184 protein-coding genes, 2 rRNA genes and 2 pseudogenes (1 of these 188 running past the window's edge) are annotated in these 230,686 nt (G+C 69.3%); 120 read left to right on the plus strand and 68 right to left on the minus strand.

Translation table 11 applies throughout. From position 1 onward, the window contains the following. From PG878_RS02470 to PG878_RS02480, 3 genes are all read left to right on the plus strand, one after another. Positions 1–899, plus strand: a 23S ribosomal RNA gene (locus PG878_RS02470); it begins 1,981 nt to the left of the window's first position. 152 nt (positions 900–1,051) lie between these two features. Then, positions 1,052–1,166 (plus strand): 5S ribosomal RNA (gene rrf, locus PG878_RS02475). 634 nt (positions 1,167–1,800) lie between these two features. Then, a complete protein-coding gene (locus tag PG878_RS02480) occupies positions 1,801–2,868 on the plus strand; it encodes an NAD(P)-dependent alcohol dehydrogenase (RefSeq protein ID WP_209032320.1) in 1,068 nt (355 codons plus the stop codon). Between the two features lie 326 nt (positions 2,869–3,194). Here the strand turns inward: PG878_RS02480 and PG878_RS02485 are convergent, their stop codons facing one another. Together PG878_RS02485 and PG878_RS02490 are read right to left on the minus strand one after the other, a co-directional pair. Further along, positions 3,195–4,937: a M28 family metallopeptidase gene (locus tag PG878_RS02485; protein WP_209032319.1), complete on the minus strand. Its 1,743-nt coding sequence runs from the start codon at positions 4,935–4,937 to the stop codon at positions 3,195–3,197. A gap of 81 nt (positions 4,938–5,018) precedes the next feature. After that, positions 5,019–5,681 (minus strand): hypothetical protein, encoded by a 663-nt coding sequence (locus tag PG878_RS02490; protein ID WP_209032318.1) that lies wholly within the window; start codon positions 5,679–5,681, stop codon positions 5,019–5,021. A 169-nt stretch (positions 5,682–5,850) separates the two neighbouring features. Here PG878_RS02490 and PG878_RS02495 point away from each other — a divergent pair, with 169 nt between their 5' ends. Next, positions 5,851–7,095 (plus strand): murein hydrolase activator EnvC family protein, encoded by a 1,245-nt coding sequence (locus PG878_RS02495; RefSeq protein WP_209032317.1) that lies wholly within the window; start codon positions 5,851–5,853, stop codon positions 7,093–7,095. A gap of 104 nt (positions 7,096–7,199) precedes the next feature. Beyond that, the gene (locus PG878_RS02500; protein WP_209032316.1) at positions 7,200–8,699 is read left to right on the plus strand and encodes a S41 family peptidase; all 1,500 of its coding nucleotides are present in this window, start codon (positions 7,200–7,202) and stop codon (positions 8,697–8,699) included. 60 nt (positions 8,700–8,759) lie between these two features. Here the strand turns inward: PG878_RS02500 and PG878_RS02505 are convergent, their stop codons facing one another. The 3 genes from PG878_RS02505 to PG878_RS02515 are packed head-to-tail and all read right to left on the minus strand — an operon-like array spanning position 8,760 to position 10,799. Continuing rightward, on the minus strand, positions 8,760–9,746 hold the full coding sequence (locus PG878_RS02505) for a D-2-hydroxyacid dehydrogenase family protein (RefSeq protein WP_209032315.1): 987 nt from the start codon (positions 9,744–9,746) through the stop codon (positions 8,760–8,762). 4 nt (positions 9,747–9,750) lie between these two features. Beyond that, a complete protein-coding gene (locus PG878_RS02510; protein ID WP_209032314.1) occupies positions 9,751–10,071 on the minus strand; it encodes a DUF1820 family protein in 321 nt (106 codons plus the stop codon). 35 nt (positions 10,072–10,106) lie between these two features. Further along, positions 10,107–10,799, minus strand: coding sequence for a rhomboid family intramembrane serine protease (locus PG878_RS02515; RefSeq protein ID WP_010340917.1), 693 nt, complete (start codon positions 10,797–10,799; stop codon positions 10,107–10,109). 245 nt (positions 10,800–11,044) lie between these two features. On the opposite strand from PG878_RS02515, the gene PG878_RS02520 reads away from it, so the two are divergent. After that, positions 11,045–12,385, plus strand: coding sequence for an outer membrane protein transport protein (locus PG878_RS02520; RefSeq protein ID WP_209032313.1), 1,341 nt, complete (start codon positions 11,045–11,047; stop codon positions 12,383–12,385). Positions 12,386–12,519: 134 nt separating this feature from the next. On the opposite strand, the gene putA is transcribed toward PG878_RS02520, so the two are convergent. Further along, on the minus strand, positions 12,520–15,714 hold the full coding sequence (gene putA / locus PG878_RS02525; RefSeq protein ID WP_209032345.1) for a bifunctional proline dehydrogenase/L-glutamate gamma-semialdehyde dehydrogenase PutA: 3,195 nt from the start codon (positions 15,712–15,714) through the stop codon (positions 12,520–12,522). 262 nt (positions 15,715–15,976) lie between these two features. Here putA and PG878_RS02530 point away from each other — a divergent pair, with 262 nt between their 5' ends. Genes PG878_RS02530 through PG878_RS02555 form a run of 6 tightly spaced genes read left to right on the plus strand, consistent with a single transcriptional unit; the run spans position 15,977 to position 20,715 of the window. Next, positions 15,977–16,453, plus strand: coding sequence for a DUF2244 domain-containing protein (locus tag PG878_RS02530; RefSeq protein WP_029561818.1), 477 nt, complete (start codon positions 15,977–15,979; stop codon positions 16,451–16,453). Positions 16,454–16,473: 20 nt separating this feature from the next. Then, complete coding sequence (gene coxB / locus PG878_RS02535) at positions 16,474–17,454, plus strand: cytochrome c oxidase subunit II (RefSeq protein ID WP_209032312.1); 981 nt, start codon at positions 16,474–16,476, stop codon at positions 17,452–17,454. A 31-nt stretch (positions 17,455–17,485) separates the two neighbouring features. Then, entirely contained in the window at positions 17,486–19,096 is a 1,611-nt protein-coding gene (gene ctaD / locus PG878_RS02540) for a cytochrome c oxidase subunit I (RefSeq protein WP_019801217.1), read from the plus strand. Further along, positions 19,096–19,227 carry a hypothetical protein gene (locus PG878_RS02545; RefSeq protein WP_010341609.1) on the plus strand — a complete coding sequence of 44 codons (132 nt, stop codon included), beginning with the start codon at positions 19,096–19,098 and terminating at the stop codon, positions 19,225–19,227. Before ctaD ends, PG878_RS02545 begins: the two co-directional genes overlap by 1 nt. After that, positions 19,224–19,814 (plus strand): cytochrome c oxidase assembly protein, encoded by a 591-nt coding sequence (locus tag PG878_RS02550; protein WP_209032311.1) that lies wholly within the window; start codon positions 19,224–19,226, stop codon positions 19,812–19,814. The genes PG878_RS02545 and PG878_RS02550 overlap by 4 nt, the downstream gene beginning before the upstream one ends. A gap of 19 nt (positions 19,815–19,833) precedes the next feature. After that, positions 19,834–20,715, plus strand: a complete 882-nt coding sequence (locus PG878_RS02555) for a cytochrome c oxidase subunit 3 (RefSeq protein ID WP_010341611.1) — start codon at positions 19,834–19,836, stop codon at positions 20,713–20,715. Between the two features lie 272 nt (positions 20,716–20,987). Here PG878_RS02555 and PG878_RS02560 read toward each other — a convergent pair whose 3' ends face one another. After that, positions 20,988–21,206 carry a twin transmembrane helix small protein gene (locus PG878_RS02560; RefSeq protein ID WP_010341612.1) on the minus strand — a complete coding sequence of 73 codons (219 nt, stop codon included), beginning with the start codon at positions 21,204–21,206 and terminating at the stop codon, positions 20,988–20,990. Positions 21,207–21,236: 30 nt separating this feature from the next. Here PG878_RS02560 and PG878_RS02565 point away from each other — a divergent pair, with 30 nt between their 5' ends. The 5 genes from PG878_RS02565 to PG878_RS02585 all read left to right on the plus strand — a co-directional run bounded on the left by PG878_RS02565 (position 21,237) and on the right by PG878_RS02585 (position 26,487). Beyond that, complete coding sequence (locus PG878_RS02565) at positions 21,237–21,995, plus strand: SURF1 family protein (RefSeq protein ID WP_209032310.1); 759 nt, start codon at positions 21,237–21,239, stop codon at positions 21,993–21,995. A 27-nt stretch (positions 21,996–22,022) separates the two neighbouring features. Then, on the plus strand, positions 22,023–22,598 hold the full coding sequence (locus PG878_RS02570; protein WP_209032309.1) for a hypothetical protein: 576 nt from the start codon (positions 22,023–22,025) through the stop codon (positions 22,596–22,598). 10 nt (positions 22,599–22,608) lie between these two features. Further along, a complete protein-coding gene (locus PG878_RS02575) occupies positions 22,609–23,772 on the plus strand; it encodes a COX15/CtaA family protein (RefSeq protein WP_209032308.1) in 1,164 nt (387 codons plus the stop codon). Then, a complete protein-coding gene (gene cyoE, locus PG878_RS02580) occupies positions 23,769–24,662 on the plus strand; it encodes a heme o synthase (protein ID WP_209032307.1) in 894 nt (297 codons plus the stop codon). The genes PG878_RS02575 and cyoE overlap by 4 nt, the downstream gene beginning before the upstream one ends. An 88-nt stretch (positions 24,663–24,750) precedes the next feature. Then, complete coding sequence (locus PG878_RS02585; RefSeq protein WP_209032306.1) at positions 24,751–26,487, plus strand: methyl-accepting chemotaxis protein; 1,737 nt, start codon at positions 24,751–24,753, stop codon at positions 26,485–26,487. 156 nt (positions 26,488–26,643) lie between these two features. On the opposite strand, the gene PG878_RS02590 is transcribed toward PG878_RS02585, so the two are convergent. Then, on the minus strand, positions 26,644–28,230 hold the full coding sequence (locus PG878_RS02590; RefSeq protein ID WP_209032305.1) for a thioredoxin family protein: 1,587 nt from the start codon (positions 28,228–28,230) through the stop codon (positions 26,644–26,646). 197 nt (positions 28,231–28,427) lie between these two features. Beyond that, positions 28,428–29,465: a bile acid:sodium symporter family protein gene (locus PG878_RS02595; RefSeq protein ID WP_311186013.1), complete on the minus strand. Its 1,038-nt coding sequence runs from the start codon at positions 29,463–29,465 to the stop codon at positions 28,428–28,430. A 23-nt stretch (positions 29,466–29,488) separates the two neighbouring features. Here PG878_RS02595 and PG878_RS02600 point away from each other — a divergent pair, with 23 nt between their 5' ends. Further along, positions 29,489–30,466 carry a DUF6602 domain-containing protein gene (locus PG878_RS02600; RefSeq protein ID WP_209032303.1) on the plus strand — a complete coding sequence of 326 codons (978 nt, stop codon included), beginning with the start codon at positions 29,489–29,491 and terminating at the stop codon, positions 30,464–30,466. Positions 30,467–30,487: 21 nt separating this feature from the next. Here PG878_RS02600 and dnaG read toward each other — a convergent pair whose 3' ends face one another. The 4 genes from dnaG to rpsU form a co-directional block, all read right to left on the minus strand. Then, entirely contained in the window at positions 30,488–32,230 is a 1,743-nt protein-coding gene (gene dnaG / locus PG878_RS02605) for a DNA primase (RefSeq protein ID WP_209032302.1), read from the minus strand. Between the two features lie 70 nt (positions 32,231–32,300). Continuing rightward, positions 32,301–33,215, minus strand: coding sequence for a YihY/virulence factor BrkB family protein (locus tag PG878_RS02610; RefSeq protein WP_209032301.1), 915 nt, complete (start codon positions 33,213–33,215; stop codon positions 32,301–32,303). Between the two features lie 132 nt (positions 33,216–33,347). Continuing rightward, the gene (locus tag PG878_RS02615; protein WP_010341627.1) at positions 33,348–33,794 is read right to left on the minus strand and encodes a GatB/YqeY domain-containing protein; all 447 of its coding nucleotides are present in this window, start codon (positions 33,792–33,794) and stop codon (positions 33,348–33,350) included. A 245-nt stretch (positions 33,795–34,039) separates the two neighbouring features. Continuing rightward, complete coding sequence (rpsU, locus tag PG878_RS02620) at positions 34,040–34,255, minus strand: 30S ribosomal protein S21 (protein ID WP_003465342.1); 216 nt, start codon at positions 34,253–34,255, stop codon at positions 34,040–34,042. 122 nt (positions 34,256–34,377) lie between these two features. Between rpsU and tsaD the strand changes: the two genes are divergently transcribed. The 7 genes from tsaD (at position 34,378) to PG878_RS02655 (ending at position 43,425) form a co-directional block, all read left to right on the plus strand. Then, a complete protein-coding gene (tsaD, locus tag PG878_RS02625; protein ID WP_209032300.1) occupies positions 34,378–35,463 on the plus strand; it encodes a tRNA (adenosine(37)-N6)-threonylcarbamoyltransferase complex transferase subunit TsaD in 1,086 nt (361 codons plus the stop codon). Positions 35,464–35,539: 76 nt separating this feature from the next. Continuing rightward, on the plus strand, positions 35,540–35,893 hold the full coding sequence (folB, locus tag PG878_RS02630) for a dihydroneopterin aldolase (protein WP_010341629.1): 354 nt from the start codon (positions 35,540–35,542) through the stop codon (positions 35,891–35,893). 113 nt (positions 35,894–36,006) lie between these two features. Continuing rightward, the gene (locus PG878_RS02635) at positions 36,007–37,209 is read left to right on the plus strand and encodes a mechanosensitive ion channel family protein (protein WP_244672726.1); all 1,203 of its coding nucleotides are present in this window, start codon (positions 36,007–36,009) and stop codon (positions 37,207–37,209) included. 79 nt (positions 37,210–37,288) lie between these two features. Beyond that, positions 37,289–38,737, plus strand: coding sequence for a circularly permuted type 2 ATP-grasp protein (locus tag PG878_RS02640; protein ID WP_209032299.1), 1,449 nt, complete (start codon positions 37,289–37,291; stop codon positions 38,735–38,737). Next, the gene (locus PG878_RS02645) at positions 38,737–39,678 is read left to right on the plus strand and encodes an alpha-E domain-containing protein (protein WP_209032298.1); all 942 of its coding nucleotides are present in this window, start codon (positions 38,737–38,739) and stop codon (positions 39,676–39,678) included. Before PG878_RS02640 ends, PG878_RS02645 begins: the two co-directional genes overlap by 1 nt. 255 nt (positions 39,679–39,933) lie before the next feature. After that, positions 39,934–42,111, plus strand: a complete 2,178-nt coding sequence (locus tag PG878_RS02650; RefSeq protein WP_209032297.1) for a glycoside hydrolase family 3 N-terminal domain-containing protein — start codon at positions 39,934–39,936, stop codon at positions 42,109–42,111. A gap of 168 nt (positions 42,112–42,279) precedes the next feature. Beyond that, the gene (locus tag PG878_RS02655; RefSeq protein ID WP_209032296.1) at positions 42,280–43,425 is read left to right on the plus strand and encodes a PQQ-dependent sugar dehydrogenase; all 1,146 of its coding nucleotides are present in this window, start codon (positions 42,280–42,282) and stop codon (positions 43,423–43,425) included. Positions 43,426–43,635: 210 nt separating this feature from the next. On the opposite strand, the gene PG878_RS02660 is transcribed toward PG878_RS02655, so the two are convergent. Continuing rightward, positions 43,636–43,944 (minus strand): hypothetical protein, encoded by a 309-nt coding sequence (locus PG878_RS02660; RefSeq protein ID WP_209032295.1) that lies wholly within the window; start codon positions 43,942–43,944, stop codon positions 43,636–43,638. Between the two features lie 168 nt (positions 43,945–44,112). Between PG878_RS02660 and PG878_RS02665 the strand changes: the two genes are divergently transcribed. Continuing rightward, positions 44,113–44,616 carry a CcdC protein domain-containing protein gene (locus PG878_RS02665; protein WP_209032294.1) on the plus strand — a complete coding sequence of 168 codons (504 nt, stop codon included), beginning with the start codon at positions 44,113–44,115 and terminating at the stop codon, positions 44,614–44,616. A 130-nt stretch (positions 44,617–44,746) separates the two neighbouring features. Here PG878_RS02665 and PG878_RS02670 read toward each other — a convergent pair whose 3' ends face one another. The 4 genes from PG878_RS02670 to PG878_RS02685 all read right to left on the minus strand — a co-directional run bounded on the left by PG878_RS02670 (position 44,747) and on the right by PG878_RS02685 (position 49,615). Further along, positions 44,747–45,244 carry a hypothetical protein gene (locus tag PG878_RS02670; RefSeq protein ID WP_048489591.1) on the minus strand — a complete coding sequence of 166 codons (498 nt, stop codon included), beginning with the start codon at positions 45,242–45,244 and terminating at the stop codon, positions 44,747–44,749. 87 nt (positions 45,245–45,331) lie between these two features. Continuing rightward, positions 45,332–46,627, minus strand: a complete 1,296-nt coding sequence (locus PG878_RS02675; protein WP_010341638.1) for an APC family permease — start codon at positions 46,625–46,627, stop codon at positions 45,332–45,334. Further along, the gene (locus PG878_RS02680) at positions 46,624–47,439 is read right to left on the minus strand and encodes a L,D-transpeptidase family protein (protein ID WP_209032293.1); all 816 of its coding nucleotides are present in this window, start codon (positions 47,437–47,439) and stop codon (positions 46,624–46,626) included. Before PG878_RS02680 ends, PG878_RS02675 begins: the two co-directional genes overlap by 4 nt. Positions 47,440–48,553: 1,114 nt before the next feature. Continuing rightward, complete coding sequence (locus PG878_RS02685) at positions 48,554–49,615, minus strand: LacI family DNA-binding transcriptional regulator (RefSeq protein ID WP_425611755.1); 1,062 nt, start codon at positions 49,613–49,615, stop codon at positions 48,554–48,556. Between the two features lie 316 nt (positions 49,616–49,931). Between PG878_RS02685 and PG878_RS02690 the strand changes: the two genes are divergently transcribed. From PG878_RS02690 to PG878_RS02720, 7 genes are all read left to right on the plus strand, one after another. After that, a complete protein-coding gene (locus PG878_RS02690) occupies positions 49,932–53,069 on the plus strand; it encodes a TonB-dependent receptor (protein WP_209032291.1) in 3,138 nt (1,045 codons plus the stop codon). A 93-nt stretch (positions 53,070–53,162) separates the two neighbouring features. Beyond that, complete coding sequence (locus PG878_RS02695; RefSeq protein WP_209032290.1) at positions 53,163–53,921, plus strand: SapC family protein; 759 nt, start codon at positions 53,163–53,165, stop codon at positions 53,919–53,921. Positions 53,922–53,941: 20 nt separating this feature from the next. Further along, positions 53,942–54,943, plus strand: a complete 1,002-nt coding sequence (locus PG878_RS02700) for a cupin-like domain-containing protein (protein WP_425611756.1) — start codon at positions 53,942–53,944, stop codon at positions 54,941–54,943. A 13-nt stretch (positions 54,944–54,956) separates the two neighbouring features. Continuing rightward, positions 54,957–56,486: a tryptophan halogenase family protein gene (locus PG878_RS02705; RefSeq protein ID WP_209032288.1), complete on the plus strand. Its 1,530-nt coding sequence runs from the start codon at positions 54,957–54,959 to the stop codon at positions 56,484–56,486. A 55-nt stretch (positions 56,487–56,541) separates the two neighbouring features. Continuing rightward, positions 56,542–58,044 carry a xylulokinase gene (gene xylB, locus PG878_RS02710; RefSeq protein WP_209032287.1) on the plus strand — a complete coding sequence of 501 codons (1,503 nt, stop codon included), beginning with the start codon at positions 56,542–56,544 and terminating at the stop codon, positions 58,042–58,044. A 43-nt stretch (positions 58,045–58,087) separates the two neighbouring features. Continuing rightward, positions 58,088–59,422, plus strand: coding sequence for a xylose isomerase (xylA, locus tag PG878_RS02715; RefSeq protein ID WP_209032286.1), 1,335 nt, complete (start codon positions 58,088–58,090; stop codon positions 59,420–59,422). A gap of 22 nt (positions 59,423–59,444) precedes the next feature. Next, positions 59,445–61,997 carry a glycoside hydrolase family 3 protein gene (locus PG878_RS02720; RefSeq protein WP_209032285.1) on the plus strand — a complete coding sequence of 851 codons (2,553 nt, stop codon included), beginning with the start codon at positions 59,445–59,447 and terminating at the stop codon, positions 61,995–61,997. 14 nt (positions 61,998–62,011) lie between these two features. Here the strand turns inward: PG878_RS02720 and PG878_RS02725 are convergent, their stop codons facing one another. Further along, on the minus strand, positions 62,012–63,070 hold the full coding sequence (locus tag PG878_RS02725) for a LacI family DNA-binding transcriptional regulator (protein WP_209032284.1): 1,059 nt from the start codon (positions 63,068–63,070) through the stop codon (positions 62,012–62,014). 135 nt (positions 63,071–63,205) lie between these two features. Between PG878_RS02725 and PG878_RS02730 the strand changes: the two genes are divergently transcribed. From PG878_RS02730 to PG878_RS02755, 6 genes and pseudogenes are all read left to right on the plus strand, one after another. Then, positions 63,206–65,326 (plus strand): alpha-glucuronidase family glycosyl hydrolase, encoded by a 2,121-nt coding sequence (locus PG878_RS02730; RefSeq protein ID WP_209032343.1) that lies wholly within the window; start codon positions 63,206–63,208, stop codon positions 65,324–65,326. Next, positions 65,323–67,302 carry a sialate O-acetylesterase gene (locus PG878_RS02735; RefSeq protein WP_209032283.1) on the plus strand — a complete coding sequence of 660 codons (1,980 nt, stop codon included), beginning with the start codon at positions 65,323–65,325 and terminating at the stop codon, positions 67,300–67,302. Before PG878_RS02730 ends, PG878_RS02735 begins: the two co-directional genes overlap by 4 nt. Further along, positions 67,302–68,996, plus strand: a complete 1,695-nt coding sequence (locus tag PG878_RS02740; RefSeq protein WP_209032282.1) for a glycoside hydrolase family 43 protein — start codon at positions 67,302–67,304, stop codon at positions 68,994–68,996. The genes PG878_RS02735 and PG878_RS02740 overlap by 1 nt, the downstream gene beginning before the upstream one ends. Next, on the plus strand, positions 68,996–71,692 hold the full coding sequence (locus PG878_RS02745) for a glycoside hydrolase family 3 protein (RefSeq protein ID WP_425611772.1): 2,697 nt from the start codon (positions 68,996–68,998) through the stop codon (positions 71,690–71,692). Before PG878_RS02740 ends, PG878_RS02745 begins: the two co-directional genes overlap by 1 nt. Beyond that, positions 71,658–73,175, plus strand: a pseudogene (locus tag PG878_RS02750) (MFS transporter); the annotation flags it as partial. The gene PG878_RS02745 and the pseudogene PG878_RS02750, both read left to right, overlap by 35 nt. After that, a complete protein-coding gene (locus PG878_RS02755; RefSeq protein WP_244672721.1) occupies positions 73,176–74,183 on the plus strand; it encodes a glycoside hydrolase family 43 protein in 1,008 nt (335 codons plus the stop codon). Between the two features lie 333 nt (positions 74,184–74,516). Here PG878_RS02755 and PG878_RS02760 read toward each other — a convergent pair whose 3' ends face one another. Both PG878_RS02760 and PG878_RS02765 read right to left on the minus strand, forming a co-directional pair. Continuing rightward, positions 74,517–75,620 (minus strand): dipeptide epimerase, encoded by a 1,104-nt coding sequence (locus PG878_RS02760; RefSeq protein ID WP_209032280.1) that lies wholly within the window; start codon positions 75,618–75,620, stop codon positions 74,517–74,519. Beyond that, on the minus strand, positions 75,617–77,011 hold the full coding sequence (locus PG878_RS02765; RefSeq protein WP_209032279.1) for a C40 family peptidase: 1,395 nt from the start codon (positions 77,009–77,011) through the stop codon (positions 75,617–75,619). The genes PG878_RS02760 and PG878_RS02765 overlap by 4 nt, the downstream gene beginning before the upstream one ends. A 337-nt stretch (positions 77,012–77,348) precedes the next feature. Between PG878_RS02765 and PG878_RS02770 the strand changes: the two genes are divergently transcribed. The 13 genes from PG878_RS02770 (at position 77,349) to hglS (ending at position 91,651) form a co-directional block, all read left to right on the plus strand. Further along, positions 77,349–80,141, plus strand: coding sequence for a TonB-dependent receptor plug domain-containing protein (locus PG878_RS02770; protein ID WP_311186014.1), 2,793 nt, complete (start codon positions 77,349–77,351; stop codon positions 80,139–80,141). 82 nt (positions 80,142–80,223) lie between these two features. Next, on the plus strand, positions 80,224–81,024 hold the full coding sequence (locus tag PG878_RS02775; RefSeq protein ID WP_209032278.1) for an N-acetylmuramoyl-L-alanine amidase: 801 nt from the start codon (positions 80,224–80,226) through the stop codon (positions 81,022–81,024). A gap of 112 nt (positions 81,025–81,136) precedes the next feature. Further along, complete coding sequence (locus tag PG878_RS02780) at positions 81,137–82,060, plus strand: hypothetical protein (RefSeq protein ID WP_209032277.1); 924 nt, start codon at positions 81,137–81,139, stop codon at positions 82,058–82,060. Between the two features lie 383 nt (positions 82,061–82,443). Next, positions 82,444–83,229: a hypothetical protein gene (locus tag PG878_RS02785; RefSeq protein ID WP_209032276.1), complete on the plus strand. Its 786-nt coding sequence runs from the start codon at positions 82,444–82,446 to the stop codon at positions 83,227–83,229. Between the two features lie 156 nt (positions 83,230–83,385). Then, complete coding sequence (locus tag PG878_RS02790; RefSeq protein WP_209032275.1) at positions 83,386–85,296, plus strand: XVIPCD domain-containing protein; 1,911 nt, start codon at positions 83,386–83,388, stop codon at positions 85,294–85,296. 216 nt (positions 85,297–85,512) lie between these two features. Then, positions 85,513–85,986 (plus strand): lysozyme inhibitor LprI family protein, encoded by a 474-nt coding sequence (locus tag PG878_RS02795; protein WP_244663744.1) that lies wholly within the window; start codon positions 85,513–85,515, stop codon positions 85,984–85,986. 144 nt (positions 85,987–86,130) lie between these two features. After that, positions 86,131–86,820: a M15 family metallopeptidase gene (locus PG878_RS02800; RefSeq protein ID WP_209032274.1), complete on the plus strand. Its 690-nt coding sequence runs from the start codon at positions 86,131–86,133 to the stop codon at positions 86,818–86,820. A 29-nt stretch (positions 86,821–86,849) separates the two neighbouring features. Beyond that, a complete protein-coding gene (locus PG878_RS02805) occupies positions 86,850–87,047 on the plus strand; it encodes a CPXCG motif-containing cysteine-rich protein (RefSeq protein WP_010340161.1) in 198 nt (65 codons plus the stop codon). A gap of 79 nt (positions 87,048–87,126) precedes the next feature. Continuing rightward, complete coding sequence (locus PG878_RS02810) at positions 87,127–87,516, plus strand: hypothetical protein (protein WP_209032273.1); 390 nt, start codon at positions 87,127–87,129, stop codon at positions 87,514–87,516. A 236-nt stretch (positions 87,517–87,752) separates the two neighbouring features. Then, positions 87,753–88,130 carry an EF-hand domain-containing protein gene (locus PG878_RS02815; RefSeq protein WP_048489615.1) on the plus strand — a complete coding sequence of 126 codons (378 nt, stop codon included), beginning with the start codon at positions 87,753–87,755 and terminating at the stop codon, positions 88,128–88,130. A gap of 202 nt (positions 88,131–88,332) precedes the next feature. Continuing rightward, positions 88,333–89,091, plus strand: coding sequence for an HAD family hydrolase (locus PG878_RS02820; protein WP_209032272.1), 759 nt, complete (start codon positions 88,333–88,335; stop codon positions 89,089–89,091). 229 nt (positions 89,092–89,320) lie between these two features. Beyond that, positions 89,321–89,902, plus strand: coding sequence for a hypothetical protein (locus tag PG878_RS02825; protein WP_209032271.1), 582 nt, complete (start codon positions 89,321–89,323; stop codon positions 89,900–89,902). A gap of 387 nt (positions 89,903–90,289) precedes the next feature. After that, a complete protein-coding gene (gene hglS, locus PG878_RS02830; protein WP_209032270.1) occupies positions 90,290–91,651 on the plus strand; it encodes a 2-oxoadipate dioxygenase/decarboxylase HglS in 1,362 nt (453 codons plus the stop codon). Between the two features lie 386 nt (positions 91,652–92,037). Here hglS and PG878_RS02835 read toward each other — a convergent pair whose 3' ends face one another. The 6 genes from PG878_RS02835 to PG878_RS02860 all read right to left on the minus strand — a co-directional run bounded on the left by PG878_RS02835 (position 92,038) and on the right by PG878_RS02860 (position 96,980). Next, positions 92,038–93,408 (minus strand): leucyl aminopeptidase family protein, encoded by a 1,371-nt coding sequence (locus tag PG878_RS02835; RefSeq protein WP_209032269.1) that lies wholly within the window; start codon positions 93,406–93,408, stop codon positions 92,038–92,040. Positions 93,409–93,457: 49 nt separating this feature from the next. After that, on the minus strand, positions 93,458–94,174 hold the full coding sequence (locus PG878_RS02840; RefSeq protein WP_209032268.1) for an HAD family hydrolase: 717 nt from the start codon (positions 94,172–94,174) through the stop codon (positions 93,458–93,460). Between the two features lie 110 nt (positions 94,175–94,284). Further along, entirely contained in the window at positions 94,285–95,397 is a 1,113-nt protein-coding gene (locus tag PG878_RS02845; protein ID WP_209032267.1) for an AI-2E family transporter, read from the minus strand. Positions 95,398–95,645: 248 nt separating this feature from the next. Then, the gene (locus tag PG878_RS02850) at positions 95,646–96,128 is read right to left on the minus strand and encodes a hypothetical protein (RefSeq protein ID WP_209032266.1); all 483 of its coding nucleotides are present in this window, start codon (positions 96,126–96,128) and stop codon (positions 95,646–95,648) included. Further along, positions 96,125–96,601 carry a phage holin family protein gene (locus tag PG878_RS02855; RefSeq protein ID WP_209032265.1) on the minus strand — a complete coding sequence of 159 codons (477 nt, stop codon included), beginning with the start codon at positions 96,599–96,601 and terminating at the stop codon, positions 96,125–96,127. The genes PG878_RS02850 and PG878_RS02855 overlap by 4 nt, the downstream gene beginning before the upstream one ends. Before the next feature lie 7 nt (positions 96,602–96,608). Continuing rightward, positions 96,609–96,980 (minus strand): hypothetical protein, encoded by a 372-nt coding sequence (locus PG878_RS02860; RefSeq protein ID WP_010340149.1) that lies wholly within the window; start codon positions 96,978–96,980, stop codon positions 96,609–96,611. 173 nt (positions 96,981–97,153) lie between these two features. Here PG878_RS02860 and PG878_RS02865 point away from each other — a divergent pair, with 173 nt between their 5' ends. Further along, entirely contained in the window at positions 97,154–97,381 is a 228-nt protein-coding gene (locus PG878_RS02865) for a hypothetical protein (RefSeq protein ID WP_017916407.1), read from the plus strand. 10 nt (positions 97,382–97,391) lie between these two features. On the opposite strand, the gene PG878_RS02870 is transcribed toward PG878_RS02865, so the two are convergent. Continuing rightward, positions 97,392–98,825, minus strand: a complete 1,434-nt coding sequence (locus tag PG878_RS02870) for a Do family serine endopeptidase (protein WP_209032264.1) — start codon at positions 98,823–98,825, stop codon at positions 97,392–97,394. A gap of 494 nt (positions 98,826–99,319) precedes the next feature. On the opposite strand from PG878_RS02870, the gene PG878_RS02875 reads away from it, so the two are divergent. The 3 genes from PG878_RS02875 (at position 99,320) to PG878_RS02885 (ending at position 104,412) form a co-directional block, all read left to right on the plus strand. Next, on the plus strand, positions 99,320–102,592 hold the full coding sequence (locus tag PG878_RS02875) for an LAGLIDADG family homing endonuclease (protein ID WP_209032263.1): 3,273 nt from the start codon (positions 99,320–99,322) through the stop codon (positions 102,590–102,592). 191 nt (positions 102,593–102,783) lie between these two features. Further along, a complete protein-coding gene (locus PG878_RS02880) occupies positions 102,784–103,488 on the plus strand; it encodes a hypothetical protein (RefSeq protein WP_209032262.1) in 705 nt (234 codons plus the stop codon). Between the two features lie 87 nt (positions 103,489–103,575). Next, entirely contained in the window at positions 103,576–104,412 is an 837-nt protein-coding gene (locus tag PG878_RS02885; protein WP_209032261.1) for a TSCPD domain-containing protein, read from the plus strand. A 67-nt stretch (positions 104,413–104,479) separates the two neighbouring features. Here the strand turns inward: PG878_RS02885 and PG878_RS02890 are convergent, their stop codons facing one another. Next, positions 104,480–105,112: an SMI1/KNR4 family protein gene (locus PG878_RS02890; protein WP_209032260.1), complete on the minus strand. Its 633-nt coding sequence runs from the start codon at positions 105,110–105,112 to the stop codon at positions 104,480–104,482. Positions 105,113–105,255: 143 nt separating this feature from the next. On the opposite strand from PG878_RS02890, the gene PG878_RS02895 reads away from it, so the two are divergent. The 3 genes from PG878_RS02895 to PG878_RS02905 all read left to right on the plus strand — a co-directional run bounded on the left by PG878_RS02895 (position 105,256) and on the right by PG878_RS02905 (position 109,002). Next, positions 105,256–106,581 carry a pyridoxamine 5'-phosphate oxidase family protein gene (locus PG878_RS02895; RefSeq protein WP_244672713.1) on the plus strand — a complete coding sequence of 442 codons (1,326 nt, stop codon included), beginning with the start codon at positions 105,256–105,258 and terminating at the stop codon, positions 106,579–106,581. Between the two features lie 199 nt (positions 106,582–106,780). Then, the gene (locus tag PG878_RS02900) at positions 106,781–107,392 is read left to right on the plus strand and encodes a CPBP family intramembrane glutamic endopeptidase (RefSeq protein ID WP_311186015.1); all 612 of its coding nucleotides are present in this window, start codon (positions 106,781–106,783) and stop codon (positions 107,390–107,392) included. 371 nt (positions 107,393–107,763) lie between these two features. Continuing rightward, positions 107,764–109,002, plus strand: a complete 1,239-nt coding sequence (locus tag PG878_RS02905; RefSeq protein ID WP_209032258.1) for a sensor domain-containing phosphodiesterase — start codon at positions 107,764–107,766, stop codon at positions 109,000–109,002. 94 nt (positions 109,003–109,096) lie between these two features. Here PG878_RS02905 and PG878_RS02910 read toward each other — a convergent pair whose 3' ends face one another. Beyond that, entirely contained in the window at positions 109,097–109,804 is a 708-nt protein-coding gene (locus tag PG878_RS02910) for an SDR family NAD(P)-dependent oxidoreductase (RefSeq protein WP_209032257.1), read from the minus strand. A 156-nt stretch (positions 109,805–109,960) separates the two neighbouring features. Between PG878_RS02910 and PG878_RS02915 the strand changes: the two genes are divergently transcribed. The 3 genes from PG878_RS02915 to PG878_RS02925 all read left to right on the plus strand — a co-directional run bounded on the left by PG878_RS02915 (position 109,961) and on the right by PG878_RS02925 (position 112,867). Further along, the gene (locus tag PG878_RS02915; protein WP_209032256.1) at positions 109,961–110,881 is read left to right on the plus strand and encodes a LysR family transcriptional regulator; all 921 of its coding nucleotides are present in this window, start codon (positions 109,961–109,963) and stop codon (positions 110,879–110,881) included. Between the two features lie 228 nt (positions 110,882–111,109). Continuing rightward, positions 111,110–111,844 (plus strand): hypothetical protein, encoded by a 735-nt coding sequence (locus tag PG878_RS02920; RefSeq protein WP_209032255.1) that lies wholly within the window; start codon positions 111,110–111,112, stop codon positions 111,842–111,844. Between the two features lie 192 nt (positions 111,845–112,036). Beyond that, positions 112,037–112,867, plus strand: coding sequence for a DUF6348 family protein (locus PG878_RS02925; RefSeq protein WP_209032254.1), 831 nt, complete (start codon positions 112,037–112,039; stop codon positions 112,865–112,867). A gap of 51 nt (positions 112,868–112,918) precedes the next feature. Here PG878_RS02925 and PG878_RS02930 read toward each other — a convergent pair whose 3' ends face one another. The 3 genes from PG878_RS02930 to PG878_RS02940 form a co-directional block, all read right to left on the minus strand. Continuing rightward, positions 112,919–113,701, minus strand: coding sequence for a lysophospholipid acyltransferase family protein (locus tag PG878_RS02930; protein ID WP_209032253.1), 783 nt, complete (start codon positions 113,699–113,701; stop codon positions 112,919–112,921). A 563-nt stretch (positions 113,702–114,264) separates the two neighbouring features. Next, complete coding sequence (locus tag PG878_RS02935; protein WP_209032252.1) at positions 114,265–114,693, minus strand: hypothetical protein; 429 nt, start codon at positions 114,691–114,693, stop codon at positions 114,265–114,267. Between the two features lie 153 nt (positions 114,694–114,846). After that, entirely contained in the window at positions 114,847–115,053 is a 207-nt protein-coding gene (locus PG878_RS02940) for a hypothetical protein (protein WP_209032251.1), read from the minus strand. Between the two features lie 74 nt (positions 115,054–115,127). Between PG878_RS02940 and PG878_RS02945 the strand changes: the two genes are divergently transcribed. Continuing rightward, a complete protein-coding gene (locus PG878_RS02945; RefSeq protein ID WP_209032250.1) occupies positions 115,128–116,270 on the plus strand; it encodes an exodeoxyribonuclease III in 1,143 nt (380 codons plus the stop codon). Positions 116,271–116,341: 71 nt separating this feature from the next. Here the strand turns inward: PG878_RS02945 and PG878_RS02950 are convergent, their stop codons facing one another. Both PG878_RS02950 and PG878_RS02955 read right to left on the minus strand, forming a co-directional pair. Then, positions 116,342–117,160 carry an HDOD domain-containing protein gene (locus PG878_RS02950; RefSeq protein WP_209032249.1) on the minus strand — a complete coding sequence of 273 codons (819 nt, stop codon included), beginning with the start codon at positions 117,158–117,160 and terminating at the stop codon, positions 116,342–116,344. A gap of 157 nt (positions 117,161–117,317) precedes the next feature. Further along, the gene (locus tag PG878_RS02955; protein WP_010342421.1) at positions 117,318–117,791 is read right to left on the minus strand and encodes a YehS family protein; all 474 of its coding nucleotides are present in this window, start codon (positions 117,789–117,791) and stop codon (positions 117,318–117,320) included. A gap of 141 nt (positions 117,792–117,932) precedes the next feature. On the opposite strand from PG878_RS02955, the gene PG878_RS02960 reads away from it, so the two are divergent. The 4 genes from PG878_RS02960 (at position 117,933) to glpK (ending at position 123,156) form a co-directional block, all read left to right on the plus strand. Next, on the plus strand, positions 117,933–118,793 hold the full coding sequence (locus tag PG878_RS02960; protein ID WP_311186016.1) for a DeoR/GlpR family DNA-binding transcription regulator: 861 nt from the start codon (positions 117,933–117,935) through the stop codon (positions 118,791–118,793). Between the two features lie 268 nt (positions 118,794–119,061). Further along, a complete protein-coding gene (gene glpD, locus PG878_RS02965; protein WP_209032247.1) occupies positions 119,062–120,576 on the plus strand; it encodes a glycerol-3-phosphate dehydrogenase in 1,515 nt (504 codons plus the stop codon). A 160-nt stretch (positions 120,577–120,736) separates the two neighbouring features. Next, positions 120,737–121,558 carry an MIP/aquaporin family protein gene (locus PG878_RS02970; protein ID WP_209032246.1) on the plus strand — a complete coding sequence of 274 codons (822 nt, stop codon included), beginning with the start codon at positions 120,737–120,739 and terminating at the stop codon, positions 121,556–121,558. 98 nt (positions 121,559–121,656) lie between these two features. Further along, entirely contained in the window at positions 121,657–123,156 is a 1,500-nt protein-coding gene (gene glpK / locus PG878_RS02975) for a glycerol kinase GlpK (RefSeq protein ID WP_209032245.1), read from the plus strand. A 294-nt stretch (positions 123,157–123,450) separates the two neighbouring features. Here glpK and PG878_RS02980 read toward each other — a convergent pair whose 3' ends face one another. After that, the gene (locus PG878_RS02980) at positions 123,451–123,669 is read right to left on the minus strand and encodes a hypothetical protein (protein WP_184646252.1); all 219 of its coding nucleotides are present in this window, start codon (positions 123,667–123,669) and stop codon (positions 123,451–123,453) included. 166 nt (positions 123,670–123,835) lie between these two features. Between PG878_RS02980 and PG878_RS02985 the strand changes: the two genes are divergently transcribed. The 7 genes from PG878_RS02985 to PG878_RS03015 all read left to right on the plus strand — a co-directional run bounded on the left by PG878_RS02985 (position 123,836) and on the right by PG878_RS03015 (position 130,533). Further along, positions 123,836–124,543 (plus strand): HAD hydrolase-like protein, encoded by a 708-nt coding sequence (locus PG878_RS02985; RefSeq protein ID WP_209032338.1) that lies wholly within the window; start codon positions 123,836–123,838, stop codon positions 124,541–124,543. 82 nt (positions 124,544–124,625) lie between these two features. Continuing rightward, positions 124,626–124,997: a hypothetical protein gene (locus PG878_RS02990; RefSeq protein WP_244672711.1), complete on the plus strand. Its 372-nt coding sequence runs from the start codon at positions 124,626–124,628 to the stop codon at positions 124,995–124,997. 387 nt (positions 124,998–125,384) lie between these two features. Further along, the gene (locus PG878_RS02995; RefSeq protein ID WP_209032244.1) at positions 125,385–126,419 is read left to right on the plus strand and encodes an aldo/keto reductase; all 1,035 of its coding nucleotides are present in this window, start codon (positions 125,385–125,387) and stop codon (positions 126,417–126,419) included. After that, on the plus strand, positions 126,416–127,297 hold the full coding sequence (locus PG878_RS03000; RefSeq protein ID WP_209032243.1) for an amidohydrolase family protein: 882 nt from the start codon (positions 126,416–126,418) through the stop codon (positions 127,295–127,297). Before PG878_RS02995 ends, PG878_RS03000 begins: the two co-directional genes overlap by 4 nt. Before the next feature lie 31 nt (positions 127,298–127,328). Continuing rightward, the gene (locus PG878_RS03005) at positions 127,329–128,075 is read left to right on the plus strand and encodes an SDR family oxidoreductase (protein ID WP_209032242.1); all 747 of its coding nucleotides are present in this window, start codon (positions 127,329–127,331) and stop codon (positions 128,073–128,075) included. 33 nt (positions 128,076–128,108) lie between these two features. Next, positions 128,109–128,966, plus strand: coding sequence for a fumarylacetoacetate hydrolase family protein (locus PG878_RS03010; protein WP_209032241.1), 858 nt, complete (start codon positions 128,109–128,111; stop codon positions 128,964–128,966). 247 nt (positions 128,967–129,213) lie between these two features. Next, entirely contained in the window at positions 129,214–130,533 is a 1,320-nt protein-coding gene (locus PG878_RS03015) for an L-fuconate dehydratase (protein ID WP_209032240.1), read from the plus strand. 258 nt (positions 130,534–130,791) lie between these two features. On the opposite strand, the gene PG878_RS03020 is transcribed toward PG878_RS03015, so the two are convergent. Beyond that, complete coding sequence (locus tag PG878_RS03020) at positions 130,792–131,166, minus strand: L-rhamnose mutarotase (RefSeq protein ID WP_209032239.1); 375 nt, start codon at positions 131,164–131,166, stop codon at positions 130,792–130,794. A 3-nt stretch (positions 131,167–131,169) separates the two neighbouring features. After that, entirely contained in the window at positions 131,170–132,477 is a 1,308-nt protein-coding gene (gene fucP / locus PG878_RS03025) for an L-fucose:H+ symporter permease (RefSeq protein ID WP_209032238.1), read from the minus strand. Positions 132,478–132,688: 211 nt separating this feature from the next. Between fucP and PG878_RS03030 the strand changes: the two genes are divergently transcribed. The 7 genes from PG878_RS03030 (at position 132,689) to PG878_RS03060 (ending at position 136,914) form a co-directional block, all read left to right on the plus strand. Beyond that, complete coding sequence (locus PG878_RS03030) at positions 132,689–133,441, plus strand: IclR family transcriptional regulator (RefSeq protein ID WP_017910861.1); 753 nt, start codon at positions 132,689–132,691, stop codon at positions 133,439–133,441. Positions 133,442–133,598: 157 nt separating this feature from the next. Then, entirely contained in the window at positions 133,599–134,030 is a 432-nt protein-coding gene (locus PG878_RS03035) for a hypothetical protein (protein ID WP_209032237.1), read from the plus strand. 560 nt (positions 134,031–134,590) lie between these two features. Continuing rightward, positions 134,591–134,890 carry a hypothetical protein gene (locus PG878_RS03040; protein ID WP_209032236.1) on the plus strand — a complete coding sequence of 100 codons (300 nt, stop codon included), beginning with the start codon at positions 134,591–134,593 and terminating at the stop codon, positions 134,888–134,890. A gap of 371 nt (positions 134,891–135,261) precedes the next feature. Next, entirely contained in the window at positions 135,262–135,822 is a 561-nt protein-coding gene (locus PG878_RS03045; protein WP_209032337.1) for a peroxiredoxin family protein, read from the plus strand. A 3-nt stretch (positions 135,823–135,825) separates the two neighbouring features. Then, positions 135,826–136,041 carry a hypothetical protein gene (locus PG878_RS03050; RefSeq protein WP_026143700.1) on the plus strand — a complete coding sequence of 72 codons (216 nt, stop codon included), beginning with the start codon at positions 135,826–135,828 and terminating at the stop codon, positions 136,039–136,041. 49 nt (positions 136,042–136,090) lie between these two features. Then, the gene (locus tag PG878_RS03055; RefSeq protein ID WP_280515140.1) at positions 136,091–136,222 is read left to right on the plus strand and encodes a hypothetical protein; all 132 of its coding nucleotides are present in this window, start codon (positions 136,091–136,093) and stop codon (positions 136,220–136,222) included. Between the two features lie 89 nt (positions 136,223–136,311). Beyond that, a complete protein-coding gene (locus tag PG878_RS03060) occupies positions 136,312–136,914 on the plus strand; it encodes a DUF305 domain-containing protein (RefSeq protein ID WP_209032235.1) in 603 nt (200 codons plus the stop codon). A gap of 522 nt (positions 136,915–137,436) precedes the next feature. Here the strand turns inward: PG878_RS03060 and PG878_RS03065 are convergent. Continuing rightward, positions 137,437–138,507: a pirin family protein gene (locus tag PG878_RS03065; RefSeq protein ID WP_209032234.1), complete on the minus strand. Its 1,071-nt coding sequence runs from the start codon at positions 138,505–138,507 to the stop codon at positions 137,437–137,439. Positions 138,508–138,859: 352 nt separating this feature from the next. Between PG878_RS03065 and PG878_RS03070 the strand changes: the two genes are divergently transcribed. The 6 genes from PG878_RS03070 to PG878_RS03095 all read left to right on the plus strand — a co-directional run bounded on the left by PG878_RS03070 (position 138,860) and on the right by PG878_RS03095 (position 148,289). Next, complete coding sequence (locus PG878_RS03070) at positions 138,860–139,375, plus strand: RNA polymerase sigma factor (RefSeq protein ID WP_010342400.1); 516 nt, start codon at positions 138,860–138,862, stop codon at positions 139,373–139,375. Next, positions 139,368–140,450 carry a FecR family protein gene (locus PG878_RS03075; RefSeq protein ID WP_209032233.1) on the plus strand — a complete coding sequence of 361 codons (1,083 nt, stop codon included), beginning with the start codon at positions 139,368–139,370 and terminating at the stop codon, positions 140,448–140,450. Before PG878_RS03070 ends, PG878_RS03075 begins: the two co-directional genes overlap by 8 nt. Before the next feature lie 114 nt (positions 140,451–140,564). Then, entirely contained in the window at positions 140,565–143,063 is a 2,499-nt protein-coding gene (locus PG878_RS03080) for a TonB-dependent receptor (RefSeq protein ID WP_209032232.1), read from the plus strand. An 8-nt stretch (positions 143,064–143,071) separates the two neighbouring features. Further along, the gene (locus tag PG878_RS03085) at positions 143,072–144,382 is read left to right on the plus strand and encodes a histidine-type phosphatase (protein ID WP_209032231.1); all 1,311 of its coding nucleotides are present in this window, start codon (positions 143,072–143,074) and stop codon (positions 144,380–144,382) included. A 215-nt stretch (positions 144,383–144,597) separates the two neighbouring features. Beyond that, the gene (locus PG878_RS03090) at positions 144,598–145,620 is read left to right on the plus strand and encodes an NAD(P)H-quinone oxidoreductase (RefSeq protein ID WP_209032230.1); all 1,023 of its coding nucleotides are present in this window, start codon (positions 144,598–144,600) and stop codon (positions 145,618–145,620) included. A 251-nt stretch (positions 145,621–145,871) separates the two neighbouring features. Next, positions 145,872–148,289: a DUF3772 domain-containing protein gene (locus PG878_RS03095; RefSeq protein WP_425611757.1), complete on the plus strand. Its 2,418-nt coding sequence runs from the start codon at positions 145,872–145,874 to the stop codon at positions 148,287–148,289. Positions 148,290–148,418: 129 nt separating this feature from the next. Here the strand turns inward: PG878_RS03095 and PG878_RS03100 are convergent, their stop codons facing one another. Beyond that, positions 148,419–150,110 carry an ABC1 kinase family protein gene (locus PG878_RS03100; protein WP_209032229.1) on the minus strand — a complete coding sequence of 564 codons (1,692 nt, stop codon included), beginning with the start codon at positions 150,108–150,110 and terminating at the stop codon, positions 148,419–148,421. Between the two features lie 396 nt (positions 150,111–150,506). Between PG878_RS03100 and PG878_RS03105 the strand changes: the two genes are divergently transcribed. After that, a complete protein-coding gene (locus PG878_RS03105; RefSeq protein WP_209032228.1) occupies positions 150,507–150,647 on the plus strand; it encodes a hypothetical protein in 141 nt (46 codons plus the stop codon). An 83-nt stretch (positions 150,648–150,730) separates the two neighbouring features. Continuing rightward, a complete protein-coding gene (locus PG878_RS03110) occupies positions 150,731–151,894 on the plus strand; it encodes an XAC2610-related protein (protein ID WP_209032227.1) in 1,164 nt (387 codons plus the stop codon). 376 nt (positions 151,895–152,270) lie between these two features. Here the strand turns inward: PG878_RS03110 and PG878_RS03115 are convergent, their stop codons facing one another. Further along, the gene (locus tag PG878_RS03115) at positions 152,271–153,896 is read right to left on the minus strand and encodes a dihydroxyacetone kinase subunit DhaK (protein ID WP_209032226.1); all 1,626 of its coding nucleotides are present in this window, start codon (positions 153,894–153,896) and stop codon (positions 152,271–152,273) included. Positions 153,897–154,018: 122 nt separating this feature from the next. On the opposite strand from PG878_RS03115, the gene PG878_RS03120 reads away from it, so the two are divergent. The 4 genes from PG878_RS03120 to PG878_RS03130 all read left to right on the plus strand — a co-directional run bounded on the left by PG878_RS03120 (position 154,019) and on the right by PG878_RS03130 (position 158,243). Then, a complete protein-coding gene (locus PG878_RS03120; RefSeq protein WP_209032225.1) occupies positions 154,019–154,765 on the plus strand; it encodes a DUF808 family protein in 747 nt (248 codons plus the stop codon). A gap of 98 nt (positions 154,766–154,863) precedes the next feature. Further along, the gene (locus tag PG878_RS03125; RefSeq protein ID WP_209032224.1) at positions 154,864–155,772 is read left to right on the plus strand and encodes a DUF808 domain-containing protein; all 909 of its coding nucleotides are present in this window, start codon (positions 154,864–154,866) and stop codon (positions 155,770–155,772) included. A gap of 501 nt (positions 155,773–156,273) precedes the next feature. Continuing rightward, positions 156,274–156,882, plus strand: a complete 609-nt coding sequence (locus tag PG878_RS20810; RefSeq protein ID WP_425611758.1) for an SLATT domain-containing protein — start codon at positions 156,274–156,276, stop codon at positions 156,880–156,882. After that, positions 156,879–158,243: a reverse transcriptase domain-containing protein gene (locus PG878_RS03130; protein WP_209032222.1), complete on the plus strand. Its 1,365-nt coding sequence runs from the start codon at positions 156,879–156,881 to the stop codon at positions 158,241–158,243. The genes PG878_RS20810 and PG878_RS03130 overlap by 4 nt, the downstream gene beginning before the upstream one ends. A gap of 202 nt (positions 158,244–158,445) precedes the next feature. Here the strand turns inward: PG878_RS03130 and PG878_RS03135 are convergent, their stop codons facing one another. Then, positions 158,446–160,050, minus strand: a complete 1,605-nt coding sequence (locus PG878_RS03135) for a GGDEF domain-containing protein (RefSeq protein ID WP_209032221.1) — start codon at positions 160,048–160,050, stop codon at positions 158,446–158,448. Positions 160,051–160,481: 431 nt separating this feature from the next. On the opposite strand from PG878_RS03135, the gene PG878_RS03140 reads away from it, so the two are divergent. Beyond that, the gene (locus tag PG878_RS03140; protein ID WP_209032220.1) at positions 160,482–161,108 is read left to right on the plus strand and encodes a ParB-like protein; all 627 of its coding nucleotides are present in this window, start codon (positions 160,482–160,484) and stop codon (positions 161,106–161,108) included. Here the strand turns inward: PG878_RS03140 and PG878_RS03145 are convergent. Both PG878_RS03145 and PG878_RS03150 read right to left on the minus strand, forming a co-directional pair. Further along, positions 161,069–161,569 (minus strand): MgtC/SapB family protein, encoded by a 501-nt coding sequence (locus PG878_RS03145; protein ID WP_209032219.1) that lies wholly within the window; start codon positions 161,567–161,569, stop codon positions 161,069–161,071. The genes PG878_RS03140 and PG878_RS03145 overlap by 40 nt on opposite strands. A gap of 91 nt (positions 161,570–161,660) precedes the next feature. Beyond that, entirely contained in the window at positions 161,661–162,587 is a 927-nt protein-coding gene (locus PG878_RS03150; RefSeq protein ID WP_209032218.1) for a carbohydrate kinase family protein, read from the minus strand. A gap of 410 nt (positions 162,588–162,997) precedes the next feature. Between PG878_RS03150 and PG878_RS03155 the strand changes: the two genes are divergently transcribed. Next, a complete protein-coding gene (locus tag PG878_RS03155; protein ID WP_209032217.1) occupies positions 162,998–163,630 on the plus strand; it encodes a Rossmann-fold NAD(P)-binding domain-containing protein in 633 nt (210 codons plus the stop codon). Positions 163,631–163,703: 73 nt separating this feature from the next. On the opposite strand, the gene PG878_RS03160 is transcribed toward PG878_RS03155, so the two are convergent. Continuing rightward, the gene (locus PG878_RS03160; protein WP_209032216.1) at positions 163,704–164,465 is read right to left on the minus strand and encodes an SDR family NAD(P)-dependent oxidoreductase; all 762 of its coding nucleotides are present in this window, start codon (positions 164,463–164,465) and stop codon (positions 163,704–163,706) included. Positions 164,466–164,682: 217 nt separating this feature from the next. Here PG878_RS03160 and PG878_RS03165 point away from each other — a divergent pair, with 217 nt between their 5' ends. Next, the gene (locus PG878_RS03165; RefSeq protein ID WP_209032215.1) at positions 164,683–165,012 is read left to right on the plus strand and encodes a DUF6172 family protein; all 330 of its coding nucleotides are present in this window, start codon (positions 164,683–164,685) and stop codon (positions 165,010–165,012) included. Positions 165,013–165,056: 44 nt separating this feature from the next. On the opposite strand, the gene PG878_RS03170 is transcribed toward PG878_RS03165, so the two are convergent. The 7 genes from PG878_RS03170 to PG878_RS03200 form a co-directional block, all read right to left on the minus strand. Beyond that, positions 165,057–166,334 carry a DEAD/DEAH box helicase gene (locus PG878_RS03170; protein ID WP_209032214.1) on the minus strand — a complete coding sequence of 426 codons (1,278 nt, stop codon included), beginning with the start codon at positions 166,332–166,334 and terminating at the stop codon, positions 165,057–165,059. Positions 166,335–166,663: 329 nt separating this feature from the next. Next, positions 166,664–168,235, minus strand: coding sequence for a M4 family metallopeptidase (locus tag PG878_RS03175; RefSeq protein WP_209032213.1), 1,572 nt, complete (start codon positions 168,233–168,235; stop codon positions 166,664–166,666). 951 nt (positions 168,236–169,186) lie between these two features. Further along, positions 169,187–170,626, minus strand: coding sequence for a dihydrolipoamide acetyltransferase family protein (locus PG878_RS03180; RefSeq protein WP_209032212.1), 1,440 nt, complete (start codon positions 170,624–170,626; stop codon positions 169,187–169,189). Then, complete coding sequence (locus PG878_RS03185; RefSeq protein WP_209032211.1) at positions 170,623–170,973, minus strand: SH3 domain-containing protein; 351 nt, start codon at positions 170,971–170,973, stop codon at positions 170,623–170,625. Before PG878_RS03185 ends, PG878_RS03180 begins: the two co-directional genes overlap by 4 nt. 1 nt (position 170,974) lies before the next feature. Beyond that, positions 170,975–172,054 carry an alpha-ketoacid dehydrogenase subunit beta gene (locus PG878_RS03190; RefSeq protein ID WP_152240084.1) on the minus strand — a complete coding sequence of 360 codons (1,080 nt, stop codon included), beginning with the start codon at positions 172,052–172,054 and terminating at the stop codon, positions 170,975–170,977. Then, a complete protein-coding gene (gene pdhA / locus PG878_RS03195; protein ID WP_209032210.1) occupies positions 172,047–173,135 on the minus strand; it encodes a pyruvate dehydrogenase (acetyl-transferring) E1 component subunit alpha in 1,089 nt (362 codons plus the stop codon). Before pdhA ends, PG878_RS03190 begins: the two co-directional genes overlap by 8 nt. Positions 173,136–173,671: 536 nt before the next feature. Beyond that, a complete protein-coding gene (locus PG878_RS03200; protein ID WP_209032209.1) occupies positions 173,672–177,253 on the minus strand; it encodes a lamin tail domain-containing protein in 3,582 nt (1,193 codons plus the stop codon). A 163-nt stretch (positions 177,254–177,416) separates the two neighbouring features. Between PG878_RS03200 and PG878_RS03205 the strand changes: the two genes are divergently transcribed. The 3 genes from PG878_RS03205 to PG878_RS03215 all read left to right on the plus strand — a co-directional run bounded on the left by PG878_RS03205 (position 177,417) and on the right by PG878_RS03215 (position 180,736). Further along, the gene (locus PG878_RS03205; protein WP_209032208.1) at positions 177,417–178,331 is read left to right on the plus strand and encodes a tryptophan 2,3-dioxygenase; all 915 of its coding nucleotides are present in this window, start codon (positions 177,417–177,419) and stop codon (positions 178,329–178,331) included. A 266-nt stretch (positions 178,332–178,597) separates the two neighbouring features. Continuing rightward, positions 178,598–180,121 (plus strand): peptide MFS transporter, encoded by a 1,524-nt coding sequence (locus PG878_RS03210; protein ID WP_209032207.1) that lies wholly within the window; start codon positions 178,598–178,600, stop codon positions 180,119–180,121. 15 nt (positions 180,122–180,136) lie between these two features. Next, positions 180,137–180,736 (plus strand): thioredoxin family protein, encoded by a 600-nt coding sequence (locus tag PG878_RS03215; RefSeq protein ID WP_209032206.1) that lies wholly within the window; start codon positions 180,137–180,139, stop codon positions 180,734–180,736. A 145-nt stretch (positions 180,737–180,881) separates the two neighbouring features. On the opposite strand, the gene PG878_RS03220 is transcribed toward PG878_RS03215, so the two are convergent. Further along, on the minus strand, positions 180,882–181,364 hold the full coding sequence (locus PG878_RS03220) for a MarR family winged helix-turn-helix transcriptional regulator (RefSeq protein ID WP_010341302.1): 483 nt from the start codon (positions 181,362–181,364) through the stop codon (positions 180,882–180,884). 183 nt (positions 181,365–181,547) lie between these two features. Between PG878_RS03220 and hppD the strand changes: the two genes are divergently transcribed. The 3 genes from hppD to hmgA all read left to right on the plus strand — a co-directional run bounded on the left by hppD (position 181,548) and on the right by hmgA (position 184,479). Then, positions 181,548–182,615: a 4-hydroxyphenylpyruvate dioxygenase gene (gene hppD, locus PG878_RS03225; RefSeq protein WP_209032335.1), complete on the plus strand. Its 1,068-nt coding sequence runs from the start codon at positions 181,548–181,550 to the stop codon at positions 182,613–182,615. 154 nt (positions 182,616–182,769) lie between these two features. Further along, the gene (locus PG878_RS03230) at positions 182,770–183,162 is read left to right on the plus strand and encodes an endonuclease domain-containing protein (protein ID WP_209032205.1); all 393 of its coding nucleotides are present in this window, start codon (positions 182,770–182,772) and stop codon (positions 183,160–183,162) included. Positions 183,163–183,180: 18 nt separating this feature from the next. After that, the gene (hmgA, locus tag PG878_RS03235) at positions 183,181–184,479 is read left to right on the plus strand and encodes a homogentisate 1,2-dioxygenase (RefSeq protein WP_209032204.1); all 1,299 of its coding nucleotides are present in this window, start codon (positions 183,181–183,183) and stop codon (positions 184,477–184,479) included. A gap of 72 nt (positions 184,480–184,551) precedes the next feature. Here hmgA and PG878_RS03240 read toward each other — a convergent pair whose 3' ends face one another. Beyond that, the gene (locus PG878_RS03240; protein ID WP_209032203.1) at positions 184,552–185,058 is read right to left on the minus strand and encodes a hypothetical protein; all 507 of its coding nucleotides are present in this window, start codon (positions 185,056–185,058) and stop codon (positions 184,552–184,554) included. 225 nt (positions 185,059–185,283) lie between these two features. On the opposite strand from PG878_RS03240, the gene PG878_RS03245 reads away from it, so the two are divergent. Continuing rightward, the gene (locus tag PG878_RS03245) at positions 185,284–185,976 is read left to right on the plus strand and encodes a lectin (protein ID WP_209032202.1); all 693 of its coding nucleotides are present in this window, start codon (positions 185,284–185,286) and stop codon (positions 185,974–185,976) included. A gap of 157 nt (positions 185,977–186,133) precedes the next feature. On the opposite strand, the gene PG878_RS03250 is transcribed toward PG878_RS03245, so the two are convergent. The 3 genes from PG878_RS03250 to PG878_RS03260 all read right to left on the minus strand — a co-directional run bounded on the left by PG878_RS03250 (position 186,134) and on the right by PG878_RS03260 (position 194,052). Further along, positions 186,134–189,244, minus strand: coding sequence for an efflux RND transporter permease subunit (locus tag PG878_RS03250; RefSeq protein WP_209032201.1), 3,111 nt, complete (start codon positions 189,242–189,244; stop codon positions 186,134–186,136). A gap of 148 nt (positions 189,245–189,392) precedes the next feature. Further along, positions 189,393–192,626, minus strand: coding sequence for an efflux RND transporter permease subunit (locus tag PG878_RS03255; protein WP_209032200.1), 3,234 nt, complete (start codon positions 192,624–192,626; stop codon positions 189,393–189,395). A gap of 184 nt (positions 192,627–192,810) precedes the next feature. Next, positions 192,811–194,052: an efflux RND transporter periplasmic adaptor subunit gene (locus tag PG878_RS03260; protein WP_209032199.1), complete on the minus strand. Its 1,242-nt coding sequence runs from the start codon at positions 194,050–194,052 to the stop codon at positions 192,811–192,813. 289 nt (positions 194,053–194,341) lie between these two features. Here PG878_RS03260 and PG878_RS03265 point away from each other — a divergent pair, with 289 nt between their 5' ends. The 7 genes from PG878_RS03265 (at position 194,342) to PG878_RS03295 (ending at position 203,777) form a co-directional block, all read left to right on the plus strand. Continuing rightward, positions 194,342–195,658, plus strand: coding sequence for a M20 family metallopeptidase (locus tag PG878_RS03265; protein WP_209032198.1), 1,317 nt, complete (start codon positions 194,342–194,344; stop codon positions 195,656–195,658). A gap of 346 nt (positions 195,659–196,004) precedes the next feature. Further along, positions 196,005–196,823, plus strand: coding sequence for an NADPH-dependent 7-cyano-7-deazaguanine reductase QueF (gene queF, locus PG878_RS03270; RefSeq protein ID WP_209032197.1), 819 nt, complete (start codon positions 196,005–196,007; stop codon positions 196,821–196,823). A gap of 393 nt (positions 196,824–197,216) precedes the next feature. Next, positions 197,217–197,510, plus strand: coding sequence for a LysM peptidoglycan-binding domain-containing protein (locus PG878_RS03275; protein WP_209032196.1), 294 nt, complete (start codon positions 197,217–197,219; stop codon positions 197,508–197,510). A gap of 48 nt (positions 197,511–197,558) precedes the next feature. Beyond that, the gene (locus tag PG878_RS03280; RefSeq protein ID WP_209032195.1) at positions 197,559–198,083 is read left to right on the plus strand and encodes a hypothetical protein; all 525 of its coding nucleotides are present in this window, start codon (positions 197,559–197,561) and stop codon (positions 198,081–198,083) included. Between the two features lie 511 nt (positions 198,084–198,594). Beyond that, positions 198,595–200,826, plus strand: a complete 2,232-nt coding sequence (locus tag PG878_RS03285) for an NADP-dependent isocitrate dehydrogenase (protein WP_209032194.1) — start codon at positions 198,595–198,597, stop codon at positions 200,824–200,826. Between the two features lie 256 nt (positions 200,827–201,082). Further along, positions 201,083–202,822 carry a bifunctional isocitrate dehydrogenase kinase/phosphatase gene (gene aceK / locus PG878_RS03290; RefSeq protein WP_209032193.1) on the plus strand — a complete coding sequence of 580 codons (1,740 nt, stop codon included), beginning with the start codon at positions 201,083–201,085 and terminating at the stop codon, positions 202,820–202,822. 61 nt (positions 202,823–202,883) lie between these two features. Continuing rightward, entirely contained in the window at positions 202,884–203,777 is an 894-nt protein-coding gene (locus PG878_RS03295; protein WP_209032192.1) for an energy transducer TonB, read from the plus strand. 61 nt (positions 203,778–203,838) lie between these two features. On the opposite strand, the gene PG878_RS03300 is transcribed toward PG878_RS03295, so the two are convergent. The 3 genes from PG878_RS03300 to trxA form a co-directional block, all read right to left on the minus strand. Continuing rightward, positions 203,839–204,639 carry a COG4705 family protein gene (locus PG878_RS03300; RefSeq protein ID WP_209032191.1) on the minus strand — a complete coding sequence of 267 codons (801 nt, stop codon included), beginning with the start codon at positions 204,637–204,639 and terminating at the stop codon, positions 203,839–203,841. A gap of 127 nt (positions 204,640–204,766) precedes the next feature. After that, positions 204,767–206,554 (minus strand): transcription termination factor Rho, encoded by a 1,788-nt coding sequence (gene rho / locus PG878_RS03305; protein WP_209032190.1) that lies wholly within the window; start codon positions 206,552–206,554, stop codon positions 204,767–204,769. Between the two features lie 241 nt (positions 206,555–206,795). Then, entirely contained in the window at positions 206,796–207,137 is a 342-nt protein-coding gene (trxA, locus tag PG878_RS03310; RefSeq protein ID WP_010341563.1) for a thioredoxin TrxA, read from the minus strand. A gap of 202 nt (positions 207,138–207,339) precedes the next feature. On the opposite strand from trxA, the gene rhlB reads away from it, so the two are divergent. From rhlB to rpoH, 6 genes are all read left to right on the plus strand, one after another. Further along, entirely contained in the window at positions 207,340–209,088 is a 1,749-nt protein-coding gene (rhlB, locus tag PG878_RS03315; protein ID WP_209032189.1) for an ATP-dependent RNA helicase RhlB, read from the plus strand. A 73-nt stretch (positions 209,089–209,161) separates the two neighbouring features. Next, positions 209,162–209,848: a cell division ATP-binding protein FtsE gene (ftsE, locus tag PG878_RS03320; RefSeq protein WP_017909423.1), complete on the plus strand. Its 687-nt coding sequence runs from the start codon at positions 209,162–209,164 to the stop codon at positions 209,846–209,848. Beyond that, positions 209,845–210,789: a permease-like cell division protein FtsX gene (ftsX, locus tag PG878_RS03325; protein ID WP_209032188.1), complete on the plus strand. Its 945-nt coding sequence runs from the start codon at positions 209,845–209,847 to the stop codon at positions 210,787–210,789. Before ftsE ends, ftsX begins: the two co-directional genes overlap by 4 nt. 7 nt (positions 210,790–210,796) lie before the next feature. Beyond that, positions 210,797–211,639 (plus strand): response regulator, encoded by an 843-nt coding sequence (locus tag PG878_RS03330; RefSeq protein WP_017909425.1) that lies wholly within the window; start codon positions 210,797–210,799, stop codon positions 211,637–211,639. 24 nt (positions 211,640–211,663) lie between these two features. Further along, positions 211,664–212,395, plus strand: a complete 732-nt coding sequence (gene ung / locus PG878_RS03335) for a uracil-DNA glycosylase (protein WP_209032187.1) — start codon at positions 211,664–211,666, stop codon at positions 212,393–212,395. A gap of 219 nt (positions 212,396–212,614) precedes the next feature. Further along, entirely contained in the window at positions 212,615–213,493 is an 879-nt protein-coding gene (gene rpoH, locus PG878_RS03340; RefSeq protein ID WP_209032186.1) for an RNA polymerase sigma factor RpoH, read from the plus strand. 108 nt (positions 213,494–213,601) lie between these two features. Here rpoH and PG878_RS03345 read toward each other — a convergent pair whose 3' ends face one another. The 3 genes from PG878_RS03345 to PG878_RS03355 form a co-directional block, all read right to left on the minus strand. Beyond that, positions 213,602–214,219 (minus strand): trimeric intracellular cation channel family protein, encoded by a 618-nt coding sequence (locus tag PG878_RS03345; protein WP_019801572.1) that lies wholly within the window; start codon positions 214,217–214,219, stop codon positions 213,602–213,604. A gap of 58 nt (positions 214,220–214,277) precedes the next feature. Beyond that, positions 214,278–215,582, minus strand: a complete 1,305-nt coding sequence (locus tag PG878_RS03350; RefSeq protein WP_209032185.1) for an NAD(P)/FAD-dependent oxidoreductase — start codon at positions 215,580–215,582, stop codon at positions 214,278–214,280. 324 nt (positions 215,583–215,906) lie between these two features. Continuing rightward, positions 215,907–218,096, minus strand: coding sequence for a primosomal protein N' (locus tag PG878_RS03355; RefSeq protein WP_209032184.1), 2,190 nt, complete (start codon positions 218,094–218,096; stop codon positions 215,907–215,909). Positions 218,097–218,793: 697 nt separating this feature from the next. On the opposite strand from PG878_RS03355, the pseudogene PG878_RS03360 reads away from it, so the two are divergent. The 3 genes and pseudogenes from PG878_RS03360 to sppA all read left to right on the plus strand — a co-directional run. After that, a pseudogene (locus PG878_RS03360) lies at positions 218,794–219,753 on the plus strand (hypothetical protein); the annotation flags it as partial. A gap of 644 nt (positions 219,754–220,397) precedes the next feature. Further along, positions 220,398–221,768 carry an MATE family efflux transporter gene (locus tag PG878_RS03365; protein ID WP_209032183.1) on the plus strand — a complete coding sequence of 457 codons (1,371 nt, stop codon included), beginning with the start codon at positions 220,398–220,400 and terminating at the stop codon, positions 221,766–221,768. 76 nt (positions 221,769–221,844) lie between these two features. Continuing rightward, positions 221,845–223,743, plus strand: a complete 1,899-nt coding sequence (gene sppA, locus PG878_RS03370; RefSeq protein ID WP_209032182.1) for a signal peptide peptidase SppA — start codon at positions 221,845–221,847, stop codon at positions 223,741–223,743. 82 nt (positions 223,744–223,825) lie between these two features. Here the strand turns inward: sppA and PG878_RS03375 are convergent, their stop codons facing one another. Next, entirely contained in the window at positions 223,826–224,053 is a 228-nt protein-coding gene (locus PG878_RS03375; protein WP_244672708.1) for a hypothetical protein, read from the minus strand. Positions 224,054–224,119: 66 nt separating this feature from the next. Between PG878_RS03375 and PG878_RS03380 the strand changes: the two genes are divergently transcribed. Further along, a complete protein-coding gene (locus PG878_RS03380) occupies positions 224,120–224,893 on the plus strand; it encodes an SDR family oxidoreductase (protein WP_209032181.1) in 774 nt (257 codons plus the stop codon). A gap of 517 nt (positions 224,894–225,410) precedes the next feature. On the opposite strand, the gene PG878_RS03385 is transcribed toward PG878_RS03380, so the two are convergent. The 4 genes from PG878_RS03385 to PG878_RS03400 form a co-directional block, all read right to left on the minus strand. Next, entirely contained in the window at positions 225,411–226,055 is a 645-nt protein-coding gene (locus tag PG878_RS03385) for a DUF4124 domain-containing protein (protein ID WP_209032180.1), read from the minus strand. Beyond that, positions 226,055–226,810, minus strand: coding sequence for a DUF4124 domain-containing protein (locus PG878_RS03390; protein WP_209032179.1), 756 nt, complete (start codon positions 226,808–226,810; stop codon positions 226,055–226,057). The genes PG878_RS03385 and PG878_RS03390 overlap by 1 nt, the downstream gene beginning before the upstream one ends. A gap of 520 nt (positions 226,811–227,330) precedes the next feature. Beyond that, on the minus strand, positions 227,331–227,891 hold the full coding sequence (gene tsaC / locus PG878_RS03395) for an L-threonylcarbamoyladenylate synthase type 1 TsaC (protein ID WP_209032178.1): 561 nt from the start codon (positions 227,889–227,891) through the stop codon (positions 227,331–227,333). 286 nt (positions 227,892–228,177) lie between these two features. Then, positions 228,178–230,664, minus strand: a complete 2,487-nt coding sequence (locus PG878_RS03400; protein ID WP_209032177.1) for a DNA topoisomerase I — start codon at positions 230,662–230,664, stop codon at positions 228,178–228,180. Positions 230,665–230,686 lie beyond the last annotated feature (22 nt).

Raw genomic sequence — 230,686 nt, forward strand, 5'->3', positions numbered from 1 at the left:
GACTCAGTGAAATTGAAATCGCTGTGAAGATGCAGCGTTCCCGTGGCAAGACGGAAAGACCCCGTGAACCTTTACTATAGCTTTACACTGAACGTTGAGTTCGTCTGTGTAGGATAGGTGGGAGGCTATGAAACTGTGGCGCTAGCTGCAGTGGAGCCATCCTTGAAATACCACCCTGTCGTGCTTGACGTTCTAACCTAGGTCCGTAATCCGGATCGGGGACCGTGTATGGTGGGTAGTTTGACTGGGGCGGTCTCCTCCTAAAGAGTAACGGAGGAGCACGAAGGTACGCTCAGCGCGGTCGGACATCGCGCACTGTGTGCAAAGGCATAAGCGTGCTTGACTGCAAGATCGACGGATCAAGCAGGTACGAAAGTAGGTCTTAGTGATCCGGTGGTTCTGTATGGAAGGGCCATCGCTCAACGGATAAAAGGTACTCCGGGGATAACAGGCTGATACCGCCCAAGAGTTCATATCGACGGCGGTGTTTGGCACCTCGATGTCGGCTCATCACATCCTGGGGCTGTAGTCGGTCCCAAGGGTATGGCTGTTCGCCATTTAAAGTGGTACGCGAGCTGGGTTCAGAACGTCGTGAGACAGTTCGGTCCCTATCTGCCATGGGCGTTGGAGATTTGAGAGGGGCTGCTCCTAGTACGAGAGGACCGGAGTGGACGAACCTCTGGTGTTCCGGTTGTCACGCCAGTGGCATTGCCGGGTAGCTATGTTCGGAAGCGATAACCGCTGAAAGCATCTAAGCGGGAAGCGCGCCTCAAGATGAGATCTCCCGGGACACAAGTCCCCTAAAGGAACCATGTAGACTACGTGGTTGATAGGTCAGGTGTGTAAGTGCAGCAATGCATTGAGCTAACTGATACTAATGATCCGTGCGGCTTGACCATATAACCTCAAGATGCTTCCTCATAAGCATCCCTTAGCGCGACACACGTCGATCGCTCTCACTCGCTCGCTACATCACACCCTATGAGAGGCTGGCGCCTGCCGTCCTCGGTCACATGACCGATCGACCGCACGGCGACACTCCAACCGTCTCCCTGGTGAAATTAGCGCTGTGGAACCACCCGATCCCATCCCGAACTCGGAAGTGAAACGCAGCTGCGCCGATGGTAGTGTGGCTCAAGCCATGCGAGAGTAGGTCATCGCCAGGGGCTTTACCCCAAATCCCCGTCCCAAAAGGACGGGGATTTTTTATTGCCTCCGAAAAAAACAACAAAACGCCAGCAGGCGATCGCCGCGACATGTCACACGGGGCTGCCCGCGCCGTACCCTCTCCCCAACCCCTCTCCCGACGGGAGAGGGGGCCGTTCCTTCCTTCCATCATGTGGCGTGTGGCAGGAATGCCTCCGTCGGCCGGCATGGCCAAACCGGAAGCGGACCCAGGCATCACGATAGGACCGCAACGCCGGCCCTGCATTGAGAGCACAACGGCACAAGTACGTCGTCCCGCGAATGCGATTGGGCTGAGGGCCGGGCGCTGACTTCGTAAGGTCCAAGCCACGATGCTCATCACTGCCAGGTCGTCCGCAGGTGCGCTCCTGCAGATGAACTTGCATCGCCACGTCCGTCGTTGTCAGCGAAGTGCGTCTGCGTTCAGCTGAACTTGTGCGCCAGTGCGCACTCGATGGCGCGTTTTGAGGACGCGCATCGCACCGTTCCATAGGGCGATGCGTGTCTTTCATGCCACGCCGCTTAGACTTTTCCGATTCCGGCGACCGCATGGGCATCGATTGCTCTACATGCGCATCGCCGTTCGGCCCTTTCACCCACCACGAGGCCCTCCCCATGAGCCAAGCCAATGGATACGCCGCTCAGGCATCCGATCAGCCGCTGACCCCCTTCACCTTCGAGCGCCGCGCGCTCGGTGCGCACGACGTCAGCATCGAGATCCTCTACTGTGGCGTCTGCCACTCGGATCTGCACACCGCCCGCAACGAGTGGCACAACACCCAGTACCCGTCCGTCCCGGGCCATGAAATCGTCGGTCGCATTACCGCGGTGGGCGATCAGGTCACTGCCTTCAAGGTCGGCGACCTGGCCGGTGTCGGCTGCATGGTCGACAGCTGCCGGCATTGCGCGTCCTGCGCCGATGGCGAAGAGCAGTACTGCGAGAACGGCTTCGTCGGTACCTACAACGGTCCGATGTTCGGGGGTGAGAACACCTACGGCGGCTACTCCGACCACATCGTGGTCGACGAGAAGTACACGCTGCACATCCGCCACAATGCCGAACAACTGGCGGCGGTGGCGCCGCTGCTGTGCGCCGGCATCACCACCTATTCGCCGCTGAATCACTGGAAGGTCGGCCCGGGCAAGAAGGTCGGCATCGTCGGTCTGGGCGGCCTTGGTCACATGGGCGTGAAGATCGCCCACGCCATGGGCGCGCATGTGGTGCTGTTCACCACGTCGGCTGGCAAGCGCGAGGATGCGCTGCGCCTGGGCGCGAACGAGGTGGTCGTGTCGAAGAACGCCGACGAGATGGCGGCGCATACCAACAGCTTCGATTTCATCCTCAACACCGTGGCGGCACCGCACGACCTCGATGCGTTCCTGACCCTGCTCAAGCGCGACGGCACCATGACCCTGGTCGGCGCACCGGCCGAGCCGCACCCGTCGCCGACGGTGTTCAATCTGATCCTGAAGCGGCGCCAGCTGGCCGGTTCGCTGATCGGCGGCATCCGTGAGACCCAGGAGATGCTGGATTTCTGCGCCAAGCACAACATCGTGTCGGACATCGAGACGATTGAGATGGCGCAGATCAACGAGGCCTACGAGCGCATGCTCAAGGGCGACGTGAAGTATCGCTTCGTCATCGACATGGCCAGCCTGGCGCAGACCAAGCAGGCAGCCTGAGCCGACGGCGACCGTGGCGGTCGGCCCGCCGCGGTCACGTCATGCGTCATCGTCATCCCATGAAAGCCCGGGCAGCGCATGCCCGGGCTTTTTTGTCGCGGTAGCTCTCGTCGCGGCTGAAGTCTTCTGCGGGGGCCATCGATCGGCAGTCGAGGTGCTCGGAAGACGTTCGCGCACTATTGCATGCGGTAAGCGATCTGCACGAGGTGGTGGCGGCGACGATGGGAGTGCGGCGCCGTGTGCCGGGTGCATCGCGCGACCGATGGCTGCACAGACGACAACGGCGCCGAAGCGCCGTTGCCATGAATCCTGGGACAGACCGCCGCTTACTTGCCGGCGGCAGGCTCCGCCGTCGGCAGCGACGTCGGCCTGCCCATCATCTTGTCGCGCGCGGCCTTGAACGGATTGTCCGAATACCAGTTCGGCCAGCTGTCGCCGGCCGCCAGTTCCTTGCCGACACCGTACACCGCCTGCAGGTCGTCCATCACGCCGTCGAGCTTCCAGGTCGCCGGATCGTATTCGTCGGCCGGCGTGTGGTAGCGCTTGGCGTACTCTGCCGCGGCACGGCGCCCGGCTTCGATGCCGCCGTCGACCAGGTCTTCGCCGCCGTCGATGTACAGCGCCGGCACGCCGGCCTTGGCGAAGTTGAAGTGATCGGAACGGAAGTAGAACCCGCTCTGCGGTGCGTCCTCGGAGTGCAAGACGCGGCCTTGCGCGGCGGCGATCGGCTTGAGCAGGTCTTCCAGTTGCGAGCTGCCGAACCCGTTGACCACCAGGTCCTTGGCGCGCCCGGCCACCGGCATCGCATCCAGGTTGATGACGCCGGCGATCTTGTTCAGCGGGAAGGTCGGATGCGCCACGTAGTACTTGGAACCGAGCAGCCCCGACTCCTCCAGCGTCACCGCCAGGAACACCACCGAACGCTCGGGCTTGGGCTGCTGGTGTGCGAACGCCTCGGCGATTTCGAGGATGCCGGCCACGCCGGTGGCGTTGTCGACCGCACCGTTGTAGATGTTGTCGCCGGGTTCGTCCTCGTGCTTGCCCAGGTGATCCCAGTGCGCCATGTACAGCACCGCTTCGTCGGCGCGGCTGCTGCCGGGCAGCACGCCGACCACGTTGCGCGAGGTCTTCTCGGCGATGGTGCTCTTCAGGTCCACCGAGAGCTTGGCCTTCAGCGAGATGGGCTTGAAGCCGCGCTTGCTGGCGTCCTTGTACGCTTGCGCCAGATCCAGGCCCGCATCGGCGAACAGCTGTTTGGCCGCCTCGGCGGTGATCCAGCCCTGCACCGGGATGCGCGGCTCCGGATCGTCCTTCGCCGGCAGATCGTACTGCGCGCCAGACCAGGAGTTCTTGACCACGTCCCAGCCGTAGCTGGCGCCGGGCGTGTCGTGCACGATCAACGCGGCGGCGGCGCCCTTGCGCGCGGCTTCCTCGAACTTGTAGGTCCAGCGCCCGTAATAGGTCATGCGCTTGCCTTCGAACAGGCTGCCGTCGCCGGTGTGGAAGCCGGGGTCGTTGACGAACATCACCACGGTCTTGCCCTTCCAGTCCTGGCCGGCATAGTCGTTCCACTTCTGCTCCGGCGCGTCCACGCCGTAGCCGACGAAGACCATGTCGCTGCCATCGAGCTTGACCTCGGGTTGGCCGGTGCGCGTGCCCACCACCATGTCGCTGCCGAAGGCCAGCTGCCGCGCTGCGCCGTCGTGGGCGATGGTGAGCGTGGTGCCGGGCGCCGCGGTGGTCTCGGTCATCGCCACGTCCTGGAACCAGCTGTCGCCGTTGCCCGGCTGCAGGCCGATGCGCTGCATCTGGTCACGGATGTAGGCGACGGTCTTGTCCTCGCCCGGCGTGCCGGGACCGCGGCCTTCGAAGGCGTCGGAGGACAGCGTCTTGACCAGTTCGGCGAAGTCCGCCGGTGCGATCCCGGTGGAGAACGCATGCGTGGGCGCCGCAGCGGGCGCGGGCGTCGCGGCCGGTGGCGCGGTGTCGGCGGCCGGGGCGGGCGCTTCGCGTTTGCACGCGGTCAGCGCCGCGGCTGCGGCCAGGCACAGCACGAGCTTGCGGGACATGGGGGCTCCTGGTGGCGAGGGAACCCTGGATTCTATAGGCAAGCCGCGCGCGTCCGGGCGCGCGCGGCGACGCGGCACGGCTCAGTTGTTCGGCGCGGTGTCGCCGTCGAAGGGCAGCGCGGTGGCGCCGGTGATCGGCCCGGTCTTGGCGCTGCGGTGCACGTACAGGGTCACTTCGCGCTCGAAGCGCAACGGACCGTCGATGACCGCGCGCGGGCCGACGATGACCCGCGGCTTGCGCGTCGGCTTGAACGACATGCTGAAGCTGGGCTTGTTGATCGAGATGCCGCCACCGACATGCGAATCGTGGCCGACGGTGATGTCGCCGTTGACCGTCTCGATGCCCTTGTCCAATTGCGTGGCGACCAGGCCGATGCTGCCGTTGACGCTCTCGATGCCGCCGCCGACGCGGCCGCCGCGGTCGACGAAGATGCCGCCGTTGACGGTTTCGATGGAACCGGCGACCTGTGCGCGCTCGCCGAGGGTGATGCCGCCGTTGACCGTGGACAAGCCCTTGGTCTGTGCGCCGTCGGCGACCCTGACGCTGCCGTTGACCGTTTCGACGCTGCCCACCTGGGCGCCGGCCTGGACGTTGATGCTGCCGTTGACCGTTTCCAGATCCCCGTACTGCTTGCCGGCGTCGGCCGTGATGCTGCCGTTGACCTTGCTGATGCCGTCGCCCGCGAACGCCGGACCGGCCGTCAGGGCCAGCGCCAGCACAACCGCCAGATGCATGCGTTTCATCCTTCACCTCCCGGGCGCCGGCGATGCGGCAGCAATCAATCGTGAGGCGATCACAACACGCTTCGCTACAATCCACACCTGCCTGAAGTCACTGGACCCTCGCTTGCCCGCAGCCGCGCCTGTCCCACCGCATTCCGCCGCGCCCCGCGCGGCCGAGCGGCGCGCGCCCGTGCAATGGCGCGGGCCGTTGCGCGGCCTGCTGGCGGCGGCGTGGTTGCTGACCGCCGGGTTGGCCGCGGCGCAGAATCCGCGCGAGGCCGAGAAGCGCCTGGAGAAGGTGCGCAACGAACTGAAGAGCGTGGCCGAGGAGCGGCGACAGCTGGAAGGCAAGCGTGGCGACGCCGCGCGCCAGTTGCGCGACGCCGACGAAAAGGTCGCCGCCACCGGCCGCAGCCTGGCGCAGACCCAACAGGCGCTGCAGCGGCACCAGCAGACCCTGGCCGAGCTCGAACGCAAGCGCGATGGCCTGCGCAGCGGCTTGACGCGGCAGCGCGCCGAGCTGGCGCAACTGCTGCGGGCGGCCTATGCCATTGGCGGCAATGCACCGCTGAAGCTGCTGCTGGCGCAGGACCGCGTGGCCGACGCCAACCGTCTGCTGGCCTATCACCGCTATCTGCAGCGCGAGCGCGCGCAGCGCATCGCCACGCTGACCCACGAGCTGCAGGCGCTGGAACAGGTGCAGCGCGAGGTCGTCGAACAGAAGCAGCAACTGAGCGACGCCCAGCGCCGCCAGCAGGAACAGGCCCAGGCCCTGCAGCGCGACCGCAAGCAGCGCGCCAGCGTGGTCTCGGAACTGGACCAGCGCTACCAGGACCGCAGCGAACGCGAGAAGGCGCTGGGCCAGGACGCCAAGGCGCTGGAAACCCTGCTCGCCAACCTGCGCGCTGCCGCCGCGCGCGCCGAGGCCGAGCGCCGTGCCGCGGCCAGACGCGAAGCGGCCGAACAGGCGGCGCAGGCCAAGGCCGCGGCGAAGGCCGGGCGTGGTGGCGGCAAGGTGCCGCCCAAGGTGGTCGCCTCGGCGCCGCCGCTGAAGGTCGGTGGCCTGGGCTGGCCGCTGTCGGGCGACCTGATCGCGCGCTACGGCGGCCGGCTGCCCGACGGGCGCACCAGCAGCGGCGTGCTGATCGCCGCACCCGCCGGCAGCACCGTCACCGCGGTCGCCGACGGCACCGTGGTGTTCTCCGACTGGATGACCGGCTACGGCATGATCCTGATCGTGGACCACGGCAACGGCTACATGAGCCTGTACGCGCACAACGACACGCTGCTGCGCGACGCCGGCGCCAAGGTCAAACGCGGCGATGCGGTGGCCAAGGTCGGCAATTCCGGCGGCCAGGGCCGCCCGGCGCTGTACTTCGAACTGCGTCGCAATGGTCAGCCGGTGGATCCGGCGTCGTGGCTGCAGCGCCGCTGAGCCACGCCGACGCGGCGCGTTCAACGCGAATTTAGCTCGGCTTCGCGCATAATCCGGACAACCGCGCCGTGCACGGTGCGGGTCTTCCCCAATCGGAGTGCTTCATGCGCGTAGTCCTGTCCGCAGCCCTGTTGCTCGCTCTGGCGCCGCTGCCGTCGATGGCGCAACGCGCCGAGGCGCAGACGCCCACGGCCCCGGCGGCCAGCGCCGACGATCCCGACGCCACCGAGTCGGCCAGCGCCAAGGTGCCGCTGGACGAGATCCGTCGCTACGTCGCGGTCTACAACGCGGTGAAGGAAGCCTACGTCGACCCGGTCGACGACAAGAAGCTGATGCAGTCCGCGATCCGTGGCCTGCTGCTGGACCTGGATCCGCACAGCACCTATTTCAGCAAGGAAGACGCCGAAGCCTTCGACGAGCAGACCAGCGGTGCCTACGACGGCATCGGCGTGGAGCTGCTGCAGTTGCCGGACAACACGCTCAAGGTGGTGTCGCCGATCGACGACACGCCCGCCGCGCGCGCCGGCCTGCGCTCGGGCGACATCATCATCGCCATCGACGGCAAGCCGATCAGCGCGGTCAAGGCGATGGAGCCGCTGCGTGGCGAGCCGGGCAGCAAGGTCGTGCTGACCATCGCCCGCGACAAGGTGGCCAAGCCGTTCGACGTGACCCTGACCCGGCAGACCATCCGCGTGGCCAGCGTGCGCAGCCGCATGCTCGAGCCGGGCTACGGCTACATCCGCATCAGCACCTTCCAGGCCGACACCGGCGCCGATTTCCACAAGCAGCTGCAGCAGTTGCAGGCGCAGGCCGGCGGCAAGCTGCGCGGGCTGGTGCTGGACCTGCGCAGCAACCCGGGCGGCCTGCTGACCGCGGCGGTGCAGGTGGCCGACGACGTGCTCGACAAGGGCACCATCGTCAGCACCCGCGGGCGCATCTCGGTCAGCGATTCCAAGTTCGACGCCACTCCCGGCGACCTGCTCAACGGTGCGCCGATGGTGGTGCTGGTGGATGCCGGTTCCGCCAGCGCCTCGGAAGTGCTGGCCGGTGCGCTGCGCGACAACAAGCGCGCGCGCATCGTCGGCAGCCGCACCTTCGGCAAGGGTTCGGTGCAGACCGTGCTGCCGCTGGACAACGGCGACTCGGTCAAGCTGACCACGGCGCGGTACTACACGCCCAGCGGCAAGTCGATCCAGGCCAGCGGCATCGTGCCCGACGTGGTGCTGCACCCGGAGGCCAGCGCCGACGATGCCGACAAGCCGGCGGCGATCGCCGACTACAGCGAAGCGACCCTGCCCGGCCACCTGCATGGCGACGACGAGGGCGCCGAGGGCTACACCGCCGGCGACGTGCTGCCGGGCGATGGCCCGATCGCGCAGGCGCTGGCCGAACTGAAGCAGCCCGGTGCGGTGGCGCGGGCGGCTGCGGCGGCACCGGCCGGCAAGGGCAAGGCCAAGCCGGCACACAAGCCGGCGGGCGTCGCGCCGAAGACGGCCCCGGCGAAGCAGCCGGCGGCGGAGCCGGCCAAGCCCGAGCCTGCCAAGTCGGAGCCTGCAACGACCGAGTCCGACAAGACCGAGCCGGCGCCGGCGTCCGGCTCCTGATCCGGCGGGCGCCACCATCGCCACCGTGCGCGGCGTGGCCGTTGCACGGCGGCGTCCGGCTCAGTCGGCGACGCTGAGCACCTCGGGATTGGCCAGCCGCTGCGGCGTGCCGGCGGCGAAGGCCAGCACGTTGTCGAAGGCGGCGCCGAAATACAGGTCGTAGCTGCCCTGTTCGACGTAGCCCAGGTGCGGCGTCGCCAGCACCCGCGGATGCCGCAGCAGCGGATGCTGCGGGTCGAGTATCGGCTCCTGCTCGAACACGTCCAGCGCCGCCTGCCCGGGACGGCCGGCGTCCAGCGCGGCCAGCAGCGCGCCGGGCGCGATGAGTTCGGCACGGCTGGTGTTGACCAGCAGCGCATCCGGTTTCATCCGCAGCAGATCGTCCAATCCGATCTGGTGACGGGTGGCCGCGACCAGGCGGCGGTGCAGGCTGAGGACGTCGCTCTCGGCGAACAGCGCCTCGCGGCTGCTGGCGACCGCGAAACCGTCGGCGCGCGCCTGCGCACAACTGTCCTCGCTGCCCCATACCTGCACGCGCATGCCGAAGGCACGGCCGTAGGCGGCGACGCGGCGGCCGATCTTGCCGTAGCTCCAGATGCCGAGGGTCAGGCCCTCCAGGCTGCGGCCCAGCTGCGCATCGCCGGTGGCCTGCCAGTGCGCGGCGAGCAGCGCGTCGCGGTAGGCGGGCAGGCGCCGGCTGGCCGCCATCAGCAGCGTCCAGGTCAGTTCCGCCGGCGCCACCGGCGAGCCGACGCCTTCGGCCACGGCCACGCCGCGCGCGGTGCAGGCGGCCAGGTCGATGTGTTCGCCGATCCGGCCGGTCTGGCTGATCAGGCGCAGCTTCGGCAGTTGCGCCAGCAGGGCGGCGTCGATGCGGGTGCGCTCGCGGATCAGCACCAGTGCCTCGGCCTCGGCGGCGTGGCGAACGAAGGTCTCGCGGTCGGGCGCCAGCGCGGTCAGCACCTGCACGCTGTGCGCCTGCAGCCGGGCGAAGCAGGGCAGGCGACGCACCGCATCCTGATAGTCGTCGGCGATCAGGATGCGCATCGGCTCAGCGCGGCTTGCCGGGCATCGGGAACGGCGTGACCACCTTCTCGCCGGTGGCCGCGTCGCGGATCGCCGACGGCCCCTTCTTCTCCACCTCTTCGATGCGCACGATGCTCTGCATCGGCAGGTGCAGCGTCTTGGTGGCGCCGAACTCCTCGCGCAGGCGTTCCTCGGTGGGATCGATCACCAGCCCGTCGTGCACGTCGAACACCAGCGTGCCGATCTCGGTGAAGCCCCACAGATGGCTGCTGCCGACGTGCTGGCAGTACAGCTCGTAGACCTTGCCGTGGTTGAGGAAGGTCACTTTGTACAGGTGCTTGAACATGCGCGCAGTATACGGGCGCCGTTGCCGCGGGCGGCTCAGAACCCCTTGCGCTTGCGCAGCCGCCGCGCGATCGCCGCGCGCACGTACAGCCCGTAGACCATGCCGAAGGCGAAGCCGGCCAGGTGCGCCGACCACGCCACCATGCCGAAGGCCGGGCCGATGTAGGCGAACACCACCTGCAGCGCCGCCCAGGTGCCGATCAGCAGCGAGGCCGGGGCGCGCACGAATTCCAGGAACAGCCCCAGCGGCAGCACCACGCCGAGCTTGGCCCGCGGGAACAGCGCCAGGTAGGTGCCGATCAGCGCCGAGACTGCGCCGCTGGCGCCGATGATGACCCGGTCCGGGGTGCCGATCGCGAACACCGCGGCCAGGTTGGAGATCGCCCCGCCGCCCAGGAACAGCAGCAGGAACCGCCACGGTCCCAGCACGCGCTCGGCGGGCAGTCCGAAGATCAGCAGGAACACCAGGTTGCCGAGCAGGTGCGACCAGTCGGCGTGCAGGAACAGCGCGGTGAACAGGCGCAGCACGCTGCCGTCCTGCACCGTCGCCAGCCAGTCGCGCGGGCTGCCGACTCCGGCCGAGAGCGCGCCCCAGTCCAGCCACAGGGTCGCGCGCGCCTCGTCGGGACGGCTGATCGACCACAGGAAGGCCAGCCACATCGCCGCGAACAGCAGCGGGGTGGCCCAGCGCAGCGTGGTGCGTTCGCGGGAAGGGATGGAAACGAACATGCGAGGGAGGGAGAACCGGAGACCGCCAGGGACGCCAAGATAAGGGCTTCATCCGGCTGAACGCACGCCGACTCCACACGAACCTGAACGCATCATGTCGTTATTGTTTAGTTAACGGTGCGGGGTATACTCGCATACGGCGTCGTATGTCGGGAGGGGACTCCGGCGCGCATTCCTGGGCCTTTGTGGTTCGGGCATGCGCAGGCGCGAACACAGACACTTCGTCTTCCGGAGAAAAACTAGCCATGCAAAACGCAACCCAGTTCGTCCGTTTCACCGCTCTGGCCGTCGGCATCGTCGGCGCGCTGGCCATGGGCCAGGCGCACGGCGCCGCGTTCCAGCTCAAGGAGAACAGCGCCAAGGGCCTGGGCCGCGCCTTTGCCGGCTCCGGCAGCGCCCCGGGCGATGCCTCGATCATCGCCGTGAACCCGGCCGGCATGCGCCAGCTCGACGGCAAGGTGTTCCAGGCCGACGTCAGCGCCATCCAGTTCTCGGCCAAGTACCAGGGCGACGGCGGCACCTACGCCAACGGCCAGCCGATCTCCGGTGGCCGTGGCGGCGACGCCGGCATGATCGCGCCGGTCCCGGCCGTGTACTTCCACATGCCGTTCGGCGAAAACAACAACATGCACTTCGGCACCTCGCTGACCGTGCCGTTCGGCTTCAAGACCGAATACGACCGCGACTGGGTCGGCCGCTACAACGGCGTCAAGACCGAGCTGCAGGCGATCGACCTGAACTTCGCCTTCTCCTACGACGTCAACCCGTACGTGTCGTTCGGCGCGTCGGTGTTCGCCGAGCGTCTGGACATCGACCTGAGCAACGCCATCGACTTCGGCACCGTCCTGGCCGCGCGCCGCGTGCCGGGCTTCGCGCCGGGCAGCGCCGATGGGTTCTCGCGCATCAAGGGCGACAACACCGCGGTCGGCTTCACCCTGGGCGGCCTGTTCAGCGTCGACGAGCACACCCACATCGGCTTCAGCTACCGCTCGCAGGTCGAGCACAAGATCACCGACGGCGACGCCGACTTCACCGTGCCGGGCAATGCCGCCACCGTGCTGGCCTTCGCCGCGCCGGGGACCTTCGTCGACACCAAGGGCCGCGCCACGGTCAAGCTGCCGGCCAGCGCCACCGCCAGCTTCACCCACGACATCAACGAGCAGTGGACGGTGATGGCCGACGTCACCCGCACCGCCTGGAGCAAGTTCGACAAGGTCACCGTCGACTTCGCCTCCAACCAGCCCGACAGCGTGCTGGACTTCTCGTACCGCGACACCACCTTCGTGTCGCTGGGTGCCGACTACCGCATGAGCGACACGCTGACCCTGCGTGGCGGCGTGGCCTACGACCAGACCCCGACCACCGACCAGCACCGCGACGTGCGCGTGCCGGACGCGAGCCGCAAGTGGGTCTCGCTGGGTCTGACCTGGAAGCCGTCCGAGCAGGCCGAGTACAGCTTCGGCTACACCCACCTGTTCACCAGCGACCCGAGCATCGCCACCACCAGCGCCACCGGCAACACCCTGGTCGGCGACTACGACGTGAGCGGCAACGTGCTGGCGGCCTCGGTCAACTACAAGTTCTGATCGCAGGCGCTTCGCGGTTCACGAAAAAGCCCCGCTTCGGCGGGGCTTTTTTTATGCCTGTCCGCGGCGCGCGCTGCAGCAGGCCGAGTGCGCGGCGCAGGTTCCGGGCGGAACACTGCGCCGAGGCGGGGCGGTCAGTCGCCCAGGGTCAGCAGCGAGGCGTTGCCGCCGGCGGCGGTGGTGTTGACCGTCACCACCTTCTCGGTGGCGAAGCGCAGCAGGTAGTGCGGGCCGCCGGCCTTGGGGCCGGTGCCGGACAGGCCCTGGCCGCCGAACGGCTGCACGCCGACTACCGCGCCGATCTGGTTGCGGTTGACGTAGACGTTGCCCACCGCCACGCGCGAGGCGATGCGCTCGATGGTCTCGTCGATGCGCGAGTGCACGCCCAGGGTCAGGCCGTAGCCGGTGGCGTTGATCTGGTCGATCACCGCATCGAGCTGGTCGGCCTTCCAGCGGATCACGTGCAGCACCGGGCCGAAGATCTCGCGCTGCAGCTGCGCCAGCGACTGCAGCTCGTAGGCGCGCGGGGCGAAGAAGCTGCCGTGCGCGGTAGCATCGTCGGTGGCGGCGACGGCGATCGCACGCGCCTCGCGGTCCATGCGCGCGGCGTGATCGGTGAGGATCTGCAGCGCGTCGGCATCGATCACCGGGCCGACGTCGGTGGACAGCAGGCCCGGGTCGCCGACCTTCAGTTCGGCCATGGCGCCGGCGAGCATGGTCATGACCTTGTCGGCGATGTCGTCCTGCACGAACAGCACGCGCGCGGCCGAACAGCGCTGGCCGGCGGAGATGAAGGCGCTGGAGATCGCGTCCTTGACCACCGCTTCCGGCAGCGACGAGGAGTCGGCGATGAAGGCGTTCTGGCCGCCGGTCTCGGCGATCAGCACGCCGATGGCGGCGTCGCGCGCGGCCAGCGCGCGGTTGATCGCACGCGCGGTCTCGGTGGAGCCGGTGAAGGCGACGCCGGCCACGCGCGGATCGCGGGTCAGCGCGGCGCCGACGGTGGCGCCGTCGCCGGGCAGGAACTGCACCACCGCCTCGGGCACGCCGGCTTCGTGCAGCAGCTTCACCGCGGCGTGGCCGACTAGGTTGGTCTGCTCGGCCGGCTTGGCGATGACGCTGTTGCCGGCGGCCAGCGCCGCGGCGACCTGGCCGAGGAAGATCGCCAGCGGGAAGTTCCACGGGCTGATGCACACGAACACGCCGCGGCCATGCAACTGCAGTTCGTTGGATTCGCCGGTCGGGCCGGGCAGGCGCTCGGGCGCGCCGAACTGCGCACGCGCCTGGCCGGCGTAGTAGCGCAGGAAATCCACCGCTTCGCGCACTTCGGCGACGCCGTCGGGCAGGGTCTTGCCGGCTTCCTTGACGCACAGCGCCATGAACTCGGGCATGCGCGCTTCCAGCAGGTCGGCGGCGTGTTCGAGGATGGTGGCGCGGCTGGCGGCCGGCGTGCGGTTCCAGGCCGGGTAGGCGGCTGCGGCATTGCTCAGCGCCTTTTCCACGGTGGCGGCATCGGCCGGCTTCCAGTGGCCGACGACCTGGCGATGATCGGCCGGGTTGGCGACCGGCAGGGCGTCGGCGGCGATCACCGCGCCGGGCACCAGCGGCGCGGCCTGCCAGGGCTTGAGCGCAGTGTTGAGCTGGTCGGCCAGCGCGCGCAGATCGTTGTCGTTGGCGAGGTTGGCGCCCATGGAGTTCTTCCTGTTGTGGTTCTGGCTGCGCAGCAGGTCGACCGGCAGCGGAATCTTCGGATGCGGGATGGAGGCGAACGCGGACACGGCCTCGACCGGGTCGCGGATCAGGTCTTCGATGGCCACGTCTTCGTCGGTGATGCGGTTGACGAAGCTGGAGTTGGCGCCGTTCTCCAGCAGGCGCCGCACCAGGTAGGGCAGAAGGTCTTCGTGCGAGCCCACCGGCGCGTACACGCGGCAGGGCACGCCGAGGCGGTCGGCGGGGATCACCTCGGCGTAGAGGTCGTCGCCCATGCCGTGCAGCTTCTGGTGCTCGTAGTCGCGGCCGCCGGCGATGGCGCGCACCGCGGCGATGGTCTGCGCGTTGTGGGTGGCGAACATCGGATACAGCGCGTCGCTGTGCGCGAACAGGCGCTTGGCGCAGGCCAGGTAGGACACGTCGGTGTTCTGCTTGCGGGTGAACACCGGATAGCCGGGGTGGCCCTCGACCTGCGCGCGCTTGATCTCCGCGTCCCAGTAGGCGCCCTTGACCAGGCGCACCGGGATGCGGCGGCCGACGCGGCGCGCCAGGTCGGCGAGGAAGTCGATCGTGTACGGGGTGCGCTTCTGGTACGCCTGCACCGCCAGGCCGTAGCCCTCCCAGCCGTCCAGCGACGGATCGGAGAATGTGGCCTCGATGATGTCCAGCGACAGTTCCAGGCGGTCGGCCTCTTCGGCGTCGACCGTGTAGCCGATGCCGTAGGACTTGGCCAGTTGCGCCAGCTCCAGCACGCCCGGCACCAGCTCGGCCATCACCCGCGCGCGCTTGGCGTGCTCGTAGCGCGGGTACAGCGCCGAGAGCTTGATCGAGATGCTGGGCGCGGCGAACACCGCGTCCTTGCCGCCGCCCTGCGGGCGCTGCGCGGCGAAATGCTTGCCGATGGCGTGGATCGCCTGGCGATAGGCATCGAGATAGCGCTGCGCGTCCTTCATGGTCAGCGCGCCTTCGCCGAGCATGTCGAACGAATAGCGGTAGTGGGCGTTGTCGCCCTTCTTCGAGCGGGTCAGCGCTTCGCCGATGGTCCGGCCCATCACGAATTGGTGGCCCATGATCTTCATCGCCTGGCGCACCGCCAGGCGGATCACCGGCTCGCCGACGCGGCCGATCAGGCGCTTGAACGCGCCGGACACGTCGGCGCGGGTGAGGTCGTTGATCTGCACCAGCTTGCCGGTGAGCATCAGGCCCCAGGTCGAGGCATTGACGAGAATCGAGTCGCTCTCGCCCATGTGCTTCTTCCAGTCCGCATCGCCGAGCTTGTCGCGGATCAGCTTGTCGGCGGTGTCCTGGTCGGGAATGCGCAGCAGCGCTTCGGCCACGCACATCAGCAGCACGCCTTCCTCGCTGCCCAGGTCGTACTGGCGCATGAATGCCTCGATCGCGCCCTGGTCCTGGGCGCGGGCGCGCACCCGGGTGACCAGATCGGCGGCCAGCGCCTGCACCTTGGCCTGATCGGCCGCGGGCAGGCGCGCCTGCTCGAGCAGTTCGCGCACGTGTTCGGCTTCGTCCTTGAGCCAGGCGGCGGTGATCGCCGCGCGCAGGGCCTGCGGTGCGGGCGGGAGTTCGGGGGACAGCAAGGGCGAAGGAGACGCGGACGGCATCGCCGGAACAGAGCCGGCGCCAGGCAGAGCGTTCATGCGGGAAAGGCCAGGGACAGAGCCGTCCATTTTATGTCAGCGCCTGCACGCGCAGGGCGTCGCCGGTCTCGTCGCGTCGCCGTCGGCGGCGTCCAGGCTGAACGCGAATCTGGTTGCGCTGCAGCAATTTTTATGGTGAACGCGCGCTTGCCGCCGCGCAGGCCGGGGGCTACCATCCAGACGTGCTCGCGGCTCGGGCGCGAGCGGTTCGGAAGCGCGGTTCGACATGATCGAAATGTTTCCGTTTTCTCCGGAGGGGTCGGGTACGCAGCTGCGGCTGCGACCGCCGCGGGCGTTGAATGCCCGGCAATTCGTGTTGTTGTTCCTCGCACTGGCCGGGGCGATGTGGGCCGTGGCTGGGCTGGGGTGGCTCGCCGGCAATGTGTTCGCGCCTGCGTTCGCCCTGTTGCACAGCATCGTGGTGGCGCTCGCGCTGCATTGGTCGTGGCGCGGCGGCGAGCGCGAAGAGGATATCCGGGTGGGTCCGGCCTGCGTGGAAGTGACCCGTCCGAATGCAGGAACGCCGGCGTTCCGCGCCCACCCGCATTGGGTGCGGTTGCGGATCGAAGGCGACGACAGGGTGGTGCTGGCATCCAGCGGCAAGCAGGTCCGGGTCGGCGAATTCCTCGGCCCCGACGAACGCCGGCAACTGGCGCAGACCCTGGAAGGCTTGCTCGCGGCCGTGACCGGCCGCAACCGATGACGCTCCAAGGGGTCTAGGCAATGAAGCAACGCGGCGGGTGGGTGCAACAGGCGGTCAGGGGCGGGATGGCGTTGGCGGCGGCGATGGCCGCACCGCTGGCGTGGGCGCAATCGGCCGATCCCAAGCCGTGGCAGCTCAACATGGGCAGGGGCGTCACCCAGAGCGCGCGCAACGCGTACGACGCGCACATGGTCGCGTTGTGGGTGTGCGTGGTCATCGGCGTGCTGGTGTTCGGCGCGATGGCCTATGCGATCTTCAAGTTCCGCAAGTCCAAGGGCGCGGTGCCGGCGCAGTTCAGCCACAACACCAAGGCCGAGATCGTGTGGACGGTGATCCCGGTGCTGATCCTGATCGTGATGGCTTGGCCGGCCACCGCCAAGCTGATCGCGATGTACGACACCCGCGATGCCGAGATGACGGTGAAGGTCACCGGCTACCAGTGGATGTGGCGCTACGAGTACCTGGGCGAGAATGTCTCGTTCACCAGCCGCCTGGCGCGCAGTTCCGACCGCCTGCGGCAGAGCGGCGCAGTGCCGACGGCCGAGCACGACCCGCACTACCTGCTGGACGTGGACAATCGGCTGGTGCTGCCGGTGAACACCAAGGTGCGCTTCGTCATTACCGCCGACGATGTCATCCACGCCTGGTGGGTACCGGCGCTGGGCTGGAAGCAGGATGCGATCCCCGGGATCATCAACGAGGCCTGGACCAGCATCGACACTCCCGGGGTGTACCGCGGCCAGTGCGCCGAACTGTGCGGCAAGGACCACGGCTTCATGCCGATCGTGGTCGAGGCGGTGAGCAAGCAGGACTTCCAGAAGTGGCTGGCATCGCGCAAGCCTGCGCCTGCCGCTGCGCCCGCGCCGGCCACGCCGGCGGCGGCCCCGGCTGCTGCGCCGGCTTCCCCCGAACCCGCCGACGCCCAGGCGCCGGCGGCGCCGCCGCAGGCGCGGCTGTCGCGTCCTCGTTCCGACTCGCACCTGACCGTGCAAGCCGCCTGATCTCCAGCATTCCTTTTCTGAGGTAGCCGCCATGGCCCATTCGGCAGTCGATCACCACGACGAGCACGGGCATCAGCAGAGCTTCGTCGAGCGTTGGTTCTTCTCGACCAACCACAAGGACATCGGCACGCTGTACCTGCTCTTCAGCTTCACCATGTTCGTCATCGGTGCGGCGATGAGCGTGGTGATCCGCGCCGAACTGGCGCAGCCGGGCCTGCAGTTCGTCAAGCCCGAGTTCTTCAACCAGATGACCACCGTGCACGCGCTGGTGATGATCTTCGGCGGAGTGATGCCGGCCTTCGTGGGCCTGGCCAACTGGATGATCCCGCTGCAGATCGGCGCGCCGGACATGGCGCTGCCGCGCATGAACAACTGGTCGTTCTGGCTGCTGCCGGTGGCCTTCACCCTGCTGCTGCTGACCCTGTTCCTGCCCGGTGGCGCGCCGGCCGGCGGCTGGACCATGTATCCGCCGCTGATGCTGCAGGGCGGCTACAACGTGGCCTTCTCGGTGTTCGCCATCCACGTCGCGGGCATCAGCTCGATCATGGGCGCGATCAACATCATCGCCACCGTGCTCAACATGCGCGCGCCGGGCATCGACCTGCTGAAGATGCCGATCTTCTGCTGGGCCTGGCTGATCACCGCGTTCCTGCTGATCGCGGTGATGCCGGTGCTGGCCGGCGCGGTGACCATGCTGCTCACCGACAAGTTCTTCGGCACCTCGTTCTTCAACGCCGCCGGCGGCGGCGACCCGGTGATGTACCAGCACATCTTCTGGTTCTTCGGGCATCCCGAGGTCTACATCATGATCCTGCCGGCGTTCGGCGTGATCAGCGAGATCATCCCGACCTTCAGCCGCAAGCCGCTGTTCGGCTACCAGGCGATGGTCTACGCGATCGCGGCGATCGCGTTCCTGAGCTTCATCGTCTGGGCGCACCACATGTTCACCGTGGGCATGCCGTTGGGCGGCGAGATCTACTTCATGTTCGCCACCATGCTGATCTCCATCCCGACCGGGGTGAAGGTGTTCAACTGGGTCAGCACCATGTGGCAAGGCTCGATGACCTTCGAGTCGCCGATGCTGTGGTCCATCGCCTTCGTCATCCTGTTCACCATCGGTGGTTTCTCCGGGCTGATGCTGGCGATCGTGCCGGCCGACTTCCAGTACCACGACACCTACTTCGTGGTCGCGCACTTCCACTACGTGCTGGTCACCGGCGCGGTGTTCGCGTTGATCGCGGCGGTGTACTACTGGTGGCCGAAGTGGACCGGGCGCATGTACAACGAGACCTGGGCCAAGTTCCACTTCTGGTGGACGATGCTGTTCGTCAACCTGCTGTTCTTCCCGCAGCACTTCCTCGGCCTGGCCGGCATGCCGCGGCGCATCCCCGACTACAACGTGGTGTTCGCCGACTGGAACCTGGTCAGCTCGATCGGTGCGTTCGGCATGTTCGTCACCCCGTTCCTGATGGCCGGCATCCTGCTGGCGTCGCTGCGCAACGGCGCACGCGCCGAAGCGCGTTCGTGGGAAGGCGCGCGCGGCCTGGAGTGGACGGTGCCGTCGCCGGCGCCGGCGCACACCTTCACCCTGCCGCCGGTCATCAAGCCCGGCGACCTGGCCCACGACGACATCAGCCACTGATGACCGCGCAACCGCCGCTCGACGACCTGGTCCTGCGCCGCAAGCGTGCGGCGCGCACCGCGCTGGTGGTCGGCGCGGTGGCGCTGGCGATCTATGTCGGCTTCATTCTGTCGGGGGTGCTTGGCCGATGAACGCGCCGGCGCCGCAGGTGCACAGCAGTGCCGGGCTGTTCAAGCTGGTCGGCGTGGCGCTGGCGGTATTCCTGCTGACGTTTTCGCTGGTGCCGCTGTACCGCATCGCCTGCGAGAAGGTGTTCGGCGTGCGCCTGGAACGCGGCCCCGGCGAAGGCCCGCAGGCCGGCAAGCCGCTGGCGGGCAAGCGCACGGTCACGGTGCAGTTCGATGGTGGGGTGAATTCCAAGCTGCCGTGGTCGTTCCATCCGGAGCAACTGACCATGCAGGTGGTGCCGGGCGAACTCAACGAGGCCCTGTACTACGCGCACAACGACGGCGCGCATGCCATCGTCGGCAGCGCGGTGCCGTCGGTGGCGCCGGCGCGCGCTTCGGGCTACTTCACCAAGACCGAGTGCTTCTGCTTCACCGCGCAGACCCTGCAGGCCGGCGAGAGACGCGACATGCCGGTGCGCTTCATCGTCGACCCCAACCTGCCCAGCGACATCAGCACCATCACCCTGTCCTACACCTTCTACAAGAACGATGCGCTGAGCGCGGAACTGGGATCGCCGAAACTGGCCGGTTCCGCGCGCGCGGCTCCCTGACCCGACCGGAATGCCTGCCATGGCCCAGCCCAGCACCGACGCCACCGCCAACGCCTACTACGTGCCCAGCCAGAGCCGCTGGCCGTTCATCGGCTCGATCGCGATGTTCGTGACCATGATCGGCGTGGCCAGTTGGCTCAACGACGCGTCCTGGGGCAAGTGGACCTTCTTCACCGGCATCGCGATGCTGGTGGCGACGCTGTTCATGTGGTTCGGCGACGTGATCCGCGAATCGATCGCCGGGCACTACAACCGCCAGGTCGACGTGTCGTTCCGCATGGGGATGGTGTGGTTCATCTTCTCCGAGGTGATGTTCTTCGGCGCCTTCTTCGGTGCGCTGTTCTACACCCGCACCTTCATCCTGCCGTGGCTGGGCGGCGAGGGCGACGGGGTGATGACCAATGCGCTGCTGTGGGACGGCTACTCCGCCGCCTGGCCGACCAACGGCCCGGGCGGCATCGGCGGCCAGTTCCAGACCATCCCGGCCTGGGGCCTGCCGCTGATCAACACGCTGATCCTGCTCAGTTCCGGCGTGACCCTGACCATCGCCCACCACGCGCTCAAGGCCGGCCAGCGCACCCGGCTGATGGTGTTCCAGGCGCTGACCGTGGCGCTGGGCTGCACCTTCCTGTACTTCCAGGCCGAGGAGTACATGCACGCCTACAAGGAGCTCAACCTGACCCTGGGTTCGGGCATCTACGGCTCCACGTTCTTCATGCTCACCGGCTTCCACGGCGCGCACGTGCTGCTGGGCACGATCATGCTGCTGGTGATGCTGCTGCGGATCAGCCGCGGCCACTTCAGCCGCGACAACCACTTCGCCTTCGAAGCGGCGGCGTGGTACTGGCACTTCGTCGACGTGGTGTGGCTGGCGTTGTTCCTGTTCGTCTATGTGCTTTGACGGCGGGGATTGGGGAGTCGGGATTGGGGATTGGTTGGTTTCCGCGCGTGCCGGCGCCCCTGGCTGCGGCGTGTTGTAGGAGCGGCTTCAGCCGCGACGCTTTACCGTCAAGGCGTCGCGGCTGAAGCCGCTCCTACGACGAATTCATCTTGTAGGCGCTTTGACTGGATCGCTCGCGTGCAAAGTGCCTGTGCGGACGGCATGCTGCTATCGAATCCCGAATCCCGAATCCCGAATCCCGAATCCCGAATCCCGAATCCCGAAAGCAACGTCTACCGCCCGAGCCCATGCGGCTTGATCACTCCCGTATAGATGCCCAGGATCACCAGCAGGATCAGGCACACCGATAGGCCGATGCGCCAGGTCAATGCGTTCACCGTGCGCTTGCTCTGGCCGCGGTCCACCAACAGGTAGTACAGGCCGGCGCCCAGGTTCCACAGGATGAGCAGCAGGAACGCGACGATCAGCAAGGTCTTCAGCGAGTCGTTCATGGGCGTCTCGGCACATGGTGTGTCCGCATTATGACCCTCGCCGCAGCTTCGCGCGTGGGCGCGCGCCGGCGCATGCCGTTGTGGCTGGGCTGGAGCGTCGCGCTGGCGGTGGCGGTGTGCTTTTGCATGCTCGGCCGCTGGCAGTTGCAGCGCATGCACGAGAAACAGGCGCTGCTGGCGCAGGCGGCGCATGTGCGCGATCGTCCGCAGACGCTGGCCGATGCGCTGCGTGCGACGCCACCGGGACAGCTGCGCTGGGTGCATGGCGCCGGCCGCTTCCTGCCCGGGCAGATCCTGCTCGACAACCAGCTGCGGCAGGGCCGCAGTGGGGTGAAGGTGTACCAGCCGTTCCTGGCCGACGGTGCGGCGGCGCCGCTGCTGGTGGAACTGGGCTGGTTGCCGCTGCCGGCCGACCGTGCGCTGCCGGAGCCGGCGCCGCTGCAGGGCCGCTACACGCTGGTCGGCCTGCTTGGTCCACCACCGTCGCATGGATTGACCCTGGGCCCGGCGCTGGTCGCGGCGCCGTCGCCGCAGCGCTGGCTGGCGATGCGCATCGAGCCGGGAGCGATCGGCGCGGCACTCGGCCGCCGCGACATTTTGTCGCAGGTGCTGCGCCTGGATCCGGCCTTGCCGCTGGGCTATCCGCGCGACCTGGACCTGCTGCCGAACACGCTGCCGCCCGAGCGCCACTTGGGTTACGCAGTGCAATGGTTCGGTCTGGCACTGGCGGTGCTGGTCACCGCGGCGCTGCTCAGCTGGCGCGCGCGCAGGGGGCGGGGCGGGCGCTGAGCGCGCGCGCATGAGAAAATCCCCGGCATGAATGCTCCCACCCCGGCCCCGCGCCCGGCGGCCGCACGCGGCCGTTGGCCGCTGATCGTGTTGTTCGTCCTGTTCTTCGGCTCGATGCTGGTCGCCGGCGCGTTGCGCTTTTCCGGCTGGCAACCGGCCGCCAGCCGCAACCACGGCGAACTGCTGCAGCCGCCGGCCGACCTGCGCGCGCTGCAGCCCCGGCTGGCCGATGGCCGCGTCTACGCCTGGGAGCCGCAGCGGCGGCTGTGGCGCATCGCGCTGGCGCCGCCGGCCGACTGCGGCAGCGCCTGCGATGCGCTGGCGCGCGACCTGGACAAGGTCTGGCAACTGTTCGGCCACGACGCCGACCACGTGCAGATCCTGTGGATCGGCACGCCGCCGGCCGCCGCGCGGGCCTTGCCCGAGGTGCAGGCGCTGCGCCCGGACCCGGCGCTGCTGGCGGCGTTGCCGCGGGTGCGCGATCCGGCCGGCGTGCCGGTCTACGTCATCGATCCGAACGGTTTCGTGGTGCTGCGCTATGCCCCCGGGTTCGACCCGGCCGGGCTGCGCGCGGACCTGGCGAAGCTGCTGAAACTCCTGTGAGCCGCTCCCTATGACCCTGTTCGCGCGCCCGGCGCTGTTCCGGCATTTCCACCGCATGGCCTGGCTGGCGGCGCTGTTCACCGCCAGTACCATCATGTTCGGTTCGTTCGTACGCCTGTCCGATGCGGGCATGAGCTGCCCGGACTGGCCGACCTGCTACGGGCGCATCACCTGGCCGCAGACCAGCGCCGAAGCCGACACCCACGCCGCCAGCAAGATCCGGCCGCTGGAGACGCACAAGGCCTGGCGCGAGCAGATCCACCGCTTCCTGGCCGGCGCGCTGGGGGTGGAGGTGCTGGTGCTGTCGTTGCTGGCGGCGCGGCGGCGGCGGCTCGGCATCGCCCAGATCGTCACGGCGGCGGCGCTGGTGGCGCTGTCGATTCCGCTGTACATGTCCGGCTGGCCGGGGCTGGCGATGCTGCTGGCGGTCGGCGGCGAGGCGATCCTGCTGCTGGCGGCGCTGCGCTGGTCCAACGACGACCTGGCCCGCGCGGCGGTGCTGACCCTGTCGGTGGTGATCTTCCAGGCCCTGCTGGGCATGTGGACGGTGACCCTGCTGCTCAAGCCGATCGTGGTGATGGGGCACCTGCTGGGCGGCTTGCTAATGTTCTCGCTGCTGGTGTGGATGGCCTGGCGCGCCACCCACCTGCCGATCACCCTGGCCGATGCGCCGCGCCTGAAGTGGTTGCTGCGCCTGGGCGTGGCGGTGCTGGTGCTGCAGATCGCGCTGGGCGGCTGGGTCAGCGCCAACTACGCGGCGCTGGCCTGCGGCGGCGGCAGCTGGTCGGCCGACAACTTCCCGCGTTGCGTCAGCCAGTGGTGGCCGCCGCACGATTTCCGCGAGGGCTTCACCCTGTGGCGCGGCATCGGCGTGGACTACGAAGGCGGCGTGCTCGACGGCGCGGCGCGCATCGCGATCCAGATGGCGCACCGGATGATGGCGATGGTGGTGGCGGCCTATCTGCTGTGGCTGAGCTGGCGCCTGAGCCGCACGCCGGGCATGCGTGGCTGGGCCGCGGCGCTGGCGCTGCTGCTGGTGGCGCAGGTGTGCCTGGGCATCCTCAACGTCAAGCTGGCGCTGCCCCTGCCGGTGGCGGTGCTGCACAACGCCGGCGCGGTGGCGCTGCTGTTCGTGCTGGTGTCGTTGCTGGCGCGCTTGCGGGCGCCGCAATGAGCGCGCGCCGCGTCCATTGGCGCGACTACTGGGACCTGACCAAGCCCAAGGTCGTGGCGCTGATCGTGTTCACCGCGCTGGTCGGCATGTGCCTGGCGATCCCGGGGCTGCCGACCTGGACGCAGGTGCGCACCGGCCTGCTCGGCTTCTTCGGCATCTGGCTGGCGGCCTCGGCGGCGGCGGCGATCAACCAGTTGCTGGACGCGCGCATCGATGCGCAGATGGCGCGCACCTCCTGGCGCCCGCTGGTGGTCGGCAAGGTGCTGCCGTGGCAGGTGCTGCTGTTCGCCACCCTGCTGACCGCGCTGTCGATGACCGTGCTGGTGGTGTGGGTCAACTGGATCACCGCGGTGCTGACCTTCGCCTCGCTGATCGGCTATGCGGTGATCTACACGGTGTTCCTCAAGCGCACCACGCCGCAGAACATCGTCATCGGCGGCCTGGCCGGCGCCGCGCCGCCGCTGCTGGGCTGGGCCGCGATCACCGGCATGCAGGGCCAGTGGGACTGGGCCTACGCCTCGCTGCTGGTGTTGATCATCTTCGTGTGGACGCCGCCGCATTTCTGGGCGCTGGCGATCTTCCGTCGCGCCGACTACGCCAAGGCCTCGATCCCGATGCTGCCGGTGACCCACGGCGTGGCGCATACCCGCCGGCAGATCCTGGTGTACACGGTGCTGTTGGTGGTGGTGACCCTGCTGCCGGTGGCGGTGGGCATGAGCGGGGTGTTCTACCTCGGCGGCACCCTGGTGCTGGACGCGGTGTTCCTCTGGTACGCCTGGCGCATGCTCGACCCGCCGGACGAGATGTTCTCGATGCGCATGTTCGGCTACTCCATCGTCTACTTGATGGCGCTGTTTGCGTTCCTGCTGGTCGATCACTGGATCGCCTGAACCGCGCGTTCAGCCCTCCGCTCAAGTGTTGCCGGCCGCGGTCGTTACCGAGCGAACGACAAAAATCGGCAAAGCCGCGGAGACATCCATGTGGGGCAAGAGCAAGCAAGAAGCGGCGAAGCTGCAGGCACTGACCGAGCGCCTGCGCGAGGCCGAGGCCGAGCGTGATCGCGTGCGCGCGCAGGCCGACAGCGTCCGCGGCGATCTGGACTATCTGCGCGGCCGCTTCGATCTTGTCACCGCTGGCACCACCGACGGCCTGTGGGACATGAGCGTGATCGCCGGCGATCCGATCAACCCGGCCAACGAATTCTGGTGGTCGTCGCAGTTCCGCGCGATGCTGGGCTTCTCTTCCGAGCTCGACTTCCCCAATGTGCTCGACAGCTGGGCCTCGCGCCTGCATCCGGAAGACAAGCAGGCCACGCTGGACGCGTTCGCCGCGCATCTGGCCGACCGCAGCGGCCAGACCCCGTACGACGTGGAGTACCGGCTGCAGCTGAAGAACGGCCAATACCGCTGGTTCCGCGCGCTTGGCACCACCCAGCGCGATACCCAGGGCACGCCGTTGCGCGTGGCCGGCGCGCTCACCGACATCACCGAGCGGCGCGAACGCGAGGCGTTCCTGGACGTGGTCCTGACCCGCTTCGAACTGGGCGCGGACATGCTCAACGACGGCCTGTGGGACATGAGCGTGATCGCCGGCGATCCGATCAATCCGTCCAACGAGTTCTGGTGGTCGCCGCAGTTCCGCTCGCTGCTGGGCTTCGCCTCCGAGGCCGAGTTCCCCAACGTGCTCGACAGCTGGTCCTCGCGCCTGCATCCGGAAGACGCGCAATTCGCGCTCAACGCGTTCGCCGCGCACCTCAACGACCGCACCGGCCGTACCGGCTTCGATATCGAATACCGCCTGCAGCTGAAGAACGGCGAGTACCGCTGGTTCCGCGCGCGTGGCCTGACCAAGCGCGCCGCCGATGGCACCCCGCTGCGCGCGGTCGGCGCGTTGCTGGACATCCATGCAGCGCGCCAGCTCGGCGAAGCCGCGCATACCCTGCAGACGGCCGCCGCGGAAATGGTCGACGACAACAGCGACCTGGCCCGTCGCACCGAGCAGCAGGCCGCGGCGCTGGAAGAGGCGGCTAGCTCGATGGAAGAGATCACCGGCACCGTGCAGCGCAATGTCGAGCACGTCGGCCACGCCAACCGCCTGGTGGACGGCGCCAGCGATGTCGCCCAGCGCGGCGGCGATGTGGTGCGCGACGTGGTCCAGACCATGGCCGGCATCGAGAGCGCGTCGCGCAAGATCGCCGACATCATCAGCGTGATCGACGGCATCGCCTTCCAGACCAACATTCTCGCCTTGAACGCGGCGGTGGAAGCGGCGCGCGCCGGCGAGCAGGGTCGCGGCTTTGCCGTGGTCGCCACCGAAGTGCGCAGCCTGGCTCAGCGTTGTGCGGACGCGGCCAAGGAGGTGCGTGGGCTGATCGCCAGTTCCAGCGACCAGGTCGGCCGCGGTTCGACGCTGGTCGCGCGCGCCGGCGCCACCATGGAAGAACTGCTGGGTTCGGTGCGCGAAGTGCAGCGCATCATGACTGACATCGCCGGCGCCAGCCGCGAACAGAGCGCCGGCATCGGCCAGGTCAACCAGATCGTGGTGCAGATGGATACCGCCACCCAGCAGAACGCGGCGCTGGTCGAAAAGATGGCCGAGGCCGCGCGCGCGCTGGAAGGGCAGGCGCAAGGCCTGAATGCGCATACCGGCAGCGGCCGCCGCCCCGGCAGCCAGGGCGCCGGTCAGCCGGTGGCGCCGGCCCGCGTGGCGGCCTGATCGGGAGCGGTTGAGCGCACGGCGCGTGGTTGCGCGCCGCTGCGCGAGGCATGCCAGCCGGTCCATCCGGATCTCGGAAGCGTGGCGGCAGTGCAGTGCGCCGGCGGTTGCCGATGGCGCGTTGCAGTGCCGTCGCGGGTGCCGCGTCTTACGCCCTCACCCCAGCCAATGCTGGCAGCTGTCGCGCTCCTGGCTGCCGCAACTTTCCTGCATCTTGTGCTGCAGCCGCGCGAGTACCGCGCTGCCGTCGTGGCCCTTGCTCCAGGCCTGCAGGGTCTTGGCCAGGGTGTCGAAGCGCTGCCGGGTGCGCTGGTGATAGCCGTCGGGCTGGCCGGCGAGTTCCCCAATGACCTGTCCGGCGGCCGCCTCGATCGCGGCCGCATTGTCTGGCTGCAGCCGGATCAGCCCATCGACGTAGAGCACGCCCCATTGCACGCGGGTGGCGGGGCCTTGCGCGCTCTCGTAGGCCTTCTTCAGCCAGAACAGCGCCGTTTGCTTGTCGCCGCGTGCCTCGGCCAGGCTGGCCAGTTCCGGCATGTAGTAATACGGGGTCTTGCTGCGCTGAAGCTCGGCCAGCAGCAGTTGTTCGGCGCCCGCGCTGTCGCCGGCCTCGTCCAGCAGGCCGGCAGCGGTGCTGATGGTGGACTGCCGTTCGTAGTCGGTCTTGGCGGCCTGCTCGGCCCATTGCACGCGCTGCTGCACCTTGGCGACCACCGCGGGCGGCAGCGGCGGATGCGGACCGTCGCCGGCCTCGGCCGGCTGGCCTTGCGCCAACCGCGCCAGGGCGATGTCCGCGGCGGCGGTGTCCAGGCGATCGCTGATCGGCAGGCTGCTGTCGGCGTAGACCTGGTCCAGCGCATGGGTCAGCGCGCTCGACAGCGCGGTGCGCTCGGCGGCGTCGCTGGCCGCGGCCTGCACCAGCTCGCGCGCCGCATAGGTCAGCGTGCTGCGATTGGCGCGCATCTCGGCCGGATCGGCCAGCACTGCCTGCAGCAGGGCGCGATCGGCGGCGCGGTGCCTGGCGTTCACGGCGGCAGCCTTGGCCGGATCCTGCGCCGCCAGCGCCTGCAGCGCGAAACGGCGCTGCAATGCCGGCTGCGGCGCGGCGGCGGCCAGCCGCGTGAGCACCTCGGCCGCCTCACCCGGCTTGACCAATTGCGCCGCATCCACCGCCCAGCCGTATTCGCCGAGCAGGGTCCAGTCGTCGGCGCCGAGCGTGGCCGGCGCCGTTAGCGCCTGCTGCAGCAACTGCGCCGAGGTGGTGGTGCGGGTCGCGGCCACGCGCAGGGCCTCGGCCAGGCGCACGGTATCGCTGTCGCCGGCCAGGCGGGTGATCTCGGTGCGGTCCGGGCGCAGCACGATGATGGTCGGATAGCCCTTGATGCCGAAGCGTTCGCCCCACGCCTGGGCGCCTTCCGAATCGCCGTCCAGGTGCACCGCGACGAAGGCGCGGGTGCGGGCGATGAACGCCGGGTCCTTGAACAGCGTGGCCTTGAGCCGGTTGCACGGCGGGCACCACGCGGCGCCCCAGTACAGCAGCACCGGCTTGTCGTGTTCGCGCGCTTCGGCGAAGGCGTCGTCGACGTCGCCCTCGCGCCAGGCGATGCCGGCGCTATCGGCGGCGGGCGCCGGCGTGGCGGCCTTGGGCGCGGCCGGTGCGGGCGGTTGCTGGCAGGCGCCCAGCGCCAGCAGCGCGGCCAGGCTGGCGGAGATCGTCGCGGAACGGCGGAACATGCGGCTCATGGGGGCACCGGGTGGGGAGGGAGGCACGGCGCCGGCCGTGCCGGCCGTCTACTGTACGCAGCCCCTGCCGCGCTTGCACATGCCGCCTGCGCATCTGCATATGCCGCCCGTCGCGGTGCCCCGACGGCGGAGCGGCTCGTCCGCGTTCGTGCCGGCGCGCTGGGCGGCATGGCCGCCGCATGCCTGGCCGCCGCCCGCTACGGCTTCGCTTCCGCCTTCGCGGTGCGCGCGTAACGCTGCGCGATCACCGCGCAGACGATCAACTGGATCTGGTGGTAGATCATCACCGGCAACACGATCGCGCCGAGGCTGCCGCTGGCGAACAGCACCTTGGCCATCGGCACGCCGGTGGCCAGGCTCTTCTTGGAGCCGCAGAACATGATCGGGATCTCGTCCTCGCGGGAAAAGCCTAGGCGCCGCGCACCGAAGGTGATCAACGTCATCGCCAGCGCCAGCAGCACCGCGCCGACCACGGCCACGCCGAGCAGCGCCGGCAGCGGCGTCTTGCGCCACAGGCCTTCGACCACGGCCGCACTGAAGGCGGTGTACACCACCAGCAGGATGGTGCTCTGGTCGGTGTAGCGCAGCACCGCACGGCGGCGCTCGACCCAACCGCCGATCCAGCGCTGCAACAGGTGGCCGGCGACGAACGGCACCAGCAGTTGCAGCATGATCTTGCCCATGGCCTCCAGCGGATTGGACATGGCGCTCTGCGCGCCGCCCAGCAGGCCCATCAGCATCGGCGTCAGGAACACCCCGAGCAGGCTCGACAGCGAGGCGCTGCACACCGCCGCCGGCACGTTGCCGCCGGCCATCGAGGTGAAGGCGATCGACGACTGCACCGTGGACGGCAGCGTGCACAGGAACAGCACGCCGATGTACAGGTCCGGGGTCAGCAGCCAGTGCGACAACGGCTTGAACAGCAGGCCGAGCAGCGGGAACAGGATGAAGGTGGCGGCGAAGATGGTCAGGTGCAGGCGCCAGTGCAGCGCGCCGGCGACGATGGCCTCGCGCGACAGCCGCGCGCCATGCAGGAAGAACAGCGCGGCGATCGCCAGGTCGGTGACCACGTCCATCACCGACGCCGCGCGCCCCTGCACCGGCAGCAGCGAGGCGAGCAGCACCGTGCACAGCAGCGCCAGGGTGAACGGTTCGATGCGCAGGCGCGCGAGAAAGGTCTTCATGCTGTGATGGTGGGGGATAAAAAGCGGCGGTACGAACTGGCATTCTCCCATGTCGGCGATGAAGGAAGGCTTCCATGGACACCACTACGTCTCATGCCATGCAGGCGCTAGCCTTGAACACAGCGAAAAAATTTCGTGACGACTACCTCACGATCAGCCGGCATCTGTTTCGTGACGAGGAGCAGCACAACGGCTTGCTCCATGCTGGGGAGTTCGGTATCTACCGCGAACAGTTGCTGCGCACGTTGCTGGCCTCGCACTTGCCGTCGCGCCTGTCCATCGGCAGCGGGTTCTTGAGTACGCCACAGCAGCCCAGCAGCACGCAATGCGATCTCGTCATCTATGATCGCGACGCCACGCCCAGCCTCGATCTGGCGGGCGGGCGGGTGTTCTTCCCGACGGAAACCTGTGCGGCGGTCGGCGAGGTCAAGTCGGCCTTGAAATTCTCCGCGCTCTGCGAGGCCTTGCAGAAACTCGCCGAAACCAAGCGCCTGCGGGCGGCGCACTGTCCGCCCGGCCTGCCGGTGGCACCGGTCGATGCGGTGTTCAGGCTGTGGGAAGCGGCGAGGTCGCAGAGCATCGCCCCGCCGGCGCTCGAAGCGCTCCGGCGGGGCCTGTTCCAGCCGGATCTGGTCGAGCAGCAGAATCTGGTGACGTTTCTCGTCTGCGAGCGCATCGAGTGGCCCAGCGGGGAAGCCCCCGACAGCGATGGATTCCACAGAGCGCTCGCCAAGCTCTATCCGCGTTCGGTCGGTAACTACCACCTGCGCCACAATCTGTTGTTGAGCCTGCAGGACGGGCTGCTTTCGTACTACAGCGCGGTCACCGGCGATGATGGCCAGTGGCGCAACGTGCCCTATTTCTACCCGCGACGGGGGCAGGTCGATTGCGGATGGCGCTGGCTTCCGGCCAGCGACGACGCCTTACATATCCTCATGTTCGCCGCCGAATGCGCGGCGTCGGCGGCGCGGACCTGGATCTACGAATTTTCTTCCGTTGCGCACCTGGATGACGGCCATCCGCTGGAGTTCGTCTACACGCAGTTGAGTTAGCGGCCAGGGCCGCGGTTGCCCTCAATGCAGCCCTGCGCGCGCCTTCAACAGTTCCCGCAGCTCGTACTTGTCGGTCTCGTCCAGGCCTTGCGCGCGTTGCTTGGCCTGCAGTTCGTCCAGGCGTTGCTGCAGCGTCTGCTTTTCCAGCTGCACGACCACGTCGTGCAGCTCCTGGCGCCAGCTGGCGGTCTCGCCAGCGATTTCCTGCACCGCCAGCTTCTGCAGCGCGGCCAGTTCCTCGCGTTCGTGGAAGTGTTCGAGCAGGGCGCCGGTGGTGATTTCCGGGCGCGCATGCACGATCTGCAGCAGCTCGATCATCAGTTCGATGCCGGGCAGGCGCAGGCCGGCGAACGGGTAGGGCGGCGGCAGGTCCAGCGCCAGCGACGGTGCCTGCAGCAGGCGCACGATCGCCTCGCGGACCAGGCTGCGCTTGTGCGCCGGGCGCGGTGCGCGCGGCGGCGGCCGGCTCTCCGCGGCCGTGGCGGCCGCCGGTGCGGCGGCGCCGATGCCGGTGAGTTCGGCCAGGCGCTGGCGCATCAGATCGCCGAAGGCGCCGTCGGGAATCTGCGCCAGCATCGGCCGCGCGCGTTCGGCCAGGCGCGCCTTGCCGTCGAGCGTGCCGAGGTTGATCTCGCGCGAAAGTTCGTCGAAGAAGAACTGCGACAGCGGCGTGGCCTGGGTCAGCCGCGCGTCGAAGGCCGCGGCGCCTTCCTTGCGCACGATGGTGTCCGGGTCCTCGCCGTCGGGCAGGAACAGGAAGAACGCCTGGCGTCCGTCCTTCATGCGCGGCAGCACCGATTCCAGCGCCTTCCAGCCGGCGCGGCGGCCGGCGGCGTCGCCATCGAAGCAGAAGAACACGTCCGGCGCGTTGCGAAACAGCAGTTCGGCATGGTCCGGCGTGGTCGCGGTGCCCAGCGTCGCCACCGCCTGGGTGACGCCGAACTGGAACAGCGAGACCACGTCCATGTAGCCCTCGACCACGATCAGCCGCTCGATCTTCTGGTTGGCCTGGCGCACCTGCCACAGGCCGTACAGTTCGCGGCCCTTGTGGAACAGCGCGGTCTCCGGCGAGTTCAGGTACTTGGGGCCGTCGTTCTTGTCGAGCACGCGGCCGCCGAAGGCGATGACCCGGCCGCGGCGGTCGAAGATCGGGAACATCACCCGGTCGCGGAACTTGTCGTAGACGTGGCCGCGGTCGTTCTTGGAGAACAGCCCGGCGCGGTCCAGCAGCTTGAGCCGGCGCTCGTCGGTGCCCAGCGCGTCCTTCAGCGCGCTGTAGCCGTCCGGGGCGTAGCCGATCTGGAAGCGCGCGCGGTTCTCCGCGTCCACGCCGCGGCCGTCCAGGTAGGCGCGCGCTTTGTCGCTGCCGTCGAACTGGCGCTGGAAGAACTTCGCCGCCGCTTCCAGCGCAGAGTACAGGTCGCGATGGTCGTCGCCGGCGGCCTGCGCTGCGCCACGCTGCTGGGCGTCGCGCGGAATTTCCATGCCGGCGCGCTTGGCCAGCTCGTCGACCGCGTCGAGGAATTCGAGGCGGTCGTAGTTCATCAGGAAGCTGATCGCGGTGCCGTGCGCGCCGCAGCCGAAGCAGTGGTAGAACTGCTTGGTCGGCGACACCGTGAACGAGGCCGAACGCTCGTCGTGGAACGGGCAGCGCGCCGCGTACTCCTTGCCCTGGCGCTTCAGCGGCACGCGCGTACCGACCACCTCGACGATGTCGGTGCGGGCGAGCAGGTCGTCGATGAATGCGTCGGGGATGCGGGCCATCCGCATAGGATGCCACGCGCGCGCGCCGTCCCGCTGCGCGCCGCGGCCTGCGCGGTTCAGCGCCGTGCGATCAGGGCGTCGGCGGTGCCTGCGCCGCGCTGCGCGGGTCGATTCCGGCGGCGACCAGCTTGCCGTGCGAGCGCAGGCGCTCGTCGATCACCGCGGTGATCAGCGCGCCGACGAAGAACACCACGGTGGCGTAGTAGATCCACACCAGCAGGATCACCAGCGCGCCCATCGAGCCGTAGGCGCTGCCCGGCGCGGCGGTGGCGATGTACAGGCCGATCGCGTAGCGCCCGGCCACGAACAGGCAGGCGGTGATCGCGCCGCCGATGACCGCCTGGCGCCATTGCACCCGGCGGTCGGGCAGGTAGTGGTAGAGCACCGCGAAGGCCAGCACGTAGATCGCCAGGGTCGAGACGTAGCCGACCGCCGGCAGCAGCGAGGGCATCCGCGCGAACACCACCTGCAGCACGGTGGTCAGGATCATCGAGATCAGCAGCAAAAAGCCCAGCCCCAGCACCACGCCGAAGGAGAACACGCGCTTCTTCAGCCACGCCATGATGCCGTCCAGGCGCTGCTTGTCGGTGCGGAAGATCAGGTTCAGCGCGTTCTGCAGCTGTGCGAACACCGCGGTGGCGCCGACGAACAGCAGCAGGGTGCTCCACAGCCCGGCCAGCGAGCCGATGTTGGGCTGGTTCTTGGCGTTGTCGATCACCGTCTGCGCGACCTCGCGCGCGCCGTGCCCGGCCAGTTGCCCGATCTGCGCGATCAGCGCTTCCTGCGCCTGCGGGTACAGCGAGGCGGTGAGCCACAGCAGCAGTACCAGCAGCGGCGCCAGCGACAGCAGCGCGTAGAACGACAGCGACGCCGCCTGGGTCATCACGTCGATCTCGACGAAGCGCCGCACCAGCGCGGCCGGCAGGCTCTGCTGCAGGCGGTCGAGATGTTTGTGCAGGCGATCGGACGACAGGGGCAGGGACATGGGCGAGACCTTCAACGCGCGGCGTCGCAACGCCGGTCCCGCACTGCGCGCTGAAGGAGGCGCGGGCTTGCCGGGCGTTGTAGCAGCCCAGCATCGAAAGGCGGGTGAAGCCCGCCGCGCCCGCGCGTGCGCTTAGCCGGCCAGTTGCTGCTTGACCAGCACCGAGACCTGGCCCATGTCGGCCTTGCCCGCGAGCATCGGCTTGAGCACCGCCATCAGCTTGCCCATGTCGGCCGGGCTGGCGGCGCCGGTCTGCGCCTTCGCCGCCTGGATCGCGGCGACGATCTCGGCCTCGCCCATCTTGCTCGGCAGGTAGCGCTCGATCACCACGATCTCCTCGCGCTCCACCTGGGCCAGGTCGTCGCGGCCGGCGGCCTGGTACTGGCTGACCGAGTCCTTGCGCTGCTTGACCATCTTGTCCATCACCGCGATCACCGCGGCGTCGTCCATCTCCACGCGCTCGTCCACTTCCTTCTGCTTGATGGCGGCGTTGATCAGTCGGATCACGCCCAGGCTGTGCTTGTCGCCGGACTTCATCGCGGCCTTCATGTCGTCGGTGAGCTGCTGCTTGAGGGTCATGAGGGGCTCCACAGGGAAGAGAAAAGGGGAAAGGGCATTCTAGGCAAGCGCGCCGGCGCAGGCCGTGTGGCCAAGGCGGCGCGCAGGCGCCGAGGGAACTGGGGCAGTACCGATGCCTGGCGCGGGGCGGACCGGCCAAAGTGGCAGATGCACAAAAAGCCGGCGACGCTTACGCGTGCCGGCTTCGTGGGCTTACCGTAGCGGATGCCGAAACCGGCACACCCCGCTACCGCAGGCCGCGATCCTCAGTACAGACGCTGGCGCTTGGTGACGTCGCGCGAGGTGCGACGCAGCTGGCGCTTCACCGCGGCAGCGGCCTTGCGCTTGCGTTCCTGGGTCGGCTTTTCGTAGAACTCGCGCTTGCGGGTTTCGGCCAGCACGCCGGCCTTTTCGCAGGTGCGCTTGAAGCGACGGAGCGCAAACTCGAAGGGCTCGTTCTCGCGGACTTTAACGCTGGGCATGGAATCTCCGGGACACAATGGTGACCGGGTCAGGCCCGGCGAGCCGCACATTATAGCGACAGATTTCGCGGCTGCAAGCACCCCGTTTGGCCTGCCGCCGATTCGGCCGCACAATGCACCCCATGAACGTTCTCGGCATCGAATCCAGTTGCGACGAAACCGGCGTCGCCGTCTACGACACCACCCGCTCCGGGGCGGCCGCGCTGCGTGCGCACGCGCTCTATAGCCAGATCGCCCTGCACGCCGAGTACGGCGGGGTGGTGCCGGAGCTGGCCAGCCGCGACCACGTGCGCAAGCTGCTGCCGCTGATCCGCCAGACCCTGGCCGAGGCCGGCCTGCAGGTGCGCGACCTGGACGGGGTGGCCTATACCGCCGGCCCGGGCCTGGTCGGCGCGCTGCTGGTCGGTGCCGGCGTGGCCCGCGCCCTGGCCTGGGCGCTGGAGGTGCCGGCGATCGGCGTGCATCACATGGAGGGCCACCTGCTGGCGCCGCTGATGGAGGATCCGGATCCGGTGCACGGCGCGCCGGCGCCGCCGTTCGTGGCGCTGCTGGTCTCCGGCGGCCACACCCAGCTGATCGCGGTGGAGGCCATCGGCCGCTACCGCCTGCTCGGCGAGACCCTGGACGACGCCGCCGGCGAGGCCTTCGACAAGACCGCCAAGCTGATGGGGCTGCCGTATCCGGGCGGCCCGCAACTGGCGGCGCTGGCCACGCAGGGCACCTCGGGCCGGTTCCGCTTCGCCCGGCCGATGACCGACCGGCCCGGCCTGGACTTCAGTTTCTCTGGACTGAAGACCCAGGTGCTGCTGGCCTGGCGCGACAGCGACCAGTCCGAGACGGTGCGTGCCGACATCGCCCGCGGTTTCGAGGATGCGGTGGTGGACACGCTGGCGATCAAGTGCGAGCGCGCGCTGGAGGCGGCCGGCAGCGACACCATCGTGGTCGCCGGCGGCGTCGGCGCCAACCTGCGCCTGCGCGCCAAGCTGCAGGCGATGGCGCAGGCCCGCGGCGGCCGCGCCTGCTTCCCGCGCCCGGCGCTGTGCACCGACAACGGCGCGATGATCGCCTTCGCCGGCGCCCTGCGCCTGCAGGCCGGCCTGCACGATGCCGCGTCCGCGGTGCAGGTGACGCCGCGCTGGGATATGGCGACGCTGCCGCCGCTGGTGGCGGCAACGCGGGATTCGGGAGTGGGGATTCGGGATTCGTAAGCGGCTCACGCGCTGCTTTTGCCGTTGCTCTTACCATTCCCCAATCTCGAATCCCGAATCCCGAATCCCCGCCCCAATGGATAAAGTCTTCATCGAAGGTCTGGAAATCGACGCGCTGATCGGCATCTACGATTGGGAGCGGCGGATCCGGCAGACGCTGCGCTTCGATCTGGAAATGGGCTTCGACAACCGCAAGCCCGCGGCCAGCGACGACATCGCCGATACGCTCAACTACAAGGCGGTGAGCAAGCGCCTGGTGGAACTGGTCGAGCAGTCCGGCTACGGGCTGGTGGAAACCCTGGCCGAGCGCTGCGCGGCGATGGTGCTGGAGGAATTCGACGTGCGCTGGCTGCGGCTGAAGCTGAGCAAGCCGGGCGCGGTACGCGGGGCGCAGGCGGTGGGGGTCATCATCGAGCGCAGCCGCGCATGAGGGTGCAGGTGTTGCCGCCATTCGCCAGCGCCGCGCCGTCGGCGCTTCCCGGTGCGGCGTTCTTCGCCGACCTGCAGCACACCCTGTCGCCGTATCCCTGGGCCTACGACGCGATGGTGATCGTGGCGCTGCTGCTGGCGGCGTGGCTGGCCAACTGGGTGACCAAGCGGATCCTGCTGCGCGGGCTGCGGCGGGCGCTGCGCGCCACCGTGCTCAGCGACAAGGAAGTGAAGCTGAGCGTGATCCCGCGCCTGGCCAACGTGATCCCGGCGCTGGTGCTGTCCTTGGGCATCGGCGCGGTGCCGCACCTGCCGGCGGTCATGGTCAGCGTGGTGCGCAACGTCTGCGCCGCCTTCATCGTGCTGACCGTGGCGCTGGCCCTGTCGCGGGTGCTGGACCTGCTCAACCACGTCTACGAGCGGCGCCCGGACGCGCACAACAAGCCCATCAAGGGCTACATGCAGTTGCTCAAGATCGTGCTTGGCGTGGTTGCGGCGGTGCTGATGGTGTCGGTGCTGGTCGACAAGTCGCCGGTGATCCTGCTGTCGGGGGTGGGCGCGATGATGGCGGTGCTCATTCTGGTGTTCCAGGACACCCTGCTGTCGCTGGTGGCCAGCGTCACCATCAGCTCCAACGACATGGTCCGCGTCGGCGACTGGATCGAGATGCCGCAGCAGAACGCCGACGGCGACGTGATCGACATCGCGCTGCATACGGTCAAGGTCCAGAACTGGGACAAGACCATCACCACCATCCCGACCAAGAAGCTGATCAGCGACTCGTTCAAGAACTGGCGCGGGATGAGCGAGGCCGGCGGGCGCCGGATCAAGCGCGCGCTGTACCTGGACCAGCACAGCGTGCGCTTCCTCGACGCCGCCGAGATCGGGCAGATGCGGCAGTTGACCGTGCTGCGCGAGTACATCGACCGCAAGCGCGACGAACTCGGCGCCTGGAACGGGGCGCTGGCCGAGCGCGGGGTGGCGCCGATCAACGGCCGCCGGATCACCAACCTCGGCACCTTCCGCGCCTACGTCGAGCACTACCTGCGCGCCAGCCCGCACGTGCGCCAGGACATGACCCTGCTGGTGCGGCAACTGGAGCCGGGCGCCAACGGCCTGCCGCTGGAGCTGTACTGCTTCGCCAACGACACCCGCTGGGCGATGTACGAGCAGATCCAGGCGGACCTGTTCGACCACCTGCTGGCGATCCTGCCCAATTTCGACCTGCGCGTGTTCCAGGCCTCCAGCGACGCCATGTTCATGGACAGCGCGCGCATCCGCCGCGCCCCGGACGCCGTCCCGCCGCCGGCGGCTTGACGGCTGTCACGTCTGCGGGCATGTTGCGGGACAACATGCCGGCGCCTCTCGCCGCCGGCCCGCAGCGACAAGGGGCGCGATGGACTGGAGCAAGTACCGCACGGCCACCTTCGACGAGCTGATCCAGTCCGATGGGCAGCCACGTCCGGCCGCGCGCCGGGTCATCGAGTACCTGTCCAGCCTCAGCGGACGCGAATTGTCCGAACGCCAGCTCGCCGCCGACGTCGCCGCGCGGGTCATGGGCATCACCTTCACCGTCTACTCCGACGGCCGCAACGTCGACCGCACCCTGCCGTTCGACCTGATCCCGCGGGTGATCCCGCTGCACGAGTGGCAGCGCACCGAGGCCGGGCTGAAGCAGCGCATGCGCGCGCTCAACCTGTTCATCGGCGACATCTACGGCGCCCAGCGCATCGTCAAGGACAAGGTGTTTCCGGCGATGCTGCTGGAGCACTCGGTCAACTTCCGCCCGCAGTGCGTGGGCATCACCCCGGCACTGGGGGTGTGGGCGCACGTGTGCGGCTCGGACCTGGTGCGCGACGCCGACGGCACCCTGTATGCGTTGGAGGACAACCTGCGCATCCCCAGCGGCGTGTCGTACATGCTCGAGAACCGCATGGTCGCCAAGCGGGTGTTCCCGGAGCTGTTCGAGACCAGCGCGATCCTGCCGGTGGACGACTACCCGGCGCAGCTCTACGACACCCTGGCGGCGCTGTCGCCGCGCCCGGGCGACCAGCCGGTGATCGCGCTGCTGACCCCGGGCATCTTCAACAGCGCCTATTTCGAACACGCCTACCTGGCGCAGGCGATGGGCATCGAGCTGGTCGAGGGCGACGACCTGTTCGTGGCCGACGACGACTGCACCTACATGCGCACCGTGTACGGGCCGCGCCGGGTCGACGTGATCTACCGCCGGGTCGACGACCTGTTCCTGGACCCGGAGGCGTTCCGCGCCGATTCGGTGCTGGGCGTGGCCGGGCTGATCCGCAGCTGGCGCGCCGGCAAGGTGGCGCTGGCCAATGCGCCGGGTGCCGGCGTGGCCGACGACAAGGTGGTGTTCGCCTACGTGCCGAGGATGATCCGCTACTACCTGGACGAGGAGCCGATCCTGCCGAACGTGCCCAGCTACCTGTGCCACGACGACAAGGACCGCCAGTACGTGCTCGAGCACCTGGACGAACTGGTGGTGAAGCCGGCCAACGAGTCCGGCGGCTACGGCATGCTGATCGGCCCGCGCTCGACCACGCGCCAGCGCGAGCAGTTCCGCAAGCTGATCCTGGCCGACCCGCGCAACTACATGGCGCAGCCGACCCTGGGCCTGTCCACCGCGCCGATCGTGACCGAGGCCGGGCCGGCGCCGCGGCACCTGGACCTGCGCCCGTTCATCCTCTCGCGCGAGGACGTGTACGTGACCACCGGCGGATTGACCCGGGTGGCGATGGAGGAGGGCTCGCTGGTGGTCAATTCCTCGCAGGGCGGCGGCGCCAAGGACACCTGGGTGGTGGACCTGGACGAGGAGCTGGACTGATGCTCTCGCGCGTTGCCGACAACCTCTACTGGTTCAGCCGCTACATCCGCCGCGCCGAGACCACCGCGCGGCTGGTCGGGGTGGGCAGCCTGCTGCAGCTGGATCTGCCGCGCTCGGTGCGCTTCGCCTGGCGGCCGATGATCGACACGGTCGGCGCCGGCGAGATCTTCGCGCTGTGGTTCCCCAATGCCGGCGACGACGTCGGCGACGCCGACGTGGTGCGCTTCCTGCTGCTGGACGAGCGCAACCCGTCTTCGCTGCGCAGTTCGGTGCAGTACGCGCGCGAACTGCTGCGCAGCATCCGCGACACCCTGCCGCAGGAAATCTGGGAAGCGGTCAACGACCTGCACCTGCACATCGACGCCAATGGCGAGCGCAGCGTCGGCCGCCGCTACCGCATGGAGTTCCTGTCCCATGTCACCGATGCCTGCCTGAAGGTGTCCGGGCTGCTGACCGCCAACGTCAGTCGCGACATCGGCTTCCAGTTCCTGCGTCTGGGCACGGCGATCGAGCAGGCCGACATGACCACGCGCATCATCGATGCCGGCGCCTCGGGCCTGATCACCCCGCGCAAGGCCGACGACCGCGAGGCCTACCAGGCCATGCAGTGGATGAGCGTGCTGCGCGCGCAGGCCGCCTACCAGATGTACCGGCGACACGTGCGCCAGCGCGTCACCGGCGAGCAGGCGCTGCGCTTCCTGCTGCAGAACAACGATTTCCCGCGCAGCGTGCAGTTCTGCCTGGTCCGCGCCCAGCACATCCTGCCGACCATGCCGCCGCGGCCGCCGGTGGAGCGCGCGCTGATGCGCATCAGCGGGCTGGTGCGCAACGCCGACCCGGCCTATCTGGCCCAGCACAACCCGGCCGGGTTCATGGACGAGATCCAGACCCACCTCGGCCACCTGCACAACGCGATCGCCGAGGCTTACTTCAGCTCCTGAGCCGCCGCGGGCGCCGCCGCCGCTCTGGCCGGCGGTTGCGGCGCGGCCGTGTGCAGCGGGGCATCGTGGCCGGGCCGTCCCGTCGCTTCCCCCCCTATGCGGTATACGTCCGCAGGCGTATGGTGCGCGGCGGCCGGGCTGGACCCGGTCGGTAGACAGTTTTATGAATAGGCGATTCCGGCGCCGGAACTTGCCCCATCGACTGGCCGCAGAGCTAGAATTGGCGGCTATGTAAACGTTTTCTCAAAGGACCCCATGGCTTCGGATCGTATCGAATCGCTCATCGCCCGCATGACCGTCGAGGAGAAGGTCGGCCAGCTCGGCGTCTTCGCCGACATGGTGCGCCCGTTCGCCCCCGACGTGAATCCGGAAGCCAACGTCCGCAATGCCGACGAGGTGCTGCAGCAGGTGCGCGCCGGCCGGGTCGGCTCGCTGTTCAACGGCGTCGGCGCGGAACTGGGGCGGCGCATCCAGCAGGTGGCGCTGGAGGAGAGCCGGCTGGGGATCCCGGTGATCCTGGCCGCGGACGTGATCCACGGCATGCGCACGGTGTTCCCGATCCCGCTGGGCGAGGCCGCCAGCTTCGAGCCGGAGCTGGCCGAGCGCACCGCGCGCGCCACCGCGGTCGAGGCCACCGCCGCCGGCATCCATTGGACCTATGCGCCGGCGGTGGACATCGCCCGCGATCAGCGCTGGGGCCGCGGTGCCGAGGGCGCTGGCGAGGACGTGGTGCTGGGCTGCGCGTTCGCCGCTGCACGCGTGCGCGGCTTCCATGGGCCGGACCTGCGTGCCGACGACGCGCTGCTGGCCACGCCCAAGCATTTCGCCGCCTATGGCGCAGTCGCCGCCGGCATGGAGTACGCGAGCGTCGACATCGCCCCGCAGACCCTGCGCGACGTGCACCTGCCGCCGTTCCAGGCCGCCTTCGGCGCCGGCGCGCTGAGCGTGATGACCTCCTTCAACGACATCAACGGCGTGCCGGCCAGCGCCAACCACGAACTGCTGACCGAGATTTTGCGCGGCGAATGGAAATTCCCCGGCGTGGTGATCTCCGACTACACCGCCGACATGGAGCTGATCGCGCACGGCTATGCCGCCGACGAGCGCGACGCGACCAAGAAGGCGTTCCTGGCCGGCATGGACATGAGCATGCAGAGCGGCTTCTACGCCGCGCACCTGCCGTCGCTGGTGGAGGACGGCGAGGTGCCGATGGCGCTGCTGGACGCATCGGTGCGCCGCGTGCTGGAACTGAAGGAAGCGATCGGCCTGCTCGACGATCCGTACCGTTCGCTGGACCCGGCGCGCGAGGCCGACCCGTCGCACATCGCCGCGCACGATGCGCTGGCGCGCGATGCGGCGCGGCGTTCGATCGTGCTGCTGAAGAACGACGGCCCGGTGCTGCCGCTGCGCAAGCAGGGGCAGAAGATCGCGTTGATCGGCCCGTTCGTGCAGGACCGCGACAACATCGAGGGCTGCTGGACCCTGTTCGGCGACAAGAGCCGCTACGTGACCCTGGAAGCCGGCGTGCGCGCCGCGCTGGACGACGCGCAGGCGCTGAGCGTGGTGCCCGGCTGCGGCCTGGAAGCGCCGCTGGATGGCGGCATCGAGGCGGCGGTCGCCGCCGCGCGCGCTGCCGACGTGGTGGTGCTGGCGCTGGGCGAGCCGCAGCGCTACAGCGGCGAGGCGCAGTCGCGCACGCAGATCGTGCTGCCGCCGGCGCAGCAGGCGCTGGCCGAGGCGGTCGCCGCCACCGGCACGCCGCTGGTGGTGCTGCTGCGCAACGGCCGCGCGCTGGCGCTGCAGGGCGCGGTGCGCGATGCCGCGGCGATCGCGGTGACCTGGTACCTGGGCACGCAGACCGGTCCGGCGGTGGCCGACGTGCTGTTCGGCGACTACAACCCGTCCGCGCGCCTGCCGGTGAGCTTCCCGCTCGACGCCGGGCAGCAGCCGTACTTCTACAACCACCCGCGCACCGGCCGGCCGGAACTGCCGACGATGAGCGAGTTCAAGTCGCGCTGGCGCGAGGTGCCGAACGCGCCGCTGTATCCGTTCGGCCATGGCCTCGGCTACACGCGGTTCGCCTACGGCACGCCGCAACTCGACCGCACCCGGGTCGGCTGGGACGACACCCTGACCGTGACCACGCGCATCGACAACGTCGGCGAACGCGAGGGCGAGGAGGTGGTGCAGCTGTACATCCACGACCGTGTCGCCAGCCGGGTGCGCCCGGTGCGCGAGCTGAAGGCGTTCCGCAAGGTGCGGCTGGCGGCGGGCGAGGGCATGGAGGTCCGCTTCACTCTCGATCGCCACGCGCTGGCCTTTACCGGCCGCGACGGGCAGTGCGTGGCCGAGCCGGGCCTGTTCGACCTGTGGGTGTGCGCGTCCTCGGCCAGCGGCGAGCCGGTGGCCTTCGAGCTGCTGCCGCAGGGCTGATGACGGGCGTGGCGGCGTGGCCGCCGCGCCGACGTTCTTGAATACGCGACGTGTCTACCGGACCCGTCGCGGTGCCGTGACCGCGGCCACGCCCTGGTCGCGGCATGCTTGCCGTGTACGCGGGTTCTGCTAGGTTCGGGATTCGACCCCAACCGATAGGTGCACGTCATGCAACGGACTCCACTGGGTTTGGCTTGCGCGCTGGCCATGGGCCTGGCGATCGCTGCGGCACAGGCCGCACCCGCCGAGACGGCGGCCGAGCGGCGCGGCGACTGGCCGTTCTCGGCGACCCCGGTCGCCACCTTCAACGAACCGTGGGCGATGAGCTTCCTGCCCGACGGCACCGCGCTTGTCAGCGAGAAGGGTGGCACGTTGAAGCGCATCGACCCGGTCAGCGGCCACACCGGCGCGGTCACCGGCATCCCGACGGTGGCCTACGGCGGCCAGGGCGGTCTCGGCGACGTGCTGCCGCATCCGGGCTTCGCCAAGAACGGCTGGGTCTACCTGAGCTACGCCGAACCCGGCAGCGGCGACACCCGCGGCGCGGCGGTGATGCGCGCGAGGCTGACCCTGGACAGCAACGGCGGCGGCAGCCTGTCGCAACAGCAGGTGATCTGGCGGCAGCAGCCGAAGGTGTCCGGCAACGGCCACTTCGGTCATCGCCTGGCGTTCGGCCCGGACGGCAAGCTGTGGATCAGTTCCAGCGAGCGGCAGAAGTTCGATCCGGCGCAGGACATGAGCGGCAACCTGGGCAAGATCGTGCGCCTCAACGACGACGGCAGCGTGCCGGCCGACAACCCGTTCGCCAACCGCGGCGGCGTCGCCGCGCAGGTCTGGTCGCTGGGTCACCGCAATGTGCTCGGCCTGGCCTTCGACTCCAACGGCCGGTTGTGGGAACACGAGATGGGCCCGGCCGGCGGCGACGAACTGAACCTGATCCAGCGCGGCGCCAACTATGGTTATCCGATCGTGTCCAACGGCGACCATTACGACGGGCGCCCGATCCCCGACCACAGCACGCGCCCGGAATTCGCCGCGCCCAAGGTGAGCTGGACGCCGGTGATCTCGCCGGCCGGCTTCGTCATCTACAACGGCAGCCGCTTCCCGCAATGGCGCGGCAACGGCTTTATCGGCGGGCTGTCCTCGCAGTCGCTGGTGCGGATCGAGTTCAACGGCGAGACCGCACGCGAGGCGGCGCGCTACGACATGGGCAAGCGCATCCGCGAGGTCGAGCAGGGGCCGGATGGCGCGCTGTGGCTGCTGGAGGATGGCGCCGGTGGGCGCTTGCTGAAGCTGCAGCCGCTGGAGAGTTGAGGAGTGCACCTGGCAGTGGCGCCTGCGCCGCTGCCGGGTGAGTGGGTGGGTCGCGCGCCTGCCGATGCATGGGTGCCGGCGGGCGTGGAGTGCGTCAGGAACACCGCCGTGCTGCCCTCGTAGGAGCGGCTTCAGCCGCGACGGGCGTTACCGGGAAAGCCCATCGCGGCTGAAGCCGCTCCTACGATCGGGGAACGTGGCGCGCCCGATTTATTCGCCGTTGCCGGCCCGCTCCCAGGCGCGGCGCACCGCGTGGCGGGCCTTGCTCCAGCTCAGCGTCTGCGAGCCCTTGTTGTTGTCCCAGTCACGGTGCAGTTCCGCTTCCACCTGCTCGTAGGCGCGGTTGAAATCGCGGATGCGGGCCTCGTGGCCGGCATGGTAGGCGGGCTCGTAGTCTTCGAACCGCTCGCCTTCGCTGTAATAGGGCTCGTCGGCGAAACGATCGCGCCAGTACTGCGAGATGCTGTTGCGATCCTCGTCGTTGGGCGCACGGCCGGGAATCTGATACGGAACGCTCATGATGGTTCTCCGTCGCGATGAATACGCTTCACGCTAGCCACGCGCGCGTTAAACCCGCCCCTGCGCAGCGTGATCGCGATATGAAACATTCATGCCTTCTGGCAGGCTGCGTCGGCGCTCAGGGTGGCTTACGATCCGCCGCTACGCCCCTCTCTTCCGGCAGACCCCATGGCCGCCAACGGCATCGCCTTGTTGACCCCGTACCTGGCCACGGCCGGTGTGGGCTGGCTGTACTACCGGCGCATCCGCCGTTATTTCGGCCGCCAGCCCTGGCAGCCGCGGCGCACCGGCGTGCGGCTGGGCTTCCTGCTGCTGGTCGCGGTCCTGCTGACGTGGCTGGCGACGCAGTTGCCCGCCGTGCGCCTGGGCATGGCGCTGGGCGCCGTGGGTGGCGCCGCACTGGGTGCCTTCGCCCTGCATCACACCCGCATCGAACTGCAGGACGGCGCGCGCTGGTACACGCCCAACCCGTGGATCGGCGCCGCGCTGAGCGTGCTGTTGCTGGGGCGCCTGGCCTGGCGCTGGGCCAGTGGTGCCTTCGCCGGTGGCAGCGCGGAAACCCTGCAGAACGCCAGTCCCCTGACCATGAGCATCGCCGCGGCGCTGATCGCCTACGGGCTGGTCTACGCCGCTGGCCTGCTGGTGCGCATGCGGGCGTTGACGCCGTCCTGATGGGCGGCGCGCCCGTCGATGACGACGCGACGGCGGTCGTCTCCGGGCGTTTAAATCTTGCAGACCATCCAGCGCAACGACCTGCGCAGCAGCGGGTTCTCGCGCAACGCGCCCAGCCGCTGGCGTGGCCTCAGTGCGCGGCGGCCGCGGCTTCGTAAGGCAAGGCCGTGGTACCGGCCGCGCGTAGTGGCGCGTCCGCGGCGTCCAGTTGCTCCGGCTCGCCTTCGATCACCACCAGGATGCGTCCGGCCTCGATTTCCTCTTCGAAGTTGCGCCGCACCGGGTCCGGCACGGTGGACCCGACCAGGGCCGAGGACCAACTGCCGACCAGGGCGCCGGCGATCGCCATGACCCCGGCGCCGGCCAGGGTGATGCCCAGCGGCGGCACCGCGATCGCCGCCAGCCCGGCCAGCAGCCCGGCCGCACCGCCGCCCAGGGCACCACGTGCGGCGGCCGGCACGGTATCGGTCTTGCCTTCCTTGCGGTCGTCGGGGATGGCTTCCAGCTCGATGTCGCCACGCGCGACCAGCGACAGGTCGTCGTTGTCGAGACCGGCACTGCGCGCGGCCTGCAGCGCACGCGTGGCGGTGGGCAGATCCGGAGCGCTGTAGACGCGGCGTCGTTTCATGGCGGGCGGCCCTTGCTGGCGGGCGTCCAGCGTCCGGGCGCCGCGGTTATCCGCGCGTGACCTGCGCGCAAGGCGGCGTGAGGGCGGTCACGCCGCGTCCTTGCGCGGAAACCGATAGAACAGCGCGCCCACCAGCAACGCCACGCCCGCCGCCGCCAGGTTCTGCCAGCTGGCGCTGAGCAGCAGCGCCAGCGCCAGCAACAGTGCCGCCAGCGGAATCAACGGCCCGCCCGGCAGGCGCAGCGCGCCGGGCCTGTCGCGGTAGCGCCGTGCCAGCACCAGCACCGCGGCGGCGGTGCCGATGTAGGCGAACAGGCGGGTGACCATCGACAGCAGCGCCAGTTGCACGAACGAGCCGGACAGGGCCAGCGCCAACGACAGCACGCCCTGCAGCAGGATCGCCGCGGCCGGCGTGCGGAAGCGCGGATGCACCCGCGCCAGGAACGCCGGGCCGTAGCCGTCCTTGGCCAGCGCGAACAGAAAGCGCGGCCCCAGCATCACCGTGTTGCTGGTGGTGCCGAGGATGGAAATGGTGGCGCCGACGGTGAGGATCAGCGCCAGCGCTTCGCCACCGAAGCCGCTGGCGGCATCGGCCAGCGGTGTCGCCGATTGCGCCACGTTGGGCAGCGTGCCCTGCGCCACCACCTGCACCGCGGCGTAGATCAGGGTGACGGTGACGATCATGGTGATCAGCGCGAACGGCACGTCGCGGCGCGGATTGCGGTACTCGCCGGCGGCGGCCGGGATGTTCTCGAAGCCGGCATAGGCGAACAGCAGCAGCAACGCCGCCTCGCCGAGGTTGCCGACATCGCGCGGGTCCGGGGTCTTGCCCGAGAACGCCCACGACCAGTCCACGTAGAACACGCCGATCGCCACGAACAGCAGCAGCGGCACCAGCTTGCCGATCACCAGCGCCACGCCGGTGCGCGCGGCCGACTTCACCCCGATCACGTTGATCGCGGTGAGCAGGCCGAGCGAGCCGACCACGATGGCCAGGCGTGCGCCGCCCCCGGCCGCGGCCGGCCAGAAGCGCACCACCGCATCGGCCAGGCCGTTGCTCAGCGCCGCCGCCGAACTGATCCGGGTCAGCCAGATCATCCAGCCGATCTCGAAGCCGGCGAAGCGGCCGAACGCCTCGCGCGCATACAGATAGCTGCCGCCGGGTTCGTCGAAGTAGCTGGCCGCCTGCGCGTAGCACAGCACCAGCAGGGCCACCGCCACGCCGGCCAGCAGCACCGCCCACAGACTCAGCGGCCCGAGCAGGGCGGCGGTGGCGGCCGGCAGCAGATAGATGCCGCTACCGATCACGTCGTTGATCGACAGCCCGACGATCTGCCAACGGCTGACCGCGCGGACCAGCCCGGGTGCGGGCGCCTGGCTCACGATGCCGGCTCCACGGCCGGCAGCGCCCAGTCGGCCTGCAGGCGCCGGTAGGCACTGCGCGGCAGCAGCACGAACAGCGGCGCGGCGGACGGCCGCAGCCACGCCAGCAGCCGCTGCATGTCGGCCGGCTGCATTGCGGTGCAGCCGGCGGTGGGCGCGCCCGGCGCGCGCCACAGGTGGGCGAAGATGCAGCTGCCGGCCCCCGGCGTGGCCTGCGCGTTGTGCTGGATCACGAAGCCTTCGCGGTAGCGCTGATCGCCTTCGTGTTGCAAGTCGAGGCGCATGGGTTCGGTGGACCCGGCCACCGCGGCGCTGCCGACGTCCTTGGCATCGACGATGCGGTTGTACAGCGGCGAGTCCGGCACGTCGATGCAATAGCTGCTCGCCTGCATCGCCTGGTAGGGCATGGCGCTGTCGATCCGCGGTGCGTAGCCGAAGGCCTCGCCGATGGTGAACACGCCCGCCGGGCTGCGGCCATCGCCTTCGCGTTTCTGCGGTCCATCCGTCTGCGCCGGATGCAGGCCCAGGCCCCAGGCGCTGCCGTGACTGCCGAGACTCACGTCGAAGGCCTTGCCATGCGCGCGCCAGCCTTGTGCATCCCGCTCGAACGCCTGCAGTTTGCCCTGCGGGCTGTCCCAGTCCGGCGCCAGCACCAGGATCAGCTGCTGCGCGCGCTGCATGGCCGGCACGGCGGTGTCGGCGGCCATCGCCGGTGCGGCGATCAGGCTGCACAGCAGGGCCAGGCCGATGCGCCAGGTGCGCGGTCGGCTGGTGTGCGGTGGCGCGGCAGGGGACCGATGGAGCAGGGGCATGGGGATCTCCGGGGGCGACATGGGCGCGAGGGCGGGCCTTGGATGCAAGGTAGCGCAGTTGCGAGGCGGATGGCGCGCGCTGGTGCGGCGATCTTGTCGACAACTTGGCCGATGCGGTCGATGAAGGGTGGGGATGTGCTGGCAACGCGTGGCGGTGATCTGAGTTCTTTTTGATTGCCTGCTTCTGCACCGGGCAGGATGCTCCCTGCCGTTGCCGTTGCCGTTGCCGTTGCCGTTGCCGTTGCCGTTGTTGCTTCGGTTGTTGCTGTTGCTCTTGTATTGGCTTTTGACTTACCGGGTTCCCTTCCGAAGCGGCGAACCAGGCGGGAAAAACCCGAAGGGCGGCGCACATGGATGTGCGCCGTCCGCGGCAGGGGCAGGATGCCCCTTCCGCGGATCCCGTCTGGTTCGCGGACCCGGAGCGCGCAGCGCGGAGGGCGCGAAGGCAGGGCGCGCTTTCTTTTGGTTACCTTTTCTTTGCGCGAGCAAAGAAAAGTAACTCGCCCGTTAGGGCGAAAGCCTTTAAAGCCTTTGCTGTTGCTCCTAGCTTGAGTGTCGAACAAGAAGAACCCTAGGAGCGGCTTCAGCCGCGACCGCGACCTCCACGGTCAAGCCCTTTCGCGGCTGAAGCCGCTCCTACAGAGAAACTCTGAAGCAAGAGCAAAGCTTTCGCCTTGCGGCGAGTTACTTTTCTTTGCTTGTGCAAAGAAAAGTAACCAAAAGAAAGCACACCCTGCCTCGCGCCCTCCGCGCTAACGCGCTCCGGGTCCGCGTCCAACCCGGGGATTCGCGGAAGGGGCATCCTGCCCCTGCCGCGAACGGCGCACATCCATGTGCGCCGCCCTTCGGGTTTTTCCCCGGGCCGGCCGCCGCTTCGGAAGGGAACCCGGTAAGTCAAAAGCCAAAACAACGGCAACAGCCGAAGCAACGACAACAGCAAGACCAACAGCAAGAGCCAAAACAACGGCAACGGCAACGGCAACAACCAAAACAACGGCAACCGCAACGGCAAGAGCTATAGCAAGCGCGCTTCAGAGCGGTGCGTTTGTGCGCACTGCGCGAGACGCGGGTGCACCAGCGCCGCCCTCGCACTCCAGTGCCCGACGCGATGACGCTAGCGAGCCGACGGCGGCCGTGACACGGAATCGCGCGTGATCAGCCGGTGCGGCACCACGTGATTGACGCTGACGCGCTCAGAGCCAGCCGTCTGCCGGATCTCCCGCAACAACAGATCGATGGCTGCATCGGTCATGTCCGCCACCGGCTGATGGATGGTGGTCAGCTCCGGCCACACCATCGTCGACGCCGACGTGTCGTCGAATCCCACCACCGACAGATCCTCCGGCACCTTCAGGCGGCGACGGTGCGCCACCGACACCACCGCCGAGGCCATGTCGTCGTTGCTCGCGAAAATCGCAGAGGGGCGCGGCTGCAGCGCCAACAACTGTTCGGCCGCCTCGAGTCCGGCGCGATAGGTGAAGTCGCCGGGCTGCACGAGCGCGGCGTCGTAGCCGATGCCCGCATCCGCCAGCGCATCGCGGTAGCCCTGCCAGCGGTGCGCACTGGCGGTCTGGTTCGGGTCGCCGGCGATGTAGCCGATGCGGGTATGACCGTGCGCGATCAGATGCGACACCATGTCATGGCTCGCACGGCGATCGTCGATGTGCACGCAGGACAGCCTGTCGCGGAACCGGCTCGACGCGATGGAGACCACGGGAATGCCGGCCTCGACGAACACGGCGACGATGGCCTTCGATTCGCACAAGGGCGCAGGAAGCAGCACGCCCGCCACGCTGCTGCAGAGCGTACGTGCGGCCGCGCGACGCGCGCGCGGACCCAGTCCGTCCCAGGTGGCGATCACCAGCTGCGCCGCCACCCGCGTGGACCCGCGTAGCGCGCCGACCAGCAGTTCGCGCAGATAGCTGGAGCTGGGATTGGTGTAGATCAGCGCGATGCAGGTGTGCTGCGCGGCGGCGAGTGCGCTCGCCGCCGGGTTGGGCCGGTAGTCCAGTGCGCGCACGCTGCGCATCACCCGTTCGCGCGTGCTCTCGCGCACGCCGGCGTGACCGTGGGTGACGCGCGAGACGGTCATCGGCGAGACGCCGGCATGCGCGGCGACATCGTCGATGGTGACCGCGTTCCCTCGGCGACGCGCCGTTTTGGGGGTGTTCTTCAAGGAATGCATTCCTTTGTTGCGACGCATGATGACAAGCGATATCCCGGGTGCGTAGTCTGCGCCGTGACGTGATGGTAGCGCTATCAGTTAGCGACAGTCGGGCCTAGGGGGGCCTTGCCACGCGTGGTCTGGCAATCCTGAAACGGAGTTTGAGTCGCAGCGAACGCTCAGCGCGCTGCGATGTTCGGCGTGGAAGACGGGCATCGCCCGTGCGTGCCTCTTGGGGGAGGGGCGATACATCCATCGATCGCATGTCAGAGGGGAGAGTCATGAGCGCTTCTATGTTTCGTCGTACGCCAGACCTGAGGGCTCGTCCATGAGCCGGGCACTGGCGAAGTTCAAATCCACGGCCATGTTCACGTTCGTCGGCGGCGTGCTGGTCATCAATCCCGCCTTCGCCCAGGACGCCGCAACGTCGGCGCCGGCGCCGGCCGCGCAGCAGCAGGCGCAGAGCAGCCCGACGCAACTGGATACCGTCCAGGTCACCGGCCTGCGCAACAGCCTCAGCCAGGCGATGGACATCAAGCGCGACGCCGCCGGCGTGGTGGATGCCATCAGCGCCGAGGACATCGGCAAGTTCCCCGATACCAACCTGGCCGAATCCCTGCAGCGCATCACCGGCATCTCCATCGAGCGGCGCGATGGCGAAGGCGCGCAGGTCACTGCGCGCGGCTTCGGCCCGCAGTTCAACATGGTGACGCTCAACGGGCGGCAGATGCCGGGTGCCGATGCGTTCGGTGCCGCCGGGCAGGTCGCCATCGGTGGCGTCGACGGCGGTACCCGCGCCTTCAACTTCGCCCAGCTCGCCGCCGAAGCGATCAACGGCATCGAGGTCTACAAGACCAGCCAGGCCAACATGCCCAGCGGCGGCATCGGCGCCACCATCAACATCCTGACCGCGCGCCCGTTCGATCACCAGGGCATCGTCGCCAGTGCCGGCGCCAAGGCGGTTTCCGACCGCAGCCAGCCGTTCGACGACGACATCACCCCGGAACTGTCGGGCATCTTCAGCTACACCAATCCGGACAAGACCTTCGGCGTCGGCGTCAGCGCGAGCTACCAGAAGCGCAAGGGCGGCTCGGTGCAGGCCACCGAGAACTACTGGAACGTGCAGCCGTGGACCGGCTCGATGCCCGGCAACCCGACCGTGGTCAATGCGCCCCAGGTCGGTGCGCTGTACGCGCGTCCGAACGACCTGCGCTATGCGTTCTCCGAGTTCGAACGCGAGCGCGTCAACGGCCAGGCGGTGCTGCAGTTCGCGCCCACCGACAGCCTGACCCTGACCCTGGACTACACCTATTCGACCAACGAGATCACCGAGAATCGTGGCGAGCAGGGCATGTGGCTGCAGAACAGCAACTACACCGACGTGACCTTCGACACCAGCGGTGCGGTGGCCGTGCCGACCTACATCCGCGAGATCGCCGGCACCAAGGATTTCGGCCTCGAGCAGCAGCGCAGCATGCAGAAGTACAAGCTGGGCTCGCTCGGCCTGAATGCGGTGTGGAACGTGACCGATCGGCTCAAGCTGAGCTTCGACGCGCACGACTCGAAGAACGAAAGCCGTCCCAACGATCCGCTGACCGGCGGCGGATCGCTGTTCATGAGCATCGCGGGCACCAACAACTGCACCACCGGTCCGCAGTGCGGCGGTTCCTGGGTACAGGAACTGAACTTCAACAACGGCCTGCCGATCGGCACCCAGGTCTGGTATCCGAGCGATGCGGCCGCCGCGGCCAAGGCCAATGGCGTGGTCAATCCGGGCTTCGTGCCGGGCGAGATCGGCACGCAGGTGTTGCGGGTCAACTCGCAGAGCCAGATCAGCCAGATCAAGCAGGCGCGCGTGGACGGCGAATGGAGCTTCGACCAGGGCCGCTTCCAGTTCGGCGTGGACACCAACAAGTCGACCACCCACCGCATCCAGGCCGCCGAGGCGTATTCCACGCTGGGCGACTGGGGCGTGGCCAACGTCGACCGGGATACCGCCGGCGGCCTGATGAACCTGATGCAGCCGGTCAACATCATCGGCCTGTTCCATGACTACAGCGGCACGAGTTGGCCGGCATGGCGCGGCGATGCGGGCCGACTCGCGGAATGGGCGGCCAGCCAGTACGGCGTCGGCCTGGGCGTGAGCCCGCAGCGCGCCGCCGACAACTTCGTGGAGGAGAAGACCCGCTCGGCGTACTTCCAGGTGGAACTTGACGGCGAGCTGGCCGGCCGGCGCACCAATACCCGGCTGGGCGTGCGCTACGAGACCACCGACGTGGTGTCGACCTCGATCATCGCCACGCCCGAGGCGATCGAGTGGCAGTCCAACAACGACTTCCGTGTGGTGCTGTCCAACGACCAGCAGCCGTTCAGCGAGAAGACCACCTACAGCTACATCCTGCCCAACCTGGATTTCAGCATCGACCTCACCGATACGCTGAAGGGCCGCGTCTCCTTCGGCAAGAGCATCGCGCGCGCGCCGATCGGCAATCTGTATGCCGGCCCTGGGGCGCAGCAGCCGTTCGGCTCGGTGCTGATCGATCCGTCCTCGCGCGCCAGCGGCACGGCGCAGAACCCGTCGCTGAAGCCGCTGGAGTCCGACAACCTCGACCTGGCGCTGGAGTGGTACTTCGCCGACGCGAGCTACCTGTCGGTGACGTACTGGAACAAGTCGGTCAACAACTTCATCGGCAACACCGTGGTGCAGGAGAATCTGTACGGGCTGCGCGATCCGACGTCCGGTCCGGATGCGAGGACGGCGCTGGCGTTCCTCACCAGCGGCGCCTGTCTCGCCCAGGTCGGTCCGGCCAATGCGGCGGCCTGCTCGGCCAACGACACCTCGCTGTTCACCGCACTGGCCCTGCTGCGCAACAACCCGGCCGGCCTGGCCGCCTACAACGGCACCGGTGCGCAGGTGCTGGCGACCGAAGCGGCCTACGATCTCTACGGCGAGGCCGACGACCCGCTGTACGAGTTCAACGTCAACCGCCCGATCAACCAGAACCAGGCCAAGCTGCACGGCTGGGAACTCGGCGGGCAGTACTTCCTCGGCGACACCGGGTTCGGCATCCTCGCCAACTACACCATCGTCAAGGGCGACGTCGGCTACGACAATGGCGGCGACCCGGGCATCGACCAGTTCGCGCTGACCGGCCTGAGCGACACCGCCAACGCGGTGCTGATGTACGAGAAGTACGGCTGGTCGGTGCGCCTGGCCTGGAACTGGCGCGACCAGTACCTGATCCTGGCCAACCAGGGCACCAGCCGCAACCCGTACTATGTGGAACCCTACGAACAGTGGGATCTCAGCGTGAACTACACGTTGAACGACAACTGGTCGTTCGGCCTGGAAGCGATCAACCTGACCGGCGAGGACGTGCGTTGGCGCTCGCGTACCTCGCAGATGATCGTGAAGCTGGCCGACCAGAGTCCGCGTTACATGCTGGGCGTTCGCTACAGGTTCTGAAGACGGCGGGGAGTTTCTCTTCGCATGCCCACCGACGCCGCCGCGCTTGCGGCGGCGTCCGGTGCAAGGCGTCAACCCGGAGTGCGCAACACGATGCCGCGTTACGAAATGCTCAACAACATCGCCCACCGCGACCTGCGCGTGGCCACCGACTTCGGCCCCGAGTTCGGCGACGCGGTGGGCATGCTGCCGGCCTATCCCAGCGAGTTCGCCGAGTTGCAGCGGGAGTATCCGATCTTCCTGCGCAAGGACCCGGCGGACGGCGCCTGGCAGTCGGTGGCGCTGCTGGGGTTCGAGCAGCACGAGAACCTGTTCCTGCAGGAGCGGCGCTGGGCGGCCGCGTACCTGCCCGGGGCGGCGGCCAAGGGGCCGTTCCTGATCGGGTTCCAGGAGCAGCGCATCGATGGCGTGCTCACCCAGGACGCGGTCCTGCACGTGGACATGGAGCATCCGCGGGTGACGGCGCTGCAGGGCGAGCCGGTGTTCCTGCCGCAGGGCGGCAACACGCCCTATCTCGACCACATCGCCACGGTGCTGCGCGGCATCCACGAGGGCAACGCCTTCGGTGCGGACATGTTCGCCGCGCTCGATGCGCACGGGCTGATCCAGCCGGTGGCGCTCGACGTGCAACTCGATGCGCAGCATCGGGTCGGCGTCAACGGCCTGCACGCGATCGACCGCGAGCGCCTGGCCCAACTGGACGGCGCCGCGCTGGCCGCGCTCAACCGCGCCGGCTATCTGGAAGGCGCGTACCTGATGCTGGCCTCGCTGCACAACATGCGCCGCCTGATCGCCGAGAAGCAACGACGCCTGCGCCTGCAGGATGCCGCCGGCGCGGCAGGCAGGAACTGAGCATGCCGGACGGCGGCGCCATGCGGACACTGGAGGGCGTGCAGCCCACCGCGCTGCCACTGCAGGAACTGGTGGCAGCGGGGGAGCCGGTGGTGTTGCGCGGCATCGCGCGCGACTGGGCGCTGGTGCAGGCCGGACTGCGCTCCACGCAGGACGCCCTGGCCTACCTGCGCGGGTTCGATACGGGCGTGCCGGTGCCGTATTCCTTCGGCGAACCCGCGATCGAGGGGCGTCCGTTCTACAACGCCGAGTTCACCCAGTTGAATTTCGAGGTCCGCCGCGGACCGCTGACGCAGGTGCTGGACGCCATCGCCGCGACCTTCGAGGATCCGCGGCCGCCCACCTACTACGTCGCGTCGCTGCCGATCGATCGGGCGCTGCCCGGATTCGCGCAGGCCAACGACGCCGGCCTGGCCGGGCAGGGCATCGATGCGCTGGCGAGCATCTGGATCGGCAACCGGGTGACCGCCTCCTGCCATTTCGACACGCCGGACAACCTGGCCTGCTGTGCGGTGGGCCGGCGCCGCGTCACCCTGTTCCCGCCGGAGCAGATCGACAACCTGTATCCGGGGCCGCTGGACCCCACGCCGGGCGGCCAGGTGGTCAGCGTGGTCGATGTCGACCGCCCCGATTTCGCGCGCTATCCGCGCTTCCGCGATGCGCTGGCCAACGCGCGGCACGCCGAGCTGGCGCCGGGCGATGCCCTGTTCATTCCGAGCATGTGGTGGCACCACGTACGCAGCCTGGCGCCGTTCAACGTGCTGGTGAACTACTGGTGGCGCAGTGCGCCGGCCTTCCTGCCCTCGCCGCTGACGGCGCTGCAGCATGCGATGTGGGCGCTGCGCGATCTGCCGGCGCGCGAGAAGCAGGCCTGGGCCAAGCTCTTCGACTACTACGTGTTCGGTCCGGGCGAACGCGCAGGACAGCACCTGCCCGAGGCCGCACGGGGCGAGCTGGCCCCGTTCGACGAGGCACGGGCACGTCGCACGCGCGCGCAGTTGCTGGCGCGGCTCAATCGCTGATGGGAGCATCCCCTTGAACCTTGCCACCACAACGGACGGACGCATCCGCAAGGTCGTCATCGCCGGCGGCGGCACCGCGGGCTGGCTCGCCGGCTGCGCGCTGGCCCACCAGTTCCGCGATCGCCTGGACATCACCCTGGTGGAGTCCGAGCAGATCGGCACCGTGGGCGTCGGCGAGTCGACCGTGCCGCCGATCCGCACCTTCCACCGCTTCCTGCAGATCGACGAGCAGGAGTTCCTGCGCGCCGTCGCCGGCACGTTCAAGCTGTCGATCTCGTTCGAACATTGGCGCCGCCCCGGCGATCGTTTCATCCATCCGTTCGGGACGATCGGGCAGGGCACCTGGGCCACGCCGTTCCATCATTTCTGGCTGGACAGCCTGCGCCGCGGCATGCCATCGGACCTGGGCGATTTCTGCCTGGAAAGCATCGCCTCGCGTGCGGACCGGTTCTCGCTGGAGATCCAGCCGCAGGTCAACTACGCCTATCACTTCGATGCCGCGCTCTACGCGAAGTTCCTGCGCAAGAAGGCCGAAGGCCATGGCCTGCGTCGGGTCGAAGGACAGATCCGCGAGGTGCGTCAGCATGCGCACGACGGCTCGGTCGCGTCGCTGCTGCTGGAAGACGGGCAGCTCATCGAGGGCGACCTGTTCATCGACTGCACCGGCTTCCGCGGCCTGCTGACCGAGCAGACCCTGCACACCGGCTACGAGGACTGGCGCGACTGGTTGCCCAGCGATCGCGCCGTTGCGGTGCAGACCGAGGCGGTCGCGCCGCCGGTGCCGTATACCCGTGCGATCGCGCACGAGGCCGGATGGCGTTGGCATATCGCGCTCCAGCACCGGGTCGGCTGCGGATTGGTGTTCTCCAGCCGGCACATGTCCGACGACGAGGCGCACGCCAAGCTGCTGCGCGACGTCGACGGCCCGCCATTGCGCGATCCTTGGCTGGTGCCGTTCCGCAGCGGGCGCAGGCTGAAGGCCTGGAACAGGAACGTGGTGGCGCTGGGCCTGGCCAGCGGCTTCATCGAGCCGCTGGAATCGACCAGCATCCACCTGACCATCAGCGCCGTGGTGCGTCTGATCCAGCTGTTTCCGCACGAGGGCATCAGCCCGGCGCTGGTGGAGCTGTACAACACGGTCAGCCGCCAGGAGATGGAGCACGTGCGCGATTTCATCATCCTGCACTACCACGCCACCCAGCGCGACGAGCCGATGTGGAAAGCCTGCCGCGAGATGGCGCTGCCCGAGTCGCTGGCGATCCGGCTGCGCGCCTGGCGCGAACGCGCGCACGCCTGGCAGGACCCCGGCGAGCTGTTCCGCGTGGATTCCTGGACCAGCGTGTTGCTGGGGCAGGGCATCCAGCCGGGGCCGCCGCATCCGCTGGCCGCCGCCATCGACGACGCGGACCTGCGCACGCTGTTGACGCGAATCCGCCAGCCGCTGCAGCAGGCCAGCGCGGCGATGCCGTCGCAGGCCGAGTTCATCGAACGCTATTGCAAGGCGTCGCCGGACGTCTGGCAGCGGAACGTTTCCCTGGCGTAACAGCACACACGCTGTCGTCCAAAAATGATAGCGCTAACTAGAAGGCGGAGACGACGTGGAAGACAAGGAGCTGGTGGCGGGAATCGATGCGGGGACGCAGAGCCTGAAGGTCGTGGTCTACGACCCGGTCGGGCGCAGCGTCGTGGCCAGCAGCAGCGCGCCGCTGGATCTGGATTCCGCCGCCGACGGTAGCCGCGAACAGCATCCGGCCGACTGGGTCGCGGCCCTGCAGGCCTGCTTCCAGGCGATCGATCCTGCGCTGCGCTCGCGCCTCGGCGCGCTGGCGGTCTCGGGCCAGCAGCATGGCTTCGTGCCGGTCGATGCGGCAGGCGAGGTGCTGGCGCCGGCCAAGCTGTGGTGCGACACCAGCACCTCGGCCGAGTGCGTGCAGATCATGGACGCGGTCGGCGGCGCGGCGCGCACCATCGCGCTGGCTGGCAACCCGATCCTGGCCGGTTACACCGCCTCCAAGCTGCCGTGGACGAAGACGCACCGGCCCGAGGCTTATGCACGGCTCGCCACGATCCTGCTGCCGCACGACTACCTCAACTTCGTGCTCACCGGTCAGCGCTTCTGCGAATACGGCGATGCGTCGGGCACGGGCTGGCTGGACGTGCGCACCCGCACCTGGTCGACCGACCTGCTGCGCGCCACCGATCCGCTGCGCGACCTGGCGGATTGCCTGCCGCGTTTCGCCGCGCCCGATGCGGTGTTCGACATCGCCCCGTCCGCCGCCGCCATGCTGGGTGTGCCGGCGACGCTGAAGGTCGCCGTCGGCGGCGGCGACAACATGATGGCGGCGATCGGCACCGGCTGCGTCGTGCCCGGCCGCCTGGCGATGAGCCTGGGCACCTCCGGCACGCTGTTCGCCTACTCCGACACGCCGGTGGTCGATCCGGATGGCGCATGGGCCGCGTTCTGCTCCTCCACCGGCGGCTGGCTGCCGCTGATCTGCACGATGAACTGCACCGTGGCGACCGAACAGGTCGCCGCTGCGTTCGGCTTCAGCACCCGTGATGGCGATGCGCACCTGCACGCCACCGCGCCCGGCGCCGACGGACTGGTGATGCTGCCGTTCCTCAACGGCGAGCGCACGCCCGACCTGCCGCTGGGCAAGGGGGTGCTGGCGGGCCTGGACACGCACAACATGACCCCGGCCCATCTCTATCGCGCGGCGATGGAAGGGGCGACCTACAGCCTGAAGTACGGCTTCGACGCGTTCGTGCGCGCCGGCATGCAGTTCGACCGCATCGTGCTGACCGGCGGCGGCAGCAACAGCGGCGCGTGGCGACAACTGGTGGCCGATGTGTTCGGCCTGCCGGTGGACGTGCCCACGCAGCCGGAAGGCGCGGCGTTCGGCGCCGCCTTGCAGGCGCTGTGGGCCATCGGCCTGGCGCGCGGCGATGCCGCCTCGATCGCCGACATCGCGCAGCGGCATGTGGCGGTCGATCCGAAGCTGTCCGCCCGCCCCGACCCGGCGTGCAGCCAGGCCTATGCCGCGGCCTATGCGCGTTTCCTGCGCCACCTCGATGCCTTCATGCCGCTGTTCCGCGGTTGATCCTCGTTTCGCACTCCCTCCCACCACGACAGGAACCCGCACCATGCACACCCAGCCCTTCATCGGCGCCAAGGAATATTTCCCCGGCATCGGCCGCATCCCCTTCGAAGGTCGCGGTTCGGACAACCCGCTGGCCTTCAAGGTCTATGACCCAAACAAGGTCATCGGTGGCAAGACCATGCAGGATCACCTGCGCTTCGCGGTCTGCTACTGGCACACCTTCTGCAACGCCGGGCAGGATCCGTTCGGTCCCGGCACGCGCCACTTCCCCTGGGAGGTCGGCGCGCCGATGGCCACCGCCGAGGCGAAGGTGGATGCGGCGTTCGAGTTCTTCACCAAGCTCGGCGTGCCGTACTGGTGCTTCCACGACATCGACCTGGCGCCGGACGCCGACGATGCCGCGCAGTACGAGAAGAACCTCAAGCACATGGTCGGCCTGGCCAAGACGCGCCAGGACGCGACCGGGATGAAGCTGCTGTGGGGCACGGCCAATCTGTTCTCGCATCCGCGCTACATGAACGGTGCCGCGACCAATCCGGATTTCGCCGTGGTGGCGCGCGCCGCGGTGCAGGTGAAGGCGGCGCTGGAGGCGACGGTGGAACTGGGCGGCGAGCATTACGTGTTCTGGGGCGGCCGCGAAGGCTATGCCTCGCTGGTCAACACGCAGATGAAGCGCGAGCTCGAGCACTTCGCGCGTTTCCTCACCATGGCGCGCGACTACGGCCGCAGCATCGGCCTGAAGGGCAACTTCCTGATCGAGCCCAAGCCGATGGAGCCGATGAAGCACCAGTACGACTTCGACAGCGCGACGGTGGCGGGCTTCCTCAAGCAGCATGGCCTGGACAAGGATTTCAAGCTCAACATCGAGGCCAATCACGCCACGCTGTCCGGCCACACCTTCGAACACGACCTGCAGGTCGCTTCCGACCACGGCCTGTTGGGCAGCATCGATGCCAACCGCGGCAATGCGCAAAACGGTTGGGATACCGACCAGTTCCCCACCGATCTGTACGACACCGTCGGCGCCATGCTGGTGGTGCTGCGCCAGGGCGGCCTGGAGGGTGGCCTGAACTTCGATGCCAAGGTGCGTCGCGAATCGACCGAGCTGGAGGATCTGTTCATCGCCCACATCGGCGGCATGGATGCCTTCGCCCGCGGGCTGGAAGTGGCCCATGCGCTGCTCAACGACTCGCCGTGGGAGCGGTGGCGCCAGGAGCGCTATGCCAGCTTCGACAGCGGCGCCGGCGAGCAGTTCGCGCGCGGCGCGCTCGGCCTCGCCGACCTTGCCGCATTGGGAGCGAAGGGCGGCGAACCGCGGCAGATCAGCGGCCGCCAGGAGCGCTACGAGAACCTGATCAACCAGTACCTGCTGCGCTGAGCGCGGCGGCAAGGAGAGCGCCGTGACCGACACCTATTCCACACGCCACCACGGCGCACTGCTGGCCGCGCTACTGCTCGCGTTTGCCGTCTGCAAGGGCGATGTGCAGGCCGCGGTGCCTGCCACCTCGGAGGCCAGTCCATGGCCCAGCGTGCGCTGGCCGCTGCCCGAGGATCCCGCGCTGGAAAAGCGACTCAGCGACCTGATCGCCACCATGACGGTGGAGGAGAAGGTCGGCCAACTGGTGCAGGGCGATATCGGCAGCCTCACCCCGGAGGACGTAGGCAAATATCGCTTGGGGTCGATCCTGGCCGGCGGCAATTCCGATCCCGGCGGCCGCTACGATGCCGCGCCGGCCGAATGGCTGGCGCTGGCCGATGCGTTCTATGCGGCGTCGATGGATACCTCGGGGGGCGGCAAGGCGATTCCTGTGCTGTTCGGCATCGACGCGGTGCACGGGCAGAGCAACATCGTCGGCGCTACCCTGTTCCCGCACAACATCGGCCTGGGCGCGACCCGCAATCCGGCGCTGCTGCGCCGGATCGGCGAAATCACCGCGCTGGAGACCCGTGCCACCGGCATGGAGTGGACCTTCGCACCAACCGTCGCGGTGCCGCAGGACGATCGCTGGGGGCGCACCTACGAGGGCTATTCGGAATCGCCCGCCGTGGTGGCCAGCTATGCCGGCGCGATGGTCGAGGGACTGCAGGGCAAGGTGGGCACGCCGGACTTCCTCGATGGCCGCCACGTGATCGCCTCGGTCAAGCATTTCCTGGGCGATGGCGGCACTACCGACGGCCGTGACCAGGGCGACACCAGGATCGGTGAGGCCGAGCTGGTCCGCATCCACGCCGCGGGCTATCCCCCGGCCATCGCCGCGGGCGCGCAGACCGCGATGGCCTCGTTCAACAGCGTCAACGGCGAAAAGATGCACGGCCACAAGGCCTACCTGACCGATGCGCTGAAGGGACGCATGCACTTCGGCGGCTTCGTGGTCGGCGACTGGAACGGCCACGGCCAGGTCAAGGGCTGCACCCCCACCGATTGCCCTGCCACCATCAACGCCGGCCTGGACATGGCCATGGCCTCGGACAGCTGGAAGGGCTTCTACACCACCACGCTGGCGGCGGCGAAGAACGGCACCATTTCCCAACAGCGCCTGGACGATGCGGTGCGCCGGATCCTGCGGGTCAAGATGCGGCTGGGCCTGTTCGAGGCGGGCAAGCCGTCGTCGCGTGCGGTCGGTGGGCAGTTCGCGCTGATCGGTGCGCCGGCGCATCGCGCGGTGGCGCGGCAGGCGGTGCGCGAGTCGCTGGTGCTGCTGAAGAACCAGGGCGGCGTGCTGCCGCTGTCGCCGAAGCAACGCATCCTGGTGGCCGGCGACGGCGCCAACGATGTCGGCAAGCAGGCCGGCGGCTGGACACTGAACTGGCAGGGCACCGGCACCACCCGCAAGGACTTCCCGAATGCGGAGACCATCTATGAGGGTTTCGCGCAGCAGGCCAAGGCCGCGGGTGGCGAGGCAATGCTGGCTGTCGACGGCAGGTACACGACCAGGCCGGATGTGGCCGTGGTGGTGTTCGGCGAGAACCCGTATGCGGAATTCCAGGGCGATCGGCCGACCCTGGCCTACAAGCCGGGCGACGACACCGACCTGGCGCTGATCAAGCGGCTCAAGGCCGATGGCATTCCCGTGGTCGCGGTGTTCCTCAGCGGGCGCCCGCTGTGGGTCAACCGGGAACTCAATGCGGCCGACGCCTTCGTGGCGGCGTGGCTGCCCGGCTCGGAAGGCGCGGGTATCGCCGACGTGTTGCTGCGCACTGCGCAGGGCGGCGTGCAGCACGACTTCAAGGGCAAGCTCAGCTTCAGTTGGCCGCGCACGGCCACGCAGTACGCCAACAACGTGGGGCAGCAGGGCTACGACCCGCTGTTCGCCTTCGGCTACGGCCTGCGCTATGCCGACAACGGCAACCTGGCCAGGTTGCCGGAAGTCTCCGGCCTCACCGGCAACGAAGGCGCGGCCGGGGTGTTCTTCGTCCGCGGTGCGGCCGGCCCGGGCATGGCCCTGCGCCTGGAAGGGAGCAACGGGCAGGGCGTGACCGTCACCCGCGTGCCGGAATCGCTCGACGGCGCGCTGTTGAACGTCACCGGCGTGGATCACCTGGCGCAGGAAGATGGCCGCCGCCTCGCCTGGTCGGGCGGGCGCGAAGCGGTGGTCGCGCTGCAGTCGCATACGCCGCTGGACCTGCAGCGCGAGAGCAACGGCGACCTGATGCTGGTGACCACGCTGCGCGTGGACGCCGCACCGCGGGGCGAGGCGTGGCTGGCGGTCGGCTGCGGCAACGGTTGCACGGCGCGCGTGGCGATCGGGCCGACGCTGGCTGCCCTGCCGGTCGGCCAGTGGACGCGCGTGGGCGTGCCGCTCAAGTGCCTGGCGGCGGCCGGCGCGGATCTGGGCAAGCTGGATCGCCCCTGGGCATTGGCGACGGCGGGCACGATGACGCTGTCGGTCTCGCGGGTCGCGCTCGGCGCGCTCAACGAAGCGGAGACCACCGTCGCATGCCCGAGCGCATGAGCCTGCGTCCTGCGCTAGCGCCCCTTGGGCGGGCCGGCGACCGAACCGCGCAGCACCAGCCGGTGCGGGACCACGTGGTCGCTGGACACGCGCGCGTCGTCGCGCTTGCGGCGGATGCTGCGCAGCAGGATGTCGATGGCGGCATCGGCCATCGAGGCGATCGGTTGATGGATGGTGGTCAGTTCCGGCCAGACGGTGGTGGCGGCCGAGGTGTCGTCGAAGCCCACCACCGACAGGTCGCGCGGCACCTCCAGGCCGCGCCGGTGCGCGACCGAGATCGCCGCCGCGCCCATGTCGTCGTTGCTGGCGAAGATCGCGGTCGGCGGCCGCCGCTGCGACAGCAGCTTCTCGGCAGCGGCCAGCCCGGAGCGATAGGTGTAGTCCCCCTGCTGGACCAGGCCGGGGTCGATCTTCAGCCCGGCCTCCTGCAGGGCGGTGACGAAGCCCTCGTAGCGCCGCGCGCTGGCGCTGAGGTCCTGGCGGCCGCGGATGAAGCCGATGCGCCGGTGGCCCTGGCCGATCAGGTGTTCGGCCATTTCCTTGCCCGCATGGAAGTCGTCGATGCGCACGCAGGAGATCGCGTCGCTGAGGCGCCCCGCGGCGATCGCGACCACCGGGATGCCGGCCTTGACCAGTTCGCTCACCGCCGCCTGCGACTCGCACAACGGCGGTGGCAGGATCACGCCGTCCACGCGGCCTGCCAGGGCGCGCGCGGCCTTGCGCTCGGCGTCGGCGTCCAGGTCTTCCCAGTAGTGGATGACCAACTGGATGGCGGCGTTGGAGGCGACGCGCAGCAGGCCGACCAGCAGTTCGCGCAGGTAGGCGCCGCTGGGATTGGTGTAGATCAGGGCGATGCGCGTGTGCTGCGCGGCGGCCAGCGAACTGGCCGCCAGGTTGGGCGTGTAGCCCAGCTCGCGCACCGCGCGCATCACGCGCTCGCGCGTGGCATCGCGCACCTTGCCCTGGTTGATCGCGCGCGAGACGGTCATCGGCGAAACCCCGGCCAGGGCTGCCACCTCGTCGATCGTCACCCCGCTGGTCTTGCGGCGGACCGCTTTCTTCGGCTTGTCCAAAACGCGTTCCCTTTCTTTTTGCTGACGCTGCCGCGCCGCGGGCACGCCGGCAGCTTACAAGGTTTGCTGGCGCTGCTCGGTGGGCATTCGCATGTCATTCGGTGTCACTGGGTGGCGTGTGCTGCCATCGCGCTGATGGCCTGCGCGGGCAGCGTGCGCGCGGAGGACGGCGCGGCGCTGTGGCTGCGTTATCTGCCGCCGCAAGGCGCCGCGCGCACGACGGACGCGCGCATGCGCCTGGATGCCGTGGTGGCGCCGGCGCGGACCCCGACGCAGCGCGTGGCGCGCGACGAACTGGTGCGCGGCCTTACCGGCCTGTTCGGACGCGCACCGGCGATGCAGGCCGCGGCGACCGGCGATCACGCCGTGGTGCTGGGCACGCCGCAGTCGTCGCCAGCGCTTGCGCCATTTCGCGAGGAGATCGCGGCGCTGGGCGAGGAGGGCTACCTGCTCAAGCGCGCCCGCATCGACGGGCACGCGGTGCTGCTGGTGGGCGCACGCCAGGACATCGGCGTGCTGTACGGGGTGTTCCATCTGCTGCGCCTGCTGCAGACCGGCGCACCGCTGGACACGCTCGCGTTGCACGAGTCGCCACGGATCCGACTGCGCGTGCTCGACCATTGGGACGACCTGGACGGCCATGTCGAGCGCGGCTATGCCGGCCGCTCGTTGTGGGATTGGCAGAGCCTGCCGGAATGGCGCGACCCGCGCTACACCGACTACGCGCGCGCCAATGCCTCGATCGGCATCAACGGCACGGTGCTGAACAACGTCAACGCCAACGCGCAGAGCCTGGCGCCGGCCTATCTCGACAAGGCGGCGGCGCTGGCGGACGTGTTCCGGCCCTACGGCATCCGCGTGTACCTGAGCGCACGCTTCAGCGCCCCCATCGAACTGGGTGGGCTGAAGAGCGCCGATCCGCGCGACCCGGCGGTGCAGCGCTGGTGGCGCGACAAGGCCGACGAGATCTATGCGCGCATTCCCGATTTCGGTGGCTTCCTGGTCAAGGCAAACTCCGAGGGGCAGCCCGGCCCGCAGGACTATGGCCGCTCGCACGCCGACGGCGCCAACCTGCTGGCCGATGCGCTGGCGCCGCACGGCGGCGTGGTGATGTGGCGGGCCTTCGTCTATGCGCACGACGTGCGGGTGGATCGCGCCATGCAGGCGTACACCGAGTTCGTCGGCCTCGACGGCGCCTTCCGCCCGAACGTGATCGTGCAGGTCAAGAACGGGCCCATCGACTTCCAGCCGCGCGAGCCGGTCCATCCGCTGTTCGGCGCCATGCCGCGCACGCCGCTGATGCTGGAGTTGCAGATCACCAAGGAGTATCTGGGCTTCGCCACGCACCTGGTGTACCTGGGGCCGTTGTACGAGGAGGTGCTGCAGTCCGACACCCATGCCCGTGGTGCGGGCTCCACGGTGGCGGACGTGGTGGATGGCTCGCTGGAAGGCCATGCCCTGACCGGCATCGCCGGCGTCGCCAACATCGGCAACGACCGCACCTGGAGCGGCTCGCACTTCGATCAGGCCAACTGGTATGCCTTCGGCCGTCTGGCCTGGAATCCGCAGCGCTCCGCCCGCGCCATCGCGGCGGAATGGGCGGCGATGACGTTCTCGCCGGCGCCGGAGGTGGTGCAGCCCATCGTCGGGATGATGATGGCCTCGCGCGAGGCCGCGGTGAACTACATGACCCCGCTGGGCCTGCACCACCTGATGGCGCGCGGCCACCACTACGGCCCCGGCCCCTGGGTGGAAGGCGGCCCGCGCGCGGATTGGACCTCGGTGTACTACCACCGCGCCGATCGCGACGGCATCGGCTTCGACCGCACCGCCCGCGGCAGCAATGCGGTGAGCCAGTACGCGCCGGCGGTGGCGTCGGTATATGGCGATCCGGCGCGGGTGCCCGAGTCGCTCCTGCTGTGGTTCCACCACGTGCCGTGGGACCACCGCATGGCCTCCGGGCGGCCGTTGTGGGACGAACTGGTCGGCCGCTATTCGCTGGGCGTGCGCCAGGTGCAGACCATGCAGGCCACTTGGGACGGCCTGCGTGGCAAGGTGGACGACGAGCGGCATGCGCAGGTGGCGGCGTTTCTGCGCATCCAACTGCGCGAGGCGCAGTGGTGGCGCGATGCCAGCGTGGCGTATTTCCAGTCGGTGAGCGGACGGCCGTTGCCTGCAGGCGAAGCGCCGCCGCCGCATCCGCTGGCCTGGTATCAGGCGTTGCAGTTTCCTTCCGCACCTGGAGATGGACGATGAAGCCGACCACGTGGAGGGGCTGGTTGCTGGCGGCGGCCTTGGCGTGCAGCGCCACGCCCGGCATGGCGCAAGACGCGGCGCCGCCGCTGTTGCATCCGATGTTCCAGGATCACGCCGTGCTGCAGCGCGACCGGCCGCTGTCGGTGTGGGGGAATGCCGCACCGGGTGCCACGGTGTCGGTGACCTTCGCCCGCCAGTCCGTCAGCGCACGTGCCGATGCCGGCGGCCGCTGGCGTGCCACGCTCAAGCCGGTCGCCGCCGGCGGTCCTTATGAGATGACCGTGCGCGCGGGACAGGCGCGCCAGGTCGTGCGCGATGTGTTGGTGGGCGATGTCTGGCTGTGTTCCGGGCAGTCGAACATGGAGCTGCCGGTGTGGCGCGCGCTGGATGCGAGCCGCGAACTGGCTGCCGCCATCCAGCCGACGATCCGCCTGTTCACCGTGCCCAAGGCCGCGGCGGTCACGCCGCAGGAGGCGTTCCCGAGCGCAGTCGCATGGCAACCCGCGGCGCCGGACACGGTGCGCGCGTTTTCCGCCGCGTGCTTCTACTTCGCGCGCGAGTTGCAGAAGACGGTCAAGGTACCGATGGGACTGATCCAGGCGGCCTGGGGTGGTGCGCGGATCGAGGCCTGGACCAGCGCCGACGCCCTGCGTGCGCAGGGCGGCATGGACGAGGCGCTGGACGTGCTGGCGCTGTCTGCTACCGACCCCGTCGCGGCGAGCGCGCGCTGGGGCCGGCATTGGCAGCAATGGTGGACCACACGCGCCGGTGCCAGGCCGGGCGATACGCCATGGCAGCCCGGTGCCGACAGCACCGGGTGGCAGGACGCGCCGGCCACACTTGGCGCGTGGGAGCGTTGGGGCGTACCGGCGCTCGCCGACTACAACGGCATGGTCTGGTATCGCACGCAGGTCACCCTGAGCGCCGCGCAGGCGGCGCAGGGCGCACGGCTGGTGCTGGGGCCGGTCGACGAGACCGATGTCACCTGGGTGAACGGCGTGGCCGTGGGCAGCCAGAACGCGCCGAGCGATCCACGCCGGTATGCGCTTGCGCCCGGCCTGTTGAAGGCGGGCCGCAACACGGTGGTGGTCAACGTGCTGGATACCTACGGCGAGGGTGGACTGGCAGGCCCCGCCAGTGCCCATGCCGTGGAATTGGCCGATGGCACGCGTATCGTTCTGGATCGGCATTGGCAGTACCGGGTCGCTCCCGATCCGCAGTCACCGCCGTTGGCGCCGTGGCATGCGGCCTCCGGCATGTCGACGCTGTACAACGGCATGATCGCGCCGCTGGGGCGTTACGGGCTGCGCGGCATGCTGTGGTACCAGGGCGAATCCAACACCGGCGACGGCGCCGCCTACGCGACGCGTCTGCGCGGCTTGCGCGACGACTGGCGCCGGCAGTTCGGCGCAACGATGCCGCTGCTGGTGGTGCAGCTCGCCGGCTATGGCCTGCCGCCGCAGGCCCCGGTGGAGAGCGGCTGGGCGCAGGTGCGCGAGGCGCAGCGCCGCGTCGCCGCTGAAGACCCGCACAGCGGCCTCGCGGTGGCCATCGACATCGGCGATGCCTACGACATCCATCCGCCCAACAAGCAGGAACTGGGAAGGCGCCTGGCGCGGGTGGCGCGTCACGTGGTCTACGGCGAACGCGCACTGGCGCCATCCGGTCCCACGCCGCACACGGCATCGCGCGCGCAGGGCGCGGTGCGGATCGCGTTCGACGACATCGTCGGCCGCCTGGTCACGACCGGCGCCAACGGCCCCATCGGCTTCGAACTCTGCGATGCGCAGGCGCAGCGCTGTACCTATGCCGACGCCGCGCTGGACGGGCGCGACGTGGTGCTGCGCAGCCCGCAGGCCGCATCCGCCATGCGCGTGCGCTACTGCTGGGCCGATGGCCCGGTCTGCACGCTGCGCGACAGTGCCGGCGCGCCGGCGGGACCGTTCGAACTCTCCCTTCCTGCAGAGGTGCCCTGATGCGTTCGCTGCTCGTCACGGCCCTCCTGCTGCTGTCCGCGGCGCTGCAGCCGCTGTGGGCCGCGCCTGCGCCGCCGGTCTACTTCGACTGGTTCGACTACGTCGGGCGCGACGCGGCCTTCGAGGCGCCGCTGCCGGCCGGGCATTACCGCAACCCGATCCTGGCCGGCTTCCACGCCGACCCTAGCATCGTGCGCGCGAACGGGCGGTTCTATCTGGTCAATTCCAGCTTCACCTACTTCCCCGGCATTCCGGTGTTCGAGAGCGTGGACCTGGTGCACTGGAAACAGATCGGCAACGTGATCGAGCGGCCGACGCAACTGGATTTCGATGGCCTGAGCGTGTCGCGCGGCATCTTCGCGCCGGCCATTTCCCACCATGACGGGATGTTCTACGTGGTCACCACCGCCGTGGACAGCGGCGGCAACTTCATCGCCACCGCGCGCGATCCCGCTGGCCCGTGGTCGGACCCGCACTGGCTGCCGGGCATCGGCGGCATCGATCCGTCGCTGTTCTTCGATGAGGACGGCCGCGTCTACCTGCTCAACAACGACGCGCCGCCCGGCCCGGCGCGCTACGACGGCCACCGCGCGATCTGGATGCAGCAACTCGACCTGGCGACCTTCACCCCGGTGGGGCCGCGCAAGGTGCTGATCGACGGCGGCGTGGAGCCGGCAAAACATCCGATCTGGATCGAGGGGCCGCATCTGTATCGCCACGATGGCTGGTACTACCTCTCCGATGCCGAGGGCGGCACCGGGCCGCAGCACTCGCAGGTGGTGCTGCGCAGTCGCGACGTGTGGGGGCCTTATGTACCGTACGCAGGCAATCCCATCCTCACCCAGCGCGACCTGCCCGACGCGCGGCCGCTGCCGATCGCCAATGCCGGGCATGCGGATCTGGTGGAAGGGCCCGACGGGTCCTGGTGGGCGGTGTTCCTGGCCAGCCGCACCTACGACGTGCGCCACTACAACACCGGGCGCGAGACCTACCTGCTGCCGGTGCAGTGGCGCGACGGCTGGCCGGTGATCCTGCCGGCCGGGCAGGCCATTCCCTATGCGGTCCAGGCGCCGTCGTGGATGCAGGGCGAGGCGTCGCAGGCGCCGTCCACCGGCAATTTTGTCGAGCGCGAAGAGTTCGATGCGCCGACGCTCGGCCGCGGCTGGTTGCGCGTGCGCGTGCCCAAGCAGGACTGGGCGGAGCTGCGCACGCGTCCGGGCAGTCTGGCCGTGCATCCGCTGCCGGAAGATCTGGACACTTTGCGCAACCCCGCCTTCCTGGGGCGTCGCCAGCAGCACCTGCGATTCGAGGCCAGCACCGCACTGACACGGCCGGCAGCGGGCGTGGCAGCAGGGCTCGCGGCGTTCCAGAACGAAGATGGGTGGTACTTCCTTGGCGTGCGCCGCGTGGGCCGCGATCGCGTGGTGGTCTTCCTCGAAGCGCGCGCGGGCAAGGGCGCGACCAGAACCCTGGCCAGCCGCGAACTGGACGCGTCAAGCGCGCTGCGCCTGAAGATCTCCGGTGACGAAGGAACGTATGCGTTCGCGTTCGACACCGGCACGGGGCAGGGCTGGCAGACCCTCGCCGACGACGTCGACGGGACCGTGTTGAGTACGGATCGTGCTGGCGGCTTCGTGGGCGCCCTGCTCGGTCCTTTCGCGCGCGACGAGCGCGCCCCCAGGAGCAAACGATGATGACGCGCAGGTCTTCCTTTCGCAGCGGTGTTCGTGGCCGCCTGTTCCGCACGCTGGCCCTGTGCGCCGCCACCGCGCTGGCCGGCGTGAGCCATGCCGCGGACACCAAGCCATGGCAGGACACCTCGGCCAGCTTCGAAGCCCGGGCAGCGGCGCTGGTCGCGCAGATGACCCTGGAGGAGAAAGCGGCGCAGATGCAGAACGCCGCGCCGGCGATCGAGCGCCTGGGCGTGCCGGCCTACGACTGGTGGAACGAGGCGCTGCACGGCGTGGCGCGGGCCGGGCAGGCCACCGTGTTTCCGCAGGCCATCGGGCTGGCCGCCACCTTCGACGTGCCGTTGATGGGGCAGGTGGCCAGCACCATCAGCGACGAGGCGCGCGCCAAGCACCACCAGTTCCTGCGCGAGGGCGCGCACGGCCGCTACCAGGGGCTGACCTTCTGGTCGCCGAACATCAACATCTTCCGCGACCCGCGCTGGGGCCGCGGCCAGGAAACCTACGGCGAGGATCCCTACCTCACCGCGCGCATGGGCGTGGCCTTCGTGCAGGGATTGCAGGGCGACGATCCGGTGTACCGCAAGCTCGACGCCACCGCCAAGCATTTCGCCGTGCACAGCGGCCCGGAGGCCGACCGCCACCACTTCGACGCGCGCCCGAGCAAGCGCGATTTGTACGACACCTACCTGCCGGCGTTCGAGGCGCTGGTGAAGGAGGGCAAGGTGGATGCGGTGATGGGCGCCTACAACCGCGTGTACGGCGAGTCCGCCAGCGCCAGCCAGTTCCTGTTGCGCGACGTGCTGCGCCGCGACTGGGGCTTCACCGGCTACGTGGTCTCGGACTGCTGGGCCATCGTCGATATCTGGAAGCATCATCATCTGGCGCCCAGCCGCGAGGCGGCCGCGGCACTGGCGGTCAGGAACGGCACCGAACTCGAGTGCGGCCAGGAATACGCCACGCTGCCGGCGGCGGTACGCCAGGGGCTGATCGACGAAGCGGAGATCGACGACGCGGTGACGCGCCTGTTCGCCGCGCGGATGCGGCTGGGCATGTTCGACCCGCCCGAACGCGTGCGCTGGGCACGGATTCCGGCGTCGGTGAACCAGGCGCCCGCGCACGATGCACTGGCCCTGCAGGCCGCGCAGGAATCGCTGGTGCTGCTGAAGAACGACGGCGTGCTGCCGCTGTCGCGCAAGCTCAAACGCATCGCCGTGGTCGGCCCCACTGCCGACGACACCATGGCCTTGCTCGGCAACTACTTCGGCACGCCGGCGGCCCCGGTGACCATCCTGCAGGGCATCCGCGACGCGGCCAAGGGCATCGAGGTGCGCTATGCGCGCGGCGTGGATCTGGTCGAAGGGCGCGATGATCCGAGTGCCACGCCGCTGATCGAGCCGACGTATCTGCGGCCCTCGCCGGATTCGCCGGAACGCGGCCTGCGCGGCGAATATTTCCGCACGCCCGATCTGTCGGGGACTCCGGCGCTGGTCCGCACCGACGCGCAGATCGGCTTCCGCTGGGACCGCGGCTCGCCGACCGACAACCTGCTGGCCCGCGGCGAAGCGGGGCCGGGGCAGGGCATTCCCAACGATCATTTCAGCATCCGCTGGAGCGGCCAGTTGCTGCCGCCGGTCTCGGGCCGTTACCGGATCGAGGCGGCGGCCGACGACGGCTTCCGTCTCTATGTGGACGGCAAGCTGGTGCTGGATCACTGGACCGACAGCGACCGCATGCGTGCCGACGGCGTGGACCTGGAGCTGCAGGCGGGCCGCGCCTATGCGGTGAAGCTGGAGTATTACGACGCCGAGCGCGACGCCGGCGTGCGCCTGGGCTGGCGCATGCCCGGCGCGAAGCCGCCGTTCGACGAGGCGCTGGATGCCGCGCGCAGCGCGGATGTGGTGGTGTTCGTCGGCGGGCTGACCGGCGATGTCGAGGGCGAGGAGATGAAGGTGGACTACCCGGGCTTCGCCGGCGGCGACCGCACCGACCTGCGCCTGCCGGCGCCGCAGCGCACCCTGCTGGAAGCGTTGCACGCCACCGGCAAGCCGGTGGTGCTGGTGCTGACCGGCGGCTCGGCGCTGGCGGTGGACTGGGCGCAGGCGCATCTGCCGGCGATCCTGATGAGCTGGTATCCCGGGCAGCGCGGTGGCACCGCGGTGGGCCAGGCGCTGTTCGGCGAGGTCAATCCGGCGGGCCGCCTGCCGGTGACGTTCTACCGGGCGGACCAGGCGCTGCCCGCGTTCGACGATTACGCGATGGAGGGCCGCACCTACCGCTACTTCCGCGGCACCCCGCTGTATCCGTTCGGCCACGGCCTGTCGTACACGCGCTTCGACTACGGCACGCTGCGCCTGGATGCGCCGCGCATCGCCGACGACGGACGCCTCAAGGTGCAGGTGGAGGTGGCCAACACCGGCAAGCGCGCCGGCGACGAAGTCGCGCAGCTGTACGTGCGGCGGCTGGCGGCCGCGCCCGGCGACGCGCAGCAAACGCTGCGCGGTTTCCAGCGCGTTCGCCTCGCCCCTGGCGAACGCCGGACCCTGACGTTCGAACTGGACGCGCAGCAGGCGCTGCGGCAGTACGACGAGGCGCGCGGCGCGTATGTCGTGCCGGCGGGGGGCTACGAAGTGCGCATCGGCGGCTCCAGCGCCGATGCCCGCGTGCATGCCCGCTTCACCGTGGAGGCGCGCCGTGACTGAGCCCCGCAGTACGGAGACCGCCGCGCACACGCTGTCGGTGCGCGAGAAGCTGGGCTACAGCCTGGGCGACCTGGCGGCGAACCTGATCTTCCAGACGCTGATCACCTACCTGGCCTTCTTCTACACCGATGTGTACCGGTTGCCGGCCGCCACGGCGGCGACGATCATCTTCGTGATCGGCCTGCTCGGCGCGTTCGTGTTCACCCCGCTGATCGGAATCGCCGCCGACCGCACGGCCACGCGCTGGGGCAAGTTCCGGCCCTGGATCCTGTGCACGGCGATCCCGTTCGGCGTGCTGTCGCTGCTCGCCTTCAGTACCCCGGACCTGGGCGCGCGCGGCAAGGTGCTGTACGCGCTGACCACCTATGGCCTGCTGATGCTGGTGTACGCGGCCAACAACCTGCCGTACTCGGCGCTCAGCGGCGTGCTCACCGGCAACATGGCCCAGCGCAACAGCCTGTCGGCCTACCGCTTCGTGGCGGTGATGATCGCGCAGTTCATCATCCAGGTGCTGCTGTTGCCGCTGGTGCTGATCCTGGGCGATGGCGACAACGTGCGCGGTTTCGAGCGCCTGATGACGGTGTTCGCGGTGGTGGGCACGCTGTTCTTCCTGATCACCTTCGCCACCACCCGCGAGCGCATCGTCCCGGCCAAGGAGCAGAGCGCCGGCGTGCTGCAGGACCTGTCCGACCTGCTGCACAACCGGCCGTGGAAGGTGATGCTGGCGCTGACGGTGCTGGTCTTCGTCAACCTGGCGCTGAAGGGCGGCACCTACATCTACTACTTCCAGTATTACCTGAGCGGGGCCGCGCTGGCGGGCTTTCTCGATGCCTCTGGCTTCAACGGCTTCATCGGCGGCGTGAACGCGCTGCTCGGCGGATGGGGCCTGTCCGGCTTCACTTGGCCGCAGGATCCGGCCACCTCGGCGTTCAGCCTGTTCAATGCCTGCGGCATCCTGTGCATGATCCTGGGCATCGGCTTCTCCCGGCGCCTGGCCGACCGCTTCGGCAAGCGCGATGCCTTCGGCGGCGCGTTGCTGGTCTCTACCGTGTTCCTGCTGGTGTTCTACATCCTGCCGCCCACCGCGATCGGCGTGGCCTTCGGCGCCTTCATGCTGCACGGCTTCTGCTACGGCATCACCATCCCCTTGCTGTGGGCGATGATCGCTGACGTCGCCGACTACTCCGAATGGAAGAACCATCGCCGCGCCACCGCGATCATCTTCTCGGCGATGCTGTGCGGGCTGAAGATCGGCCTCAGCATCGGCGGCGCACTGGTCGCCGGCATCCTCGCGCACCACGGCTACCAGGCAGGCGCGCCACAGCAGCCGCAGGCCGTGGTGGACGGTATCCGCCTGACCGTGAGCGTCTATAGCGCCCTACCGTTCCTGGTCGCGGTGGCGCTGCTGTGCTTCTACCGGATCGACAAACGCATGGAACGTCGCATCGAACACGATCTGCAGGCACGTCGCCAGGACAGCGACATGCGTGACCTCAGCGACCTCGGCCATCTCGCGGCACGCGCCATCTCACAACCGCTGGTCACCCACATCTACACGGCCGATCCGTCGGCCCATGTGTTCGAGGGGCGCCTGTACATCTATCCGTCGCACGACATCGACAGCGGCGCGCCGTTCGACGACGACGGGGGGCACTTCGGCATGGAGGACTACCACGTGCTGCGCATGGACGCGCCGGACGGCGCGGCCACCGACTGCGGCGTGGCCCTGCATGTGCGCGACGTGCCCTGGGCCAGCCGGCAGATGTGGGCACCGGACGCGGCCCATCGCGACGGCCGCTATTACCTGTATTTCCCGGCCAAGGACGCGCAGGATCTGTTCCGCATCGGCGTGGCGGTGGCCGACCGCCCGGAAGGCCCGTTCGTCGCCGCGCCCGAGCCGATCGCCGGCACCTACTCGATCGACCCGGCCGTGTTCGAGGACGACGACGGCACGCACTACCTCTGCTTCGGTGGCATCTGGGGCGGGCAGCTGCAGAAACATCGCGACGATCGCTATGACGCGGCGCATGCCGAACCGCAAGGAGATACGCCGGCGCTGGGGCCGCGGATCGCTCGGTTGGACTCTGGCATGACCCGACTGGCGGAGCACACGCGGGAAATCGTGATCCTCGACGAGCACGGGCAGCCCTTACGCGCCGACGATCACGCGCGGCGCTTCTTCGAGGGGCCGTGGCTGCACAAGGATGAGGGCCGCTACTACCTGTCCTACTCCACCGGCAACACGCACCTGCTGTGCTACGCCATCGGCGACAACCCGTATGGACCGTTCACCTATCGCGGCGTGCTGCTGAAGCCGGTGGTGGGCTGGACCACGCATCACTCCATCTGCAAGTTTGAGGGCCGGTGGTACCTGTTCTATCACGATGCCCTGTTGTCCGGCGGCGTGACCCACCTGCGTTCGGTCAAGTGCACGCCGCTGCACGTCGAGCCGGATGGGAGCATCCGCACTGTCGATCCTTATGGCGGCTGAAGGACCGTCGCCAGGTGGCACTGCGCCCCCTGCGCCGTCTGCAGGCGGCGCATTGACCTTCTGTTGGAGTCAACTGTCATGCAGTTAAGACGCGCGAAGTCGTGCGCTTTCCGATGGCGCAATGCGTCGGGACTGAAGTCCCTCCCACAGTGGCTTGCGGCAAGCCTGCCAGTTGCACTGGGGAATGGACTTGCGGCGAGCCCGCCGGGTGCGCTGTGGGAGGGACTTCAGTCCCGACGAGTGGAGCCATCCAATGGCTGATTGCGACAGCAATCGAGACTGAAGTCAGTCCCACAATTGCGATAGCCAGCCAGCCGATCAGGCGCAGCGTCGTTACACCAACCGCGGCAACAGCTCCAACCCCTGGATCTCGCGAATCCCCAGCCCGGGCGCCTCGCCGAGGCGGATCTGCGCCTCGTCGAATTGCACCCCGCCGACCACGGGGTCGAACGCCCCCAGCGACGGTCCATCCAAATCTACCTTGGTGATGACGTCCGCACGCGCCACCGCCAGGTGCGCCGCCGCGGCCACGCCGATGCTCGATTCGAGCATGCAGCCGATCATGCACGGCACCCCGTACACCGCGGCGATGTCGGCGATGCGCAGCGCGTTGGACAGGCCGCCGGCCTTGATCAGTTTGATGTTGACGATGTCCGCCGCGCGCCGCTGCAGCAGCGCGATCGCCTGCGCCGGCGAGAACACGCTCTCGTCGGCCATCACCGGGGTCTGCACGCGCTCGGTCACGTACTGCAGGCCATCGACGTCGCCTGCCTTGACCGGCTGCTCCAGCAGTTCCAGCGTCACCCCGGCTCGCTCCAGTGCGTGCATCGCCTGCACCGCCTGCTTCGGCGTCCAGCCCTGGTTGGCGTCCAGCCGCAGCTGCGCGCGGCCGGCGACCGCGGCGTGGATCGCCTTGACCCGTGCGATGTCCTCGGTGAGATCGGTGCCGATCTTGATCTTCAGCGCCACGAACCCGCGCGTCAGCGCCGACAGCGCGTCGGCCACCATCGTGTCCACGGCATTCACGCTGATGGTGAGGTCGGTGGTCAGGTGCGGGGTGCCACCGCCAAGCAGCTGGTACAGCGGCGCACCGTGCGACTGCGCCCACAGGTCGTGCACGGCGACCTCCATCGCTGCCTTGGCGCTGCTGTTGTGCTGCAGCGCGCCCTGGATCAGGCCGCGCAGGCGCTGCAGGTCGGCGATGTCCTCGCCGATCAGGCGCGGCGCCAGGCAGCGTTCGATCGCCGCGATGATCGAACCGTGCGTGTCGCCGGTGATCGGCGGGGTGGCCGGGGCGCTGCCGTGGCCGATCCGGCCGTCGTCGGTGTGGACCATGACCACCACGTCCTCGATCGCCTGCACGGTGCGCAGCGCGGTCTTGAACGGGGTCTTCAGCGGCACGCGCAGCATGCCCAGGCGGATCTCGGTGATCTTCATTCGGTGGTCGGCGCGCGCAGGCGCTGGATGCGGGTGATGCGCTCAATGAAGGGCGTGCCGTCGCCGAGCAGCAGCGGTTCCAGCGGCGTCACCGACACGCCGTTGAGGCGCACGCGCTGCAACTGGCCGGACGCGTCGCGGTAGCTGGCGCCGGCCACGTCGTGGATCACCCAGGTGTGTCCGTCTTCGTGGCCGATCACCAGCATCACGTGGCCGGGGATGTAGACCAGGTCGCCGACGCGCAGTTGCGCCAATGCCTGCCGCCGCTGCGGCAGCGGGTCGCTGGCGGTGTAAGGCACCGACATCAGTGAGGGGCTGCGCGCCTGGTCGCCGGTGTTGCGCGGCAGCTCGATGCCGAGGCTGCGATGCAGATCGACGACGAAGCCGCTGCAGTCGCGCGCGTCGTAACGGTTGCCCCAGCCGTAGCGCTCGCCAAGGAACTTGAACGCCTGCTGCAGCAGCATCTGCGGCGTGGCCGGCAGCGGCGCCTCGGCGACGTCGGCGCTGCGTGGCACCAGCGCCGGCACGAGTTGCAGCCGGCCGTCGCGGTCGCGCAGCGGCAGCTGCACCACGTAGGCGGCCAGCGGCGACTGACCGTTGACCGCGTTCTGCGGCGGCCAGTCGCGCAGCAGCGGCAGCGCGCTGCCCATGTCCAGCGCCACCTGCGAGGCGTCCGGCAGTTCCGGGGTGAACACGGTGGCCGCGCGTGCGCCGGTGACCAGCAGCCGCGGCGTGCGCTGCGCATAGGCGAGCACGTTGGAGCGCTCGCCCTCGGCGAGAAGGTCGCGGGCGATCCAGGCGGCGTAGTTGTTCGCCAGCACGAACAGCCACTGGCCATCGGCACTGGCGTGCAGGATCGCCACGGCGCTGCCGGGATACAGGGCCGATTCCTGGAAGCGGTCGATGTCGCGATCGGCGCGGTCGCTGAACACGCGCTCGGCGGTGGGGAAGCGTCGCAGGTCGGCGCGCTGCACCACCAGCGCATAGCGCGGCTGCACCTGTGCCGGCAGCGCATCCAGCGCCAATGCGTGCTGCAGCGCCTGCAGGCGCGCGGCGTCGAGGACGGTGCCTTGCGTGTCGTAGAGCGTGCGCGACGGCGCTGCCGACAGCGCCAGGATCTGCGCGCGCACCTGTGCGGCGGGCAGTTGCGCCGGCAGCGTCGCCAGATCGTGCATCGACGGATCGTCGCGCAGCAGCCGGGCGTTGAACGCCGCGCGCTGCGTCGCCTCCAGCAGCGGCGGCGCCGCCGCCGGCAGCCGTGCGATCCAATGCGCGGCCTGCAACTGCGCCGGCTGTGCCTGCAGCGGCATGGCGTCGGTGGCGCGTGCTGGTGCGATGCCGGCGCTCGCCGCCATGGCGAGCAACAGGCACAGGCCGCGCATCGTGATCATGGCATCCCGCTGTCTGGAAAGAAGGCCGGCGCATCTTGCGCGCCGACGTCAGGATCTTCGATTCCCGGTTTTTTCCTGTCAAGGCGCTGCGTTGACAGGTTTTGCGAACGCGTGGTACACCCGACTGCACAGGGGAAGCGTGGCGATGGCGCTGGGGAACGTGCAGGCAACGCACGGCAGTGCCGCGTCCGCTCGGCAAGATGCAGGATCCCGCAACACGATGGCCGCGTGCCGTGCACGCGTCATCGCCGTGTGCGTGGACGCCAGGGACAGGCGCTCGTCGGTGGCCGCGCCCGCGGCGTTCGCGCCATCCACCCGCGCCATGCAGGAGAGCCGCATGCCCATGCGAATCGTTCGTCGTCCTTTTCCCTTGCGGCCCGTGCACATGGTGCTGGGGTCGCTGACGACGCTGGCCGCGGCCTTGCCGGCCGCGGCGCAGGAACAGGCGACGACGCCGCGCGATCTCGATGCGGTGCTGGTCACCGGTTCGCGCATCGCCCGCGCGCAGGTCGAAGGCCCGGCGCCGGTCACCGTCATCACCGCCGAGGACATCCGCAAGCAGGGCTTCGCCACGGTGTGGGAATCGCTGGGCACGCTCACCCAGTTCAGCGGCAGCACCTTCAACGAGAGCGACCAGACCGGCAGTTCGCCCAACGGCCAGTACCTCAACCTGCGCGGACTAGGGCCGGGCTACCAGTTGATCCTGCTCAACGGCAAGCGCATGGCCGACTACCCGCAGCCCTACGGTGCCAACGGCACCGCGGTCAGCCTGGGCAGCATCCCGGCGGCGGCGGTGGAGCGCATCGAAGTGATGAGCGGCGGCGCCTCCGCCATCTACGGCTCCGACGCGGTCGCCGGCGTGGTCAACATCATCACCAAGCGCGATTTCCAGGGCGACAGCCTGCGCGTGCGCGCCGGCACCACCACCCGTGGTGGCGGCGATACCGGGCAACTGCAGTGGAGCGGCGGGCGCCGCGGCGACGGCTGGAGTCTCACCTACGCCTTCGAGCGGCTGGACCGCGAACCCATCGTCGCCCGCCAGCGCGACTTCATGGATTCCTACGACGACCATCCGGCCAACAAGGCCGACCCCAGCTCGCCCAACGTGTCCATCTCCGGCGTCTACCTGCGCCGCGGCAACACCTATCTGTGGCCGCAGGCCGGCGCGCTGTCGACCTCGCCGCAGGCGCTGGCCGCGGCCTGCGCCGCGACCAATCCCGCGTTCCGTCCGTACCGCACCAGCGACAGCCTGCCCGCGCCCAACCGCTGCGGCGCGTTCGATTACTACGCCGGGCGCTCGGTGCAGAACGGCTATGGCAAGACCTCCGCCTACCTGGCCGGCGATGCCGAGCTCGGCCACGATGTGGTCGCCTACGCGCAAGTGCTGGCCAACCGTTCGCAGGACAAGAGCTCCAGCCAGACCCACTACTACATCGGCGAAGGCGCGTTCACCGCCTACGATCCAGACCTGGGGCTGGTCACCGCGCAGCGCATCTTCCTGCCGGACGAGGTCGGCGGCATCAAGACCATCGACTACGACGAGCGCAGCTGGAACCTCAATGCCGGCGTGCGCGGCAAGGCCTTCGGTGGGCGCTTCGACTGGGACGCCAGTGTGTCGCTGTCGCGCTACGACATCACCACCCGACGCCCGCGCTTCCTCACCAACGCGGTGCGCGATTACTACTTCGGGCCTGTGCTGGGCTATCGGCCGGACGGCACCGAGATCCGCCGCGTGCGTCCGGACCGGCTGTTCGCGCCCGGCAGCCCGGCGCTGTACCAGCAGCTCACCACCGAGGTGGTCAGCCGCGGCGAATCGGCCACCGACCAGGCCCAGTTCGTGGTCAGCGGCGACCTGTTCGAGCTGCCGGCAGGCATGGTGCAGATCGCCGCCGTGCTGGAAGCGGCGCGGCAGACCTACGACCTGCAGCCCGATCCGCGCACCACCGTGGATTACACCGGCAGCGAGCGCATCTACAACCTCACCCAGACCCCGGGTGGCGGCCCGCGCAAGCGCTACGCGGCCGGCCTGGAACTGCGCGTGCCGATCGCCAGCCGGCTCAGCGCCACCCTGGCCGCGCGCTACGACGCCTACGACGACATCACCGCGGTCGATGGCGCGGCGACCTGGCAGGCCGGCCTGGAGTGGCGTCCGTTCGACACCCTGCTGCTGCGCGGCAGCCACGCCACCAGCTTCCGCGCGCCGGACCTGCTGTGGATCTACGCCGGCACCAGCGCCAACAATCCCACCGTGGTCGACGAATACCTGTGCCGCCGCGACGGCCTGGATCCGTTGTCGGCGGCCTGCGCGAGCGCGCACGAGTACCAGACCTTCTCCACCCAGGCGTCCAATCCATTGCTGCGCGAGGAGACCGGCAAGTCGACCACGTTCGGCGCGGTGTGGGATGCACTGCCGGCGCTGTCGCTGAGCGTCGATTACTACCGCATCGAACTCAAGGGCCGGGTCGAAGCCATCTCCAGCGAGACCCTGCTGGAGAACAACGCCAACTGCCTGCTCGGCCGCGACCGCGCCGGCGCCGCGGTGGACACCGCATCGGCGGCCTGCCGCTTCTACCTGGACGCGGTCACGCGCAGCCCCGGCACCGACCTGACCAGCGAAGGCCAGATCACCGCATTCAAGACCTTCCCGATCAACCAGTCGCTGATGCGCACCGACGGCGTCGATGCCAGCCTGCGCTACGACCTCGACCTCGGCGCCTGGGGCACGCTCGGCCTGCAGGCCGGCCTGACCCGGGTGCTGCGGATGGAGGTGGCACAGTTCGCCGGCGCGCGCCCGGTGGACGTGATGAACGACGTCGACTACCTGGCGTTCCGCACACGCAGCAACTGGCGCGCGAACTGGAGCCGCGGCGACTGGTCGGCCAGCGTGTACGGCTACCGCTACGGCTCGCGGCCCGACTACGCCGAGCGCAGCCGGGTGGCGCCGTATTTGGTATGGAACGTCGACCTCGCCAAGCAGATCACCGACAAGGCCACCGTCGGCCTGAGCGTGCTCAACGTGTTCGACACGCTGCACCCGCGCGACGACACCTACACCACCTGGCCGTACTTCCCGCGGGTGTACAGCGCGATCGGGCGGCAGTGGTCCGTCAACTTCAACTACCGCTTCTGAGCGAACCCGCGGCGGCTGCATGCCTGCACGCCACCGCAGCGCCGATTGCGTACGCTTGTGCGTCCCCGACCAGGAAGTGTCCATGACCCGCGTTCCCGTGCCGTCCCTGTCCGCCGTGCGCCGGCTGCTGCTGCTGGCCACGCTGGCCTTGCTGGGGGCCTGCGCGCACGCGCCGCAGCGCAATCCACTGGCCACCTGGGTGCCATCGCCGAACTACGACACGCGCCGGCCGATCCTGATCGTCATCCACTACACCGACCAGCACTCGGTGCAGCAGAGCCTGGACACGCTGCGCTCGCACAACAGCAAGGGCAAGGTCAGCGCGCACTACCTGATCGGCCGCGACGGCGCGCGCTACCAACTGGTCGCCGACCAGGACCGTGCCTGGCACGGCGGCGCCGGACGCTGGGGCAGCATTACCGACATCAACTCCGCCTCGATCGGCATCGAACTGGACAACGACGGCAAGACCCCGTTCGCGCAGGAACAGATCGCCAGCCTGCTGGTGCTGCTCGAGGACCTGTGCACGCGCCTGCGCATCCCGCGCACCCAGGTGGTCGGGCACGAGGACTTCGCGCCCTCGCGCAAGGTCGATCCGGGCCCGCTGTTCCCGTGGAAGCGACTGGCCGAGGCCGGATTCGGCCGTTGGCCGGCCGCCGACACGCCGCCGGCGCCGCCCGGCTTCGATCCGTGGCAAGCGCTGGCGCTGATCGGCTATCCCGTCGACGACCGCGCCGCGACCCTGCGCGCCTTCCACCACCACTACCGCGGCAACGACGCCACTGACTTCGACGCAGAAGACCTGCGCATCCTCTACGCGCTGACCCAGCCGCTGCTGGCGCGGCCGCAGCCGGTCCCGGCGATGGAGCCGGACGCACCCTGAGCCGGCGCGCTGCGGCGCCAGCGTCGGTCTTGGCGGCATGCACGCCTGTCACTTGCCCCGCCGCGGTTCTTGGTAGCATCGCGCGCCAACGGACTCCAAAGGACGCAGTGCGATGAGGCGAGGAACCACGGCCCTGTGGGCGGCCACCTTCCTGCTGTTGGGCGGGTGCAAGGACAAGGCCGCCGATGCGCCCGCGGCGCAGACCCAGGCAACGACGAGCACGCCGGCCGCAGCGCCCGCCGACGCGAACGCGGCGGCGCAGCCGGCCGCCGCCGAGGTGCCGGCGCCGGGCCAGGTGCTGGCCGACATCTACGGTGCCAAGGGCGACGGCTCGGCGTCCTATGCCATCGACAACGGCGCGGTGGCCAGCTTCTGGTACGGCTTCCGCTTCGACCTCGGCGGCAAGCAGTACTACACCGGGTTCGCCAATGCCACCGGCGGCAAGTACGCCAAGCCCGGTGACCAGGGCGGCGATCAGGACCTGCCCGACCCGGCAGCGACCGTCAGCATCAGCCAGGCCACCTACGTGCTCGACAGCGCCGGTGGCAAGCCGGCCTGGACCCTGTTCCACGCGCAGCGCTGGGCCGGCGACTTCGGTGCCGACGGCAAGGCCGACACCCTGGACGAGCAGCGCAAGCCGCAGAGCACGGAGACCAGGGACGGCCACCTGTTGCTGGCGCTGCCGACCACCCGCTTCGCCGACGGCATCACCAGTGCCGGCTTCGCGGTGTTCACCTTCGACCCGAACAAGAACGACCTGGGCGACTACAAGGGCTGGGTGTACCTGGGCACGGTCGCCGCCGGCGAGGACAACAGCGCCGCCTGCGACGACCAGGGCACCATGAAGTGCGCCACCAGCACCGGCACGCTGAGCTTCGTGCCGCCGGGCAGCGGCACTGTGCCGTCGCTGCGGATCGCCCTGCAGGGTACGGCGGTGGAAGGGCCGGGCAAGGTCCGCACGCTGGGCCCGGCCGACGCCGTCACCTACACCTACGACCCCGCCAAGCAGCAGTACACCCCTCCGCTGGACCGCTGAACGGGCGGCACGGGAACGTGACGCGGCACGCGCGGCGGCGGTGGTTTCGGGCGCGGCACCTGGTTTAAGATGCGCCCCACGGGGCCTGATGATCAGGCGAGTCATTCGCGAGCGGCATGGGATGCTGCACTCGCCCGAAAATGCCGGTGTGGATTGCCGGCGTGCGGTTCGCCATGCGCGACCGCCATCGCCGCCCCTGCTCGGGGCCGCAGTGCACGTCACCGTCGTTCCGTCCGAAGTCGCGCCTGCCGGCAGCATCGTCCGTGCCGGGGCGTCGCGTCCGTGCCGTGCGCGTCTGCGCATGGCGCACGCGGCAGCAGGGCGCGGCAGGCGGTGCGGGTGGGTTCCCTCGGCTTCTTCACCGAATACAGGATGTTCTGGACATGTCGAACGACAACAAGCGCGCCGCCGCTCCCGAAGTGCCACCCGATGCGGGCAGCGTGCTGTACCTGATCTACGGCTGGGACGGCGATGGCGCCGTGTCCTACGAGATCGACAACGGCGCCGTGGTGAATTTCTGGGGCGGCCAGCATGTCGAGCTGGACGGCAAGCAGTACTACACCGGTTTCAGCTACGCCACGCCGGGCCACTACGGCATCGACGATGCGGAGACCTTCCCGAACCCGGGCGAGGGCGTCTCGCTCGGCGCCGCCACCTTCCTGCTGACCACACCCGGCGGCGAGCGGCCGTGGATGGTGCTGCACGCGCAGCGTTACGTCGGCAGCTTTGGCGCCTACGCGCGCGCCGATGCGTTCGATAGCAGCCGCGCACCGCAGCAGCATGCGCTGGGCGACGGCCGGCTGCTGCTGGCCGTCCCCACCACCCGCTTCGGCAACGGCATCACCGAAGCCGGCTTCGCCGTGTTCGTGTTCGATCCGAACCGGCACGACCTCGGCGATTACCGCAGCTGGGTCTATTGCGGCACGGTGGCGGCCGGCGAGGACAACGAGGCGGCCAGCGACCCGGACGGCGTGGTGCCGCACGTGTCCAGCACCGGCACCCTGGAATTCCAGACGGTGCCCGGCCAGCGCATGCCGGCGCTGCGCGTGGCGCTGCACGGCACCGCGATCGCCGGTCCCGGCCGCGCACGCCTGCTCGATGCCAGCGACGTCCTGCAGTACGCCTTCGACCCGGACAGCGGCCAGTACCGGCCCGCGCCCGACGCATGACCCCAGCGGCGCGCGGCGGCGCGCTGGTGGACGCAGCACCCGATGTTCCGCAGTACGCAATCGTTCTGTTGACCGCGCACTAACAAGCTCATGGACGAGCTCGGTTGACCCAGGCGGCCGCGATGGCCGTACCTCAACCTCAAGGAGTTACACGAGATGGCACGCGATTACACCAAGGCAGAGAATCTCGACATCATCGAGCGGGAAGCCAGGCAGCGGCAGATTCCGGTCGACGATTTCATGCGCTTCGCCTACATCGAAACCGGCGGCCGCTTCGACGAACAGGCCAGCCGCGGTCCCAACAGCGCCAAGGGCCTGTTCCAGTTCACCCCCGGTGCCGCCAGCGCCTACGGCATCCGCGGCCGCGAGCTCGACGCGGTGGCCAATACCGATGCCGCCGCGCGGATGTATCAGGACAACCGCAACAGCCTGACCCGCCAGCACGAACGCGACGGCCGCGCCTACCTCTCCGGCAAGCCGCAGCCCGACGGCCTGGACATGTACATGGCGCACCAGCAGGGTGCCGGCGGCTACCGCTCGATCCAGGCCGCCATCGCCACCGGCCACTTCGAGCTGAAGGGCACCCGCGCCAACATCCTCAACAACGTGCCCGGCGAGAAGGACGCGCAGGGCGCGCGTCAGTTCCAGGCCTACACCGGCACCTCGCTGGCCGACTTCAAGACGCTGTCCGACCAGGACATGGCCAAGGCCTTCGTGAAGTACTGGGACGCCAAGTACGACCACATCGCGATCCCGGAAAAGGGCATCAAGCCGCTCGCCGAGGGCCAGGCCGCGCCGGCGCCCGCGCGCACGCCGGCGCACGCCGGCGGCAAGCAGGGCGGCCACGACGGCATCGCGCTGACCGCCGCCTACGACCTGGGCGTCAAGCACGACGACGTGCAGTACGCGATCAACGTCAAGAGCAGCAAGTACTACCACCCCGGCGTGGACGGCAAGCATCTGGCGCAGGGCTACATCGACTGTTCCGGCTGGGTGACCGAGCTGCAGAACGCGACGATGAACGAGATCAACCGCAAGGCCGGCCGTGACGTGTTCACCCAGAAGGACATGCTGGTGCAGGGCATGACCGGCTCCGGCGAGATCGTCAAGAAGGCCTACGACAGCTCCGGCGTGCTGCTGGAGGGCAAGGACGTGTTCAAGCCCGGCGCGCTGAAGGAAGGCATGGTCATTGGTGTGGACTCGGGCAAGACCGCGCACGAGCACTGGAAGGGCATCGACCACATCATGATGGTCGTGCGCGATCCCAAGAGCGGCGAACTGCTGGTCAGCCAGTCCACCGGCAGCAAGGGCGTCAACACCATGCCGCTGGACGACTACCTGGCCACGCACCAGAACGCCAAGCTGTTCGCCTCCGATCCGCTGGCCAAGGGCCGCGACCTGCTGCAGGACCGCCAGCAGACCCAGGCGCAGAGCCAGGGCACGCAGGAGCCGCGCACGGCGCTGAAGCCGGGCGAGCAGGGCGCCGACGTCAAGGCGATGCAGCAGCGCCTGATCGAACTGGGCGTCAAGGACGACCAGGGCAAGCTGCTCAGCGGCACGGGCTACTACGGCGAGCGCACCCAGCAGGTGGTCGCCAACCTGCAGCGCGAGAAGGGCCTGGCGCCGACCGGCATCGCCGACAAGGCCACCCTGGAGGCGATCGCCAAGCAGCCCGCGCCGGCCAAGGCCGACGCGGCGGCGCTGGCCGACAACCCCCTGTACAGGCAGGCCATGGAGCACCTGCAGAAGCAGGGCCCCAACGGCGGCTTCAAGAGCGCCGAAGAGATGCAGCGCGCCGCCGGCCAGGTCGCGTTCGAGGCCAAGGTCAGCGGCATGCAGCGCATCGACGACCTGGTGCCCAGCGGCGACCGCCGCGGGCTGATCGCCGTGCAGCGCAATCCCGACAATCCGCACGACGTCAATCGCGCCTACGTGGACAGGCAGCAGGCCGCGGCGGTGCCGCTGGAGCGCAGCCAACAGCAGCTGGCCGCCGAAACCCAGCGGCAAGCGCAGGAACAGCCGCAGCAGCCGGATCCGCAGCGCGAGAAGACCCAGGCGCCGCGCTGACCGGTGTGTGCGGCAACGGCCGCCGTCGCGCACGGTGCGGCGGTGGTCGTGCATGGCGATGGCGGCGGCCACTGCCGTGCATGCGCCGACGCGACATTGCCCAACGCCAGCCCAACGCGATCACCCACCATCGCGGCGTGCGATGGACAGCGTGCGCAATGATCGCTTAGAACCTCGCCTTTCCGCTCGCGCAAACGACAAGGACGCAACCCGACCATGGCCATCGCCAAGGCTTTCCGACGCGCTTCCCTGCTGCTGTTGTACGTGGCCACCGCTGCCGCTGTGTCTGCGGCTGCCACGCCCCGTGCCGGCACCCACGCCGATGCGGGCGCGGCCACGCCGGCCACTGCGCCGCCGGCGCCCACCGCGTCGGGAGATTCCCCCGTACTGCGACCGTCCTACGACACCTGCATCGCCGCCGCCGGCGGCGCGAGCCCGGCGATGCTGGATTGCATTTCCGCCGAGCATGCCTACCAGGACCAGCGCCTCAACACTGCCTACAATGCGGCGATGGCCAAGCTGGGCGGGGCCGAGCAGCACGCGTTGCGCGAGCGGCAGCGCAAGTGGATCGCCGAGCGCGACGACAAGTGCGTCGCCGATCCGGACGGCGGCCAGGCCGCGCGCGTGGACGCGGCCGAATGCCGGCTGGAAACGACCGCACGCCGCGCCGACGAACTCGAAGCGCACTGACCCGCCTATCGCGCATTGCACGCTGCGCAGCGAGACAGGACAGCGGCGACGGCCATGGCCTATGCTGCGCACATGTCGCATGACCGCCGCTCGCGCCACCACCATTCCTCGCGCCCCGGGCGCCGACATGGTTGGCTGCGCGCAGTGAGCCTGGCGCTCGCGCTCGTCGTCGCGCCTGCCGCGCCCGCCGCCGAACCGACCACGTCGCCGGCCACCACGCCGGCGCAGGCGGGACTGGTCGATGTGCATACGCTGGCGCCGGACATCGCGATGGACATCCGCTACGCCGGCCACGACAACTTCACCGGCCGCCCGGTGCCGGGCTACGACGCGCCCAAGTGCTATCTGCTGGCGCCGGCGGCGAAGGCCTTGGCGCAGGTGCAACACGACCTGCAGGCCAAGGGCTACCGCCTGCAGGTGTTCGACTGCTATCGGCCGCAGCGATCGGTGCGCGCCTTCGTCGCCTGGGCGCGCGATCCGCAGGATCAGGTCGCCAAGGCGCGCTACTACCCCAAGCTGGAAAAAAGCGTGTTGCTGGGCGACTACATCGCTGAGCACTCCGGCCACAGCCGCGGCGCCACCGTCGATCTGGGCTTGCTGGACTGCCGCCAGGGCGCTTGCCGCGCGCTGGACATGGGCACCGGCTTCGACTTCTTCGACCCGAGCGCACACACCGACACCCCGGCCATCGACGCCACCCAACGCGCGCATCGTCAGCAACTGCTGAAGGCGATGGCCGCGCGCGGCTTCGTCAACTACCCGATGGAGTGGTGGCACTACACCTTCCAGCCCGAGCCCAGCCCCGGCGTCGCCTTCGACGTGCCGGTGCGCTAGCGTCTCGTCCCCATCGCCACGGACTCGCCATGACCGGTACCCACCAATTCGTCGACCTGCAATGCCCTTACTGCGGCGAATGGATCGATGTCGCCCTGGATCCGTCGGTGGACGTGCAGCAGTACGTGGAGGACTGCCAGGTGTGCTGCAAGCCGATGCTGATGACGGTGCGTTGGGACGAGGACGGCGCGCCGGTGGTGAGCGCGATCGCCGAAAACGCCAGTTGATCCGCGCGCTGGCGCGGCGCGCCACACGCCGATGCGCGGCAGCCTCTAGACTTGCGTCCTTGCCGACCGAGGACACCCGATGAACCTGCCGCTGCACTTCGGCCTGCTGGGCTCGCTGGAAGCCGGGCTGATCGCCCTGGCGGTCGGTTTCCTGGTGTACGCGCTGTGGCAGTGGCTGGGCCGGCGGCTGGGCTGGTCCGAGGGCCAGCAACTGGGCGGCGCGTGCCTGATCGCGGTGGCGGTGTCGGCCGGCATCGACTGCTGGAACCTGTTCTACACCAGCATCGTGCGCCTGGAGTCGCCGCTGTACGCGCGGATCGCCCTGGCCAGCATCCACGATCCGGACGAACTGGGCTCGCGAGTGGTGCTCGAGGTGGCCGGCGCGCTGTCCGGCGTGGCCCTGGCGTGGATCGTATTCAGGGCGCGTTCAAGCGAAAACGCCGGCGACGGCGGTCACGAAACACGCTGAAACAGACGTTTTCTTTCTGCAATCCAAACGTCTCGAATGGACGCCTTACTGCTTGCTGACGGAATCCTAACCAGTGCGGTAGCGCGCCGCAGCAGCGTCGTGGTTAACGATCCGTTTTGCGGCGATTTTCGGCAGGGAATGGATTCAGTCTGAGGCGGGCACGGTAGCGCCGTGTTCCGGAATCGACCGGACATGTCACACCGAGAGCCAAACCGAACGTCAAGGAGAAACCACCCATGAACATCCGCACCCGCACCCCGCTGATCGGTACCGCCGCCATTCTCGCCGCCGCGCTGGCCCTGCCGGCCTTCGCCCAGGATGCGCAGGCCGACGCCGCCGCGCAGGCGCAGACGCAGTCGTCCACCAGCGCCACCGGCCAGAGCGGACAGGCCGGTGCGGCCTCGGGCGGCGCCCAGACCTGGGCCGACGTGGACGCCGACAAGGACGGCGCCATCAGCAAGCAGGAGGCGCAGGTCAACGCCGGCCTCAGCCAGATCTTCGCCCAGGCCGACGCCAATCACGACGGCAAGCTGACCCCGGACGAGTACAAGGCCTACGTCGCCAAGCAGCAGGGCGGCGCGGCGACCGGCAGCGACAGCAACGGCGGCCAGTAACGGGAGCGGTGCCGGCACCGGCGGTCGCGCGGCGATGAGCACGCGTACCGCCTTGCCGGGACCGGATCGATCACCGCGGGCGCGCCAGTGGCGCGCAACGCGATCCACACGACGGCGGCCCACGGGCCGCCGTCGTGCGTTTGTACGGGATGCGGCGCCGCATGTCCTACGGCCGTCTTTGTAGCGCTGCTATGCTTGGCCGATGCCCACGCCCACCGCTTCGCGCTCCTCTCCCATCGCCCTGGTCGGTTTCGACGGCGACGACACCCTGTGGAAGAGCGAGGACTATTACCGCGACGCCGAGGCCGCGTTCGAAGCCATCCTCGGCCAGTACCTGGACCTGCACGACACCGGCACCCTGCAGCATCTGCTGGCGGTGGAGCGCCGCAATCTCAAGGTCTTCGGCTATGGCGTGAAGGGCATGACCCTGTCGATGATCGAGGCGGCGATCGAGCTGACCGAGGCGCGCATTTCCGCGCGCGACATCGGGCGCATCGTCGAGATCGGCCGTAGCACGCTGCAGCATCCGGTGGAGGTGATCGCCGGCGTGCGCGAGGCGGTGGCGGCGATCGCCGCCGAGTTCGAGATCGTGCTGATCACCAAGGGCGACCTGTTCCACCAGGAAGCCAAGATCGCGCAGTCCGGCCTGGGCGACCTGTTCCCGCGCATCGAGGTGGTGTCGGAGAAGGACCCGCAGACCTACGCCAGGGTGCTGTCCGAGTTCGGCATCGGCGCCGAGCGCTTCGTGATGATCGGCAACTCGCTGCGCTCGGACGTGGAGCCGGTGATCGCGCTCGGCGGCTGGGGCATCCATACGCCGTACACCACCACCTGGGCGCACGAGGCCGAGCACGGGCTGTCGGCCGACGAGCCGCGCCTGCGCGAAGTGGCCGCGGCCGCGGACTGGCCGCAGGCGGTGGCGGATCTCAACCGGCATGCGGCGAGCCTGACGCATGCCTGAGCGTATGCCGGGTAGGAGTGGCCTCGGCGCGCTCGGCCCGGTCCCGTTCCGTTCCGTAGCAGCGCGCAGGCGTTCGTTCGCGTCGCTGCGCTGAGAGCGCAACGCGAGCGTCGACACGAGCCTTGCCGACACCGCTGGCAGCGCCGCCACTGCCGCGGTGCGTTCCTGCCGGCAGGGACGGTTGCTCACGCGCGCTGACAGCGCCCGTCGGCTCCGGCAGAATCGGCGCATGCGGCTATCTCCGTCCTTCGCGAAGGTGTGTTTCTGGGCGGCGCTGTGCGTCGCCGGCCCGGTCGCGGCGCAGGTCGCGGCGGCGCCTGCGACCACCACGTCCGCCGAGCCTGCGGCCGCCGAGACGCCCGGCACCGACGATGCCTGGATCGATCGCCAGTTGCTGGACATCGATCGCTACGCCGCGCGCTACCCCGACAGCTTCCTCGACGAGGTCGCGCGCTACGCGCAGATGCCACACGGCTATGCCGAGGTCCTGCTGCGCGAGCGCCGCTGGCCGCCGCGCGATGTCTATGTCGCCGCGTTCCTGGCCAAGGCGGCGGGACGGTCCTACCGCGAGGTGGTGCGCGCACGCACGGCGGCCGGCGTTGCGGCCGGCTGGGCGGCGGTGGCAAGCGGCCTGGACGCGCCGCCCGGCTCGCTGGCCTATCGCGCGCTGCGCCATGCCATCGTCGCCAGTTACGACCATTGGGACCGGCCGATCGCACTGGACGCGCTGCTGCGCCGGCAACTGGGCGACCGCGCCGCCCGCGACCGCGCCGCGGCGCAGCCCCAGGAAGGGTCGACGCGCACGAAATAAGCGCGGGGCAGCGCGACGGCACAGCGTGGTCGCCAGGGTGCCCATTGCGTTGCGCGCACGTGCCGTTGCCGGTACGGCATGCAGGCATCGTTCTGCATCCACTTCAGCGCGCACGAGCCCCTCTCCCCCCGGGAGAGGGGTTGGGGTGAGGGTCGGGCGCGCAGCGCCTCACGCACTTTGGGCGCACGCGGCTGCGCCGGACCCTCCTCCGCCCCTGCGGGGCACCTTCTCCCGGCGGGAGAAGGAGACGGCGCTGCCGGCCACTCCCGTGCCGCACCGTTACGCGCCGCCGCCCATTCATCCACACTGGCCGCGCCGCCGCCACGGCGCGAGAATAGGCGTTCTGCCGGTCCTGCCGCCGGCGCCATTGCCGCTCCGGACCGCCCGATGACCAACGCCTTCGTTTCGCCCGACGCTATCCGCAGCCTGTTCGCGCAGGCCATGTCCGACATGTACCGCACTGAGGTGCCGCTGTACGGCACGCTGATGGCGCTGGTGGCGCAGGTCAATGCGCAGACCCTGGCCGCCGACCCGGCGCTGGAGGCGCAGCTGCAGCGCAACGACGAACGCGCGCGCCTGGACCAGGAACGGCATGGCGCGATCCGTGTCGGCACCGCCGAGGAACTGGCCACCCTGCGCCGCCTGTTCGCGGTGATGGGGATGGCGCCGGTGGGTTATTACGACCTGTCGGTGGCCGGCGTGCCGGTGCACTCCACCGCGTTCCGCCCGCTGGATGCCGCGGCCCTGGCGCGCAATCCGTTCCGCGTGTTCACTTCGCTGCTGCGGCTGGAGCTGATCGAGGACCCGGCACGGCGCGAACAGGCCGCGCAGATCCTCGCCAAGCGGCGCATCTTCACCGACGGCGCGCTTGCGCTGATCGCGCAGTGCGAACGCGACGGCGGCCTGGTCGACGGCGACGCGCAGCGCTTCGTCGCCGAGGCGCTGGAGACCTTCCGCTGGCACAGCGATGCCACCGTGAGCCTGCCGACCTACCGCGCGCTGAGCGAGGCGCACAAGCTGATCGCCGATGTGGTCAGCTTCCACGGTCCGCACATCAACCACCTGACCCCGCGCACCCTGGACATCGATGCGGCGCAGGCGGAGATGCTGCGCCGGGGCATCGACGCCAAGGCGGTGATCGAAGGCCCGCCGCGCCGCGCCTGCCCGATCCTGCTGCGCCAGACCAGCTTCAAGGCGCTGGAGGAAACCGTGCGCTTCCCCGCGGGCGCGGACGGCGCCGAGGCCGGCACCCATACCGCGCGGTTCGGCGAGATCGAACAGCGCGGCCTGGCCCTGACGCCGAAGGGCCGCGCGCTGTACGACGCGTTGCTGGAACGCGCACGCGCCGCCGACGGCAGCGCCGGTGCCGACTACGCCACGCGCCTGCAGGCGGCCTTCGCCGATTTCCCGGACGACTACGCCACCCTGCGCCGCGAGGGCCTGGGCTACTTCCGCTACGCACTGACCGACGCCGGTCGCGCCGCGGGCGCCGCGGCCCTGGCCGGCAAGCCGGCCGAAGCGCTGATCGCCGACGGCCTGGCCAGCGCCGACCCGATCGTCTACGAGGATTTCCTGCCGGTCAGCGCCGCCGGCATCTTCCAGTCCAACCTCGGCGGCGGCGAACAGCGCGCCTACGCCGCGCACGCCAACCGCGCCGCGTTCGAGCAGGCGCTGGGCGCGACGGTGCACGACGAGTTCGCCATCTACGCCGGCATCGAACGCGATTCGCTGCAGGCGTTGGCGGGCTGAGGCAGGGATTGGGGAATAGGGATTGGGGAATCGCAACAGCGGTTTCCCATCGTCGTGTCGCTACACGCACACGACCGATGTGGCGGTGCGTTGTGAGTGGGCTTCAGTCCCGATGGTGTCCGAAGACAACAACGCTGCTCACACCGCCGCGCGTCGCGGCTGAAGCCGCTCCTACGAGGGCGCGGTCGGCGCGACGGAGACACTGTGGGAGGGACTTCAGTCCCGACGGCATCCGAAGGCGACCAAACCGCACACCGCCGCATCGCAGCCGAAGTGGCTCCTGCACGAGATGCATACGCGGCAATGAACCGCGTGCTATTGCCTAGCCACCGGCGCAGCAGCGCCAGCCTGCGCGACCTCGGCCGCGCAGCCGCATCGAACGCGGCTTACCCAGCGTAACGCGCCTTGAGCATGGCATATGCCGAACGCAGCGCCAGCGCTTCGCCACCGGCCGGGCGGCCGGGGCGGTCGCTGTCGTTCCAGGCGTACACGTCCAGGTGCGCCCACGCCTGCCGTGCCGGTACGAAGCGCTCCAGGTACAGCGCGGCGGTGACCGCGCCGGCCATGCGCGAGCCGGCGTTGGCCAGGTCGGCGACCGAACTGGTGAGGTAGCGCAGGTAGGGGCGCCACAGCGGCATGCGCCAGACCGGGTCGCGGGTGCGCTCGCCGGCGGCGATCCAGGCCTGCGCCAGCGTCTCGTCGTTGCAGAACAGCGCCGGCAGGTCCGGACCCAGGGCGATGCGTGCCGCACCGGTCAGGGTGGCGAAATCCAGGATCGCGTCGGGGCGCTGCTCGCTGGCGTAGGCCAGCGCATCGCACAGCACCAGGCGGCCTTCGGCGTCGGTGTTGTCGATTTCCACGCTGGTGCCCTGGCGGGTGGCGATGACCTCGCCCGGACGGAATGCGTTCGGGCCGACCGCGTTCTCCACCGCCGGCAGCAGCACGGTCAGCCGCAGCGGCAGGCGCTGCGCCATCACCAGCCCGGCCAGCGCCAGTGCGTGCGCGGCACCGCCCATGTCCTTCTTCATGTTGCGCATGCCATCGGCCGGCTTCAGGTCCAGGCCGCCGGTGTCGAAGCACACGCCCTTGCCGACCAGGGCCACGTGCGGATGCGCGTCTTCGCCCCAGCGCAGCACCAGCAGCCGCGGCGCGCGGTGCGAGGCGCGACCGACCGCATGGATCGCCGGGAAGTTCTGCTCCAGCAGCGCGTCGCCGACGATGCTCTCGAACTGCGCGCCGTGTTCCTGCGCGATCGCGCGTGCGGCCTCTTCCAGTTGCTCCGGCCCCATGTGCTCGGTCGGCGTGTTGACCCAGTCGCGCACGCGCAGGCTGGCCGCGATCAGGTCGCGCACTTCGGCCTGCGGTGTGGCCAGCAACTGCGCCGGCAGCCGCGGCGGCTGCTTGTAGCGGGCGAAGCGATAGCTGCCAAGACCCCAGCCCAGATGCAGCGCCGCCAGCGTGTCCGCGTCCAGCGCCGTTTCCACCCGCCAGGTGCTGCCGGCCGGCAGCGCGAACGGCGCATGCGCGTAGGCATATGCATCGCCGCGATCGCCGACGCCCAGCACCGCCGCGGCCACGCCGTCGGCGCCCGGCAGCAGCAGCACGCTGCCCGGCGCGGCCATGAATTGCTGGGTATCCATCCACGCCACCCACGCCGGCGATTGCGCCGCGCGCCATTCGGCCAGGTGTTCGCGGTCGAGCACGTACAGCGGCAGGGCGTGGGTGGAGGCGTCGGTGAAGCCGGTCGGCAGGGACATCAGCGGATCCTTGGAAGAGGGAGAGGACCGGCGGGCGAGGGCGCGCGGATCAGGCGCGCGCCGCGGCGGCCGGCTGGGTCGCGTCCAGCCAGTCGGCCAGGCCGGTGAGGGTGTCGAAGTGCAGGTCGGGCGGGGTCGGCGGATGCCAGGCCTGCGCCTCGCGGTTGATCCAGCAGCCGCGCAGGCCGGCCTGCATCGCGCCGACCACGTCGATCTCGATGTGGTCGCCCACATGCAGCACCTGCGCGCAGGGCAGGCCCAGGCGCGCGCAGGCGGCGCGGAAGATGCCCGGGTCCGGCTTGGCCGCGCCGTGTTCGCGGGCGCTGAGCTGGAAGGCGAAATGGTGGTCCAGGCCGATCGTGGCCAGGTCGGCATTGCCGTTGCTCAGCGCCACCACCGGCACGCGCGCGGCGATGCGCTCCAGCGCGGCGATGCTGTCCGGGTAGCACTCCACCTGGTTGCGCGCGGCATGGAACACCGCATACGCAGGCTCCAGCAACGCTTCGTCGGCACCGCTGTCCTGCAGCGCACGGCGCAGCGTCAACCGACGCAGTGCGCTGAGGTCGTGGTGCAGGTGCGGATGCGCGGCGAACACTTCTTCGCGCAACTGCCGCATCGCCGCGACCGGGAAGCGCGCGGCAGTGGCCGGGCTGTGCTGCAGCAGCCAGTCGTGCAGCACCTGCTCGATGCGCACACCGATCGGCGCGAACGGCCACAGGGTGTCGTCCAGATCCAGCGTGATCGCGCGGACGGGGAAGGAGGGCATGGAAGTCACCGGCGCATTTTACGCCAAGCGCTGATACCCCTGCGCCTCACGCCCGGTAGACAGCGCGCGCGCTTCCGCGGATCCCCAATCCCGACTCCCCAATTCCGGCCTCACTCCAGCAACCGCGCCCAACGCTGCATCCCGTCCACCCGCGCCAGCACCATCTTGATGCACACCAGCAGCGGCACCGCCAGCAGCAGGCCGATCATGCCCCACAGCCAGCCGAACAGCATCAGCGCCAGGATCAGCATCAGCGGCGAGATCGCCATGCGCCGGCCGAGCACGATCGGCGTCACCACCTGGCCTTCCAGGGTGTGCAGGGCCAGGTACAGGATCGCCGGCAGCGCCGCGCTCAGCGGGTCGCGGAAGGCGACGAAGCCCATCAGCAGCATCAGCACCGCGCCGATCAGCGGCCCCACGTAGGGCGCGAAATTCAGCAGCGCCACCACCGTGCCCCACAGCAGCGCTTCCTGTGGCGGGATCTTCAGCACGATCAGGATGCCGGCGAAGATCAGGCCCACCAGCGTATTGATCACGGTGATGGTCAACACGTAGCGCGAGACCTCGCGTTCGATCGAGCGCAGGATCTCGGTGGTGAACTTCTGCTGCTGGCGGCTGGGCAGCAACGCGATCGCATGGCGTTGCAGGTTCTCGCCGAACACCATGAAGAAGAACGTCAGCAGCACCACCGCCAGCGCCGAGGCGGCCAGCCGCGGGGTCCGCACCAGCGCCTTGTACGGATCGTCCATCTGCGTGCGGATCACCTGCACGCGGCGGCCGCTCTCGCCGCCGGCGGCGCGCGCGAAGTTTTCCGCGGCCTGGTTGGCCTGCTGCATCGGCTTGGTCAGGTCGCGCACCTGGGTGGCCAGATGGCGCAGCTGCGCCGGCGCCTGCTGCGCCCACTCGGCGGCGGGGCCGGCCAGTTGCACGGTGAGCGTCGTCGCCACCGCCATGCCCGACAGCAGCACCAGCAGCGCGGCCAGGAAGCGCGGCAGGTACAGCCGTTGCAGCACCCGCAGGATCGGGTTGCCGACCAGGGCGAAGAAGGCCGAGAGCAGGATCGGCAGGATCACGTCCTGCGCGGCCCACAGCGTGTAGCAGACCGCCAGGGTGGCCAGCACCACCAGCGAGACCGGTCCGCGCGGGCGCGGTGCGGGCGGTGGCGGCAGGGCGCCGTGCGGCGCGTCGTCGGCGACGGCCGCGGAATCGGGAACTGTGCTCATCGAACCTGCGATGCGGTGGCCGCGCCGCGTGCCGCAGTGCACGCGCCGAGCGGCGACGGAAAGGAAGCGAAGTGTAGGCCGATCGTGGCCGGCGCGGTATCAAGGCCGTGTGGCCGCCGCGTGCGCGCCGCGTGGCGGCCCAGTCATCACACCGGCTGCAGCGCCCGTCGTAGGAGCGGCTTCAGCCGCGACAGGCGTTACCGGGAAAGCCCCATCGCGGCTGAAGCCGCTCCTACAACGGGGACGCCCTAGCGCTCGGACAGATCGGTCGCCGCTTCCGCGGCGGCGGGGTGCCCGGGGCGCGAGGCCGTCGGTGGCCGTACCGGCTGCGGACGCGCAGGGGATGGGGGAACCGGTGTGGCGGGCGGCGGTGTCTGGGTGGCGGCATCCACCGCCGCGTCCTGTGCCGTGTCCGCAGCCTCTTCCGCATCGTCGGAGGCGCGCTCGGCGTTATCGGACGCGCTCTTGGCGGTGGTGGCGTTGATCAGGCTCGAAACCGCACTGAGCATCTGCAGCCAGCGTGCGCCGCCGAGCTTGCCGACCACCGCCGCCGGCTCCGCGCGTCCGACCAGGAAGCCGGTGCCCAGGCCGACCACGACGATCCGCCACGGCGTCCAGCCTTCGCGCCAGACCTGCTGCAGGGTCGCCCAATGCGTGCGCACCTGCTCCTGGCGTCCTTCCAGCACCGCTTCGGCGCGGGCGATACGGTGCTGCAATTGCCGCAGGCTCATGGCGTGGCCTCACGCTTGGCGATGTCTTCGTCGCCGTCCTCGTCGTCGCCGCCGATGCCCAGCTTGGCCAACTGGCGGCGGGTGGCGTCGAGCTTGCTCATGTCGAAATAGCGCAGCGCCTGCCAGGCGCCGAGCGCGGTGACCACCAGGCTGAAGGCGGCGGTCGCCGAGATCGACGCCAGCCACGACCAGCCCATGCGCTGCAGCAAGGCGATCATCGCGCCCATCAGCAGCATCCAGGCCGAGGCGCCGAACGCCACCGCCACGGTCATCCATACAAAGGCCCGCGCCAGAGCGGCGCGGGCCAGGGCGAAGTCCGCGGCCACCAGCTTGCGCAGGGCGCGGCCGGTGTCCAGGGTGGCGGTGAGTCCTTCGCGCCCGGCCGTGCCGAGCGCGCGGAAGGATTCCTCCAGCGACGGTGCGGCCGCGGCGTCTGCCGCGGCGCCGTCGGTGCGGGCCTGCTCCTCGCTCACGCGCGGCTTACTTGTCGCCGCCGCTGCGCGCCAGCTTGGCGATGATCCAGCCGGTGGCGAAGGCCACGCCGAACGAGGCCAGCGGACGCTCGCGGATCAGTTCGGCAGCGCTGTCGATCAGGTCGCGGCCCTTGTCCAGCAGCACGTCCACCTGCTCCTTCGCCGCCGCGCCGCCGAACTCGGCCGCCGCCAATCCGGACAGGGCGCTGTCGGACAGCTCGGCCTTGACGTTGGCCTTGCCCAGCTTCAGTTCCTCGCCGGCGGCACCGGCCGCGCCCTTGATCGCGTCGCCGGCGTAGCTGGCCGCGGACTTCAGGTGCGCGCCGGCTTCGCTCAGGTTGTCCTTGAGGTTCTCGGTATTGGTCGGGCTGGCATTCATGGGCATGTCTCCTCTGGGGTTTGGGGGCCTGCCGTCCGCCGATGCGGACGCTGCGCAGAACGGGGCGACACCAATACCATCGGCGGGGTGTACGGGGTGTTAGCTCGTCGCCGCAAGCCGTGCGCCATAGTGTCGGCGCTCGCCGCCGAGCGGCCAAGTCCGGAGGACCTGTCATGCACGCATACGGCAACCGGAGCGGCCATGCCGGGGTGGTCGCCTACGACAGCGGCCCGGACTGGATCGTGCTGCGCTTCGCCGACGGCGCCACCTACCGCTACGACCGCCAGCATCCCGGCCTGCTCCATGTCATGGAGATGCAGCGCCTGGCCGCGGCCGGGCGCGGCCTGACCACCTACCTCAATCAACACGTGCGCGACGACTACGCCGCGCGCCTGGACTGAGCGCGCCGGTTCACTGCATGACCAGGTCGGCCTGCGCGCCGCCGCGCACCACGCGCAGCACCAGTTGTGCCGGCTTGCGCGCGAAGTTGGCGCGGTAGCTGGCCAGGTCGGCGAACTCGCCGACCGAGGCGGCCACCACGATGTCGCCGCTGGCCAGGCCGTTGCGCGCCGCGCGGCTGCCGCGCGCCACGTTGCCGATCAGCACGCCGGAGATGCCGGACTGGCGCAGCGATTCGGGCAGGTCGGCGAAGGTGGCGCCGCTCAGCCGCGGATCCAGCGACTCGCCGCTGATCGCGCGCGGCTGCTCCTTGAGCGTGGCCTTGAACTGCAGCGGCTTGCCGTCGCGGCGCACGTCCAGGGTCACGGTGCTGCCCACCGGCTGCAGGCCCTCGTAGTTGTGCAGTGCCTCGGCGCTGTCCAGGCGCTCGCCGTTGGCGGCGACGACCACGTCGCCCGGCTGCAGCCCGGCGGCCGCGGCCGACGAGCCGGCCAGTACCCGCGTCACCAGCGCCCCGCGCGGGGCCGACAGGCCCAGGCCCTGCGCCATCTGCGAGGTCAGGTTCTGCGTCTCGATGCCCAGGGTGCCGCGGATCATCACCCCGTTGTTCTTGATCAACTGGTCGACCACCGCGCGCGCCAGGTTCGACGGGATCGCCAGGCCCAGGCCGATGTTGCCGGCCATGCTGCCCTGCGGGTTGAAGCTGGCGGTGTTGATGCCGACCAGTTCGCCGCGCAGGTCCACCAGCGCGCCGCCGGAGTTGCCGGGGTTGATCGAGGCGTCGGTCTGGATGAAGTTCTGGTAGCCCAGGCCGCGGATGCCATTGCGGCCCATCGCCGAGACGATGCCGGAGGTGACGGTCTGGGTGAAGCCGAACGGGTTGCCGATGGCCGCGACGAAATCGCCCACCCGCAGCTTGTCGCTGTCGCCCAGGCGGATCTCGGTGAGGTTGTCGGCCTTGATCCGGATCAGCGCGATGTCGGTGTCCGCGTCCGAGCCCATGAACTCGGCCTTGAAGCTGCGCCCGTCGGCCAGGGTCACCTGCACGTCGTCGGCGTTCTCCACCACATGGTGGTTGGTCAGCACGTAGCCGTTCTTCGCGTCGATGATCACGCCCGAACCCAGCGACTCGTTGATGCGCTCCTGCGGGATGTCCGGGAACAGGCGGCGCAGGATCGGATCGTTGAAGAACGGATTGCGCACCCGCACCACCTGCTTGGTGTTGATGCTCACCACCGCCGGCATCACCTTCTGCAGCATCGGCGCCAGCGACGGCAGCGGCTCGCCGGCCACGGAGGACGGCAGGCGCGCGGCCGCGGACAGCGGCGGCGCCGTGGCAGGCGCGGCCTCGGCACGGTTGTCCAGTTGCGCATTGATCGCGGTGGCGGCGAAACCGCCGAAGGCAGCGGCGGCGGTCAGGGTCAGCAGCGTGGGCAGCGGTCGCATGGGGTCGGTTTCCGGGGAACGCGGGAGACGTGGGGCAGATGGGCGCGCGTGCGCGTAAATCAAGATGAACGCGCGGCGTTTAACCGCCAGTGAAAGCGCTCCGGGGCCGCCTGCGCAAGGCCGCAACTGCGCTCCGCGTGCACAGCCTCTCGGTGCATGTGATCGGCGCGCGACGACGTTGACAGTCGGCCTGCCCGGCGTTAGCGTTCACGCTTGCATTAGCCACTACATGTAGCGGTATCGGTTCGGTACGGCACTAGAACTAGGGTTTTCTTCACCGGGACTTCACATCCAGGGGCGCGCTCGGCGGTGCATGACGGGACGGTGACAGGAAACGTCGCGGAATCAGGGGATTTTTGATCGGTCGAGGGCGGGCGCCGCGTGCGCTGCCGCGGCCGTCGCTGCCGTGCAGCGCAAGTGCGATATAGACAAGACACACGGCGGATGACCACCCATCCGCTTCATCGGGACAGGTTCGAGGAGAACACAGCAGAATGAGTACGGTGCGCCTGGAAGTCGTCCAGACCGGATCCAAGCACGACCCCATCCCGATGCAGCCGGCGTCGCAGGACATCTGGGACAAGAAGTATCGGCTCAAGACCAAGCAGGGCGATCCGCTGGATGCCGACATCGACGGCACCTACCTGCGCGTGGCGCGGGCGCTGGCCGATGCCGAGTCCACCGACGAGTTGCGTGCCTACTGGTTCGAGCGCTTCACCTGGGCGCTGCGCCGCGGCGCGATCCCGGCCGGGCGCATCACCTCCAACGCCGGCGCGCAGGAACACAAGCCGGCCACCAGCACGATCAACTGCACCGTGTCGGGCACCATCACCGACTCGATGGACGGCATCCTGGAGAAGGTCCACGAGGCCGGGCTGACCCTCAAGGCCGGCTGCGGCATCGGCTACGAGTTCAGCACGCTGCGCCCGCGCGGCGCGTTCGTGGCCGGCGCTGGCGCCTACACCTCCGGGCCGATGTCGTTCATGGATATCTTCGACAAGATGTGCTTCACCGTGTCCTCGGCCGGCGGCCGCCGCGGCGCACAGATGGGCACCTTCGACGTGTCCCACCCGGACGTGAAGGATTTCATCCGCGCCAAGCGCGAGGACGGGCGCCTGCGCCAGTTCAACCTGTCGCTGCTGATCACCGACGGCTTCATGCAGGCGGTGGAGCAGGACGCCGACTGGCCGCTGGTGTTCCCGGTGAACCGCAAGGAAGAGGCCGACATCGACCTGGCCGACGCCAGCGCCGTGGTGTGGCGCGACTGGCCCACGCACCACGATTACATCGTGCGCGACGACGGCCTGGTCGCGTGCAAGGTGTACGGGCACATCCGTGCCCGCCACCTGTGGGACATGATCATGGTCTCCACCTACGACTACGCCGAGCCGGGCTTCATCCTGATCGACCGCGTCAACGAAATGAACAACAACTGGTGGTGCGAGAACATCCGCGCGACCAATCCGTGCGTGACCGCCGATACCTGGGTGCAGACCGCCGAGGGACCGCGTCAGGTCGCCGATCTGCTGGGAACGCAGTTCCTGGCGCGGGTCGATGGCGGCGACCATGCCACCGGAGCGGAGGGTTTCTTCAAGACCGCGCACAAGCAGGTGGTGCGACTGCAGACGCAGGAAGGTTACGCGCTGCGCCTGACCGCGGACCACCGCGTGCGGCGCGTGGTGCGCCAGACCCGTTGGTCGCTGGACACCCAATGGTGCCAGGCGGACCAACTGGTCGCAGGCGACCGGGTGCTGCTCAACAATCACCGTGCCGGTGCGGAGTGGAGCGGCGCGCGCAGCTATGAGGAAGGTTTCCTCCTCGGCATGCTGGTGGGCGACGGCACGCTCAAGCAGGAAGCCGCCGTGTTGTCTGTCTGGTCGCAGGCCGCCGCCGTCAATGCGGCGCCACTGGCACCGGTGGCGCTGATGGACGAAGCCCTGCGCTGCGCGCGCAGCCTGCCGCACCGTGCCGACTTCGCCGGCTGGAGCGAGGTGCGCGACCGTGGCGAGTACCGCCTGAAGTCGGCCGCCTTGCGCGATCTGGCCCTGGAGCTGGGCCTGCGTCCGGGCGACAAGGCGATCACGCCGGCCGTCGAGAAGACCTCCAGCGATTTCCATCGCGGCTTCCTGCGTGGCCTGTTCGACACCGACGGCTCGGTGCAGGGCAGCCAGGAGAAGGGCGTCAGCGTGCGCCTGGCACAGTCCGACCTGGCGCGGCTGGAGGCAGCGCAGCGCATGCTGTTGCGGCTGGGCATCGCCTCGCAGATCTACCGCGACCGGCGTCCCGCCGGCACGGCGTTGCTCCCCGACGGGCACGGCGGCACGCGTGCCTACGCCACCAAGGCGCAGCACGAACTGGTCGTCAGCGGCGACAACCTCGATGCCTTCGCTCGGCGGGTGGGCTTTGCCGACACCGCCAAGGCCAACCGCCTCAAGGCGCTGCTGTCCGGCTACCGGCGCCAGTTGAACCGCGAGCGCTTCGTGGCGACCGTGCAGTCGGTGGCCGCCGATGGCATCGAAGACGTCTACGACGTGCAAGTCCCTGGGATCAACACCTTCGACGGCAACGGTCTGCACGCCCACAATTGCGGCGAGCAGCCACTTCCGCCCTACGGCGCCTGCCTGCTCGGCTCGATCAACCTCACCACCTTCGTGCGCGAGCCGTTCACCGAGCGCGCCCGCTTCGACTGGGAGGAATACAAGGAAGTGGTGCGGGTGTTCACCCGCATGCTCGACAACGTTGTCGAGGTCAACGGCCTGCCGCTGCAGCAGCAGCGCGACGAGATCATGCGCAAGCGCCGCCACGGCATGGGCTTCCTCGGCCTGGGTTCGACCATGACCATGCTGCGCATGAAGTACGGCAGCGCAGAGTCGTGCGAGTTCACCGAGTCCATCGCCCGCGAGATGGCCGTGGCCGGCTGGGAGACCGCGCTGTCGCTGGCGAAGGAAAAGGGTCCGGCGCCGATCATGCAGGAAACCTTCGAGGTGACCGCGGCGATGCTGCGGCAGCGCCCGGAGATGGCGCGCGACGGCTGGCGCGTCGGTGAGCGCATCGAAGGCCGGCTGCTGCACGCCAAGTACAGCCGCTACATGCAGCGCATCGCCGAGGTGGCGCCGGCGCTGGTCGAGGAACTGGCCGAGGTGGGCGCGCGCTTCACCCACCACAGCTCCATCGCCCCCACCGGCACCATTTCGCTGAGCCTGGCCAACAACGCCTCCAACGGCATCGAGCCGAGCTTCGCCCACCACTACAGCCGCAACGTGATCCGCGAGGGCAAGAAGAGCAAGGAGAAGGTGGACGTGTTCTCCTTCGAACTGCTGGCCTACCGCCACCTGGTCAACGCCAAGGCGATGCCGTTCGCCGAGGACGCCGCCGCGCGCCTGCCGGACTACTTCATCGCTGCCGACGACATCCACCCCAAGGAACACGTGGACGTGCAGGCCGCCGCGCAGAAGTGGGTGGACAGCTCCATCTCCAAGACCGCCAACGTCCCCACCGACTATCCCTACGAGCAGTTCAAGGACATCTACCGCTACGCCCACCAGCAGGGACTGAAGGGCTGCACCACGTTCCGCTTCAACCCGGCCGCCTTCCAGGGCGTGCTGGTCAAGGAAGCGGACCTGGAGAACACCACCTACCGCTTCGAGCTGGAAGACGGCAGCGTGGTCGAGGTCAAGGGCAACGAACAGATCGAATACGACGGCGAGATGCACACCGCCGCCAACCTGTTCGATGCGCTGAAAGAAGGGTATTACGGCAAGTTCTGACGCCGTCCCGTCTCCCCTTCGCGCCGGCGGAGGGGAGGGCGGCGGTGGAAAGCCCTGGAGCGCGGCGCGCCGTGCTTCCCCAACGCTTCCCCACCGTTCGCCGTGTGTCGCCGTTTCCGGCTCCCCGCTTCGCTGCAATCGGTATAGCATCGCCCGCGTGACATAAACACTGACACCCTGAGGAGGGTTTTATGAGTAATGGGAATGGCGTCACGGCGACGCTGACGCAGGTCGCCGAGAACGTGAAAGAAACCGCCACCAACGTCGGCGAGAGCATCGCCGCCACCGCCAGCGAGGCCGTCGCCAGCGTCAAGCAGACCGCCGAGAACGTGCAGAAGCGCGTGCAGGACCAGGTCGCCAAGACCCGCAAGGCGGTGAAGAAGGCCGAGAAGGCCGTGGCCAAGCGCGCCGAGAAGGCCGGCAAGGCGGTCAAGAAGACCGTCGCCAGCGCGCGCAAGAAGCTGGAAGCGGCCAAGGCCAGCGCCCAGGCCGAAGCGGCCACGCTGACCAAGGGCGGCAAGAAGACCGCCAAGAAGGCGGCTGCGAAGAAGGCGCCGGCGAAGAAGGCCGCTGCCAAGAAGGCCGTTGCGAAAAAGGCCGTCGCCAAGAAGGCTCCGGCCAAGAAAGTGACCGCCAAGAAGGCCGCGCCGAAGAAGGCGGTCAAGAAGGTCGCCGCCAAGAAGGCCGTGACCAAGAAGTCGGTGGTCGCCAAGAAGAGCGCGGTGAAGAAGGCCGTGGGCGCCCGCAAGGCCGTCGCCAAGAAGGCCGTGGGCAATGCTGCCAAGGCGGTCAAGAAGAGCACCGCCAAGGTCGCCAAGAAGAGCGCCGCGGTGAAGAAGACCGCCGTGCGCAAGGCCGCCGGCAAGAAGGCCGCGGCCACCCGCGCCAAGAAGTAAGCCGTCCCGTCGCACCCTCTCTCCCGTGCGCGGGAGAGAGGCCGGGCCCACGCCCGTCCCGCTCCGCATTCCAGGAACGCACGCCTCATGGCCATCAAGATCGACCAGAAAATCAAGGGCTACGCCGTCGTCACCCCCGAGGACAAGGCGCGCGACGCCGCCGCGGTGCCCGCCTCGTCGATCGACCGCGCCACTGCCGAGGCCGAAGCGCCGGCGGACAACATCATCCACATGCACGAGCGCATCGAGCGCCCGGACGTGCTGATCGGCAGCACCTACAAGATCAAATCGCCGTTGGTGGAACACGCCATGTACGTGACCCTCAACGACATCGTGCTCAACGCCGGCACCGAGCACGAACTGCGCCGCCCGTTCGAAATCTTCGTCAACTCCAAGTCCATGGAGCACTTCCAGTGGATCGTGGCGCTGACCCGCATCATGTCCGCCGTGTTCCGCAAGGGCGGCGATGTCACCTTCCTGGTCGACGAGATGAAGGCCGTGTTCGACCCCAAGGGCGGCTACTTCAAGGCCGGCGGTGTGTACATGCCGTCGCTGGTCGCCGAACTGGGCAGCATCGTCGAAGAGCACATGAAGTCGATCGGCCTGCTGCACGACCCGGAAATGAGCGACCACCAGCGCGCGCTGATCGCCGAGAAGCGCAAGCAGTACGAAGAGCGCTCAAAAAAAAACAGTGAAGTGAGCAAGGCGGTTCCTTCTCCTGCGGGAGAAGGTGCCCGCAGGGCGGATGAGGGAACGGTGTCCGCCGACTCCACCGCCGACCACGAAGAGGACATCGCCGTCACCGGCGACGGCGCGAGTTTCCCGCCGTCGGCCACGATGTGCCACAAGTGCAATACCAAGGCGCTCGTCATTATGGACGGGTGCGCGACTTGTTTGAATTGTGGGTATTCGAAGTGCGGGTGATCGACCCGCAAGGCCGCCAGGTTTGAGCGCTTGGCGCGGCGATCTGCTAATGCTGCAAGTCGCTGAACTATGTCCTGCGAATGTGGGGATGGTTGACATACGACCAAGTTGGCGAGTTGTACCAGTTGCCAACATCGATGTCTCTTGTCGCGCTTAGCCACTGGACGCCGTCATCCAGAGCATCCTGCGCCAGGCTGTATTTCCCCATGGACAGGTCCTGCTCGAATTTTTGAAGAAATTCATTCATCGAGCGCGCTAATAGAAGTGCTACTCCCCATTCTTGATCTATAAATATGATCTGGCCATAGGTCCCGTTCTCTTCGGGAGACAGGTCAACACAAAGGCGGCACTGGGAAAAGTCGCTTCCAATCACCAAGCGATCCTTTCCAAGTTTCAGCACGGGGCGAACTCCCTTGTCCGCGAATTGGGCAGAAGCTCCTGCATCGTTGTCGCGGGAGCTTCTTTCGATCTCGAAAGTCACTGTTGCCACATCCATGAAAGAAAATCCTAGAGCGAAATTTGCTGTGACATCAGGATTCAAACCTGCACTTTCGCGATAGACTGCCACGAGATCCTCAGGCAATTGGCGCCCCAATGCTGATTGCAGCGCCTTGATCTCTAGTTCGTTGGCTGCCGGGAGCAGTGCCTTCTCCACTTCTGGTGCAATAACTCTCAAATGATCGCGGATTCGCTCAAGCATTCTATTCGCCATGTTGAATTTAAGGTCCACATCTTAACGCGGGGAAACCTGCTGGCGCAGCAGAACTCCGTCGGCACAATAAAAATGACATGGCAATGCTGTAGCAGTCGACGTTTCACGTTCAACCTCACGAGATCGCTGTCATGAATGCCATCATGCTGCCGCTGACATTCGCGCTACTGGAGCAGAAGATCGCGGCAATGCCGGAAGGGCCGGTGTCTGCTTTGTCGACGCCGCGCTGGATACGGTTGCTGAACGCTGTGGGATGGGCCGGCGCAATGCTTGCCTTGCTGCCTTCGCTGCTGTTGGTCTGGATCGCGCCACAGCGTTGGATGGTGCTCCTGTCGCAGGTCGGGCTGGCGCTCACAGTCACCTTTGTGCCTTATTTTTTACGCACGGTCGGGCTGCTCATCTACGAATTCTCCAATGTGCGCCGGCAATGGATCTTGCAGCACGATCATGATGTCGGCGAACTGCGTCAGCTAGCTCAATGGTTGCTGATCTATCCACGCGACGTGCTGGAGGACCAATTGCGTTACGCGAAGATGGCGCAGGAACGTCTAGCTGCCAAACTTGGTCTGTTTGTCGGCGGTGTGGATAAGTTGGGGTTGCTACCCCTGTGCTTGTCGCTGCTCGTCGTCTTGCGTAACTGGCGCGATCTGCTGGCGTTGCCTGCCTGGTTGTCAATTCTGGCGATGTTCGCGGCCATGCTATGGATGGTCAGCTGGTTGGGCGCTAATTTCCGTCTACGTCTGCACTTGTATGAGAGCGTGCTTGCTGCCGCGATCGCCAGTATATCTAAGGCAGACTTGCCAATAGAGACTGCATCGCCTACCTCGCCGCAGGATACTCACGAACCGCATCGCATTACCACTCTCAACGCCCTTGAAGCCCTGTACGGCCAACCCGCCGAGCGCGCGGTACGCAAGCAACTCGACCATTTGAACGCCGACTACCAGGCATTCGTGCACGCGTCGCCGTTCGTGGTGCTGGCCTCGGCCGGCACGGAGGGCCTGGACTGTTCGCCGCGCGGCGATGCGCCGGGATTCGTGCAGGTGCTGGATGCGCTCACGCTGGCGTTGCCGGATCGGCCGGGCAACAACCGCGTCGATACCCTGCGTAACCTGCTGCAGGATCCGCGGCTGTCGCTGTTGTTCCTGATCCCCGGCATCGGCGAAACCTTGCGCGTGAACGGTCGTGCCGAGATCCGGGTCGATCCGGATCTGCTGGCGCGGTTCGCGGTCGGCGAGCGCCTGCCGCGCAGCGTGATCGTGGTGCACATCGACGCGGCGTATTTCCACTGCGCCAAGGCGATCGTGCGCTCGCAGCTGTGGGACCCCGCGCGGCACCTGCCGCGCGATCGCCTGCCCAGCCCCGGCACCATGCACGCGCATCTGGCCGATGGCGCGTTCGACGCCGATACCTACGACCGGGAACTGCCGCAGCGCACGCGCGATGCGTTGTATTAGCGGGATGGGGTCGTGCGGGCAGCGCGTGCGCGCCGCCGCGTGACGCCGCCACCGATGTCCCCGGTCATGCCACCCTGCTACGGTGCGCCCCTGGTGGAACGTGGCGACGATGCCCTTCCGGGGCGCAACGAACGACAGGGGAGCGTGGATGCGGGGACGTGGGGAGCCGTCAGGCGGATGGGGCGAGTTGCTGCTGGTGGTGGCAGTCGCATTCGGGTTGCCGATCTACTGGAGTGCGCTGGCGGTGCTGGCGCCGGTGGTGGAGCCGTCGTTTTCCGACGCGAACCTGTGGGGCATGGTGTTCTACGAACTGCTGGTGCTGGCGGTGTTGCTGCCGACGCTGTGGTTCCGCGGCTGGACACCGCAGGCGCTGGGGCTGCAGTGGCAGGCGCGTGACATCGGCGTTGGCCTGGCCCTGCTGGCCGCCTGTCTGGTGGCGACCTATCCGTTGGAGCTGTTGAAGGACAGCGTAGCGGCGGAGGTGAATCCGTCGATGGACGCGATGGTGGCCGGGCCGCTGTCGGCCGGCGTGGTGGTGCTGGTCTCGCTGCTCAATCCGATCTTCGAGGAAGTGTTCGTCTGCGCCTACGTGATCCGCACGCTGGAGCGGCGGCACAGCCCGGCGTTCGCGGTGAACGTGAGCGTGGCGATCCGCGCGTCGTACCACCTGTACCAGGGACCGGTCGGCACCATCGGCATCGTGGTGGTGGGGCTGATCCTGGGCTGGTGGGTGGCGCGCACCGGGCGGCTGTGGCCGGCGATCGTGGCGCATGCCGCGCTGGACCTGATGGGGTTGATGGTCTACGCCTGAGGGGCTGGGCACACGCCGGCAGCCGGGCATGCGCCGGCGAGTAGCGCGTCGATGTCGCGCGAGCGGGGCCGCCTGCTCGACGCGACGAAAGGCGGTCGATCATGTCTGACCGCGGCAGCGCCGTCCGTCCGGTCGTTGAATTCGCGGCGGTGCGCTCGCCGAAACGGTCGGTGGCGTAGACACCTACGTTCCTGAACAGACCGGCGCTTTCGCGGCTGTACGTCACGCTTTACAGTCGAACGACAAGGACGTGTCGCCCGCTGGACAACGGGGGAAGGTCCGGGTTCCCGCTGCTCGATCACCTCGCCTACGGCGCAGCGCCGTGCGCGGCGCGCGCAGTGCGGCCGCAACGCTTTCAGGGGAGAAGCGGGATGGCGTCGACCGAGCATCTACCAGCACCGCATCCGTTGTTCGAGCTGTTGTCGGGCGAGATCAGCGACCGCGAACTACGCCGCTGCCTGCGCGTGGTGCGTCGGCATCTGGGCATGGACGTGGCGTTCCTGTCGCGCTTCCGCGAAAGCGACCGCGTGCTCGATCACGTGGACGGGCCGCCCGATGGGCCGATCCACGAGGGCCAGATCCTGCCGTTCGCCGATGGCTACTGCATGGGGGTGGCGCGGGGCGAGTTGCCGCAGCTCATCCCCGACACCGCGCTGCTGCCGGCGGCGCAGTGCATTCCGGCGACGCAGGAGATTCCGATCGGTGCGCACATGAGCGTGCCGATCCAGGTGGGACGGCGCATCTACGGCACGCTCTGCTGTTTCAGTTTCCTGCCCAGGCCCGACCTGGGCGAGCGCGACATCGGCATGTTGCGTGCGTTCGCCGAGATCTTCGCCCTGCGCCTGCACGAGGTGGAGGCGCACAAGCTGGAACGGCAGGCGATGATCGACGAGATCGACGGTGCGCTGGCGGCGGGCGCGCCGCGCATCGTGTTCCAGCCGGTGTTCGCGCTGCAGGGGCTGCGCCTGCATGGATTCGAATGCCTGTCGCGTTTCGACGTGGTGCCGCAGCGTGGGCCGGCGCAATGGTTCCAGCAGGCCGAACTGGCCGGGGTCGGCATCCGCCTGGAATTGCATGTGCTGGCCAAGGCGCTGGCGCATCTGCGGCGATTCCCGCCGCAGTACCGGCTCAGCGTGAACCTGTCGCCGGAACTGATGACCTCCGCGGCGCTGGCGGGCGTGCTGGGCGACGATGCCGAGGTGGCGCGCCTGACCCTGGAGATCACCGAGCACGCCATCGTGCGCAACTACCAGGCGCTGGCGCAGGCGCTGGCGCCGCTGCGCGAGCGCGGCGCGCAGGTGGCGGTGGACGATGCCGGCGCCGGCTACGCCAGCATGCGCCACATCCTGCAGTTGCAGCCGGACGTCATCAAGCTCGACATGAGCATCACCCAGTGCATCCATTCCGACCGCAGCCGCCGCGCGCTGGCCAAGGGGCTGACCAACTTCGCCCACGAAATCGGCACCCAGGTGGTGGCCGAAGGCGTGGAGACGGCACAGGAGCTGGAGGCCCTGCGCGAGCTGCAGGTGGATTTCGTCCAGGGCTACTTCCTGTCGCGGCCGCTGCACGAGGATGCCGCGCTGGCGCTCGGGTTGAAGGAGACCGGCTAGCGGCGCTTCGACGTTGCGCGGGCTGCTGAAGCACGCGTGGCGCGATGGCGGGCGACTGCGGTGCTGGCCCGCCACCGATACGCACGCACGGCGCCTACCACGGCACCACGCGGCCCAGGTAATCCAGGTAGTGCAAACCGCCGCGGCCGTGGGCGGTGTCGATGGTGTCGATCAGGGGCGGGATGCTGTCGTCGATGGACAGGCGCGCCTGCGGCCCGCCCATGTCGGTTCGCACCCAGCCGGGCGCCATCAGCAGCAAGGTGTGCGCGCTGTCGCGGTGGCGGGCGGCGAAGCTGCGCATCAACATGTTCAGCGCCGCCTTGCTGCTGCGATAGATCTCGTACTGGCCATTGCTGTTGTTGGCGATGCTGCCTTGCCCGGACGACATCACGCCGATGGTGCCGGTGCCGCGGACAAGGTCGCGCAAGGTTTCGATGGCGCGCATCGGGCTCAGCGCGTTGGTGACCATGACCCGGACGAATTCGTCGGTGGCGACATCGGCGACGGTCTCGCGGTCGTCGTTCTTGACGCCGGCGTTGACGAACAGCAGATCCATGACCTCGCCGTGCAGGCGCGCGCGCAGCCCGGCCAACTGCGATGGATCGGTGATGTCGACGTGTTCGATGCGCAGCGCCTGTGGGTCGGTGGCAGCCAGGCGGTGCAGCGCCGCGCTGGGCGCGCCGGCGCGCTCGGTGGCGATGACGCGCCAGCCGCGTCTCAGGTAGCCTTCGGCCATCGCCAGGCCCAGGCCGCGCGAGGCGCCGATCAGCAGGACGGTTTTGGGTGCAGGAATGTCGATCATGGTGGGTCTCCGCGTGGCCGGTACGGCCTCGGCATGCGAGGCCCACCGGCGGTCTGCGCACTCTAGGCGTGCGTGTCGCCCGGCGGAACGCGCGTCGCATGCATTGAGGCCCTGCATGGGGCGCCTGTGTCCATTCGTCATTGTCGGGAAACGCGTATGCCGGAACCGGATCTGAATCTGTTGATCGCCCTCGACGCCTTGCTGGCGGAGTGCAGCGTGGCCGGCGCCGCGCGGCGGCTGGGGCTGAGCGCGTCGGCGATGAGTCGGACGCTGACCCGGCTACGCGAGGTGACCGGCGATGCGCTGCTGGTCCGCGCCGGCGGCGCGATGGTGGCGACACCGCATGCGCTTGAACTGCGCGCGCGTGCCCGCGACGCGGTGGAGGCCGCACGCGCCGTGCTGCGCCCGGTGCCGGGCGAGCTGGATCCGGCGGCGTTGCGGCGCACCTTCACCGTGCGCGCCAACGATGCCTTCGTGGAGGCGTTCGCGGCCATGCTGGTGGCCGCAGTGGCGGCGTCGGCGCCGCAGGTGCGCCTGCAGTTCGTCGCCAAGGCGCAGAAGATCGCGGGGCCGCTGCGCGAGGGATTGGCCGATCTGGAAATCGGGGTGCTGAGCGAGATGGGGCCGGAACTGCGCGTGCAGGGCCTGTTTCGCGATCGCTTCGTCGGCGCGGTGCGCAGCGGTCATCCGCTGGCGCGCGACGGGGAAGTGAGCGTGCAGCGCTATGTGGCGTTCGGCCACGTCGTGGCCTCGCGGCGCGGGCGGGCGCACGGGCCGGTGGACGAGGCGCTGCAGCAACTGGGCCTGGTGCGTCATGTCGCGACCGTGGTGCCCAGTTTTTCCGCGGCGCTGGCGATGGCGCGTGCGTCGGACCTGATCGCACTGGTGCCGGCCTCGTTCATGGCGGCGCAGCCCGACACGTTGCGCGAACCTGCTTGCACGTTCGCGCTGCCGGTGGTCACCGAGCCCATCACCGTGTCGATGCTGTGGCATCCGCGCCTGGAGCACGATGCGGCGCATCGGTGGCTCCGCGGCCTGTTTCTGTCCGAGTTCCGCGCGCGCATGCCGCTGCGCTGAGCTGCACAGCCGCACATTCCGGCTAACCAGCGCGAGCGCAGGGAACATGGCGCGGTCCCTGCGACGACCTGTCTTGCGCCAGCGACCGAACGCCTGATCGACGCGTCCCTGCCGCGCTGGCCGCGCCTGTCGCACAGGCCGTCGTTGCGGGGATGCGCCATCGGCACTGGTCCGCCGCCGCGGCGATGGCGCACACTTGTCGGCTCTGATCGAAGGCAGGAACAGGCGATGGCACGGCGATACGGATGGAGCGCGATGCTGGTGGGGCTGGTGGCGTTCGCCGCGTCGGCGGCCGGCCCGACCCCCGGCGAATACAGCACCAAGGAAGGCTGGGGCAGCATGCGGGTCACCGAGAAGGGCGGTGCGCGCCAGTTCGACCTGTTGTCGGTCGGCGCCAACGGCCACACCTGCTCGCTGTCGGGCACGCTGCAGGGCGACAAGGCGGAGGTGAACGATGCCGGCGACGTGCCGTGCAGGCTCGCCTTCAAGCCGGTGCCGGGCGGGTTCAACGTGGCCGCGCTGACCGAGGAAAGCTGCCGCGACTACTGCGGCATGCGTGCCAGCTTCGAGGGCGATTACCTGCAGTTGCCGGCCGGCTGTACCGCCGCGGCCAGCAGCCGGCGCCGCGAGGCCTATCTGCAGGACTATCGCGGCAAGCGCTATGACAAGGCGTTGGCCGGCATGCAGGCGTTCGCAGGCGAGTGCGGGGGTTTCCTCAACTGGCTCGATCGCGACCGCTTCGCCAACGACCGCGCCATCACCTTGCTGCGCCTGGGCCGGCCGCAGGAGTGCCTGGCGGCGCTGGACGGCACCCTGGCCGGTCGCAGCCACGACGAGGCCTCGTTCCAGGCCGAGCTGGAAAAGCAGAGCACCATGCTGCCGCCCAGCGACTGGGATGCCTACCTGCCCATCGCCAAGTCCACCTGGTTCAACCGCAAGCTGTGCGAGGCGGCCAGGCACTGACGGGGGCTCCGTGGGGCGGCGCGCCGATGGCCGCTGCGCCCGTGCCGCCAACCACTGACAGACGCGGTGCGCTGGCGCCGCCATGCGGTCCGTTGGTCGCCATGACGCGCGTGGCGTCGACGGTTGCCGTGGCCGCGGGCGACTGCGCATACTTCCGGCGACCGATGGCGGGTTGGACGCTCTGGAGCAAGGATGATCGATCGACTGCGACGCCTGTTGTCCCGCACCTCGCCACGTGGGGCCGATGCCACCGACGATGCCACCGGGTCGGAGCCGGCGCCCGACGCGCAACCGGGCCGCGCACTGCAGCAGCTGTTGCTGCAGGTGCTGCAGCGCGAGCGGCATGCGGCGAGCTTGCACGACGAGGTCGTCGTGCTCGACAACGGCCTGCAACTGCTCACCGAACTGGTGGACCTGGCCGAGCTGCGCAGCGGCGTGCGCACGGCCAGTTGCATTCGCGTGCATCACGCCAGCCTGTTCCCGGACGGGATCGTCGAGTTCCAGCATTCCATCGGCGAGGACACCGAAGCGAGCCTGGCCTCGGGCTTCACGACCTGGGCGCGCACCGATCTGGTGGCGCTCTCGGAGGCGGTGGCGGCACCGTCCGAGGCCCGCTGCATGACGCTGCAGATGGAGTTTCCGGCCACGGCCGAGGCCGCGGTGCGGCGCACGGTGGTGCTGGGGCCGGTGGCGCATATGAATGGCGACGCCGCGCGGGCCGCGGCGGGCGAGGACACGGAACACGCGTTCTGCCCGTGTTGCCTGTTCACCAACAGCCTGGATGCGCTGATGCCGTTGCTGCAGCGGGACCAGCGCATGCTCGGGATCCGCCTGTTCGCCTCGCGCGATGCCGACGGCGAGGTGGCGGCCGACTGCCGGGTCAACGGCGAGGACTTTCCAGACGGCGTGGCCTGCCTGCGCCGCTACGCCGAAACCTGGCCGGCGCTGGGCGCCCTGGAGTTCCGCAAGCAATACGCGGTGGTGCGCCTGCCGGAGCCGGTGGCGCCTGACGCCGCGCACTGACCTGCCTTCATGCGCCTCTTGCGCGCGCGTCGATTGGCGTAGGGCGCCGGCCTACGCCGCGGCCGCCTCCGCCGGCGCAGCCGGCAGTGCCGAGGCCACGATGCCATGCAGCTGCGCGGCCAGCGCCTTGCGATCGCTGCCCGGCGCCACCGCGATCGGTGCGTGGAAGGTCACCCTGATCACCGCACCGGACAGGCGCAGGAAATGCGCGACGTGCGCGCCGGCCTGCATTTCGCCGTAGAAGGCGTAGGCATCGCGATCGCCGCCCTGTGCGATCGGTTGTCCATCGACACTTCGCACGTCCAGCGTGAACGGCTGCAGCGTCCACTGTCGCGCGCCCGGATCGGCGCTGAGGAACAGCGAGAACAGGCTGGACTTGAATGGCGCGACGCGCACGCCGGAAGAGGTGGTGCCTTCGGCGAACAGCACCACGTCGTGATCCGGGCGCAGTTGCGCGGCCACGGCGGCGGCCACAGCGGCCGCATCCTGACGACGCCGGCTGATGAACACGGTCTGCGCCAGCGCGCCGATGTGGCGCATGCCCGGCCAGCGTTCCATGTCGTTCTTGGCGATGAAACGCGCGCGCAGCAGGCTGCCCAGCACCACGATGTCGAAATGCGAGATGTGGTTGCCGACGAACAGCGTGCCGCCCGCGTCGCGCGGCGCGCCCACGACCTCGACGCGAATGCCCAATGCGTGCCGCAGGCAGCCGAACCACAGCCGCGGCAGCACGAACGCGCCGCGGCCGCGGGTGAAGCGCATCAGCAGCCACTGCGGCGGGATCAGCAGCAGGCTGGCCGCGATGCAGACGGTGAGCCGGACGATGGCGCGCACGCGGCCAATCAGGGTGTCTGCAGCAGGTCGGGACGAAGCGGAAGGCATCGGGGTCGCAGGTGAGGGCACGGTCGGCACGCGCGGCGGCGCGCCCGCGGCGATGGTAGCCGAGGCATGTGTACTTCAGCATCCATGGGTGTCCTGCCGGCGGTCCGGCGCGCGCTGGCTGTTCCGCGTCGCGGCTGAAGCCGCTCCTACAGGGACCGGCGATGTGCCGGCTGGAGGCATTGTGGGAGGGACTTCAGTCCCGACTGCTTGCAGGAACGGATGGCTGGTCTGCTTCGTTCGTCGCGGCTGAAGCCGCTCCTGCGGGAATTTGCGGTGCGTGTGTCGGGTAGGAGGCACGGTCTGCGTGGTCGATGCCCAGCGGTGTTGACGCCGTCGCCGCCGAAGGGAACCCCATCACCCCTGCGAGGCGCACCGTAGGAGCGGCTTCAGCCGCGAGGCGTCACCGATGGGACCCGTCGCGGTACCAGAGCCTGTGGGCCTCGACGCGTCGCGGCAAAAAAGAACGGCTGGCACCGGCGCAAGCCGCACCTGCGCAGGTGCGGCAGGTTGCGGCGTCAGGGCGTGCCATCGGCCTGCTTGCAATCCGCAGTCTGCGAGGTGGCAAACGATGTAAGGGTCCACGCATTCGCGGGGCGCGTCTGGACGTCGTAAAGCCACGACTGCCTCACGCCGCCGATGCAGCTGGCGATGGCGATGCTGTCGCCTGGCGCGCCCTGGTCGGGTAGCGGCAGCGGTTCGGGCGCACGGGTCTGGACGCCATGCAGCGCCCGCGCGTAGGTCAGGACGATGGGGCCGAGCTGGTCGAGATTGCCCATGCGCGCGTCGTCGCTGCGCGTCCGGTGTTGTGCCAGCCAATCGCGTACCTGCCGCCACTCGGGCGTGCCTGCGGCGTAGGTCGTGGTGCTGGACACGCGCAGGCTGTCCGGCACGTCCGGCGCGGCGTGCGTCGCCAGGGGCAGCAGGGCGAGCAGCAGCGGGCCCATGCTCCATCCGGTGCGCCGAGCCCGTCGTTGACTGTTCTCGACAGCTCTACCGTTGTGCCTGTGCATCCGCCCGCTCCCTGCTGGTTGCCGAAGGCGCGACGATAGCACCATCGGCGGCCACGTTTGCCCGCGCGGCGCCCGGCGCGCTTGCGCTCAGCGCTTGCCCGGACGATCGGCCAGCGAGGCCTGCAGCGCGGTGGCCAAGGCGGCGTCGCCGCTGACCAGCGCACTCCAGCGCAAGTCCAGGCCCTTGCGCCGGCCCTTCTCGGTGAGCTTCAAGCCGTCCGGATCCACGGTCAGGGTGTAGTGCACGCCGTCGATCTCCAGTGCGCGGCGCAGGGGTCTGTCGAGCGGGGTCATGCGGCGGCTCCCGTTTTCACGATGCAGCGAGGGTAGCGGGGCCAAGGTGATGGCAGGTTCTGCAGGCGCGCCGGATGAAGACGCTCAAGATCGCCACCTACAACGTCAACGGCATCCGCAGCCGCTTGCCGCAGCTGCTGCAGTGGCTGCAGCGCGAGGCGCCGGACATCGTCGGGCTGCAGGAACTCAAGAGCGTGGATGCGGGGTTTCCATTGGCCGAGCTGCATGCTGCCGGCTACGGCGCGGTGTGGATGGGGCAGTCGGGCTGGAACGGCGTGGCGCTGCTGGCCAAAGGCTGCGATCCGGTCGAGAGCCGGCGCGGCCTGCCCGGCGATCCGCGCGACACCCAGAGCCGCTACATCGAGGCGATGGCGCACGGCGTGCTGGTCGGCTGCCTGTACCTGCCCAACGGCAATCCGCGCCCGGGTCCCAAATTCGACTACAAGCTGGACTGGTTCGCGCGCCTGCAGCGGCATGCACAGCAACTGGTGGCGCTGCCGCATCCGGTGGCCCTGATCGGCGACTTCAACGTGGTGCCCACCGATGCGGACATCTACAACCCGGCCTCGTGGCGGCGCGACGCGTTGCTGCAGCCGGAGAGCCGCCAGGCCTATGCCGAACTGCTGGCGCAGGGCTGGACCGACAGCCTGCGCCAGGTGCACGGCGAGCGCCGCGTGTACACGTTCTGGGATTATTTCCGCCAGCACTGGCAGCGCGATGCCGGGCTGCGCATCGACCACCTGCTGTTGAATCCGCCGCTGGCCGCGCGCCTGCGCGATGCCGGCGTGGACCGCTGGGTGCGCGACCTGCCGCATGCCAGCGACCATGCGCCGACCTGGGTCACTCTGGGCCCGGCGCCGGCCCGCGGCAAATCGTTGGTCAAGCCGGGGCGCAGTGTCGAGGGCGCTGGAAGCAAGACCACGCGCGGCGCTGCGAAGAAGTCTGCACGTACATCCGCGTCTGGCGCGACGTCGCCAGCGGCGAAGGCGGCAGCGCGGAGCAACGGCAAGACGACGGCCAGGACCGCAGCGAAATCGACTAAGCCAACGCCGGCAACAAAGACGACAAGCGCAAAGACGACAAAGGCAAAGACGACAAAAGCGCAGACGCCGAAAGCGCGCAAGCCGCGCGCTGCGACCGCAGGGCCGCCGACGCCCGCGCGCGGCGGCAAACGCCGCAAACCACCCCTTCTCCCACCGGGAGAAGGGGGCGCGTAGCGCCGGATGAGGGCACGGCGAAGCGGGGGAGGTACCGACCCCGCGTTACGGCCGCGTCCCGGCGGCTTCCCTTACTTCAACATTTCGGTAAAGGCGCGATCGGCTTCGATCACGTCCGGCAGCGCGGCGAACAGCGCATCCAGGTCCACGTCGTCCAGCAGCGGGCCGGTCACCGCCTGCCGCGCCTGGTCGTTGGCGCCGCCGTGGCGCTCCAGCGCGTCGGCGACCAGCGCGGCCTGGGCGACGATCTTCGGCATCGGCTCGCCTTCCGGCGCCTGCAGCGGCCGCGCCTGGAAGGCGATGGCGGTCTGGATCACCTGCGGCAGGTGCCAGCGCCGCGCCAGCTCGGCGCCCACTTCCGGGTAGCCGAAGCCCAGTTGCACGGTCTCGTCGGCGGCGCGGCCGCTGGACGAGGCATCCGGGTGCAGTTGCGCGGCGTAGTCGGGCGCGCCGGTCTGGATCAGCAGTTCGCCGATGTTGTGCATCATGCCGCAGGTGAACGCGGTCTCCGCGTCCAGGCCCTTCTGCCGCGCCAGCAGCCGGCACACGCCGGCCACTTCGAAGCTGTGCAGCCAGAACGCGCGCAGGTCGAAATGCGCCGGCGCATGGAACGCGCCGGTCACCGAGGAGGCCAGCACCAGGGTGCGCAAGGTGTTGAAGCCCAGGCGCAGCGCCGCGTCTTCCACCGTGGTGGAGTCGCGTGCGCCGCGGAAGCGCGCCGAATTGGCCAGCCGCAGCACCTTAGCCGCGATCACCGGGTCCCGCTCGATGTTGCGCGCCACCGCGTCCAGGCTGGTGCCCGGCGCATCGAACTGCAGGATCAGGTCCTGCGCCACCTGGGGAATGGTCGGCAGGGTGTGCAACTGGTCGAACAGCGCCTCTAGCTTCATGGGGACCCTCGGAACGGAACGGGAGGCGGGCAGGGCCGGCAGGCGGCCGCGCCGCCACGGTGGCGGAATGCGCGCATCCTACCGATTCGCGATGGCCGGCGTGTGGAAAACCGGTCCCGCGGCGACGGCCGCGCCCTGGTGCAGCGGAGGATGCGGCTCAGCCGGCGCCGCGCACGCGCAGGGTCAGGCCCTTGAGGAAGTTGCGCAGCAGCTGGTCGCCGCACAGGCGGAAATTCTTGTGTTCCGGCTGCCGGAACAGCGCCGACAGTTCCGGCTTGGACACCGGGAAACCGGCGGCGTCGAAGATCTGGTGCATGTCCACGTCCTTGAGCTGGAACGCCACGCGCAGCTTCTTCAGCACCACGTTGTTGGTGATGCGCGCCTCCACCGGGCGCGGCGGCAGGCTCTCGTCGCGGCCGCGGTAGTGGAACACCAGTCCGTCCAGCACATGCGCCAGCACCGCATCGCTGCATTCGACGAAGCCCTCTTCGTCCTCCTTCTTCAGCCACGCCGGGATCTGCGCCTTGTCGATCGGGAACGCGGGATCGGCGAGGTGCGCCAGATCGACGATCTTCTGGTCGCTCAGGTCGAGCATGTAGCGGATGGAGCGCAGGATGTCGTTGTTGAGCATGATCGGTGCGGAAGTGCCGGGAGCCTGGCGAGGGGCGCTAGTCTAGGCGCTGCCCCGCATCGACGCGTAGACCGCGCAGGCCCAGGCCATGGCTGCGGTTCACCGAGGGTATGCACGCGGCGCGTTTGCATCCTCGGGCGCATGCGCCATCATCGGCGCATGGACCATTCGATTCCCAAGCCGAGCGCGGTGGCCGCGCTCAATCCGCGCCAGGAGCAGTTGGTGGCGCTGGTGCGCCAGCAGGGCTATGCCGAGGTGGAAGGGCTGGCGGCGCGTTTCGAGGTGACGCCGCAGACCATCCGCCGCGACCTGACCCTGCTGTGCGAAGCCGGCGTGCTGCGCCGCTACCACGGCGGGGTGAGCCTGCCGTCGAGCGTGGAAAACCTCGCCTATGCGGCGCGCAAGTCGCTGCAGGCGCAGGAGAAGCGGCGCATCGCCACGCTGCTGGCGCAGCACATTCCCGACGACGCCTCGCTGTTCATCAACATCGGCACCACCAACGAGGACGTGGCGCGCGCGCTGATGGGCCACAGCGGCCTGCGCGTGATCACCAACAACCTCAACGTCGCGGTGATGATGAGCGCCAATCCCAGCTTCGAGGTGATGGTGGCCGGCGGGCGCGTGCGCGGCCGCGATCAGGGCGTCACCGGCGAGGCCACCATCGAACTGATCCGCCAGTTCAAGGTGGATTTCGGCGTGATCGGCATTTCCGGTATCGACCCGGACGGCACCCTGCTGGATTTCGACTTCCACGAGGTGCGGGTGGCGCAGGCGATCATCGAGCACTCGCGGCAGGTGTTCCTGGCCGCCGACCACAGCAAGCTCGGCCGCAATGCGATGGTGCGGCTGGGGCCGATCGGGCGGGTGCACGCCTGGTTCACCGATCGCGCGCCGCCGGCCGAGCTGGCCGCGGTACTGGATGCGGCCGGCACCCGCGTCTTCGTCGCCGAGGGCGATGCGGCCGACCAGAGTGCGCCGGCGCTGGACGCGGCCGCGGACTGAGCGAGGCCGGCCTCGCCGCCGCCGCGGTGGTCACAGGGCGTGTGTTCGGATTGTTTCGTTAATGTTGCGTGATGTGGCGCGATCGTCGCGCCGCAGTGGCCCCGCGTGCCCGCCTGGCCGTCTCCAACGGCAGGTTTCAGGATGCCGTCGACGTCACGCTGCAGTGCAGCGTGATATGTTCGGAAATGTTCGTTTACGATCTTTTCGTCCCCAGTCCTGAACCCGGTGAGCGTGCCGGTGCCGGGACACGACACTTCCGGAGTCGGCTATGCGTGAGACCTACGATGTGCTGGTGGTCGGTGGCGGCATCAACGGCGTGGGCATCGCCCGCGATGCGGTGGGCCGCGGCCTGTCGGTGTGCCTGTGCGAGCGCGACGATCTGGCCGCGCATACCTCCAGCGCCAGCACCAAGCTGATCCATGGCGGACTGCGCTACCTGGAGCAGTACGAGTTCGCCCTGGTCGGCAAGGCCCTGGCCGAACGCGAGGTGTTGCTGCGGCTGGCCCCGCACATCATCTGGCCGCTGCGCTTCCTGCTGCCGCACCAGCCGCACCTGCGCCCGGCGTGGATGATCCGCACCGGCCTGTTCCTGTACGACCACCTCGGCCGCGGCCGCCGCACCCTGCCGGGCTCGCGGCGTCTGGCGCTGCGCACGCATCCGGTGGGCGCGCCGCTGCGCGAGGAGTTCCGCACCGGCTTCGTCTATTCCGATGCCTGGGTGCAGGATGCGCGGCTGGTGGTGCTCAATGCGATGGACGCCGCGCAGCGCGGTGCGCGCATCCTCACCCGCACCCGCTGCGTCGGCGCACGCCGGGTCGACGGCCTGTGGCAGGTGCAGCTGCAGCACGCCGACGGCCGCCGCGAAGAACTGCGCGCGCGTTCGCTGGTCAACGCCGCCGGGCCGTGGGCGGTGCAGTTCCTGGACGAGGTGGCGCACGTCGGCCACGACCACGCGCTGCGCCTGGTCAAGGGCAGCCACATCGTGGTGCCGCGGCTGTTCGAGCACGACCACGCCTACATCTTCCAGCAGCCGGACCGGCGCATCGTCTTCGCCATTCCCTACGAGCAGGACTACACCCTGATCGGCACCACCGACGTCGACTACCGCGCCGACCCGGCCGCGCCGCGCATCGACGGCGAGGAGACGCGCTATCTGTGCGAGGCGGCCAACCGCTACTTCCGCAAGCAGATCGCCCCGGACGACGTGGTGTGGAGCTACAGCGGCGTGCGCCCGCTGCTCGACGACGAGGAGGACAACGCCGCCGAGGTCACCCGCGACTACCTGCTGGAACTGGACGCGCGCGACGGCGCGGCCCTGCTCAACGTGTTCGGCGGCAAGCTCACCACCTACCGCAAGCTGGCCGAGGAGGCGGTGGACCGGCTGACCGCGCATGCCGGGCGCAAGGCGCCGGCCTGGACCGCGCACGGGGCGCCGCTGCCCGGTGGCGAACGCAACGACATCGCCACGCTGGCGCGCGAACTGCGCGCAGCGCGGCCGTGGCTGGCCGAGGCGACCGCGCAGCGGCTGGCGCGCAACTACGGCACTCGCGCCGAAACGCTGCTGGGCGACGCGGCCTCGCTGCAGGATCTGGGCCAGCACTTCGGCGCCGATCTGTACCAGGCCGAGGTCGACTACCTGCGCCAGCACGAGTGGGTGGTGGAGGCCGAAGACCTGCTGTGGCGGCGCAGCAAGCTCGGCCTGCGGGTCGACGCTGCCGGCCGCCAGCGCCTGGTCGCCTACCTGCAACAGGCGCCGGCCACGCTGGCTGCGGCACCGGCTTGACCAAAACGCTGCCGCCGGCCCGGTTCGGGCCGCGGCGGCGCGTGCACAATCGCGCTGCGCCCGGCCCCCGCCGCGGCGCACGAACCTGGACGCAACCGTGGAGGGTGGCAGACATGGGTGGATCGACAGCGGCAACGACGGCAGGCCGGGAGGCATGGGCATGAGCCGGCAATTGGTGGGCGAACTGATTTCCGAGGCGATCGCGATGCTGATCATCATCGCCTTCGGCTGCTCGGTGGCATGCATGTACGTGCTCTACGACCCCAGCCCCTACCAGCACGCCTACTGGGGCGTGTGCATCGCCTGGGGCCTGGCGGTGACCATCGCCATCTACGTCACCGGCTCGGTGTCCGGCACCCACGCCAATCCGGCGGTGACCCTGGCGCTGGCGCTGTACCGCGGCTTTCCCTGGCCCAAGGTACTGCCGTACTGGGTGGCCCAGGTGATCGGTGCGTTCCTCGGCGCATGGATCGTCTACCTGCTGTTCGCGCCGGTGATCGATCACTACAACCAGGCGCAGCACCTGACCCGCGCCGGCGGCGGTGCGGCCGGGGTGTTCTTCACCGCGCCGGGCCTGGCGATCACGCCGATGCACGCGCTGCGCGACCAGGTGATCCTGACCGCGTTCCTGATCTTCGGCATCTTCGCCATCACCGAGCGCTACAACGAGGCCGCGCCCACCGCCAACTCCGGTGCGCTGATCATCGGCCTGCTGGTGGCCACCATCGGCGCCTCGATGGGCTATCTGGAAGCCTGGGCGATCAACCCGGCGCGCGACTTCGGCCCGCGCCTGTTCGCCTACGTCGCCGGCTGGGGCTCCTCGGCGCTGCCGTCGGTCGACAACTACTGGTGGATCCCGATCGTCGGCCCGCTGATCGGCGGGGTGATCGGTGGCGCCGCCTACCAGCTGCTGATCTATCCGTTCCTGCCGGCGCGGGTGAAAGCGCTGGAGGAAGAACAGGCCGCCGCGCGCCGCGGCTAGCGCGTCGGCAGCGCGTTCGTTCCCGCGCGCTTGGCGCGCGTCCCCCTTCCCCGTTGGCGCCGCGCCTGCGCGCGGCGTGCATCCCGCAGGAGTCTCCGATGGAAAAGCAGTTCATCCTGGCCATCGACCAGGGCACCACCAGTTCGCGCGCGATCCTGTTCGACCGCCAGGGCCGCAGCGTCGGCATGGCTCAGCGCGAGTTCTCGCAGATCTTCCCGCAGCCGGGCTGGGTCGAGCACAACCCGCGCGAGATCATGACCAGCGTCTACACCACGATCACCGAGCTGCTCAACAACCACCAGGTGGATGCCAGCGCGATCGCCGGCATCGGTATCACCAACCAGCGCGAGACCGCGGTGGTATGGGATCGCGCCACCGGCCAGCCGATCTACAACGCCATCGTCTGGCAGTCGCGGCAGACCAAGGACATCTGCGACCAGCTCAAGGCCGACGGCCACGAGGACATGGTGCGGGCCAAGACCGGCCTGCTGATCGATGCGTATTTCTCCGGCACCAAGGTCAAGTGGATCCTCGACCACGTCGAGGGCGCGCGCGAACGCGCGGAGCGCGGCGAGCTGGCCTTCGGCACCATCGACAGCTGGCTGATCTGGAACCTCACCGGCGGCAAGGTCCACGTCACCGACTACACCAATGCCTCGCGCACGCTGCTGTACAACATCCACGAACTGCGCTGGGACGAGGAACTGCTGCAACTGCTCGGCATCCCCGCCTCGATGCTGCCGGAGGTGCGCTCGTCCAGCGAGATCTACGGCGACACCCAGGGCCAGTATTTCTACGGCCACGCGGTGCCGATCGCGGGGATCGCCGGCGACCAGCAGGCGGCGCTGTTCGGCCAGGCCTGCTTCGAGCCGGGCATGGCCAAGAACACCTACGGCACCGGCTGTTTCATGCTGATGAACACCGGCGAGAAGGCCGTGGCGTCGAAGAACGGCCTGCTCACCACCATCGCCTGGGGCGTGGACGGCAAGGTGGAGTACGCGCTGGAAGGTGCGATCTTCGTGGCCGGCTCGGTGGTGCAGTGGCTGCGCGACGGCCTGCGCATGCTCGGCAAGGCCAGCGACTCGCAGGCCTACGCCGAGCGCGCCGGCGACAACGACGGCGTGTACATCGTGCCGGCCTTCGTCGGCCTAGGCGCGCCGTACTGGCGCAGCGACATCCGCGGCGCGGTGTTCGGCCTGACCCGCGGCACCACCAAGGAACACTTCATCCGCGCCGCGCTCGAGTCGATGGCGTACCAGACCCGCGACGTGCTGACCGCGATGCAGGTCGATTCGGGCATCGAACTGAAGGAACTGCGCGCCGACGGCGGCGCCATCGCCAACGACTTCATGGCGCAGTTCCAGAGCGACATCCTGGACGTGCCGGTGCTGCGACCGGAGGTGGCCGAGACCACCGCGCTGGGTGCGGCCTACCTGGCCGGCCTGGCCACGGGCTTCTGGAAGGACCGTGCGGAGATCGCGCAGCAGTGGGCGGTGGACCGCCGCTTCGAGCCGGACATGCCGGCCGAGCGTCGTGAGGCGCTGTATGCCGGTTGGCAGCAGGCGGTGGAGGCGACGATGGGCTTCCGGATCCGTTGAGGCGGGCAGAACACGTAGGAGCGGTTTCAACCGGGACCGGGCGTTCCTGGGAAGGCCTGGTCGCGGCTGAAGCCGCTCCTACGAAGGCGGAGTCTCTTGCGTCTGTCGGCAGCTAGGCTGGGTCATCGTTCGCGCTGCCGCGAACCTGGCCGCCTCGACATTGAGTCTCGTAGGAGCGGCTTCAGCCGCGACGGGCATGCCAGCGAAAGCCCGGTCGCCGTCCTTCAGTCGCAACCGTTGCACCGTTGCCGTTCCCGCAACGGCCGCTCCCGCTGCAATCCGCGCGGCGACGGTTCAGACGTACTGCGTCGGCCCGCGCGGGCCCGGCACCGGGGAATCCACGCCGCCGACCGGGTCCTGGATCGGCGGAATGGTCGGGTCGGTCGGCTGGTCGGGGATCGGGTCGATCGGGCGATCCGGAGTCGGGTCGACACCGGGGTTCGGGACCTGGCCCGGCACCTCGTTCGGTGGCTGCTGCGGGTCCTGGCCGGGATTGGGGGATTGCATGTGCATGGGCCTCTCCGTGCGATGAGGGTCCAGCGTGCGCGCCACGGCAGCGCGTGCGGGTGAAGCGCATGCCAAGGCAGGATGAAAGGCCGGCCACGCCGTGCGCCATGCCGCCGCGATCGGCTTGCCCAGCGCTGGCGCCGACTCCAACGCTCCGGCATGCTGGCGCCGCATGCGCCACTACGACCTGGTCATCTTCGATTTCGACGGCACCCTGGCCGACTCCTTCCCCTGGTTCCTGGCGACCATCAATGGCGTCGCCGACGAGTTCGGCTTCCGCCGCTTCGACGTGGCGCGACTGGACGAGATCCGCAGCCTGAGCGCGCGCGAGCTGATGGCGCGCAGCGGCCTGCGCTGGTGGCGCGTGCCGGCGGTGGCGCAACGCATGCGCGCGCTGATGAGCGCGCAGATCGCGCGCATCGCGTTGTTCGACGGCATCGCCGACCTGCTCGCGCAATTGGCACAGGCCGGGGTGCACCTGGCTCTGGTCACGTCCAACAGCCATGCCAACGTCGCGCACGTGCTCGGCCCGGCGCTGCTCGCGCAGTTCCGCGACGTGCGCTGCGGCGCGGCGGTGCTGGGCAAGCGCCGCAAGCTGCGCGCCAGCCTGCGCGCCTGCGGCGTTCCCGCTGCGCGGGCGCTGTGCGTGGGCGACGAGATCCGCGATGCCGAGGCCGCGCGCCAGGCCGGCATCGCGTTTGCAGGCGTCGCCTGGGGCTACACCTTGCCGGCGGCCCTGCAGTCGCACACGCCGCTGCCGTTGCTGCAGCGGCCGGACGCGCTGCGGGCGCTGGTGCTTGGCGCCGGTGCCTGCACGCAGTCGCGTCTGACGCAGGCCGGCGCGCGCGGCGCCTGCGCGGCCGTGGGCGGCGATGCATGACGTGGTTGCCCTATGTGGTCGCGGGCGTGATCGCGGTCGTCTCCTGGGCAGCGCCGCCCTGTCGATCGGAGCGCTTTATCGCATGGGGCGCAGCCAGGTGACGGACCTGCTGGAGGTGTCGTTCCGCGAGCAGGCGTTTCCGGGCGAGCGCGGGCCGTTGCGTGGCAGCGACCTGACCGTGGTCAAGCGATCCAGGCAGACCATCGAGGGCAGCTACGGCCATGTGTATTCGATCGCACCTGGTGCCGCGCTGCAGACCGCCGATGCGTTCTGGTACTGCGTCGGGCCGGGACCGAGCTGGTTCCTGGCCATTCCGGTGGTGACGTCCGGCTTCGGCAAGGCGCAGGTGCAGTGGATCGTGCGGCCGATGACCGAGGGGCGCATGCGCGTGGCGCTGCAGTTCGACCGCAAGGCGACCTGCCTGGCCTTCGGCACGCGGCCGGCCACGCGCTGAGTCCACCGACCCGAGCGAGGCGGCAGGCGCGCGGCGCAAAGGGAACTGCCGATCCCGTTCCCCGGCGTGCCCAGTGGCATGCGTCGCGACCGAGGCTGCGGCATCCAGGGGCGCATCGGGTGCCATCGGGCTCGGCCACGCCATGCGCCGGCTGGCCCGGCGCACGCCGAGCGCAATTGCTGCGCTGCAGGTTGATTGTTCACTTGTGATTGCTATATTCATATGCGAACAGTCGCCATGCCCATCGCCATTCCGGGCGTGCATGCTGCGGCCTTCCTTCATCGCGCCCGATCCCGGGCAGAGGCGTGCCATGCGTGACCCCAGCAACTCCCGTCCCTCGCGCGTCCGTGGGCGATCCGCTGTGGCCGTCGTTCCGGGTCTGCGCGCATGACGCTGAGCGCTGTCGCCGCCGACGCCGCCCTGGCGCCACGCGCGCTGGGCCGCAGTGGCGTGCACCTGTCCACCCTGGGCTTCGGCGCTGCGCCGATCGGCAATCTGTACGCCGAGGTGGACGATGCGGTGGCGCTGGCCGCAGTGGCCGACGCCTATGCCGCCGGCATCCGCCATTTCGACACCGCGCCGTACTACGGCTACGGGCTGAGCGAGCAACGCCTGGGGCAGGGCCTGCGCGGACTGCCACGCGCCAGCTACACGCTCTCGACCAAGGTCGGGCGCTGCGTCTACGACGATGCCGCGGCCGCGCCGGGGCGCGATGGCTTCGCCGTGGCCGGGCGCCGCGCCGAATTCGACTACAGCCGCGACGGCGTGCTGCGTGCGTTCGAGTCCAGCCTGCAGCGGCTCGGCACCGATCACATCGATGTGCTGCTGCTGCACGACATCGGCCGCCTGACCCACGGCGAGCGCCATCCGGCGATGCTGCGGCAGGCGCTGGACGAGGCCTTGCCGACGATGGCCGCGCTCAAGGCGCAGGGCGCGTGCCGGGCGATCGGCATCGGCGTCAACGAGGAAGACGTGGCGGTGGAACTGATGCCGCTGTTCCCGCTCGACTGCGTGATGCTGGCCGGCCGCTACACCCTGCTCGAACAGCACGCCGCGCAGCGGATCATGGCGCAGGCGCTGCAGCGGCAGGTCGGCATCCTGGTCGCCGGGCCGTACAGCTCGGGCCTGCTGAGCGATGCGCGCGGGCCGGGCGACACCTACAACTACGCGCCGGTGGATGCGGCCACGCTGCAGCACGCGCAGCGCCTGTTCGCGGCCTGCGCCGCGCACGGCGTGGACGTGGGCGCAGCGGCGCTGCAGTTCCCGCTGGCGCATCCGGCGGTGAGTACGGTGGTCGCGGGCATGCGCACGCCGGCGGAAGTGGCCAGCGCCGCCACGCGCCTGCGTGCGGCGATTCCCGCCGCGCTGTGGCAGCAGTTGCGCGACGACGGCCTGCTGCGCGCGCCGGTGCCGACGCCGTGAACATCGTCGACGCCCATGTGCATTTCTGGCGCCTGGCGCGTGGCGACTATGCCTGGCTGACTCCGGAGCTGGGCGTGCTGTACCGCGACTACCTGCCCGAAGACCTTGCTGCGACGCTGGACGCGCAGGGCGTGACCGCGCTGGTAGCGGTGCAGGCGGCGCAGAGCGAGGCGGAAACGCGCTACCTGCTGCAGCTGGCGCGCGCCGAGCCGCGCATCGTCGGCGTGATCGGCTGGGTCGATTTCGAGGCCACCGACGCTGCCGCGCGCATCGCCGCGCTGTGTGCCGACGGTGCCGGCCTGCTCAAGGGGCTGCGGCCGATGGTGCAGGACCTGGCCGATCCGCAGTGGCTGGCACGGCCGCAACTGGACGCGGCCTTCGACGCGCTGCTGCAGCACGACCTGGCCTTCGACGCGCTGGTGCGTCCGCTGCACCTGCCGGCGCTGCTGGCACGGCTGCAGCGTCACCCTCGATTGCGCGTGGTGCTGGACCACGCCGCCAAGCCGTCCATCGGCGATGCTGACTTCCGTGCATGGGCCGACGGCGTGGCGCAGCTCGCGCAGCATCCCAACGTGGTGTGCAAGCTGTCCGGCCTGCTCACCGAACTGCCGGCCAATGCCGCCATCGACGCTCCCGCGCTTGCCCCTTACGTGGCGCACCTGTTCGCCTGCTTTGGCGCGCAGCGGCTGCTGTGGGGCAGCGACTGGCCGGTGCTGACCCAGCGTGCCGACTACGCCGCGTGGATGGCGCTGGCACAGGCCTGGGTCGCGCAGCATGCCGCCGGCGCCGCCGAGGCGGTGTTCGCCGGCAATGCGCGGCGCGTCTATCGCCTGTCCGATCCGATTGCTTCCTCCCCCACCTGGAGTCCCGCCGCATGACCACGTTCGCGTTCGTTTCCGGGAGCCGCGCATGAGCGGCCGTCTGCAAGGCAAGCGTTGCCTGATCACCGCCGCTGGCGCCGGCATCGGCCGCGAGAGCGCGCTGGCCTGCGCGCGCGAAGGCGCGCAAGTACTGGCCACCGACATCGACGCCGCCGCGCTGCAGGCCCTGGCTGCCGAGGCCGATGGCATCGTCACCCAGACCCTGGACGTCACCGATCCCGCCGCGATCCAGGCGCTGGTGGCGGCGCAGCCGACCTTCGACGTGCTGTTCAACTGCGCCGGCTACGTGCACCAGGGCAGCATCCTCGACTGCGACGCGTCGGCCTGGAAGCGCTCGTTCGCGATCAACGTCGATGCGATGTACTACCTGTGCCAGGCGGTGCTGCCGGGCATGCTCGCGCAGGGCCGCGGCAGCATCGTCAACATGTCCTCGGTGGCGTCCAGCATCAAGGGCGTGCCCAATCGCTTCGCCTACGGCGTGACCAAGGCGGCGGTGATCGGCCTGAGCAAGGCCATCGCCGCCGACTACGTGGCCAAGGGCATCCGCTGCAACGCGATCTGCCCCGGCACGATCAAGACGCCGTCGCTGGGCGAGCGGGTCAAGGCGCTGGGCGGCGACGAGCAGGCGGTGTGGAAGAGCTTCACCGATCGCCAGCCGATGGGCCGCCTGGGCGACCCGCGCGAGATCGCGCAGCTGGTGGTGTACCTGGCCTCGGACGAGGCCTCGTTCACCACCGGCCAGACCCACATCATCGACGGCGGCTGGTCGAACTGACCGCGCCTTCCCACTACGACAGAGGATTTCCCCATGAAACTGCTGCGTTACGGCGAACCCGGCCACGAACGCCCGGCCCTGCTCGATGCCGACGGCCACCTGCGCGATCTCTCGGCGGTGATCGACGATGTCGCCGGCGAGCATCTCACCGCTGCCGGCCTGGCCCGGCTGCGCGCGCTCGATCCGGCCACGCTGCCGCAGGTGGACGGCGAGGTGCGCTACGGCGCCGCCGTGGGCCGCGTCGGCAAGTTCATCTGCGTCGGGCTGAACTACGCCGACCACGCTGCCGAGTCGGGCATGGCGGTGCCGGAGATGCCGGTGCTGTTCATGAAGGCCACCAGCGCGATCAGCGGCCCCAACGACACGGTGACGATCCCGCGCGGCTCGCTCAAGACCGACTGGGAAGTGGAACTGGGCGTGGTGATCGGCGATACCGCGCGCGACGTGTCGGTGGAGGACGCGCTGGCGCACGTCGCCGGCTATGCGGTGATCAACGATCTGTCCGAGCGCGCGTTCCAGCTCGAACACGGGGGGCAGTGGGTGAAGGGCAAGAGCTGCGACGGCTTCGGCCCGATCGGCCCGTGGCTGGTCACCGCCGACGAGGTGCCGGATCCGCAGAACCTGTCGATGTGGCTGGAGGTCAACGGCCACCGCTACCAGAACGGCAGCACCCGCACGATGGTGTTCGGCGTGGCCGAGCTGGTCAGCCACATCAGCCGCTACATGACGCTGCTGCCGGGCGACGTGATCAGCACCGGCACGCCGCCGGGCGTGGGTCTGGGGCAGAAGCCGCAGGTCTACCTGAAGCCGGGCGACGTGATGCGGCTGGGCATCGAAGGCCTGGGCGAGCAACGCCAGGCCGTCGTCGCGCATCCGCACGACGCGGCATAAAGCCCCTCTCCCCTCGGGAGAGGGGTTGGGGTGAGGGTCCGGGGCGAAGCCACCTCGGAATGCATCCCGGTGCGGCTTTCGCTCGCGTATGAGCGATCCCGCTGCTTGCTCCTAGCTTCGTTCTTGTTTTGCACGGTCGGTGACATCACTGCACCACCGCACCCTCACCCCAACCCCTCTCCCGGGGGGAGAGGGGCTGTTTCACCGCTCTTTTGACTTTCCCACCGCCTCACCGACCAGGATCCCCATGAGCAAAATCGTCGCGCTCGAGACCTTCGACGTCCGTTTCCCCACCTCGCGCGAACTGGACGGTTCCGATGCGATGAATCCGGATCCGGACTATTCGGCCGCCTATCTGCGCCTGCGCACCGACGCCGACGACGGCCTCGCCGGCTACGGCCTGGCGTTCACCATCGGCCGCGGCAACGACGTGCAGAGCGCGGCGGTGGCGGCGTTGGCGCATCACGTGGTCGGCCGCGACGTGGAGACGGTGATCGGCGACCTGGGCGGGTTCGCGCGCAGCCTCACCGACGACTCGCAGTTGCGCTGGCTGGGCCCGGAAAAGGGCGTGATGCACATGGCCATCGGCGCCGTGGTCAACGCCGCCTGGGACATGGCCGCGCGCCGCGCCGGCAAGCCGCTGTGGCGCTTCATCGCCGAGCTGTCGCCGGAGCAACTGGTGGCCGCGATCGACTTCCGCTACCTCAGCGACGCGCTGACCCCGGACGAGGCGCTGGCCATGTTGCGCGCCGCCGAACCGCTGCGCGCCGAGCGCATGCAGACGCTGCAGGAACAGGGCTATCCTGCCTACACCACCTCGCCGGGCTGGCTCGGCTATTCCGACGACAAGCTGGTGCGCCTGGCCAAGGAAGCGGTGGCCGATGGCTTCCGCACGATCAAGCTCAAGGTCGGCGCCAACGTGGAGGACGACATCCGCCGCTGCCGCCTGGCGCGCGAAGCGATCGGCCCGGACATCGCCATGGCGGTGGACGCCAACCAGCGCTGGGACGTGGGCCCGGCGATCGCCTGGATGCGCCAGCTCGCCGAATTCGACATCGCCTGGATCGAGGAGCCGACCAGCCCAGACGACGTGCTTGGCCACGCCGCGATCCGCCGCGGCATCGCCCCGGTGCCGGTGTCCACCGGCGAGCACACCCAGAACCGGGTGGTGTTCAAGCAGTTGCTGCAGGCCGGCGCGGTGGACCTGATCCAGATCGACGCCGCGCGCGTGGGCGGCGTCAACGAGAACCTGGCGATTTTGTTGCTGGCGGCCAAGTTCGGCGTGCGCGTGTTCCCGCACGCCGGCGGTGTGGGTCTGTGCGAACTGGTGCAGCACCTGGCGATGGCCGATTTCGTCGCCATCACCGGCAAGATGGAAGACCGCGCGATCGAGTTCGTCGACCACCTGCACCAGCATTTCGTCGATCCGGTGCGGATCGTCCACGGCCGCTATCTGGCGCCGACGACACCGGGCTTCTCGGCCGAGATGCACGCCGCTTCGGTCACCCAGTTCCTGTATCCGGACGGCCCGTTCTGGAGTGCGGACCTGGCGGCGCAGGGCGGCTGACGCTGGCGGCGTTGGTGCGCTTCCAGCGATGGAAGCGCACCAGGACGGTACACCGGTCGCGGCTGAAGCCGCTCCTACGACGGCGGCGGCAGCGGTGCTGGATCGCTCCCACAAACGTCACACAGCATCCGCCGCGCCTGTCGCTCTATGGAACCGTAGGAGCGGCTTCAGCCGCGACCAGCGAAGCGACAAATCAACCGGTCTCGCGCGCACTCGGCGCGAGCTATTCAACACACTCAAACGCGCACGCAGTGCCCCTCAGCCCGCGCCCTTGCGCTCCTGTTCCGCCACCGCCGCCTGCAACGAAAAGATCTGCAGCGCCTCGCGCCATTTCTCGCCGGGCGCCGAACCGGGCAACGGCTTCTGGAAGCGCCACATCAGCTCCTCCCACGCCTGCACGCGCGGATCGGCGGCATCGGCGGCGGCCTTGGCCGCAGGCGAATAGTCCGCGTCCACCTCCATCAACATCACCAGGCGGTCGCCGCAGCGATGGATGTCCAGTTCGCGGATGCCGGCCGCGCGCAGCGAGGCGACGATCTCCGGCCACACGGTGTCGGGACGGTGCCAGCGTTCGTATTCGGCGATCAGCGCCGGGTCGTCGTGCAGGTCCAGCAGGTAGCAATGGCGCGGCATGGCTCAGGCTCCACGGGCAGAGGGCAGGGACGCCGCGTCGCGGCGTGCCGCATGCAGCGCGAAGCCGAGGATCACCGCGAAGCCGACGGCAGGCACCGCGAGCGCCCAGTGGATGCCGGCATGGTCGGACACCGCGCCCATCACCGCGGTCAGCGCGGCGCCGCCGATGATCGCCATGACGATCAGCGACGCACCCAGCTTGCGTGCGTCGTCGTCCAGCCCGTCCAGGCCCAGGGCGAAGATGGTCGGGAACATCACCGACATGAACAGGCTGCTGGCGACCAGTGCATACAGGCCGATCCAGCCCGGCAGCGCCACCGCCACGGCGCACAGCAGCAGGTTGAGCAGGGCGAACACGCCCAGCAGCCGCGCCGGCGCCAGGAACCGCAGCAGCGCCGTGCCGATGAAGCGGCCGGCCATGAACAGTACCAGCGACAGCGTGAGGAAATCGGCGGCGGTCTTCTCCGGAGTGCCGGGCACACCATCCTGCAGATAGCGGATCAGGTAGCTCCAGATGCCGACCTGCGCGCCGACGTAGAAGAACTGCGCGATCACCGCGAACACGAAGCGGCCATTGCGCCGCAACTGGCCGAAACCGCCAGCGCGCGCGTCCTGGCCGTCGGCGCGGGTGGCCGGAAAGCGGGTCAGCCCGATCAGTAGCGCCCACAGCAGCACCACCGCGCCGATGATCAGGTACGGCGTCTGCACCGCCAGCGACTCGGTGGCGAAGAACGCCTCGCGCGCGGCCGGCGCCATCGCCGCCAGCTCCTGTGGGGTGTGCTCCACGCCGGAGAGGATGAAGTGCTGGCCGACCAGGATGCCGGTGATCGAGCCCAGCGGATTGAATGCCTGCGCCAGGTTCAGCCGCCGCGCCGCGCCCTCGGCCGGGCCGAGCACGGTGACCAGCGGGTTGGCGGTGGTTTCCAGAAACGCCAGGCCGCTGGCGATGACGAACAGTGCCAGCAGGAACAGCCAGTAGGTGTGCACCTGCGCGGCGGGGTAGAACAGGAACGCGCCGACCGCGTACAGCAACAGGCCCAGCACCACCGCCGCCTTGTAGCTGTAGCGGCGCATGAACATCGCCGCCGGGATCGCGAACACGAAGTAGCCCAGGTAGAACGCGCTCTGCACCAGCCCGGCCTGCAGATCGCTCAGCTCGAAGGCCTTCTTGAACTGCTTGATCAGGATGTCGTTGAGGTTGTTCGCCATGCCCCAGAGGAAGAACAGGCTGACGATCAGAACCAACGGCGCAAGTGCGGTCCGGGTGAGACTGGCGGACGCCGGTGTGGCGGATTCGCTGCTGTAGTGCATTGCCGCCTACCCCTCCCAAGGTGTGCCGCGTCGCGTTCGGATTGTCGGCGGAGCGTACTGCGCCGGCGAGTGCCATGCAAATATAAAATTTGAGTTCATATGTGCATGAGGCGATCGGTACCGATCCGTGCAGCGCAGGTCGCCATGGTGCGGCCCGGCGCGGCGTCCCTGTACCCTAGTCCTCTTCACCTGCTGCCGGGCCCTCGACGGAATGACTACCCCCTTGCCCAAGTACCGCGCGCCCGCTCTGGACAAGGGGCTGGACATCCTGGAACTGCTGGCGCGCGACGGGCGGCCGATGAGCATGGGCGAGATCTCGCAGGGCATCGGCCGTTCGCGCGGCGAGATCTTCCGCATGCTGCAGGTGCTGGAAGAGCGCGGCTACCTGACCCGCACTGCGGGCGAGGGCGGCTACACGCTGACCAACCGGCTGTTCATGCTCGGCATGCAGCAGCCGCGGGTGCAGAACGTCACCGAGGTGGCGCTGCCGGTGATGCGCGCGCTGGCCGACGCGATCCGCCAGCCCTGCCACCTGGTGGCGCCGTCGGACGACCAGATCGTGGTCATCGCGCAGATGGACGTGCCCAGTGACCTCGGCCTGGTGGTGCGCCCCGGCCACCGCCGCCCGTTCGCGCATTCCACCTCCGGCCTGGTGCTGTTCGCGTTCCAGCCGGCCGATGCGCAGGCGCAGTTGCTGCAGCGCCTGGACGCCAGCGAGGTGGCGTACGACCGCGCCGCGTTCCTGGCGGCGGCGCAGGAAGTGCACGCACTCGGCTACAGCATCCATCCCAGCGAGGCGGTGGTCGGGGTGATCGACCTCACCGCGCCGATCCTGCAGCATGGCGTCGCCCGCTACACCCTTACCGTGCCCTTCATCGAACGCCGCCCGCAACCGATCGACGCGCAGGCGGCGATGCGCGCGGTGTGCGATGCCGCGGCGCAGATCAGTGCGGCGCTGGCGTAAGCACCGTGACCACCATTCGCCGGTGTGCCGTGGCGCGTCTGTTCCCGCAGCGAGTGCGTTCGCGTCCCGTGTCGCGTGCGGACGACGCCCCGTGCGCCCGGCGGATGCATGTTTCGCTGCGCAGCGGTCGTGATGGTCGGGTGTCCGAGGGCGGGTGATGGCGAACGTGGTGTTCTATCTGTTCGCCGCGACAGTGGCGCTGGTGACGGTCAGCCTCTATCGGTACAACAGGCGCCGCATGGACCTCCTGCTGATGGAGTCCTTCCGCCAGCTGTCCTTCAGCAGCGATGGCGTCGTCCTGCGCGGCGTGGACCTGCAGTTGGTGAAGAAGGCGCAGCAGTTCATCCGCACGAACGAAAGTTTTTCGCTCTTGCCGGATCGCCCCGTCGTTCACCAGGGCGATGCGTTCTGGTATTGCCGCGGCCCTGGCGCGCGTTGGTTCGTGGCGATTCCCTCGGTGGTGTCGCGTGGTGGCGAACTGGAGGTGAGTTGGGTCGTGCGCCCCCTCACCGAGCAGCGCATGCGTGCCGCGCTGCAGTTCGATCGCAAAGCCTTTCGTCGTGCGTTCGGCGAGGCGGACGCATCCTGAGCGTCGCCGCCTCGCCGCGGGTCGAAGGCCGATGCGATGCAGCGCGTGAAGCGTGCGGGTGGCGTAGGCCGCACGATCGCGATCTGTGGCATGCTCGCTGGCGGTGCTGGGGGCCACGATCCATGCCGTACCACCTCCTGGCGCTACAGCCTAAGCATTCACTCAGTCCGAAGCCGCTTCGCGGCTCGACTTCATTCTGGTGTTGGGCATCAGTGACAGCTCTTCCGCTACTGTGGTTTCCAGTCGCTTATGCCGCGGTTGCTGGCTATGTGGTTTGGGCGCGCCGCCGAGAATTCGCTCGCAGCCCGGCGAAGGCGCGTCGCTACAGCCTACTGCCTTGGCCCTACAGGGCGGGCTGTTGGTTAGGGATCATTCCGCTTTTTGTCTCCGCAGCATTCCTGCACCCCGCCCTTTTTCTGCTTGGGCTTGTCGGCATGTTTCTCTTGGAGGCCGCGTGCGTGCGCTGGTATCGGCAAAATGGGCTTTGGTAGCGTGAAGCCCGATAATTCGTCCAAGCCAAAGCCGCTTCGTGGTTCTGCTCAATTCAAACGGTAGGGCGCATGTTCAAGTTCAACCCAATCCCGAAGTTCGGTTTGCTGGGTCTGGTCCTGCCGTTTGGCTATCTCCTCGCCATTTCCTGGCAAGACCGCGCCAAGGATTTTAGCCTTGCGGGTGAGGAAATGTATTGGCCCGAGAAGCTCTTCGTGCTGATATGTGTTGCGCCAGTGCTGGCTACCTGGCTTCTTGGTATTTATCGGGCATACCTTGCTGGTAGCTGGCGCTGGTTGGTAGGCTGCTTCATTTGCTGGCCGCTCTCTTTTGTCTATACGTTGTTGGTCAATCGGGGCGATTCGCCCTAGGCAGGCATCCGAGTCGAAATGCCTGCATGTTTCCGGCGTTCGGCCACCTGACCCATCTCCGGACGCGCAGCGTTCGGGAGAAGTCCTGAACGACATACTGCCACCCGCGCGTCGACCATGCGCTGCATCCCTCGTGCCCACGCCTCTGCATGCGGCAAGGCCAGCGCATGCCATCGCCTGCGCTGCATGCCCACATGTGCGCCACATCGCTGGAATGCGCGCCCACGGTGCACGTGACTCGATCCCCAGCCTGATCACGCAGTCGCTGCGCGTGCGCGCAAAGCGTTGACCGTCGCGCCACCGCTGCGCAGCCTGCACGGAACACGGCGACACGGACACACGACATGGCACGGCGGTTTCCCTGGAGTTGGTTGGCGGTGCTGGCGGCGTGCGCGTTGGTGCTGGTGCTGGCCTGGCAGAACCGCGGGCTGCGCGAGGAACGGCGCTGGTTCGTCACCCGCACCACCGAGCCGTATCCGGGCATGTACGTGCCACGCATCGACGTGGCCGCGGTCGATGGCACGCCGCTGACGCTCGGCGTGCCGGCCGCCGAGCGTCAGGTGCTGTTCTTCTTCACCACCACCTGCCCGTACTGCAAGCGCTCGGCGCCGCAGGTGGTGCAGGCGGCGCAGCGCCTGGCCGCGCAGCAGCCGCGCGTGCAGGTGCTGGGCGTCTGCCAGTGCAGTCCCGCGCAGGCGCAGCGCTACGCCGCCGAGCACGGCTTTACGTTTCCGGTGACCACGTTGACCGATCGCCGCGCGGTGATGCTGTTCCGTGCGCGCAACGTGCCGACGCTGCTTGCCCTGGACCGCGAGGGACGCGTGCGCTACGCGCGCGTCGGCGTTTTCGAGACCACGGAGCGGATGCAGGACCTGATGGCCGCAGTGCGCAGCACGGAGGCGCCACCGGCCTTGGCAACCATCGAGGAGTAAGCCATGAAACAGCGTTGGACAGCGTTACGCAACGGGATGCTTGCGGCCGTGTTCCTGGCCAGCATGGGCTTCGGCGCCGTACAGGCGACCGCCGGCGACGGCATCGAGAAGGAGGCGGCCTGCAGCGCCTGGGCCTGCCAGCAGGAGTGCGCGCCGTTCGGCGGCGAGTTGGGACCGGGCGGACCAGGAAAGCCGTTGGTCTGCTACTGCTGCGGCTGAGCAGTGCCGGAGCCGGCCGCGTCAGGCCGGCTCCGGGAGCGGGGATACGATGACGGCGATCACCGATCACCGATCACCGATCACCGATCGCCGATCGCCGATCGCCGATCGCAGTGAGCGTACGCTTCCGTGCGATGCCGTCATCACCCCGGGCAACCTGCACGGCACTTTTGGTACGTGATCGCGCCCCGCACCGCCGGCAGCCGGCGATTCACGCGGGTTTGCGCGGGCACTGGGCATGGTGGAGCGCAGACCAACCAGGAGCGCTTCATGACCTCACCTCTTCATCCCGTCCGCCTGTCCCTGTTCGCGGCGCTGACTGCCGTGGCGCTGAGCGGCTGCGGCAAGCCCGGCGACCAGGCCTCGCGCACCGCACCGGCCACCTCGCCGGAGCCTACCGCCGCGCCGGTCGGTGGCGAAAGCGGGCGCGCCCCGATCGGCGGCGACGCCTCGGCCAAGGCGATGCTGCAGGTGCTGGAGGGCAACGTGGTGGCGCTGTCGAAGCAGGCGCTGTCGCGCAACGTCAGCAAGACCGTGGCCGATTTCGCCCGCGAGACCATCGCCGTCCATCACGATGCCGACCCGGCCACGGCCGGCAAGGGTGGCCCTGGCGATGCGGAGAAGATCGACGCGCAGGTGGCCAAGGGCCGTGCGCAGCTGCAGGCGCTGGGCGATGAAAAGGACAACTCCGCCTACATGAACGCCTACGCGGCGGCAGTGGTGCGGCAGTACTCCGACGCGCTGTCGGTGATCGATGCCGAACTGGTGCCGGCGGCCAAGGAAGACGCCACCCGCCAGGAACTGCAGCAGGCGCGCAAGCGCATCGCCGAGCAACTGGAGCGCGCGCAGGCGCTGGCCTCGGCCCGCTACTGAGCGCATAGCCCCTCCCGTTGGGGCGACAGGGTGCGGCCTGCGCGCCACTGGCGCGCGCACCCTGGAGCGCCCGCGCCGCAAGCGCGGGCCGGGACGCGGAGCGGGGGTTGGGATGAGGGTACGGCGCGAAGCGACGCGCAGAATTTGGAGCGCACACGGCTGCACCATTAGCCTCATCCGACTCTTCGGGGCACCTTCCCCGCAACTGAGGGCCATGCTCCCGAGGGCGAGAAGAAACAGCCGCCAGGGTGCCATCACTCCGCGAGCATGCCGCGCCGCGACTGCGTATGCCTGTGCCAAGGACGACCGAGAGCGCATAGCCCCTCTCCCTTCGGGAGAGGGGTTGGGGTGAGGGTACGGCGCGAAGCGATGCGCAGCCTTGAGGCGCACGAGGCTGCGCCAGTAGCCTCATCCGCTCCTGCGGGCACTTCCCCCGAAATGATGAGGGTCATGCTCCCGACGGGGAGAAGGAACAGCCGCTAGAGCGTGCCATCCATCCCCGAGCATGTCGCGTGACACACCCTAGCCGTTGGCGGGTACCGCGCGCGATGCAGGCCGCTCCTCGCGCCCATCCGGATGTCGCGCGAAGCGGGTCGGGTCGCTGCCGTGCACCGGCGCCTCGTCCTGCCATGGCCAGCCGCCGAACTGGGTGCGGCGATAGTCGGCCATGGCCTGGGCGATCTCGGCCTGGGTGTTCATCACGAACGGACCGTGTTGGGCCACCGGTTCGGCGATCGGTCGGCCCTGCAGCACCAGGAACTCGCTCACCTCTCCGTCGCCACTGATCAACTCGACCGCCTGATCGGCGCGCAACTCGATCGCCGCGTGGCGGGTCACCGGGCGACCGCCCACCGTCACCGCTGCGCCCTTGAAGAAGTAAAGGCTGCGGCGCGTGCCGCGGCCTTGCGCGGCGGGCAGGGTCCAGTGGGCGCCGGGTGCCATGCGGATCGTCCAGATGGCCACGTCGGCATCGTCCTGCGCGGCCCACGAATCCGGTGGCGGCGCGAGCGGGCCGCCGGCGCTGCCGGGCGCGGCGTCGACCGGGCCGATGCGGCCGGCCACGCAGGCCACCTCGGTGGTGCGGCCGGCGTCGTCGGTGGCGGTGAAGCGCGGCAGGTCTTCCGACCAGAACATGGTGAAGTGCGGCGAGGCCAGCTTGTTGCGCGCCGGCAGGTTGAGCCAGATCTGGAACAGTTCCAGCGGGTTGGGCGCCGCCGTGTCCAGCAGCGGGAACATCTCCGAATGGACGATGCCCGCGCCGGCCGTCACCCATTGCACGTCGCCAGCGCCGAAGCGCGCCGCCGCACCGAGCGAGTCGGCATGGTCGATCAGGCCCTTGCGCACGATGGTCACGGTCTCGAAGCCGCGGTGCGGATGACCGGGAAAGCCGGGAATCGCCTCGCCGTGATACATGCTCCAGCCGTCCTTGCGGCTGAAGTCCTGGCCGATGGCACGGCCGTGCAAGGGCGCCGCCGGTCCCATCGCGCCGTTGCCGGCGGGGTAGGCATCGTCGTGGTAGACGCAGAACAGGAACGGGTCGATCGTGTCCCAAGGGAAGCCAAGCGGCTTGATCTGGACGATGGGGTCGGTCATGGAGAAATCCTTCGTGCGAACGCCGCCCGAGGTGGGACGCGGCAACCTTCACGATATGGGGCGATGCCGATGGAACGGAAGGCCGCTCCGAAGGACATCCTGTCCCGCAGGGGAAACGCTGGGGTGCGCTGCCACCTGCAGGGCGATGGCGCAGGCGCGGCGACCGGCGGCCTCGCATGCCCCGATCGAGCGAACCCGGCAGGCAGCGGCCTGAACTGAATGCTTGCCGGGGCGCAACCGCTCCTCTGCGCCCGCACGACCCGCGCGTCATCGGACTGTCATCGCCGAGGACCAGCATCGCAGCCTTTCCGAATCCGCTGGCCGCCGATGGCGCCGGCACTGCGAGTGGCTGGTGCGTTCCGAACCCCTGCCGGCGTTGTCGCGGCTGTTCCTGCAATGGCGGCCGTCGCTGAGCCGCTATTTCCGCAAGCGCCGCGCCGCGGCCTGGGATACCGACGACCTGCTGCAGGAAGTGTGGCTGCGGCTGCAGCGCAGCGAGGCGCACGCGCCGGAGATCGCCAACCCCGAAGCCTATCTGTTCACCATCGCCGCCAACCTGATGCGCGAGCACGCGCTGCTGCACCAGCGCAACAGCCAGCGCGATACCTGCCTGGACGATGTGCTGGAGCGGCTGGCGGTGCCCTGCGAAGCCGATGCGCAGGTGCATCGCGCGCAACGCCGGCAGCGCCTGGCCGAACTGATGGCGCGGCTGCCGCCGAAGTGCCGCGCGGCGATGACGCTGCGCTACCGCGATGAACTGGGCTACCAGGAGATCGCCGAGCAACTGCAGATTTCCAGCCACATGGTCAAGAAATACATCATCAAGGGCCTGGCGGTGTGCCGGCAGGGCATGGCGCGCTATGCGTGAGGATCCGCAGCGCGTCGCCGAGGCGGCCGCGGACTGGTACCTGGCGCAGCGCGAAACCGCGCTGCCGCCGGCGCGGCAGGCTGAGTTCCTGGCCTGGCTGCGGCACTCGCCGGCGCACGTGGCCGCCTATTTCGATATCGCGCGGATGCACGGCGACCTGCCGTCCGCGGCGCAGGCGCAGCAGGTCAGCAGCGCGCAGCTGCGCGCGCATGCCTTGCGCAGCGGCGCGGTGGTGGTGCCGTTGCGCCCGGATGTTGACACGCCGACATCGGTGTCGAACCCGCGTCGCGCCCTGCCACGGCGCAGGCGCTGGCCGCTGGCGGCGGCCGCCGTGCTCGCGCTGGCCGCCGCGGGCGTGGCGTTGCGCCTGAGCGCGCCGGAGCCGGTGCCGGCGACGGTGTACGCAGCGCCGGCGGATGCGCCGCGCAGCGTCGCGCTGGACGACGGCAGCGTGGTGCAACTGGACCGCGGTGGCACGATCGCGGTGCGCTACGGCGCGCAGCGCCGCGACATCGCCCTGCTGCGCGGCAAGGCGGTGTTCGATCTCGGCCATGATCCGGCGCGGCCGCTGCGGGTCAGTGTCGGGACGCTGGTGCTGCGCGACGTCGGCACCGTGTTCGGGGTCGACCCGCAGGCCGGCGGTGCCCGCGTCACCGTGTTGCAGGGGCGGGTGCAGGTGTCGCGCGATACCCCGGCGTGGTGGCATCGCGGCGACCTGCCGTCGGAGGGGACGACGCTGGCCGACCTGGGCGGCGGCCAGCAGGCGCGGGTGGATGCGCAGGGCCGTGTGCTGGCGCGGCGCGACCACGCCGACATCGCCGACGCCACCGCCTGGCTGCCGGCGCAGGTCGGCGTGCACGATCGCAGCCTGGGCGAAGTGGCGCGCCTGTTCAACGCCTACACCACGCAGCCGCTGCGCATCGCCGACCCGGCGCTGGCGGCGCGACGGGTCAGTGGCGTGTTCCACCTGCGCGATCCGGAGGCCTTCGTCGCTTATCTCGGCAGCCTGCCGGACGTGCAGGTACAACGCGATGCGCACGCGGTGACGATCCGCCACGCGCCGGCGCCGCTGTAAGAAAAAATTCACGCAATCGACGGTAGCCGCGCGGCGCACCGCGGCACTCCTAGGAAGCATGGCCGTCGCGCAGCACGCGCGGGGCCGCCCTTCCTCCCCTCCGGTGTGATCGTCATGCGCAAGCCTCTCGTCGTCTCCATCGCCCTGCTGTTGGGCTGTACGTCTTCGCTGCCGGCCTGGTCGGCGCCCGCCGCCACGGCGGCCGCCATCGCGCCCATGCCGCTGGCGCAGGCGCTGGACCAGTTCGCGCGCAGCAGCGGCCTGCAACTGATGTACGACCCGGCGCTGGCCGAAGGGCTGCGCAGCAACGGCGCACCGGCCAGCCTGGCGCCGCCGCAGCAGTTGCATGCGTTGCTCGCCGGCACCGGCCTGGACTACCGCATGCTCACGCCCGGCTCGGTCGCCATCGTGCGCAGCAGCGTCGCCGCCGCTCCGGCCGCCGCGCCGCGGGCGCCACGCAGCGCCGCCCCGGCGCGCGCCGAGGCCGACGGCGAACACGACGGTCCGCGCGAACTGGCGCCGATCAACGTCACCGCCAACAGCGTCGACACGCTGGCGCCCAGCGCCGCGCCGCTGGAGGCGAGCCAGCCGACGTCGGTGATCGACGAGCGCTTCATCCGCGACGGCCTGCGTCTGAATTCCAACTACGACGACATCATCAAGTACGCGCCCAGCGTGGTCACCACCTCGCCGGAAGGCCCGGGCCTGGGCAAGAACGAAGGCATCAGCATCCGCGGCTTCCAGGATGGCCAGTTCAACATCACCTTCGACGGCATCCCGTTCGGCGATGCCAGCGATCTGCACCACACCACCTCGGCCTACTTCAACAACCACGTGCTCGGCCAGGCCGAGATCGACCGCGGCCCCGGCGGCGGCGCCACCATCGGCAACGCCACCTTCGGCGGCACTCTGGCGCTGCGCACGCGCAATCCCAGCGAGGTGGACGGGGTCACCGTCTACGGCACCGGCGGCAGCTGGAACACCTGGGCCGGTGGCGTCAGCGCCGACGAGCACATCGGCAACACGCGGCTGTTCGCCGACCTGTCCAAGGAAGCCAGCGATACCTACCTCAAGGGCACCGACGACCGCCGCGAGCATGCCTTCCTCAAGACCGTCACCGACCTCGGCGAGGCGACCACGCTGACCTTCGTCAGCAGCTACAACCAGGAGCACCAGAACACCGTGCAGGGCGCCACCCGCGCGCAGATCGCGCAGCATGGCTGGCGCTATGGCCTGGGCAACGATCCGACCCTGCAGAACTACACCGGCTACAACGCCGCCGCCTACTACTCCAGCTTCACCTACCTGGGCCTGAGCACGCGCCTGGGCGAGTGGGACCTCGACAACAAGGTCTACTACAACAGCTTCGACCACACCGCTTCCAAGACCAGCATTCCCACCAGCGAGAGCGTCGCCGACAACGGCGTGACCTTCTATGGCCCCACCGGCAAGAAGCTGTCCAAGGCCAAGGACGTGCCGGGCAAGCTCTCGGACAACGACTTCCGCGCCTTCGGCGACGTGCTGCGCCTGGCGCGCGACCTCGGCCCGGGCCAACTGCAGACCGGCGTGTGGGTGGAGCGCAACCTGGACGAGCGCCAGCAGTTGCCGGTGGACATGACGACCGGCGCGGCCAGCGGCACCAAGTACGGGCCGCTGTACAACTACACCCTGCACGACCGCACCGATACGTTGCAGCCCTACCTGCAGTACGACTGGAAGCTCAGCGACAGCCTGACCCTCAGCCCGGGCCTGCGCTATGCGCGGGTGCAGCGTCAGCTCGATGCCGAACTCAACAAGAGCACGCCGCCGGCACCGGCGCACAGCGACGCCAGCTACGACGCCACGCTGCCGTCGCTGAGCCTGCACCAGACCTTCAACGAGCACTGGAGCGGCTACGTGCAGGCCGCCCGCGGCTTCCTGGCACCGCCGATCGACGTGATCGAACTCAACGGCGCGCGCGGCCTGCGCCCGGAGCTGACCAGCAACTACCAGCTCGGCACCAGCTATGCCGCGCGCGGCCTGACCTTCGGCGCCGACGTCTACTACATCGACTTCAGCAACTACATCAGCCAGACCCTGATCAACACCGACAGCGGCACCGAGAGCGCCTTCGTCAACGGTGGCGGTGCGGTGTACCGCGGTGCCGAGGCCGAGGCCACCTACGCGCTGACGCCGATCCTGAGCCTGTACGCCAACGCCAGCTACAACGACGCCACCTACAAGCACAGCAGCACCCAGGTCGCCGGCACGCCGCGGGTGACCGCCGCGCTGGGCCTGCTGTACAACAGCGGCACCGGCTATTTCGGTTCGCTGATGGAGAAGGTGGTGGGCGCGCAGTACGGCGTGGACAACACCACCGCGGCCAGCGGCGCCACCGTGTTCGGCAACGACCAGCGCCTGGGCGGCTACGCCAGCCTGGACGCGGCGCTGGGCTACCGCAGCACGCATGGGCCCTACGGCCTGAAGGGCTACTCGATCAGCATGGACGTCAACAACCTGCTGAACCGGCATGCGCTGATCGGTTACGCCGGCACCCGCTCTTCCGACAACCAGCCGCTGTACTTCGGCCTGGCCGGACGCGGCGTGTTCCTCGACCTGTCGCTGAAGTTCTGAGGCCGGCTATGTCCCTTTCCCGATTCGCACGCGTGCGCAGCGGATGCTGCCTAGCTGCGGTGCTGTGCCTCGCCAGCGCCGCCTGGCCGGCGGCGGCATCGCCCAAGGCGAACGCGGCACCGCACGCCGCGCAGGTGCGCCTGACGATCGTGGTGATGCGCCATGGCGTGCGCGCACCGACGCAATCGCCAGAAGACCTGGCCAAGTACGCCGCGCAACCCTGGCCGCAATGGCCGGTGGCGCCCGGCCAGCTCACCGCGCACGGGGCGGCCGGCATGCAGGCGCTGGGCGCGCGCTACCGACAGCGCTGGCTGGCCACGGCGGCGCTGGCGCCGGACTGCGCCGGGTCCGGCGCTTTGGTGATCGCCGACAGCACGCCGCGCAACCACGACAGCGCGGCGGCCTTCACCGAAGGACTGTTGCCGGGATGCCGGGCGCACTACCTGGCGTTGCCGACGACGCAGAACAACCCGCTGTTCCATTTCGGCAAGGACGAGGACAAGGACGACGATGCGCCCGCGCCGCCGTTGCACCTGGACGCGGCCACGCGCACGCGGCTGCGCGCGCTGCAGCGGGTGCTGTCCGGCTGCGCGGGGTCGGCCTGCGCTGCGCAGGACGCGCCGCGCCTGGACGATCCGCAGCGGTTGCAGGAGCCGGCGCAGGCGGCCAAGGTCTTGAAGACCGCGGGCAGCCTGGCCGAGAACCTGATGCTGGAGTACGCGCAGGGCCTGCCGTTGCCGCAGGCGGCCTGGGGGCGCGCCGATGCCGCGGCGCTGCAGCGGCTGATCGGCCTGCACAACGCCTCCTTCGCCTACAGCAAGCGCGCCCTGCCGGCGGCGCGTGCCGGCGGCTCCAACCTGCTCGCGCACCTGCTGGCGACGCTGCAGGCCGTGGCCGGGCAGACCCCGGCGGTGGCGCCGCTGGCGCCGGCGGACACGCGCGCGCTGGTGCTGCTGGGCCACGACACCAACCTGGCGCATCTGGCCGGCCTGTTCGGCATCGATCCGCTGGTGCGCGGCCAGCCGGACGCGTATCCGCCGGGCGGTGCGCTGCTGCTGGAGCTGGTGCGGCAGGACGGCCACGACTTCCTGCAGCTGCGCAGCGTGGTGCCGACCCTGCCGGCGCTGCGCGGCAACCGCTTCGATGGCCGCGGCCTGCGCGAGCGGCGCTGGCCGTTGCCCGGCTGCGGCGGCCGCCTGCGCTGCCCGCTGGCGATCGCGTTGCCGGCGCTGCAGGCACGCCTGGATCCGCAGCGGGTCGAGGCTGCCGTGCCGCCGATGACCCAGTGGCCAGCGCAGGCGGCGCCGGTGAGCGAGTAGCTAACGCCAGCGTTTGGCGGCACCGTAGGAGCGGCTTCAGCCGCGAGTGGGCGTTCCCGGTAAAGCCTGTCGCGGCTGAAGCCGCTCCTACGGGTGCCAAGGGCCGGGGGAAAGGCCGCCCGCCATCACGGACCACTCAGCGCGAAGGGTCGATCATCGCGGTTCCCCCACGCGTCTGCGCCTGCGTGCGCCGCGCTCTTTGCCAGGACCCCGCCATGTCCCCGACCCACGCCGCCGCGCTGCCCGACACCATGACCGCGATCGAAATCCGCCAGCCCGGTGCGCCCGAGGTGCTGGTGCCGGTGCGCGTGACGCTGCCGCACCCCGGGCGCGGCGAACTGCTGGTGCGGGTGGCCGCGGCCGGCGTCAACCGGCCCGACGTGATGCAGCGCCAGGGCAGCTATCCGCCGCCGCCGGGCGCGTCGCCGCTGCCGGGGCTGGAGTTCGCCGGCGAGGTGGTCGGCCTGGGCGAAGGCGTGGAGCGCTACCGGCTGGGCGACCAGGTCTGCGCGCTGGTCGCCGGCGGCGGCTATGCCGAATACGCGGTGGTGCACGAGCGCAACGCCCTGCCGGTGCCGGCGGCGCTGAGCCTGACCGAGGCCGCGGCGGTGCCGGAAACCTTCTTCACCGTGTGGACCAACGTGTTCCAGCGCGGCCGCCTGCAGTCGGGCGAGACCTTGCTGGTGCACGGCGGCACCTCCGGCATCGGCAGCGTCGCCACGCTGCTGGGGCGGGCCTTCGGCGCGCGCGTGATCAGCACCGTCGGCTCGGCCGACAAGCGCGCGGCCAGCCTGGCGCTGGGCGCGGAGGCGGCCATCCTGTACCGCGACGAGGACTTCGTCGCCGAGACGATGCGCCTGACCGAAGGCCGCGGCGCCGACGTGATCGTGGACCTGATCGGCGGCGACTACCTGGCGCGCAACTACCAGGCCGCAGCGCTGGACGGGCGCATCGTGCAGATCGGCATCCAGCAGGGCAAGGTGCACGAACTGGACCTGATGCCGCTGCTGGCCAAGCGGCTGACCCACACCGGTTCGACCCTGCGCCCGCGCTCGGTGATGGAGAAGGCGGCGATCGCGCGCGAACTGGAGCAGCAGGTGTGGCCGCTGCTGGCGCAGGGCCGGATCAAGCCGCAGGTGGACCGCTGCTTCCCGCTGCAGGAAGCGGCGCAGGCGCATGCGCTGATGGAGTCCAGCGCCCATATCGGCAAGATCGTGCTGGTGACGGACGCGCGGTGAACCCAGGTACCGGTCGCGGCGACCCGCCTGCCGTCGTAGGAGCGGCTTCAGCCGCGACGGGCGTTACCGGGAATGCCCGTCGCGGCTGAAGCCGCTCCTACACCAGGCTTCCTTCGTGATGAGTGGCGCGCTTCGGTCGCGACAGGCACCCGGCGAGGCACCGCCGCGCCCGGCGCTGGCCCGGTTCAAGCGCCGCGCCGTATAGTGCGCCGCACGCGCGGTGGTCCGCGCTTGCCCGTGCCGGTCCCTGCGTGCGCCTGCTGCCCCGTTCCGCGTCCTCGTCTTCCCTGTTGCGTTGCGTCCTGCTGCTGTTGTGGCTGTGCGCGGCGGTGGCCTCCGCCCAGCCGCAGGACGCCGCCGACGCGCCGCCGGACCCGCAGACCCTGCTGGACAACGCCGCCAAGTCGCTGAAGGACGCGCGCGGCCAGGAAGTGGATGCCGGCAACCAGGCCGCCTTCCAGGACCTGGTGGCGCAGGTGTCCGATGCCGCCAACGATGCGCAGAGCGCAGCCGATGCGCTCTCGCAGCAGTTGGCGCAGGTCAACGCGCGCCTGCAACAACTCGGTCCGGCCGCCACCGGCGATTCGCCCGACATCGCCGCACAGCGCAAGGCGCTGACCAAGCAGCGCGACGCGCTGGACTCGGGCGTCAAGCGCGGCAAGCTGATGGTGGTGGAGGCGCGTCAGCTGGCCGACGACATCGAACGCGCGCGCGCCGAGCATTTCAGCCAGGAGCTGTCGCTGCGCTCGCCCTCGCCGCTGTCGCCGACGCTGTGGAAGCAGATCGCCGACGACTTTCCCGACGACCAGGCCAAGCTGCTGGCGCTGTATGCGCTCGGCCAGCAGTCGCTGCAGGCCGCGATCGCCGAACATGGCAACGGCGCGCTCGGCATCGGCATCGCCGTCGCGCTGATCCTGCTGTTCCCGCTGCGCTACCTGCTGCGCTGGCTGGGCAAGCGCTACGCGGTGTCGCGCGCGCCGGGCAGCCGCCTGCGCCGCTCCGGCCTGGCGATCTGGTTCCTACTGCTGGGCACGCTGACCCCGGGCCTGGCCGCGCTGGCCCTGGCCGAGGCCCTGCGCAGCATCGATGCGGTGCCCGAGCGCCTGGATGCGGTGCTCAATGGATTCGTGTGGGTCAGCTTCGCCGCCGCCTTCATGGGCTCGCTCGGCGCCAGCGTGCTGCTGCCGAACCAGCCGAGCTGGCGCCTGTTCCCGATCGACGACGCCACCGCGCGGCGCCTGCGCAAGTACACCTGGGCCACTGCGGCGCTGGCCTGGCTCAGCAGCATGCTGCTGGTGATCAACCAGGCCGCGCGCACCAGCGACTCGGCCACCGTCGCCGCCGACGGGGTGATCGCGCTGGTCTACGGCGTGCTGATCCTGGCGACCCTGACCAGCCTGACGCGGCTGCGCCGGCGCCAGTACGCCGAGGCGGCGGCGCAGGCCCTGGCCAACGACCAGCCGCCGCCACCCGGCCAGCACGGCGGGGTGCTGGCGCTGATCGGCGTGCTGGTCAAGGTGGCGGTGGTGGTGGCGCTGCTGGCGGCGCTGCTGGGCTACCTGCACCTGGGCCTGTTCATCACCCGGCAGATCATCTGGATCACCATGATCGTCGGCGCGGTGCGGCTGCTGATGACCTTCGCCGACGACTTCGCGCTGTGGCTGTTCGCCAGCGAAGGCCGCATCGGCCGCGCCGCCAACGGCGCGCTGGGGGTGCGCTCGAGCAGCCTGGAGCAGGCCGGGGTGCTGACCTCGGCGTTGCTGCGGGTGGTGCTGCTGCTGATCGGCATCGGCGCGCTGCTGATGCCGTTCGGCACCAATGTCTCGATCATCTCGGACTGGTTCTCGCTGCTGTCCGATGGCATCCGCGTCAGCGACAAGGTCGTGCTGTACCCGGGTGCGATCGCGCGCTCGGTGCTGGTGCTGCTGCTCGGCCTGGCCGTCATGCAGTACCTGCATCGCTGGCTGACCCAGACCTATCTGCCCAAGACCGAGCTGGACGACGGCTCGCGCAACTCGATCAGCACGGTGGCGCGCTATGTCGGCATCATCCTGGCGGCGCTGTGGGCGCTGGCCGCGCTGGGCATCGGCCTGGAGCGGATCGCGCTGGTGGTCAGCGCACTGTCGGTCGGTATCGGCTTCGGCCTGCAGTCGATCACCCAGAACTTCGTGTCCGGCCTGATCCTGCTCGCCGAGCGCCCGGTCAAGATCGGCGACTGGATCAAGATCGGCGATCAGGAAGGCGATGTGCGCCGGATCAGCGTGCGCGCCACCGAGATCCAGGTCGGCGACCGCTCCACCCTGATCGTGCCGAACTCCGAACTGATCACCAAGACCCTGCGCAACATGACCCTGGCCGGGCCGCTGGGGCGGGTGCAGATCCAGTTCGCGGTGTCGTTGGGCACCGACGTGGTCAAGTTGCGCGCGTTGCTGCTGGAGCTGTATGCGGCGCATCCGGGCGTACTGGACGACCCGGCGCCGTCGGTGTTCATCGACTCCATCGCCAATGGCCACGTCACCCTCAACAGCTTCGCCTACGTGGCCTCGCCGCGGCTGACCTACGGCACCCGCAGCGAACTGTTCTTCGCCCTGCTGCAACGCCTGGCCGAGGAGGGCATCGCGCTGGAGTCGCCGCAGGAAGTGAAGCTGTTACGCGATCCGCAGGAGTAGCGGGGATTGGGGATTCGGGATTCGGGAGTGGTGGAGCGCGAAGCGGCTTGGCCGCCAGCTGCCGGTGCTGCAGGTCGCGGCTGAAGCCGCTCCTACGATTCCCCATTCCCGATTCCCCACTCCCGGCTTTCAGCGCCTCCCGCGCTCTTCGCGCGCGTGCGCCCGGCGGTCGAACAGCACCGCGCTGACCACGATGCCCAGCCCCAGCACCACGCCCAGCAGGAACAGCACCATCGCGATCGCCGGGTAGCCGAACAGCTTGCTGCCGGTGTCGATGCGCATCATCTGCGTGGAGGCCAGGATCAGCGCGGCGGTGACGATGCCGGCGGCGACGCGGTTGGCGATCTTCTGCAGGCTCTCCATCAGCCGCGATTCCTCCAGCCCGGCCACGCGCACCTGCAGGCGGTTCTCCGCGGCCAGGGTAAGGATGTCGGAGATGCGGCGCGGGCCCTCGCGCAGCAGCGCCTGCAGTTCCATCGCCTCGCTGGCCAGGTTGGCCGCCGACAGCGACTTCTTCAGCCGCGCGCGCATCACGTGCTGCAACTGGTCCTCGACCACCACGCGGGTGTCCAGGTGCGGCGACAGCGCCCGGCACACCGCTTCCAGGTTGAGCAGCGTCTTGCCGAGCAGGCTCAGCTCCGGCGGCGTGCGCAGCCCGTAGGCGGTGGCGATGCGCACCAGGTCCAGCACCACCCGGCCTTCGGACATGGCGTCGTGCGCGGCATAGCGGGCGATCATCTGCCCGGTCTCGCGCTGGTAGCGTTCCTCGTCGAAGTCCTCCAGGCGTGTGCTCAGCGCGATGGTTTCCTCGGCCACTTCCTCGCCGCGGCCGTCGACCGCCGCGAACAGCAGCTTGAGCAGGCGCTCGCGCAACTTCGGCGGCACGTGCGCGACCATGCCCAGGTCGAAGATCGCCAGGCGCCCGTCGGCGAGCACGCGCAGGTTGCCCGGATGCGGGTCGGCGTGGATCTCGCCGTGCACGAACATCTGGTCCAGGTAGCCGCGCACCAGCGCCGCGGCCAGGTCGTCCATCGGCTGCTCGGTGCGGCGCAGCCCGGAGATCTTGTCCACGCGCACGCCTTCGGCCAGCTGCATGGTCAGCACGCGGCGGCTGCACAGGTCCCACACCGGCTGCGGCACCCACAGCTGCGGGAACGGCTGCAGGTGCTCGCCGAAGCGCGCCAGGTTCTCGGCCTCGGCCTCGTAGTTCAGTTCGGCCAGCAGCGCCTTGCCGAACTCGGCCAGCCAGTCGGCGAAGCGGATGCGCCGGCCCAGTCCGGTGAGCTTGTCGGCGGCGCTGGCGAAGCTGCGCAGCACCTCCAGGTCCGCGCGCACCTGCGCGGCGACCTCGGGCTTCTGCACCTTGATCGCCACCGGGGTGCCGTCGCGCAGCGCGGCGCGGTGCACCTGCGCCAGCGAGGCGCTGCCCAGCGGGGTGTCGTCGAACGCGGAGAAGGCCTTGTTGATGCCGACGCCGAGTTCGGCCTCGACGATCTCGCGGATGCGTTCGCTCGGAATCGGCGTGGTGTTTTCCTGCATCCGCTCCAGGGCGGTGGCGAACTCCGGCGGCACCACGTCCGGGCGCGTGGACAGCATCTGCCCGAGCTTGACGAAGGTCGGGCCGAGCGCCTCCAGATCGGTGACGAACTGTTCCGGCGTCCCTTCCGGCGGCAGCTCGTGCTCGCCCTGGGCGGTCTCCATGTCCATGCCGGAAAACACCCCGGAGCTGCGGTAGCGCAGCAGCAGGCGCAGGATCTGGGTACGGCGGCTGAGGCCGCCGATCACGTGCGGTGTGGCCGCAGCGTCGGGCGTCGCGCTCAAAGTGGGCTCCGGGCAGGCGAAAGGCTGCGACGAGTGTGGCCACGGCCGGGTCGTCGCGCAGTGAATCCCGCGCGGTGTCGGGCCTGGTGCCGGGGATCGCAGGGACCAGGCCGCGGTGTCGCGGCGGCGTCGATCTGCCGGCGGCGGGATCGCCGGTGTCGCTGTCGCCCCCACGGCCGCGCCCGGTGGTCGGGCAGGGCGCCCGCGGCGTATCCTGCCGGGCATCGAGGGCGATGAGGCCGTGCGCAGTGCAGCGGGGCGAGCGGTGATGTCGGTCGGACGATGGCGACGTGGCAGACGGGCGCGGCGCATCGACCGATGGCAGGTGCCGCCAGCGACCCGACGCGCTGCACCGGGCGTTGTGCCACCACGCGCGCTCGGCGGGACACCCGACCGGTGAGATGGGGTCGGCTCGCGCTGCTGGCGGCCGCGGTGGTCGTGGCGCTGCTCGTGGTGGCCTGGCTGGGCGAGGACGGCGGCGGCATCGCCACCGAGGCGCGCGCGGCGCTGCGGGCGCTGGCACGCGCGCTGTTCTGACGCGCGGACGCTCGCTGGCCTCTGGCCCGCCGCCGCGGCCGGCCTTACCCTTGGCCTCCGCTGCCGCTGCCAGGAACGCCACCATGTCCTTCATCGTCTCGCATGCCGTTGGCCGTGCCCGTGTGCTGTCGATGCGTGCACGCCTGGCCTTGCTGCTCGTGTTGCTGTCGTCGACCGCGACCGCGACCGCCGCGACGCAGACCCAGCAGTATGCCGCCGACGACTTCGACGCCAAGGCCTTCGCTGCCAGCACGCACCGCCGTTACGACCTGCAGGACTTCTCCGATCGCTACCGCGCCACCTTGGAGATCGAGGACAGCGGCGAGGTGTTCCGCCCCGGCATCGTGCGCGTGTTCGCCCGCGGCAACGCCACGCCGCTGCTCGAGGTGGCCTCGCCGGAGCTGGTGCTGGACACCGATGCGAAGAGCGGCAAGGTCAAGGCCAACGTGCACGAGCTGCCGTACGGCGAGCAGAGCGTGCTGATCTACGAGGATTTCAATTTCGACGGGATCAAGGACCTGGCGGTGATGGACGGCCAGAACAGCTGCTATCACGGCCCGTCCTACCAGGTGTACCTGGGCACCGCCGACGGCTTCGAGGCCGATGCGGACTTCACCGACCTGGCGCAGAGCAACTGCGGCCTGTTCGAGGTGGATGCGCAGGCGCGCGAGCTCCACACCATGACCAAGGACGGCTGCTGCTGGCACCAGTACGCGACGTACGCGATCCGCGATGGTGAGCCGCTGCTGGAGAGCGAAACGGTCTTTGACGCGCGCGGCGAGGGGCCGGGACTGGCGCAGGAGACGGTGTATCGCGACCGTGGCGGCAAGCGCGTGCCCGACATGCACTACCTGTGGGACGAGGAAGGCGAGACGGCGGTGGGCCAGCGCAAGATCCTGCTCGAGTTTCGACTGGCGCCGGGCGGCAAGCGCATCGTGGTGTTCGCCAATGTCGGCGACGGCGCCAGCAGCACGCCGTTCTACGCGGCGCTCGGCGCGCAGCAGCGGGTGGACCTGCTGTATCCGGCTGCGCAGGGCGAGGCGATGGACTACGACGCCGACCGCCATCTGCTCAGCTTCGTGCGTGGCGACACCACCTACCGCATCGTCGGCAATGCACAGGGCGTGCCGCAGCGCATGGAGGTGGTGACGCGCGGCAAGACCCAGCCGTTGGCGCTGCAGCCCGGCTCGGTGCACGGATCGCTGCAGGCGGTGGCGCAGGTGCTGGAGGCGGCGTCCGCGGAGTAGTGAGCGACGGGGCGTTGCTCCCAGGGCGCTGGCGATTCCGACTTGCGCGCGTCGGGACTGAAGTCCCTCCCACAGTGCACCCGGGCAGCCCATTGCAGCTTCGATGGCGCTCTCTGTAGGAGCGGCTTCAGCCGCGACCGGCGTTGCCGGGGATGCCTGTCGCGGCTGAAGCCGCTCCTACAACGAGGGCGGGCGCGGCTCCGATCCCTGGTGGATTGCATGCGGAGCGCCTGCGTGTGCGGCGATGACGCCATGCACAACGCGTGTAGTGCGTCGTAGGAGCGGCTTCAGCCGCGACCGGCGTTTCCGAACACGCGTGCCGCCCTGATCGACCCAAGCCTGCCTCGCGCTGCATCGGCCGACCCGACCGGCTGCTTCACCGCCACGCCGCGAACGCGCGCGCCACCGCTTCGGCGCCGGGGTCGATCACCCCACGCAAGGCATCCGCCGGCACCGCGGCCGCGCGGCCGGCGCCGGCGCGGATGAGCTGTGCGGTGGCATCGGCGCCCGCGCGGGCGGCGTGCGCAGCGGCGTCCACGCCTGCGCCCTGCGCCAGGGCGTCCAGCGCCGGCAGCAGTGCATCGAGCAAGGTGCGGTCGCCGCGTTGCGCGCCGCCGTAGTGCTGCATCCGCGCCACGCCGGCCTGCAGCGCCTGCACCCAGTCGCGTCCGTCCGCCAGGGCGCCGGCGGCGGTGGTGAACAGGATCGACAGCAGCACGCCACTGGAGCCGCCCATGCTGTGCTCGATCGTCGCCGCCAGGCCGCGCGCCAGTGCCGCGGCGTCGCCGGTGGCCAGCGCATCGGTGTCCAGTGCCTGCTGCAGGGCGCGCGCGCCGGCGGCGAAGGTGCTGCCGGCGTCGCCATCGCCGCTGCGCGCGTCCAGCGCGTCCAACTCCGCCTGCGCGGCGATCAGCGCCTGCGCCACCCGCGCCAACGCGGCGGCGCACTGCGCATCGCGCCTACCATCGCGGTGGCTATCGTCGCGCTTCAGCGCCGGAGCGAAGGTCTGGACTGCATGCGGCACGCGCACGCCGGGCCAGCCCAGGGTCTGCACCGGCGCCTGCAGTGCGGCGAGCACGTCGGCATCGGCCGGGGCGAGGGTGATCGAGAAGCCGTGCATGTCCATCGAGGTCATCAGCGCTGCCGGCACCGGCATCAGCGCGACCCGCTCGACGCCGATGCGCTGCAGCACCAGCCGCGTCAGCACGCCCAGTTCCTGCGTCGAGCAGCCGCCGAGGTCGTTGAGCATCAGCACCAGCGGCGCGTCGGCGCCGAGGCGGGCATCGGCCTGCGCCAGCAGCGGATCGAGCACCAGCGCCAGTGCCTCCTCCACTGTGCCGGGCTGCACCGGCCGCGCGCCCGGCTCGTTGTGGATGCCCAGGCCCAGTTCCGGCGCGCGGCGGCCGACCTGCTGGCCCGGCACGCTGCAACTGGACAAGGCCATGCCCAGCGACAGCAGGCGGTCGGCGAAGGCCTGGCCGCGCTGCGCCAGTTCGGCCAGCGGCACGCCCTCGCGCGCCAGGTGGCCCACGTACTTGTGCACCAGTACGGTGCCGGCGATGCCGCGCGGCTGCGCGGCGTCGGGCAGGGCGATGTCGTCGGCGACCAGCACGCTGGCCACGTCGATGCCCTCGGCGCGTGCGCGCTCGGCGGCCAGGCCGAAGTTGAGCCGGTCGCCGGTGTAGTTCTTGATCACCAGCAGCACGCCGGGCGCGTCGGCGCAGGCGCGGATCGCCGCCAGCACCGCCTCCACCCCGGGCGAGGCGAACAGGTCGCCGGCGATGGCGCCGCTGAGCATGCCCGGGCCGACGAAGCCGGCATGCGCCGGCTCGTGCCCGGCGCCGCCGCCGGACAGCACCGCGACCTGGCGCGGATCGCGCGCGGCCTGCAGCACGATGCGGGTGCCGCTGTCGGTTTCCGATAGCAGCAGCGGTTGCAGCATGGCCGCGGCCGCGAGCACGTCGTCGACGATGGCGCGGGGCGCGGTGAGGAACTGGTCCATGGCGTCTCCTTGTCGGTGCGGGGCTGCGCCGCAGGGTAGCCGAGTGCGGGTGAGGCCGTGGCGCGCGGCGCCGGCATGCGATCTCGGCGAGAATGGCGCCGACCTTTCCGGCAGGAACGTGCATGGCCCGCACCAGCCTGTTCAGCTTGTTCGGCGCGCTGGCGTCCACCTTGGACGAGGCCGCGCATCGCGCGCCGGCGCAAGCGCGCGCGGTGGCGGCGGCGCCGATCGGGCGCGCCTGGTGGCTGCTGGGCAGGGCGTTCCGGAATGCGCTGCTGGGCAAGCTGGTGCTGGTGCCGGTTTTGCTGGCGATCTACGCCCTGCTGCCGCCGCCCTCGCTGTTCGGGTCGGACGACGGCGGAATGTCTCAGCTGACGCTGGGGCTGTTGTGCCTGTGCGGGATGTACCAGAGCTACGAAAGCCTGGAGTGGCTGGCGCGCTCCTGGCGCCGCCCGGCGGCCGACCCTGGTGCCGAAGACGACGCCCGGATCGCCGGGCTGCTCAAGGGCGCGATGCGGACCGATGTCGTGGTGTCGATCCAGTGCATCGCCGTGACCGGCCTGCTGCTGTCCTCTGCGCCGTTCGCGATCCGCGCGCTCGGCGTGGCGCTGGTGGCAGCCGCACTGACGCTGGCCATGTATGCGCCGATCGCCGCGATCGTCCTGCTCGCCGACCTGGGCCTGCGCGTGCACGGCACGGGCGGTCGCATCGCAGCGCCGGGGCGCGTCCTGCTGGCGCTGGCGCCGCGGCTGTTGCGTGGCCTGGCGCTGCTCGCCGTGGCGGTGTCGCTCGTGTTCGGCGCGGCGTCGGCGGTCTACGCGGGACACGCGTTGCTCTTCCCGTCCCCGTCCCAAGGCGTCATCGACTAGCCTTACGCGTGCCGTCGACAGGGGGTGCCCTGCCGCGGCCGGCCCATCGCGCGGCGGAATCGGCGAGAATCGCCGCTCATCCCGAATGGAATCCCCGCATGGCCGGCGCCAGCCTGTTCACCCTGCTCGACGACATCGCCACCCTGCTCGACGACGTGTCGCTGCTGACCAAGGTCGCGGCCAAGAAGACCGCCGGCGTGCTCGGCGACGACCTGGCGCTGAACGCGCAGCAGGTGACCGGGGTGAACGCCGACCGCGAACTGCCGGTGGTGTGGGCGGTGGCCAAGGGCTCGCTGCTGAACAAGGCGATCCTGGTGCCGGCGGCGCTGGCGATCAGCGCCTGGCTGCCGTGGGCGATCACCCCGCTGATGATGATCGGCGGCGCGTTCCTGTGCTTCGAGGGCGTGGAGAAGCTGGCGCACCGTTTCCTGCATTCGAAGGAAGAGGATGCGGAACGTCACGCGCAAAAGGTGCAGGCGCTGGCCGACCAGCAGGTGGACGTGGTGGCGCTGGAGAAGGACAAGGTCAAGGGCGCGATCCGCACCGATTTCATCCTCTCGGCGGAGATCATCGTACTGTCGCTGGGCGTGGTCGCCGGCGTGCCGCTCCTGCAGCAGCTCACGGTGCTGGTGGCGATCGCGCTGGCGATGACCGCCGGCGTCTACGGACTGGTCGCCGGCATCGTCAAGCTCGACGACCTGGGCCTGTACCTGAGCCGCAAGGGCGCCGCCGCCGCGACCATCGGCCGCGGCCTCCTGTGGCTGGCGCCGTGGTTGATGCGCACGCTGTCGGTCGCCGGTACCGCGGCGATGTTCCTGGTCGGCGGCGGCATCCTGGTCCACAGCATCGGCCCGCTGCACCACGCCATCCAGGCCATCGCCCCGAGCGGCGGCCTGGGCAGCCTGGTGCTCGCCCTGGGCAACGCCTTGGTGGGAATCGTGGCCGGCGCCTTGGTGCTGGCGGTGGTGTTGGGCGTCAAGAAAATGCACGCAAGCCGCGATTCTTAACAGCAAAAGCTGCTAGTCGATGGCAAGGACTTCACGCACGGTACGATGCGCGTTACGAAGTAGTGTATGAATTGTTCCATGAGTTGCGTACTTCTCCTTCTCTTAGTGGTTGGCTACAAATATTTTCAACTGCAAGGACTGGTTGAAATTCGAGCAAGGAAGGCGACGACTTGACCAGTTACGTCGCTTAGCACGCATGATCTACATGATCAGAATTTTAGTAGTAGACCTTCATCTCGCTTGTAGCATATGCCTATCGATAAAGAATTCTTTTGCATTGCGCTTCACACAGCCAAGAGCACGGCAGGTAGCCAAAATAAGCAGCTGCCGCAAAGAAGCAAGCTAGGCATTGCACGGATGGGCCCAAAAGAAAGCCTTCCCAAAGCCAAATCTAGGTAGTAAGCTTCATTCTAGGGGGCAGGCTTTTCCTCTCGTGTAACGAGGGCGGCTCTGACAATTAACGGCTTCGGCTGTTGGGCTACGGCCTACTGATCCCAAGGGATGTTCAACGGTACTCAATATTCCCTGCCCCCTCTTTTCCTTTCTCACTTCAGCTGGAGTAGGGCAGTGAAGGACAATGTGTGGTTCACATATAAAGCTCGTATCAAAGCCCAGGAACGCTTGGAGTGGATGGATTTCCATTCTCAGAATCTTTTGGTGTGGTACGCAATTCTTAGCGCTGTCGTGGCCACGCTTACAATCAGGTACCCAGATCTGCTAGGAAAGGACACGGATCTGCTGACTACAGTCCTTTCAATCTTTCTTCTCGCAATATCGCTATCCGTTGCGAATCGAGACTTCCGCGGCCGCGCTATATTAATGAGGAGGAATTACCAGCGCTTGCATAGGTTGTATAGCACCATGAATGGGCCATCAGCATCACCAGCGGAGATTGAAACGTATAGCAATCTTCTTCGGGATTGTGAGAATCATAAAAGTATCGACGACATTCTTGCGCGGATTGGCTCAAACAACCTGACAAGTAGAGAGCCTTCTACTAAGGAAGTTATTGTGGGGTACGGAGTGTTGATTCGCCGCTATGCTCTCACTGGCTTGCTCTACATAGCTCCAGTAATTGTTGCTGCATCTTTTTGGATCCAGTCACAATGAAGGCTCCTCAGAGTTTCAAGAAGAGATTTTCAAAAGATAACTTAATTCAGATTTATAGCGATAGGATTGTCAATTCTGCAGCAATCGGGATCGATAGGATTCGTGCCATCAGATTTGGGGAGAATCTTTCTGATGAGATATCGTTGATTTACCTTAAAGTACATGGGGATAAGTACAAGTTTACTGCATATAAAGAAAAGCTTATTTCAAAAGGGGCTCAATCAAATCCTCGCCAGATATCTATACCGACTGTTCGAGATAGGATAACTCTTAGGGCGCTATGTGAATGCCTTGGGGATGTCTACCCTGAGGCAAAGTTAAAATTGCCCCACGCTGTTATCGATGCACTGAAAGCCAATATAAAATCTGGCATTTATGTTGAATTCGCAAAGATTGATCTTCAGAAGTTCTACCCGTCGATCCCGCACAAGCTAGTATTAAGTAGTACGTGGAACAGGATTCGAAAACGCGAAATTCGGTCGCTAATTAGTAAGGCGATTTCCACGCCAACAGTCTCGGAGTCGAGAGGGTCGTCTAATATCGCGAACAATGACCGTGGTGTTCCACAAGGGCTTGCTGTATCCAATCTTCTCGCTGAGATATCAATGTTGGAGGTCGACAAGACCTTTTCTGCTGAGTCAGGAATATGGTATTGCAGATATGTTGATGATATTTTGATTCTTGCCTCTCAGGGGAAAGCCGAAGAGGCTGCGGAGAAAATAATTCTTCGGCTGAAAAAAATGGGATTGACAGCCCATCCCCCTGGGCCAAATTCCAAGACAAAGATTGGAGTTCTTAGCGAACAATTCAGTTTTCTCGGGTACGTAATAAGTAATAATCAAGTTAGTATCCGTCGCGAGAGTATACTTCGATTTGAGTCTTCCATAGCAAAAATCCTTACCGCTTACAAACACAAGGCTTCATCCCTTGCAAATGCAAAGGATCAGGAGCGTGCTCTAGCGTACTGCAAGTGGAAAATAAATTTGAGAATAACCGGCTGCACTTTTAATGGAAAAAGGCTTGGGTGGGTTGCATATTTTTCTCAAATTACGACTACCTCGCAGCTTCGCTCCATAACTTGGACTATTTCAAATTTGCTCTTGCGTTTTAAACTTGAACACAAGATCAAGCCGAAATCTCTCATCAAGACCTATTACGAGTTGACGAATAGAGGTATAGGTTCTGGCTCGTATATTCCCAATTTTGATGCGCTTACTATTTCTCAAAAGCGGGATCGTCTAGCTATGTGGATTGGTGATCGGGTTAACGCCATGTCAGATGAGAGGGTCGAAAGGCTTTTGTCTATTAAGATCACAAAGGCGGTCAGAGACCTCGAAACTGACATAGCGCAGTCCTCTTAGCGCTAGGGCACGGATGGCTACTTTCCCAAGTCCAAGTGGAATGGGGTCGGAACCCAGTCATCAGTGCCGTCCAGATGATTCGTGGAAAAATATGAAGGTCTCGGCTTTAGTTTTTCGATCGGGAAAGGATATCGACTGGGGGTGTGAAGCAAGGTCGCTTTATTCTCGGTTTTCAGAGTCCTATAAAGCGGTTGGGTCCCGTCTAATCCGCCGACACCACCCGATTCTTGCCGGCCTTCTTGGCCTCATACAGCGCACGGTCGGCGCGACGGATCAGCGCATCCTGCGCTTCGCCAGGGTGGCGCAATGCCACGCCGGCGCTGAAGCTGACGAACACGCGCTGGTCTTCGTGCACCACCGCGCGCTGGGCCAGCGCGCGCTGCACGCGCGTCACCGCCGCACTGGCCTCGAAGATCGTGCAGTCCGGCATCAGCAGCACGAATTCCTCGCCGCCGAAGCGGGCGATGGCGTCGCTGGCGCGCAAGGTCGTTCGCGCCACTTCCACCACGTGGCGCAGCGCGCTGTCGCCGCCGGGGTGGCCGTAGGTCTCGTTGAGCTGGCGGAAATCGTCCAGGTCCAGCATCGCCACGCACAGCGGCTGCGCGCTGCGCTCGGTACGCACCAGCTCGCGCGCGAACAGGTCCTCCAGCCCACGGCGGTTGAGCGCGCCGGTGAGCTGGTCGACCCGCACCAGGCCGCTGACGTCCTGCAGTTCCTGCTCCAGGCGCAGGATGCGCTGTTCGGCCGCCTCCACCTCCTGGCGTGCGGCGATCAGGTGATCGCGCGCGCGCAGCGCCTGATCCTGCACGTGGCTGGTGTCCTGCAGCACTTCCTGCAGCAGGCGGTTGAGGTCGGCGATGCTGCGCGCGTCGCGGATGGTCTGCGAATAGTCGGCGATGCGGTCGTGGAATTCGCCGGTGCTGGCGGCCATGCCGTCCAGGTCCGCGACGAAGGTCAGCATCAGGTCCTTCATCGCCTCCTTGGATTCGGCGATGCCCTGCTTGAGCAGGCCCTGCTTGTAGATCACCTCGCGCAGGCTGCCGCGCGCCTCCTCGATCGAGTAGCGGTCCAGTGGCCCGGCGATCAGGTCGCGCACCACTGCGATCTGGCCCTGCAGCCAACTGGTGTCGTCGAGCAGTTCGCCCACGTTCTCCAGCAGCAGGTCGAACAGGCTCAGCAACAGCGCCTGCTGCTCCTGGCCGTCGTTGGCGCGCAACGCGATCTGGTGGCACAGCTCGCGCACCTGCTGCGCGACCGGTTCCAGCGGCTGCCCGGGGCGCCACTGGCGCAGCGCCTCGCCGCTGGCCTCGGCCTCGCCGGCCAGCTCGGGCAGGGTGTGCAGCAGCGCCGCCAGCGCGCCGGCCACGGTCTGCCGCAGCAGGTCGCGCAGGCGCTCGCTGTCGCTGGGCCCGGCCAGCGGGTCGTCGACGTCGATGGTGCGGATGTACTTGTCGATCAGTTGGCGCAGCGCGCGGCCGTAGCTGGGCCAGTCGCCGCTGCTCGCTGCCGATTGCAGGCGCCGGCCCATGTCGCCCAGTTCGCCGTGCAGCGCCGCCATGCCGTCGGCGAAGGCGCCGAGCAGGCCCAGCGGCTCGTGCGCCTGCTGGAACAGGCGGATCAGCGCGGCAGTGGCGGCAGCCGGGTCGGTCGCCGCCTCTGCAGGCGTCGCCGCGTGGCCGTGCTTGTGCCCGTGGCCATGCCCCTGCGCCCGCGCAGGCAGCGTCGCGGGCGCCGCCGGATCGCGCCGACGCGGCGACAGCAGCTTGCGCAGTCCGCTGATCGGCGGCTCGTCGCGTTGGTCCGACATGCCAGCCGGCTCCTCCCAGTCAATGCGCCGCCCATGCTGGCGCTCAGGAACTGGATATCGGCGCCGACGCTGCGCGCTTGAGCCGGCGGGTGGTGGGTCTGTGAAGAAGACTCCATTGCGGTCGTACCCTCACCCCCAGCCCCTCTCCCGGTGGGAGAGGGGAGTGGCGCGGGCGGCGGCGGAACTCGTGAGCACGGCGGCGATCCCTTCTCCCTCCGGGAGAAGGTGCCCCGAAGGGGCGGATGAGGGTGCGGTTCGCTAGGGGAGGTGTCTGGGGAAAATGTTCCCTGGCCGCCGCACCCTCACCCCCAACCCCTCTCCCGGAGGGAGAGGGGAGCGCGTGCCGCGGCGCTGTGCAGAACGGGCACGACGCTGGCACTCTGGCGGCCGCGCCTGCCGCGGCGCGTCCAAGACCTCCATGGAGACTGCGCATGGCCGATTCCCGCGAACCCCTGCTGCACCCGGTCCCGATCCTGTCCCTGCGGCCCACGCAGATGACCGTGGGCATGCGCGAGGTCAAGGAGAAGCGCAGGCGCTGGCGCGCGCACGCGTCGAAGCACAAACAGGCCGAGTTGCTCGGCAAACACATGATCCCGGTGGTGCTGGGGCCGGACGGCAAGTACTACGTGGTCGACCACCACCACCTGGCGCGGGCGCTGCACGACGAAGGGGTGGAGGACATCCTGGTCACGGTGATCGCCGACCTCAGTGTGGTCGACAAGGGCGCGCTGTGGAGCGTGCTGGATCATCGTCGCTGGGCCTATCCCTACGACGCCAAGGGCGAGCGCCGCCCGTTCAAGGACATGCCCACGTCGATCGCCGACCTGAAGGACGACCCCTACCGCAGCCTCGCCGGCGAGGTCCGGCGCGCGGGCGGCTACGCCAAGGACACCACGCCGTTCAGCGAGTTCCTGTGGGCCGATCTGTTCCGCCGCCGGCTGCGGCGCCGCGACGTCAAGCAGGATTTCGCCCGCGCCGTGGAAACCGCACTCGCGCTCGCCAAGAGCCGGGACGCGAGCTACTTGCCCGGCTGGTGCGGGCCGTTGTCCGACGACTGATCCGGCGGGGTGTCATGCGCCGGCCTGCCGCCCAGGAGCGCGTGCAAGGCGCGTTCGACGCGCCCGCCGAACAGCAGGATGACGAAGGCGATGGCCAGCGACACCGCCACGATCTGCCACTGGCCGGCGCCGCACATGATGCCGACGCAGGCGGTCAGCCAGACGCAGGCGGCGCTGGTCAGGCCGTGGACCCGCACGTGCTTCTCGACGTGATAGATGACGCCGGCACCGAGGAAACCGATGCCGGTCAGGATGCCCTGGATGACGCGGCTGCCGGCATCGGTGAAACCGCCCTTGCCGAGCGGGTCGGCCAGCAGCACCACCATCGCGGTGGCCAGGCCCACCAGTCCCAGCGTGCGGATCCCGATCGGCTTGCCGTGCAGGTCGCGGTTCAACCCGATCGCCGCGCCGGCGAGGGCGGCGATGCCCAGGCGCACGGCGATGTCGGACAGTTCGATCAAGGCAGGTCTCCTGGTGGATGCGCCGCGGTGGGCGCCCGGCTCATCTTAGGCAACCCGGCCGCGGGCGCTGCGTGCACGCTGTCGGCCGACGTCAGAGCGCGGCGCGGACCTCGTCCAGGCGCGGCGGGTTGGCGCCGGCGCGGGTGCAGTTGATCGCCGCGGCGGCCACGCAGAACTGCAGCAGGCGCTCCAGTGCGGCCGGCTCGCTGCCCAGCGCCGTCAGCGCCGCGGGGTCGGGCAACTGCTGCAGCAGCGCGGCCTGGAAGCTGTCGCCGGCGCCGACGGTGTCGGCCACCTGCACCACGCGGCCGGGCACGCGCGCCTCGCTGTCGCCGCGCCAGGCCACCGCGCCGTCGCCGCCGAGGGTCATCACCACCAGCGACGGCCCCTGCTGCAGCCAGCTGCGGGCGACAGCGAACGGATCCTGCTGCGGATACAGCAGCTCGATGTCTTCCTGGCTGACCTTGACCACGTGCGCCAGCGCGATCCAGCGCGCCAGTCGCGCGCGCCACACCGCCATGTCCGGCTCCACCGTGGGCCGCACGTTCGGGTCCAGCGAGATCAGCCGCTGCCCGCGCTCGCGTTCGGCCAGCGCCTGGAAGGTGCTGGCGGTGGTCTCGGCGACGAGGGTGTAGGAGCCGAAATGCAGGCCACCGACCCGCGCGTCCAGCGCCGGCAGGTCGGCCTCGGTCAGCGCGCGATCGGCGCAGCCGGTGCCGTAGAAGGCGTAATTGGGCACGCCGCTCGCGTCCAGCGCGACCATCACCAGGGTGGTCGCCTCGCGCTTGTCGATGCAGTAGTCCAGGGCGACGCCTTCGCCTTCGAGCGTGGCGCGCAGCTGGCGGCCGAGCGGGTCGGTGGACAAGCCGGTGAACAGCGCCGACGGCGCGCCCAGGCGGGCCAGGCCGATCGCCACGTTGAACGGCGAACCGCCCTGGCGCGCGGTCATCCCGACCGAGGTGCCGGCGTAGCCGTCGATGAAGATGTCGTACAAGGCCTCTCCGCACACCACGAACATCGAACCGCTCCTCGTCAGGTTGCAGCGCGCCGGCCGGCGCGATGGGGCGGCTATTGTGGCGTACCTGCTGCGGCGCGGCGACCGTGTGGGGGTGGGGTGGGGCGTGTGGAGCGGTTGCTGCCGTGTGGGGTGGATGCCTGGCTGGTGTCCGTACCCTTGTAGAGGGAGATGCTTGGCTGGCGCCCCTACCCTCATCCGCCCCTGCGGGGCACCTCCCCCCGAAAAGGGGGCCATGGTCCCGACGGGAGAAGGGAACCGCCAAAGCCCCTCTCCCGCCGGGAGAGGGGTTGGGGTGAGGGTACGTGCGCGCAGCGCCTCATGGCCCACCGCCGCGCCGCAAACATCCCCCACTGCGCCTTGTCACCACCCCTGCGATAGTCGCCACATCCCGCCCGCCCCAAGCCATTCCCATGAAAATCCTCCTCGCCGGCGCCACCGGCCTGGTCGGCGGCCACGCGCTGACCCAGTTGCTGGCCGAGCCGACCTGCAGCGCGGTGATCGCGCCGACCCGGCGCGCGCTGGCCATGACCCACCCCAAGCTGCACAACCCGGTGCTCGACTTCGACGCGCTGCCGGCACAGGCAGCCTGGTGGCAGGTGCAGGCGGCGATCTGCGCGCTCGGCACCACGATGCGCCAGGCCGGCTCGCGCGAGGCGTTCCGCCGGGTCGATCACGCCTATCCGCTGGCGATCGCGCGGCTGCTGCGCCAGCACGGCGCCGAGGCCTTCGCGCTGAACTCCGCGCTGGGCGCGAATCCGCGGTCATGGGCGTTCTACAACCGGGTCAAGGGCGATCTGGAGCACGACCTGCGCGCGCTCGGCTTTTTCTCGCTGACCCTGGTGCGGCCGGGCCTGATCGGCGGCGAGCGTGCGCAACGTCGTCGCGGCGAGCACGCCGCCAGCGTGGTGCTGCGCGCGCTCGCGCCGCTGCTGCCGCGACGCTACCGGATCAACCCGGCCGCACATATCGCCGCGGCGCTGGTCGATGCCGCGCTGCGGCCGCGTCCGGGCGTGCAGGTGATCGAGGCGGCGCAGCTGGTTTAGGAGCGGGAATTGGAGCGTGGGGATTCGGGATTGGCGATGAAGCGCGAGCGCGCCGCAGTGCGCGCGCGTCGCCTCAGGCGCCCAGCGACTGTCCGCCGTCCACCGCCAGCACCTGGCCGGTGATCCAGCGCGCCTGCGGCGAGGCCAGGAACAGCGCCGCGTTGGCGACGTCGTCGATCGCGCCGAAGGCGCCGAACGGAATGCTGGCGCGGATCTGCCGGTACAGCTCGGGCTGCTGCTGGCGGCGCTGCTCCCACAGCCCGCCGGGGAACTCGATGGACCCCGGTGCGATCGCATTGACCCGGATCCGCTCGCGCGCCAGCTGCGTCGCCAGGGTGGTCGTGTAGTAGTTCAGTGCCGCCTTCGCCGCCGAGTACGCCGGCACCCGCGGCGTCGGCCGCAGGCCGTTGATCGAGCTGATGTTGAGGATGCAGCCGCGGCCGCTGCCGCGCAGGTGCGGCAACGCGGCACGGTTGCAGCGCACCGCGGCCATCAGGTCGATGTCGAAGCCGGCCTGCCAGCTCGCATCGTCGTCGCCATGGCCGTAGCCGGAGGCGTTGTTGACCATCACGTCGATGCCGCCCAGCGCGTTGGCGGCCTGCGCCACCCAGGCCTCGATCTGCGCGGCGTCGGCCAGATCGCAGCCGTGCGCGGCGACCGGATGGCCGTGGCGCTGCAACTGCGCGGCGGCCTCGGCCAGCGGCGCCGGGCTGCGCGCGCAGATCGCCACCGCTGCGCCATGGCGTGCGAAGGCGTCGGCGATGGCAAGGCCGATGCCGCGACTGGCGCCGGCGACGAGCACGCGGTATCCCGCGAAGGCGGACGGATCGGTCATCGGTGGCTCCTGCGTGGCGTGGGGCGTGCGTCGATTATCCGCGCAATCCGCAGCGCGCGGCCGCTTCTGGCACCATGGCGGCCCACCCCACGCAGCGCCGTCCCGCGACGGCCGCCAGAGAGTGGCTGACAACACGTCGCGAGCAGTTCCGTACCCGCTTGGCGGCTGCGCAGTCGTTCTGTTGGCTGCGCTTGTTCCCTTTCCAGGATTTTCCGCAATGAAGAAGACCTACCGGCTCCGCATCGAAGGCAAGCACCCCGACCGCCTGCTCGACGCCGCCAAGCACGACATCCGCAAGTACATCCGCCGCGAGCGCCGCAAGACCCTGCCGGCCGGCGCCGACTACTGGGATTTCGACACCCTGTTCGGCACCGAGGAAGCCACCGCCGCCGTGCTGCCGCCGGCCGAGCTGCTGCGTGCGGTCGACGCGCTGGTGGCCGCTGGCGGCGAGCAGTTCTACGTGGAGATCCGCAGCCGCGCCTGCACGCGGCCGCCGCGGGCCAAGGGCGGGCAGGGTGAAAGCGAGCACGATCCCTTCGAGGACTGAGCGCGATCCGGCGCCCCCGCGCGTCGGGGCACGTGCCGCGCGGCTCAGCCGCCCGCGGGTGGCTCGCCGCCCTGCGCACGCGCCGCGCGCAGCCTGTCCTTCTTGCTCGGCCGCTTGCCCTTGACGCCACCGGTGGAGGCGGACGCTTCCGTGGCCGCGGCGGCCTGCGCCGGCGTCGGCTCGAAACCGGGAATGCGTTCGCGCGGCACGCGCACTCCCTGGCGTTTCTCGATCAGGCGCAGATGCGCCGCGCTGGCGGCATCGACGAAGCTCAGCGCCTGGCCCTCGGCGCCGGCGCGCGCGCTGCGGCCGATGCGGTGGGTGTAGTCCGCGGTGGAGCGCGGCAGATCGTAGTTCACCACCACCGGCAGCGCGGCGATGTCGATGCCGCGCGCGGCCAGGTCGGTGGTCACCAGCACCCGCAATTGTTGCTGGCGGAACGCGTCCAGGGTGCGCTGGCGCCGGCCCTGGGCGAGGTCGCCGTGCAGCGGTTGCGCGGCGATGCCGGCCTTGGCCAGGGCCGTGGCGACCCGTTCGGCATCGCGTCGGCTGGCCACGAACACCAGTGCCCGCGGCCAGGCCTCGTGGTCCAGCAGATGCTGCAGCAAGGCCAGGCGCCGCCCGCTGTCGACCTCGATCGCGCGCTGGCGCAAGGTTGCGGGAATCGGCGCGGCGTCGGCGGCATCGCCGATCCGCCGCGGTGCGCGCAGCAGGCGCGTGGCCAGCGCCGCGATCGGCGCCGGCAGGGTGGCCGAGAACAGCAGGGTCTGCCGCGTCGGCGGCAGCAGGTGCAGCAGCCGCTCCAGTTCGGCGCCGAAGCCCAGGTCGAGCAGGCGGTCGGCCTCGTCCAGCACCAGGTGCGCCACCGCGTCCAACTGCAGCGCGCGCTGCGCCAACAGGTCCAGCAGGCGGCCGGGCGTGGCCACCACCACGTCGGCGCCGCCGCGCAGCGCCAGCATCTGCGGATTGATCGAGACCCCGCCGACCGCCACCACCACCCGCGGTCGCCGCGGCAGTTCCAGGCCCAGCGCGACGAAGGTGTCGGCGACCTGCACCGCGAGTTCGCGGGTGGGCACCAGCACCAGCACGCGGGTGGAGCGCGCCGGCCTGGCCGCCTGCGCGCAGGCCTGCAGCAACGGCAACGCGAACGCCGCGGTCTTGCCGGAACCGGTCTGCGCCATGGCCAGCAGGTCGTGGCCGGCGACGATCAGCGGCACCGCCTGCTGCTGGATCGGCGTGGGCGTCTGCCAGCCGGCACGCGCGAGCGCGGCGGCGAAGGCGGGATACAGCGCGGGCGACAGACCCAGGGAAGCGAACGGCATCGGGGCGGGCAGGGCGCGGGAGAGACCGCACAGTATCGCAGACCCGGCGTAGGAGCGGTTCCGTCGTGTTGCTTTGTGCGATCGCGCGTCGCGGCTGAAGCCGCTCCCACAAGGGAGTGCGGCGAGTGCGCCGGCTGTACTGTGGGAGGGACTTCAGTCCCGACGCATTGCGCCATCGGAACGCCACGTCACTCGTCGCGGCTGATCCCGAAAAGGGGACAAGTGCCGCTCCTACGCGGCGATCGGCGATAGCAGCTGTTGCCAATCCCCAATCCCGAACCGCAACGCACGGCCATCCATGCGGATGGCCATGCGCGTCCTTGCCGGCCTTACTGCGTGCAGGTCACGCCGACGGCGGCGAAGGCGTTGTTGACGGCGGTCACCGAGCGGCCCAGGTCGCTGGCGGCGGTGCGCACGCCGCAGGCGCCGCTGTTGAAGGTGGTGCTGGGCGTCCAGTACAGCTGGTTGGCGCGGGCGAACACCTCGAACGCCATGCGCGTGTTCCAGCCGGAGGTGGTGGCCAGGGTGTAGAACGCCTTGTTGTAGACGCCCGAGGAGTAATGCACGTCCAGGCCGCTGCGGTAGTTGGCGGCGTTGTCGATCGAGCTGCCGTCCTGGGTCGGGTTGGCCATGTAGCGCAGCGCACCGTTGGCCTTGAAGATCTCGGTGCCGACCTTGAAGTCGTTCGTGCCCTTGAGGTAGTACTCGGTGGCCTCGCCGGCCATGTCCGAGAACGCCTCGTTGATGCCGCCGGACTGGCCGGAATAGGTGAGGTTGGAATGCTGCTCGGTGAAGCCGTGCGAGACCTCGTGGCCGGCGACGTCGGCGCTCACCAGCGGATAGAAGCGCGTGTTGCCGTCGCCGAAGTTCATCGTCGAACCGTTCCAGAACGCGTTCTCGTAGCGCGTGCCGTAATGCACGCGCATCACCAGTTGGAAGGTCAGCGGCGCCACGCCGACGTAGCTGCGGTACATCTTCTCGATCACGCCGCCGAAGTAGTGCGCGTCGTTGATCGGCGAGTAGGCACCGTTGATGGTCTTGTAGGTGTTGCGCGGGCAGGTGAACTGGTAAGCGGTGGTGCCGGAGCTGCCGCCGTTGAGGTTCACCGACTTGACGTTGGTGTTCTGCATGCGGCAGCTGTCGTCCACCTCCAGGAAGCCGTGGATGCTGTCGCTGCCGTACTCGTACTGGCCGGTCTTGGCGTTGCCGCCGGGGCCGGTGGCGTCGCGGGTGGTCAGCGCGTCCCACTGCTTGAGGATGGCGCCGCTGCGCGCATCCACGATCACGAACGGCCGGCTCGGCGCGCCGCCCTGCGGCGCATCGGCAAAGAACGACACCACATAGGCCAGGTGCGCGCGGTCGCTGTCGTCCAGATAGATCATCTGCGGCGCCTGCGCGCGTTCGATGCGGCGCTCGGCCTGCGCGGCGCCCAGCGCGACGCGCTGGGCGACACGCAGCGCGGCATCGGCGCTCAGCGACGCGCTGGCGGCGTTGGCGGCGGTCGCCGGCAGTTCGCTGGCCAGCCCGGCGACGGAGCGCCCGAACAGGCTGCGCACGCTGCCGTCGGCACGTTCGCTGACGATCACCTGCTCGCCCCACACCGGAATGCCGCGGAAGGTCTGCTGGTAGCGGCGGTGTACGGTGCCGTCGGCATCTTCGCTGCTGCCGAGCAGGGTGAGTGCGGACTCGGCATCCAGCCCGATCAGCTCGGCATGGCGCACCGCAGGCGCGGCCGGGATGCCGCCGACGCGGGCGGCGGCACTGCGGTACTGGGTGCCGAGCGTGTCCGGGTTCTTGGCGTGCAGGTCAATGCGTTGCGCCGCGTGCGCGGACGTGGCGGCGAGCGCAAGCAGCAGGGACGGCAGCAGTGCCAACGGGCGATGACGAAGCGACTGGGTCATGTGCGGAATCCTCGAGCGCAAGAAGGAAGGACGCGCCGTCGCGGCAGCGAAGCGGCCGTGGCGCGATGCGTGGCATGACGTTTCCTGGCAGTGCGACCGATCGGCGCAGTGCCTCCCCTGTGCAGCGACCATAACGGCGTCGTCGCGTCGCGTGGTAGACAGGTTGCGTTAAGGATTTTGCATCGAGCGGATGCGGTGTTGTCGTACACGCGACGTGCGATGCGCGGTCGTGCCAAGGTGGTCCGCCATCACGGTGCCAGGCAGGTCGACTGATGTGCACCGGATGCACGCGAAGCGCTTGGCAGCACCAATCCAAGGCCGCCGGGAGCGCTTGGTCACTGCACGGTGGGAGGGGTTTCAGCCCCGACGCGCTGTGCTGGAATTGCCCGGAGAATCATCCCGCGATGTGCAAGACCGCAGGAAATACGCGCTCCTGTCTCGTGGCTTCCGCTGCAGAACGGCCTCAATCACGACGCCTTTGGTGCGTCGCGTCGGGACTGAAGTCCCTCCCACAATGGTGGCGCATCCGCTGCACATGGCGCAGCAGATGCGCGGCCTGATGTCAGGCAGGTCGGCCGATGTGCAACGAATGCATGCCTAGGCGATCGGCAGCACCAATCCCGGACCGCCGGTAGCGCTTGATCACTGCACTGTGGGAGGGGCTTCGCACTGTGGGAGGGGCTTCAGCCCCGACGCGCTGTGCTGGAACTGCTCGGGGGATCATCCCGCGGTGTGCAAGACCGCAGAGAAACACGCGCGCCTCTACGTCGCCTCCGGGGCATCCGTTGCAGAGGGGCTTGAACCCCGACGCCTTTTTGTTCATCGCGTCGGGACTGAAGTCCCTCCCACAATGGCGGTGCATACCACCCTGGCGGCGCATCTACAGCGTCAGGCGCGGCAGATGCACCGCCTGGCGTCAGGCGGTCGGCTGATATCCAAGGCGGTGGTGGCTCAGCCCGGTAGCGCCAGGTCGTCGATCATCGCGCGCAGGAAGCGTGCCGCTTCGCCGCCTGTGCAGGCGCGGTGGTCGAAGCTCAGCGACAGCGGCAGGATCTTGTGCGTCTCCACGCCGCCCATCACTGGCACCACCTGGTGGCGGGCACGGCCGGCGGCGACGATGGCCACGCATGGCGGCACCACGATCGGCGTGGCATAGCGGCCGGCGAACATGCCGAAGTTGGACAGCGAGATGGTGTAGCCGCTCAGTTCCGAGGCCGGAATGCTGCGCGCCTCCACCTGCTGGCGCAGGCGGTTGATGCCTTCGCGCACGCCGCGCGCATCGAGCATGTCGGCGTTGCGCAGGGCCGGCACGAACAGGCCGTCGTCGGTGTCCACGGCGATGCCGATGTCCACGTGCGCGTGCAGGGTGCGGGTCAGCGCCTCGCCGTCGAACCAGGCGTTGAGCGCCGGCACCGCCTGGCAGGCGGCGACGATCGCGCGCACCAAGCGCCCGGTGGTGTCGTTGCCCGGCGTCCATGCGTGCAGGTCGGCATCGTCGTTGAGCGTGGTCAGCACCACCTGGCGCTGCGCCTCGGCCATCACCCGCGCCATGTTGCGGCGCACGCCCTTCAGCGGCTCGGGCTGGCCCTGCACGGCCACGCCCGGCGGCTGCGTACGCATCGGCTTGCCGGCGGCGGAGAGTGGAGTGCGCGTAGGTGCGGCTTGGGGTGTGCGCGCTGTCGTAGGAGCGGCTTCAGCCGCGACGGCAGGATGGCGTGGGGTCGCGGTTGAAGCCGCTCCTACGACGGCGCCGGCCTTCGCCGAGCCATCCGCGGCGGCCTGCTTGACGTCGGCCAGGGTGACCGCGCCGTCGGCGCCGCTGGCGCGCACGCGGCCCAGGTCCACGCCCAGCTTCTTGGCCAGGGCGCGCACCGCGGGCATCGCGCGCACGCCGCCGACCGACACGGCTTGCTCGCTGTGCACGCTGTTGGAGCTCTGCATCGCGCCGACCACGGTGCCGGCATCGTCGCGTTCGCCCGCGGCCTGCGCGTTGTCGGCGTCGTGCAGTTCGCCGCCGTCGTCGGAGGCGACCACGCGGTCGTCGGCCGCGGCGGTGTCGGCGCCGGCGCCCTTGCCGGACGCGGCGGGTGCCGCGCCGCCGTGGTGATGGCCGGTGTCCTGGCCTTCGGCGCGCTGCGGCAGGGTCGGGTCGGGCGCGAACTGCGCCAGCATGCTGCCGGTGACGACGATGTCGCCCGGCGCGCCGGCCAGCTTCAGCACCTTGCCGGACACCGGCGAGGGCACTTCGACCACCGCCTTGGCGGTTTCCATCGACACCAGCGGCTCGTCCAGCCGGATGGTGTCGCCTTCCTTGACGAACCACTCGACGATGGTGGCGTCGGGCAGGCCTTCGCCCAGGTCGGGCAGATTGAAATTCTTGGTTTGGCTCATGTGGTCTCTTCCAGCAGTTCCAGGTCGCGTGCCGGCAGCCAGCCCTGCGTGCCGTCGGCGCGCTCGGCCCACCACCAGTCGCCGTATTCGTGATGCAGGACGACGGTGTCGCCCTGCGCGGCATCGAGTTCGCGCGCGTCGTAGTCGCGCAGCGCCACAGCATGGCCGTCGCCGGTCGGCTGCAGCCAGGCCAGCGGCGCCCAGCCGGCGCTGCCGGCGGCATTGGTGATCCAGACGAACGCGGGCCACTCTTCGTCGCGCACGCCCAGCGCGACCCGCTCGCCGGCGGCGATGCGGATCGGATGCGGATAGGCGGCGCGGTAATCGCTGATCAAACGTGCCTGCATGTCAACCCGCGGCCATCGCCCGCTTGGCCGCCGCGACGATCTTGTCGGTGCTCGGCAGGTACTTCATCTCCAGCCGGAACAGCGGGATGTGGGTGTCGTAGCCGGTCACGCGCTGCACCGGCGCGACCAGGTCGTACATCGACTGCTCGGCCAGGCGCGCGGCGATCTCGGCGCCGAAGCCGGCGCTGCGCGGGGCCTCCTGCACGATCACGCAGCGGCCGGTGCGCGCCACCGATTCGGCGATGGTGTCGAAGTCCAGCGGGCGCAGCGTGGCCACGTCGATCACTTCGGCGCTGATGCCGTCGGCGGCGAGCCGGTCGGCGGCCTCCAGCGCTTCCTTGACCTGCGCGCCCCAGGCGACCAGGGTCACGTCGGTGCCGTCGCGCAGCACGAAGCACACGTCCAGCGGCAACGCCTCGCCGTCGTCGGCGACCACTTCCTTGTACTGCCGGTAGATGCGCTTGGGTTCCATGTAGATCACCGGATCCGGCTCGCGGATCGCCGCCAGCAGCAGGCCGTAGGCGCGCTGCGGCGAGGACGGCAGCACCACGCGCAGGCCCGGCACGTTGGTGAAGATCGCTTCGTTGGCTTCGCTGTGGTGCTCCGGCGCGCGGATGCCGCCGCCCCACGGCACGCGCAGCACCATCGGGCAGTGCAGGCGGCCGCGGGTGCGGGTGCGCAGGCGCGCGGCGTGGCAGATCAGGTGATCGACCATCGGGTAGACGAAGCCGTCGAACTGCGCTTCGGCCACCGGCTTCATGCCCTGCGCGGCCAGGCCGACGCTGAGCCCGGCGATGGTGGTCTCGTCCAGCGGGGTGTCGAGCACGCGCTGCGCGCCGAAGCGCTGCTGCAGGCCGGCGGTGGCGCGGAACACGCCGCCGTTGACGCCCACGTCCTCGCCCAGCACCAGCACTGACGGGTCGTGCTGCAGTTCCCAGGCCAGCGCCTGGGTCACCGCTTCGATCAGGGTAATGGGCGTGCTGGTCATCGGGCTGTCTCCGCGCGCGGTGGCGGCGCTGTGGGCGGTGCCGGCCGCAGACGCGGCCGCGTGGTCGGCGAGGCGGGGGCTCAACTCATCCATGGCGCTGCTCCAGGGCGATGGCCTCGGCGCGCTGCGCGAGCAGGTCCGGCGGCGGGTCGGCGTACAGGTAATCGAACATGGCTTCCACCGGCTGCACCGGGGTTTCCAGGTACGCATTGAGTTCGATGTCGGCCAGGCGCGCGCATTCCTGCTTCCAGGCCGCTTCCTCGTCCTCGCTCCACAGGCCCTGCGCGCTCAGCCAGGCGCGCAGGCGCAGCAGCGGCTCGCGTTCCCAGGCCTGCTTGACCTCGGCATCGTCGCGGTAGCGGCGCGCATCGTCGGCGGTGGTGTGGTCGGACAGGCGGTAGGTCATGAACTCGATCACCGTGCCGCCCTGGCCGGCCAGCGCACGCTCGCGCGCCTGGCGCATCGCCTCCAGCACCGCGATCAGGTCGTTGCCGTCCACCTGCAGGCAGTGCAGGCCGCCGGCCAGGCCCTTCTGCGCCAGGGTCTGCGCGCCGGTCTGCGCATTGCGTGGCACCGAAATCGCCCAGCCGTTGTTGATCACGCACAGGATCAGCGGCAACTGGTAGGCGCCGGCGGAGTTGAGCGCGGCGTAGAAGTCGGTCTTGGACGAGCCGCCGTCGCCGCAGGTGGCCACCGCCACCTGTGCCTCGCCGCGCAGCTTGAACGCCAGCGCGGCGCCGGCGGCATGCAGGCACTGGGTGGAGATCGGCACGCAGATCGGGAAATCGCGGGCGGCGTCGGAATCGCGCTGGTAGTCGTTGCCGCGCTCGTCGCCGCCCCAGTACAGCAGCACTTCGCGCGGACGCACGCCGCGCATGAACATGGCGCCGTATTCGCGGTAGCTGGGCGCCAGCACGTCGCCGCGGCGCATCGATGCGCCGATGCCGACGTGGGTGGCCTCGTGGCCCAGGCAGGAGGCGTAGGTGCCCAGCTTGCCGGTGCGCTGCAGGGCCACCGCCTTGCTGTCGAAGGTGCGCACGTAGAGCATCTGCTTGAACAGCGCCAGCAGCGTCTGCGGGTTGGCCGAATCGGCCGGAAGCGCGTCGCGGACCGGCTGGCCGCCCGCGTCGAGGTACTGCAGGAACTCAATTTCGAACTGGGCGGCGATGGGCATGGCGATGGCGCTCTCGACAACAAGTTTCAAATGATATGAGTCGGCATGTTAAGGAAGCCGTGCACAAAAGCCGTCGTGCACCGCAGCACGTGGCGATGCCGTATCGCACAAGAAAAGCGTGGTCCTCTCGCGTTGCCGATTGATGGCGTTGGGTATCGACGATGTTGCAGTGCGATGCATGCCGTTCATGTGCGCGTGGGTGTCCACCGGTGGCGGTGGAGATGCCCGCGATGCGGCGCGCGCGCCGGAGGGCGCGCACATCGGACAACGGCAGAAGGCGCGCACATGCAGCCGCGGCGCGAGGGCGTCCCGCATCGCCGCACCCTCAAGCCGTATGGGCGTCGCCTCGTAGGAGCGGCTTCAGCCGCGACGGGCTTTACCGGGAATGCCCCATCGCGGCTGAAGCCGCTCCGACGCGATAGTGATGGGCGCCGCTGAATGTCGACAGCACGTGATCGGCGCCGGGATGGCGTTGCCCCAAGCAAAAAGGGCGTGGCCTCGCGGCCACGCCCTTCCACTTGCACCGCTTGCCGCGATCAGCGGCCGAACAGGCGCAGCCCCTCCACGCGGGTGCTGAAGCGCGCGCTGTTGTCGCTGGGATCGGCGTCGGCCGAGGTCGAGCCGGCGCTGGCGCCGATCACGATCTGGCGATCGGCCGGCAGTGGCCGCGTCGCCAGGCTCAGGCGGAACGCGGCGCTGGCGCCGGGCGCCAGGTCGGCGCCGCTGCGGCACTGGAAGCGCGCACTGCGCAGGCCGTGGTTCTGCCGCACGCACTGCCAGCCGCGCGGCGGCACCAGCGCGGTGAGCGCCGACAGGGTGCTGCCGTCGATCTCCAGGCTGGCGCCCTGCACCGGCGCATTGCCGTGGTTGCGCACGTCGATGCGGTAGTCGGCGAAGAACGCCAGGAACGGCAGGGTCGCCGGGCCGTCGATCGACACCGCCAGGTCGCCGGCCGGACGCGCCTGCACCGCCACGGTGGCGCCGCCGCCGTTGTCGCCGGGGTTGGGGTCCTCGGTCTGCGAGGCCACCGACGCGGCCAGGCTCAGGCTGCGCCCGACCAGGGCGGCGCCGGCCGGCACCGCCACCTCGAAGCGCGGCGTGGTGCCGGCGGCGAATTGCGCGATGCTGCAGGTGACCACGGTCTGCGCAGCCACCTCCGGCGCGGCGCAGTCCCAGCCCGGGGCCGCGGTCACGCTCGGGGTCACCGCCGCGTCCAGGGCGAAGGCGACCGCGGCGGCGCGCGCCGCGTCCGGACCGGCATTGGCCAGGTCCACGCTGTAGCGGATGGTGTCGCCGGCATAGACCGACGCGTTGGCGGCGCTCACGCGCAGGCTCAGGTCGGCGCGCTCCAGCGGCTTGAGCTTGATCAGCACCACCGCCGGGTCGTGGTCGGACAGCCGCGCCGGCGAGTTGGCGTCGTTGCGGGCCACGGCCGGGAAGTCGGCGTTGAGCCGCGCATGGGCTTCGCTGAGGCCGGCGATCTGCGCCGAGCGCATCAGCGCGCGGTTGGCCAGGATGTGGTCCAGCGACTGCACGTTGCCGTCGTAGGCGTAGGAGTAGCTCTGGTCCGGCGTCGACAGCAGGGTCAGGTTGTACAGCGCCGGGTCGACCAGGGTGGCGCCGTCGCCGGGCACCACGGTCTGCGCGTCCGCCGCCGGCAGGCCGGTGATGGTGCCCATCGCATCGACGTAGCCGTCGTTGAACTCGAAGGCGTTGAAGTCGCCCATCACCAGCAACTGCTCGTTGGGATCGGCGGCCTGGCGCGCCTGCAGCAGGTTGGCCAGGAACACCGCCTGCGCCTGGCGCTTGGCGCGGATGCGCTGGCCGCTGGCGTCGTCGGTCTCGGCGCCGTTGAGCGAACGCTGGTGCACCTCGACCACGGTCAGCGGCAGCGCGCGGCCGTCGGCGAAATGCACCACCGCCTTCAGCAGCAGCGGCGGGCGGTCGTTGAGCAGGCTCACGGTGCCGCTGGGCTCGGTCCAGGTGGCGGCCTTGCCTTCCTGGCTCACCGAGACCACCTCGACGCGGGCGATACCGGCGCCGACCTGCGCGGTCTTGACCAGGAAGCCGACGTCGATGCCGCCCACGTCGTTGCCTTCCTGCAGGTAGGCCACGTACTGCGGATCGGGCTGGCCGGCGGCCACCGCATCGCGGTTGACGCGGTCGGCCAGGGTCTGCAGCACGCTCAGGTTCTCGATCTCCACCGTGCCGAGGATGTCGGGGGTGTTGAGGTAGTTGCGGATCGCCAGCGAGGCCTTGTTGAGGCGCGCCTGGTAGGCGGCCGCGGTCAGCACCGGTTCGCCGATCGCCGGATCGTTCTGGTCGTCGAAGAAGCGCTCCATGTTGTAGGTGGCGATGTTGACGTCGTCGGCCTGCGGCGCGGGGGCGGCCTTGGGCTGGTCGGCGCCGTTGCACTGCACGGTGGGCGCGGTTTCCGGGTAGATCGTGTAGCGGCGGAAGCTGTAGTCCAGCGGACCGCTGACGCCGAGCACGGTGCAGCCGGCGGCCACGTCGATGCGCTCGCCGCCGAGGCCGGCGCTGCCGACCGCGATCACCTGCGGGCTGGTGTTCCAGCGCGGCACATCGGCCGGCGAGCCGGCCGGCAGCGCGTCGGGCTGCTGCACGCCGGCAGTGCGCCAGGCGCGCGGCAGGCCGGTGACCACGGCATGGAACACGCCGTTGCTGGTCGCGCTGGCGTTGGTCTCGTTGACGTTGCCCAGGGTCGGGGTGTTGACGGTCAGGCTGGGCACGGTGACGCGCATGCCTTCCAGGCGCTCGAGCTGGTCGTAGGCGCCGTTCGGGTCGGGGAAGCGGGTGGTCAGCTCGACCGCGGCCGGCAACGGATTGCCGGTGGACTGCAGCAGCACCGTCGGCGAGCTCAGTTCGGTCAGCGGCGGCTGGCTGGGGTCGGTGCTGGGCACGTATTCGACCACCGTGGCCTGCACCCTCACCGCGTTGCCCACCGCGGCCTCGGCCGGCGGCGCGCTGCCGGTGTAGACGTAGATGCCTTCGGAGGTGAGCGGGTCGGCATCGGCCTGGGCGTCGGGCGTCTGCAGGAAGAAGCCGGCGCTGCGGCGCGCGGTGACGATGCCGCTGGTGGCGACCACCTGGCCGACCAGCGGCGAGCGCGCGCCGCTGCCCTGGATGCTGTGGATCGGCACCAGGTTGAAGTCGTCGTTGAGGATCACCCCGCTGGCGGTCAGCGTGGCCGGCAGCGCACCGCTGACGCCGCTGATGTCGAGGTAGAAGGTCTCGTCGGGTTCGTTGCTGGTGTCGCCGTTGACCAGCACGCGCACCTCGGCGCTGCTTTCGCCGGCCGGGATGGTCACCTGGGTCGCGGCCAGCGCCTGGTAGTCGCTGCCGGCGGTGGCGGTGCCGTCGCGGGTGGCGGCGGTGAAAGTGACGCCGGCGCTGCCGGCCGGCTGGCTCAGCGTCACAGTGAACACGAACGCGCTGCTGCCGCTGTCGCCCTCGGCGCGGCTGACGTTGGCCACGCTGGCCACCGGCAGGTTGCCGCCGCCGCACAGGCTGACCGGCGCAGCGCTGTTGCGCGGGGTCGGCGCGCCGGTGGCGAAGTCGGCGTTGTTGTTGTCGCTGTCGGTGCAGCCGCCGTTGCCGCGCAGCACCGCCAGGGTGTTGCTGGGCGCGGCGGTCGGGGCGCTGCCTTCGGCGCAGCTGGCGCTGCTGCCGTAGCCGACGAAGTCGGCGTTGCCGGCCGGGCAGGCGCCGCTCAGCGCAGCGCTGCCCTTGCTCAGCGCGATCTTGCCGGCGGTGCCGCTCATGGCGATGGTGCCGGTGGCGTCGGGCGTGGGCAGCGCGGTGCTGCCGCCGCTGCCGTCGGCCTGCTTGACCAGGTAATAGCCGCCCGGCGCGATGCTGCCGCTCAGCGGGGTGACCTGCCAGCTGCTGCCGGCGGCCGAGGCGTACTGCACCGACCAGCCGGCCAGGCTCACCGCCTCGCTGCCGTTGTTGTGCAATTCGACGAAATCGCTCTTGTAGGTGGCGCCGCTGTTGCCGCCACCGCCATAGACCTGGCTGATGACCACCTGGGCCTGGGCGTACCCGGCACAACCCAGCGCGCACGACAACACTGCAGCTCGAAGCAGCATGGTTCGCATGAACAAGATCTCCCCAATCCTTGAAGACGTGGATTAACGCGGATGAATCGACGGCGCCCCCAGCGCCGCCGACGATTGTGCCGGAGTTTGACAACCGGTGCTGACCAATGTGTGACATTCGTCGCTGCGGTACCCTTGCCGGCCCGGAACGCCCACGCCGCCCATGCCCGTCGAACAGAACCAGCGCCCGCTCGAAGCCGGCATCCACACCGACCTGGAAGGCCGCCTGACCTACGGCGGCTACCTGCGCCTGGACCGGTTGCTGTCGGCGCAACAGCCGCTGTCCAATCCGCCGCACCACGACGAACTGCTGTTCATCGTCCAGCACCAGACCTCGGAGCTGTGGCTGAAGCTGCTGGCGCACGAGCTGGGCGCGGCGATCGCGCATCTGCAGCGCGACCAGGTCTGGCAGTGCCGCAAGGTGCTGGCGCGCAGTAAGCAGGTGCTGCGCCTGCTGACCGAGCAGTGGTCGGTGCTGGAGACCCTGACCCCGTCCGAGTACATGGGTTTCCGCGACGTGCTGGGCCCGTCCTCCGGGTTCCAGTCGCTGCAGTACCGCACCATCGAATTCATGCTCGGCAACAAGAACGCGCAGATGCTGCCGGTGTTCGACCACGACCCGCAGGGCCAGGCGGCGCTGCAGGCGGTGCTGGAAGCGCCCAGCCTGTACGAGGAATTCCTGCGCTATCTGGCCCGTTTCGGCCACGCGGTGCCGGCGCCGTACCACGCCCGCGACTGGCGCCAGCCGCACGTCAGCGACCCGCTGCTGCGCCCGGTGTTCGAGCGCATCTACGAGAACACCGACCGCTACTGGCGCGAATACGCGCTGTGCGAGGACCTGGTGGACCTGGAGACCCAGTTCCAGCTGTGGCGCTTCCGCCACATGCGCACGGTGATGCGGGTGATCGGCTTCAAGCGCGGCACCGGCGGTTCCAGCGGCGTCGGCTTCCTGCAGCAGGCGCTGGCGCTGACCTTCTTCCCGGAACTGTTCGAGGTGCGGACCTCGGTGGGGCTGGAGGGCCGGGACGCGGGCATTGCGGACGTGGCGGCGGCAGGGCAGGGACCGTCCTCGCAGTAGCCACCGAACCTCGGTCGCGCCTGAGCCGGCCGCGCCGCTGACCATTCGGTGCCGCGACAGCATGTTCGCATGCAGCAATCCGTGCGGCCGCGGCGGTCGCCGTTCCGCCGCGAAGATGGCGGTTCTGCGGGGTCTGCGCCTGGACAGTGCGGCATCCGGGCCGTCGAGGATTTGACGCCACGCCGTCGCTCGGTGATCCTCGCCCGTTGCCCGGCCTGGCCGGCCGCACCGCCCCAGCCCATCCTGAATACGCAAGGGAACACCGCATGAGCGTTGACGTCGTCGCGTCGAACCACCCCGCCTCACCGCAACCGCCGTCAGCGCAACCGCCCGAATTCAAGACCCTGTTGGGGCATCCGCGTCCCCTGTGGATGCTGTTCATGACCGAGTTCTGGGAACGCTTCGCGTTCTACGGCATTCGCTGGGCGCTGGTGCTGTACATCGTGGCGCAGTTCTATGACGGCCAGGGCGCCGGTCAGGCGCCGGCCAGCGCCACCTACGGCGCGTATCTCGCACTGGTGTACGCCGCGGCGATCTTCGGCGGCTACATCGCCGACCGGGTACTCGGCTACCAGCGCTCAATCCTGGTCGGCGCGGCGGTCATGTCCACCGGCCTGTTCCTGATCTCCGTGCCCAACCCGCAGATCTTCGAACTGGGCCTGGCCACCGTGGTGGTCGGCAACGGCCTGTTCAAACCCAACATCTCGACCATGGTCGGCAAGCTGTACAGCGCCGCCGATCCTCGCCGCGACAGCGGGTTCACCATCTTCTACATGGGCATCAACCTGGGCGCGATGATCGCGCCGTGGCTGACCCAGCAGCTGGCCGAGAAGGTGTTCGGCACCGAAGCGATGCCGTCCTACAAGATGGTGTTCATCGCCTCGGGCATCGGCATGCTGATCAGCCTGGTGTGGTTCTGGTTCGGCCGCCGCCAGCTCAAGGGCATCGGCGCGCCGTTGCCGGGCGGTGCCGGCGGCATGCGCGTGGTCTACGTGCTGCTGGGCATGCTGTTGGCGATCCCGGCGGTCTACCTGGCGCTGGCTGCCGGCGCCGAAGTCCTGCAGTGGATTCTCAGCACCATGTTCGTGGCGTTGGCGGTCATGCTGCTGGTGGAAGGCATCCGCAACGGCAAGGTGGCGCGCGACAAGGTGATCGCGATGCTGATCATCTTCGCCTTCAACGTGCTGTTCTGGATGTTCTTCGAGCAGGCCGGCAGTTCGTTCACCTTCCTCGCCGACGAGATCGTCAATCGCCAGTTCGGCGACTGGACGTTCCCGACCGCGTGGTTCCAGTCGGTCAATTCGCTGGCGATCATCACCCTGGCGCCGATCATCGCCTGGATCTGGGTCAAGGCCGGCCGCTTCAATCCGTCGATCTCGCGCAAGTTCGCGCTCGGCCTGGCGTTCAACGGCCTGGCCTTCCTGCTGCTGATGTTCGCGCTGTCGAGCCTGGTCAACGACGCCGGTAAGATCCCGTTCTGGACGCTGTTCATGGTCTATGTCATTCAGTCGGTGGGCGAGCTGTGCCTGTCGCCGATCGGGTTGTCGATGGTGACCAAGCTGGCACCGGTGCGGCTGGTCGGCTTCGGCATGGGCGGCTGGTTCCTGTCCACCGGCATCGGCAACAACCTGTCCGGCATCTTCGCCAGCCATGTCAGCGGCGAAGGCGGCATGACCGTGTCGTCCGCGCTGGGCGGGTATACCTTCGGCTTCTGGGCGTTGCTGGGCGCCGGCGTGGTGCTGTTCCTGATCGCGCCGCTGATCAGCAAGCTGATGCACGGTGTGAAGTGACATGAGGACCAAGCAATGGCAATGAACAAGACGATCTGCGCTGCCCTGGCGGCGATCCTGGCCCTGGGCGGCTGCAGCCAGACGGCGCCGCCCGACGATCAGGCGCCGGCCAAGCCGCTGGACACCTCGGTGCAGAAGCCACCGGTGGCCGATCCCAACCAGCCGGTGGCCTCGGGCAATACCCCGGCCGCCGCCGACATCGCCGCGGCCAAGGCACTGGGCGCGCAGTTCGATCCGCAGCGCAACCCGGCCGACGACCTCGAGACCGCCATGGTCGAGGCCAAGCGTGGCGGCAAGCGCATCCTGCTCGACGTGGGCAACGAGGCCTGCGACTGGTGCCATACCCTGGATACCTTCATCGAGGGCGATGCGGAGCTGCGCAGCTTCCGCGACGCCAACTTCGTCTGGGTCAAGGTCAACGTCAGCGACGCCAACAAGAACGAGGCGTTCATGGCGCAGTACCCGAAGATCGTCGACTTCCCGCACCTGCTGGTGCTCGACGCCGACGGCAAGCTGCTGCACTCGCAGATACTCGCCGACCTGCAGAAGGGCAAGGACTACGACCGCAAGAAGTTCTCGGACTTCCTCAAGGAATGGGCGCCGCCCAAGGCCTGAGCGGCGGCGACGCCTGGTTTTTTCGTAGGAGCGGCTTCAGCCGCGACCGGGGCACTCGGAATGCCTGGTCGCGACTGATCCCACAAAAGGGGACAAGAGCCGCTCCTACGGTGTTTAAGGCCCCGGTTCTACCGGCACCGGCGCCTCAGCGCCCGGTCATGCTCGGCAGGCCCTCGGCCGCCAGCCGGTCGATCAGCCGGTTCAGCAACCGCTGCTCGTCCTCGCTGAAGGGCGCCAGCAGGCGCCGTTCGCACTCCAGCACCATCGGCGCCACCACCTGGTACACCTCCACCCCGGCCGCGGTCAGGTGCAGCACCGAGCGGCGGCGGTCGTCGCCATGGGTCTCGCGCTGGATGAACCCGCGCTCCAGTTGCCGCGCCACCGCCCGGCTCACCGCCACCTTGTCCATCGCGGTGCGCTCGGAGACCTCGCCGGCCGAGAGCCCCGGATACAGCGCCAGCACCGCCATTACCCGCCACTCGGTCACCGCCATGCCGTAGCGCTCGCCGTAGACGCGGGCGATGTTGCTGCTGATGCGGTTGGACAGCACGCTGATCCGGTACGGCAGGAACCGTTCCAGATCCAGGGAGGGCGAGTCGGGCGTCGGGGCGGGCGTGGCGATCGTCATGCTGCATTGCACCTTGCTGGTGGTTTCACTTGTAACTATAACGGAGGATACTACGGTCCATTCTCGCGAGTCTGGCGCCCGTCCGCATCCGAAATTTCGGCCCGGTCGCCGCGACTCCCCCCCTCCAGGAGACGCGTCATGAATGCACAAGCGCAGCATCCGTCGCAGCCGGCCAACCTCGGCATGCAGGTCACCACCTTCGAGAACCCGATGGGCATCGACGGTTTCGAGTTCGTGGAATTCGCCGCGCCGGCCGGGCAGGGCGAGCAGTTGCATGCGTACTTCCGCAGCATGGGCTTCACCGCGGTGCTGCGCCATCGCCAGCGTGCGATCACCGTGTACCGCCAGGGCGGGGTCAACTTCCTGGTCAACGAAGACCCGGATTCCTTCGCCGCCGATTTCGCGGCCGCGCACGGCCCCTGCGCCTGCGGCTTCGCGATCCGCTTCCGGCACCCGGCCGACGAGGTCTTCGCCAAGGTGCTGGAGAACGGCGGCGAAGCCATCGCCGACAAGGCCGACACCCGCGCGGTGCCGGCGCCGGTGGTCAAGGGCATCGGCGACTGCATGCTGTACCTGGTCGACCAGTACGGCAAGAAGGGCTCGGTGTACGACGGGTTCGAGCCGGTGCCCGGTGCCGACCAGCACCCGGCCGGCTTCGGCCTGACCTTCATCGACCACCTGACCCACAACCTGTACTTCGGCAACATGCAGCGCTGGTCGGACTACTACGAGCGCCTGTTCAACTTCCGCGAGATCCGCTACTTCGACATCAAGGGCGCCAAGACCGGGCTGGTGTCCAAGGCGATGACCGCGCCGGACGGCGTGGTGCGTATCCCGCTCAACGAATCGTCGGACCCGAAGAGCCAGATCAACGAGTACCTGGACGCCTACCACGGCGAAGGCATCCAGCACATCGCCTGCTTCACCGACGACATCTACGAAACGGTCGAGCGCATGCGCGCGGCCGGTGTCGAGTTCCTGGACACCCCGGACACCTATTTCGACGTGATCGACCAGCGCATTCCCAACCACGGCGAGGACGTGGCGCGGCTGGCGCGCAACAAGATCCTGATCGATGCCGACCCGGAGACCAAGCAGCGCAAGCTGCTGCAGATCTTCACCCAGAACTGCATCGGCCCGATCTTCTTCGAGATCATCCAGCGCAAGGGCAACGAAGGCTTCGGCGAAGGCAACTTCCAGGCGCTGTTCGAGAGCATCGAGCGCGACCAGATGAAGCGCGGCGTGCTCTGAGGGCGGAACGCGGGAGGTTGGCAGACAGCGGATGTTCGACGCGAATGGACGCGCACGGCCAGCAGATCCTGACAGCGCATCGCGGAGACTTCCGACAGCCCGTGTAGCCCCTCTCCCACCGGGAGAGGGGTTGGGGTGAGGGTACGGTGGAGTCATGGAACTCAAGCCGCCATTGCCCACAGCCACGCTGGCTCACGCACGCCAGCTACGTCGCACCATGACCGACGCCGAGCGCGCACTGTGGAGTCATCTGAGAAGCGGTCAGTTGCAAGGCTTCAAGTTCCGGCGGCAGTACCCGATCCCTCCCTACATCGCTGATTTCTGTTGCGTATCAGCGAAGCTGATTATCGAAATCGACGGCGCGCAACATACCGAACCATGCGATGCCACAAGAACGCGTTGGCTGGCATCGCAAGGCTGGCGGGTCATGCGCTTCTGGAACAATGACGTACTGCTTTCGATAGATGCCGTGATCCAGGTAATTTGCGACGCCACTGGGTCGCCGTACCCTCACCCCAACCCCTCTCCCGGTGGGAGAGGGGCTTGATATCCAAGGCTCAAGCATATGCATGACCATCATCGCTACATGTCCGGCTTCGGCAACGAATTCGCCACCGAGGCGGTGCCCGGCGCGTTGCCGGTCGGGCAGAACTCGCCGCAGCGCGTGGCCCATGGCCTGTACGCCGAGCAGTTGTCGGGTACCGCGTTCACCGCGCCGCGCGGCGTCAACCGGCGCAGCTGGCTGTACCGCATCCGCCCGGCGGTGGTGCACGGCGGCTTCGTCGCCTACGACCGTGCAGCCGGGTTCCACAACGACTTCCAGCGTGGCCCGGTGCCGCCGGACCAGTTGCGCTGGAGCCCGTTGCCGCTGCCGGAAACGCCGGTGGACTTCGTCAACGGCCTGTACACCATGGCCGGCAACGGCTCGGCCGAGGCGCAGCATGGCGTGGCGGTGCACCTGTATGCGGCCAACGCCTCGATGCAGGGCCGGTTCTTCTACAACGCCGATGCGGAAATGCTGTTGGTGCCGCAGCTCGGTCGACTGCGCCTGTGCACCGAACTGGGCACGCTGGAGGTCGCGCCGCAGGAGATCGCGGTGATCCCGCGCGGTGTCCGCTTCCGCGTGGAACTGCCCGACGGCCCCGCGCGTGGCTACGTGTGCGAGAACTTCGGCGGCCTGCTGCGGCTGCCGGACCTGGGGCCGATCGGCGCCAACGGCCTGGCCAACCCGCGCGACTTCCTGACCCCGGAGGCCGCCTACGAGGAAGACGAGGGCGACTTCGACCTGATCGCCAAGTTCCAGGGCCATCTGTGGCGCGCGCCGATCGGGCATTCGCCGCTGGACGTGGTCGCGTGGCACGGCAACTACGCCCCGTACAAGTACGACCTGCGCCGCTTCAACACCATCGGCTCGATCAGCTTCGACCATCCCGATCCGAGCATCTTCACCGTGCTGACCGCGCCCAGCGACACGCCCGGAACCGCCAACGTGGATTTCGCGATCTTCCCGCCGCGCTGGCTGGTGGCGCAGCACACCTTCCGGCCGCCCTGGTTCCACCGCAATGTGGCCAGCGAGTTCATGGGCCTGGTGCACGGGGTCTACGATGCCAAGGCCGACGGCTTCGCCCCGGGCGGCGCGTCGCTGCACAACTGCATGAGCGGGCACGGCCCGGACGCGGCCACCTTCGACAAGGCTTCGCAGGCCGATCTGTCGCGGCCGGACGTCATCGCCGACACCATGGCCTTCATGTTCGAGACGCGCGCGGTGCTGCGCCCGACCGCGCAGGCGCTGGACGCCGCGCACCGCCAGCGCGACTACCAGCAGTGCTGGCAGGGCCTGCGCCGGCACTTCCTCGCGCCCTGAGCGCGCACCGGCGCGGCGGCGCTGCTCAGGCCGCTGCCGAGGCAACCGCTGCCGCGGACGTGATCGCGGCGCTCAGGCGGCCTCCGCCGCGGTCGCCAGCGCGCCGTGCAGCGATGCCGGCAGGATCTCCAGCATGCGCTCGCGGATGCGCTGCGCGTAGCGCTCGGAAGTCATCTCCGGCATCGTGCGCAGCACCCGTCCGATCGCGCGCAGGGTGTCGTGTTCCTCGCGCGCGGCGCGCAACTGCAGCTGCAGCGCCGGCGAGGCCGGGTGGCGCTGCAATTGCAGCAGGTCCAGCAGATACATGCGCGCATTGAGCAGGGCGCGACGCGGGTCGGCCGGTGGTGGCGGCGCGCTCGCCGCCACCGGCGCGGCGGCGCTGCTGCGGCCGTCGTCCAGGTAGCCCTGCTGCAGCAGTCCCTGCACGATCGCATCGGCCCCGCGGCCGCCCAGCGTCACCAGTTCCTCGATGCTGCGCTGGCCGTCGGCCAGGATCAGCACGCGTCGCTGGCGCATGTCCAGCGGCGCATCGTGCGATTGCAGTGCCGCAAGGGCGAGGGCGGTCTTGCGCGGATGCATGGCGGCGGGGTCGGTAGGCGCGCAGCTTGGCGCGCAGCGGTGAAATGCCGATGACAGGTGCGATGCGCTGGCATGTCGGTGCCGGCAGCCGCCTCGCCATCGGCGTGCTCGAACGCCCGATCCGGGATGCCGTACTCGGCCGCGCATGCTGGCCGTGTGTCGCCGCTGCCGTGCAGGGCGAGGGCATGCACGCTAGCCTATGCGCTGGTCCAGCGAGGAAGTGCGATGAAGCCGATTCAACCAGGCGTGGCGGTGTTGCTGCTCGCGCTCGCTGCCTGCGACCGGCAACCGCCCGCGCCGCCGTCCGCGCCTCCTGCACCGTCCGCGCCGGCTCCGGCGCCGACCCCGGCACCCGCCGCGGCCGACGACGGCGCCTTGCCGCCACCGGACATCGACCAGCCCGACGGCGACGTGCCGCCGGCACAGGCGCCGGCCTCGGCGTTGCCGCCGGAACTGTCCGCGGACGACCGGCAACTGGCCCGCATCGACGGCTACGGCGACCTGCGCCTGGGCATGTCCGCGGCGCAGGCGCGCGCGGCCTGGGGCGGCGAGCTCGACGGCCAGCCCGGCGCCGGCAGCAGCTGCTACGTGCTGCGTCCGCGCTGGGCCAAGGGCAATGACCAGTTCGGCTTGATGATCGAAGGCGACAAACTGGTGCGCTACGACGTGCGCACCGCCAAGGAGACCGCGCCCGGCGGTGGCAAGGTCGGCATGGACCTGGCGCAACTGCGCGCGCTGTACGCCGGCCGCCTGGAGGAGCAATCGCACAAGTATGTCGACGGCGCCAAGATGCTGCGCGTGCGCGGCGAGTCCGGCCAGCCGGGCGTGCTGGTGTTCGAGACCGACGCAGCCGGCAAGGCCATCGCTTGGCGCGTGGGTTTGCCGCCGCAGGTGGATTACGTGGAGGGTTGTGGTTGAGGCGCTGGGAATGGTGAATCGAGAATGGAGAATGGGAAAAGCATGCACGCTGCGTGATTGAGCTGCCACGGCGTGAACTTGTCACCTCAGCGGCGGATGACCGCTCTGTGCTCTTCGCTTTTACGATTCCCCATTCTCTATTCCCGATTCCCGGCCTTCAGGCCACCCGCAGCTGCCGGCGCTCGCGCCGGCGCGCACGTCGCGCGTACCAGCGTTCGCGCAGGCAGGAGAAGATCACGTACAGCGCCGGGGTGCTGAGCAGGGTCAGGCTCTGCGAGATCAGCAGGCCGCCGATCATCGCGATGCCGAGCGGGCGGCGCAGTTCCGAGCCTTCGCCCAGGCCTACCGCCAGCGGCACCGCGGCCAGGATCGCCACCATCGTGGTCATCATGATCGGGCGGAAACGCACGATGCAGGCCTCGCGCGCGGCCTCCAGCGGGGTCTTGCCGTGCTCGCGCTCGGCGACCAGGGCGAAGTCGATCATCATGATCGCGTTCTTCTTGACGATGCCGATCAGCAGCACCAGCGCGATCATCGAGATCACCGACAGTTCGGTGCCGGTGACCCACAGCGCCAGCAGCGCGCCCATGCCGGCGGCCGGCAGGGTGGAGAGGATGGTCACCGGGTGCACCAGGCTTTCGTAGAGCATGCCCAGCACGATGTAGACCACCACGATCGCGGCCAGCACCAGCACCAGCATCGAGTTCGGCTGCAGCTGCACGCCGAAGCCGCCGCCGTCGGCGATGCGGATGTCGCCGGGCATGCGCAGCCCGGCTACGGTGGCGGCGATGATCGCATCGCCTTCGCCGGTGCTGACGCCCGGCGCCAGGTTGTAGCTCAGGTCCATGGTCGTGTACTGATTCATGTGGCTGATCTGCGACGGCGCCAGGCCGGGGACCTGGCGCGCCACCGCTGTCAGCGGGATCATCGTGCCGCTGCGGGTGGGCACGTAGATGCGGTCCAGTGCCGCCGGCGTGGCGGTCTGGTCCGGCAGCGCGTTGACCACCACGCTGTACTGGTTGAGATCGGAGTAGATGGTGGAGATCTGGCGCTGGCCGAACGCGCCGTACAGCGCGCCGTCGATGGCGCCGATCGACACGCCCAGGCGCGCGGCCAGGGCGCGGTCGATCACGATGTTCTGGCGCAGGCCGGCGTTGTCCACGTCGGTGCCGACGTCGCGCAGCTTGGGGTTCTGCTTCAGCGCGGCCTGCAGCTTGGGCAGCCACTCCTGCAGCTGCGCGTTGTCGTTGCCCTGCAGCGAGACGCGGTACTGCGCGCCCTGGCTGGTGCCGCCGCCGCCGTCGCTGGGCAGATCCTGGATCGCGCGCAGGCGCAGCTGCAGGTCGGGGTAGCGGTCGGCCTTGGCGCTGAGCCGCGCCAGCACCTGCGCGGTGGTGTCGGTGCGGCCTTCGTCGCGGCGCTTGAGCTCGATGTTGAAGCTGGCGCTGGAGCCCTGGCGGCTGCTGCCCAGGCGCGCGCCGACGATCTTCACCGCCGGGTCGGACATCAGCATGTCGGTGATGCGGCGCTGGCGGGTGACCATGTCGGCGAAGGACACGGTGGCGCTGGAGGTGGCGCGGCCCCAGATCAGGCCGGTGTCCTGCGCCGGGAACGAGCCCTTCTTGACCGCACCGGCCAGGAACACCGTGGCCGCGATCAGCAGCAGCGGGGTCAGCGCCAGCAGCAGCGCGTGGCGCAGCGAAAAATCCAGGGCCACGGTGTACACGCGCAGCATGCGTGCGTGCATGCGCTCCAGCCAGGCGCCGAAGCGGCCGGGTTGTTCCGGCTCGGCGTGCGCGGACAGGAAGCGGCTGCATAGCGCCGGGGTGAGCGTGAGCGAGACCACCGCCGAGACGCAGATCGCCGCCACCAGGGTGACGGTGAACTCGCGGAAGAACACCCCGATCATGCCGCTGGCGAACAGGATCGGAATGAACACCGCCACCAGCGAGGCGGTGATCGAGACGATGGTGAAACCGATCTCGCGCGCACCGGCCAGCGCCGCCTCCAGCCGCGACATGCCCTCGTCGAGGTGGCGCATGATGTTCTCGATGACCACGATCGCATCGTCGACGACGAAGCCGATCGCGATCACCAGCGCCAGCAGGCTCAGGTTGTTGAGGGTGAAGCCCATGACGTACATCGCCAGCGCCGCGCCGGCCAGCGACAGCGGCACGGTGGCCGCGGCGATCAGCGTGGGCGCCAGCCGGCGCAGGAACAGCGCCATGGTCAGCACCACCATCGCCAGGCTGATCATCAGCGTGGCCTGCACCTCGTTGAGCGAGGCGCGGATGGTCGGGGTCCGGTCGAAGTACGCCGTCATCTTGGTGCCCGGCTGCAGGTAGGTGCGCAGCATCGGGATCTCGGCCTTGACCCGGTCCACGGTCTCCACGATGTTGGCGCCGGCGCGGGTGAACACGTACATCACCACTGCCGGCTTGCCGCCGAACCAGGCCGCCTGGTAGGCGTCCTGCTGGCCGTCGTAGACGTTGGCGATGTCGCGCAGGCGCACCGCGCGGCCCTGCTGCTGGCTGATCACCACCTGGCCGAAATCGGCGGCCTTGGCCACCGCGTCGTTGGCGACGATGGCGGTGGTGGTGGCGCCGTCGCTGAGGAAGCCGGTGGGCGAGGTGACGTTGGCCGCGCGCACCGCATTGCGCAGGTCGTCCGGGGTCAGGCCCATGGCGTTGAGCGCGCGCAGGTTCACATCCACCCGCACTGCCGGCGTGGAGGCGCCGCCGATATCCACCGAGGCCACGCCGCTGATCTGGCGCAGGCGCTGCGCCAGCAGCGAATCGGCGACGTTGTACAGCTCGTCGGCCGACTGCGTGTCCGAGGTCAGGGCGATGGCGATGACCGGGTCGTCGTTGGGGTTGGCCTTCTGGTACCGCGGCGTGGCCAGGCCGGAGGGCAGGTCGGCCTGCGCGGCGTTGATCGCGGTCTGCACGTCCTGCGCGGCCGAATCGATGTTGCGGCTGCTCTGGAACACCATGAACACCTGGCTGTTCCCCTCTGAGCTGGAGGAGCGCATGGTGTCGATGCCGGGCACCTGGCCCAGGTGCCGCTCCAGCGGCGCGGTGACCGTGGCGGCCATGGTCGAGGCATCGGCGCCGGCCTGGCTGGCCTGCACGAAGATCACCGGGATCGAGATGTTCGGCAGCGCCGCCACGCCCAGGCGCAGGTAGCACATCATGCCGATCACGAACAGGCCGATGGCCAGCAGCGCGGTGCCGATGGGACGGCGGATGAAGGGCGCGGAGATGTTCATGGGGCCGGGAATGGGGAATGGAGAATCGGGAATCGCAGTGCGCGCCCGGTGTCAGTCTTTCGAGGATCCGGCATGGAGTGAACGAGTCGGCAGCGCGCGGACTCGGCGCTTTCCGATTCCCGATTCTCGATTCCCGATTCCCGGCCCCTCACGCCCGCCCCTCCGCCGCCGTCGCGTGCCGCGCGGCGCGGCGCGCGCGCCAGGCGCGTGCGCGTTCGGAGGCGCGTTCCATATACAGATAGATCACCGGCGTGGTGTACAGGGTGACCAGCTGCGACAGCAGCAGGCCGCCGACGATGGAGATGCCCAGCGGGCGGCGCAGTTCCGAGCCGATCCCGTCGCCCAGCGCCAGCGGCAGTGCGCCGAGCATCGCCGCGGCGGTGGTCATCATGATCGGGCGGAAGCGCAGCAGGCAGGCGCGGCGGATCGCGTCGTGGGCGTTGGCGCCCTCGCGGCGCGCATCGATCGCGAAGTCGATCATCATGATCGCGTTCTTCTTGACGATGCCGATCAGCAGCACGATGCCGACGATGCCGTCCACCGACAGGCTCAGTCCGCACAGCATCAGCGCCAGCAGCGCGCCGACGCCGGCCGGCGGCAGCGTGGAGATGATCGTCAGCGGGTGGATGTAGCTCTCGTACAGCACGCCCAGCACGATGTAGATCAGCACCACCGAGGCCAGCAGCAGCCACACCACGTCGGTCTGGCTGCCGGTGAATTCGGCGGCCTTGCCGATGAACTCGGCATGCAGCTGCGGCGGCAGCTGCAGCTGCGCGCGGGTTTCCTCGATCGCCGCCACCGCCTGCGACAGCGAGTAGCCCTGCGCCAGGTTGAACGACACCGTGACCGCCGGCAGCTGTTGCTGGTGGCTGACCACCAGCGGCGTGGTCGACTGCTTGGCCTCGGCCACCGCCGCCAGCGGCACGGTGCCGCCGCTGCCGACGGTGATGCCGGTGTTCTGCGCGCCGATGCCGGTGGCGGTGGAGGAGTTGCTGGAGGTGGTCTGACCGAAGCTGGTGGCGTTGCTGGCGGTCAGCGCGCCGCTGCCGTTGCTGGCCACCGCCAGTTGGTTCAGCAGTGCGGTGCTGGTGCGGAACTCCGGCGCCACTTCCAGCACCACGCGGTACTGGTTGAGCTGGGTGAAGATGGTGGAGATCTGGCGCTGGCCGAAGGCGTCGTACAGCGTGTCGTCGATGGTCTGCATCGGCACGCCGAGCGTGCTGGCCTTCTCGCGGTCCACGTGCAGTTCCAGCGCACGGCCCTGGTTGGCCAGGTTGTTGTCCACGTCGGCCAGTTCCGGGCGCTTGCGCAGCGCCTCGGTCAGGCGCGTGGCCTGCGTCGCCAGTTCGGCGCTGTCCACGTCCGAGAGCGAGTACTGGTACTCGGTGGCGGCCACGCGGGTGTCCAGGGTCACGTCCTGCACCGGCTTCAGGTACAGCGCCACGCCGGGCAGCCCGGCCACCGCCTTCTGCAGCCGCGGCATCACCTCTTCCAGGCTGTCGCGGTCGCTGCGCGGCTTCAGCACGATGCTGAGCTGGCCCTGGTTGAGGGTGGGGTTCATCGAGCCGGCGCCGATGAAGGCGGCCACGCCGGTCACCGCCGGGTCGCGCCGCAGCGCCTCGGCCACCGCCTGGGTGCGCTGCTCCATCTGCGGGAACGCCACGTTCTGGTCGGCCTGGACCACGCCGGTGATCAGCCCGGTGTCCTGTTCGGGCAGCAGGCCCTTGGGGATCACCACGTACAGCAGCACGGTCAGCACCATGGTCGCCAGCGCCACCAGCAGGGTCAGCTTCTGGTGGCCCAGCACCCAGTCCAGGCTGCGCTCGTACACGCCCACGGTGCGCGACCACAGCGTGGTCTTGCCGGCCGCCGCGGTGCGCTCGTGCGCGTCCTCGCCCTCGGGCAGGGCGTCGGGCTTGAGCAGGTAGGCGCACATCATCGGCGTGAGCGTCAGCGACACCAGCATCGAGATCACCACCGCGATGCTCAGCACCCAGGCGAACTCATGGAACAGGCGGCCGGTGACGCCGGGCATCAGGATCAGCGGCAGGAACACCGCCACCAGCGACACGGTCAGCGACAGCACGGTGAAGCCGATCTGGCGCGCACCGATCTCCGCCGCCTCGCGTCCGCTCTTGCCCTGTTCGATGTAGCGCACGATGTTCTCGATCATCACGATCGCATCGTCGACCACGAAGCCGGTGGCCACCACCAGCGCCATCAGCGACAGGTTGTCCAGCGACATGCCGGCGAAGGCCATCACCGCGAAGGTGCCGGCCAGCGACAGCGGCACTGCCACCGACGGGATCACCGTGGCCCACAGCCGGCGCAGGAACACGAAGATCACCGCCACCACCAGGCCGATGGTCAGGATCAGGGTGAACTTGACCTCGTGCACCGAGGCGCGGATCGTCTCGGTGCGGTCGGAGAACACGTCCAGGTGCACGCCGGCCGGCAGCACGCCCTGCAGCTGCGGCAGGATCGCGCGGATCTGCTCCACCGTCTGCACGATGTTGGCGCCAGGCTGGCGGCGCACTTCCAGCAGCACCGCCGGCTTGCCGTCGGCCCAGGCGGCGAGCTGGTCGTTCTCCACCCCGTCCACCACCTTGGCCACGTCCGACAGCCGCACCGGCGCACCGTTCTTGTAGCTGATGACGGTGTCGCGGTATTCGGCGGCGCTGGACAGCTGGTCGTTGGTGCCGATGCTGTAGGACTGGGTCTTGCCGTTGAGCGAGCCCTTCGGCGCGTTGACATTGGTCTGGGTCAGCGCGCTGCGCAGCGCCTCCAGGGTCAGGCCCATGTTCGACAGCTGGGCCGGATTGACCTGGATGCGGACCGCCGGGCGCACGTTGCCGGCGATCGACACCAGGCCCACGCCCGGCACCTGCGACAGGCGCTGGGCCAGGATCGAGTCGGCGTAGTTGTTGACCTCGCGCAGCGGCAGCGTGTCGGAGCTGAGCTTGAGGGTGAGGATCGCCGCGTCGGCCGGGTTCACCCGGTTGTAGACCGGCTGGTAGGGCAGCGACGAGGGCAGGGTGGCCTGGCGGATCGCCGCCTGCACGTCCTGCGCGGCGATGTCGATGTCGCGGTCCATCGCGAACTGCAGCACGATCGTGGACAGGCCCGCCGACGAGTCGGAGGTCATCATCTGCAGCCCGGAGATCTGCCCGAGCTGGCGCTCCAGCGGCGTGGTCACCAGCGAGGCCATGGTGCTGGCGTTGGCGCCGGGATACTGCGTGGTCACCACCAGGCTGGGCGCATCGATTTCCGGCAGCGCCGACACTGGCAGTTGCCGGTAGCCGAGGATGCCGAGCAGCAGCACGCCTGCCATCAGCAAGGTGGTGGCGATCGGGCGGCGGATGAAGATCGTCGAAAAGCCCACGGGGAGATCCTTGCTGGTGAGAGTCCGGCGCGGCCGCGTCGGCTCCGGGAGTTACGGCGAAATCAGCGGCGGCCGTGGCCTGGCGCCGCGATCGCGGCGCCGGACGGGAACGCGGCCTGCGGGCGACCCGGCGAGTGCCGGCCGCGCGGATGCGGCACGGCCGTCGCCGGCGTGCGCGTCACGCTCAGCGCGGCCCGCCGCCGCCGCGACGTCCGCCGCCGCGCTGCTGCTGCTTGCCTTCGGCGGCCTTCAATTCGGCCTCGGTCGGCTCCGGCGGCGCCTCGCCCGGCTTCAGCGCGTTCACCTTGGTGCCGGGCTTGAGCCGGAACTGGCCTTCGGTGACCACCCGCTCGCCCGCCTTCAGGCCCTCGGTCAGCTGCACGTGACTGTCGCCCACTTCCGCGCCCTGCTTCACCGTCTGCATCTTGACCGTGTTGTCGGCCTGCACCACGTACACGTAGTCGCCGTTGGGCCCGCGCTGCACCGCCTGGGTCGGCACCACCACCCCGTCGGGCACGGTGCGCAGGGTCAGGCGCACGTTGACGAACTGGCCCGGCCACAGCGCACGGTCGTTGTTCGGGAACACCGCACGAACCTTGAAGGTGCCGGTGTCGGCGCTGATCTGGTTGTCGATCACGTCGACCTGGCCGTCGCTGGCGATGGGGTGCGCGTCGGTGCGGTCCAGCGCGGTCACCGGCAGCGGCGCCGCCGCCTGCGCTTGGCGCACGTCCTGCAGCTGGATCTCGGGCAGGTTGAAAGTCACGTAGATCGGGTGCACCTGGGTGATGGTGACGATGGTGCTGCTGGTGCTGACGATGTTGCCCACGTCCACCCCGCGGATGCCGGCGATGCCGTCGCTGGGGGCGAGGATGCGGGTGTACTGCAACTGCACCTGCGCCGCGCGCATCTGCGCGTCGTTGGCGGCGACCGCCGCTTCGTACTGCGCCACCTGGTTGCGCTGGGTGTCCAGATCGGTCTTGGCCACGTACTGGCGGTAGGCCGGGGAGTCGGAGCGCTGGAAGGTGGAGCGCGCGGTGGCCAGCAGCGCTTGGTTCTGGCGCTTGCTCGCTGCGGCCTGGTCGTAGCTGGCCTGCAGCGAACGCGGGTCGATCTGCGCCAGCAGTTCGCCCTTCTTCACTTCCTGGCCCTCGCGGAAGTTCAGGCTCATCAGCTGGCCGCCGACCTGCGGGCTGACGGTGACGGTGCTCAGTGCGGTCACTGTGCCGGTGGCAGTGGCATAGATCGGTACCGTCTGGCTGCTCGCCGCGACCACCGTCACCGGCACCGGCGTGTTGTCGCCGTCCTCGCCCATGCCGTCGCCGCCACCACCCTTGTGATGCCCGCCGCCGCGCATGAAACGCATGCCCACCAGCACCACGGCCACCGCTGCGAGGATCAGCAGCGCAATCTTCCAGAAACGCGACATCCGGGGAAACTCCTGTGGCGAGGCGGGGTGGGGGACCCTCCCGCAGTGGCTGGTGCAGACGGTCGCGAAAGCATATCGCCGGCGCGTTGCGATTGGACCATGACTGAAGGGACAGACCCCGCGGGCGGGCAGGGCCGGTCGTCCGTTCTCGCAACGCACCCGCGGCGCATCGGTTGACACGGATTCGCAAGGGTTTTTTCCCCGCAGCGGGGTCCATGGCCGCCCCTTGCGGGCCGCCGATGCACTACAGTGACTGAACGCCCGTTGCGTCCCGATCTGGAGTCCTGCCATGCCGCGCCTGTCCCGCCTGCTGTCCGCCCTGCTGTTCGCCGTCCCCGCCCTGGCCTGGGCGCAGAGCGCCGAGCGCCCGGAGGTGACGGCCGCCGCGGCCAGGCTGCAGGCCAAGGTGGTGGAGTGGAGGCGCGACTTCCACCAGCACCCGGAACTGTCCAACCGCGAGGAGCGCACCGCCGCCAAGGTCGCCGAACGGCTGCGCGCGCTTGGCCTGAAGCCGCAGACCGGCATCGCCCACCACGGCGTGGTGGCGATCGTCAAAGGCGCGCTGCCCGGGCCGAAGATCGCCCTGCGCGCGGACATGGACGCGCTGCCGGTGACCGAGCAGACCGGCCTGCCGTTCGCCTCCAAGGCCACTAGCGAGTACCGCGGCGAGACCGTGGGCGTGATGCACGCCTGCGGCCACGATGCGCACACCGCGATCCTGCTCGGCGTGGCCGAGGCCCTGGTGGCGATGCGCGCGCAGTTGCCGGGCGAGGTCATGCTGGTGTTCCAGCCCTCGGAGGAAGGCGCGCCGGGCAACGAAGAGGGCGGCGCCTCGCTGATGCTCAAGGAGGGCCTGTTCCGCGACTTCAAGCCGCAGGCGATGTTCGGCCTGCACGTGTTCTCCAGCGTCCAGGCCGGCAAGATCGCGGTGCGTGGCGGGCCGCTGATGGCCGCCTCGGACCGCTTCAGCATCAAGGTGATCGGCCGCCAGACCCACGGCTCGGCGCCGTGGAACGGCATCGACCCGATCGTGGCCAGCGCCGACCTGATCGGCGCTGCGCAGAGCGTGATCAGCCGCCGCGCCAACCTGTCCAGGCAGCCGGCGGTGCTCAGCTTCGGCGCGATCAAGGGCGGCATCCGCTACAACATCATTCCCGACGACGTGGAGATGGTCGGCACCATCCGCACCTTCGACGAGGGCATGCGTCAGCAGATCTTCGCCGACCTCAAGACCGTGGCCGAGCACACCGCCGCCGCGCACGGCGCCAAGGCCGAAGCGCATGTGCCCGACCAGGACGGCAACCCGGCCACGGTCAACGACCCGGCGCTGACCGCGCGCATGCTGCCCAGCCTGCAGGCGGTGGTCGGCGCCGGCAACGTCTACGAACCGCCGCTGCAGATGGGCGCGGAGGATTTCTCGTACTACGCGCAGCAGGTGCCGTCGATGTTCTTCTTCGTCGGCGCCACCGCCCCCGGCATCGACCCGGCGACCGCGCCCAGCAACCACTCGCCGCAATTCCTGCTCGACGAAACCGCCCTGGACGTCGGCCTGCGCGCGATGCTGGAGGTGACGTTGGACTATCTGGGAACGAAGCCGGAGGCCTGAAGGTCCGGGATTGGGGAATCGGGAGTGGGGATTCGTAAAAGCGGCAGTTCCGCAGCGCCCTGCACGGCGTCGCGCATGGCCGCAGCGATGGATGGATATCCGTAGGAGCGGCTTCAGCCGCGACGGGCATTGCCGGGAAGGCCATCGCGGCTGAAGCCGCTCCTGCAACAGCGACGATAGATCACTCCTGTGGGAGCGACTTCAGTCGCGACGCACGAAGCACAGAATCGACGCAAGCGCCTCGACACAAGGAGGCGCGATTTCGCTTCTGCCAATCCCGAATCCCAAATCCCGAATCCCTGCCCATACACCTGCCAGCCAGAACCCGCCCGCTACACTGCACCGCATGAATACCCCCCAGGATTCCAGTCTCGGCCGCGAGGTCGCCTACCCGTCGCAGTACGATCCGGCGCTGCTGTTTCCCATCCCGCGCGCTGCGGCGCGCACCGAGATCGGTCTCGACCCTGCGGCGCTGCCGTTCTTCGGCGTGGACCACTGGCACGCCTACGAACTGAGCTGGCTGGATGCGCAGGGCAAGCCCTGTGTCGCCACCGCGACCCTGCAGGTGCCGTGCGCCTCGCCGAACCTGATCGAATCCAAGTCGCTCAAGCTCTATCTCAATTCGCTCAACGCGATGCGCTTCAACAGCGCCGAAGCGCTGCGCAGCTGCATCGTCACCGACCTGTCGGCGCGCGCCGGCGCCGACGTGGCGATGGAGTTCGGCCTGCCGCCGATGGACACGCTGGGCGCAGGCGAGTCGCTGGACGCGCTGGACATCGCCATCGACTGCTACGGCCCGCCGCGTCCGGACTTCCTGTCCGCCGCCGAGGGCGAGGTGGTCGAAGAGACCCTGACCAGCGAATTGCTCAAGTCCAACTGCCCGGTCACCGGCCAGCCGGACTGGGCCTCGCTGCACCTGCGCTACCGCGGCGGCCGCATCGACCGCGAAGGCCTGCTGCGCTACCTGATCAGTTTCCGCGAGCACGCCGGCTTCCACGAGCAGTGCGTCGAGCGCATCTTCCATGACCTGATGATGCGCTGCCGCCCGCAGTCGCTGCAGGTGGAGGCGCGCTACACCCGCCGCGGCGGCCTGGACATCAATCCCTGGCGCGCCACCGCGGATGTGGCCGAACCGCTGAGCTTCCTGCGCGATATGCGTCAGTAGGGCTGCTCCGAAACCGCGATTGCATCATCGGCGGCGACGCGCCGAAGCATCGACGCGTCCGGCCGTGCTGCAGTCGGGACTGAAGTCCCTCCCACAAGGAGCGCCCTGAGCGTAGCGACGCCGTCGACACGCTGCGGCAGACCGGGATTCGCGTCGCTTGGACGATGCGCCCACACCGCGAAGGTGCCGCGCGCGGTTGCCCGTGATCGACGGTGCGGCGTGCTCGCGATCCCGATGGCATGCACGGTGCCGACCGTTCGAGCGACACCTCTCGCCGCGTTGGACTGCATGCGATGCGCCTGAACCGCAGCGGCGCAGTTCACGGCCGCGCGATCCTTTTTTAACAAATCCTGTGACACCGTGGCAGCGTCCCATCACGCAGGGAGCCACGCGATGAACAGCGACAAGCGCGCCGATTTCTCGGCGGTCACCGCCAAGGTGGATACCACCGCCGACGTCGTGCAGAAGCCGGATTTCTCCGCCGTGCAGAGCAAGGTCGACAGCACCGCCGAACAGGTGCAGCAGGTGTATGTGGTCAAGCCCGGCGATTCGCTGTCCAAGATCGCCAAGCTGCATTACGGCGACGGCAATGCCTGGACGCGCATCTTCGAGGCCAACCGCGATGTGCTGGTCGACCCCGACAAGATCTATCCGGGCCAGACGCTCAAGTTGCCTGCCGGCGCCTGAGCCGCCGCTGGCGCATCTCTTCGTAATTCCGACAGGAGTCTCCTACCGATGAAGCACCGCACGATGTCCTCGTTTTCGCCCCTCATGATCGCGCTGGTCGGCGCGTTGGCGCTGGCCGGCTGCAAGAAGCAGGAGCAACAGCAGACCGTGTCGCCCGATCCCACCTCGTCCGCGCCGACCGAGCAGATGCCGGGGCCGGCCGCCGCGCCGGCGGAACAGTCCGCGCCGGCCGCTGCCGGCGCCAATGCGGTGAACGTCGCCGCGGTCGCCGTCGGCAACACCGCCGCGGCCGACAAGTCGGTGGCGCCGCTGACCACGCTCGCCAGCAAGGACAAGATCATCGTGTCGGTGAAGACCGAGGGCTCGGCCACCAATGCCAACGTCGGCGCCAAGCTCGTGTTCCAGGACGGCCAGACTGCAGGCGAGCGCACCGAGACGCTCAATACCAGCGGCGCCGAGACCACCAACTTCGAGTTCACCAATCCCAAGGGCTGGCCGGCCGGCCAGTACAAGGCCGAGGTCACCGTGAACGGCCAGGCGGCGGGCACGCCGCAGACGTTCGAGGTGAAGTGATCCAGGGCTGAGCCCGGGTCACGCGTCGCACGCGCCGCCTCTCTCCCGGCACGTGCGGCACGCTGGCGCAGCCGCGAGGCTGCGCCTTTTTTTATGCGACGCGATGAAGCGTAAAGTTCGTTGCCGTGGATCGTGCTCCTTGTGGGAGGGACTTCCGTCCCGACGCGGGACGGTCGATGGCGACGCTGTCCGGCTTGCACGCAGATCATCCCTTGTTCGTTTCGATCCACGCCCCTTCGCAGGGCACCACTGCCTATCGCACTGGCGACGGCATGCGGGACGTGCAACTCACTTCGCTCACTCGGGCGGACGGGCATCCCCCTGCAATCGCGAGGGGATGAACCCTGCGTACGGATCGCACGACCCCGCGCTTTGCCCGCAGCCGGCAGACACGCGACAATGGACGGCCGATGTCCGGCGGTTGGCGGCATCGCGAAACCTACAAGAAAACATACGCCGCCGTACTGTCGGTGCTGCCTATTTCCCCCTGCCAGAGGTCATCCGTCGCGTCATGTCGAATACGCCCAAGATCCTGTACACGCTCACCGATGAAGCCCCGTACCTGGCGACGCAGTCGCTGCTGCCGATCGTCTCCGCGTTCGCCGGCACCGCCGGCATCGCCGTGGAGACCCGCGACATTTCGCTGGCCGGCCGCCTGATTTCGCAGTTCCCCGAATACCTGCGCGAAGACCAGCGCATCGCCGACGACCTGGCCGAGCTGGGCCAGCTGGCGACCACGCCGGAAGCCAACATCATCAAGCTGCCCAACATCAGCGCCTCGGTGCCGCAACTCAAGGCCGCGATCAAGGAACTGCAGCAGCAGGGTTACGCGCTGCCGGACTATGTGGACGAGCCGAAGGACGAGAAGGAGAAGGAAGCAAAGGCGCGCTACGACAAGGTCAAGGGCAGCGCGGTCAATCCTGTGCTGCGCGAGGGCAATTCCGATCGCCGTGCGCCGGCCTCGGTGAAGAACTACGCGCGCAAGCACCCGCACCGCATGGGCGCGTGGAGCGCCGAGTCCAAGTCGCACGTGGCGCACATGGACGCCGGCGATTTCTACGGCAGCGAGCGCTCGGCGCTGATCGCGCAGGCCGGCAGCGTCAAGATCGAGCTGGTCGGCAAGGACGGCGCGGTGACCGTGCTGAAGGAAAAGACCGCGGTGCAGGCCGGCGAGCTGATCGACGCGGCGGTGATGAGCAAGCGCGCGCTGGCCGCCTTCGTGCAGGCGCAGATCGCCGATGCCAAGCAGCAGGGCGTGTTGTTCTCGCTGCACCTGAAGGCGACGATGATGAAGGTCTCCGACCCGATCATGTTCGGCGTGGTGGTCGAGGCGTTCTACCGCGACGTGCTGGACAAGCACGCCGCCACGCTCAAGCAGGTGGGCTTCGACGCCAACAACGGCATCGGCGACCTGTACGCGCGCATCGCCAGCCTGCCGGAGGCGCAGCGTGCGCCGATCGAGGCCGATCTGCAGGCGCTGTACGCGCAGCGTCCGGCGCTGGCGATGGTCAACTCCGACAAGGGCATCACCAACCTGCACGTGCCCAGCGACGTGATCGTCGATGCGTCGATGCCGTCGATGATCCGCGACTCCGGCAAGATGTGGAACGCCGAAGGCAAGCTGCAGGACACCAAGGCGGTGATTCCGGACCGCTGCTACGCCGGCGTGTACCAGGCGGTGATCGAGGACTGCAAGCTGCATGGCGCGTTCGATCCGGCGACCATGGGCAGCGTGCCCAACGTCGGCCTGATGGCGCAGAAGGCCGAGGAATACGGCTCGCACGACAAGACCTTCCAGATTCCGGTCGACGGCACCGTGCGCGTCACCGACGCCGGCGGCGCGGTGCTGCTGGAGCATGCGGTGGAAGCCGGCGACATCTGGCGCATGTGCCAGACCAAGGACGCGCCGATCCAGGACTGGGTCAAGCTGGCGGTCGAGCGCGCGCGCCTGAGCGCCACCCCGGCGGTGTTCTGGCTGGACCCGCAGCGCGCCCACGACGCGCTGATGATCCAGAAGGTGGAGCGCTACCTGCAGGATCACGATCTCAACGGCCTGGACATCCGCATCCTGCCGCCGGTGGAAGCCACCGCGTTCTCGCTGCAGCGCATCCGCAAGGGCGAGGACACCATCTCGGTCACCGGCAACGTGCTGCGCGACTACCTCACCGACCTGTTCCCGATCATGGAGCTGGGCACCAGCGCCAAGATGCTGTCGATCGTGCCGCTGATGGCCGGCGGCGGCCTGTTCGAAACCGGCGCCGGCGGCTCGGCGCCCAAGCACGTGCAGCAGTTCGTCGAAGAGAACTACCTGCGCTGGGATTCACTGGGCGAGTTCCTGGCCCTGGCCGCGTCGCTGGAGCACCTGGGCCAGCGCCACCACAACGCCGCCATCGGCGTGCTGGCGCGCACCCTGGACCAGGCCAACGGCCAGTTCCTGGACAACGACAAGTCGCCCTCGCGCAAGGTCGGCGGGCTGGACAACCGCGGCAGCCACTTCTACCTGGCCATGTACTGGGCGCAGGCGCTGGCCGCGCAGGACGAGGACGCCACGCTGAAGGCGCGCTTCGCCCCGCTGGCCAAGCAGCTGACCGAGCAGGAAGCGACCATCGTCGCCGAGCTCAACGGCGTGCAGGGCCAGCCGGTCGACATCCAGGGCTACTACCGCCCGAACCTGGACCTGGTGAGCAAGGCGATGCGGCCGAGCAAGACCCTCAACGACGCCCTGGCGACGTTGAACGCCTGATCGCACGAGCTGGATGTATGCAAGGGCCGCCCCTCGGGGCGGCCCTTTGCGTTTCCGGCGCAGGAAACGGCCCGTAGAAGCGGCTTCAGCCGCGACAGGGCGTTCCCGGCACGGCCGGTCGCGGCTGAAGCCGCTTCTACGGCCGCCCTGCGTCCGGCTTGTCTTGGCGAAGCAGGTCGCTGGATGTGCTCACGAGGCGGAGCGTGGCAGGGTGCCTGGCGCCCGCCTGACGCCGCCACCTGGGTACACTGCGGGCATGCCCTCCACGCCGCTGCCGCTGCCGTCCGAACGCCGTGCCCTGGTCATCGGCCGCATCGTCTTCGAGGCGTTCGAGGACTACCACGCGCGTTTCGCGCAGATTTCCGCGCGCGCCCGCCAGCGCTTCGAGGCGCGCGACTGGAGCGCCGCGCGCGAGGATGCGATCGAACGCATCGCCCTGTACGACCAGTGCATCGCCGAATGCATGCTGCGCCTGCGCGCCGTGCTCCTGGGCCAAGCGCACGACCGCGCGCTGTGGATCCGCGCACGCGACCATTACGCCGAGCTGATCGCCGCGCTGATCGACCAGGAGCTGTACAAGACCTTCTACAACACCCTGACCCGGCGCTTCTTCCGCACCCAGGGCGTGGATGCGCAGATCGAATTCGTGGCGCTGGACATCGAACCCACCGACGCCATCACCCATCCGGTGGCCCGGCACAACTACGTGGTGTCCGAGGCGCGGCCGGTGGACGCGTTCGTGCGCGTACTCGGCGACTACCGGTTCGACGTGCCGTACGCACACCGCACGCGCTGCGCGGCGGCCATCGCGGTGCGGCTGCAGGACGATCTGACCCACTGGGGCGAGAACCCGGTGCGCGGCATCGAGCTGCTGGAGACGGTGTTCTACCGCGAGCGCCGCGCCTACCTGATCGGCCGCGTGTTCGGCGAGCACCGCTTCTCGCCCTGCGTGATCGCCCTGGTCAACGACGAGCAAGGCCTGCGCGCCGAAGCGGTGCTGACCAAGCGCAACGACGTGGCGCAACTGTTCGGCATTTCGCGCAGCTATTTCCAGGCCGACCTGGCCACCGTCGGCGATGCGGTGGTGTTCCTGCGCAGCCTGCTGCCGCACAAGCCGATCGACGAGCTGTACACCATGCTCGGCCGCGCCAAGCAGGGCAAGACCGAGCGCTTCCGTACCTTCTTCCGGCATTTCCAGGCGCATCCCAACGAACAACTGGTGCATGCCGAGGGCACGCCCGGCATGGTCATGGCGGTGTTCACCCTGCCCAGCTATCCGCTGGTGTTCAAGCTGATCCGCGACCGCTTCGCCTATCCGAAGACGATGAGCCGCGAGGAGGTCGAAGAGAAGTACGCGCTGGTGTTCAACCTCGATCGCGTCGGCCGCCTGCTCGACGCGCAGCCGTACCGCTCGCTGCGCTTCCCGCGCGCACGCTTCGCGCCGGCGCTGCTGCAGGAGCTGATGGACGGCTGCGCGCGCAGCCTGCGCGAGGATGGCGACGACCTGATCGTCGAGCTGTGCTACGTGCAGCGGCGCCTGCGCCCGTTGAACCTGTACCTGCGCGAGCAGGGCGCCGAGGCCGTGCGCGAGGCCGCGCTGGACTACGCGCAGGCGATCAAGGACATGGCCCGCAACAACATCTTCCCCGGCGACATGCTGCTGAAGAACTTCGGCGTGTCGCGGCAGGGTCGGGCGGTGTTCTACGACTACGACGAGCTGTGCCTGGTCACCGACTGCACCTTCCGCGACTGGCCGCAGCCGCGCAACGAGGAGGAGGCGATGTCCGCCGAACCCTGGTTCCACGTCGCCCCGCGCGACGTGTTCCCGGAGCGCTTCGCGCTGTTCATGGGCCTGCCCGCGGCCTCGCTGGAGGCGGTGCGCCACGCCCACGGCGAACTGTTCGATCCGCAGTGGTGGCGTGACCTGCAGGCGCGACTGCGCGAGGACGACTATCCGGACGCGCCGCCCTACCCGGACGCGCTGCGCCTGGCCTGAGTTGCCGGCGGGCGGCCAGTGCGTTGTAATCGGCGCCTCATCTCAGGCAAAGGAATGCGCGATGCACCGTCGATCCCTCCGTTCGTGGTGGCGCTGGAGCGCCGTACTCTCGCTGCTGCTGGCGTTTGCCGCCGTCGCCGCCGACGGGGTCGGCCCCGGCGCGGTGCGCAAGCAGATCGAAAGCAGCATGCTGGTGAGCGGCACCATCGACATCGAGCCCAGCGGCACGGTGTCGGCGCTGGCGCTGGACCAGAAGGAGCGCCTGCCCAAGGGTGTGGTCGACTTCGTCCGCAACAGCGTGATGCAGTGGAAGTTCGAGCCGGGCATGCGCGATGGCAAGCCGGTGCCGGCGCGCGCGCCGATGACCCTGCGACTGGTCGCCAAGCGCCTGCAGGGCGATGACTATCAGATCGAGATCCGCAGCGCCGACTTCACCCGCTACGATCCGAGCGATCGCAGCGTGGTGACCGCCATTCAGATGAAGCCGCCGGCCTATCCGCAAGCGGCCTACAGCGTCGGTGCCGCGGGGTCGGCGTACCTGGTGCTCAAGGTGGGCCGCGATGGCCGCGTCGCCGATGCCGTGGTCGAGCAGGTCAATCTGCGCGTGGTGGCATCCGAGCAGCAGATGCAGCAACTGCGCGACGTGCTGGGCAAGAGCGCGCTAGGCGCGGCGCGCAAGTGGACCTTCCGCCCGCCGAGCGAAGGCAAGCACGTGGATGCGCCGTACTGGAACGTGCGCGTGCCGGTCGATTACGCGCTGCTCGACCAGCCCCGCCAGAATGCGTCGTCGGCTTATGGCCGCTGGATGAGCTACGTGCCCGGCCCGCGCCAGCGCGCGCCGTGGAGCACCGACGAGGAGGCTGCCGGTTTCTCGCCGGATCTGCTGCCGGCCGGCGGCGTGTACATGGCCGGCAACGGCGGCCCGCGCCTGCTGACGCCGCTGCAGGGCGGCTGAGCGGCGACGATGTTCGCCTGGTCTTACGGCCGGGCTGCCCCGCGCTGGCTACCCGCCGACGTTAGCGCGAGGCGCGACGATCGCCGTCGCGGCGCCGGGTCGAGGCGACCAGCACCGCCAGCAACAGCGCGGCCAGCAGCAGCGACGCGCCGACCGTGCCCAGGTCTAGTCCGCCTTTGCCGGCCGGCTTGCTCAGCAGGTCGCCGAGGGTCGCGCCGAACGGGCGGGTCAGCACGAACGCCGCCCAGAACAGCGCCGTGCGCGAGATCCGGGTGAACGCGTACGCCAGTGCGATCGCCGCCAGCAGCGCCGCGATCAGCAGCGCGCCGCCGGCGAAGCCCAGCCCCGAATTGTCGGCCAGGTAATCGCCCAGCGCAGTGCCCAGCGTGTTGGAGACCAGGATCGCCAGCCAGTAGAAGACCTCGGCGCGGCCGCTGCCGATCCGCTCGACCGACAGGCTGCGTTCGCACAGCCACCAGGTCGCCAGCACCGCGGCCAGCAGGCTCACCAGCAGCAGCGCGCCCTGCGCGTAGCCCAGGCCCAGGCTGCGGTCCATGTAGTCCGACAGCGTGGTGCCGGCGGTGCTGGTGGTCAGGATCACCCACCAGTACCGCCACGGCTGGAACCGGCGCGCACGCAATTGCGCCCACAGCGAGACCAGGAAGACCCCGAGCAGCAGCACGCTGCTCAGCGCATAGCCCACGTCCAGGGTCATCGACAGCAGATCGCCGCCGGTCTCGCCCAGGGTGGTGGCGCAGATCTTCATCACCCAGAAGCCGAGGGTGACCGGGGCGACCTTGCTGATGGCGGAGTTGGCGGTGGCGGGCATGGCGGCGGACGCGGCGGGGCGAATGCCGCCCATCTCACCCGCGCCCGCGTCGAAAGACCGTCGGACCCTGCGCCAGCAAGACACTGGGCAGCGCCGCGCCGCCGCCACAAACGCGAACGCCCCGCCGAAGCGGGGCGTTGCGGTCGAACCTGCGCCGGACTCAGCGCTTCATCGAACCGAAGAACTCGTCGTTGGACTTGGTGTTCTTCATCTTGTCCAGCAGGAATTCCATCGCCGCGATCTCGTCCATCGGATGCAGCAGCTTGCGCAGGATCCAGATCTTCTGCAGCAGTTCCGGCTCGATCAGCAGGTCCTCGCGGCGGGTGCCGGAGCGGTTGATGTCGATGGCCGGGTACACGCGCTTCTCGGCGATGCGGCGGTTCAGGTGCACTTCGCTGTTGCCGGTGCCCTTGAACTCTTCGTAGATCACCTCGTCCATCTTGCTGCCGGTCTCGACCAGCGCGGTGGCGATGATGGTCAGCGAGCCGCCTTCCTCGACGTTGCGCGCCGCGCCGAAGAAGCGCTTCGGGCGGTGCAGGGCGTTGGCGTCGACGCCGCCGCTGAGCACCTTGCCGGAGGACGGCACCACGTTGTTGTAGGCGCGGGCCAGGCGGGTGATCGAGTCGAGCAGGATCACCACGTCCTTCTTGTGTTCGACCAGGCGCTTGGCGCGCTCGATCACCATTTCGGCGACCTGCACGTGGCGCGCGGCCGGCTCGTCGAAGGTCGAGGAGATGACCTCGCCGCGCACGGTGCGCTGCATTTCGGTCACTTCTTCCGGGCGCTCGTCGATCAGCAGCACGATCAGGTGCACGTCCGGATGGTTGGTGGTGATCGCCGTGGCCACCTGCTGCATCAGCATGGTCTTGCCGGCCTTGGGCGGGGACACGATCAGCGCACGTTGACCCTTGCCCTGCGGCGCCATCAGGTCGAGGATGCGGCCGGAGATGTCTTCCGAGGAACCGTTGCCGCGCTCCAGGGTGAAGCGCTTGCGCGGGAACAGCGCGGTCAGGTTCTCGAACAGGACCTTGTTCTTGCTCGCTTCCAGCGGCTCGCCGTTGATGGTGTCGACGATCGACAGCGCGAAGTAGCGCTCGCCGTCCTTCGGGAAGCGGATGCGGCCGGACAGGTGGTCGCCGGTGCGCAGGTTGAAGCGGCGGATCTGGCTGGGCGAGATGTAGGTGTCGTCCGGGCCGGCCAGGTAGCTGGCCTCGGCCGCGCGCAGGAAGCCGAAGCCGTCCGGCAGGATTTCCAGCACGCCGTCGGCGGCGACGCCTTCGCCGTGGCGGGTCAGCACCTTCAGCAGGGCGAAGATCACGTCCTGCTTGCGCGCGCGGGCCACGCCGTCCTGGATGTTGAGCTGCTCGGCGATGTCCAGCAGCTTCTGCGCCGGCATCTTCTTCAGGTCGCTCAGCGAGTAGATCGGGAAACCTTCCGGCACGCTGGCGTGCGGGCGCGGGATGAACGGCTCGTTGCCGCCGTTGTCGCTGGGCAGGCCGTTGTCCTGGAAGCGGTCGCCGCCGCGCTGGTTGCGGTCGCGGTCGCGGCGATTGCGGAAGCGATCGCGGCGGTTGCCCTGCTGGTTGTTCTGGTTGTTCTGGTTCTGATTGTTGAAGCGGTTGTTGTTGCCGCCGTCGCGCGGCTCACGGCCTTCGCGCGGCTCGCCGCCTTCGGACGCCTGGCCGCTGCCGCCCTGGTGGGCCGGCGCGTCGCCGCCGTGGCTCTGGTTGCCGCTCGCGGCCGGGGCCGACTCCGGGGCCGCGGCGCGCGGCGCCTCGGTCTGGACGGGCGCAGGCGCGGGATTCAGCGGCAAGGTCGGCTGCGCCGGCGCGCCGTGCTCGGCGGCGCCTTCCGCGCCGCTCGCGGCCTTGCTGACGCGCGGCTTGCGCACGCGCTTCTCGGCGGGGGCGTCGGCGCTCCCGGGTTCGGACATGGTGTGATCGGACAAGTGGTGTTCCTCGCTAAGAGTGCGAGCGCCCAGCGTGGGGGCATACGGGGTTGGGAGGAGGTCTGGGAGAGAATCTTCCAGAGGGGGTGCGGTGTGCGAATGCCACCGGATGCATCGACACTATCACCGCCACGCAAGCACGGCAAGCAGGCGTTTGCGGGCGATTCAGCCGCCGGCGATGCAGCGCCGGCGGGACTGCCGCGGCGCCGCTCCGGTTGCGGAGCGGTGCCGGCAGCGGGCGTCAGGCGGCGCTGCTGCCCAGGGTCTTGTCGATCATCTGGGTCAGCTGGCCCTTGCCGACCGCGCCGATCTGGGTGGCCTGGATCTGGCCGTTCTTGAACAGCAGCAGCATCGGGATCGAGCGCACGTGGTACTTGATCGCGGTGGCGCGGTTCTCGTCCACGTTGACCTTGGCGACCTTGAGGCGGCCGTCGTAGGCGTCGGCGAGGTCGTCCAGCACCGGCGCGATCATCTTGCACGGGCCGCACCATTCGGCCCAGAAGTCCACCAGGACCGGCTCGTCGGACTGCAGCACCGTGGCATCGAAATCGGCGTCGCCGACGTAAAGGACCTTGTCGCTCACTTTGGGGGTTCTCCTGGGCCAATGCGACTGGCCGGACCGGGTGGCCGCCGCATTGCGGTAAACTGGGGCATTGCGCGGCGATCTCAAGGGATTCCCCCTGTCGCGCGACCCGGCATGGAAGACGCCAGTGTGCGACGCTGCCGGGACCGATGCAAGCCGCGACCTTACGCTTCGGGCGGGGTGGCCTCACGAAGATGGAATGATGAGCGACAAACCGCTGACCGATGTGACTTTTTCCGCGTTCGAACTGCAGCCCGCGCTGCTCGCAGGCCTCGAAAGCGCCGGCTTCACCCGCTGCACCCCGATCCAGGCGCTGACCCTGCCGGTGGCCCTTCCCGGCCGCGACGTGGCCGGCCAGGCCCAGACCGGTACCGGCAAGACCCTGGCGTTCCTGGTGGCGGTGATGAACCGCCTGCTCAGCCGCCCGGCGCTGGCCGACCGCAAGCCGGAGGATCCGCGCGCGCTGATCCTGGCACCGACCCGCGAACTGGCGATCCAGATCCACAAGGATGCGGTCAAGTTCGGCTCCGAGCTGGGCCTGCGCTTCGCCCTGGTCTACGGCGGCGTGGACTACGACAAGCAGCGCGAACTGCTGCAGCAGGGCGTGGACGTGATCATCGCCACCCCCGGCCGCCTGATCGACTACGTCAAGCAGCACAAGGTGGTGTCGCTGCACGCCTGCGAGATCTGCGTGCTCGACGAAGCCGACCGCATGTTCGACCTGGGCTTCATCAAGGACATCCGCTTCCTGCTGCGGCGCATGCCCGAGCGCGGCACCCGGCAGACCCTGCTGTTCTCGGCCACCCTCAGCCACCGCGTGCTGGAGCTGGCCTACGAGCACATGAACGAGCCGGAAAAGCTCGTGGTCGAGACCGAAAGCATCACCGCCGCGCGCGTGCGTCAGCGCATCTACTTCCCCTCCGACGAGGAGAAGCTGACCCTGCTGCTGGGCCTGCTGTCGCGCAGCGAGGGCGCGCGCACCATGGTGTTCGTCAACACCAAGGCCTTCGTCGAGCGCGTGGCGCGCGCGCTGGAGCGCAACGGCTACCGGGTCGGCGTGCTGTCCGGCGACGTGCCGCAGAAGAAGCGCGAGACCCTGCTCAACCGCTTCCAGAAGGGCCAGTTGGAGATCCTGGTGGCCACCGACGTGGCTGCGCGCGGCCTGCACATCGACGGGGTCAAGTACGTCTACAACTACGACCTGCCGTTCGACGCCGAGGACTACGTGCACCGCATCGGCCGCACCGCGCGGCTGGGCGAGGAAGGCGACGCGATCAGCTTCGCCTGCGAGCGCTACGCGATGAGCCTGCCGGACATCGAGGCCTATATCGAGCAGAAGATCCCGGTCGAGCCGGTCACCGCCGAGCTGCTGGTGGCGCTGCCGCGCACCCCGCGTGCGCCGGTGGAGGGCGAGGCCGCCGAGGCCGATGGCGAGGAGAGCATCGGCGAGATCTTCCGCGAGGCCCGCGCCCAGCGCGAGGCCGACGAGCAGCGGCGTGGCGGCGGTCGCGGCAAGCCCGGCGGCGGCCGCAGCGGCCCGGGCGGCCGTGGCGAGTCGCGCAGCGCCGACGGCAAGCCGCGGCGTCCGCGCACGCCGCGTCCGGCCGATGCCGCTCCCGCGGACGGTAGCGCGCCGGCCGCCGCCGCACCGGCGCCCGCGCCCAAGCCGCCGCGCGCTGCGCCGGCCGACGGCGCGGTGCCTGCGGTCGAAGGCGAGCGTCCGCCGCGCAAGCGCCGTCGCCGTCGCGGCGGGCGCCCGCTGGAAGGCGCCGAGGGCGCACCGGCCGGCAACGGCAGCGCCGCGCCGGCGACCGCGGCCCCGGCCAAGCCGGTGCAGGTCGTGGCCACGCCGGTCAAGGCCGCGCGCCAGGCCGAGCGTGGTGCGGCGACCAACGATTCGTTCCTGACCCGCCTGGGTCGCAAGCTGCGCTCGCTGGTGTCCAGCTCCTGATCCGGGCCATCCGTCCGCCGCGCGCGACGCGCGCGGTGGACGAACACCCCAGCCGCTCCGGCATAATCGCCGGATGAGCGTTCTGCGGTTCGACAATGTCAGCAAACAGTACGCCGGCGGCCACGCGGCGCTGGTGGACGTCAGCTTCGAGGTCGAGGAGGGCGAGATGCTGTTCGTCACCGGCCATTCCGGTGCCGGCAAGAGCACCCTGCTCAAGCTGATCCACCTGAGCGAGCGGCCCTCGCGCGGCGCCGTGCTGTTCGGCGAGCGCAACCTGCTGAAGGTGCGCGGTCGCCGCGTGCCGCTGCACCGGCGCGAGGTCGGCGCGGTCTACCAGGACCACCGCCTGCTCACCGACCGCAGCATCGCCGAGAACGTGGCGCTGCCGCTGATCCTGCGCGGTACCCGCCGTGCCGAGATCGGCAAGCGCGTGCGCTCGGTGCTCGAACGCATGGGCCTGGGTCACCGCGAGAAGGCATTGCCCTCGCAGCTGTCGGCCGGCGAGCAGCAGCGCGTCGGCATCGCCCGGGCGATGGTCGGCGAGCCGCGGCTGCTGGTCGCCGACGAGCCCACCGGCAACCTCGACCCGACCCTGGCCGCGGAAATCATGCAACTGTTCGCCGAACTGCCGGCGCGCGGCACCAGCGTGCTGGTGGTCAGCCACGACCTGGCCCTGCTCAAGCAGATGCGCAAGCGCGTGCTGATCCTGGACCACGGCCGCCTGATCGACGACATCTCGCCGCAGGACCTGGCCGAATGAGCGCGCGCAACGCCGGCGCCGCGGCGCCCTCGCGGCTGGGCGTGTGGTGGGACCACCACCTGCACAGCATCGTCTACAGCCTCGGTCGCGCCATGCGCAAGCCGTGGGCGACGCTGCTGACCATGGCGGTGATGACGCTGGCGCTGACCCTGCCGCTGGGCCTGTCGATCGCCCTGGACAACCTCAAGCAGTTCGCCGGCAGCGTGCAGCAGTCGCGCGACATCAACGTGTTCCTGAAGACCGACGTCGACGCCGCCGCGGCGCAGACGCTGGCGCAGACCCTGCGCGGCCGTGGCGACGTGGCCGCGGTGACGCTGCGCACGCCGGCCGAGGGCATGGCCGAGCTGCGCGACAGCGCCGGCCTCGGCGAGGCCCTGGACGCGCTGCAGGACAACCCGCTGCCGACGCTGCTGATCGTCACCCCGGCCGCGGCCGACGACACCCCGCTGGCGACGGCGCTGACCGCACTGCCGCAGGCCGACCTGGTCCAGCACGACGCGTTGTGGCGCAAGCGCCTGGACGGCTGGCTGCATTTCGGCGAACGCCTGGTGCAGGTGCTGTCGCTGCTGCTCGGCGCCGGTGCGGTGCTGGTGGTCGGCAACACCGTGCGTCTGGACATCCAGTCGCGGCGCGAGGAAATCGGCGTGCTGCAACTGCTCGGCGCCAGCGACGGCTTCATCCGCCGCCCGTTCCTGTACCTGGGCGCCTGGTATGGTTTCGGCGCCGGGGTGCTGGCGCTGGGCCTGCTCGCGGCCTCCGGCATGGCCCTGGGCCAGCCGCTGGCGGCGCTGGCCGACAGCTACGGCAGCCACTTCGTGCTGCACGGGCTGGACGCGCTGCACGCCGGCTTCGTGCTGCTCGGCACCCTGCTGCTGGGCTGGCTCGGCGCCTGGCTGGTGACCGGCCACTTCCTGCGCCAGACGCGGCCCACCGACACCTGAGGCGCACATGGCCGGGCACGAGCTCAAGCATCTGATCAGCGCCGCCCCCCGGGTGATGGTGGTCGATGGCTCGAAGCTGGTGCGCAAGCTGATCGCCGACGTGCTGCATCGCGAACTGCCCGACGTGACCGTGGTCGGCTGCGCCAGCATCGCCGAGGCGCGCGCCGCGCTGGAGGCCGGTCCGGTCGACCTGGTCACCACCTCGCTGGGGCTGCCCGACGGCGACGGCCTGACCCTGGCCCGCAGCGTGCGCGAAGCCGCCGGCCAGGCCTACGTGCCGGTGATCGTGGTCTCCGGCGACGCCCAGCAGCACCTGGTCGAGCGCCGCTTCACCGAGTACGTCACCGACTACTTCGACAAGGCGCTGGGCCACGAGGCGCTGGCCACCTTCATCCGCGGCTACGTACAGCCGCAGCCGGTGGCCGGCGCCACCGTCCTCTACGTCGAGGACAGCCGGGTGGTGGCCGAAGCCACCAAACGCATGCTCGAGCGCCAGCAACTGCACGTGGTGCACGTGCTCAGCGCCGAGGACGCGTTCGCGCTGCTCACCGCCGAGTCGCTGGGCCGCACCACCCGCCGCATCGACCTGGTGCTGACCGACGTCACCCTGAAGGGCGAGCTCAACGGCCGCGACGTGGTCCAGCGCATCCGCGTCGACTTCGCCTACGGCAAGCGGCGCATGCCGGTGCTGGTGATGACCGGCGACAGCAACCCGCACACCCAGTCCGAGCTGCTGCGCGCCGGCGCTAACGACCTGGTGCAGAAGCCGATCGAAGAGCGCCTGCTGGTCACCAAGGTGCTGTTCCAGTTGCGCCTGGCGCGGCTCGACGAGATCGCGGTGACCTTCTGACGTGATGTCCCGAGCCTGGAAGCGATGAGCAACAACGAAGACGAAAACCGGATCCAGCTGGAGCCGTCGTGGAAGGCGCAGGTCGGCGACTGGCTGCTGCGCCCGGAGATGCGCGAGCTGGCCGCCTTCCTGCGCCAGCGCAAGGCCGCCGGCGCGCGGGTGTTCCCGCCGGGGCGGCAGATCTTCGCCGCCTTCGACGCCACCCCGTTCGAGCGGGTGGAGGTGGTGATCCTCGGTCAGGACCCGTACCACGGCTATGGTCAGGCGCACGGGCTGTGCTTCTCGGTGCTGCCGGGGGTGCCGGTGCCGCCGTCGCTGCTGAACATCTACAAGGAGATCGAGGACGACTTGGGCATCCGCCGGCCCGACCACGGCTGTCTGCTGCCGTGGGCGCAGCGCGGCGTGCTGCTGCTCAACGCAGTGCTGACGGTGGAGGAAGGCCGCGCCGGCGCGCACCAGGGCAAGGGTTGGGAAGGCTTCACCGACCACGTCGTGGAGACCCTCAACCGCGAGCGCGAGGGTCTGGTGTTCCTGCTGTGGGGCAGCTATGCCCAGGCCAAGGGCAAGGTCATCGACACCGGCCGTCACCGCGTGCTCAAGGCGCCGCACCCCTCGCCGCTGTCGGCGCACCGCGGCTTCCTCGGCTGCAAGCATTTCTCCGCCGCCAATGAGTACTTGAAGCGCCGGGGCGCAGCCCCCATCGACTGGAGTCTGCCGCCGCGCGCGGAGCTGGAAGCGGCGCTGCGCGGCGCCTGAACCCCGGTTGGACAGGGCGCGGCGTCTACCGGATGTGGACGCCGTTTTCGCGAACTGGATGGTAGGTTGGTGGTCAGAAGATGGAAGCTGCGACGCTTCCGGATTGTTTCAGTGGCTTGTGTTGCAGTGTCATTCCTGATTCATACGTTGCATAAATGGAACACAGGAACTTTTTACTGTACCCAGCAGTCCAATTAGTAGACTGCTAAGATGAGCCCTATGAGCCAGACGCTTACTTCCCACGCATTGGTTGCCAACAACCTCCCGATCCCCAGTCCGCTCGGTTCGCTGGATGCCTACATCGGCGCCGTGCATCAGATCCCGGTGCTGACGTCCGACGAGGAACGCGCACTGGCGGTGCGGTACCGCGACCAGGAAGACCTGGATGCGGCCCGCGAACTGGTCCATTCCCACCTGCGCTTCGTGGTCCACGTGGCCCGCGGCTACAACGGCTACGGCCTGCCGCTGGGCGACCTGATCCAGGAAGGCAACATCGGCCTGATGAAGGCGGTCAAGCGCTTCGACCCGGACATGGGCGTGCGACTGGTCAGCTTCGCGGTGCACTGGATCCGTGCCGAGATGCACGAGTACATCCTGAAGAACTGGCGCATCGTCAAGGTCGCCACGACCAAGGCGCAGCGCAAGCTGTTCTTCAACCTGCGCAAGTCCAAGACCCGCCTGGGCTGGATGAACGCGGCCGAGGTCACCGCGGTGGCCAAGGACCTCAACGTGTCCGAGCGCGAGGTGATGGAGATGGAGTCGCGCCTGTCCGGCCGCGACATCGGCTTCGATGCGCCGTCCGACGAGGACGACGACCACGCGCCGCCGTCGCCGGCCGCGTATCTGATGGCCAACGAGGAAGATCCCTCGCAGGCCTACGAGCGCGCCGACAGCGAGGACAACCAACTGCAGCTGCTGCGCGAGGGCCTGGCGGAACTGGATGCGCGTTCGCGCGACATCATCAAGCGCCGCTGGCTGGATGCCGACAGCAAGATCACCCTGCAGGAACTGGCCGACGAGTACGGCGTGTCGGCCGAGCGCATCCGCCAGATCGAGGCGAACGCGCTGAAGAAGATGAAGGCGCTGTTCGTCGCCTGAGTCGCCTGCGGCGATCGGTTGCGACACGCGAAGGCCCGGCATCGCCGGGCCTTTCTTTTTGTCTTCGGCGCACCGCGTGACTGCGACTGTCGCAGCCGCGCAGCCGCGCTAGGACTCCGGCGGGCGCGCCACCGGCAGGTGCCAGCCGTAGCGGATCGCCATGAAGCGCAGGCCGAAGCACAGCACCGCACCGACCGCCAGGCCCCAGGGCTGCGGCAGGTGCAGCACCTGCGCCGCGGCGACCACGCCGCCGCCGAGCAGCGCCGCCACCGCGTACAGCTCGGCCTGCAACACCACCGGCGTGCGCGCCACCAGCAGGTCGCGGACGATGCCGCCGCCGATGCCGCTGAGCATGCCCAGCAAAGTGGCGCTGAGCGGGCCCAGGCCGAACGCCAGCGCCTTGCTGGTGCCGTACACCGCGAACAGCGCCAGCCCCATCGCATCGAAGATCTGCACCGGATTGCGCAGGCGTTCGACCGTGTGGTGGCGATAGAAGGCCAGCAGCCCGGCCAGGCAGGCGACGCCGAGATAGCGCACGTCGGCCAGCGCAGCGGGCGGCGTGGCGCCGATCAGCACGTCGCGGGCGATGCCGCCGGAGACCGCGGCCGCGCACGACAGCACCAGCACCCCGAACAGGTCCAGGCGATGGCGCACGCCGACGGTGGCGCCGCTGATCGCGAACACGAAGGTGCCCAGCAGGTCGAGCAGGAACAGGAAGGTCGCCAAGACGGGCACTGCGCTGCAGCAAAAAGGCCGGCTAGGATCGCAGCCCCGTCTTGCAGTGTCACCTGTCCGTGGGCGGCGCGGCCCGGGCCTGCGTGTCCTCCGCGGCGGGCGGGTCGCCGAGGATGATGCGTGCGGCGCGCTGGTAGCTCCAGTACGCCCAGGCCCAGTTGAGCAGCACCACCACGCGGTTGCGGAAGCCGATCAGGAAGAACACGTGCGCGGCCAGCCAGAACCACCAGGCCAGCACGCCGGAGAGCTGCAGCCGGCCCAGGTGCACGATCGCGGCCATGCGCCCGATGGTGGCCAGGTTGCCGTAGTCGGCATAGCGGAACGGCACGCTGGCGGTGTCGCCGCGCAGCCGCCGGCGCAGGGTGTCGGCGACGTGCCGGCCCATCTGCTTGGCGGCCGGCGCCACCCCCGGCACCGGGCGGCCGTCGGCCTGCTGCACCGCGGCCAGGTCGCCGGCGACGAACAGCTCCGCATGGCCGGGTACGCTCAGGTCCGGCTGCACCTGCACGCGGCCGCTGCGGTCCAGCGGCGTCTGCAGCGTCTTCGCCAGCGGCGAGGCGGCCACGCCGGCGGCCCAGACCACGGTGCGCGCCGGCACGAAGGTGCTGCCGAGGCGGTAGCCATGCGCGTCGATGTCGGCGACCGGCACCCCGGTCAGCACTTCCACGCCGAGCTTTTCCAACTGCTTCTGCGCCTTGGCCGAGAGGTGCTCGGGGAAGGAGGACAGGACCCGCGGACCGGCCTCGATCAGCCGCACCCGCGCCTCGGCCGGGTCGATGCGGCGGAACTCGTGCTTGAGCGTGTGCCGGGCGATCTCGGCCAGGGTGCCGGCCAGTTCGACGCCGGTCGGGCCGCCGCCGACGATGGCGAAGCTGAGCCAGGCCGCGCGCGCGGCCGGATCGGTTTCCGCTTCGGCGCGCTCGAACGCCAGCAGCAGGTGCCGGCGCAGTTGCAGCGCGTCGTCCAGGGTCTTCAGGCCCGGCGCGTGCGCGGCCCAGTCGTCGTGGCCGAAATAGGCGTGGGTGGCGCCGGTGGCGACCAGCAGGTAGTCGTAGGCCAGCGTCTGCCCATCGGCCAGACGCACCTGGCGCGCCTGCTTGTCGATGTCGACCACCTCGCCCAGACGCACTTCGACGTTGTCCTGATGGCGCAGGATCTGCCGCAGCGGTGCGGCGATGTCCGGCGCCGACAGGCCGGCGGTGGCGACCTGGTACAGCAGCGGCTGGAACAGGTGATGGTTGCGGCGGTCGATCAGGGTGATGCGCAGCGGCGTCTTGGCCAGGGCGCGGGTGGCCCACAAGCCGGCGAAGCCGCCGCCGATCACGACCAGGTGCGGCACGCGTGTGTCGTCCATGCAGGACTCCAGGAGGGGGACGGGAAAGGAGGCGTCCGGTGTCGGCGCGATGGTGGGCGCGCGTGGCGCACCGATCCACGGCAACGCGCGCGGCCGGTGGGGCGCTGCGCGATCGTCGAGGGCCGGACCTGCATGTCCGTATAGTAGCGCGATGCCAAGTGCGGTCCGCGACAGGGAGGACGCACGGTCATGCCAGCGACAGTGAAGCCGCGCGCATTGGATTGTGGCGATCTTCAGCCTCCTCCATGCACGACGGGCACATCACCGGCTCGGCGACGTTGGTCGACGTTCTGACGGGTGCCTTGCGGGTGATGCGCCGCCGCCTCAGTACAGATCCTGCGGATCCACATCCAGCGACCAGCGCACCCGCCGCGCCTGCGGCAGCGCGTGGATCGCCGGCACCGCTGCGTCCAGCACGGCATGCAGCGCGCGCCGCGTGTTCGCCGACAGCAGCAACTGGGTGCGTTGGAAACCGGCGCGGCGCGGCATCGGCGCCGGCATCGGGCCGAAGCGCTGCACGGCGTCCTGCGCCGGCAGCAGCGCACGCACCGCGGCGAGGAAGGCATTGGCGTGTTCGACCTGTTTGGCCTCGGCGCGCAACAGCGCCAGGTGCGCGAACGGGGGGAAGCCGGCGGCCTCGCGTTGCTCCAGTTCTGCGGCGGCGAAGGCGTGGTAGCCGCCGTGCACCAGGGTCTGCAGCAGCGGATGCGCGGGGTGGTGGGTCTGCAGCCAGACCTCGCCCGGACGCGCGGCGCGGCCGGCGCGCCCGGCGACCTGGATCAACTGCTGCGCGAGTTTCTCGCTGGCACGGAAATCGGCCGAGAACAGGCCCTCGTCGATGCCCACCACCACCACGCGGCTGAGCTGCGGCAGGTCGTGGCCCTTGGCCAGGATCTGCGTGCCGACCAGGATGCCGGGCGCGCTGCCGAGCGTGGCCAACTGCGTCTCCAGCGCATCGCGGCGCTGGGTGGTGCTGCGGTCGATGCGCAGCACCGGCACGTCCGGGAATGCCTGCACCAGGCGCTCCTCCAGGCGTTCGGTGCCGATGCCCTGCGGCTGCAGGGCCAGGCTGCCGCAGTCCGGGCAGGCCAGCGGCGCCGGCTGCCGCGCGCCGCAATGGTGGCATTGCAGGCGCCGGCCGCCGGCGTGCACGGTCATCGGCGTGGCGTGCAGCGGGGTGCTGCAGCGCTGGCACGGCGCGGTCCAGCCGCAGTCGTTGCACAGCAGCACCGGCGCATAGCCGCGGCGGTTCTTGAACACCAGCACCTGGCCGCCCTCGGCCAGTGCCGTGCCGATCCCGGCCAGCACCTCCGGCGACAGCCCGTCCTGCAGCGGTCGCTTGCGCACGTCGAGCACGCGCACCGTCGGTGGTTTGGCGTCGCCGGCGCGGCGGGTCAGGCGCAGGTGCGCATAGCGCCCGCCGGTGGCGTTGTGCAGGCTCTCCAGCGACGGCGTGGCGCTGCCCAGCAGCACCGGCACGTCCAGCGCCTTGCCGCGGACCAGGGCGAAATCGCGGGCGTGGTAGCGGATGCCGTCCTGCTGCTTGTAGCTGCCGTCGTGTTCCTCGTCGACCACGATCAGGCCCGCCCGCGGCAGCGGCACGAACACCGCCGAGCGGGTGCCGACCACCACCTGCGCCTCGCCGCGCCAGGCGGCGGCCCAGACCCGCGCGCGTTCGTTGTCGTTGAGCCCGGAATGCAGCGCATGCACCGGCACGCCGAGGCGGGCGCGGAAGCGCGCCAGGGTCTGCGGAGTCAGGCCGATCTCCGGCACCAGTACCAGCGCCTGACGGCCGCGCGCCAGGCAGGCGGCGATCGCCTGCAGGTAGACCTCGGTCTTGCCGCTACCGGTGACGCCGTCGAGCAGGAACGGGGCGAACCCGGCGGCGGCGACCACTGCGTCGATGGCCGCCTGCTGTTCGGCATTGGGGACCGGACCGGGCTGTGGCTGCGGCGCCGCGGCGCTGGCCGGTACCGCGATGCGCTCGGCGTGGCCGCGCTTGGCCAGGGCGCGGGCGGCGCTGCGCCAGTCGTCCATCGCCTGGTCCAGCCGGTCCTCGTCCAAGGCGCCGTCCGCCAGCAGCGCGGCGAAGCGGTGCGGGCGGGTGCCGGCGCGGGCGCGGTGGCTGGCGCCGGCCTCGGTCAGGCGCCAGGCCCAGGCGTGGGTGTCGGGCAGCGGTTCGCCGCGGCGCAGCGGCACCGGCAGGGCGGTGGCCAGCACCTCGCCCAGCGGCGCGTGGCTGTAACGCGCCAGCCAGCGCAGCGACTCGGCCAGTTCGCCGTGCAGCAGCGGCGCCGGGTCCAGCCAGGCCAGTGCCGCGCGCAGGCCGTCGGCGTCATCGACCTGGCCGATCGCCGCCACCACCCCGCTCAGTTCGCGGTTGCCGAACGGCACCTGCACCCGGCGGCCGACGTCGCCGTCGGCGACCGCGCCGCCGGGCGGCGGCAGGTAGTCGAACAGCTGCGGCAGCGGCACGGGCAGGGCGACGCGGAGCGTGGCGGCGGGGGAGGGCATCCACCTAGTCTAGGGCGTGTCACCAATTCCCGAGGATGCCGCGTTGGGTCTGGCAGGCGCGCTGCCGGCGTGGCGTGGCGCAGCGCCTGACTGGCCGTCAGGTCAAGCCGCGCGGCGCCGGCAGCGTGCCTGCCAGGCCCAACCCGAAGGGCCACGGTTGCGCGCGCCCGTGGCCGCGTCATCGCTCGGGCGTGGACGCAGGTCCACTTCCTCGCTCTTCCTTGCCACAGGCACGCGCAACCGCGGCGCGGCATGCTCGGGGATTGGTGGCACGCCCTAGCGGCCGCCGCAAGCGGGTCCCGGACGCCGGGAGTTGCACGCGATTGCTGCCCGCAAAGTGATAAACCGGTCGTAAATAGCCGCCGCGCTTGGAGAATCGAATTTATCCACATCTGCTGTGGATAAAGCTGTGCATGAAGGGCATGCTCCACGCCGTGAAGACGGACTCACAAGCCTCTGCCACGAGTTGGACAAAAAAGCGCCATTCGCAATTAGTCTTTTCAGAACAACAACTTGGCCGTGAAACACAGATGCAACATGGTTTCGCGGGGGCTTGACAAGACCTGTCGCAGGCCAATTCCAGGCGCTGTGCACAACCCGCCGTCGCGGCGGCCGCGGATGAGCCGATCGCGGCGCTTCTGTCAAGCGCGCGGCGTGGCGGCCGCCTCGCTATCATCGCGCCGATGATGGAGTTCCGATGACCGCCACGTCCCCTTCCGACGGCGTGGCCGCACCGCCCGCCCTGGCCGCGTTCCTGCGCGGGATCGAACGCCGCGCCGCGGTGCTGGCCGACCTGCAGAGCGGCCGGCCCGAGCGTGGCCTGCCCGCCCTGGCGGCCGCGATGCGGGCCTTCCGCAGCCACGCCGCGTCGCTGCCGATGGCCGACTGGCCGCTGCGGTTCTGGAAGCTGCTCGGCGCGGTGCCGACACTGCGCCAGGCCGATGCCGCCGAGGGCGCCTGGCCGGCGCCGCTGGCCCATCTGCGCAGCCTGCAGCCGGCCGACCGCCTGGCGCTGCTGCTGCGCATCGTCGCCGGGCTGGACGAGCCGCTCGCCGCACAGGTGCTGCAACTGTCCACCGAGGATTACCAACTGGCGCTGGCGCGGGCCTGCCCGCGCGATGCCGGCGGGCGCCCGGATGCGGCGGGCTGGCGCGCGCTGGCCGATGCGGCGCAGCAGTGCCTGCGCGACCTGCCGCCGGCGCGGTTGCAGGCCCTGGCGCAGCTGCGCGATGCGGCGATCGCCGGCAGCACGGCGCCCGCTGCCGCGGCGGCACCCGCGTCGGCCCCTGCCGCGGCAGCGGCGCGCCCGCGCCGCCGTGGTGCGCGCCCGGCCCTGCGCACGCGCCTGGCCGGGGCGGTGATCGCCGTCGTGGTCCTGGCCCTGGTCGGCACCGTGTTCTGGGACCGCCTGCCTTGGCACCGTTCCCGTGCCGCGGCCGCGGCCGGCGGCAGCGACGCGAGCCTGGCGCTGGGCGATACCGGCCCGGTGCAGGTGGAAGTGCTGCCGCCGGAGTCGGATACCGCCAGCGCGCCGCCGCTGGCGGCCGACCCACCGGCGCCGCTGCCGGAGCCGGCGATCTACGACCTGGACTTCTATGCGTGGTACGCGGCCGGCGCGCCGCCGCCACGGATCGAGCGCAGCGCCCCCAGCGCCGCCGACCTGGCCGAGGCAGCCGAAAACCCGCCGGCCGCTGCGGTTGTCGCCGCCGTCGCGCCCGCCGCGGCGGCGACCACGCCACCGGCGCTGACCCCGGCGCAGTTGCGCGCACGCCAGGCCGCCTGGGACGCGCTGCCGGCGGCGGCGCAGGCGCGGTTGCGCCAGGTCGCCACGGCCTTCGCCGGCCTGCCGATCGAGCAGCAGCACAGCCTGCACGCGCAGTTCGCCGAGATGGACGCGCTGGAGCGCCACGGCTGGTTGCTCGGCCCGGAGCTGGGCGCCGAGTTCTGGGCGCTGCAGCCGCTGCTGGGGTACGTGCCCGAGGCGCAGCGGCAGGCGCTGCTGGGCCTGCTGCGCAGCCTGCCGCCAGACCAGCGCGAGCATCTGGCGCTGCTGTCGCAACGCACCCCGCCGCAGGACCGCGCGGCCCTGCGCCGCGATCTGCTGGCGCAGAGTGCCGACAGCCGCGGCGCCTGGCTGAAGCAGCGCGCCGCGCGCTGAGCCGCGCGCGGCGCCGCACCGTTGCCGCCGGCAGCCGGCGGCAACGCAGTCATCCGCCGCAGCAGGTAGAATGCGCGGCCTCCGCCACCCGGTGCCGGCGCTGTCTGCGCGGCCGCAGTCGGCGGGATCGCCAGAGTCTTGCAATGTTTTCGTCTTCCACCCCGGCCTCGGTCCGGGGCCTCGAACTGCGCACCACCGCGCAGCTCGCCCTGCCGCTGGTCCTGGGGCACGTCTCCACCGGCCTGATCAGCTTCGTCGACAACGTGATCGCCGGCCACCACGGCACCCGCACGCTGGCCTCGGTGACGGTCGGCACGGCGCTGCTGTGGCTGCCGATGATGATCCCGATCGGCACCCTGATCGCCCTGACCGCCTCGGTATCGCAGCTCGACGGCGCCAGGCGCCAGGCGCAGATCGGGCCGCTGTTCCGCCAGGCGCTGTGGCTGTCGCTGGGCCTGGGCCTGCTGATGTTCGCGTTCCTCAGCGTGATGCCGATGGCGCTGCCGCAACTGGGCATCGCCCCGGAGATCGTGCCGGGCGCGCGCGACTTCCTGCATGCGATCCGCTGGGGCGTGCCGGCGCTGGTGCTGTACTTCTGCATGCGCTACGTCAGCGAAGGCATGCACTGGACGCTGCCGACCATGCTGCTCGGCTTCGGCGGCCTGTTGCTACTGGCGCCGCTCGGCTATGCGCTGACCTTCGGCCTGTGGGGCCTGCGCGAGCATGGCGCCGGCGGCCTGGGCATGGCCTCGGCGATCACGATGTGGGCGCAGGCGCTGTGCTTCGCCATCTACCTGGCGCGTTCCAGGCGCTTCGCGCCGTTGCGCCTGTTCGCGCGGTTCGAGGCGCCGGACCTGCGCGCGATCGCCGGCTTGCTGAAGACCGGGCTGCCGATCGGCGTGACCATCCTGATGGAAGGCGGCCTGTTCATCGTCACCGCGCTGCTGATCGCGCGGCTCGGCGAGGTGCCGGCGGCGGCGCACCAGATTGCGATCAACGTGGCGCAGCTGTGCTTCATGGTGCCGATGGGCGTGGCCGAAGCGACCACGGTGCGGGTCGGCCGCGCCGCCGGCGCCGGCGACGCGGTGGGCGTGCGCGGCGCGGCCTGGGCCGGCTATGCGATCGTGCTCGGCACCCAGGCGCTGTCGGCGCTGGTGCTGCTGGTCGGCCACGACGCCATCGTCGGCATCTACACCAGCGACCTGGCGGTGGCGGCGTTGGCCTCCACGCTGCTGCTGTACGCGGCCACCTTCCAGTTCCCCGACGGCGTGCAGGTGCTGTCGGCCGGGGCGCTGCGCGGCCTCAAGGACACCCGCGTGCCGATGCTGCTGGCCCTGTGTTCCTACTGGGGCCTGGGCATGCCGCTGGGCGCCGGCCTCGGCCTGTGGCTGGGCTGGGGACCGCAGGGCATGTGGATCGGCCTGATCCTGGGCCTGACCGCGGCCGCGGTGATGATGGGCGCGCGTTTCCGCTGGAGCAGCGCGCGGCTGCCGGCCGCCTCGGCGGCCCCCTGACTTCAGACGCATGTGCGGCGCCTGACGCAGCCGGTATGCTGCGCAGGCGCAAGACGCCTACCTTTCGGAGTTTTCCATGAACCAACCCGTGCGTCGCAGCCCCGTCGCCAACTTCTTCGTCGGCCTGTGGGATGTGATGAACTTCACCCGCCGGTTGATCTTCAACCTGGTGTTCTTCGGCTTCCTGTTGCTGATCCTGCTGGCGATGGTGTTCGCGATGGCGCGCGGCGACGGCGGCAAGGCGCTGCGCGACCGCACCACGCTGCTGATCGCGCCGGAAGGCAAGCTGGTCGAGCAGTTCAGCGCCGATCCGGTCAGCCGCGCGCTGGCCAAGGCGATGAACGACAAGGGCGCGCAGGAGATCCAGTTGCGCGATCTGGTGCGCGCGATCGAAGCGGCCAAGACCGATCCGAAGATCGAGCGGGTGGCGCTGCGTCTGGACAAGCTGCAGCCCAGCGGCTTCGCCTCGATGCGCGAGGTGGAGAAGGCGCTGCAGGACCTGCGCAGCTCCGGCAAGCAGATCGTCGCCTACAGCGACAATCTGAATCAATGGCAGTACCTGCTGGCCGCGCAGGCCAACGAGGTCTACCTGGACCCGATGGGCTCGATGACCCTGGAAGGCCTGGGCCGCTACCGCCAGTACTTCCGCGAGGGCCTGCAGGACAAGCTCGGCGTGGACGTGCACCTGTTCAAGGTCGGCGAGTACAAGTCCGCTGCCGAGCCGTACGTGCTCGACGCGGCCTCGGCGGCGTCCAAGGAAGCCGACCTGTTCTGGATGAACGACGTGTGGCAGCGCTACGTGGCCGACATCGCCAAGGCGCGCAAGCTCAGCGCCGAGCAGATCAACGCCGGCATCGACACCATGCCCGAAGGCGTGGCCGCCGCCGGTGGCGACCTGGCCAAGTTCGCCCTGCAGCAGAAGCTGGTGGACGGCCTGAAGACCCGCGAGGACGTCGAGCAGTTGCTGGCCAAGCGCGGCGTGGCCGACGACGATGCCGACACCGGCTACCGCAACGTCGACCTGGACGGCTACCTGCAGCAGTTGGACCTGCGCCGTTCGCCGGTGGATTCGCGGCCGCAGGTGGCGGTGGTGGTCGCCGCGGGCGAGATCAGCGGCGGCGAACAGCCGGCCGGCCGCATCGGCGGCGAGTCGACTGCGGCGCTGCTGCGTCAGGCGCGCGACGACGACGCGGTCAAGGCGGTGGTGCTGCGCGTGGATTCGCCCGGCGGCGAAGTGTTCGCCTCCGAGCAGATCCGCCGCGAAGTGGTGGCGCTGAAGGCCGCCGGCAAGCCGGTGGTGGTGTCGATGGGCGATCTGGCTGCGTCCGGCGGCTACTGGATCAGCATGAACGCCGATCGCATCTACGCCGACCCGTCGACCATCACCGGCTCGATCGGCATCTTCGGCATGATCCCCAACATCACCCGCACCCTGGACAAGATCGGCGTGCACACCGACGGCGTGGGCACCACCCGCTTCGCAGGCGCGTTCGACATGACCCGGCCGATGGATCCAGCGGTGGGCCAGCTGATCCAGTCGGTGATCAACAAGGGCTATGCCGACTTCACCGGCAAGGTCGCGCAGGCGCGCGGCAAGTCGGTCGAGGCCATCGACCAGGTGGCACGCGGCCGCGTGTGGAGCGGTGCGCAAGCCAAGGAGCGCGGGCTGGTGGACGCGTTCGGCGGCTTCAAGGACGCGGTGGCCGATGCCGCCGCGCGCGCCAAGCTGGGCGGTCCGGACAAGTACCGGGTGCGCTACGTCGAAAAGCCGGCCGCGCCGTTCGCGCAGTTCGTCAGCGGGTTCGCCGGCAGCCGCCTGGGCGTGTGGATGCTGAGCGACTCGGCGCTGGGCCATGCCCTGCTGGCGCGCAGCATGCCGGAACTCGACACCCAGCTGCGCTTCGTCAAGGACGCGGCCGACACCCGTCCGGGCGCACCGGTGAAGGCGCTGGCCTACTGCTTCTGCGGTCTGTAAGCCGCCCCTGCGCCGGCAGCGGCGCGCTCTTGCGAGCGCGTCGCCTGCTTCCTGCAACGCCGGCCCCTGTGGCCGGCGTTGTTCATTGCGCGGGCGCGGCGTCGAGCGCGGCGTTCTGCGTGGCGGCGGCGCGGTCGAGCGTGGCCTGGGTCTGCCTGGCGCGGTTCAGCGGCTGGGCGATGGCGCTGCGCAACGCGCTGGCCTTCGGCGGTGGCGGCGCATCGGGCGGTTGCGGCGGTGCCGGCTTGCATGCGGCCAGCAGTGCGAGCAGCGGCAATGCCAACGTCATCCTGCGCAGTGGTGCGGACATGGCGGCGACCTCCTCGAGGGTGGAGGTATCATCCTACGCCTCTCACGTGAGCAGACAGGCACGCGCATGCAGCACCGTTGGCGGCTGGACGGACAGACCGCGCTGATCACTGGCGCCAGCGCCGGCATCGGCCTGGCGATCGCACGCGAACTGCTCGGGTTCGGCGCCGACCTGCTGCTGGTGGCGCGCGACCTCGACGCGCTGGAAGCGGCGCGCGACGAACTGCGCGAGACCTTTCCCGAGCGCGAGATCCTGGCGCTGGCCGCCGACGTCGCCGACGACGAGGACCGCCGCGAGATCCTGGACTGGGTCGAGGACCATGCCGACGGCCTGCACCTGTTGATCAACAACGCCGGCGGCAACCTCAGCAAGCCTGCGGTGGACTACACCGAGGACGAGTGGCGCGGCATCTTCGAGACCAACCTGTTCTCCGCGTTCGAGTTGTCGCGCTACGCGCATCCGCTGCTGGCGCAGCATGCGGCCTCGGCGATCGTCAACGTCGGCAGCGTGTCCGGGCTGACCCACGTGCGCAGCGGCGCGCCCTACGGCATGACCAAGGCGGCGCTGCACCAGCTCACCCGCAACCTCGCCGCCGAATGGGCCGAGGACGGCATCCGGGTCAATGCGGTGGCGCCCTGGTACATCCGCACCCGCCGCACCTCCGGCCCGCTGTCGGACCCGGACTACTACGAGCAGGTGATCGAGCGCACGCCGATGCGCCGCATCGGCGAACCGGAGGAAGTGGCGGCGGCGGTCGGCTTCCTGTGCCTGCCGGCGGCCAGCTACATCACCGGCGAATGCATCGCGGTGGATGGGGGGTTTTTGCGTTACGGGTTCTAGCAGTTGAGTGGTTGTGCGGCGGCTGCGTGCGCGCCGGGCGCAGGCCGAAAGGCGCAGTACAGGAGGCCCGGGCGTATGTCGTCGGTGAAGTCCCTCCCACAAGGTGGGTGCGCTTATCGCGGTGGGCCGGTTGTTGTGGCGCGTGTCAGGAAGTGGCTGCGGTCGGATGTTGTGCCTGCCGGCGGCCAGTTACATGACTGGCGAATGCATTGCGGTGGACGGCGGATTTTTGCGTTACGGGTTCTAGCGGTTGAGTGGTTGTGCGGCGGCTGCGTGCGCGCCGGGTGCGGGTCGAAAGGCGCGGTGCAGGGGGCTCCGGGCATATGTCGTCGGGACTGAAGTCCCTCCCACAAGGTGGGTGCGCTTATCGCGGTGGATCGGCTGCGGGGGTAATGCGTAGGAGCGGCTAATGCGTAGGAGCGGCTTCAGCCGCGACCAGGCTTTCCCGGCAACGCCCGGTCGCGGCTGAAGCCGCTCCTACGACACCAGGCGCACACCCGCGCGCGAGCGGGATGGCTCACGGCGCTGGCTGCTCTGCGCCGCAGTTGCTGGCCTCAAGCAGGTGCTGGCGGCGTTCGAACTCCGCGTGCAGCGCTTCGGCATGCTCGGGCACGGCGAAGCGCCAGTGCGTCTCGGCTTCGGCCACGTAGTTCTTCCAGGCGTCGCACAACTGCTCGGCGGGCAGCGGCTGGCACTGGTCGCGCAGCACTTCGCAGGCGCTGCCGCCGGCCTGGTTGGGGCCACCGTCCAGGTCCGTCGTGTGCAGCGGCACGCAACGCGGCGGCGGTTCGGCGACCTCGCCGATGTACGACGATTGCTCGCGGGTGGTGCAGGTGTACAGCGATGGCGGTGGCAGCTTTGGAGGCGGTGGCGGTGCGGCCGCCGCGGTGTCGGCCGGGGCCGGCGCGTCCGCAGGCGTGGCGTCGTTCGTGGCGCTCGCCGGGGGCGGCGATGGTGCGGGCTTGGCCGCGAGCGTGCTCGGCAGTGCGGCGCTGCTCACGCCCTGCATGATCTTCTTCTGCTGGCGCATGCCCTTGGGGCAGGGCTGGTTCTGGATGGTCAGGTTGTCCTGCGCATCGGTGCAGCGATAGAACACCACAGGTTCGGCATGCGCTGCGCCGGCGCAGGCCAGCAAGGCGATCAGACAGAGCGCTTCACGCATCAGGTGCCGCCGCAGTCGCGTGCCAGGCGCGCATCGATGCCGCGCTGTTCGGTCTCCATCGCGCGGCGCTCGCTCTGCAATGCGCTGTTGTAGCGACGGATCAGCTCCCAGCGGCGGTCGCTCAGGCGCGCGCAGACCTCCTGCTCGGGCAGCGCCGTGCAGGTGTCGCGGATCAGCGTGCTGCCGGCCGGCACGATCACGCCGGCGCCAGCGGACACGCCCGGCGGCGGCGGTCCGGGCGGGCGCGGTGCGCCGGGGGGAGGCGGTCCCGGCGGGGCGGGCGAGCGGCCATCGGGGCCGCGCCCGGACGGCCGCGCGTACGGACCCTCGGCGTAGCCATAGGCCCACAGCGGCACCCAGCGCGGATTGCCGGCGTTGTCGTCGCTGGTGTAACGCGTGCCTTCCGGGGTCACGCACTCGTACATCGGCTGCGGTGGCTGCACGGTGACGATGCGCAGTTCCCGCTGCGGCAGCGGCGCCGGCGAGGCCTCGCCACGCGCCGGATCGGTGCTGATGGTGGTGGTCGGCCGCGGCGGCGGATCGCGCGGGCGCTGCATGTCCAGCACCTGTTGCTGGCGCGCGTTCTCGCAGGGCGCGTTCTGAAGGCTGACTGCGCCGGAGGCGGCGATGCAGCGGTAGATGCGCACCGAGCCGGTGCTGCCATCGCTGCGCACGGTCTGCGTCTGTTGCGCCCAGCCGGCACCGATCCAGGACGACAGGCTCAACAGCAGCAAAGGGCGAAGAACGCGGCGCATGTGCGCATCTTGCGCGCCTTGGGCGGCCAGGGAAAGGGCGGGCGAGCGGGGGTTCAGGACGTGATGGCGCGGGTGGGTGCGCAGCAGGGTCTCGTGGCGCATCGGCGGGCTGTGGGTCGGCCAGCGCGTGCTCGTGCAGTGTCCGCGCGTTGCTCGGTGGCTGCGAGGCTTCGCCCGACCCTCATCCGGCCCTGCGGCGCAACTCCCCCCGAAAAGAGGGCCATGGTCCTGGGGGAGAAGGGAACAGCTAGCCCCTCTCCCGTCGGGAGAGGGGTTGGGGTGAGGGTCCGGCGCGAAGCGACTCGGGTAGTTTGGGTGCACGAGGACTCGCCCGCACCCTCATCCGGCCCTTCGGGCCAGCTTCTCCCAATGGGAGAAGGGAACAGCTAGCCCCTCTCCCACCGGGAGAGGGGTTGGGGTGAGGGTGCGGTGCGCGAAGCGCCCGCGTGGCCCCATCGCGCCATTGCCGCCAGACGCCGACACGGCGGAAGACAGGCGTGCCGCGCTGAGAGCAGCGCCCTCAGGCGCGCAGGATTTCGCCGCTGGCGGCGTCGCGGATCGGGGTGGGCTGGGCCAGGCCGCCGGTTTCGCCATCGATCAGGCCATCGAGGTCGCGCAGTACCAGCGGGTCCAGCTCGCTGCGCTGTCGTGCCGGCGGCTCGCCGCCGCGGTTGGCGCTGGTCGACACCAGGGCGCCGCCCCAGGCACGGCACAGCGCGGCCACCAGCGGATGCGCGCTGATCCGCACGGCGATGCCCTGGTGCGCGCCGGTGACCCAGGGCGGCGCGTGCGCGGCGGCGGGCAGGATCCAGGTGTGCGGTCCCGGCCAGCTGGCCAGCACCGCGGCCAGCCGGTCCGCCGGCAACGCCGACAGGTCCAGCAGCGGACGCAACGGATCCAGTTCGGCGGCGACCACGATCAGGCCCTTGTCCACCGGCCGCTGCTTGATCCGCAGCAGGCGGGTCACGGCGGTCTCGTCGTGCGGATCGCAGCCCAGGCCCCACACGGCTTCGGTGGGATAGGCGATCACGCCGCCCTGGCGCAGGACGGCGACGGCATGGCTCAGCGACAGGTCGGTCATGCGCGCATCATGCGGCACGTCCTCGTCTAAGGACAATGAGGGTCGGTTGGGTGGGGCTTGGGATGTTCGCAAGGCTCCGGCCGTGCCGCTTTTCTGTGGAAGGGGCTTCAGCCCCGACGCCTTGCCGATGACGCGTCGGGGCTGAAGCCTCTCCCACAGGCAACCGCGGTGTCGCGGTTCTTCAGGCGCCGAGAGACGCCGTGGGCACCGCGAGAAGGTGGCTCGGTGGCCGCGATCGTACTATCCGGGGGGCGCATCGGGCCCCCCGGGCCATTCGCACAGCGGCTCAGCCGCCCTTGGCCACCGTCTTCTTGGCGGCTTTCTTCACCGCTTTCTTGGCGGTCTTCTTCGCGGCCTTCTTGACCGCCTTCTTCGCCGCCGGCTTGGCCGGGGCATCGGCGGCGGCCTTCTTCGCCGCGCTCTTCTTCGGCGCGGCTTCCTTCTTGGCAGCGGCCTTCTTGGCGCCGAAGCCCTTGCGCACCGGCTTGCCGGTTTCCTCCAGCAGCTTCTGCACTTCGTCCAGGCTCAGCGTGGCCGGTTCGCGATCCTTGGGGATCTTGCCGTTGAGCTTGCCGTCGCTGATGTACGGGCCGAAGCGGCCGTTGAGCACCTGGATGTCGCTGCCGGGGAATTCCTTGATGATGCGGTTGCGCGCGATCTCTTCCTTCTCCTCGATCAGGAACACCGCACGGGCCAGATCGATGGTGTAGGGGTCGTCTTCCTTCTTCAGCGAGGCGTAGACGCTGCCGCGCTTGGCGAACGGGCCGAAGCGGCCGATGCCGACGCTGACTTCCTCGCCCTTGTCCTGGCCGAGGCTGCGCGGCATCAGGAACAGCTCAAGCGCCTCCTCCAGGGTGATGGTGTGCATGCTCTGGCCGGGACGCAGCGACGCGAACTTGGGCTTGTCCTCGGCGTCCTCGGCGGTGCTGCCGATCGCCGCGTACGGCCCGAAGCGGCCCAGGCGCACGCTCACCGGCTTGCCGGTCTTGGGGTCGGTGCCGAGCTCGCGCGCACCGCTGGCTTCGGCGCGGTCGACCGATTCCTTCTTGTCCTCGACCAGTTCCTTGAACGGTTCCCAGAACCGCGACATCAGCGGGATCCACTCCTCCTCGCCGCGCGAGACCGCGTCCAGCTCGTCTTCGAGCTTGGCGGTGAAGTCGTAGTCCACGTACTGGGTGAAATGGCTGGACAGGAACTTGGAGACCGCGCGGCCGACGTCGGACGGGCGGAAGCTGCGGCCTTCCATCTCCACGTACTTGCGGAACAGCAGGGTCTGGATGATCGAGGCGTAGGTCGAGGGGCGGCCGATGCCGTACTCTTCCAGCGCCTTCACCAGCGCCGCTTCGGTGAAGCGCGGCGGCGGCTGGGTGAAGTGCTGCTCGGCCAGGATGCGCTCCAGCGGCACGCGGTCGCCCGGCTTCATCGCCGGCAGCTTGCGGCCCTCGTCCTCGTCCTCGGCGCTCTTGTTGTCCTTGCCTTCCTCGTACACGGCCAGGAAACCGGCGACGACCACAGTGGTGCCGCTGGCGCGGAACACGTGTTCGCTGCCGGCCGACAGGTCCACGCTCACGGTGTTGAGCGTGGCCGGGATCATCTGGCAGGCCACCGCGCGCTTCCAGATCAGCTCGTACAGCTTGCGCTCGTCGTCGGTGAGGAAGCGGGCCACCTGCGACGGGGTGCGCAGCGCCGAGGTCGGACGCACCGCTTCGTGCGCTTCCTGGGCGTTCTTGGACTTGGTCTGGTAGGTGTTGGGCTGGTCCGGCAGCGAGGCGATGCCGAAATCGCGGGCGATCACGTCGCGGATCTCGGCCAGCGCGTCCTGCGACAGGTTGACCGAGTCGGTACGCATGTACGAGATCAGGCCGACCGTGCCTTCGTCGCCGATCGCCACGCCTTCGTACAGCTTCTGCGCCACCTGCATGGTCTTGCGGGTGGTGAAGCCGAGCTTGCGCGAGGCCTCCTGCTGCAGCGTGGAGGTGGTGAACGGCGGCGCCGGGCGGCGCTTGCGCTCCTTGCTGGCCACGTCGGTGACGTGCAGCGCGCCCTGCGCGGCCTGCTGGATGCGCAGGCGCGCAGACTCGGCGGTGTCGCCGTCGGTGATGGTGAACTGCTCGAACTTCTGCCCGTCGAGCTTGATCAGCTTGGCGTTGAAGTGCTGCGAGGGATGCGCGCAGTCGGCGGCGATGGACCAGTACTCGCGGGCGATGAAGGCTTCGATCTCCTCCTCGCGCTCGACGATCATGCGCAGCGCCGGCGACTGCACGCGGCCGGCGGACAGGCCGCGCTGCACCTTGCGCCACAGCACCGGCGACAGGTTGAAGCCGACCAGGTAGTCCAGCGCGCGGCGCGCCTGCTGCGCGTCGACCAGGTCGCCGGCGATCTGCCGCGGCTGCGCCATCGCTTCCTTGATCGCGCGCGGGGTGATTTCGGTGAACACCACCCGGTGCAACGGCTTGCCCTTGAGCAGCCCGCGCTCCTGCAGGATCTCGGCGATGTGCCAGCTGATCGCCTCGCCCTCGCGGTCCGGGTCGGTCGCCAGGTAGATGTCTTCGGCCGCCTTGGCCGCCTTGGCGATGGCCTCGACGTGCTTCTCGTTCTTGTCGATCAGCGCGTAGCGCATCGCGAAGCCGTCGTCCGGATCGACCGCGCCTTCCTTCGGGATCAGGTCGCGCACGTGCCCATACGAGGCCAGGACGTGGAAATCCTTGCCGAGGTATTTGTTGATCGTCTTGGCCTTGGCGGGCGATTCGACGATGAGCAGGTGCTTGGACATGGCGGGTCGGGCTTCGATGGGC

The organism is Xanthomonas hawaiiensis (assembly GCF_031834635.1).
Taxonomy (GTDB): domain Bacteria; phylum Pseudomonadota; class Gammaproteobacteria; order Xanthomonadales; family Xanthomonadaceae; genus Xanthomonas_A; species Xanthomonas_A sacchari.

What these genes read in the sequence shown, in the direction of transcription:
- PG878_RS02915 (WP_209032256.1), top strand. Translation starts at nt 109,961, where the DNA reads ATGCCGGAACCGGATCTGAATCTGTTGATCGCCCTCGACGCCTTGCTG.
- PG878_RS03355 (WP_209032184.1), bottom strand. Translation starts at nt 218,096, where the DNA reads ATGCCCTCCCCCGCCGCCACGCTCCGCGTCGCCCTGCCCGTGCCGCTG.
- PG878_RS02650 (WP_209032297.1), top strand. Translation starts at nt 39,934, where the DNA reads ATGGCTTCGGATCGTATCGAATCGCTCATCGCCCGCATGACCGTCGAG.
- PG878_RS02480 (WP_209032320.1), top strand. Translation starts at nt 1,801, where the DNA reads ATGAGCCAAGCCAATGGATACGCCGCTCAGGCATCCGATCAGCCGCTG.
- PG878_RS02510 (WP_209032314.1), bottom strand. Translation starts at nt 10,071, where the DNA reads ATGTTCAAGCACCTGTACAAAGTGACCTTCCTCAACCACGGCAAGGTC.
- PG878_RS03220 (WP_010341302.1), bottom strand. Translation starts at nt 181,364, where the DNA reads ATGACGATCGCCACGCCCGCCCCGACGCCCGACTCGCCCTCCCTGGAT.
- PG878_RS03125 (WP_209032224.1), top strand. Translation starts at nt 154,864, where the DNA reads ATGGCCGGCGCCAGCCTGTTCACCCTGCTCGACGACATCGCCACCCTG.
- rpoH (WP_209032186.1), top strand. Translation starts at nt 212,615, where the DNA reads ATGAGCCAGACGCTTACTTCCCACGCATTGGTTGCCAACAACCTCCCG.
- PG878_RS02485 (WP_209032319.1), bottom strand. Translation starts at nt 4,937, where the DNA reads ATGTCCCGCAAGCTCGTGCTGTGCCTGGCCGCAGCCGCGGCGCTGACC.
- rhlB (WP_209032189.1), top strand. Translation starts at nt 207,340, where the DNA reads ATGAGCGACAAACCGCTGACCGATGTGACTTTTTCCGCGTTCGAACTG.
- PG878_RS02730 (WP_209032343.1), top strand. Translation starts at nt 63,206, where the DNA reads ATGGCCTGCGCGGGCAGCGTGCGCGCGGAGGACGGCGCGGCGCTGTGG.
- PG878_RS03330 (WP_017909425.1), top strand. Translation starts at nt 210,797, where the DNA reads ATGGCCGGGCACGAGCTCAAGCATCTGATCAGCGCCGCCCCCCGGGTG.
- PG878_RS02600 (WP_209032303.1), top strand. Translation starts at nt 29,489, where the DNA reads ATGGACACCACTACGTCTCATGCCATGCAGGCGCTAGCCTTGAACACA.
- PG878_RS02935 (WP_209032252.1), bottom strand. Translation starts at nt 114,693, where the DNA reads ATGGGCCCGCTGCTGCTCGCCCTGCTGCCCCTGGCGACGCACGCCGCG.
- PG878_RS02820 (WP_209032272.1), top strand. Translation starts at nt 88,333, where the DNA reads ATGCCCACGCCCACCGCTTCGCGCTCCTCTCCCATCGCCCTGGTCGGT.
- rpsU (WP_003465342.1), bottom strand. Translation starts at nt 34,255, where the DNA reads ATGCCCAGCGTTAAAGTCCGCGAGAACGAGCCCTTCGAGTTTGCGCTC.
- PG878_RS03230 (WP_209032205.1), top strand. Translation starts at nt 182,770, where the DNA reads ATGGAACTCAAGCCGCCATTGCCCACAGCCACGCTGGCTCACGCACGC.
- PG878_RS02545 (WP_010341609.1), top strand. Translation starts at nt 19,096, where the DNA reads ATGACCGCGCAACCGCCGCTCGACGACCTGGTCCTGCGCCGCAAGCGT.
- PG878_RS03120 (WP_209032225.1), top strand. Translation starts at nt 154,019, where the DNA reads ATGGCCCGCACCAGCCTGTTCAGCTTGTTCGGCGCGCTGGCGTCCACC.
- PG878_RS03165 (WP_209032215.1), top strand. Translation starts at nt 164,683, where the DNA reads ATGAAGAAGACCTACCGGCTCCGCATCGAAGGCAAGCACCCCGACCGC.
- PG878_RS02765 (WP_209032279.1), bottom strand. Translation starts at nt 77,011, where the DNA reads ATGATCACGATGCGCGGCCTGTGCCTGTTGCTCGCCATGGCGGCGAGC.
- PG878_RS02840 (WP_209032268.1), bottom strand. Translation starts at nt 94,174, where the DNA reads ATGCCCTCCTTCCCCGTCCGCGCGATCACGCTGGATCTGGACGACACC.
- folB (WP_010341629.1), top strand. Translation starts at nt 35,540, where the DNA reads ATGGATAAAGTCTTCATCGAAGGTCTGGAAATCGACGCGCTGATCGGC.
- PG878_RS02905 (WP_209032258.1), top strand. Translation starts at nt 107,764, where the DNA reads ATGGCGTCGACCGAGCATCTACCAGCACCGCATCCGTTGTTCGAGCTG.
- PG878_RS03375 (WP_244672708.1), bottom strand. Translation starts at nt 224,053, where the DNA reads ATGTCCGCACCACTGCGCAGGATGACGTTGGCATTGCCGCTGCTCGCA.
- PG878_RS02790 (WP_209032275.1), top strand. Translation starts at nt 83,386, where the DNA reads ATGGCACGCGATTACACCAAGGCAGAGAATCTCGACATCATCGAGCGG.
- PG878_RS03390 (WP_209032179.1), bottom strand. Translation starts at nt 226,810, where the DNA reads ATGCGCCGCGTTCTTCGCCCTTTGCTGCTGTTGAGCCTGTCGTCCTGG.
- PG878_RS02850 (WP_209032266.1), bottom strand. Translation starts at nt 96,128, where the DNA reads ATGAGCCTGCGGCAATTGCAGCACCGTATCGCCCGCGCCGAAGCGGTG.
- PG878_RS02660 (WP_209032295.1), bottom strand. Translation starts at nt 43,944, where the DNA reads ATGAGCGTTCCGTATCAGATTCCCGGCCGTGCGCCCAACGACGAGGAT.
- ctaD (WP_019801217.1), top strand. Translation starts at nt 17,486, where the DNA reads ATGGCCCATTCGGCAGTCGATCACCACGACGAGCACGGGCATCAGCAG.
- PG878_RS03175 (WP_209032213.1), bottom strand. Translation starts at nt 168,235, where the DNA reads ATGACCCAGTCGCTTCGTCATCGCCCGTTGGCACTGCTGCCGTCCCTG.
- PG878_RS03190 (WP_152240084.1), bottom strand. Translation starts at nt 172,054, where the DNA reads ATGGATGAGTTGAGCCCCCGCCTCGCCGACCACGCGGCCGCGTCTGCG.
- PG878_RS20810 (WP_425611758.1), top strand. Translation starts at nt 156,274, where the DNA reads ATGTTCAACGGTACTCAATATTCCCTGCCCCCTCTTTTCCTTTCTCAC.
- PG878_RS03050 (WP_026143700.1), top strand. Translation starts at nt 135,826, where the DNA reads ATGAAACAGCGTTGGACAGCGTTACGCAACGGGATGCTTGCGGCCGTG.
- PG878_RS03240 (WP_209032203.1), bottom strand. Translation starts at nt 185,058, where the DNA reads ATGCATCCGCGCAAGACCGCCCTCGCCCTTGCGGCACTGCAATCGCAC.
- PG878_RS03015 (WP_209032240.1), top strand. Translation starts at nt 129,214, where the DNA reads ATGAGCAAAATCGTCGCGCTCGAGACCTTCGACGTCCGTTTCCCCACC.
- PG878_RS02910 (WP_209032257.1), bottom strand. Translation starts at nt 109,804, where the DNA reads ATGATCGACATTCCTGCACCCAAAACCGTCCTGCTGATCGGCGCCTCG.
- PG878_RS02865 (WP_017916407.1), top strand. Translation starts at nt 97,154, where the DNA reads ATGCACGCATACGGCAACCGGAGCGGCCATGCCGGGGTGGTCGCCTAC.
- PG878_RS03300 (WP_209032191.1), bottom strand. Translation starts at nt 204,639, where the DNA reads ATGGGCGGCATTCGCCCCGCCGCGTCCGCCGCCATGCCCGCCACCGCC.
- PG878_RS02635 (WP_244672726.1), top strand. Translation starts at nt 36,007, where the DNA reads ATGGTGATCGTGGCGCTGCTGCTGGCGGCGTGGCTGGCCAACTGGGTG.
- PG878_RS02530 (WP_029561818.1), top strand. Translation starts at nt 15,977, where the DNA reads ATGATCGAAATGTTTCCGTTTTCTCCGGAGGGGTCGGGTACGCAGCTG.
- PG878_RS03110 (WP_209032227.1), top strand. Translation starts at nt 150,731, where the DNA reads ATGTCCTTCATCGTCTCGCATGCCGTTGGCCGTGCCCGTGTGCTGTCG.
- PG878_RS03065 (WP_209032234.1), bottom strand. Translation starts at nt 138,507, where the DNA reads ATGACCGACCCCATCGTCCAGATCAAGCCGCTTGGCTTCCCTTGGGAC.
- PG878_RS02940 (WP_209032251.1), bottom strand. Translation starts at nt 115,053, where the DNA reads ATGACCCCGCTCGACAGACCCCTGCGCCGCGCACTGGAGATCGACGGC.
- PG878_RS02655 (WP_209032296.1), top strand. Translation starts at nt 42,280, where the DNA reads ATGCAACGGACTCCACTGGGTTTGGCTTGCGCGCTGGCCATGGGCCTG.
- putA (WP_209032345.1), bottom strand. Translation starts at nt 15,714, where the DNA reads ATGCCGTCCGCGTCTCCTTCGCCCTTGCTGTCCCCCGAACTCCCGCCC.
- PG878_RS03245 (WP_209032202.1), top strand. Translation starts at nt 185,284, where the DNA reads ATGAAGCCGATTCAACCAGGCGTGGCGGTGTTGCTGCTCGCGCTCGCT.
- PG878_RS03090 (WP_209032230.1), top strand. Translation starts at nt 144,598, where the DNA reads ATGTCCCCGACCCACGCCGCCGCGCTGCCCGACACCATGACCGCGATC.
- PG878_RS03085 (WP_209032231.1), top strand. Translation starts at nt 143,072, where the DNA reads ATGTCCCTTTCCCGATTCGCACGCGTGCGCAGCGGATGCTGCCTAGCT.
- PG878_RS02745 (WP_425611772.1), top strand. Translation starts at nt 68,996, where the DNA reads ATGACGCGCAGGTCTTCCTTTCGCAGCGGTGTTCGTGGCCGCCTGTTC.
- fucP (WP_209032238.1), bottom strand. Translation starts at nt 132,477, where the DNA reads ATGCACTACAGCAGCGAATCCGCCACACCGGCGTCCGCCAGTCTCACC.
- PG878_RS02805 (WP_010340161.1), top strand. Translation starts at nt 86,850, where the DNA reads ATGACCGGTACCCACCAATTCGTCGACCTGCAATGCCCTTACTGCGGC.
- PG878_RS02880 (WP_209032262.1), top strand. Translation starts at nt 102,784, where the DNA reads ATGAGTAATGGGAATGGCGTCACGGCGACGCTGACGCAGGTCGCCGAG.
- PG878_RS02770 (WP_311186014.1), top strand. Translation starts at nt 77,349, where the DNA reads ATGCCCATGCGAATCGTTCGTCGTCCTTTTCCCTTGCGGCCCGTGCAC.
- PG878_RS03130 (WP_209032222.1), top strand. Translation starts at nt 156,879, where the DNA reads ATGAAGGCTCCTCAGAGTTTCAAGAAGAGATTTTCAAAAGATAACTTA.
- PG878_RS02870 (WP_209032264.1), bottom strand. Translation starts at nt 98,825, where the DNA reads ATGCGACCGCTGCCCACGCTGCTGACCCTGACCGCCGCCGCTGCCTTC.
- PG878_RS02550 (WP_209032311.1), top strand. Translation starts at nt 19,224, where the DNA reads ATGAACGCGCCGGCGCCGCAGGTGCACAGCAGTGCCGGGCTGTTCAAG.
- PG878_RS02740 (WP_209032282.1), top strand. Translation starts at nt 67,302, where the DNA reads ATGCGTTCGCTGCTCGTCACGGCCCTCCTGCTGCTGTCCGCGGCGCTG.
- PG878_RS02960 (WP_311186016.1), top strand. Translation starts at nt 117,933, where the DNA reads ATGCGCCATCATCGGCGCATGGACCATTCGATTCCCAAGCCGAGCGCG.
- PG878_RS03265 (WP_209032198.1), top strand. Translation starts at nt 194,342, where the DNA reads ATGCCGCGCCTGTCCCGCCTGCTGTCCGCCCTGCTGTTCGCCGTCCCC.
- dnaG (WP_209032302.1), bottom strand. Translation starts at nt 32,230, where the DNA reads ATGGCCCGCATCCCCGACGCATTCATCGACGACCTGCTCGCCCGCACC.
- PG878_RS03140 (WP_209032220.1), top strand. Translation starts at nt 160,482, where the DNA reads ATGGCCGATTCCCGCGAACCCCTGCTGCACCCGGTCCCGATCCTGTCC.
- PG878_RS03170 (WP_209032214.1), bottom strand. Translation starts at nt 166,334, where the DNA reads ATGCCGTTCGCTTCCCTGGGTCTGTCGCCCGCGCTGTATCCCGCCTTC.
- PG878_RS03380 (WP_209032181.1), top strand. Translation starts at nt 224,120, where the DNA reads ATGCAGCACCGTTGGCGGCTGGACGGACAGACCGCGCTGATCACTGGC.
- PG878_RS02490 (WP_209032318.1), bottom strand. Translation starts at nt 5,681, where the DNA reads ATGAAACGCATGCATCTGGCGGTTGTGCTGGCGCTGGCCCTGACGGCC.
- PG878_RS02590 (WP_209032305.1), bottom strand. Translation starts at nt 28,230, where the DNA reads ATGAGCCGCATGTTCCGCCGTTCCGCGACGATCTCCGCCAGCCTGGCC.
- PG878_RS03365 (WP_209032183.1), top strand. Translation starts at nt 220,398, where the DNA reads ATGTTTTCGTCTTCCACCCCGGCCTCGGTCCGGGGCCTCGAACTGCGC.
- PG878_RS03030 (WP_017910861.1), top strand. Translation starts at nt 132,689, where the DNA reads ATGACTACCCCCTTGCCCAAGTACCGCGCGCCCGCTCTGGACAAGGGG.
- PG878_RS02695 (WP_209032290.1), top strand. Translation starts at nt 53,163, where the DNA reads ATGCCGCGTTACGAAATGCTCAACAACATCGCCCACCGCGACCTGCGC.
- PG878_RS02970 (WP_209032246.1), top strand. Translation starts at nt 120,737, where the DNA reads ATGAGCCGGCAATTGGTGGGCGAACTGATTTCCGAGGCGATCGCGATG.
- ftsX (WP_209032188.1), top strand. Translation starts at nt 209,845, where the DNA reads ATGAGCGCGCGCAACGCCGGCGCCGCGGCGCCCTCGCGGCTGGGCGTG.
- cyoE (WP_209032307.1), top strand. Translation starts at nt 23,769, where the DNA reads ATGAGCGCGCGCCGCGTCCATTGGCGCGACTACTGGGACCTGACCAAG.
- PG878_RS03160 (WP_209032216.1), bottom strand. Translation starts at nt 164,465, where the DNA reads ATGACCGATCCGTCCGCCTTCGCGGGATACCGCGTGCTCGTCGCCGGC.
- PG878_RS02665 (WP_209032294.1), top strand. Translation starts at nt 44,113, where the DNA reads ATGGCCGCCAACGGCATCGCCTTGTTGACCCCGTACCTGGCCACGGCC.
- PG878_RS03060 (WP_209032235.1), top strand. Translation starts at nt 136,312, where the DNA reads ATGACCTCACCTCTTCATCCCGTCCGCCTGTCCCTGTTCGCGGCGCTG.
- PG878_RS02760 (WP_209032280.1), bottom strand. Translation starts at nt 75,620, where the DNA reads ATGAAGATCACCGAGATCCGCCTGGGCATGCTGCGCGTGCCGCTGAAG.
- PG878_RS03075 (WP_209032233.1), top strand. Translation starts at nt 139,368, where the DNA reads ATGCGTGAGGATCCGCAGCGCGTCGCCGAGGCGGCCGCGGACTGGTAC.
- PG878_RS02885 (WP_209032261.1), top strand. Translation starts at nt 103,576, where the DNA reads ATGGCCATCAAGATCGACCAGAAAATCAAGGGCTACGCCGTCGTCACC.
- coxB (WP_209032312.1), top strand. Translation starts at nt 16,474, where the DNA reads ATGAAGCAACGCGGCGGGTGGGTGCAACAGGCGGTCAGGGGCGGGATG.
- PG878_RS02795 (WP_244663744.1), top strand. Translation starts at nt 85,513, where the DNA reads ATGGCCATCGCCAAGGCTTTCCGACGCGCTTCCCTGCTGCTGTTGTAC.
- PG878_RS02920 (WP_209032255.1), top strand. Translation starts at nt 111,110, where the DNA reads ATGGCACGGCGATACGGATGGAGCGCGATGCTGGTGGGGCTGGTGGCG.
- PG878_RS02575 (WP_209032308.1), top strand. Translation starts at nt 22,609, where the DNA reads ATGACCCTGTTCGCGCGCCCGGCGCTGTTCCGGCATTTCCACCGCATG.
- PG878_RS03010 (WP_209032241.1), top strand. Translation starts at nt 128,109, where the DNA reads ATGAAACTGCTGCGTTACGGCGAACCCGGCCACGAACGCCCGGCCCTG.
- PG878_RS03295 (WP_209032192.1), top strand. Translation starts at nt 202,884, where the DNA reads ATGCACCGTCGATCCCTCCGTTCGTGGTGGCGCTGGAGCGCCGTACTC.
- PG878_RS03020 (WP_209032239.1), bottom strand. Translation starts at nt 131,166, where the DNA reads ATGCCGCGCCATTGCTACCTGCTGGACCTGCACGACGACCCGGCGCTG.
- PG878_RS02585 (WP_209032306.1), top strand. Translation starts at nt 24,751, where the DNA reads ATGTGGGGCAAGAGCAAGCAAGAAGCGGCGAAGCTGCAGGCACTGACC.
- PG878_RS03035 (WP_209032237.1), top strand. Translation starts at nt 133,599, where the DNA reads ATGGCGAACGTGGTGTTCTATCTGTTCGCCGCGACAGTGGCGCTGGTG.
- PG878_RS03260 (WP_209032199.1), bottom strand. Translation starts at nt 194,052, where the DNA reads ATGTCGCGTTTCTGGAAGATTGCGCTGCTGATCCTCGCAGCGGTGGCC.
- PG878_RS02560 (WP_010341612.1), bottom strand. Translation starts at nt 21,206, where the DNA reads ATGAACGACTCGCTGAAGACCTTGCTGATCGTCGCGTTCCTGCTGCTC.
- PG878_RS02680 (WP_209032293.1), bottom strand. Translation starts at nt 47,439, where the DNA reads ATGCCCCTGCTCCATCGGTCCCCTGCCGCGCCACCGCACACCAGCCGA.
- PG878_RS02890 (WP_209032260.1), bottom strand. Translation starts at nt 105,112, where the DNA reads ATGCTTGAGCGAATCCGCGATCATTTGAGAGTTATTGCACCAGAAGTG.
- PG878_RS02995 (WP_209032244.1), top strand. Translation starts at nt 125,385, where the DNA reads ATGACGCTGAGCGCTGTCGCCGCCGACGCCGCCCTGGCGCCACGCGCG.
- PG878_RS02640 (WP_209032299.1), top strand. Translation starts at nt 37,289, where the DNA reads ATGGACTGGAGCAAGTACCGCACGGCCACCTTCGACGAGCTGATCCAG.
- PG878_RS03350 (WP_209032185.1), bottom strand. Translation starts at nt 215,582, where the DNA reads ATGGACGACACACGCGTGCCGCACCTGGTCGTGATCGGCGGCGGCTTC.
- PG878_RS02990 (WP_244672711.1), top strand. Translation starts at nt 124,626, where the DNA reads ATGGGGCGCAGCCAGGTGACGGACCTGCTGGAGGTGTCGTTCCGCGAG.
- PG878_RS02895 (WP_244672713.1), top strand. Translation starts at nt 105,256, where the DNA reads ATGAATGCCATCATGCTGCCGCTGACATTCGCGCTACTGGAGCAGAAG.
- PG878_RS02670 (WP_048489591.1), bottom strand. Translation starts at nt 45,244, where the DNA reads ATGAAACGACGCCGCGTCTACAGCGCTCCGGATCTGCCCACCGCCACG.
- PG878_RS02505 (WP_209032315.1), bottom strand. Translation starts at nt 9,746, where the DNA reads ATGCGCATCCTGATCGCCGACGACTATCAGGATGCGGTGCGTCGCCTG.
- PG878_RS02845 (WP_209032267.1), bottom strand. Translation starts at nt 95,397, where the DNA reads ATGAGCACAGTTCCCGATTCCGCGGCCGTCGCCGACGACGCGCCGCAC.
- PG878_RS02985 (WP_209032338.1), top strand. Translation starts at nt 123,836, where the DNA reads ATGCGCCACTACGACCTGGTCATCTTCGATTTCGACGGCACCCTGGCC.
- PG878_RS02980 (WP_184646252.1), bottom strand. Translation starts at nt 123,669, where the DNA reads ATGCACATGCAATCCCCCAATCCCGGCCAGGACCCGCAGCAGCCACCG.
- sppA (WP_209032182.1), top strand. Translation starts at nt 221,845, where the DNA reads ATGAACCAACCCGTGCGTCGCAGCCCCGTCGCCAACTTCTTCGTCGGC.
- PG878_RS02755 (WP_244672721.1), top strand. Translation starts at nt 73,176, where the DNA reads ATGCGTGACCTCAGCGACCTCGGCCATCTCGCGGCACGCGCCATCTCA.
- glpK (WP_209032245.1), top strand. Translation starts at nt 121,657, where the DNA reads ATGGAAAAGCAGTTCATCCTGGCCATCGACCAGGGCACCACCAGTTCG.
- PG878_RS02875 (WP_209032263.1), top strand. Translation starts at nt 99,320, where the DNA reads ATGAGTACGGTGCGCCTGGAAGTCGTCCAGACCGGATCCAAGCACGAC.
- PG878_RS02775 (WP_209032278.1), top strand. Translation starts at nt 80,224, where the DNA reads ATGACCCGCGTTCCCGTGCCGTCCCTGTCCGCCGTGCGCCGGCTGCTG.
- PG878_RS03280 (WP_209032195.1), top strand. Translation starts at nt 197,559, where the DNA reads ATGAAGCACCGCACGATGTCCTCGTTTTCGCCCCTCATGATCGCGCTG.
- PG878_RS02785 (WP_209032276.1), top strand. Translation starts at nt 82,444, where the DNA reads ATGTCGAACGACAACAAGCGCGCCGCCGCTCCCGAAGTGCCACCCGAT.
- aceK (WP_209032193.1), top strand. Translation starts at nt 201,083, where the DNA reads ATGCCCTCCACGCCGCTGCCGCTGCCGTCCGAACGCCGTGCCCTGGTC.
- PG878_RS03180 (WP_209032212.1), bottom strand. Translation starts at nt 170,626, where the DNA reads ATGAGCCAAACCAAGAATTTCAATCTGCCCGACCTGGGCGAAGGCCTG.
- PG878_RS02735 (WP_209032283.1), top strand. Translation starts at nt 65,323, where the DNA reads ATGAAGCCGACCACGTGGAGGGGCTGGTTGCTGGCGGCGGCCTTGGCG.
- PG878_RS02955 (WP_010342421.1), bottom strand. Translation starts at nt 117,791, where the DNA reads ATGCTCAACAACGACATCCTGCGCTCCATCCGCTACATGCTCGACCTG.
- PG878_RS02565 (WP_209032310.1), top strand. Translation starts at nt 21,237, where the DNA reads ATGACCCTCGCCGCAGCTTCGCGCGTGGGCGCGCGCCGGCGCATGCCG.
- PG878_RS02825 (WP_209032271.1), top strand. Translation starts at nt 89,321, where the DNA reads ATGCGGCTATCTCCGTCCTTCGCGAAGGTGTGTTTCTGGGCGGCGCTG.
- PG878_RS02810 (WP_209032273.1), top strand. Translation starts at nt 87,127, where the DNA reads ATGAACCTGCCGCTGCACTTCGGCCTGCTGGGCTCGCTGGAAGCCGGG.
- xylA (WP_209032286.1), top strand. Translation starts at nt 58,088, where the DNA reads ATGCACACCCAGCCCTTCATCGGCGCCAAGGAATATTTCCCCGGCATC.
- PG878_RS02500 (WP_209032316.1), top strand. Translation starts at nt 7,200, where the DNA reads ATGCGCGTAGTCCTGTCCGCAGCCCTGTTGCTCGCTCTGGCGCCGCTG.
- PG878_RS02610 (WP_209032301.1), bottom strand. Translation starts at nt 33,215, where the DNA reads ATGTCCCTGCCCCTGTCGTCCGATCGCCTGCACAAACATCTCGACCGC.
- PG878_RS03275 (WP_209032196.1), top strand. Translation starts at nt 197,217, where the DNA reads ATGAACAGCGACAAGCGCGCCGATTTCTCGGCGGTCACCGCCAAGGTG.
- queF (WP_209032197.1), top strand. Translation starts at nt 196,005, where the DNA reads ATGAATACCCCCCAGGATTCCAGTCTCGGCCGCGAGGTCGCCTACCCG.
- PG878_RS03080 (WP_209032232.1), top strand. Translation starts at nt 140,565, where the DNA reads ATGCGCAAGCCTCTCGTCGTCTCCATCGCCCTGCTGTTGGGCTGTACG.
- PG878_RS03150 (WP_209032218.1), bottom strand. Translation starts at nt 162,587, where the DNA reads ATGTTCGTGGTGTGCGGAGAGGCCTTGTACGACATCTTCATCGACGGC.
- PG878_RS03400 (WP_209032177.1), bottom strand. Translation starts at nt 230,664, where the DNA reads ATGTCCAAGCACCTGCTCATCGTCGAATCGCCCGCCAAGGCCAAGACG.
- pdhA (WP_209032210.1), bottom strand. Translation starts at nt 173,135, where the DNA reads ATGCCCATCGCCGCCCAGTTCGAAATTGAGTTCCTGCAGTACCTCGAC.
- PG878_RS02860 (WP_010340149.1), bottom strand. Translation starts at nt 96,980, where the DNA reads ATGAATGCCAGCCCGACCAATACCGAGAACCTCAAGGACAACCTGAGC.
- PG878_RS03200 (WP_209032209.1), bottom strand. Translation starts at nt 177,253, where the DNA reads ATGCGAACCATGCTGCTTCGAGCTGCAGTGTTGTCGTGCGCGCTGGGT.
- ung (WP_209032187.1), top strand. Translation starts at nt 211,664, where the DNA reads ATGAGCAACAACGAAGACGAAAACCGGATCCAGCTGGAGCCGTCGTGG.
- PG878_RS02555 (WP_010341611.1), top strand. Translation starts at nt 19,834, where the DNA reads ATGGCCCAGCCCAGCACCGACGCCACCGCCAACGCCTACTACGTGCCC.
- PG878_RS02595 (WP_311186013.1), bottom strand. Translation starts at nt 29,465, where the DNA reads ATGGGAGAATGCCAGTTCGTACCGCCGCTTTTTATCCCCCACCATCAC.
- PG878_RS02835 (WP_209032269.1), bottom strand. Translation starts at nt 93,408, where the DNA reads ATGTCCCTGCCGACCGGCTTCACCGACGCCTCCACCCACGCCCTGCCG.
- hppD (WP_209032335.1), top strand. Translation starts at nt 181,548, where the DNA reads ATGCAGGTCACCACCTTCGAGAACCCGATGGGCATCGACGGTTTCGAG.
- PG878_RS03250 (WP_209032201.1), bottom strand. Translation starts at nt 189,244, where the DNA reads ATGAACATCTCCGCGCCCTTCATCCGCCGTCCCATCGGCACCGCGCTG.
- PG878_RS03205 (WP_209032208.1), top strand. Translation starts at nt 177,417, where the DNA reads ATGCCCGTCGAACAGAACCAGCGCCCGCTCGAAGCCGGCATCCACACC.
- PG878_RS03040 (WP_209032236.1), top strand. Translation starts at nt 134,591, where the DNA reads ATGTTCAAGTTCAACCCAATCCCGAAGTTCGGTTTGCTGGGTCTGGTC.
- tsaC (WP_209032178.1), bottom strand. Translation starts at nt 227,891, where the DNA reads ATGACCGACCTGTCGCTGAGCCATGCCGTCGCCGTCCTGCGCCAGGGC.
- PG878_RS03005 (WP_209032242.1), top strand. Translation starts at nt 127,329, where the DNA reads ATGAGCGGCCGTCTGCAAGGCAAGCGTTGCCTGATCACCGCCGCTGGC.
- PG878_RS03055 (WP_280515140.1), top strand. Translation starts at nt 136,091, where the DNA reads ATGACGGCGATCACCGATCACCGATCACCGATCACCGATCGCCGATCG.
- hglS (WP_209032270.1), top strand. Translation starts at nt 90,290, where the DNA reads ATGACCAACGCCTTCGTTTCGCCCGACGCTATCCGCAGCCTGTTCGCG.
- PG878_RS02780 (WP_209032277.1), top strand. Translation starts at nt 81,137, where the DNA reads ATGAGGCGAGGAACCACGGCCCTGTGGGCGGCCACCTTCCTGCTGTTG.
- PG878_RS02815 (WP_048489615.1), top strand. Translation starts at nt 87,753, where the DNA reads ATGAACATCCGCACCCGCACCCCGCTGATCGGTACCGCCGCCATTCTC.
- PG878_RS03285 (WP_209032194.1), top strand. Translation starts at nt 198,595, where the DNA reads ATGTCGAATACGCCCAAGATCCTGTACACGCTCACCGATGAAGCCCCG.
- PG878_RS02945 (WP_209032250.1), top strand. Translation starts at nt 115,128, where the DNA reads ATGAAGACGCTCAAGATCGCCACCTACAACGTCAACGGCATCCGCAGC.
- PG878_RS02520 (WP_209032313.1), top strand. Translation starts at nt 11,045, where the DNA reads ATGCAAAACGCAACCCAGTTCGTCCGTTTCACCGCTCTGGCCGTCGGC.
- PG878_RS02925 (WP_209032254.1), top strand. Translation starts at nt 112,037, where the DNA reads ATGATCGATCGACTGCGACGCCTGTTGTCCCGCACCTCGCCACGTGGG.
- PG878_RS02700 (WP_425611756.1), top strand. Translation starts at nt 53,942, where the DNA reads ATGCGGACACTGGAGGGCGTGCAGCCCACCGCGCTGCCACTGCAGGAA.
- PG878_RS03210 (WP_209032207.1), top strand. Translation starts at nt 178,598, where the DNA reads ATGAGCGTTGACGTCGTCGCGTCGAACCACCCCGCCTCACCGCAACCG.
- PG878_RS02645 (WP_209032298.1), top strand. Translation starts at nt 38,737, where the DNA reads ATGCTCTCGCGCGTTGCCGACAACCTCTACTGGTTCAGCCGCTACATC.
- PG878_RS02950 (WP_209032249.1), bottom strand. Translation starts at nt 117,160, where the DNA reads ATGAAGCTAGAGGCGCTGTTCGACCAGTTGCACACCCTGCCGACCATT.
- PG878_RS02515 (WP_010340917.1), bottom strand. Translation starts at nt 10,799, where the DNA reads ATGTTCGTTTCCATCCCTTCCCGCGAACGCACCACGCTGCGCTGGGCC.
- PG878_RS02690 (WP_209032291.1), top strand. Translation starts at nt 49,932, where the DNA reads ATGAGCCGGGCACTGGCGAAGTTCAAATCCACGGCCATGTTCACGTTC.
- PG878_RS03185 (WP_209032211.1), bottom strand. Translation starts at nt 170,973, where the DNA reads ATGCAGGCACGTTTGATCAGCGATTACCGCGCCGCCTATCCGCATCCG.
- ftsE (WP_017909423.1), top strand. Translation starts at nt 209,162, where the DNA reads ATGAGCGTTCTGCGGTTCGACAATGTCAGCAAACAGTACGCCGGCGGC.
- PG878_RS03115 (WP_209032226.1), bottom strand. Translation starts at nt 153,896, where the DNA reads ATGGACCAGTTCCTCACCGCGCCCCGCGCCATCGTCGACGACGTGCTC.
- glpD (WP_209032247.1), top strand. Translation starts at nt 119,062, where the DNA reads ATGCGTGAGACCTACGATGTGCTGGTGGTCGGTGGCGGCATCAACGGC.
- PG878_RS03135 (WP_209032221.1), bottom strand. Translation starts at nt 160,050, where the DNA reads ATGTCGGACCAACGCGACGAGCCGCCGATCAGCGGACTGCGCAAGCTG.
- PG878_RS03215 (WP_209032206.1), top strand. Translation starts at nt 180,137, where the DNA reads ATGGCAATGAACAAGACGATCTGCGCTGCCCTGGCGGCGATCCTGGCC.
- tsaD (WP_209032300.1), top strand. Translation starts at nt 34,378, where the DNA reads ATGAACGTTCTCGGCATCGAATCCAGTTGCGACGAAACCGGCGTCGCC.
- PG878_RS03155 (WP_209032217.1), top strand. Translation starts at nt 162,998, where the DNA reads ATGAAAATCCTCCTCGCCGGCGCCACCGGCCTGGTCGGCGGCCACGCG.
- PG878_RS03385 (WP_209032180.1), bottom strand. Translation starts at nt 226,055, where the DNA reads ATGCGTGAAGCGCTCTGTCTGATCGCCTTGCTGGCCTGCGCCGGCGCA.
- PG878_RS02615 (WP_010341627.1), bottom strand. Translation starts at nt 33,794, where the DNA reads ATGACCCTCAAGCAGCAGCTCACCGACGACATGAAGGCCGCGATGAAG.
- hmgA (WP_209032204.1), top strand. Translation starts at nt 183,181, where the DNA reads ATGCATGACCATCATCGCTACATGTCCGGCTTCGGCAACGAATTCGCC.
- PG878_RS02570 (WP_209032309.1), top strand. Translation starts at nt 22,023, where the DNA reads ATGAATGCTCCCACCCCGGCCCCGCGCCCGGCGGCCGCACGCGGCCGT.